The organism is Achromobacter sp. AONIH1 (genome assembly GCF_002902905.1).
Classification (GTDB): domain Bacteria; phylum Pseudomonadota; class Gammaproteobacteria; order Burkholderiales; family Burkholderiaceae_B; genus Achromobacter.
This window is the reverse complement of the sequence record NZ_CP026124.1, coordinates 1,635,382-1,859,121: the sequence shown is the minus strand read 5'-3', so window position 1 is coordinate 1,859,121 and position 223,740 is coordinate 1,635,382. Positions and strand designations below refer to the sequence as shown.

Here is a 223,740-nt window from a genome sequence, read left to right as displayed (position 1 = left end):
GCGACTGACGCCGCGCCGCGTCTGCGTCCATGCGAAAGCGGGCCTGCGGCCCGCTTTTTTCATTGCCGATCGCACCTGGAAGAACGCCCCGTGGACCCGGCAGCACGCTTCATGACGGACATCGCTCAAGCCGCCTGCAAGGCGGGCTGGACCGCGCCCGGCATCGACTCGTCGATCCGCTGCTTGGCCAGGGCCAGCCCTTCCATCGCGGCCAGCTCGCCCATCGCCAAGCCTTCAGCCGCGATAAACGTAACATCCGTCATCCCCATGAAGGCCAGCATCTGGCGCAGATAGGGCGTCATCGTATCGGCCGGCGTGCCTTCGGCCTTGCCGCCTCGGGAAGTCAGCACAAACACCTGCTTACCCTTGACCAGCCCTTCGGGCACGCCTTCCGGCGTATAACGGAACGTGACGCCAGCACGGGCCAGGTAGTCCAGGTAGCTTTTGAACTGCGCCGGCAAATTGAAGTTGTACACAGGCACGGCGAACACGATGCGATCCGCGGCCATCAGTTCCGCCACCAACGTGTCGCTCAGCTCAACGATGCGTTGCTGCTCCAGGCTGCGGGCTTCGGCGGGCGTGAACAGCGCGCCGGCGGTGGCGCCGTCGAAGTAGGGAATGGGTTCGGCGCCGATGTCGCGCAGCGTGATGGATGCGCTCGGATCCGCCTGCTTGATGCGGGCGACCATGTGGTCGGCCAATTGCCGGCTCCTGGAACGGTCGCCGAGAATCGAGGAAAGAATCACCAGGGTTTTCATTGCAAATATCTCCGTAATTGCCCCGCCATGCCGCGGGTCGCCAGGGTCTGCAAGCGCAGGCCCTGCGACGCAGGACCTGGGCCGGTCTGGCTCGCCGCCCGGCGGGCGGTGGCAGATCCCGAACACATGGCCTCACTGTAGCGGGCATCATTAGCAACATAAACCCGGTTAACATGAACTGTTCGTTCCAAACTTAGAACAATCATGCAAGATCTCAATGACCTGTACTACTTTTCCCAAGTCGTCGAGCAAGGCGGTTTCAGCGCCGCGGCCAGGGCGCTGGACATTCCCAAGTCGCGCCTGTCGCGGCGCATTTCACATCTGGAGGAAAGCCTGGGCGTGCGCCTGCTGCAGCGGACCACGCGGCGGCTGCGCCTGACGGCGGCGGGTGAGCGTTATCTGCACTACTGCAAGGAAATGGCCGCGTCGGCGCGCGCCGCCGACGACGCCATGCGTCAGCTGCAATCCGAGCCCGCCGGGCCGGTGGTCGTGAGTTGTCCCGTGTCCATCGCCCAGGACATCCTGGCGCCGCTGCTGCCAGAATTCCTGGATGCCTGGCCCGCGATCTCGGTGCAACTGCTGGTGTCCAACCGGCGCGTCGACCTGATCAGCGAAGGGGTGGACCTCGCGCTGCGGGTCCGCACCAAGCTCGACACGGACGCCGAACTGGTGGTGCGCCACCTGGGCACCGCGCGCGGCACGCTGGTCGCCAGCCCGGGCTACCTGCAACGTCACGGCGCGCCGGACACGCCCCAGGACCTGGCCGCCCACACCACGCTGAGCTTCAGCGACCCGCAGCACGAGGTGCGCTGGCCGCTGCGCAACGATAAAGGCGAAGAGGTCCACATCGAGCTCAAGCCCCAGCTGTCCTGCAACGACTTCATCGTGCTCGTCGAGGCCGCGGTGCGCGGGCGTGGCATCGCGCTGCTGCCGTCCATCGCCACGCAAGAGGAGCTGCGCCGCGGCCAGCTGGTGCCCGTGCTGCCGCAATGGCAGTCGCCCGAAGGCATCGTGCACTGCATCTACCCCTCGCGGCGCGGGATGATGCCCGCCGTGCGCACGCTGCTGGACTTTCTGTCGCAACGCATCCCCGCCACCTACCAACGGCTGGAACGCGCGCCGTCGCCAGCGGTGGCGGCAGCGTAAGAAAACCGGGCCTGTCGCCTGACGCGGGCGCCGCGTCATCGGGATAGCGCGGATCCGGCCCTGCCGGTCCGCAGGCATGCCCTCTTGAGGGGGAAGCGCCAAAGGCGCTTCGAGGGTGGGCGATCAATAGCCGCGATTGCGCTCCACCACGCCGCTGATCGGCTCGCCACGCATCAGTTGCGCGACCTTGGCCGCGATCTGGGCGATGCTCTCGTCGCGCAACGTGCGCGCGGCGATGTGCGGCGTCACATGAACACGGGGATCGCGCCAGAAAGGATGGTCCTTCGGCAAGGGTTCGGTGCGGAACACGTCCAGCGTGGCGCCGGCGATCTCGCCCTCTTCCAGCATCTCGACCAGGTCTTCCTCGACCAGGTGGTCGCCGCGGCCGACGTTGACCAGATGTGCGTCCGGCAACAGTTGCGACAAGGTATCGCGGTTGAGAATACCCACGGTATCCGGCGTCAGCGGCAGCACGTTCACCAGGAAGCGGGTGCGAGCCAGGAACGCCGGCAAGGCCTGCTCGCCAGCGTAGGATTGCACGCCGGGCAGATCCCTGGGCGTGCGCGACCAGCCGGCCACCGGATAGCCGAACCCGGCCAAGGTCTGCGCCACGCGCGCGCCCACCTGACCCAGTCCCAACACGCCCACTGGCCAATCGGCCGGGCGCGTGCCTTCGCGCGTATCCCAATGCTGGCGCGCCTGGGCTTCGTCGAAGGCCTGGAAATCACGCGACACGCGCAGCAACGCATACAGCGCGTACTCCGCCATCTGCACCGACATGCCGGCATCTTCCAGCCGCACAATGCTGACTTGCGGCGGAATCTCTTTCATCTTGAGCAGCGCGTCCACGCCGGCGCCCAGGTTGAACAGCGTCCGGATGCCCTGTTCATGCGCGAACAACTCGGCTGGCGGACGCCATACCAGGGCGGCCTCGGCGCCGGAAGGCGGGCCTTCCGGGTCCCACACGGAAATGCGGCAACCGGGCATGGCAGCCTGCAGGCGCGGCACCCAGGCATCGGGATCGTGGAGCGGGCAAGCGAAGAGAATGTGCATGAAGGATCGTCCAGCGCTGAGCAACGGGGGAAAGCGCAAGCATGCGGCAAGGCGCGGCACAAATCAAACGGCCCGGCGGAACAATCCGCCGGGCCGTCTTCCCAGCCGCCTCGAACCGCTTCAGGCCGCGGACGCGACTTCGGGCTTGTCCTTGGCCTTGCCACGACGCAGGAAGGCCCAGACCTGCAGCAGGATCAGCAAGGCGCTGGCGCCGATGAACCAGGCACTGATCGGCCGCTGGACGAACACCATCAGGTCGCCGCGCGACAGCAGCAGCGCGCGCCGGAAGTTCTCTTCCACCATCGGGCCGAGCACGAAGCCCAGCAGGATGGGCGCCACCGAGAACTCCAGCGTCATCAACACGGCGCCAATCACCCCGAACGCCAGCACTTCCCAGATCTGGAACAGGCTGTTCTGAGTGCTGAATACGCCCACCGCGATGAAGAACAGGGCCGACGGGAACAGATAACGGTAAGGCACCTGCAGCAGTTTCACCCAGACGCCGATCAACGGCACGTTCAACACCATCAGCAGCACGTTGCCGACCCAGAAGCTGGCGATCAGCCCCCAGAAGATGTCCGGATGCTCGGTGATGAGCTGTGGACCGGGCTGGATGCCCTGGATCAGCAGCGCGCCCAGGATCAGCGCCATGACCGCGTCGCCGGGGATGCCCAGGCTCATGGTGGGGATGAAATCCACCTGCGTCTTGGAGTGCGAGGACGCCTCGGGCGAGGCCACGCCCGCGATCATGCCGGTACCGAATTTCTCTGGCGCCTTGGATATCTTGCGCTCCAGCGCATAGGCCACGAAGGTGGTGATGGTGGGGCCGGTGCCCGGCATGGCGCCGAACAGCGTGCCGACCAGCGTGCCGCGCACCATCGGCATGAATGCGGTCTTGAGCTCTTGCTTGCTGGGCCGCATGTCGCGCAGGCGCAGCTTGGCGCCGCTGCCGATGATGGTCATGCGGTTCACGCTCATCAGGAAGTCGGCCACGCCGAACAGGCCCATCGAGATCGCCACCAGCTCCAGGCCGTCAGACAGGTCCAGCAGGCCGAACGAGAAGCGGATAGTGCCGGTGTTCACATCGGTGCCGACCACGCCGCACATCAGGCCGAACAGCGTCATCGCCACGCCCTTCAGCGGCGAACCTCGGGACATCGTGGCGCCAGCCAGCAGGCCCAGCAGCATGATGGAGAAGATCTCCGTCGGCCCGAACTTGAACGCCACCTCCACTAACAGCGGCGAGGCGAAGATCATGACGATGATGCCCACCGACGCCGCGAAGAACGAGCAGATCATGGTGATGCCCAGCGCGGTGCCGCCCTTGCCCTGCTTGGTCAGTGGATAACCGTCCAGGCAGGTGACCGCGTGCGGCGGGTGCGAAGGCAGGTTCAGCAGGATCGCGCCGATGGCGCCGCCATACTGCGAACCGTAGAAGATGCCGGCCAGCATCAGGATGGCCGGCACCGGCTGCATCACATAGGTGAGCGGCAGCAGGATCGAGATCGCCGACAGGGCACCCATGCCGGGCAGCACACCGATGAGGTTGCCCACCAGCACGCCGAAGAACGACCACATCAGGTTGTGCCACTGGAAGGCGACGCCGAAGCCGTACCAGAGATCCATCAAGGATTGCGAGATCATGGCGCGTCAACCCCAGCGAAAGAGCGGCAGCTGCAGTTGCAGCGCCCACCAGAAGACCACGACCGCGACCACGGACATGCCCAACGCGAGCACCAGGGCCTGCTTGACCGTGTTGTTGCGGTCGCCCAGCGCGGAAATGAAGACGATGGCGAAGGTCGCCGGCAGCAGGCCGCCGTAGTGGCCCAGGCCCAGGAACGCCAAGATGCCCAGCAGGATGCAGACGCTGCCGCGCAAGTCGGGCAGGCTATGACTGTGGGCTTCGCCCGGCACAGGCTCCGAAGCCTGGCCAGAACGCGCGGATACGGCGATCAGCACGCCCGTCAGTGCGAGCAGGCCACCCAACGCGGCGGGAAAAAATCCCGGACCCATGTGGCTCAGCGTGCCGATGTGATAGTCACTGCCGCCGTAGATCGCCCCCAGTCCGATCAAGACCATCAGGGCGCCGCCGTAATAGTCTTTTCTGTTGATTGTTTTCTGCACTTCCATCCTCCTCAAGCAGGACCCGTGCCGGTCCTTGAGACGCCGCCCGGAATGCGCGGCGCCCAGCCCATTGCTGCAGGCTGGAAGTCAGGTTACGCAAGCAAGCTGCGAATCCGCTTTCCCTGCGCTGTCGCGCCCCTGAATCCAGGGGTAATCCCTGAGCACGGAAGCCAGCCCATTGAAAGCTGAAGGAAAAAAGCAGGAAGAGACTACTGATCGCCCTTGAGTTCGATCTCTACGGTGCGGGGGTACGGCGACACCGTCGGCGCCAGCGGCAGCCACAGCACCGATGCCAGGCCGACGCCTCCCTGGCCATTGGGCTCTCCATCGCGCAGCTCGATGTCGCCGTCGTTGCGGCGCGCATAGGCCCGCGCGATCGCCAGGCCCAGGCCCGAACCCGACGATGCGGCCTCCGGCCGGTCCGTGCCGACACGCTCGAAACGCGCGAAGGCGCGCGCGCGCAGCTCCGGATCCAGCCCCGGCCCATTGTCGGACACTGCGACTTCGACGCGTCCGTCAGCCCTGCCGACCGAGACCGTGATGCGCGCGCCGGCAGGCGCGTAGTGGATCGCGTTGTGAACCAGGTTGGACAGGGCCTCGTGCAGCTCGGCCTCGCTGCCGGACACAGGCAACGACGTATCCACGCCGTCCTCGGCTTCGGCGCAGCTCCAGCCCAGATCCTGCTGCTTTTCGTGCGCCAGCGGCAGATACTTCAGCACCACTTCACGCGATACGTCGTTCATGTCCAGCAACTGACGCGGCAGCGACTCGGCCTGGTTGGCGTGCGCCAACGACAGCAGCTGTTCCGTCAGGCGGCGCGTGCGCCCCAGCTGGCCCACAATGGCCCGCAGGCCTTCCTGCGCGCGCGCCGGATCGCGCTCGCGCAGCGCGTATTGCGCCTGGGTCAGCATGATCGCCAGCGGCGTGCGCAGCTGGTGAGAGGCGTCGGCCAGGAACTGCGACTGCTCGTCCAGCACCCGCCGATAGCGCGCGATGTGATGATTGACGGCATCGACCAGCGGCGCCACTTCGCTCGGCACGCGCGCCGCGTCCAGCGGCGTCAGGTCATCCGGACGGCGGCCGCGGATGTCGGCGCGCAGCCGGCGCAGCGGCTTGAGCGCCCAGGACACGCCCCACCAGACCAGCAGCGCCACCAGCGCCAGCATGCGCGCATCGCGCAGGATTTCCTGGCGCTGCGCGTTGCTCTCGGCCTCGATGCGCTTGCCCGTGCTTTCCGCCACCATCACCAGCACCTGCCGGTGCATGCCCTGGTAGTACAGGTCACGCACCACCGCCACCACGCGCACGGGATCGTTGCGGTACACGCTGTCGTAGAAAATGGGCAGGCCATTCGAACGCGGCCATTCGGGCGGGCGCGGCATCTCGGGCATGCCCAGCAAGGTCTTGCCTTGCTCCGTGGGCACCGGCGCGCCGTCGGGCAGCGGTGGATTGATTTCCTCGATGCGGAAATACTTGCGCAGGCCGGCGCGGGATTCCAGCATGACCTGCGCGTAAAGCGGCGTGGCCACCTGCAGATTGCCCTCGGGCGTGAACTCCAGGCTGCTTTCCAGCACCCGGGCGGGCTCCACCAGGGCGCTGTCATAGGCCTCGTTGGTGATCGCCGCCAGCGTGCGGTAGTCGTACAGGCTGTCGATGACCAGCAGCGCGATCACGCCTGGCAACAGCAGGATGATGAGCAACGCCCGGATGCCGATGCGCGGCGGTCGGGATGGGCGCGCGCCCGCGCCATCGGATGCGTCGGAGTCGGATATGGGTTCTCTCACCACCGGCCTGCTGTTGCAACGAAAGCCCGCCATGCGGCGTAAAGCGCAATTATGGCACCAGCTCCCCTCCCCGGCGCGCCCGCATGCGCCATCAGGGGAGTTCAGGCCAGCGGCCCGAGACCTACGGCATTGCCCTGCTGACAGACCAGCGCGTCGTCGTACAGCGAACAGAATTGGGTCGCGACCTCATGGGCAATGGACGCGATCAGTGGCGCAAGGCGGGAGGACGGGCTTTCCAGGTAGTAGGCGCAATAGCTGGTCGGCGGAAAGGCCGGCCTGACATTCAGCACCCGCAGCGCGCCACTGCGCAGTTCGTTCTGGATGACGATGGGCGGCAGCACCGAGATGCCGATTCCGGCCGTGATCATGCAGACCGTGGTGGCCAGCGAATTGGAGTAGTGGACCAGCGAACGCTCGAAACCGCTTTCGGACAGGTATTGCACCAGGCGGCCGTGGTTGTACATCCCGATCTCGTAGGAAATGATGGGATGGCTCTGCAGGTCGTCCCTGCCCAGCGCCTGCTCGCTGATCGCCAGTCCGCCATGCGCGATCCAGAACATGCCGAACGTGCACAGGTCCAGTACGCGGTACTGTTCACGCCTCGGCCCCGGCAGGCCCAGCACCACATCGAGCTCGCGCCGCTCCAGGCGCTCGGCCAGCGGGCCGGAAGTGTCCGTGGTGATGGCAACGCGGATATGCGGGAATTTGCTGCGCAGCAGCTCCATGATGCCCGCCAGCAAGGTAAACGCCATGCTGGGCACCAGGCCGATCCGCACCGTGTCCTCGACCGTCGCGGCCGGCCGGACCGCCGTCAGCAGGCTGCCATAGCGCGCGACGATATCGCGCGCGCCCTCCACGAACAGCAGGCCCTCCTGGGTCAGGCGGACTTCGCGCACGTCGCGCTCGAAGAGCCGGATGCCCAGTTCCTGCTCCATGACGGCGATGCGGTTGGAGATCGCCGCCGGCGTCAGGTTCATGCGTTCCGCCGTGGCACGGAAGTTCTTCAACTCGGACAGCCAGATCATCGTTTCGAGAAAACGGATATTCATGCAATTCCGGCATCCCGCGAACCGATAGGATCAGAGCCGTCCTCATGCCACACACCGTGTTTTTGTATAGGCAATCGGACCCGCGTACAAGAGGACAAACACCCGCTCACCGCGCGCGTCAACCTTTCCCCAGACCGGCCAGCACCTTGGCGCTGGCGCCGGACAGCTCGCCCAGCCTCGCGCCTGCGTCCCTGACCGAGGCCTCGCGCGCCTTGCCGGTATCCTGCATCGCGAGCGCCCGCTCGGCCACTGCCAGCACCTCATCGCGCGGGATCACCAGCACGCCACTTTCGTCCGCCAGGACCGCGTCGCCAGGCATGACCACGGCGCCGCCGCAACTCACCGGCACGTTCATGCCGCCGCCCAGGTCGTAAAGGCGCGTAGTGATGGGCGCAAGGCCGCGCGCCCAGATCGGAAAATCGGACGCAATGATTTCGGCCAGATCGGTGCAAGGCCCGTCGACGATGCCGGCGACGGCGCCCGTCGCCTTGACCGCCACGGTGACGCCGCCGCCCCAGCACGCATATTTGTCGTCTCCCAGGCGATCGACCACCAGGATGTCTCCCGGCCGCAGCAGCCCCGCCGCATGATGCAGCAGCGTCGAATCCGGACCGGCGATGGCCAGCGTCACCGCCGTTCCCACGACGCGGCGACCGCCGGGCAGCAGCGGCTGGATCGCGCGGTGCATGAACCCCTGCAGGCGCCAATGTCCAACCGTGGCGGTCTCCACGCCGGCCAGCAGAGTCAGCAACTCGGCCGGCACCGGCTCGGGCATGTCGCGTATGGTGTACATGCCGGTCTCCTTAGCCGCAAGCGAGGCGGCGGTGTTGCGCCATCGGGATCAGGCCGCGCACGCGCGCGATCTGGCGCCTGTCGATCCGGGCGCTGACCAGGCCCACGCCGTCGGAGGCGCGCGCGATGGTATGGCCCCAGGGATCGCACACCAGCGAATGCCCATAGCAGGCGCGCCGCTCACCGTCGACCGTCACCGCGCCGGTCTGGCCGCAGGCGATGAAATAGGCCTGCGTCTCGATGGCGCGCGCCCTGGCCAGCACCTCCCAATGATCCTTGCCCGTCTGCAGCGTGAATGCGGCCGGCAGCACGATGACGTCACAACCTGCCTTGGCCAGGCGCAGGAAAAGTTCCGCGAAGCGTATGTCGTAGCAGATGGCGCAGCCAACCCTCAGACCGTCGATGTCATAGGTCACGATCTCCCCGCCCGGCTTGACGCTGTCCGACTCCCGGTAGACCGAGCCGTCCGGCGCGACGATGTCGAACATGTGGATCTTGCGATAGGCCGCGACTTCGCGTCCCTCCCGGTCGAACACAAAGGACGTGTTCCAGATGCGCGGCTCATGCTCGACTTTCTCCATGATGGTGCCGGCATGGACGAACACGCGATGCTCGCAGGCGAAATCACTGGCCATCCGGTAGGCGGCGGCGCCGGCTGGTTCGGCCATGGCCAGTTTTTCGGTGGTGGAGATGCCATAGGCCTCGAAATATTCCGGCAGAACGATGAGATCCGGGTCTTCCGTGCGGCACGCCTCTTCCATCAGGGCGCGCGTCTGCTCCAGGTTGAGCGCGCGGTTCGGTTGCGGATTGGTTTGCACCAGGCTGACTTTCATTGCTGTGCTCCTGTCTGATCGGCGGGGCTTGGATCAAGCGGCGACGCTTTCCCGCATGACGGCGTCGATGATGCTGGCGATACCCGCGCGCACGGTCATCGTCTGGGTCGCGATCACCAGCAGGGATGCGCCCTCTTCCCGCGCGAACTGGCGCTCGGCCGCGGTCCAGGCGGGCATGACCCAAGGCTTGCCCGCATCACGCGCTGCCTCGGCGATGCGTCGCAGGTCGGCCCTGTCTGCGTCGTTGAACGCGTAGGCGCCTCGCCCACGCGCCAGCGCCAGGTCGGATGGGCCAGGAAACAGTCCGTCCACCGTATCCAGCGCGATGATCCGTTCTACATCCGCCAGGCTTTCCGCGGTCTCGATCATGGCGTAGCACTTGCTGCGGACATTCTCCCTGTCGAAGGCATCGCCGGCCGGCCGCGCATAGCCAAAGACCCGGCCGCCGGTGTAGGAACGCACGCCCAGCAGGGGATACTTGGCGGCGCGCGTCACGGCGCGGGCATGCTCCACGCCCAGCAGATGCGGCACGATCACGCCGTCAGATCCGAAATCGAGCGCCTGCTGGATGGATTCGGCATTCGGCGCAAGGATCTTGGTCAGGACCGGCATGTCCAGGGCCCGGGTGAACGCCAGGAACTGATCCAGCGTCGACAGGTCGAAAGTGCCGTGTTCCAGTTCCAGGATCAGCGACTTCACGCCCAGCGTCCGGGCGATCTCAAGGTAGCCATGATGCGGCTGCGACATCCACAACGCGATGTTTTCCATTTGGACTGCTGCTCCATTGAAAGGGCCGGTGAAGAATGACGTTCATTTGCCAAGCGCCCGGGACATGCCCAGCGTGCGCTCGACAAGGAACACGACGAACAGCGTGGCGACGATGAGCATGACCGAGACGGCGGCGGTCATCGGATCCGTCCTGCTTTCCACGTAGTCGAAAATCTCGACAGGCAGCGTCTTCAAGCGCGGTCCGGTGATGAAGAGCGAAATCACGACCTCATCGAACGAGATCAAAAAGGACAGCGCTGCGCTGGCGACGAAGCCCGGCGCCAGCAGCGGCAAGGTGACGCGACGGAACACCGTCAGCGGCGCCGCGCCCAGCATGGCCGCCGCCTCTTCCACCGACGGCGGCAGCGTGGCGAACGCGGTGGTCATGATGCGCATGACATAAGGCGTGGTGACGACCAGGTGAGCCGCGATCAGCCCGGTATAGGTCCCCAGCAACCCGGCGTTGGCGAACACAAGAAGGATGGCCAGGCCCAGCACGATGGACGGCAGCAGCAACGGCGCGGTGAACAGGCTCAGCAGCGCGTCGCGCCCCGGAAAGCGCCAGCGGCGCACGGCATAGGCCGCCGGCACGCCCACGGCCAGCGACAGCGCCGTCACCACCGCGGCTATGCCAAGACTGACCCGAAAGGCCTGCAGCAGCTTGTCGTGGCTGAACATCGCCTCGTACCAGCGCACGCCCCAGCTCTGCGGCGGAAAGACCAGGTAGCTATCGTTGCTGAAAGACAGCGGCACGACGATCAGCATCGGCCCGAGCAGGAACAGATACAGGCACAGGACCAGCACACGGAAGGGGACGGTGATCTTGCCAATCATGGGCGCTCTCCTTCTCACTCGGCGCGGCGCGCGATGCGTGTGTAGCAGGCCAGAGCAATGCCGAACAACAGCAGCACAACGACCGACGTGGCGGCAGCCCTGGGCCATTCCAGCTGGATGACCGCCAGGTCATAGATTTCGGTGGCCAGCAGGAACACCCGGCCGCCGCCAAGCAGCTTGGGCGTGATGAACGAGGACATGGACAGTACGAAGCACAACAGGCAGCCCAGCGCAACGCCCGGCATGGTCAGCGGAAACACCACCCGGAAGAATCGCCGCCACGCATTGGCGCCCAGCGACGCGGCGGCTTCCTCCAGGTGCGCATCAAGCCGGCCGAAACCGGAAATGAGCGACAGCGCCATATAGGGAATCAGCACCTCGACCAGGCCGACGGTCACGCCGATCCAGCCGTTCACCAGCCGCAGCGGCGCCGAAATCAGCCCGGTCGACAGCAACAGGCTGTTGACCAGGCCCTGATCGCCCAGGATGACCATCCAGCCGTATGTCCTGACGACGGCGCTGACCAGCAGCGGCGATACCGTGATGACGAACAGGAGATTGCGCCGGGCGGGAGGCAGCCGATGCAGGAACAACGCGATCGGATACGCGCAACACAGTGTGATGAAGGTCACCAGCAGCGACAGGAACAGGGAGTTTCCCAGCAGCTCCAGGCTGAAGCGGTCGGTCAGGAAGCCGGCGTAGCTGGCCAGCGAATACTCGCCTGTCAGCACGCCGGCGCGGCTTTCCAAGAAGGAAATCTGGCCCAGCCGGAACACGGGCCACAGGAAGACCGCCAGGTTGACGACGGCCATCGGCGCCAGCAAGGCCAGCGCGAGGACGGCGAAACGGGGCTGCCCCGCGCGGCGCGCGAGCGTCCCGGCAAGCGTGCTCATGGTGCGCCACCTTCGAAGACGATCATGTCCTGCGGCTTCCATTCGCACAGCACCTTGTCGCCCGCGGCCACCGTATGGCCTCCGCTGGCGGTATGGACCTCCGCCTTCAGTTCGGCGACGCCGATATCGATGCCGTACTGCACCACATCTCCGATATAGGTTACGCGTCGCACGCTTCCATGGGCGCTGTTGGTGACCACGCTGACCAGCGACCGGTCCCTGTCGCTGGTCACATGAATGCGATGCGGCCGGATCACGATCTTGGCCTTGCCGCGCCGCAGGCCGCGTGTATCGCAGCGATACAGGCCCGCGCCCAGGCGCACCGCGCCGTCCGCCTCGATCTGGCCGTCCAACACGTTGGTGCGGCCGACGAAATCGGCGACGAACAGCGTGGCGGGCCGCTCGTAGATATCCTGGGGCGTGCCCAGCTGCGCCAGCCTGCCGCCGGCCATCACGCCCACGACATCGCACATGGTCAAGGCCTCGACCTGATCGTGCGTCACGAATACCGTGGTGATGCCGAGCCGCTGCTGGATGTCGCGGATCTCGAGCCGCATCTCGTCGCGCAGCTTGGCGTCGAGGTTGGACAAGGGCTCATCAAGCAGCAGGATGCGAGGCCGGATGACCAGCGCGCGAGCCAGCGCCACCCGCTGCTGCTGCCCGCCGGACATTTCCCTGGGCCTGCGCGAGCCATATCCCGGCAAGCGCACCATCTCCAGCGCCTCGTCCACGCGCGCCTGGATTTCCGCCTTGCCCACGCCGCGCATTTCCAGGCCGAAGGCGACGTTCTGCGCCGCCGACATGTGCGGGAACAAGGCATAGTTCTGGAAGACCAGGCCGATATCGCGCTGGTGCGGCGGCTTGTTCGAAATATCGTCGCCGCTCACCCGGATATGCCCGGACGTCACGGACAACAGGCCCGCGATCATGCGCAGGGTCGTCGTCTTGCCACAGCCGGACGGGCCGAGCAGGCCCAGCAGCTTGCCGCGCGGCAGGGCCAGATGCAGGTCGTCGACCGCCGCCTGCTGGCCTGAATAGCGCTTGGTCACGCCGTCAAGCAGAAGATAGGCTGGTTCGCCAGCGTCCGTGCCGGCCGCCTCGCGCGTCGTCCACGCGTCCATGTCCGCCATTTGCATGCTTGCTCGTCCTGTCAGGGAAAACGGAAGAAAAGTGCGCCGACCGTGGGGGCCGCGAACGGATCGCTCAGCGGCTGGCGGGAATGATCTGGCGGCGCCAGGGCCGCAGCATGCTTTCCCGCATGTCGCCGATGCTCATCCAATCCACCGGGATGAGCCTGGCGCGCTGTTCCGGATCCATCATCGGAATGCGGGCGCGGGTCGCCTCGTCGACCTCGGCCCGTGTATTGGTCGGCGCATAGAACATGGTCCTGGCGAAACTCTCCTGCGCCTCGGGGCTGATTGCGTATTGGATGAAGGCAAGCGTGGCGGCCGGTTCAGCCGCATTGGCGATCGCGCCGATCACGTTGATCTGCGAGGCCGAGCCCTCTTTCGGGCTGATGGACCGGAGACGGCCTTCCGTCTGGTCGTAGTAGTACTGGGAACGGGCGTTGTAGCCGATCGACAGCGTGGACGTGCCATTGGCCACCAGCGTGTAGGCGTCGGGCTTGGGCTCCCAGGTCTGCACCGCGGGCGCGAGCTTGACCAGCTTGTCCACGCCGGGCTGGATCGTTTTCTTGTAGTCGCGCTCGCCCGCCATGCGGTTGGCGATGATGGTCAGGAGTATGGCCTGGATGTCGCCGCCGCCTTGAGCGGGAATCGTCACCTTGCCTCGCTGCTTCGGATCCCAGAAGGCGTTCCAGCTGGTGGGCGCTTCGACGAAGGCGTCGCGGTCGTAGATAAGGGTCAGCGTGTCGTATGTCAGCGGAATCGCCGCGGGGCCCAGGTCCTTGCCCAGATCCGCCAGATCGCCATAGGCGGGAATGCGGGCAAGGTCCAGCTCGGCCAGCAGCCCCTCATCGCGGGCGATCTTGGCGACCGACAGGTCGATGATGACGGCATTGGCCTGCGGTGAGCTCTTTTGCGCGCGCAGATTGCCCAGCGCGGCAGCGGCGTTCTGAACCCCGGCATAGACCACCGAGATGTCCGGGTGCGCCTTCATGAACGGCTCGATCACCGCCTTGACGTAGTTCTGCTCGAACGCGCCGCGGTATCCCATGAGGGTGATTTCGGCCGCTTGCGCCGGTGCCCACGGCGCGCCGGCGGCGGACAGGCAGAATACGGCGACGGCCGCGCGAGATGAGCGTTTCATTGTCTCCCCCCTTGTTCGGGTCCGTAGGGACCTCGCTTGGAGACAAAGATAGGACAGGCCCTTCGGGCCGGTCCAACGGGGAATTCTGTACGCCTGTTTGAAAAAACTTTAGGCGCCGGACGCGGGCGTCATCCCGGGCAAGCGGGATGCGGGCCGTGCCGGCCCGCCGCTCAGTTACCCTCGGCAGGCGCGGCAGCCACGCTTTCCAGCATGTAGCCCAGCCCGCGCACCGTGACGATGCGCACGTCGCTGCCCGCCAGCTTCTTGCGCAGCCGGTGCAGCACCACCTCGATGGCGTCCGGGTTCGCTTCGCTGTCGTGGGTGAAAACCTTGCCGAACAGCTGCGACTTGTCCACCGGATAACCGCTGCGGGTCAGCAACGCCGCCAGGGCGGCGTGCTCGCGCGGGGTCAGGAACAGCAGGGAGCCGTCCAGCGTGAAGGCGCGGCTTTCGCTGTCGTAGGACAGCGAACCGCATTGCAGTCGGGGATGCTGGCGACCGCGGCTGCGCCGCACCAGGGCGGTCAGGCGGGCTTCCAGTTCTTCCAGGGCGAAGGGCTTGGTCAGGAAGTCGTCGGCGCCCAGGTTCAGGCCGCGCACGCGGTCCTGCAGCGCGCCCTGGGCGGTCAATAGCAGCACCGGCGTGCGGTCGTCGCGGTTGCGCATTTCGCGCAACACCACCAGGCCGTGCTTGTCCGGCAGACGCAGATCCATGACGATGGCGTCGTACTCGTTGCCGGCCATGAAGGCTTCGGCGCTGCGGGCATCCGCTGCGTGGTCGGGCACGAAGCCGCTCTGGGCGAGCGCGCGCATCAGCCAGGACGCCATGTCCCGTTCGTCTTCAACCAACAATATGCGCATGACCGTCCGTTCCTTCGGGCAAGTTCTCAGCCGCCCGCTGGCCATGCACGCGCTGGCGCAGGTAGCGGGTTTCGTGATGACGCCGGAAGAGTATGGCAGATAGCTCGTTCAACGCCTGGGTATAGACATCGCGCTTGAACTCGATGACGGCGTCCAGCGGCACCCAATACTGGCTCCAGCGCCAGGCGTCGAATTCGGGATGCTGCGTCGCGCGCAGGCATACGTCGCTGTCGCGTCCGATCAGGCGCAGCAGGAACCAAATCTGCTTTTGTCCTTTATAGTGGCCCCGCCACTCACGCCGGACGAAATGATCTGGCACGTTATAACGTAACCAGTCTCGTGTACGCCCCAAAATACGGACATGCTCGGGCTTCAAGCCCACCTCTTCATGGAGCTCGCGATACATGGCCTGCACCGGGCTTTCGCCGTACTTGATGCCACCCTGAGGGAACTGCCAGGCATGTTCCCTGATCCGCTTGCCCCAAAAGACCTCGTTCCTGCCATTGACGAGAATGATGCCGACATTGGGGCGGTAGCCTTCGCGATCAAGCATGGGCCACCCCCACCGAATTCAATACAATTACAGTCGATTATACGTATCTGCAGCCACCTTTAACCATGCGCGCATCTACCTACCATCTCAATACCCTCAAAGAAGCCCCCTCCGAAGCCGAAGTCGCCAGCCATCAGCTGATGACGCGGGCCGGCATGATCCGCAAGCTAGCCGGAGGCATCTACACCTACATGCCCCTGGGGCTGAAGGTCATCCGCAAGATCGAGGCCATCGTCCGTGACGAAATGAACGCCGCCGGCGCCCTGGAGCTGCTGATGCCGGTGGTCCAGCCGGCCGAACTCTGGCAGGAATCGGGCCGCTGGGAGCAGTACGGCGCCGAACTGCTGCGCATCAAGGACCGTCACCAGCGCGATTTCGTGCTGCAGCCCACGTCCGAGGAAGTCATCACCGACATCGCGCGCAACGAGATCCACAGCTACCGCCAGCTGCCGGTCAACTTCTATCACATCCAGACCAAGTTCCGGGACGAGCGCCGCCCCCGCTTTGGCCTGATGCGCGGCCGCGAATTCACCATGAAGGACGCCTACTCCTTCGACCGCGACGAAGCCGGCGCCCAGCGCAGCTACGACACGATGTACGCCGCCTACATGCGCATCTTCAGCCGCCTGGGCCTGGAGTTCCGCGCCGTCGCGGCCGATACCGGCTCCATCGGCGGCACCCGCAGCCATGAATTCCAGGTCATCGCCGAAACCGGCGAGGACCTGCTGGTCTACAACAGCGACTCCGAATACGCCGCCAACATCGAGCTGGCCGAGGCGCCCAACCTGTACCCGGTGCGCGGCGAGGCCCGCCAGCCCATGGCCGAAGTGGCCACCCCCGGCGCCGCCAAGTGCGAGGACGTGGCCAAGCTGCTCGGCATCCCGCTGGAACAGACCGTCAAATCCATCGTCCTGGCCACCGAAGGCGACAAGGGCCAGGTCCAGATCTGGCTGCTGATGCTGCGCGGCGACCACGAGCTGAACGAGATCAAGGCCGGCAAGCTGCCCGGCCTGGCGGGCTTCCGCTTCGCCACCGAAAGCGAGATCGTCGAGCATTTCGGCTGCAAGCCCGGCTATCTGGGCCCGGTCGGCACCGCCAGGCCGGTCCGCGTCGTGGCCGACCGCACGGTCGCCCACATGGCGGATTTCGTCTGCGGCGCCAACAAGGAAGACTTCCACATCCAGGGCGTGAACTGGGGCCGCGACCTGCCCGAGCCCGAGCAGGTCGCCGACCTGCGCAACGTGGTCGCCGGCGACCCCTCGCCGGACGGCAAGGGCACGCTTTCCATCATGCGCGGCATCGAAGTCGGACACGTCTTCTATCTGGGCAAGAAGTACTCCGAGGCCCTCAAGGCCACGTTCCTGGACGAGACCGGCAAGCCCGCCACGCTGGAAATGGGCTGCTACGGCATCGGCGTGACCCGCATCGTGGGCGCCGCCATCGAGCAGAACCACGACGCCCGCGGCATCATCTGGCCGCGCGCCATCGCCCCCTTCGAAGTGGTGATCTGCCCGGTCGGCTGGGGTAAAAGTGAAACGGTGCGTGACACCGCACAGAAGCTCTACGAATCGCTGCTGGCGCGCGGCGTGGACGTCATCCTGGACGACCGCGACGCCCGTCCCGGCGTCATGTTCGCCGAGTGGGAACTGATCGGCGCGCCGCTGCGCGTAACAGTTGGAGAACGCGGTCTGAACGACGGTGTGGTGGAATTGCAGGCCCGTCGGGAAACCGAAGCGGTCAAGATTCCGGTACAGTCCGCGCTTGAGCAAGTGCTGGCAAAGCTGGACACGCTCTAACCCTATAGTTACTACGGACTTTTCGCGTCCCGAATACGCAACGCCCCTATCCGCATCGTGACCGATCCGAAGTCCCCAGAATCCCTCTTCCAGGTCCGCGTCTACTACGAAGACACGGACGCTGGAGGAGTGGTTTTCTACGCCAACTACTTGAAATTCCTCGAACGCGCCCGCACCGAGTGGCTGCGCGATCTGGGAATCAACCAGTCCGGCCTGGCTGTCTCGGAGCAGCGGCTGTTCGTCGTCAAGGCGCTGGACATGGCCTACCGCAAGCCGGCCCGGCTGGATGACTTGCTTACCATACGCAGCCGAGTCACACGACTGGGCCGCGCTTCGATACACTTCGCGCAGCGCGCGGAACGCGACGGGGAACTGCTTGCCGAAGGCAACATCCAAGTCTGCTGTGTCGATGCCGTTCAAATGCGGCCGGCGGAACTGCCGGCCGACCTACGCGCCAAACTGGGATCAATTCAGGAATAACCATGCAAGCCACCAACGACATGTCGTTGCTTTCGCTGATTTCGCACGCCAGCGTGCCGGTCCAGCTGATCATGCTGATGCTCCTGGGCATCTCGATCATGTCCTGGACCTACATCTTCGCCAAGCGCCTGGCCATCAAGCGCGCCGACTCCCAAACTCGCCGCTTCGAGGATGACTTCTGGTCCGGCGGCGACCTGTCCATGCTGCAGCAGGCCGTGGCCTCGCGCCGCGACGAGCAAGGCGCCCTGGCCCGCATCTTCGACGCCGGCATGACCGAATTCCTGAAAGCCCGCCGCGGCGGCGGTTCCGGCGGCGACGCCACCGCCCTGCTGGACGGCCCGCGCCGCGCCATGCGCGCCGCCTACCAGCGCGAAATGGACTCGCTGGAATCGCACCTGAACTTCCTGGCCTCGGCCGGCTCGGTGTCGCCGTACATCGGCCTGCTCGGCACGGTCTGGGGCATCATGCACGCCTTCATCGGCCTGTCGAACATGCAGCAGGCCACGCTGGCCTCGGTCGCCCCCGGCATCGCCGAGGCGCTGATCGCCACCGCCATCGGCCTGTTCGCGGCCATCCCAGCCGTGGTCGCCTATAACCGCTTCACCAATGACATCGACCGTCTGTCGATCCGCTTCGACAGCTTCGTCGACGAGTTCCTGAACATTCTGCAACGGCAGGTGCGCTAATGCCCTCGGTAAGCTCGCGCGGCAGGTCCGGCCGCCGCATGAAGGCCGACATCAACGTGGTGCCCTACATCGACGTGATGCTGGTGCTGCTGGTCATCTTCATGGTGACCGCGCCCCTGATCACGCCGGGCCTGATCCAGCTGCCGTCGGTCGGCGCCGCCTCCGACGTGCCGGTCAAGCCGCTGGAAGTGCAGATCTCCGAAGACGGCAAGATCGCGCTGCGCATGCGCGAGCCCGGCGCGACGATGCAGGACATCGCCCGGCCCGAGCTGGTGGCGCAGGTGCGTTCGCGCATCACCGCGGAAACCCCGGTGGTCATCGCCGCCGATGGCAAGGTGCCCTACGAGACGGTCGTGAAGGTCATGGACGAGCTGCGCACCAACGGCATCACCCGCCTGGGCCTGCTGGTGGACCAGTCCGCCGGCGGCAACCAGCCCGCTCCCGCGAAGAAACGCTAACGCGACGCTCTCCCGCCGGCTCGCCGGCATGCAACGCCCATGACGCCACCCATCATTCGACACCGCAGCGGCCCCCCGGCCACGCCGCCCAACACTGACAACCGGAAAGCCCTGCTTCTGGCCTTGTTGGTGCACGCGCTGCTGCTGGCCGTGTTGATCTTCAACCTGAACTGGCGCACGGAAACGCCCGGCCCGGTGGAAGTGCAGCTCTGGGCGAACGGCAATTCGCCCGTTTCGCCGCCGCCCACGCCCGAACCGCCCAAACCCCAGCCTCAGCCCAAGCCGCAACCGGAACCCGAGCCGCAGAAGCAGCCGGATCCTCCCCCGCCTCCGCCCGAACCCAAGGTCCAGCCGCCCAAGTCGGAAGTCGACCCTGAGATCGCGCTGCAGCAAGCCAAGAAGAAGCGTGAGGAAGAGGAAAAGGCGCGCGAAGCCGCCGAGGCCGCCAAGGAGAAGGCGCGCCTGGAGGAAGAGCGCAAGCAGGCCGAGCTGAAGGAAAAGAAGCGCCTGGAGCAGGAACGCCAGGCCGCTGACAAGGCTGCCGCCGAGAAGGCCGCTGCGGAAAAGGCCGCGGCCGAAAAGGTCGCCGCCGAGAAGAAGGCCAAGGAAGACGCCGCCAAGAAGGCCGCCGCCGAAAAGGCTGCTGCCGAGAAGGCGGCCGCCGAAAAGGCCGCGGCTGAAAAGGTCGCCGCCGAGAAGGCCGCCGCCGAGAAGAAGGCCAAGGAAGAGGCCGCCAAAAAGGCGGCCGCCGACAAGGCCCTCAAGGACGCTTTCCGCAACGACGCGCTCGGCGCGGCCGGCATCCCGGGCGGCACCGCCGACCGCAACCAGACCGGCGGATCCGGCGGCCGCGACGCGGGCTATGGCGCCAAGGTCCGTGCCTGCGTGCAGCCGGGCGTGGCTTATCCGACGCCTCCCCGCAGCGGCGCGGAGAACCCCACGGCCGAATACCAAGTAAAGTTGAATACTTCTGACGGCAAGGTCACCGCAGTTACGATTACCCGCTCTTCGGGCATCCCGGCGTTCGACCGCGCGATCGAAGCCGGCATACGCCGCTGCAACCCCTTCCCGAAACCTTCGAATGGCCGCTACGAACCGAGTATCTACGGTGAGTACAGCATGTACTAATAGACAGGAGATTGCTGATCATGACTCCCGCCCATAGCCGAAGCGCCCCCCTCCTTGCGTTCTGGCGAACGTACGGACTGGCGCTGCTGCTGGCGTTCGCCAGCCTGCTGGCCGCCCGGCCGGCCCACGCGCAACTGCGCGTCGACATTTCCGGCACCGGCGCCACCCAATACCCGGTGGCCATCGCCGATTTCGCCGTGGACGATGCCCACGGTCGCGCCCTGGCCGAGGTGATCCGCGCCGACCTGACCCGCACGGGCCAGTTCCGCCTGATCAGCGCCGCCGGCGCCGGCCTGAACGTCGATTCGGCCATCTCGCACGACGACTGGCGCTCGAAGGGCGCCGACTTCCTGGCCTATGGCAGCATCGTGCGCGGCGCCGACGGGCGCTACGACGTGCGCTACCGCCTGGCCGACACGGTCAAGAAGGGTCAGCTGGACGGCGTGGCGTTCTCGGGCACCGAACAGGAACTGCGCCGCGTCGCCCACCAGATCGCCGACCGCATCTACGAAAAGATCACCGGCGTGCGCGGCGTGTTCTCCACCCGCATCGCCTACGTGCTCAAGCAGGGTCCGACCTACGAACTGCAGGTCGCCGACGCCGACGGCCAGAATCCCCAGGTCGCGCTGCGCTCGCGCGAGCCGATCATCTCGCCCTCCTGGTCGCCCGATGGTTCGAAGCTGGCCTATGTGAGCTTCGAATCCGGCAAGCCGGTCGTGTATGTGCACACCCTGGCCACCAGCGCCCGCGTGCCCGTGGCCAACTTCAAGGGCAACAACAGCGCCCCGGGCTGGTCGCCCGACGGCACCCAGCTGGCCGTGGCGCTGACGCGCGACGGGTTGTCGCAAATTTACATCGTCAGCGCGGCCGGCGGCTCGAATATGCGCCGAGTTACGCGTTCTCCCGGGATTGACACCGAGCCGAGCTTTACGCCAGACGGCCGTTCCATTATCTTTACCAGTGACCGCAGCGGCGGGCCGCAAATCTATCAGACCGGCCTGGACGGTGGCGATGCTCGCCGCCTCACGTTTAATGGTGGTTACAACATCTCACCCCGAATTTCCCCCGATGGATCGACGTTGCTGTACGTTGCAAGACGCGACGGCGCGTTTCGAATCGCCTCGTTGAACCTGTCCTCAGGCTCCGAATCCTTGCTGACTGATGGTCGTGACGATCAGTCTCCGAGCTTCGCGCCGAATGGCATGCAAGTCCTCTACGCCGCCGTGCAGAACGGCCGTAGCGTGCTTGCGGGTGTGTCGAGCGATGGCCGCGTACGGCAGACGCTTTCGGTACTGAATGGGGAAATACGTGAACCGACTTGGGGCCCATTTACCCGATAACACGTGTGACTCTCTTTGCAAAGGAACTATCATGAAGTCGCGCATTGCCAAAAGCCTAACCATCGCCGCTCTGGCCGCCACCCTGGCAGCTTGCAGCTCCGTCCCTCTCGACGATAAAGCGGGTCAGGGCGGAGGCGCTGGCCAAGGACAGGCCTCTGGCCAGATCCTTGATCCCTTCAACCCCCAAAGCATCCTGGCGCAACAGCGCTCGGTATACTTTGACTTCGACAGCTACTCGGTGTCGGACCAGTACCGCAGCCTGGTGGAAACCCATGCCCGTTACCTGGCCTCGCACCAGCAGCAACGCATCAAGATCGAAGGCAACACCGACGAGCGCGGCGGCGCCGAATACAACCTGGCCCTGGGCCAGCGCCGTGCCGACGCGGTTCGTCGCATGATGACCCTGCTGGGCGTCAGCGACAACCAGATCGAAACCATCAGCTTCGGCAAGGAAAAGCCGAAGGCGAGTGGCACGTCGGAAGCTGACTTCGCGGAAAACCGCCGCGCCGATATCGTTTATCAGCGCTAAGCTTTTCGTATAGTCGATTGCCCCACGACGCGTCGGGACGGTCAGCCGGCCGTCCCGGCGTTTCTTTTTTCACCCGGGAATTTTCATGCGCAATAACGTTCTGTCCCTGCGTCCCCTGATTGCCTCCGCCGGTCTGGCGCTGGCCGCCCTGGCCGCTCCCGTCCAAGCTTTCGCCGACGACGAGGCCCGCCGGGCCATCCTAGACTTGCGCCAACAGGTGCAACAGCAGAACGAACAGAACCAGCGCGCCCGGCTGCAACTGGCCGACCAGATCCAGGCCTTGCAGCAGGAGGTCGCCCAATTGCGCGACCAGCTCGAACTCGTATCCCGCCAGCAGCCCGGCGCCAAGGGCGGCGGCGCGGCCGGCAGCGCCAACCCGCCTGGCGCGAATGCCGGCGATCCGCAGGAACAGGCCGCCTATGACGGCGCGATCGACCTGTTCCGCAAGGGCCAGTACAAGGAAGCCTCGGAATCCTTCGCCGCCTTCACCGCGCTCTATCCGGCCAGCCAGCTCGCTCCGAGCGCCCAGTTCTACCTGGGCAGCAGCCGCTACGCGTTGAAGGACTTCAAGGGTGCGATCGAGCAGCTCACCAGCATGGTCCAGAAGGCCCCTGACAACGCGCGCGCTCCCGATGCGCTGCTCGTCATCGCCGGTAGCCAGATCGAACTGAACAACCGCGCCGGCGCCAAGACGACGCTGCAACGCATCGTCCGCGACTATCCCAGCGCGCCCGCCGCCGGCACGGCCAAGAGCCGTCTCCAACTGCTGCAGTAATGGCGGCAGCCGCGTCCGCGGTCACCGCCTATCGGCACATCCTGCGCCGCCGGGCAGGGCTCATCGCCCTGCTGCTGGCGGCGATTTTCATCGCACTGCTGGCTGACTTCACGACGGGGCCGTCCGCCCTGTCCTGGAGCGAATTGTGGCGCGCGCTGAGCGCGCCCGCCGCGGCCGATCCCAGCACCCGCGTCATCGTCTGGGACATCCGTCTGCCGCAGGCCCTGATGGCCGCGCTGGTTGGCGCCGCGCTCGGCCTGGCCGGCGCCGAGATGCAGACCATCCTCAACAACCCGCTGGCCAGCCCGTTCACGCTGGGCGTGTCTTCGGCGGCCGCCTTCGGCGCCTCGCTGGCCATCGTGCTCAACCTCGGCCTGCCCGGCGTGCCCGCGGGCTGGCTGATCGCCGGCAACGCCTTCCTGTTCGCCGCGCTGGCCGCCCTGGCGCTGGACGCGGCGGCGCGCTGGGCGGGCATGAACACCCAGGGCGTGGTGCTGTTCGGCATCGCCATGGTGTTCAGTTTCAACGCGCTGGTGTCGCTGGTGCAATTCGTCGCCAGCGCCGAGGCGCTGCAAAACCTCGTGTTCTGGACCATGGGCAGCCTGTCGCGCTCCAGCTGGGCGTCGGCCGGCGCACTGGCCGCGGCCGTGGCATTGGCCCTGCCGCTGGCCTTGCGTCAGTCCTGGAAGCTGACGGCGCTGCGGCTGGGCGAAGAGCGCGCCGCCAGCTTTGGCGTCGACGTGCGGCGCGTGCGCGTGGCGGCGCTGGCGCGCGTCAGCCTGCTGTCGGCGCTGTCCGTGGCCTTCGTCGGCACCATCGGCTTCATCGGCCTGGTGGCGCCCCATATCGCCCGCCGGCTGTTCGGCGAGGATCACCGCTATTACCTGCCCGGCAGCGCACTGACCGGCGCCACCATCCTGTCGCTCGCGTCGCTGGCGTCCAAGAACCTGATGCCCGGCGTGATCATCCCGGTCGGCATCGTGACCTCGCTGGTCGGCATCCCCTTCTTCGTATCGGTGGTCATGCGCCGCCGCCTGCCATGAACCCGGCTTCCCCCCTTGCGCCCGCGATGCTCGAGGTGGACGAGCTGAAGGCCGGCTATGGCCGGCAGGACGTGCTGCACGGGCTGAGCCTGCCCCCGCTGGCCGCCGGCGAACTCACCGCGCTGCTGGGACCGAACGGCAGCGGCAAGTCCACGTTGCTCAAGACGCTGGCGGGCCTCGTCCGCGTGCGCGCCGGGACGGCGCGGCTGGATGGCCGCGACCTTGCGACGGCCGATCAGGCCGAACGCGCGCGCCACGTCGTCTACCTGCCGCAAGGTCTGCCCGCCGAAGTCCATCTGCGGGTGTTCGAATCCGTGCTGGTGGCCGCCCGCGCCGGCGACGGACTGGCGCCCTCTGCCAGCCCCGCCGAGATCGAGACGTTGCTGGAACGCCTGGGCATCGCCCCCCTGGCCCTGCATTATCTGGACGCGCTCTCGGGCGGGCAGAAGCAGCTGGTCGGCCTGGCCCAGGCCTTGATCCGCCGTCCGCGCGTGCTGCTGCTGGACGAGCCGCTGTCGGCGCTGGACCTGAACTACCAGTTCCACGTCATGCAATTGCTGCGCCAGGAGACGCGGCGGCACGGGTTGATCAGCGTCATCGTGCTGCACGATCTGAACGCGGCCCTGCAGCATGCCGACCGGGCGGTGCTGATCCACCAGGGCCGGCTGGCGGGGGCCGGCGCGCCCGCGGATGTGATCACGCCGCAGGCGCTGGCCGCCGTCTATGGCGTGCAGGGACGCGTGGAAAGTTGTAGCCGGGGCCTGCGCCAGGTGCTGATCGACGGGCTGCTGGCGCATCCGCGCTGACAGCCCGGCCGCGCGGCGGCCAGCGGGGTCAGGCGCGCTGCGCCACGTCCGCGACCGGCGCGCCGGTCATGTCGGCCAGTTGTTGCGGCGTCAGGTTGAACACCGCATGCGGATGCCCGGCGGCGGCCCACAGGCTGTCGTACTGGAACAGATCCTGGTCCAGCAGCATCACCGGCTTGACCGCGTGGCCGATCGGGCAGACGCCGCCGATGGCGTAGCCCGTCATGTCGCGCACGAACTTGGCGTCGGCCTTGGCCAGCGCGCCCACCTGCGCGGACACCTTGGCCTCGTCCACCCGGTTGGTGCCGCTGGCGATCACCAGCACAGGCGCGTTGTCGGCAGCGCGGCGGAAGATGATCGACTTGGCGATCTGCGCCACCTCGCAGCCCAGGCCCGCCGCCGCTTCCGCCGAGGTCTTGCCGGTCTGAGGCAGGACCACCACGGGCTTGTCGTGGCCCAGCTCCAGCAGAAGGCGGGCAACACGTTGGGCGGATTCGGGCAAGGCGGCAAGAGACTCCGGGGACATCGGGACAGCTCCGATCAAATGAGTGTTCGCAAAAACCCGCCGGACGGCGGGCGATCCGTAATTAGCATATCAGCAGTTCACGGAGCCGCCGTTCCGGCCTCGGCGCCTCAAAGGGCGCGGCGCGTCGGGCTAGAATGCGACCCTGGCCCTCCCAACCCTGCACCAATGCGTTCCGAACCCGTCCTGCCCCAGCAGACCGCCATCATCGGCGGCTATGCCATGTCCTACACCGAATATGGCAGCGGCGACCCGCTAGTGCTGGTGCATGGTTCGCTGTCGGACAGCCGCTACTGGAAATCGCAGATGGGCCCGCTGGGCCGCAGCCGCCGCGTGCTGGCCGTCTGCCTGCGCCGGTACTGGCCAGAGGCCTGGAACGGCGAAGGCGGCGGCTTCTCTGTCGCGCAACACGCCGAGGACGTGCTGGAGTTCATCGACCAGGTGGCCGGCGGACGCGCCGACCTCGTCGGCCATTCGCGCGGCGGCCGCGTCGCGCTGGAAGTCGCCCTGCGGCGGCCCGACGCCCTGCGCAGCCTGACGCTGGCCGATCCCGGCCTGCCCCTGCCCGGCGAAGATGATCTGCGCGGCAGCTTCCGCCAGGAGGCGCTCACGCTGATCCGGCAGGGCGACGTGGACACCGGCCTGGCGCTGTTCGTGGACACGGTGACCGGCCCCAACACCTGGCAGCGCATGGTGCCCTGGTTCAAGGAAATGGTGCGCGACAACGTCGGCACCCTGTTCGGACAGGTCGACGAGAAACCGCCCGTCCTGACCGCCGCACAGATCGGTGGCCTGGCCTTGCCCACCCTGCTGATCGGTGGCGCCCTCAGCCCGCAGCCCTACCCCGCCGTGCTGGATGCGCTGTCGCGCTGGCTGCCGCAAGCGCGGCGCATCGACATCGCCGGCTCTTCGCATGGCATGAACCTGGGCAATCCACGCGCGTTCAACGGTGCGATCGACGATTTCCTGAACGGACTGGGCTGAAGCGGCCCGACGCCGCCCCACGCTGGGAACTCATGCGTCACGGCTCGACCGAGGGCGTGTGCTTGAGCCGCCGCAGCACGAACGTGGAACGGCTGTGCCGCACACCCTTGAGCTTGTACAGACGCTTGCGCAGGAATTCCTCGTAACCCTCGGTGCCGGCGACGGCGACCTTGATCAGATAGTCGTATTCGCCCGTGACCAGGAAAGCCTCGACCACCTCCGGCAGGCGCGTGATCTCGTCGCCAAAGCGCGCCAGCGTGTCGTCGTCGTGATGTTCCAGCGTCACCTCGATCATGACGGTATCCGGCAGGCCCAGCGCCTTCTGGTTCAGCAGCGCCGCATAGCCCTCGATCACGCCCGCCTCTTCCAGCGCCCTGACGCGGTTCCAGCAAGGCGTGGGCGACAGCCCCACCTGCTCGGCCAGTTTCAGGTTGGTCAGCCGGCCGTCGGCGCGCAACGCGCGCAGGATCTTGCGGTCGGTTTCATCGATTTTGGGTGGCGTGGACACGCCGGCGCTCCTACTAGGGAGAATATCTCTTCAAAATTGAATTCTAGAGGATATTAATTTTCCACATACGTCAGATCAGGCGTGAATGCAGAAACCTATTTTGCGGATCTGCCGATAGACTCTCCATCAAGACAGGCACCACCCCGCCCGTCCGATCCGGCGCCCGAGCGGCGGCACAACCCCGCCCGGACACCGGCGATTCATCGCAGCAAGCCGCGCGCCGACCCGCGCGGCCGGACATCATGCCTCACACCGCAGCACCCGCAGCACGCCCCGGCCTGGGCCTTGCCGGCACGGCCATGCTTTTCAGCGCCCCCGCGCTTTTCGCCTCCAACATGGTGGCGGCCCGATGGGCCCACGACGCCGCCCTTCCCCCCGTTTTCCTGGCCTTCGGCCGCTGGCTGATCGCGCTGCTGATCCTGCTGCCGATCGCCGCGCCCGCGCTGTACCGGCATCGCCAGGCGCTGCGCCGCGGCCTGCCCTCGCTGCTGCCCCTGGCGGTGCTGGGCATGGGCGTGGCAGTGGCGCCGCAATACATCGGCGCGCAGCACACCAGCGCCACGAATATCGCGCTGATCTTCTCGTGCAGCCCCATCCTGGTATCGCTGCTGGAAGCGCTGATCTGGCGCAAGCCCCTGCCGGCCACGCGCGTGGCCGGCCTGTTGCTGGCGCTGGGCGGCGTGTTGACGGTGCTGTCGCGCGGCGACGCCGATGTGCTGGCGCGACTGGCCTTCGGCCAGGGCGATCTGTGGGTGCTGCTGGCCGCCACCGGCTGGGCCTTCTACACGGTGCTGCAAAAGCGCCTGCCCCAGCCCGCGGTGCCTGCCAGCGCCAAGCTGGCCGTGATGATGGCCGCAGGCGCGCTGGCGCTGGCGCCCTTCGCCGCCGTTGAAACGCTGACTGGCGCCGCGCCGGCCTGGAGCGACCCTCGCCTGGCGGCCGCGCTGCTGTTCCTGGCCATCGTGCCCAGCCTTGGCGCGTATTACGTGTACGGCCGGCTGATCAGCCAGGCCGGTCCGGCCACGGCGGGGCTGTCGATGTTCCTGGTGCCAGTCTACGCGGCGCTGCTGGCCTGGCCGCTGCTGGGCGAAGCGCCGCAGCTGTTCCATGCCTACGGCTTCGTGATGATCCTGCTGGGCGTGCGGCTGGCATCGCTGCGCGGGCGCGGCCGGACGGCAACCGCCGCCGCCCCGGCCTGATCCGCCCGCGACGCGATCAGCGGCCGCCGCCCTTGGCCGCGATGACTTCCTGCATCACCTGGCGCGGCGCCTCGGCGTAGTGCTTGAACTCCATGGTGTAGGTCGCCCGTCCCTGCGTCAACGAACGCAGGGACGTGGAGTAGCCGAACATCTCGGCCAGCGGCACCTCGGCCCGCACCAGCTTGCCGCCGCCACCCGCGATGTCCTCCATGCCCTGCACCATGCCCCGGCGCGAGGACAGGTCGCCCATGACGTTGCCGGTGAAGTCCTCCGGCGTTTCCACCTCGACCTGCATCATCGGCTCCAGCAGCACCGGATCGGCGCGCCGCATGCCTTCCTTGAACGCCATGGACGCAGCCATGCGGAAGGCGTTTTCGTTCGAATCCACATCGTGGTACGAACCGAAGAAAAGCGTCGCCTTCACGTCCACCACCGGGTAGCCCGCCAGCACGCCGGCGTTGAGCGATTCGCGGATGCCCTTGTCCACGGCTGGGATGAACTCGCGCGGCACCACGCCGCCCTTGATCGCGTCGACGAACTCGTAGCCCTTGCCAGGCTCCTGCGGCTCCAGCTTCAGCACCACATGGCCATACTGGCCACGACCGCCCGACTGCTTGACGAACTTGCCTTCGACCTCATCGCAGGTCTTGCGGATGGTCTCGCGGTAGGCCACCTGCGGCTTGCCCACGGTCGCCTCCACGCCGAACTCGCGCTTCATCCGGTCCACCAGGATCTCCAGGTGCAGCTCGCCCATGCCGGAGATGATCGTCTGCCCCGACTCTTCATCGGTGCGCACGCGGAACGACGGATCCTCCTGCGCCAGCCGGCCCAGCGCGATGCCCATCTTTTCCTGGTCGGCCTTGGTCTTGGGCTCCACCGCCTGCGAGATCACGGGTTCGGGGAACACCATGCGTTCCAGGATGATGACGTGCGCCGGGTCGCTGAGCGTATCGCCGGTGGTGACGTCCTTCACCCCCACCGCCGCCGCGATGTCACCGGCATAGACTTCGGTGATCTCGCGCCGCTCGTTGGCGTGCATCTGCAGGATGCGGCCCAGCCGCTCCTTCTTTTCCTTGCCGGGGATGTAGACGGAATCGCCCGACTTCACCACGCCGGAATACGCGCGGAAGAACACCAGCTGGCCGACGAAGGGGTCGGTCATGATCTTGAAGGCCAGGGCCGAGAACGGTTCCTTGTCGGTCGGATGGCGTTCGATCTCGCGGTCGCGCTCGTCGTGGCCCTTGATCGCCGGCACGTCCACCGGCGACGGCAGGTAGTCGATCACCGCGTCCAGCATGGCCTGCACGCCCTTGTTCTTGAAGGCGCTGCCGCACAGCATCGGCACGATCTCGTTGGCCACGGTGCGGGCGCGCAGGCCCTGCTTGATTTCCTCTTCGCTCAGCGCCTCGCCGGACAGGTATTTCTCGAGTAGCGTCTCATTGGCCTCGGCCGCCTTCTCGACCATCTTCTCGCGCCAGGCTTCGGCCTCGGCCTGCATGTTCGCCGGAATGTCCCGATACTCGAAGCGCACGCCCTGGCTGGCATCATCCCAGATGATGGCCTTCATCTTGACCAGATCGATCACGCCCTCGAAATGATCCTCGGCGCCCACCGGCAGCTGGATCGGCACGGCGTCGCCTTTCAGGCGCTCGACGATCTGGCGCTGCACGCGCAGGAAGTCCGCGCCCACGCGGTCCATCTTGTTGACGAAGGCCAGGCGCGGCACCTTGTACTTGTTGGCCTGGCGCCAGACCGTCTCGGACTGCGGTTGCACGCCGCCGACGGAGTCGTACACCATGACGGCGCCGTCCAGCACGCGCATGGAGCGTTCGACCTCGATGGTGAAATCCACGTGCCCCGGCGTGTCGATGATGTTGATGCGGTGCTCGGGATAGTTGCCGGCCATGCCCTTCCAGAACGCGGTGGTGGCGGCCGAGGTGATGGTGATGCCGCGTTCCTGTTCCTGTTCCATCCAGTCCATCACGGCGGCGCCGTCGTGCACCTCGCCGATCTTGTGAGTGATGCCTGTGTAGAAGAGGATGCGCTCGGTGGTGGTCGTCTTGCCCGCGTCGATATGGGCGCTGATGCCGATATTGCGGTAAAGCTCGATGCGCGTCTTGCGAGTCATGGCCTCTTCCCTTGCTGTGTGCAGATGGGCGAAGACGGCAAGCCCGACCGGGCGTTGCCGCGGCGGGCGCGAGGCCGCGGCCAGATGCGTTGCGTACCGCGCGCCCGCACTTGCATCGCCAATATTACGCGCGGCGCGTCAGGCTGCAAGAGGGAAAGCAAAGGGAGCGCTGCACGGGGTGGACGAAACGCGCGGCCAAGCAAAAGCCCCTCCAGGAGGAGGGGCTTGATGCCCGCAGGGGCGGCGCACTGACGGACGGCTGAAGCCGCCCGCGCGCTTACTTCTTGTCTTCCTTGACGCGGTACACCAGCACGGCGGTGCTGGCCAGCGACAGCACCTTGGCCGTGACGCTGCCCAGCAGCAGACGCGACAGGCCGCTGCGGCCATGGCTGCCGATGAAGATCAGGTCGCAGCCCTGGTCTGCGGCGGCCTGGACGATGCCGTCTGCCACGTTGAAGTTGGACACGGCGCGCGACTCGGACTTCACGCCGGCGGTGTCGGCGCGATCGGTGATCTGCTTCAGGTACTTATCGGCCTGCTCGGCCGAGGCCTTTTCGTAGTCTTCGTCGGTGATGGCATAGGCGGCCGCCATGCCGTCAAAGCCGATGGTGGCCGCGAAGGGCTGGGTCACGTACAGGGCAACGACTTCGGCGCCCACGGAGCGCGCGAACGAAATACCCGCATTGGCGGCCTGCGCGGACAGCGGCGAACCGTCGGTGGGAATCAGGATCTTCTTGAACATCTTGCCTGCTCCTGGTTTGAGGACAGTCTCCATGCTACCGGAAAAACCCGCCAGATTCGCATCAAGCGAACCTGGCGCCCTTGACGCCGATCAAGCCAGTTGCTGGGCGGCGGCGAAAAGATTGGTGCACCGGGTGCCCGTGCGGCAGTAGGCCAGCACCGGACCGGGCAAGGTGCGCAGCAGCTCGGCGAAGCGCTGCACATCGGCGATCGTCATGGCGCTGCCAACGACCGGCTGGTATTCGATCCGCAGGCCGGCGGCCTGGGCGGCCTTGGACACGTCCGCGGCGGTCGGCTGGTCGGGACCGCCCTCGAAATCCGGACGGTTGATGATGACGCTCTTGTAGCCGGCGGCGGCCACATCGGCCATGTCGTCGGGGCCCAGTTGCGGCGCGACGGCGAAGTTCTCGGTAAGGGGCTTGATCGGTGCGGACATGGCGGTTCCTTCAGGTGGAGTGCTGCCCATTATTATTGCAGGAGAGGCCGGGCATGAAGAGCTTTTCCAGTTTCGCCCAGATGTCATTGTGATCCACCATCGTGACGGAAAAACGCACCATGGAGGACGGCGCCTGCGACGGCGAGAACAGCGTGCCCGGCGCCAGCAGCAGGCCCTGGTCGGCCGCCTCGCGCGCCAGCACCTCGCTGTCGCGTCCGCAGTCTGCCCACACGAACATGCCGGCATGCGGTTCGCGCGGCACGGTCAGGCCCAGCGCCGTCAGCCCTTGCACGCAGCGCCGGCGGGCCTCGTCGACCCGGGCGCGAACGCGCTCGGCGTGACGGCGGTACTGGCCCTCCATCAGCACGCGGTGAATGACCCGCTCGCCCAGCTCCGGCGATGTCAGTCCTGCCAGCATCTTCAGGTCCGCCAGCTTCTGCAGGATGTCGGGGTGCGCCGCCACGTAGCCCACCCGCAGGCTGGCGGCCAGCATCTTGGAATAGCCGCTCACCAGGATCACGCGCCGCAGCCGGTCCAGCACGGCCAGCTTCATGGCGCCGCCCGGATGCAGATCGCCGTAGGTGTCGTCCTCGACCACCAGGAAATCATGGCGCTCGGCGATGCGCAGGATGTCGTAGGCGATGCCGGCCGACAGCGTATGGCCCGTGGGATTGTGGACCGCGCTGTTGATGATGAAGAGCTTGGGCTTGTGCTCGGCGGCCAGCCGATCCAGCAGCGCCGTGTCCGGACCGTCCGGCCCGCGCGGCACGCCGATCAGCCGGGTGCCAAACGCCGCCAGCCGGCCGAAAATCAGGAACCAGGCGGGATCCTCGACCAGCACCGTATCGCCGGGCTTGACCAGGTGCCGCGCGATCAGGTCCAGCGCGTGCGTGACGCCATTGGTGGTCAGCAGATTGCGCTCGGGATGGGCGGGCACGCCCTCGCCCTGCAGCGATGCGGCGATCTGCTGGCGCAGCGGCAGAAAACCCTGCGGGTGGCCGTAGGACACGAGCTGGCCGCGCACCGACCGGCCCACCGCGCGCACGGCGCCCGCCACCATTTCGGGATCCAGCCAGTCCGGCGGCAACAGGCCGGCGCCGCCCGGCATGCCGTGGACGGAGGTTTCGCGGAACATGCTGCGCAGCAGCCAGGCCACGTCCACCCTGGCCGGCGCGGCCAGGGTATGGGCAGGCGCGGGCGCGACGGCGGCCAGGGGGCCGCTGCGGGCGCGCACGAAAAAACCCGCTCCGCGCCGCGACTGCACCAGCCCGCGAGCGACCAACCGGTCGTATGCTTCCACCACGGTGAAACGACTGACGCCGGATTGCTCGGCCATCTTGCGGATGGACGGCAGGCGGGTGCCGGGGCGCAGGCCCTGTTCGTCGATGCGGCGGGCCAGGCCCTCGGCCAACTGCGCCACCAGCGTGGCGTCGGCCTGGCGCACGGGCTGCCAGGGCAGGGTTGAAGACGTGGCGGGAGCGACTGTCATGGGAATATCACCAGGCCAGTTGATAAAGTGAGTTGCCAAAGTGTACCGGTACTGTACCGATAACTATGCGTAGAGTGACAGCAATGCCGCCGACCCGCAAGTGCGCGCCCGGCGGCCCGCCCCAACACGCAGACAGTTCCGTAAGCGGATGCCGGGCACCCATAAGGACCGCAACATGAGTTTGATCCCCGCCAGCTGGGCCGACGTGCCCCTCACCTCCCTGTCGCTGCTCGGCCCGCTGGCCCTGTTCGCGCTGGTCAGTTCGATCACGCCCGGACCGAACAACGTGATGCTGGCCACGTCCGGGCTGAATTTCGGCTTCCGCCGCACCATTCCGCACCTGCTCGGCGTGAGCATCGGCTTCACGCTGATGGTGTTCCTGGTCGGTGTCGGCCTGGGCTCGGTGTTCCAGCAGGTCCCTGCGCTGTACACCGTGCTGAAGTACGCCGGCGCGGCCTATCTGCTGTACCTGGCCTGGAAGATCGCCAATGCCGGCGAGATGAAGGACGGCGTCAGCCGCGCAAGGCCCATGACCTTCCTGCAGGCCGCCGCTTTCCAGTGGGTCAATCCCAAGGCCTGGGTCATGGCGGTGGGCATTATCGCGACCTACACGCCGCAGGCCAGCTTCTTCGCCAATCTGGTCATCGCCACCGTGGTCTGCGGACTGGTCAACCTGCCCAGCGTCGGCGTCTGGGTCACCTTCGGCACCGCGTTGCGCCGCGTCTTGCACAAGCCCGCCGCGATCCGCGCCTTCAACGTCGGCATGGCGCTGCTGCTGGTGGCCTCGCTGTATCCGGTGGCGCTGGACCTGCTGCGCTGAAACCGGTCAATGGGCCAGCAGGCCGGCCACCACGGCCGGCGTGACCAGCACGTTGAACAGGCCAGCCATCACCATCACCAGGCCCGCGACCGCGCCCTCCTCGGCCGCCAGCTCGCGGGCCTTCGCGGTTCCCGCGCCGTGCGCGCCCATGCCGAACAAGGCGCCACGCGCCAGCGAGGAACGCAGCGGCAGCCAGCCGCGTACCAGTTGCCCGATCGCCGCGCCGGCCACGCCGGTCACGATCACGAACACGGCAGTCAGATCCGGCACCCCGCCCACATGCGATGACACCGTCATCGCGAACGGCGTGGCGACGGAGCGCGGCAGCAGGCTCAGTCGCAGGTCCGCCGGCAGGTCCAGCATGCTGCCCAGCAGCCAGGCGCTGACGCCGGCGATTAGGCTGCCCACGGCCACCCCCGCGGTCAGCACTGGCCAGTAGCGGCGGATCAACGCGCGCTGCTGGTACAGCGGCAGGGCGAAGGCCACGATCACCGGACCGAGCATGGCGGTGAGCCAATGCGATCCCGCCATGTATTCCCGATATCCCGTATGCAGCGCCAAGGCCAGTGCCAGCAGCAGCGCCGGCGCCAGCACCAGCGCCGACGTCCACCAGCGCGCATGGCGCCGGTACGACAGGCGCGCGCAGACATAGGCCAGCACCGTCGCCGCCGGCCAGAACACCAGATGGAATTCAGGACGCATGACGGTTCATCCAGCGGTGGCACAGCTCGATGGTGATCGCCGTGCCCGCCATGACCAGGGCGGTGCCCAACACGATCACCAGCAACAGCTTCAGGCCCAGCAGGCCGATGAATTCGCGGTGATCCAGCAGCGACATCACCGCCGGCACGAAGAACAGCAGCATCTCGCCCAGCAGCAGGCTGGCGCCGCGCTGCAGGTTGCTGGCGCGTAGCAGACGCGACGCCAGCAAGGCCAGCACCAGGCCCAGGCCGATGACGCCGCCGGGCAACGGCAGACCGGACCAGCCTGCCAGCGCCTGACCGAGCAGGGAAAACAGAATCAAGAGCCCGATTTGCAGCAGACGGCTGCGGCGCAGGGCGATGCGCGCGTATAGAAGGCGACGGGACAAGAACATATGAGGATTCCTACGGCCCTTCTGTTTTACGCCTGCGGGGAGCATAGATAAAATGAATTCGATGAATCCTTCGAATTCCAATCAGGAATAAGCATGGAATTGCGCCCCTTGCGCGCGCTGGTCGAGGTCGTCCGCCAGGGCGGCTTTTCCCAGGCCGCCAAGACCATTCACGCCACGCAACCCACGGTCAGCAAGGCGATCAAGCAGCTGGAAGACGAGCTTGGCATGCCCTTGCTGGACCGCCAGGTCTACCCGCCCCGGCTGACCGAGGCCGGCGAAATCGTCTATCGACGCGCCTTGTCGATGTTGGCGGAACGCGACGATCTGCGCGCCGAGCTAGATGCGCTGCGCGGCCTGCAGCGCGGCGTGCTGCGCCTGGGCCTGCCCCGGCTGGGCAGCAGCTCGCTGTTCGCGCCCTTGTTCGCGCGCTTTCGCAGCCGTTATCCGCGCATCGAAATCAGCCTGGTGGAACACGGCAGCCGGCGGCTTGAAGAGATGGTGATGGCGGGCGAGATCGAGCTGGCCGCCACGCTGCGTCCGGTGCCCGACAACTTCGACTGGCAGCCGGTGGCGCGCGAACCGCTGATCGCGCTTATGCCGGCGGATCATCCGCGCGCCGGCGCGGCCGCAGTCGGCCTCGTCGAACTGCGCGACACGCCCTTCATTCTGTTCGAGACGGGTTTCGCGTTGAACCGCATCATCCAGGATGCCTGCCAGCGCGCGGGCTTCACGCCCACCGTCGCGGCGCGCAGCGGGCAGACCGACTTCATCGTCGCCCTGGTCGCCGCCGGCCTGGGCGTGGCCTTCCTGCCGCGCATCAAGGCCGACGAGGAAACCCACGCCGGCGTCAGCCGCGTGCCGTTGCGCGATCCCGGCACCGATTGGGAAATGGTGCAGGTCTGGCGGCGCGGCGGCTATCTTTCACACGCGGCGCAAGCCTGGCTGACGCTGACGCGCGATCCACGTCCAACCACGACATAGGCAAGTACATTTGGACACCAGGCGCGCGCCGAGCCCGCGCGCGCCCGGGGTATGCTCTAGCCGCCCTTCCGGCGCCCTGGGGGAAGCACCCGTCGCGCCCAACCGTCGTACCGAACATGCCCGCCCAGTCCCGTTCCGCCCTCCGCCGCCTGATCGGCGCCGCCGTGCTTGCCGCCGCCAGCGTCGTCGGCTGCACCCAGCTCGACGCCTGGCAACGGCAGAGAATCTTCGCGCCCGAACCCCAGCCCCAGACCTGGTGGCGCGAGCCCGCCGCCGGCACCGAAGTCTTCGACCTGGATGTCGGCGGCGGCGAACGCGTGCGCGCCTGGTACTGGCAAAGTCCGCTCGCCGACGCGCCCACGGTGCTGTATCTGCATGGCGCGCGATGGAATCTGAATGGCGCCGCCTTCCGAATCGAAGGCTGGACCCGCATGGGCTATTCGGTGCTGGCGATCGACTATCGCGGCTTCGGCGCGTCCACGCCGCGCCTGCCGTCCGAGGCCACCGCGCAGCAGGACGCCGTCGCCGGCCTGCGGGAGCTGGCCCGGCGCCAGCCCGACCCGTCGCGCCGCTTCATCTACGGCCACAGCCTGGGCGGCGCCATCGCCATCGACCTCGCGTCCCGCCCCAACCAGCCGCCGTTCGCCGGTCTGATCGTCGAGTCCAGCTTCACCAGCATCGGCGCGATGCTGGCCACGATGAAATGGGGCAAGCTGCCCGGCGCCGGCCTGCTGATCACGCAGCCCTTCGATTCGATCGAGAAGGTGGCGCTGATGCGCACGCCCATGCTGTTCATGCATGGCACCGCCGACCGCGTGGTGCCGCACACCATGAGCGATCAACTGTACGAGGCGGCCCACAACGTCACGCCCGGCTTGAAGCGGCTGGTCAAGATCGAAGGCGCCTCGCACTCCGGCGCGTTCCGCAGCGGCGCGCAATACGAAACGGCGGTGGGCGCCTTCATGCGCGACGCCTCGCGGGCCTACGGTCGCAAGCAAGGCTAGAGGCGCAAGACGACTGCGCACACCCCGCCAGCAGCGCGCGGACGCCGGATACGCCGCCGGGAAACCTGGTTGCTCCGGTTTATCGGGGCGTGACCGCGGCTGCCTCGCAGGCGCCGCCGCGACGGCGTTCCAGCCAGCGGATCACCCGTGAACGGGACTTGTCGTAGGCCAGGTTGTAGAAAAACGCGTAGGGCAGATAGAACAGCACCAGCGCGATATCCAGCACGAAAGCCTGCCACAGGCTGATGTTCAACCACCACGCGGCCAGCGGAATCACGATCAGGATCAGGCCCAGCTCGAAGCCGAAGGCATGAATGACGCGCAGCCGCAGGTTGCGCGTCAGGCCATAACGGTTTTCCAGGCGGTCGAAACCGGCGTTGTAGATCATGTTCCAGACCAGCGCGATCCAGGCGATCACAGCGGTCAGCACACCCATTTCGAACAGCGATTTGCCCATGGCCCATGCGGCGACGGGCGCGCACAGGCCGATGGCCAGGATTTCGAACAGGAAAGCGTGCAGGAAGCGTTCTTTGAGGGTTTTCTTGGCTTGCGTCATGGACCCACCTGAGGTCGTTCATTTCATCAACGGGGCAGATTGTCCACGACTATTCCGGTACAATAAAGATAGTTTCCATCGGAAAAACCGATAACACCGCGATCTCCCATCATGCGCCACTCCCTGGAATCCCTGGCGGCCTTTGCCCTGGTCGCCGCCGAAGGCTCGTTCTCCGCCGCCGCCCGCAAGCTGGGCAAGAGCCAGTCCACCATCAGCGAAACCATCGCCAATCTGGAGGTGGACCTGAATGTGTCCCTGTTCGACCGCCGCCAGCGGCAGCCGTCGCTGACCGAAGCCGGCCAGGCCCTGCTGGCGCAGGCGCAGCAGGTGCTGGCGGCCAATGACCGGCTCAACCGCTGCGCCAGCCAGTTGTCCGAGGGACAGGAGCCCCGCCTGACCGTGGTGCTGTCCGACACCTTCCAGTCCGAAACCTTCGCCGCCATGCTGCGCCAGATCGACCTGCGCTATCCCACGCTGCGGTTCGAATGCCTGATCGCGGAGTACGAAGACGTGGTGGCCCTGGTGCAGCAGGGCCGCGCGCACCTGGGCCTGATGGCCGCACAGGACAGCTATCCGCCGGATGTGGGCTATTCGGCGCTGAAGGAAAAGTCGGAGCTGGTGCTGTGCGTGGGCCGTGGCCACCCGCTGGCCGCCCTGCCACACGTGACCAGCGAGCAGCTGCGCGCGGAACGCGAATTGCGGCTCAGCACCTACGAACTGGACAACAAGGACGATTGCCCGGCGCAATCGACCTGGTCGGCGCCGGGTTATCTGATGCTGTGCGAAATGGCCAGCCAGGGGTATGGCTGGACCGAGCTGCCGCGCTGGATGGTGCAGCGCTACGGCGCCGATCAGCTGGTGGAACTGCCCGTGCCGGGCTGGCCTCGGCACACCCGGGTGGACGCCGTCTGGTCCATGCGGCGCGCGCTGGGTTCCGCCGGCGCCTGGCTGTTGCAGAGCCTGATCGAGGCGTGACGCGCGGGATCAGTGCCGGGCAGCGTCCAGGCGCGCGATGCGCACGCCGTTGGTGCGCAGCCATTCGCCCATCTTCGGGCAGGCCAGCACTTCGTACTCCGCGCGGCGCTGGCGCGACATGGCGCAATCGCCGCTGCTGTCCTTGGCGGGGTGGCACATCAGCAGGTCGCCGTCGCAGGCATTGACAAGCCAGTTCTGCAGCAGGTCCGCGTAATGCCGCTTGCCGCCCTCGAATCCATAGACGCCCAGCATGCGCCGGTTGGTGCGCAGGCCATCCCTGGCGGCGTCCCGTCCCAGCGCGGCCGCGCCCAGCGCGCCGATCACATGGGCCTTGAACGTTTCCTTGAGTGGAATGCCGCTGAGCATGCCCGGCGCGGTCTGCCGAAGCCAGGGCATGCGCCCGCCGTAGCGGCGCTTGAGCAGCGCCAGCAGACGCTGACGAACGACCGGCAACTGATGCACGTGCTGGTGGCCGTCGACATAGTCGGGCATGCGCCCGAACGCGGCCTCGAAGGCGTCGAACTGGCGCTCAAGCTGCGCATCGACCCAGGCGGCGTCCAGTCGTCCGGCATAGGCGCGCATGATCAGGCGGGACAGGGACGGCATGGCCTGCGCGCCGTCCGACAGCGCTTCGGTCAGATTCAGGTGCAGCCCGAGATCGATATCGAGCTTGGCCAGCCGCGCGGCGTTCGCCAGGAACGTCGGCCCCAGCGTCAGGCAGCTGACCGCGCTCATGCGCCCAAGCGCGGCCAACGAAATCATGGCTTCATCGATGTCGGCGTTCATGCCAAAATCATCGCCGCACACAATCACGTGCTTGATCAAGAACTCACCCCGTACTTCCATATCTGCACGCCCCGCATGCGCGCCCTGTTCAAACAACTGGTTTTTTTTGTCGCCGTCGGATGCGCTGCCGCCGCAACGCACTGGGCGGTGGCCGTGGGCTGCGTCGAACTCGCCGCCGCGGCGCCGCTGGTCGCCAACCTGGTCGGCTGGCTGGTCGCATTCGCGGTGTCCTTCATTGGACACTACCGGCTTACGTTCCGCCATAGTCGCATACCCTGGACGATAGCCATCCGACGTTTCTTCCTCGTGTCGGCCGCGGGCTTTCTGGTCAACGAGAGCGCCTATGCCTGGCTGCTGCACGCCACGGCGGTCCGCTATGACGTGCTGCTCGCCTTGATCCTGATCGGACTGGCCGTGCTGACCTTCGTGGTCAGCCGGCTTTGGGCGTTCCGCCACAAACCCGCTGCCTGAGCGCCGGCCCCGCCTCGACCTTCCAGATCAGGAATTTGATGCTGCTCGCCACCGGCGTCAGGCCTTGCAGCGCCGGATAGTCCGTTCCGTCCGAGCTGGAGCCCCACACCCAGTAGCGGGCGCCATCCGGCGCGGCACACAGCCTGGCGTTGAACTCCTCATTGCTGATCAACACCTGCTTGCCCACGGCGGGATCGAACTTGGCGGCGTCATACAACTCCTTGCGCCAGTTGTCACGCGTAGCAATTTCGGGATTGAGCCAGTCATCCACCACCCAGGACGGCTTGATCGCGCGCATGTAGAGCGCCAGGTCGAAGGGATAGGCATGCAGGGACACGAAGGTATCGTCCGCCTGCAGCTGCGGCCGGATCACCTTGGCCAGGGGCTCCGCGCTGCCCCGGGCGTTGTGTCCGGCGATACCCACCGCCAGCACGCAGATGAAAGCGCCGGCGCCGGCGCTGATGCGCACCAGCCTGGGCGTGATCGTGTCGTGCTCGTTGCGCCAGGCGGCCACCACCACCTCGGCCAGCAGGAAAGCCAGCGGCGGCAGCGTCGGCAGCACATAGCCCACCAGCTTGGACGCCGGCAGCGAGAAGAACGCCAGGATGACCACGGCCCAGATGGCCGCCAGCAATCGCAGCTCGCGCGTCGGCCCGGTCCAGAACGTCTTGCGCAGGATCCCGCCGCCCCACAGGGACCAAGGCAGCGCCAGGCCGACGATCACCGGCAGGTAGAACCAGAACGGCTGGGCGTTGTTGAACCCGGTCGCGGCGAAGCGCTGGAAGTGCTGGTAGACGAAGAAATAATCGTAAAAGCCCGAGAAACGCGTCTGCATCAGCCAGAACCACGGCACCGCGACCGCCGCGAACAGCAGCAGCGCGGGCGGCCAGACCAACGCCTTCAGGCCGCGCCAGCGCTTGCCAGCCACCAGCCAGATGAACAGGACGGCGCCAGGCAGCACCAGCCCGATCAAGCCCTTGGCGAGCACGGCCAGGCCGGCCAGCGCCGCGGCGACCAGCGACATGACGCGATAGGCCTGACCTCGTTCGGCCCGCAGCGCGGTCTCGGCCGCGGCCAGCACGCACAGCGAGATCATGCCGGCCACCAGCATGTCCAGGTTGGCGAACTGCGCGCCGCCGTAGAAGAACGGCATGCAGGCCAGGATCAGCGTGGTCATGGTCGCGGTGGCGCGGTCGCGATGGCGCAGCACGAAGAAATACAGCGCGATCGACGTGCCCCAGGCGGCCATCCAGGACGGCAGTCGGGCCAGCCACGGATGCGGCCCGAACAGCGCGAAGAAGAATTCAGACAGCCAGTAGTACAGCGGCGGCTTGTGGAAATAGGGCATGCCGTCCAGCAAGGGCACCCCATGCGAACCGGCGCGCAGCATGTCCCAGGCCACGCCCGCGTAGCGCCCTTCGTCGGGCAGCGTCAACGGCCGGTACCAGATCAGAGCGGCCAGCCATGCGCCAATGGCAAGCAAGAACCATCCTGCCGGCGGCGTCCATTCGGAGCGGGCCGGCTGTTGCATGATCTTGGCCATCAGTTCGTCGCCTCGTCGCTGGAGGCGGGACGCCCCTGTCTGCGGCGCACGACATAGAGCGGCCGCCCTTTGACCTCATCGAAAATGCGGGCGACATATTCGCCCACCACTCCCAGGGAGATCAGGTTGATGCCGGCGAAGAACAGCACGGCGGTGACGATGGTGGTCCAGCCGGAGACCGGGTTGCCCAGCAACAGATATTCCCCCACCAGATACGCGGCGTAGCACAGGCCCACCAGGGCCATGACCACGCCGGCCAGGCTGACCATGCGCAGCGGCCAGGTCGTGAATGCAGTCAGGCCGTCCAGGGCCAGGCGGAACAGCCGCAGCCCGCTGAAACGGCTATTGCCGTGCAGGCGCTCGTCCGGCGTGTAAGGCAGGGCTTCGCCCTTGAATCCGACCCAGGCATACAGGCCCTTCATGAAACGGGTACGTTCAGGCAAGGCGTTGAGCGCGTCCACCACGCTGCGGTCCATCAAGCGGAAATCACCGGCGTGCGCGGGCACGTCGACCCCGCGCGCGCCGCTCAGCAGCTTGTAGAACCAGCGCGCGCCCGCGCGCTTGGCCCAGGACTCGTCGGCGCGGGTCTCGCGCACGGCGTAGACCATCTCGGCGCCGGCGGCCCAGCGGGCCAGCATCTGCTCGATCAGCGCAGGCGGATGTTGCAGATCGGCGTCCAGGGAAATCACGGCATCGCCGGTGGCCGATTCCAGGCCCGCGCTCAGCGCCGCCTCCTTGCCGAAATTGCGCGACAGCTGCACGTAGCGGAAGCCTGGGTGCTCGGTCCATTCCTGCATCAGCGCCTCGGTGCCATCGGTGCTGCCGTCATCGGCGACGATGATCTCCCAGCTGGTGCACAGGGCCGACAGCCGGTTGCGCAGCAGGGGCAGCAGGATGCGCAGGTTCTCGCTCTCATTCAGGCAGGGGATGACACAGCTCACCCTGGCTTCATAGGGTACCGACGCGGCCGGCGCGGACCGGGCGGTCCCGAGCGGAAATGCGTTGGGCAGTATTTGCGGCGGCATGGAAGCGGACCGGAATTGGGTATGCATGGCTCTCTGTCGTGGCACGTAATACGGGGCACTGTGGCGGGCAGTATGAGCAGAGCCTCGTTGAATTTTCATGAAATGCCGCCGAGCGCCAGACTGCGGCAATTCACGTGTGAGCCAGTCTAGGGATCCCGGCGCCGCAATGAATAAACTCACGTTCAGTTCCCGTGAAACTATGTCCCCAATTTGTAAAGGCGCGTAAAAGCGGCCTTTCCCCGCCCCCGGTAAAATGCGCGGAAGTCTTTGTTTTCACAGGTTGTTATGCATTACCAAGTCCGCCCAATGCGGCCCGGCGACGTGGACGGCATTCTTGCCGTGCAGGCCCTGGCCTACCCTGGTTTCCTGCTGGAAAGCGCCGGATTCTTCCTGAACCGGCTCGCGCTCGCGCCCCGACACTGCTGGATCGCCGACGGCGCAGAATCCGGCGCGCTCGGCTACTTGATCTCGTATCCCTGGGACGCGGGCCTTCCGCCCGTGCTGGACGTCGAGCTTGACGCCCTGCCCGACGGCGCCGACCACTGGTTCCTGCATGACTGCGCGGTGTCGCCGGCGGCCCAAGGCTTGGGCGTGGGCCAGGCGCTGTTGCGACAGGCGGCCGGCCAGGCCGCCTCGCAGGGCCTGTTGCGCGCCAGCCTGGTGTCGCTACAGGGCGCGGTGAGCTACTGGCGCCGCCACGGCTACGCGCCCGTGGATGCCGACGCCGCCGGACTGGCCGAAAAGCTGGCCGGATACGGACCAAACGCCAGTTACATGGCACGCGCCTTCCCGTTCTGAATCCGGGGGCCCCGCCCCCCCCTCCTGGCAGGCGCGCCGCCTGCCCGCGCCCGTACGCCGCCAGCGGCCACGACATGGCCGCCCTACCTACTATTAAGATAGGACGCAGCTTTGCGATACGGCGGCGACGGTTCCGACAGCCTGAATTTGCTGCGCCCTGACAGGGCGCGAAGGATTCCATGATTTCTCTCACGCCCGTCCAATCCCTGCTGGCCTGCTGCCTGGTGCTCGTCATCGGCCGCGTCCTGACTTCCCGCATCGGCGTGCTGGCGCGCTACAGCATCCCCGACCCCATCGTCGGCGGCCTGCTGTTCGCCATCGCCGCCTACCTGCTATCGAACTGGGGCGGCGTGAGCGTCTCGCTGGACACCAGCATCCGGCCCACGCTGCTGCTGCTGTTCTTCGGCTGCATCGGCTTGACCGCCAACCTCAAGCTGCTCGCCAAGGGAGGCCCGCGACTGATCGCCTTCCTGCTGGCCCTGATCCCATTCCTGGTGCTCCAGAACGCGGTGGGACTGGGCATGGCCTGGCTGCTGGACATGCACCCGCTCATGGGCTTGCTGGGCGGCACCATCACGCTGGTCGGCGGGCACGGCACCGGCGCGGCCTACGCCACGCGCTTCGCCGACTTCAACAACATCCAGGACGTGATGGCGCTGGCCATGACGTCCGCCACGCTGGGCCTGGTGCTGGGAGGCGTGGTCGGCGGCCCGGTCGCGGAATGGCTCATGCGCCGCCACAAGCTGGCCGGCAGCCTGGACCAGGCCACCGCCAGCCATGACGCGCCGGATCTGAGCGAGGATCAAGCGCCGTCCACGTCCGGCTCGTTCATCGTGTCGCTGACCGCGGCCTTCATCTGCCTGGCGCTGGGCGGCTATCTCGCCACGCTGGTCGAGAATGCCCCGGTCAGCCTGCCCAACTTCCTGTGGTGCCTGGCCACCGGCGTGCTCATCCGCAACGGCGGCGCGCGCCTGGGCTTGAAGCTGGATGACCGCGCCACGGAAATCATCGGCACCGTCGCGCTGTCGCTGTTCCTGGGCATGACCATGATGACGCTGGACCTGTCCAGCGTCGCCCGGCTGGCCGGGCCGCTGGCGCTGATGCTGGCGGTGCAGACGCTGTTCTGCGCGCTGTACGCCTCCCTGGTCATGTTCCGCGCGCTCAAGCGCGACTATGAAGCCAGCATCATGTCGGCCGCCTTCTGCGGCTTCGCGCTGGGCGCGACGGCGACCGCCATCGCCAACATGCAGGCGTTGACGCGCCGCCACGGCCCCGCGCCCGAAGCCTTCATCGTGGTGCCGGTGACCGGCGCCTTCCTGGTCGACATCCTCAACGTGATCGTGCTGACCTCGCTGATCTCGCTGCCGTTCGTGGGAGGGATGTAAGCATGTTCAAGCGCATCGCCCTCATCGCCCTTTGCCTGACGCTGGCCGCCTGCGGCCGCGCCCCCGATGCCGACGCGCTGCGCGCCGACGTCGAGCGCGGCCTGACCGCCACCTACGGCGCGGACCAATTCAAGATCGCCGACCTCAAGCGGCGCGGCTCGGCCGCGGACAGCACCGCGCCGGCCAGCGAAACCCGGCGCGTGGTCTATTACGACGTGGAACTGCGGCTGGACCGCGACATCACGCTCGGCGCCTGGGACAAGCCCGGCGCCGCCTCGCTGGTGACGCTGCTGGGCGCGGGCCCGCGCAGCATCAGCGGCGTCAAGTCCAGCGGCAACCAGGCTGGCGACCGCATCGTCGCTCACGCCAGCGCGATCTACCGCAAGGACGGCGACGCCTGGACCCTGGTCACGCCCGCCGGTTTCAAGGCCGCCGAAGCGCCCACGCTGGATAGCGGTACGCCGCCCACCGTCACGCGCCAGTTGCTGGACACGCTGGACCAGATCACGCACTCTGTCGCCTACAGCGCCTCCAGCACCGCGCAGCATGTCGTGCAGCAAGAACTGGAACGCTCGGTGTCGCGCATCAACGGCCGCCTGAGCCGGCTGCAGCACGGCTATCCGCTGGCCGGCGGGCCCGACCGAGGCGAGTACGTGGCCTTTGCCCGCGCCCTTGCCGGCGCCAGCCGCTCGCAACAGATCCGGATCACCCCGCTCATCACCGGCGGCGGCGCGGAGAACATCGCGCTGCTGCGCGCCGGCGACGTATCGGTGGCGCTGGCCCAGGCCGACACCGCGCGCCTGGCCTACGAAGGCAAGGGCCCCTTCGCCGACCAGGCGCCGTTCTCGGCGCTGCGCGCGCTGGGCAGCCTCTATCCGGAAATGGTGCATATCGTGGTGCGCCGGGACGCCGGGCTGCGCAACGTGCGCGACCTGAAAGGCAAGCGCATCGCCCTCGGTCCGCAAGGCTCGGCCGTGCGCGCGACGCTGGAACGCGTACTGGCCGCGCACGGCATGCAGGCCGGCCGCGACTACACGGTGATCGACACGCCCTTCAGCGCCTCGCTGCCGGCGCTGAATGCCGGCGACCTCGACGCCGCCGCCCAGGTGATCGGCGTGCCGGCCACGCCGCTGCGCGACGCCCTGGCCCAGGCCAGGCTCCAGCTGCTGCCGCTCGATCCCGCCGCCATCAAGGCGCTGACCGCCGGCGAGGACGGCGTGCTGATGCCGATCGACATCGCCGCCGGCACCTATCCGGACCAGCCCGTAGCGGTGGCGACGGTCGGCACGGCCGCCTTGCTGCTGACCACGTCCGAACTGACCCGCGACGAGGCGCTGAGCATCGTGCGCACCGTGTACCAGACCGGCCAGGACCTGCTGGCCGGCGGCTCGCCCCAGGGCGCGCAGGTCGGCGTGGCGACCGCCCGGCGCGGCCTGAGCGTGCCGCTGCACGATGGCGCGGAAGAAGGCCTCAGCACCCTGGAAAACCCCAAAACGCCAGCGCGGCCCTAGGCGGCCTGCGTATATGATGGCGCTCCCTCACAGGAAATCGCGATGAACAAATTCGATCTGCAAAAGAACCAGGCCCTGAAATTGGCCGGCCAGCTCAAGCAATCCGGCACGCCGGACCGTTTCGGCACGGCCTCCCAGCTGCCCGACCGGCGCGAACAGCGCAAGCTGGACCAGGCCGCCGGCCTGGTGCCCTTCCCGCTCAAGCTGTCCCAAGCCCATGCCGACCAGATCCGCGCCATGGCCGTGGCGCGCGGCGTCTCCACCAACGAGATCGTGGCCGAACTGCTGCAGAAAGCGCTGGACGCCTGAGCATGCACATCTGGGTCGATGCCGACGCCTGCCCGGTGGTGGTCAAGGACATCCTGTTCCGCGCCGCCCAGCGCGCGGGCCTGCCGTTGACCCTGGTGGCCAACCAGCCGCTGCGCACGCCGCCCTCGCCCCTGATCCGCGCGGTCCAGGTGCCGCGCGGCTTCGACGTCGCCGACGCCCACATCACGCAGCACGCCGAGGCCGGCGACCTGGTCATCACGGCGGATATCCCGCTGGCGGCCGACGTGCTGGCCAAGGGCGCGATGGCGCTCAGCCCGCGCGGCGAACGTTACGACGCGGGCACGATCCGCGAACGGCTGGCGATGCGCGACATGATGGAAGAACTGCGTTCCAGCGGCGTGGACATCGGCGGCCCGCCGGCCCTCAGCCAGGCGGATCGCCGCGCCTTCGCCAGCCAGCTCGACGCCATCCTGGCGCGCGCCGCCCGCGCGGCCGCGAAATCCGGCGCTTGATTCACGCCCGCGCGTACTGCGCGCAGGCTGCGCCAGGGCGTCCTCGCCCGTCAATTGAACGTGATGTAGGCCTTGTAGATGATGGTGCCCAGCGCGGTCACCAGGCCGATGCCCATCAGCCCCATGCCGATGTTGCGGTCGCGCAGACCGAAACCCAGCAGCATGAGCGCCACGCCCGCCACGATGATGATCAACATGGTGTTGGTGTCGGGGTGCATGGCGTTCTCCTGTTTTCGTGTCCGGTCCGCGGCTGCGGACCGGCGCCGCCTCAACGCGCCGCCAGGCCGAGGCTGCCAGCCCGGCTGGCGGCCCGTCGGGCCGCGCTTTCATGATAGGCATGCGCGGGCCGTGGCAACGACAAGCTCAGGAACGATGATTGAGGTAGATCAAGAATGCCTGCCGTCGCTCGGCAGCCAGGCGCATGCGCGGCCCGCAATCGCGCGATGTCCTATGCGAAGAATCGGAAACCGCGCGCTGCGCAATCGGCGATCCGCGCCAGGCGGCGCAAAGAAAAAAGCCAACCCGCGAAGGTTGGCTTTTTTTGATCCCGCTGAGCGAACCAACTGGCTGATGCCAGGTTTTTCGCTTCGGGATGCCAGGCGCCGCAAGCGGCAACTGGTGAAATTGGTGGGTGGTACAAGTTTCGAACTTGTGACCCCTGCCGTGTGAAGGCAGTGCTCTACCACTGAGCTAACCACCCCGAAAGAGGCGAAATATTAGCACGTTTTTTTCTGCGTGCGCAAGTCAGTCGCCAATTAATTTGTTTGCGGCGCGGATTCAGCCCGCCGCCGGCTCCATCTTGCGCCACAGGCACTCGCCGCCCACGGACTTGTCCAGCGCGGCCAGATACCCTTCGTGCTCGGACAACTCGGCGGCATCCGCGCGCAGCACCGGCAGCCCGGACGCATCGAACTTCGTCAGCACCACGCCCGCGCCGCCGGCCGAGGCGTCTTCCTCGACGTCGATCAGCAGCGCGTCCTGGCCGCGCGTCATGGCCAGCCACACCTCGGCCAGCAACTGCGCGTCCAGCAAGGCGCCGTGCAGCGTGCGGTGCGCGTTGGAGATGCCAAAGCGGTCGCACAACGCGTCCAGCGAGTTGCGCTTGCCGGGGAACAGCGAGCGCGCGTGCAGCAGCGAATCGGTGACGGTCTCGCAGTAGTCGGTGATCGGCTTGCGGCCGGTCTTGGCCAGTTCGGCGTTGAAGAACTTCACGTCGAACGCGGCATTGTGCGCGATCAGCTCGGCGCCGGCGATGAACTTCACGAACTCGTCGGCCACGTCGGCGAAGCGCGGCTTGTCCGACAGGAATTCGGTGGTCAGGCCGTGCACCGCCAGGGCCTCGGGATCGCTTTCGCGGTCCGGGTTCAGATAGATGTGCAGGTTGTTGCCGGTGGACATCCGGTTGACCAGTTCCACGCAGCCGATTTCGACGATGCGATGGCCCTGCGCGGGGTCCAGTCCGGTGGTTTCCGAGTCAAAGATGATCTGGCGCATATGTGTAAAGCTATTCCGACGCTGGGGCCGACGCCGCGGACGCGGGAGCGGCCGGCGGCTGTGCCGGGGCTTGCGGTTGCGTGCCGCCGGCATGGCCGGGTTTCTGCCGCGCGGTGGCGATCAAGGTATAGGCCACCGGCACGACGAACAAGGTCAATAGTGTACCCAGCATCAGCCCGCCCACCAGGACCCAGCCAATCTGCTGGCGCGATTCGGCGCCGGCGCCATGCGACAGGGCCAGCGGCACGGTGCCCAGCACCATGGCGCCCGTGGTCATCAGGATGGGACGCAGGCGCAGCACGCTGGCCTCGGTCACGGCCTCGAACAGTTCCCTGCCCTCGTCGCGCAGCTGATTGGTGAATTCGACGATCAGGATGCCGTGCTTGGTGATCAGGCCCACCAGCGTGATGAGCCCGATCTGGCTGTAGATCGACAACGTGCCGCCACTCAGCCACAGCGCCAGCAGCGCGCCGGTCATGGACAGCGGCACCGACAGCATGATGATGAAAGGATTGCGCCAGCTCTCGAACTGCGCCGCCAGCACCAGGTAGATGAAGGCCAGCGCCATGGCGAAGACCAGGTAAATGCTGCCCGAGGAATCGCGGAACTCGCGCGACTGGCCGTCCAGGTCGGTCACCACCGTGGTCGGCAGCACCTCGCGCGCCACCTGGTGCATGTGCGTCAACACCTCGCCCAGCGCGTAGCCCGGCGCCACGGCGCCGTCGATCTTCACGGCGCGCAGGCGGTTGAAGTGGTTCAGCGACTGCGGCGACACGCCTTCGTGCACGCCCAGCAGATTGTCGAGCTGCACCATGCTGCCGTCGCGCGCCCGCACGTAAATGCCAGAGATGTCCGTGGGATTGGCGCGGTCGCGCGGCGTCACCTGCACGATCACGTCGTACTGCTCGCCCTCGTCCTTGTAGCGCGTCACCTGGCGTCCGCCGAGCATCGATTCCAGCGTCCGGCCGACCGTGGCCACGTTGGCGCCCACGTCGGCCATCTTGTCTCGGTCCACCCGCACCCGCAGCTCGGGCGTGTTCAGGCGCAGGTCGGTGTCCAGGTTCATCAGGCCCGGATACTTGCGCAGCTCCGTCAGGAACACCTCAGTCAGGCGCGCCAGCTCGGCATACGAGGCCTGGCTCATGATAATGAACTCGACCGGCTTGGAGCGGGCCGACTGGCCCAGCGACGGCGGATTGGTCGGGAAGGCGCGCACGCCAGGCAGCGAGGCGAACTTCGGCTGCAATTCCTGGGTGATGGCCTGCTGCTTGCGGTTGCGTTCTTCCCAGGGCTTGAGCCGCAGGATGGCCGTGCCGTCGGTGACCGTGGGAAAGCCCACCGTGACCTGGCTGCCGCTGGCCTCGCCGATGTCGGCGTAGAACTGCTCGATGCCCAGCATGCTCTCCAGCGTGTAGTTCAGCGTGGCGCCCTCGGGCGCGCTGACGATGCCGAACACCACGCCACGGTCCTCGATCGGCGCCAGCTCGCTCTTGACCACCTTGAACAGCACGCCGCTCGCGGCCGCCACCGCCACGCCCACCGCGACCACCGCCCAGCGGTGCCGCAACGACACGCCCAGCACCTTGCGGTAGCCCTTTCCCAGGGCGTCGAGCCAGCCTTCGATCAGGTTGTACCAGCGGCTATGGCTGCTCTGGTGCCGCAACAGCACCGAACACATCATCGGCGTGAGCGTGAGGGCGACGAAGCCCGACACCAGCACCGCGCCGGCCAGGGCCAGCGCGAACTCGATGAACAGCCGGCCGGTCCGGCCGGTGGCGAAGGCCAGCGGCGCGTACACCGTCACCAGCGTCAGCGTCATCGCGACCACGGCGAAACCGATCTCGCGCGACCCCTGCAGCGCGGCCTGCTTGCGCGGCATGCCGTCCTCGATGTGACGGAAGATGTTCTCCAGCACCACGATGGCGTCGTCCACCACCAGGCCGATGGCCAGCACCATGGCCAGCAGCGTCAATGTGTTGATCGAAAAGCCGAACAGATACATCAGCGCGCAGGCGCCCACCAGCGACACCGGAATGGTGACGATGGGGATGATGCTGGCGCGCAGGTTGCGCAGGAAGAAAAAGATCACCAGCACCACCAGGATGATGGCTTCGACGATGGTGCGGAACACCGAATCGATGGAGCGCTCGATGAATACCGACGAGTCATAGGCGATGTTCAGCTTCATGCCGGGCGGCAGGTTCAGGTTCAGCCGTTCGACTTCCTCGCGCGCCGCCTTGGACAGCTCCAGCGGATTGGCGGTGGACTGCCGGGTGATGCCGATGTTGATGGCCGGCTTGCCGTTGAAGCGCGACAGCACGCGGTCATTGGCCGCGCCGATCTCGATCCTGGCCACGTCGCGCAGCCGCACCGGATAGCCCTTGACGTTGGCGACGATCACATTCTCGAACTGCTTGGTCGTCTGCAGGTCGGTGGACGACACCACCGAGAACTCGCGCGCCCGCGACTCGATGCGGCCAGCCGGGATCTCGACGTTCTGGCTGCGCAGCGAGGCCTCGACGTCCTGCACGGTCAGCCCGTAGGCCGCCAGCTTGTCGCGGTCCACATAGATGCGCATGGACGGCAGCCGCTCGCCGAACACGCGCACCTCGGCCGCGCCGGGCAGCACCGACAGGCGGGTCTTGATGTAGCGGTTGATGTAATCGGAGGTCTGGATGGCGGACAGCGAACCCGATTCGACGGCGATGTAGATAATGGGCTGGGAATCGGTCTCGACCTTGCCGATGATGGGCTCGTCGATCTCGTCGGGCAGGAAGCGCCTCGCGCGCGAGACCTTGTCGCGCACCTCGGCCGCCGCCGCGTCCGGATCGCGCTTCAGGTTGAACTTGATGTTGATCAGGCTGCGCTCGGAGCGGCTGCGCGAGGTCATCACGTCCACGCCTTCGATGCCGGCCAGCTGGTCTTCCAGCGGCTTGGTCACCTGGGACTCGATCACCTCGGGCGAGGCGCCCTTGTAGGTAGTGTCCACCGACACAATGGGCTCGTCGATCTTGGGGTACTCGCGCACCGTGAGGCGGGAATACGAGATCAGGCCGATCAGCACGATGATCAGCGACAGGACCGATGCGAACACCGGCCGCTGGATGCAGGTTTCGGAAATGCGCATGGCGGACCGCCTTGAAAAATGGCTGGGATCGGCGCCTCAGGCGCCGTCGCCCACGATCTGGACGGGCGCGCCGTCGGTCACGCGCTGCAGGCCGGCCACGACCAACTGGTCGCCCTCGCCCACGCCCGTCAGGATCTCGACCAGGCCTTCGCGGCGCTCGCCGATGGTCACGGCGCGCCGCTCGGCCACGCCGTCGCGCACCCGGTACACATATTGCGCCTGACCCGAGGGCGTCAACGCGGCTTCCGGCACGACCAGCGCCTGGTCCTGCGCGAATTGCAGCTGGACCCGGGCGAACATGCCAGGACGCAGTACCGCGTCGCGGTTGGCCACCGTGGCCCGCAGCAGGATGGAACGGCCGCCGGCATCGACCAGCGGACTGACGGCATAGACCAGCCCCGGCCGATCCTCGCCGGGCAGCGCGTCCATGCGCAAGGTCAGCTGCTGGCCCACGCCCACCTTGTTCAGGTACATTTCCGGCACGCGGAAATCCACCTTGAGCGGGTCGATGGCTTCCAGCGGCGCCAGGTCCTGCCCCTGGCTGACGTAATCGCCCACCGACACGCTGCGCAGGCCGGCGATGCCGGAAAAGGGCGCGGTGATGGTCATCTTGTCCAGGCGCGCCTGCGCCAGCGCCACGGCGGCTTCCTGCACCTTGAGCGAGCTGGCGGACTCGTCCCGCGCCTTCTGGCTGACGAAGCCCTTGCCCTGCAGTTCGACCGCGCGCCGGTAATGGGTCTGGGCCAGCGTCAGATTGGCCCGCGCCTGCGCCAGCTCGGCACGCGGCACGGAGTCGTCCAGACGCACCAGCGCCTGCCCGCGCGCCACGGGCTGCCCTTCCTTGAAATCGATGCTCTGGATGCGGCCGGCCACTTCCGGCCGCAGCACCACGGACTCGTCCGAGCGCAGGCTGCCCACGGCCGAGATACCGCGCGCGAAAGGCACTTGCCTGACCGCGGCGACCTGCACCCGTTGCGCCACCGGCTTGGCGGGCGCCTGCGTGGACGCAACCGCCTGCGGCGCCCCCGCGCCGGACGCGAACCAGCGCGGCGCGTAGACGCCCAGCACGGCCCCGACGACCAGACCCGCCGTCACGGCGGCCAACAACGCCGGCTTATTCATCGCGCGACGCTCCCTGGACGGCGGCAGGCCTGAGCCAAGCCAGCGCCATGGGCGCGGCATCGTGCGCCCGATCCTGTCCGGATGCCCCGCGTCCATTCGAGACGCGGCCGGCGCACGCGGCATCCGCGGCACAAGAGATATTTTTCATCACGATGGAGATGGCGTCGTGGCGGCGCCGGCCGGTCAACCCCGCCCAGTCGGGCGCCGCGGGAACAGATTAGAGGGTAGGCACTTTAGCACCCGGATTTACATACTGGAACAATCCGGAAGCGCGATGAAAGAACTAAATCGACCCGATTCCCTGGATTTCAGGGTATTTCCCGATGCCGCCCCGGCGCGCCTTGTCGTTCAGGACCGTCGCGCCACTTCCACACCCTGGTTGGCCAGCTGATCCGCGCGCTCGTTGCCGGGGTCGCCCGCATGCCCCTTGACCCAGCGCCAGGACACCTGGTGGCGTCCCACCTGTTCATCCAGCGCCTGCCAGAGTTCGGCATTCTTCACCGGCTTCTTGTCCGCCGTGATCCAGCCGCGACGCTTCCAGTTGGCCAGCCATTCGGTCATGCCCTTCATCACGTACTGGGAGTCCGTGTGGATGGTGACGACGCAGGAGCGCTTCAAGGCCCGCAGCCCCTCGATGACGGCCAGCAGTTCCATCCGGTTGTTGGTGGTCTGGCGCTCGCCGCCGTGCAGCGTTTTCTCGTGGGCGCCGGCGCGCATCAGCACGCCCCAGCCGCCCGGACCCGGATTGCCCTTGCAGGCTCCGTCGGTCCACATTTCCACTTTCTGTTCTATCGGCTTGCTGTCCTGCATAAGGCTGGCTGGAGTCCTGTTGATGCGATTCGCGAAAGCGGCCGGCTCAGGAGCGCGGCCAGTCTTGGTCGGCCTGGCGGTTGACCACGACGGAAGCGGCGCGGGCGCGCTTGCGGGAGGTTTTCCAGGCAGGCCCAATGATACGCATCCCGGGCACCCGCTTGACGGCCGACACCAGATACACGGCGCCGCCCAGGCTCCACCAGCGCGCGCCGGCCGATTCCAGGAAGCCCCAGCGACGCAGCCATTTCTCGCTGCGGCAGGCCGGCGCGTAACAGCCGAAATGGCTCTGCCTGACCTCCAGCGACAGCAGCTTGAACCAGTCCTTGAGCCGGGGCAGCGACACCTGCGACGACGGCGGCTGCGGCAGCCATGGCTCCATGCCGGGCATGCGCGTGCGCGCGCCCCACATGCTCCATGGATTGAAGCCGGAAATCACCACGCGGCCCTCGGGCACCAGGACCCGCTCGACCTCGCGTAGCACATTGTGCGGCTCGGCGGTGCATTCAAAGGCATGGGGCAGCACCAGCAGGTCCACGCTCTGCGATTCAAACGGCAGCGCCTCGGGCTGGGCCAGCACCACGCGCGATTGCCAGGCCTCGGCATGCTCCGGCGCCGGCGCCTCGGTGCCCACGCAACCCTTGAAGGGCATGCGGTTCGCCCGCAGCAGGTTCCAGTCGGCCAGCCCCACCTGCCAGGCGTAGTAGCCGAACACGTCCGCCACGGCCGCGTCGAACTGCGCGCGCTCCCAGGCCAGGACATATTGCCCCGGCGGCGTCTGGAACCATTCGGCCAGTTCTACAATCGGCGGAGTCTCTTCTGCCACGTTCGCTATCCTTCGAATCCCATGCCAGCCCAGACCGCCCCCGCAGGCGGCCGCGAGCCTACTGCCGCGGTCTTGCCGCTACCCGCCTTCACCGACAACTATATATGGGCCATCGTGCGCGGCGGCCAGGCCGCCGTGGTCGACCCCGGCGAAGCCGGCCCGGTGCTGCGCTTCCTGGAGCAGCGGGGCCTGACGCTGCGCGCCATTCTACTCACGCACCATCATGGCGACCACGTCGGCGGCGTGATGGAATTGTCCCGCAACGCGGACCTGACCGTATATGGCCCCGCCCGCGAGCGCCTGCCGCGCTGCGATGTTCCGCTGACCGAGGGCGACCGGGTGACGCTGCCGGAGCTGGACCTGGACCTGCGCGTGCTGGACGTGCCCGGCCACACCGCCGGACATATTGCCTACACGGGACGGGCTGCGGGAATAGGACCGGTCCTATTCTGTGGCGACACCCTATTCGCCGGGGGCTGTGGCCGTCTGTTCGAGGGAACTCCTGCGCAAATGCTTGATTCCTTGGAAAAATTTTCCGTTTTACCGCCAGATACACAGGTTTTCTGTGCGCACGAGTACACTCTAGCGAACTTGCGCTGGGCCTTGGCAGTAGATCCGGCCAACCGCAGCCTTCAACAGTGCTATCAGCGGGCCCAGCATCTCCGCGCGGCAGGTCTTCCCACGCTTCCTTCCACCATTGGCCAGGAACGCGAGGTCAATCCTTTCCTGCGCACCCAGCAAGTCGATGTCGTGCGTGCCGCAGCAAGCTGGGCCGGACACGGCCACCCTACGCCGGTAGAGGTTTTTGCCTCCCTTCGTGAATGGAAGAACGATTTCAAGTGACCGCCCGATGAATCTATCCCGACTCCTTCTGCCACTGATGCTGGCAGTCCTCGCCGGTTGCGCAGGAACCAAATCCCACGACAGCAAGAACCTCACCACCAACTCCCAAGGGCGTTACATCGCCCGCGACACGTCCCGCACGGTCGACCTGACCAATCCGCCCTCTGACGCCTGGGACCGCATCCGGCGCGGCTTCGCCATCCCCAACCTGAACACCGAGCTGTCGCAGCAGTGGACGGACTATTACGCGTCCCACCCCGAATCGGTTCAGCGCATGGCCGAGCGCGCCGGCAAATACCTGTATTTCATCGTCGACGAGATCAACCGCCGGGGCCTGCCGACCGAGCTGGCGCTGCTGCCCTTCGTCGAAAGCGCCTACAACCCCACCGCCCTGTCGCGCGCCCAGGCCTCCGGCCTGTGGCAGTTCGTGCCGGCCACGGGCCAGCACTTCAACCTGAAGCAGGACTGGTGGCGCGACGAGCGTCGCGATCCCATCGCCTCGACCAACGCGGCGCTGGACTACCTGGAAAAGCTGTTCGAAATGCAGGGCGACTGGTACCTGGCGCTGGCCTCGTACAACTGGGGCGAAGGCTCCGTGCAACGCGCCATGGCCAAGAACGAGGCCGCCGGCCAGCCCACCGACTACCTGTCCCTGTCCATGCCGGACGAGACCCGCAACTACGTCCCCAAGCTGCAGGCCATCAAGAACATCATCGCCGACCCGCAGCGCTACGCGGTGGCGCTGCCGCCGGTCGGCAACACGCCCTACTTCGTGACGGTGCGCAAGAACAGCGACATCGACCTGGAAATCGCCGCCAAGCTGGCCGAAATGCCGCTGGACGAGTTCAAGGCGCTCAATCCCTCTTTCAACCGCCCGGTCATCCGCGGCGACCACGCGCCCACGCTGCTGCTGCCGGCCGACCGCGTCGAGATATTCAACGCCAACCTGACCAACTACAAGGGCGACCTGAGCGCCTGGAAGGTCTACCACTCGCGCCGCGGCGAATCCTACGCGTCCATCGCCAAGCGCTTCGGCGTCAGCGAGGCCAAGCTGCGCGAAACCAATGACATCGGCTCGCGCCAGAAGGTCGCGGCCGGCCAGTCCATGCTGGTGCCGGGCGACCCCGGCCCCGGCGGCATCCAGGTGGCCTCGCTGGCCCCCGCCGTCGGCGCGCTGGATTCCGCGCCGGCAAGCAGCAGCAAGGCCGCGCCACATGGCCGCGCGACGCCGACGCCTCCGGCCCGCGTCTCCAGCGCCCGCCCCAACGTCCGCACCCACAAGATCCGGCAGGGCGACACCCTGTTCTCGCTGGCCAAGCAGTACGGCACCACGGTCGACGCGCTGCGCGCGCTCAACAACCTGAAGGGCAACGCCCTGAAGGTGGGCGGCCAGCTGCGCGTGCCGGGCACCAACGCCCGGGGGTAGAGGTCCCCCCCCGAGCGCTGCGCGCTTCCCCCAGGGGCGCCGCAGCGGACCGGCAAAGCCGGCTCCGCGCGGCCCTGATCTGGCGCGGCCCCGGTTTGGTGTGGCTGGTCGGTCGTGAGGCGTGCCACTAAAATGGCGGCCTTCGGAAGGACAAAATCAAAGGATTGAATATGGGCTTTCTCGCCGGCAAACGCATTCTGGTCACCGGGGTGCTCTCGAACCGTTCCATCGCCTACGGCATCGCGCGCGCCTGTCATCAGCAGGGCGCCGAGCTCGCCTTCACCTATGTGGGCGACCGGTTCAAGGAGCGCGTGGCGGAATTCGCGGCGGAGTTCGGCAGCAAGATCGTGCTGCCCTGCGACGTGGCCGAGGACAGCCAGATCGAGGCGACCTTCGCCGAACTGGGCGCTCACTGGGACGGCCTGGACGGCCTGGTGCACTCCATCGGTTTCGCCCCGCGCGAAGCCATCGCCGGCGACTTCCTGGACGGCCTGTCGCGCGAAGCCTTCCGCGTGGCGCACGACATTTCGGCCTACAGCTTCCCCGCCATGGCCAAGGCCGCCCTGCCGCTGATGCAGGGCCGCAACGCCTCGGTGCTGACGCTGACCTACCTGGGCGCCGAGCGCGTGGTTCCCAACTACAACACCATGGGCCTGGCCAAGGCCTCGCTCGAAGCCAGCGTGCGCTACCTGGCCACCGCCCTGGGCCCGCGCGGCATCCGCGCCAACGGCATCTCGGCCGGCCCGATCAAGACCCTGGCCGCCAGCGGCATCAAGGACTTCTCGGCCATCCTGAAGTTCGTCGAGGCCCAGGCGCCGCTGCGCCGCAACGTCACCATCGAGGACGTGGGCAACGTCGCCGCCTTCCTGCTGTCGGACCTGGCCGCCGGCGTGACCGGTGAGATCACCCACGTGGACGCCGGTTTCTCGACCGTCGTCCCGGGCATGGAAGACTGAGCATTTCCTTCAGGCGGCGCCAGCGGCATTCAGCCCTGGCCGCCGTCCACGGCCTCTGATTTCCTCTGCCGGGCCGCCAGTATCAGCTGATCGTTTTCCTCTACCAGCGCCTTGTTCAGGGCTTTGAGCTGATCGGTCGGCAGCGCCCCGACCTGTTCGGCCGCATGGAGCGCAACCGATTCCCGGATCAGGCGCAGCATCGGGCTATCCCCGCCCATCCTGCGCTCCAGGCTTTGGGCAATGCGCTGGCGCACGGCTTCCGGCACCTTCGCATCCTTGAGCTGGCCGCGCTTGAAATCCTCTTCCGCGCTCGTGAGCGTCCTGTGTTCGCCCAGCCCGCGGCCGCTACGCAGGAGCTGGCCCACGTTCCTGGAGCCCAGGGCGCGCGCGACAACGCCGTGCATCAGCGCCGTCCGCGTCACGGTGGAAGCATCGCCCTGCAGTGCGCAAAGGCGCTCCAGGCAAGCGCCGATGCGCGCCACCTGGCCCGCGATGGGCACCCCGTAGTCCTGCCTCGACGCACGGAACAGCCGCCGGCATTCCGCGACCAGCTCCCGGTGCGATGCCATGCGCAGCCGATCGGCGCGAGGCGGCATCGCAAGCGAGGACTTCAAGAGGCGCACTGTCTGCCTCACCTGCGCGCGCATCACGCGCGGCGCGGAGCCGGCCTTGGCAACGAAGGCAAAGGCCCGCGCCCGCGACCCGATGGACCCCGCCCGCTCGGGCTGGCCGCGCGCCCCGGCCCCCGCGACCGAGGAATCTGGCGACTGGTACGTCGGATTGCTGCCGGACCACGAGATCAGGTTGGACATGGACTGGGATCATCGAGCCGGAAACCGGCTGAGTGCAGATTCCCGCCATTCCGTTCCCAGCCCCCGTCCCGACTAACCTTGTCCCTCTATTCCGGCCGCACCACCAGCGTCGACACCTGCACATCCACCGCCGTCATCAGCTTGTGGATCGGGCATTTTTCCGCCACCACCAGCAGTTCGTCGATCTGGGCATCCGTCAATTCGCCATGCAGCGTCAGCTTGGCGGTCAGGCGGTAGACCCCCTTGCGTTCCTCGCTGGCATCGCGCACCACGTCCACGCCCACCGATTCCAGCGGCAACCCCTTGCGCTGCGCGTAGACCATCAGCGTCAGCGCCTTGCAGCCGCCCAGCGCGGTATCGAAATAATCGTGCGGGTCGGGGCCCTCGCCTTGCGGCTGCGGCATGGCCAGCGGCAGTTCATGGCCTTCGGCCGTGGCGGTGAATTGCAGGGTCTGGGGCGCATTCTGGCGCACGCGGATCGTCATGGACACATCTCCTGAAGTCGGCCGGCGCGACTGGGCCGGCCCTTGCCACGTTGTAGCACTACCTTTCCGGGCAAGCGGCGACGCGCCATGTTACTGACTGCAAGCTGAACTTCCTTGCCCCGCGCAGGTCGGATCAGATTCCGCAGGTTCTCCTGCCTACGAAGGGGGCCGTATGAGCGCCAGACAACTACTCGATCAACTGCTGCAGTCCGGCCAGGGACTGCTTTCCGACGCCGGCTCGCGCGTCCAGAACGCCACCGGGGGCAAGGGGTCGTCCTTCCTGACCGGCCTGGGCGGCGGCGCGCTGGGCGCGGGCGCCCTGGGACTGCTGCTGGGCAGCAAGAAGGCCCGCAAGATCGGCGGCAAGGTCGCCATGTACGGCGGCATGGCCGCGCTGGGCGCCCTGGCCTACCGCGCCTATGGCGACTGGCAGCGCAAGCAGGGCGCCGGGGCCGCCGCGACGCCGCCGCAGACACTGGACCGCCTGCCCGCGCCACAAGCCGAACAGCACAGCAGCGCTGTGCTGACCGCGATGATCGGCGCCGCCAAGGCCGACGGCCATATCGGCCCCGAAGAACGCGGCCTGCTCGAAACCGAACTCGCCAGGCTCTCTTCCGACGCCAGCGACCGCAGCTGGCTCGAAGCCGAACTGGCGCGTCCGCTGGATCCGGCGGCCGTCGCCCAGGCCGCCGCCACGCCCGAGATGGCCGCCGAGATGTACCTGGCCAGCCTGCTGGTGGTCGACGAAGAAAGCTTCATGGAGCGTGCCTACCTGGACGAGCTCGCGCGCCAGCTGAAGCTGCCGCCCGATCTCAAGCTGCAACTCGAACAGCACGCCAAGGCTCACGCCCAGACCGTCTGAACCCGCGGGGGGCCGCGCAAGGCGGCCCCTTCCGTATGCCGGCATCCCCCGCACTCCGTCAGTTCCCCCGCGTCCTGAGTGCCTAGGACTGCCCTCAATATCAGACTAGTCTCACCTCTTCAGCCCTCAACTGCACCGGCTCCCCTGTCGTTATCTCTCATGACGGCGGCTCGCGTCCGCCCCGGAGAAAACGATGAAAAACCTGAAGGTATCCACCCGCCTGTTCGGCGGCTTTGGCATGCTGCTGGCGTTGCTGTGCGCCATCGCCGTGCTCGAGTCCTACAACACGCGCATCCTGCGCGACGGCATGATCGACATCGTCGAGGTCAACAACGAACAGGCCAGGCTGGCCGCCGAGATGCGCGCCGCCGTGACGGACCGCGCGGTCGCCGTGCGCAACATCGCGCTGCTGCGCGATCCCAAGGCCATAGACTTCGAGGCGCAGCGGCTGAAGACCCAGGAGCAGATCTACCGCGAGGACTACGCCAAGCTGGAACGGATGCTCACGTCCAATCCCACCACGCAGCCTGAGGAGCTGGCGCTGCTTCAAGCCGTCAAGCGCGATGAGCTGAAGGCCATGCCGCTGATCGACAAGGCCGCCAGCCTGGGACTGGCCGGCGACCCGGCGGGCGCCATCGTCGTGCTGGTCCAGGAGGCCCGCGCGCCACAGGCGTCATGGCTCAAGGAGCTGGCCGCGCTGACCGCGCTGGAAACGCGCCTGAGCGACGAGGCGGCCGACGAGGCGCTGCGAGCCTCGGCCACGCTGCAGACGGCGACCCTGGGCGCGACCGTGCTGGCGCTGGCCCTGGGCGGACTGGCGGCGTGGCTGATCACGCGCAGCGTGCTGCGCCAGCTTGGCGGCGAGCCGCGGCAGGCCCAGGAAATGGCGCGCGAGATCGCCAATGGCAACCTGACGCTGAGCCTGCGTCCCACCGCCGGCGGCGCGAACAGCCTGATCGCCTCGCTGGAGACCATGCGCGTGCAACTGAGCGCGACCGTGTCCCGCATCCAGACCGCCGCCGACGCCATTTCCACCGCGTCGTCCCAGCTCGCGAGCGGCAATGCAGATCTCTCGGGTCGCACCGAGGAGCAGGCTGCGTCGCTGGAGCAGACCGCCGCCAGCATGGAACAGCTGACGTCCGCCGTGAAACAAAACACCGAAAGCGCGCAACAGGGCAGCGCGATGGCGCTGGCCGCCTCGCAGACAGCCGAGGCCGGCGGCCAGGCCATGCGGCGCATGATCGCCACCATGCAGGACATCGCGGCCAGTTCCGCCAAGGTCCATGAAATCATCTCGGTCATCGAGGGCATTGCCTTCCAGACCAATATCCTGGCGCTGAACGCTGCGGTGGAGGCCGCCCGGGCCGGCGAACAAGGCCGCGGCTTCGCGGTCGTGGCGGCGGAAGTGCGCACGCTGGCGCAGCGCAGCGCCACGGCGGCCAAGGAGATCAAGGCCTTGATCGAAACCTCCAGCCAGCATGTGACGACGGGATCCGAGCTGGCCACCGGCACCGGCGACACCATGGAGGAGGTCCTGGCCTCGGTGCGTCATGTCGCGGACATCATGGGGGAAATCGCGGCGGCCTCGCGCGAGCAGAGCACCGGCATCGACCAGGTCAACGTCGCGATCTCGCAGATGGATAGCGTCACGCAGCAGAACGCGGCGCTGGTGGAGCAGGCCGCCGAGGCCACGCGCAGCATGTCGGACCAGGCGCAAGATCTGCGCGAATCCATGTCGGTCTTCCGCAACGAGCCCCAGTCCCCGCCCGCGCAACACTCGACACGCCTGCTGCTTGCCGCCACATGAGCGCGGCCGCCGCCTATCCGCGCAGCAGCACGATTCTCGGCGGACCGTAGTCCTCGCGATAGCACAGCCCCAGCATCAGGCCATCCAGCCGGGCGCAGCGCGCCACGAAGCCCCGGCCGGCGAAGTCCAGCCCGATGTCCACGGCCCCGCCCCCTTCGGCGACCTGCCGCGTCCAGGCGATCGCCATGCGCGGCAGAGCATGCAGCAAGCCCAGCCCCACGCACTTGGCGCAGGCCTCGCGCGCGACCCAGCCCGCCAGGAACTCCACCGGCACATGGTCGCGCCGCGCCACCCAGGCGCCCAGCCGGTGCCGCCGCGCCGCCAGATCCGGCCGGTCGAGCCGTTCGATATCGATGCCCACGTACTTGCGGTTGGCGTATAGCGCGGCCTGCACGCCGCCGCTGTCGCTCAGGCCGAACCCGGCCGTGCCGGGCAGATAGGGCTTGCCCAGGCGTGTGCGGGCCGGCGCCTGCGCCGGCCTGGCGCCGAGCACCACTGTGAGATCAAGTCCCGATGAGGGTGCGGTCATGGGTGCCGGTGGCGATCAGGCTGCCGTCCCGCGCCGCCACCGCGCGGGCATCGAAGCGCAGCGCGTTGCCGAACATGGCCTGCACCGTGAGCGTCAGCCGCACCGCGCTGCCCGGATACGCGGGCGCGACATGCTTGACGCTCACGGCCTGGCCGACCGAACGGCAACTGCCGTCGCCCGCCCGGCGTATGCACTCGGTGGCATAGGACTCGATCCAATAGACGATGACCGGCGTGGCCAGCACGTCCATGTCACCGCCGTAGTTCAAGGACAGGGCGGCGGCGTCCACCTCCCAGGTCTTCTCGAACTGCTGCCCCGAGCGAAACAGAGTCTGCGCCTGCGCCATGGCCCGCCCCTAGGCCTGTTCCAACGCGGCCAGCGCGCGGCGGGCGTCGCCGAAATGGTCCTTCAGCATGGAGATCCAGCGCTCCAGCCCGAAGGCCACGCAGCTCGTATGCGCGAATTCGCCGTTCAGGCGGATCTCGAACTTCTCGCCGAAATAGTTGCGGTGATAGTTCAGCGAAGACACGGCATGTCCGTCGAACACCAGCTCGCGCTTGGTGGGCGTCAAGGCCGACAGCCGGGCCACCGGGCTGCCGGAATCGAAGAAGGGATCGTTGGCTTCTTCGCAATCGGCGCGGATGCCCAGCTGCGCGAACAAAGAGAACACACGGTCGTAGCCGGCCTCCAGATGCGCCTGCGCGCCCTCGGCGGTGCCCAGGTACACGTATTCCTTCATGGTGAAGTTGAAGGCGCGGTAGCTGTCCAGCGCCTTGTCTTCATGGCGGAAGCAGCGCGCGATGCAGGACTCCACCCGCGCGCCATCCAGCTGCTGGCCCTTCAGGCCCAGGTAGATCTTGTAGCAGGTCGCGGGCAACAGGGCCACATCCGCATTCAACTGCTTGAAGTCGGGTTCGAGCTTGCGCTGGCCGCGCGCGAAGCCCAGCAGCTCGCCTTGCTCGATCGAACACATGACGCAGGTCAGGTGCGGGAAATTGCGCACATAGCCGAGCGCGTTGATCTCGTCCAAGGCCAGCAGGCTGTCGAATTCGGTGGTCGCGTCCGGCGCGACCGAGAATGTGCTGTCCAGCTTGGCCTGCAGGACGTTCTTCACCTGGTGCCACTGCTTCTCGATAATCACGATGCAATCTCCTTCGGGTGGATGCGCTCAGGACGTCAGGTCCGCCAGCACCTGCCTCACGGTGCGGACGGCATGCGTGTCCTTGCAGGACGTCCCGCAATACAACGCCATGTCCTCGATCTGCCCCTCGGTCTGGGCAGTGGGCACAGCAACGCTGTAGCGCAGGATGGGGTAGCGTTTTCCGAAATAGTGGGCAAATCCAATGACGCCGGCCGACAGGTCGCCGTCACAGCTGCGGTTGCGGATGACCCGGTGGCGGTGCGTGTGCCAGCCGATGCTGAAGCGGTCGGTGACCACGGTGTCGTCCGGCCGGGCGTCGACGATCGCCTGCTTGTAGCGCGCGTGCGCCGCCGATTCCTCGGTGGCGGCGAACACGGTGCCGCACAGGGCGCCGGCATAGCCGGCGTCCAGCGCCAGCCGAAGCTCGGCGGCATTGCTGATGCCGCCGCTCAGGAACACCATCCGGCCGCCAGCCAGCAGCTGGTCCGCCTGATCCAGCGCCCGCGCGCGCGTCAGCGCGCCCAGATGGTGGCCACCCGCCTCGACGGTCTGCAGCACGCCGAAACGCAGTCCCGCGTCGAACGCGGCGTCCAGATCCTCCCGCGAGCCGACCTGCGCGCCATAGTCCATGCCGGCGGGCAGGCTGCGCAGCACGCGCGCCTGCGGCAGACCGAAGAAAGTCACCACCGGACGTTCCGGCCGGTCGGCCAGGCAGGCCAGGCGACCGAGCAGTTGCTCGGCGTCCAGCACGAATGGCACGAAGTTCACGCCGAAACGCGCCGGCGTGAGCGCGGCGGTCCGCGCAAGCAACTCGCAGATCTCGCCTTCTTCGTGCCGGTACAGGCCGATCATGCCGAAACCGCCGGCCTCGCAGACCGCCGCAGCCAGTTCCGGTTGCGCCACGCCGCCCATACCCGCCTGCAGCACGGGCAGGCGAGCGCCGAACAGGGCTTGGACCGCCGGTCCGCTCAGGACGCTTGCCATGGCGGGTCCTCCTACAGCGCGGCCAGGTCCAGGCCGGCGACCAGGCCCTGTTTGCTGAAAAAGGCCGCGCTGCGCTTGAACCATTGCTCATGCACGGCCTTGCGGGCCGGATGCGCGCGCAGCGCGTTGCGCATCGCGTGACCATTGCGAAAGCCCAGCGGTCCGTGAACATCCGCATCGTCATACACGGCCGGCTTGTACATCAGGCTGATGAAATAGCGGAACATGCTGGTCACCATGCGGTCTACGTCGGCGCGCGTGGCTTCAGGGTCGGCGCTGCGTTCCAGCGCCAGCCGGTACAGCCTGGGGACCATCTCGCGGCCGAACGAGACGTGCCGCGATTCGTCGACGTGGTGCTCGTAGTTGACCTGCTTGAGGATGTCGGTGATGCCTTCGGTAGTGCCGACCTTATGGTTGTAGTAGTCGACGAACTCCTCGAAGATCAGCGTGCTGGCGAACATGTACAGGTCCTCCAGCTCGGGGCTGTCCGTCTGCTCCGGTCCTTGCAGCTGGATCGCCGGATAGATCTTGCCCGCGTAGTCCAGGCAGGCCTTGGCGAAGTACCACATGTGGAAGTTCTCTTCGCCCATGAAGACGTGCAGGTACTCGGACACGTCGGCATAGCGCGGCTCGTAGATGCAACGGCTGACGAAGCCCAGCACGCCCTTGATGCCGTGCACGTTGAGGCTGAAGAAATTGACCGCCTCCCATTTGCTCAGGCGCACCCGTTGGCCGGGGTCCAGCTGGTCCTGGTAGGGCGTGCCGTAGGTGGTCAGCAGATCCTCGCTGCACCAGGGCTGGTCCTCTGGAATGCGCTCGGGCCAGGTGAAACGCTCGTAGGGGTCGTGCGTGCGCCCCTTGGACAGCGTCATGAGGCGGCCGATTCTGGCGTAGTCGATATCCATGGCATGACGCTCCCGGCTAGCTCTGCGCGTGGACGAAGCGCACGATCGCGTCCACCGTCTTCAGGTCGTCCACGGTGATCGCGCCAGACACGTCGCGCCCGGTCAGTTCGCCCAGGAACATGATGAAATCCAGGAACTGCATGCTGTCCAGAATGCGTTCCTCGATCAGGTTCTTTTCCTTGATGCCCTCGACGGTCGCATTGCGGTTCTCCTTCAGCCAGGCGATCACTTCGGACTCGGTATTGTTCAGCGTCAACGTGGACATGTTGGCTCCGTGATTGGGGGATGGGAACGGCGTCACAGCTTCGCGGCCGACAGCAGGCAGAAGCCGCTGCTCTCCTGCCGCAGCACGGTCTGCCGCTCGAAGCCGGCCGCGGCGATCAGCGCCTGCATGTCACCCACGGTCCAGCTACGTCCGCCGTCCCACAGCGCCAGCGCCGACAGGTTGTGCAGGGTGGTGAACTGCGGCGCGCGCCGGTCTTCCGACAGGAAGTAGCCCTGTACCAGCAACGTGCCGCCGGCGCGCAGCGCCCGCAGCGCGCGCGCCAGCATCGAGCGGCAGACCTCGGCGCTTTCCTGGTGCAGCACGTTGGAGAACAGCAGCGCGTCGGCATCCGCGCCGAACTCGTCGTGGCGGTAGTCGGCCACCCGCGCCGTGACGCGCTCGGCCAGGCCGGCGGCGCGCGCTGTCTCGCGCGTGATGTCCACCACCGGCGCCAGGTCCAGGATCTCCGCCCGCGCCTCGGGACGCGCGGCGCACAGCGCGATCGAGTAGGTGCCCGCGCCGCCGCCCACGTCGATCAGCCGGCGCACGGGCAGGTCCTTCAGCGCCTCGGCGAATTGCGGTCCGGAACGCGCGGCGAATTGGTGCATGCCCAGGATGAAGTCGCGCATGAACTGCGGATCCTCGCCCAGCCACTTGGCCTGATTGTCGACCGCCGCTCCCTGCCGCACCGCCTCGGCCAGCTGTGCCCAGGGCCGCTTCCAGCGGTCCATGATGCGGATCCAGCTGAGCAGCGACTCGGGACTGTCCTCGGTCAGGAAGCGCGCGCTCAGTTCACTGTTGCCGTAGCGGCCGGCCTCGCAAACCAGCAGCTTCTGCGCCACCGCGCAATCCAGCAAGCGCTCCAAGGCCTCGGCGGGGCATCCCAGCTCGGCGGCCAGATCGGCGCAGCTGCGCGGCTGGGCCAGGCGCTGCGGAATACCCAGGTCGGCCAGCGCATAGAGCGGCTGTCCTTCCCAATGCCCGAACGCCAAACGGGAAAACGCCATGAAACTCACATCCATCGATTCCCTCCTGATTCAACGGCGGCCGGTAAGGCCATGCGGATGAATACGCGGCAGCTCGGGTACGAGCCGCGCGCCAGTGATCAGGACGCGAACGCGGAAGGCCGGATAGAGATTGGGCCGCGAACGCCGTCCCGGGAGTGACAGCGACACAGCGGTGGCGACTAAAAGGCGTCGCCGGAGTCTCTTTATTTAGGTCCATTTGATGGACCATTAATTTATATTTTGTTTGATTGCATTCTATACCCTCGCAGATAATAGGCAATAATAAATTTCACATGACATATTTAAGTCCATTACATGGACCAATACGTTGTTTGAACAGGAGGCACGCATGGACTGGAGCATGGCGGCGCTGCTGGCGGGCGCGGGCGTACTGGGCGGGGCCATCAACGCGCTGGCGGGCGGCGCGACGCTCATCACCTTCCCCGCCATGGTCGCGGCCGGACTGCCGCCCGTCATCGCCAACGCCTCCAGCGCGGTGGCGATATCGCCGGGCCATATCCTGGCCGCGCTGGCCGACCGCGAAAACCTGCCCGCGCCCGATCGCCGCTTCTGGCTGCTGGCCGTGGCGACGACGGCGGGCGGCGCGCTGGGCGCCTTCGTCCTGCTGGCGATCCCGCCGGCCTATTTCATCCTGCCGGTGCCGGCGCTCATTGCCTTCGCCACGCTGCTGTTCGCCTTTGCGCCACAAGTACAAGCCTGGAGCGCGTGCCGGCGCGGCGCGCAGGCGCAGGACCGCGCCGCGCGCGGCGTCGTGCCGATCGCGCTGGCATCGGTGTATGGAGGTTTCTTCGGCGCCGGGCTCGGCGTCATCCTGACCGCGGTGATATCAATCACCGACCCCGGCAACCTGCGCGCCATCAAGTCGCTGAAGAACCTGCTGGCCACCTTCGTCACCGCGGCGGCCATCGTCATCTTCATCGCGCAGGGATCGGTCCACTGGCCCGCCACCCTCTGCATGCTGGCGGGCGCGTTGCTGGGCGGATACCTGGGCGGCTACCTGATCCGCGTGCTCCCCGCCCAGGCCGTGCGCCTGTTCGTCATCGTGACGGGCGCCGCGATGACGATCATCTACGCGGCGCGTTACTGGTTCTAGGCCGCCGCATCCTCTGCCGGCAGCCATTCCTCGAGCGTGACCTCGAAGGTCATGCAGATGGGATTGGCGCCCGGCACGAACGGTCCGCCGTGCACCTGCCCCTGCGGATCGGCGACCACGCCCGACAGCGACGCCGTCAGCGAGCCGTCCGGCTGCGCCCGCACCTCGCCGGCGAGACTGACGATCTCGACCGCCGGCCCGGACACATGGCGGTATCCGCCATCGCGGGTGTACAGGCAGGCATCCACCAGGCTGCCCAGCGCGCCGCGCACGAAGGCATTGCGAAAGCCCTCGGCCAGGCAGAGCTTTTCCACGCCCTGCACCAGGTCTTCGTTGGGTCCGATGCGGGCGTAGGCCACGCGGCCCATGCTGCCGCTTTCGACATCAGGCATGTCCATGGTCACCCGTCCCTTGGGGCTGCAATAGCCGCAGATTGGTTTCGGCGTCATAGGTGGCACGCAGCTCAAAGCCTTCCAGTGACGTCACCAGCACCGGCACCGGCCGTTCGCCGACGATGGTGGTCTGGGGCACGATGTGTCCGCCCAGCGGCGCGCCCGTCTCGTCGCAGAATGCCGCGTGGCAATGCACCAGCGGCGCGCCCGCATCGGTCTTGCCCAGCGTGGCGTTGCCGAAAATAAGATAGGCGGCGCCGGCCGAGATGGGCGCTGTATAGGCCACCACCATCCGGTGCTGCGGATCGGGCGGCGCGGTGCAGTAGTCCAGGTGACGGAAGCCCCCGCCCAGGATGGTCATGGACGCATTGGCGATGCCGGCCCCGGCCAGCGTGTCGACCATGGCGTCGAACAGGGAAGCCCCCGGCCTGAGCAGCAGCCGCACGTGGCGGCCATGTCCGGCGCAGCGGCTGTGTATGCGGACCGGGTTGAAGGCGCCCGGGTGTATCAGCGTTCTGGGACGGGGCGGCGCTTGTACTCCCCGCAACGAACGATCCACGGTGGTGTATCGCATGGTCTGGTCTCCGTGCGCTTGTGGCGCAATGAATGAAACCTGGGCAATGACAAACTCAGTGCATGGCGGGCAACATGCCGGCCGCGGTGAAGCCGCCGTCCACGCAGATGACCTGCCCGGTAACATAGCTGGATTTGGACTCGTCGAGCAACCAGCCGATAGTCCCATTCAGCTCTTCGGGCGCGGCATAGCGATGCTGCGGCACCACCCGGCGCCAGGCGGCGCGCGCCTGCTCGGTATGCATCTGCCCCACCAGCGGCGTTTCGATCGGCCCCGGCGCAACCGCGTTGACGCGAATGCCGTATTCAGCCAGTTCGACCGCCATCACGCGCGTCAGCGTCACCACCCCGCCCTTGGACGCGCCGTAGGCCGCGCGTCCGGCATTGCCGCGTATGCCCGACACCGAGGTGATGTTGACGATGGAGCCATGTCCGCGCTTGCGCATGCGGCGCGCGACCTCGCGCGCCACGACGAAGGACCCCACCAGGTTCACCTCCAGCATGCGGCGCAGCGCCGCGGTTTCGGTGTCCAGGAACGGCAGGTCCTGGCCGATGCCGGCGCTGTTGACCAGCCCGCCTATCGGCCCGAAAGCGCTCTCCTGCCGCGCCAGCGCATCCACGACCTGCGCTTCGTCCGACACATCCAGGCGCACGCGCCCCAGCCTCTCGGGCGGCGCGATGTCGCCCATGACGTCCAGCCGCTCCTGCGAAAGGTCGGCCGCCAGCACCCGGCGTCCGGCATCCAGCAGCCCCCGAACCACCGCCAGGCCGATGCCCGACGCCCCTCCTGTTACCAGCACTGCCTCCTGCGTCGTCTCCATGATTGCGTCTCCTTGCCCGCTAGGGCTTTTTTTATCTGTACATCCTTGTCTGTATTTCCACGCATCAGCGCGCCAGCTCCGGCGCGCGGTCCAGGCAGCCGCGCTCGTACAGCGCATCGCGCACCAGCTTCTTCGTGACCTTGCCGTAGCCCGAGCGCGGCAACTCGTCCCAGAAGAAGATGTGGCGCGGCAGCTTGTAGCGCGCCATGCGCGGCGCCATCCAGGCCAGCAATTCGTCCTCGCTCAGGTCATGCCCAGCTCGCAACACGCAGACCATGACGCCGGCCTCGCCCCAGGTCGGATCGGGTACGCCCAGCACCGCGCTTTCAGCCACGGCAGGGTGTGTCAGCACCTTTTCCTCGACCTCGCGCGGATAGATGTTCGAGCCGCCCGAGATGTACATATCGGATTGCCGGCCGGTGATATAGACGAAGCCCTCCGCATCCATATAGCCCAGGTCCCCGGTGCGGAACCAGCCGTCACGGAAGGCCTTTTCGTTGGCCTGCGGATTGGCGTAGTAGCCCGCGAACACCGCCGGACCGCAGACGCAGATCTCGCCCGGCTGGCCGGGGTCCAGTTGCCGGCCGCTGTCGTCCTGGATGCTGACCTGCATGCCGGTGCGCTCGATGCCGCAAGTGCCCAGGCGCGCGCCGGGCGCGTCCGCCGCCTCATGCAGGGCCGGCGGCAGCACGGTGATGTTGCCAGTGACCTCGCCCAGGCCGAAGTACTGCACCAGCACCGGCCCCAGCTTTTCCAGCGCGCGCTTCTGGTCTTCGCGGTACATGGGCGCGCCGGCATAGATCACGTAGCGCAGGCTGGAGTGATCCCAGGCGTCGACGGCAGGATGTTCGACCAGCATCTTGACGATGGTGGGCACGGTGAACATGTTGCTCACCCGATGGCGCTCCACCAGCTGCCAGATCTCCTCGGCGTCGAAGCGCGTGGACGCCGGCAGCACGGTGCAGGCGGTGCGCGCCACCTGGGTCAGCAGATGGATGCCGGCGCCGTGCGACAGCGGCGCCACGGCCAGGCTGACGTCCTGCTCGGTCGTGCCCGGCATGAGATCGCACAGATGATTGGTGATCACGAAGGCCATCTGCCCATGCGTCAGCACCGCCGCTTTCGGCCGCCCGGTGGTGCCGGACGTGAAGAAGAACCAGCAGGGATCGTCATGCTCCACATCGACGCAGGCCGGCGCGGCGCCCCGCTGCGCCTCGATCAGGTCCGCGACCTCGGGCGCGGCGAAGCCTTCCGGCCCGAGCCTTGCCAGCAGCGCCAGCTGCGGCATGGCCCGCGCCACGGCCTCGGCGTGGTCGGCATAGTCGCCCTGGCACAGGAACACCTTGGCGCCAGATGCCTGCGCCAGATAGGCCGCCTCGTCCGGCGCGATGCGGAAGTTCGTCGGCACCCAGACGGCGCCCAGGCGCAGCGTGGCGAAGAGCGTTTCGACGAATTCAAAGCTGTTGCGCGAATGCACCAGCACGCGGTCGCCCTTGCCCACGCCATGGGCGGCCAACGCCCGGGCCAGCGCCGCGCTGCGGCCATCCAGCTCGCGCCAGCTGAGCGTCGCCTCGCCGCAGATCAGCGCGTGCCGCTCAGGATGCCGGCGCGCCGCCTGCACCAGGAAATGGGCCAGGTTCATCACCCGGCGCGATACCGGCGCGACGCCGCCTTCCGGCATATGTGCAGCAGGTCCGCTCATTTGGCGCGCTCCAGGATGCTGACGTAGTTGGCCACGGCCGCGCCGCCCATGTTGAACACGCCCGCCAGCGCCGCGCCGGGAATCTGCATGCCCGCGGCCTCGCCCGCCAGCTGCATGCAGGCCATCACATGCATGGACACGCCCGTGGCGCCCACAGGATGCCCCTTGGCCTTGAGACCACCGGACGGGTTCACCGGCAGACGCCCATCCTTCTGCACCCAGCCTTCGCGCAGCGCCTTGTGGCCTTGCCCGCGCGGGGTCAGGCCCATGGCCTCGTACTCGATCAGTTCAGCGATAGTGAAGCAGTCGTGCGTTTCCACCAGGCTCAGGTCGTCCAGCACCAGCCCGGCCTGATCCAGCGCGGCGCGCCAGGCGCGCGCCGCACCCTCGAATGCGATGGGGTCGCGGCGGCTGAGCGGCAGGATGTCGTTGACGTGCTGCCGCGCGCGGAACGCGATGGCGCGCCGCAAGTCCGGCAACAGCTCCGCATCGGCCAGCACCAGCGCGGCCGCGCCATCGGAAATCAGCGAGCAGTCCGTGCGGCGCAGCGGCGCGGCCACGTAGGGATTGCGCTCGCTCACGGCGTTGCAGAATTCAAAGCCCAGGTCCTTGCGGATCTGCGCATAGGGGTTGTCCACGCCGTTGCGGTGGTTCTTCGCCGCGATGCGGGCCAGGGCCTCGCCCTGATCGCCATAGCGCTCGAAATAGGCAGCGGCGATGCGGCCGAACACGCCCGCGAAGCCGCCTTCGATGCCGGCCTCTTCCTTGCGGTAGCTGGCGTTGAGCAGGATATCGCCCACCTCGGACGTCGGGCGCGCGCTCATCTTCTCGGCGCCGACCACCAGGGCGACGCGCCCACGGCCCGATTCGATGAAATCCATGGCCGTGTACAGGGCCGCGGATCCAGTGGCGCAGGCGTTCTCCAGCCGCGTCGCCGGCACGTGCGCCAGGGCGGGATGCGCCAGCGCCACCAGCGCGCCCTGGAAGTCCTGTTTCTGGAAGCCGCTGTTCATGACGCCGACGCAGATGCCGTCGACTTCCTCGGCGGCGAAGCCGGCATGATCCAGGGCCGCGCCGGACACCCGGGCCATCAGGCTCTCGGTGTCCGGATCGTCGAGTTTGCCGAAGGGGATGTGCGACCATCCCGCAATCACGGCGCGCTTGCTCATTGCTGTCTCCTCAGGATGCAGCCCCGTCCCCGCCGGCGGCGGAATCAGGGCTTGGGCTTGGGGACAGGCGGGCGCGCGCGCGCCTCCCTCCCCCCGGGACTGGCCTGCGCCAGCAGGCGTTGGGCCTCGCGCGACAACAGCTTGGCCAACTGGAACTGTCTTTCCTCGTCCATGCGCGACTCCACGGCGGCGATGCTGAGCGCGCCCAGCACCTGCCCCTGCTCGTCGCGCAGCGGCACGCCGAGGCCCCAGGAGCCGGGCACCACCAGCCCCTGGTTCACCGAGTAGCCGCGTTCGCGAGACTCGTCGACCAGCGCGCGGATCAGCGGCACCGAATAGTGCGGATAGCGCCGCGCGATCAGCGCCGCGTTGGCCTGCAGGCAGGCGTCGACCTCGTCGTCCGGCAGCGCGGCCAGGATCGCCAGGCTGCCCGCGCCCACGCCCAGCGGATGGCGGTCGCCCGGCAGCAGCACGTGGGTCTTGAGCGGATAGTCGCCGTCCTCGCGCAGCACGCAGACGGCGAACACGTCGCGCCGGATGGAAAAGAAGGCGGAATCACCGCATTCATGCGCCAGCCGCGCCACCACCGGCGCCGCCAGGCGGTTGATGCCGAAACGCTCGCTGGCGACATTGCCCAGCACATGGCATTCCGGTCCCAGGAAGTAGCGCCGGCTGACGGGTTCCTGCTCGACCATGCCTTCGGCGGCGAGCGCGGCCAGGATGCGATGCACGGTGGGCTTGCTCAGGCCGGTATCGCGCGTCAGGGCCAGCAAGCCGGCGCCGTCGCCACGGGCGCGCGACACGCCGCGCAGCACCTGCATGGCGCGCGCGATGGCCTGCGCTCCGCCCACCTGGGTCGACACTTCCGCCACATCGTCTCCGTGGATTTGTTCTTCGATATTATTTTTTGGTCCATTTTGTGGACCATTATTAACTGACTTCTTTTTCATCACACGCCCATTCTATTGGTTTACGCAGCAGAATCAATATGATTTAATGAATTTAAGAGTTGTACCTAGGTCCATATTTTGGACCTCATGCAAAGATAAAGCAAGAAGCCGGAAACGGCGCCTTACCCGGTCCGCTCTCGACAGCGGACCGGCTCTCATAACCAAGGAGACAGCATGAATACCACTCGACGCAACCTGATGCGCGCCGCGGGAGGCGGCGCGCTGCTGGCGCTGGCGCCGTTCCAGAAAGCGCTGGCGGCCCCGGAGTTCCGCTACAAGTACGCCAACAACCTGCCCCCGTCGCACCCCATGAACCTGCGCGCCAACGAAGCCGCGCAGAACATCGCGCGCGACACCGGCGGGCGCTTCGAACTGGCCGTGTTCCCCAGCAGCCAGCTGGGCTCCGACACGGACACCCTCAGCCAGCTGCGCGCGGGGGCCGTCGAGTTCTTCACCCTGTCCGGACTGATCCTGTCCACCCTGGTTCCCGCCGCCTCCATCAGCGGCGTGGGCTTCGCCTTTCCCGACTACGACGCCGTCTGGAAGGCCATGGACGGGGAACTGGGCGCGCACGTGCGCCGCGAGATCAACGGCAAGGGCCTGTTCGTGATGGACCGCATCTGGGACAGCGGCTTTCGCCAGGTCACGACCAGCAACCGCGCCATCGCGGGTCCGGACGATTTCCGCGACCTGAAGATCCGCGTGCCGGTCAGTCCGCTGTGGACCTCGATGTTCAAGGCGCTGGGTTCGTCGCCCGCCAGCATCAACTTCAACGAAACCTATTCCGCTCTGCAGACCCGCGTGGTCGACGCGCAGGAAAACCCGCTGGCCATCATCCAGACCGCCAAGCTGTATGAGGTGCAGAAGTACTGCTCCATGACCAACCACATGTGGGACGGCTTCTGGTTCCTGGGCAATCGACGCGCTTGGGAAAAGCTGCCGGCCGACATCCGCGAAGTCGTGGCCAAGCACATCAACGCCGCCGGCATGGCCGAGCGCGCCGACGTGCTGGCGCTGAACAACCAGCTGCAGGCCAAGCTGGCGGAGCAGGGCCTGGCCTTCAACACGCCCCAGCCCGAACCGATCCGCGAGGCGCTGCGCAAGGCCGGCTTCTACGCATCCTGGAAGGAAAAGTACGGCGACAAGGCCTGGGCCCTGCTCGAACAGGCCGCCGGGAGGCTGTCATGAAGGCAGCGGCGGCGCACGCCGCGGACCTGCCGGGCCATAGCCCGCCGGCCGGCGCCCGGCAGCCGTGGGCCGTCGCGCTGGACAGCGCGCTGGGCCATCTGGTCGAAATCCCGGCGGCCCTGCTGGTGGTCGCCGAGATCATCATCCTGTTCTCCGGCATCGTCGCCCGCTACGTCCTGCACACGCCGCTGGTGTGGTCCGACGAACTCGCATCCATCCTGTTCCTCTGGCTGGCCATGCTGGGCTCGGTCATCGCGTTCCGGCGCGGCGAACACATGCGCATGGCCGCGCTGGTCAACCGCGCCTCGCCCGCGACGCGAGCCATGCTGGACATGGTGGCGGTGGCCGCGGCGCTGGCCTTTCTACTGATGCTGCAAGGGCCGGGCTTCGAGTACGCGTCCGAGGAACGCTATGTCACCACCGCCGCGCTGGAGATCCCCAACGTGTGGCGCGCCGCCGCGCTGCCGGTGGGCACGGCGCTGATGACGCTGATCGCGCTGCTGCGGCTGGTCGAGCATGGCCAGTGGCGCACCACGGGCCTCGCGCTGCTGCTGGTGGGCGGCGTGGTCGCCCTGATGCTTGCGCTGCAGCCCGCGCTGGCCGGACTGGGCAATGCCAACCTGCTGATCTTCTTCGTCGGCATCGTCGCCGGGTCCGTATTCGCCGGCGTGCCCATCGCCTTCGCCTTCGGCCTGGCGACGTTCGGCTACCTGTCGCTGACCACCGACCTGCCCATGATGGTGGTGGTAGGGCGCATGGACGAAGGCATGTCGCACCTGATCCTGCTGGCCGTGCCGCTGTTCGTGTTCCTGGGCGTGCTCATCGAAATGACCGGCATGGCGCAGCGCATGGTCGCGTTCCTGGCCAGCCTGCTCGGACACGTGCGCGGCGGCCTGTCCTATGTGTTGATCGGCGCCATGTACGTGGTGTCCGGCATTTCCGGCGCCAAGGCCGCCGACATGGCCGCGGTGGCGCCGGTGCTGTTCCCGGAAATGCGCAAGCGCGGCGCCAGCGACGGCGATCTGGTGGCGCTGCTGTCAGCCACCGGCGCGCAGACCGAGACCGTGCCGCCCAGCCTGGTCCTGATCACCATCGGCTCGGTCACCGGCGTGTCGATCACGGCGCTCTTCATCGGCGGGTTGCTGCCCGGCCTGGTGCTGGGCGTGATGCTGTGCCTGGTGGTGTGGTGGCGCCATCGCCATGTCGCGCCCTTCGCCACGCGCAAGGCCACGGGCCGCGAGATCGGCCGCGCGCTGGTGGTGGCCCTGCCCGCGCTGGCCCTGCCTTTCGTGATCCGGGCCGCCGTGGTCGAGGGCATCGCCACGGCCACCGAGGTCTCCACCATCGGCATCGTCTACGCGACGCTGGTCGGGCTGCTGATCTACCGCTGCTTCGACGCGAAGCGGCTCATGCCCATGCTGGTGGACACGGCCTGCCTGTCGGGCGCCATCCTGCTGATCATCGGCACGGCCACCGCCATGGCCTGGGCCCTGACGCAATCCGGCTTTTCGACGCAGCTGGCGACCCTCATGGCCGGCCTGCCCGGCGGCGCCACGACGTTCATGGCGGTATCCATCGTCGCCTTCATCATCCTGGGCAGCGTGCTGGAAGGCATCCCGGCCATCGTGCTGTTCGGCCCCCTGCTCTTTCCGATCGCCCACCAGATGGGCATCCACGAAGTGCACTATGCGATGGTGGTGATCCTGTCCATGGGCATCGGCCTGTTCGCGCCGCCTTTCGGCGTGGGCTACTACGCGGCCTGCGCGATCGGCCGCGTGGCGCCGGAGGAAGGCGTGCGGCCGATCATGGGCTATCTGGCCTCGATCGCCGTCGGCATCGTGATCGTCGCGACCGTGCCATGGATCTCGACGGGCTTCCTCAAGTGAAGCCCGCGGCCGCGCGTCAATCGGCGCGCAGGCCGATCGCCTCGGTCAGCGCCGCGTAGCGGTCGATGTCGGCGCGGATCATGGCCTGGAAGGCGGCCGGCGTGCTGGTGGCGGGCGTGAACCCCTGTTCGCGCAAGGCCACCTGCACGTCCGGGCGCTGCATGATGCGCGCCACCGCGACATTGATGCGGTCGATCACGGCTGGCGGCGTGGCGGCGGGCGCCAGCAAGCCGTGCCACTGGTCCAGCGCATAGTCCTTCACGCCCTGCTCGGCCACCGTGGCGACTTGCGGCAACAGCGGCGAACGCTTGGGCGAGGTTACCGCCAGCGCCCGCAGCTTGCCCGCCGCGATCAACGGCGCGGCGCTGGACGCGGTGACGATGCCCAGCGGCACCTGCCCCGCCGTCACATCGGTCAAGGCCGGGCCACAACCCTTGTACGGCACCTGCTGCAAGGCCGCGCCGGTCGCGCGCGCCAGCATCTCGCCGGCCAGATGCTGCGGCGTGCCGTTGCCGCAGGACGCGAACGGCAGCGGCTTGCCCGGCTGCGCCGCCTCCAGCGCATCGTCCAGGTTGTGCAGCGCGCTCGCGGCCGGCGTCACGAACACCGACGGCACGAAGGCCACGTTGATGACGGCGGCGAAATCGCGCCTGGGATCAAAACCCAGGTTGCGATAGACGCCGGGATTGATGGCGAAGGAACTGTTCACCATCAGCAGCGTGTAGCCGTCGGGCGGCGCCTCGGCCACGGCGCGCGCGCCGATATTGCCGCTGGCGCCGGGCCGGTTTTCCACGACCACGGGCTGGCCCAGTTGCTCCTGCAGGCTGGCGCCGATACGGCGGGCCAGCAGGTCGGTGCCGCCGCCCGGCGGAAACGTCACCACGATGGTGATGGGGTGCGTGGGGTAGGAGGCATCGGTCATCGGTTCGCCAGACGGCGAATTGCCGCAGGCGGTCAGGGCCAGCGCGGACAGGACGGAAAGGCGGCTGAGAAGGCGGATCATGATGCGGGCCTGCGATATGTCGGGCCGGTAAGCAAAAAGGTAAATGGCGGCTGCGTGCTCAAGCGTCCAGGCCGATGTCCAGCACCTTGGCGCTGTGCGTCAGCCAGCCCACGGCGATCTGGTCCACCCCGGTCGCCGCGATCTCGGCGGCCGTCTCGGGCGTGATGCGGCCCGAGGCCTCCGTGACCGCCCGGCCGCGCGCCATCGCCACGGCGCGGCGCAGATCATCCAGGCTCATGTTGTCCAGCAGGACCACGTCCACGCCCAGCGCCAGCGCGGTCTCCAGCTGCTCCAGCGTGTCGACCTCCAGCTCGATCCTGACCATGTGGCCGACGCCCGCCCGCGCCCGCACCACCGCATTGGCGATGCCGCCCGCGAAGGCGATGTGGTTGTCCTTGATCAGCACCGCGTCGTCCAGGCCGAAGCGATGATTGCTGCCGCCGCCCACGCGCACGGCGTATTTCTGCAAGGCGCGCAGGCCCGGCATGGTCTTGCGCGTGCAGGTCACGCGCGCGCCATAAGGCGCCACGGCCCGCGCGATCGACGCGGTGGCGGTGGCGACGCCGCTCAGGTGGCACAGGAAGTTCAGCGCCACGCGCTCGGCCGTCAGCATGGCGCGGGCGCCGCCCTGGATGCGCGCGATCTCCGCGCCCGGCTCCAGCACGCTGCCGTCCGCGCGCGACACGCTGAAGCGGATCGCCGGATCCAGCGCGCGGAACGCCAGCCGCGCCAGGTCCAGCCCGGCCAGCACACCCTCCTGGCGCGCCACCAGGCGCGTTTCCGCCTGGGCGTCGGCGGGCACGATGGCATCCGTCGTCAAGTCTCCCGCGCGACCCAGGTCCTCGAGCAGCGCGGCGCGCACCACAGGCTCCAGCATTACGTCCGGCAGCGGCGGAACGGGCAGGCGGTCGGTCGCTGCGAGGGCTTCAGTATTTATGCTCATAATGAGTATTTTTGAGTCAAAAAAAGGCACGCCTGATCGCGTGCCACTTATGCTAGGCATGAGCATAATCTTTGTCAAGCCTCGCGCGGCCCTCTGGACAGCGGCAGCTTGCTGCCCGCGATGGCTCGTTCCAGTAGCACGTCGCGGCGAAACCGGAACAGCTTGGCCGGCCTGCCGGCGGTGCCCGAGGCCATGTCGCCGGTCTCCTCGACCAGATCCTGCTGCTCGATCAGCCGCCGGAAATTCTGCTTGTGCAGCCCTCGCCCCGCCAGCGCCTCCACGGCCTGCTGCAATTGCAGCAGGGTGAACTGGGCCGGCATCAGCTCGAACACGACGGGCCGGTACTTGATCTTGGCGCGCAACCGCGCGATGCCGGTGGCCAGGATGCGACGATGGTCATGACGCATGGGCTCGCCGGGCACGGCCTCGCCCCCGACCGCCCCGCGCCGCGCGGCCTCGGGCACCAGGCCCGCCTCGAACAGCAGTTCGTAACGCTGCAGCACCATGTCCTCGTTCCAGGCCGCGCCGTTCAGGCCGAACGTGATATCCGCGCGCTGGCGGCGGCGCGCGCGCGAGGCCTGATCCGCGCCCGCCTCGCACCAGGCGGCCAGCCGCGGCGCGATGGCCTCGTCCAGCAGCGCGGGCACGCCGGCGCGCCGGTCTTCCCAGGGGAAATAGCGATACCAATCCTGCCAGCCGACCTGCGCGACGCCGGTCTCGCCCGCCTCGCGCGTCAGGCCCAAATAGCTCACCGACATGACCCGCGCGCCCGACTCGTCGGAGCGGTCGCCATCGGCGAAGGTGTAAAGCTGCTCAACGTAACCGAGCGGATGATGCGTCTGCGCCTCGACCCAGGCGCGCAGCCCCGCCTGCAGCGAACGGTGCGACAGCTCGAACGGCCCGGCCGGCAAGGCGCGCGCGTCTTCCGTGGTCAGCACCCTGGGCTCGCCGTTGGTGACGGCGACCAGCACGGCGACTAGCTCGGCATGGACGGAACGCGCGACGGATTCGGTCAAGGCGGTATCGGGCGAAGGAGGATGGGAAATCAAAGCGCCGGCCGGGGCCGGAAAGACGCGGATCGCGGCCGCGCGATCCGACCCGAATTATAAGCCCCGCGCCCGGCAATGGCTGCTTGCAACCGTGACAACGCAAGGCCCCGCACACGCCCATTCCAGGCCTAAGATGGATCTCATGTCCATGCGCGCCGCCCGCCATGGCGGCGCCCGTTTGCAGGAGCGCGCATCATGCTCAAGCCCACGACAGATCCGAACGCCAGCGACGCCCGCCGCGACGTCGAACCCCCGCCCCGCGTCGACCCGCGCACAGGCACCACCGTCCTGCCGCTGGCGAGCAACAGCCGCATGGTCGCGGGCATGCCGCGGCGCGGCCGCGCCATCGAGGCGCCGGGCGAGCCCGGCATCATCTCGGCCGAAGAAGACGTGCTCGACATCAACTACGAACACAGCGGCCCTTGAGCGCCGCGATCAGCGCCGGCCTTACCAGCCCCAGCAGGTGCCGGCCGCCGGCTTGCCGCAGTTGCGGTAGTTGGCCGCGTACCAGAGCTTGCCGCCGTTGCGCGGCGGCGAGCCCACGGCCTTGATGTCATTGCGCGGCAGCTCTTCCAGCGCGTCGCGCGCGTTCTTGGTCGGCGTGCCGCTGGCGGCGTTCTGCACCCAGGCGATGCGACCGAGCTGAGCGGCGGTCCGATCCTGGAACACCACATCGCCATCGGCCAGCGCCGCCATCTTGCTGGCGGCGTCGCGCACCGCGGCGGAGTAGCTGTCGCTCGCGTCGGTGGGCAGCAGGTTCTTGTCCAGCTTGCTGACGGCCAGGATGCCTGCCAGCGTGGCGGGCGGAATCATCTTGTAGGCGCTCAACGCGGGCAATTGGCCCGCCGCCACCTGCCGGCGCAGCCAGTCGCCCCACAGAAACTCGGCGAACTCGGGCAGACCGCCGTTGGCATAGGCGATGTCGCGCGTGAAATAGACCAGCGAACGATAGCGGTCTTCCTGCATGCCGCCAGCCTCGCCCGCGCTGGCCAGGCCCAGCCGCTTGGGCAGCTGGTCCACCGTGACCGGCTGATTGTCGCCATCGCGCAGCCAGGCCTTGCGCTCATCGACCAGGCGCTGCCAGAACGACTTGGCGTCGGCCATGTCGCTATAGTTGGCGTCGACCTTGACCCACACCGGCAGCTTGGGCCCGCCGTCGAAGATCTCGCGCAGCGCCGAGAAGCTGTGATGCCCGTCGGTGAGATACAGCTTGCCGTCCCAGCCCACCACCACGGTCTTCAGCGCGGTGGCGTCCGCGCCCGGCGCGTTCAGGCAGCTGAAGGTCTCCGGCTTGTCCAGCCGCGCCGCCTGCGCCTGGGCAATGCTGGCGAAGGGCTGCGCGCGCTTGCCCGCGCCCGTGTCCTCGCAATAGTCGTCGAATTTCTTGCCGACGGTGCGGTTCAGGTAGTCGATCTGGTTGGCGGTATCGCCGGCCCAGGTGGGACGGGCGAAATCGCCTTGCCAGCGGCCCAGCTTGTAGTAGATCTGGTCGTAGCCGATGGCGGCCTGCGTGGGATTCAGCTCTTCGATGCGGACCTTGATCACATCGCCCGGCTTCGCCTTCAGGTACGCCTGGTTCTTTGCCGGCATTTCCGGCTTGGGCGGCGCCGGCGTCTCGGGCACCGGCGCGGGCTGCGCCGCCGGTTCGTCGTCGTCGCTGCCGCCATTGCAGGCGGCCAGCGCCAGCGGCAGCAGCGCCACGGCGATCAGGCGCGCGCCCGGAAATGGAAACAGGGAAGGCCGGCGAGTCAGCGTAGGGGTCATGAGTATCAACAGGAAGATCGAACGAGATCCGCGATGATGACAGCCGCATACTGCGCGGACGTGACATCCGCCAAGGCCGTCACGGGCCTGTCACCACACGGACCGCCGGAACTCAGAACGACACGCAGGCCGCCTGCCGCACCCGCAACGTCGCCTCCTGCCGGAAGCGCGTCTGATACTCCGTCCGGATGTCGCGCACCGCCGCCTCGCTGGCCACATCGCCCGGATGCACCAGGTTCAGCACATAGGACGGCTCGCGCACGATCGCGCCGTCGTTGCCGCGCCACTGGCCGGACGCCTGCCAGACCGTCAGCCCCTGCGGAAAGCGCGGCGTCACGGACTCGGCCAGGAAGGACGTCCATTCCTGCGGCGACACCGGGCCGGACGGGGTGTCGGTGCCCAGGAATATCTGGTCATTGACCATGTTCGTCTCGTTGGGCGCGCAGGCACGGGATGCGGGGGTGGTCACGCAGCCGACCGTCAGGGCGGCGGCGCATAGCGGCAGGGCAAGGCGCGCGAGCTTGGGCGTGAAGGGCATGAGGAGGGCTCCGGGTTCTGAGGAAGCGGAACTGTTGGCTGCTAACCGGCCGCAGCGCCGATGCGTCGGTGTCGGGTTGATGGTCAAGCCTGACGGTCAGACTTGCCCGCCAATATAGGGCTTGCATGGGTCTGGCGCGAGTCGATCCTGCGCCCAGGCGCTGGATTTTTCATGCGAGCCTTCAAGCCGCGCCGCAAGCAAAAAGCCCTTGAACTCGCGATGAGTTCAAGGGCTTGGGATGCATTCTTGGCGGACAGAGGGGGATTCGAACCCCCGATACGCTTTTGACGTATACACGCTTTCCAGGCGTGCGCCTTCAACCACTCGGCCACCTGTCCTGATCGTCCTAGGGACGCCGCATTGCTGAAAATGCGAATCCGCGATTCTAGCAGATTGCCGGGAAAGCCGCACGTCGGGAAAGAAAAAGGGGACACCAAAGGCGTCCCCCCGTCCGGCCAGCCGGTTCAGGCCGCCGCTTGCGGCGCTTCCTGCTCGCGGTAGGCGCTGACCGTGCCGTCCGGCTCGGTCTCTTCGAGCCGGACCTTGAAGCCCCACAGCCGGGCCAGGTGCTTCATCACCTGCTCGGCGTCGTCGCCGGCCAGGGGACGGCCCCGGCTCTTCAGGTGGCGCAGCACCAGCGAGCGGTCGGTGTCGCGGTTGAAGCGCACCACCTGCACATCGGGCACCAGGTTGTCGCGGTTGTGCTGCGCGGCCAGCAAACGGCGGATGTCGCGATAGCCCTCGTCGTCATGGATCGCGGCCACTTCCAGCTTGGGATTGGCCTGGTGATCCGAGATGGCGAAGAAGCGGAACTCACGGATCAGCTTGGGCGACAGGTACTGCGAGATGAAGGACTCGTCCTTGAAGTTGCGCATGGCGAAGTCCAGCGTCTTCAGCCAGTCGCCGCCGGCGATGTCGGGGAACCAGCGGCGGTCTTCCGGCGTGGGCGCCTCGCAGATGCGGCGGATGTCCGACATCATCGCGAATCCCAGCGCATACGGATTGATGCCGCCGTAGCCGCGCTCGTCGAAGCCGCGCTGGCTGACTACGTTGGTATGGCTCTGCAGGAACTCCATCATGAAGCCGTCGTTGACCAGCCCCTTCTCGTGCAGGCGGTTCAGGATGGTGTAGTGCCAGAACGTGGCCCAGCCCTCGTTCATGACCTTGGTCTGGGTCTGCGGATAGAAGTACTGCGCGATCTTGCGCACGATCCGCACCAGCTCCTTCTGCCAGGGCGCGAGCTTGGGCGAGTACTTTTCGATGAAGTACAGCAGGTTCTCTTCGGGCTCGGGCGGGAAGGTCGAGGACTGGCTGTGCGTGTCCTTGTCCTCTTCCAGGCGCGGCAGCGTGCGCCACAGGTCGTTGTACTGCAACCGCGCATGCTCCTGGCGCTCGGCCTGGCGCGCCGCCTCTTCCTTGTACGAGATCGGCGTGGGCCGCTTGTAGCGGTCGACCCCGTGGTGCGACAGCGCATGGCAGGAATCCAGCACGGCCTCGACCGCGTCGATGCCGTAGCGGTCCTCGCAGGACATGACGTACTTGCGCGCGAACACCAGGTAGTCCAGCACGCCGTCGGCGTCGGTCCACTGGCGGAACAGATAGTTGCCCTTGAAGAAGGAGTTGTGGCCGTAGCAGGCGTGCGCGATCACCAGCGCCTGCATCGTCATGGAGTTTTCTTCCATGAGATACGAGATGCAGGGATTGGAATTGATCACGATCTCATAGGCCAGTCCCTGCATGCCGCGCCGGTAGAACTGCTCGTTGCGGATGAATTCCTTGCCGTAGGACCAGTGCGAATAACCGATAGGCAGGCCCGCCGAGGCATAGGCATCAAGCATCTGCTCCGAGGTGATGACCTCGATCTGGTTCGGGTAGGTGTCCAGCCCGTACTCGCGCGCGACCTGCGCGATCGCGTCGTCATAGGACTGCAGCAACTCGAACGTCCATTCGGAGCCCTGCGAGATCGGCCGAGAGCCTCCGGCCGCATCCGGCTCCACGAGTGCACCCGCGATGGCATTCATACCGTTTCCTTCTTGAACAGGTCATGGAACACGGGGTAGATCTCCCCGCGATCGCAGATCCGCCGCATCACGAAATGCGGCTCCAGCTTCTGTTCGTACTCGGCCCACAGGCTGCTCTTGCGCGCCTCCTGCGAGTCTGGCACCTCGATGTAGGCGAAATAGCGCGTGGCCGGCAGCAGGTGCTCGGCCAGGAAGCGCGCGCTCTTGCCCGCGTCGGCGCCGAATGAATCGCCGTCGCTGGCCTGGGCCGCGTAGACGTTCCAAGCGCTGGGCGGGTAGCGCTTTTCCAGGATCTCGCGCATCAGCTCCAGCGCCGACAGCACGATGGTGCCGCCGCTCTTCGGGTCGTAGAAGAAGGTGCGTTCGTCTACTTCCTCGGCGTTGTCGGTATGGCGGATGAACACCAGATCGACGTGCTCGTACTTGCGCGACAGGAACAGGTACAGCAGCGTGAAGAAGCGCTTAGCCAGATCCTTCTTGCCTTCGTCCATCGAGCCGGACACGTCCATCAGGCAGAACATGACGGCGCGCGCCATCGGAATCGAGACCGATACCCGGTTGCGGTAGCGCAGGTCCAGGTCGTCCAGGAAGGGCACGCGCGCAAGGCGCTCGCGGCAGTCCTCCACGTCCTGCTCCAGCGCGCGGATCTCGTCGGCGCCCGCGCCAGCGGCCAGGGCCTTGGCCAGGCGTTCCTCGGCGTCTTCCAGGTCCGCGCGCGCCTTGACGCTCAGCGCCACGCGGCGCGCCAGCGATGACTTGAGCGTGCGGCTGATGCTCAGCATGCTGGGCGAGCCCGAGGTGGTGTAGCCGGCGCGCTGCCACTTGCGCTGGCTGACCTCGCCCAATTGGTTGCGCGCCAGGTTGGGAAGTTCCAGGTCTTCGAAGAACAGGTTCAGGAATTCAGCGCGCGACAGGCTGAAGGTGAACTGATCGACCGCCTCGCCCTCGCCGGGCTCGGATCCTCCCTGCCCCTGCCCGCCTCCCTGCGGCCGGTCGAAGGTGTCTCCCTTGGCGAACTCGCGGTTGCCGGGATGCACCATCTCGCGGTCGCCGCCCTGCCCGTGATGGAAGGTAGGCTCGGAGATGTCGCGCGCGGGCAGGTTGACCTCGCCGCCCTGATCCATGTCCTGGATCGAGCGGTCGCGGATCATGCCATGCACCGCCTTGCGGATCTGATCCTTGTAGCGCCGGAGAAAACGTTCCCGGTTGACGGCGCTCTTGTTGCGCCCGTTAAGACGGCGATCGATCAGTGAATTCATGATTCACCTCGCTCAGGAAGACTTCCTCACACGGAGGTACCACTCGCACAGCAGTCGGACCTGCTTCTCCGTGTATCCCTTCTCGACCATCCGGTCGACGAAACTCTGATGCTTGGACTTGTCCTCGGCCGATGCCTTGGCGTTGAACGAGATCACCGGCAGCAGGTCTTCCGTGTTCGAGAACATCTTCTTCTCGATCACTTCGCGCAGCTTTTCATAGCTGGTCCAGGTCGGATTGCGGCCGTTGTTGTTGGCGCGGGCGCGCAGCACGAAGTTGACGATCTCGTTGCGGAAATCCTTCGGGTTGGCGATGCCGGCCGGTTTCTCGATCTTTTCCAGCTCATCGTTCAAGGCGCTGCGATCGAAGCTCTCGCCGGTTTCCGGGTCGCGGAATTCCTCGTCCTGGATCCAGCAGTCGGCGAAGGTCACGTAGCGGTCGAAGATGTTCTGGCCGTACTCGGAGTAGGACTCCAGGTAGGCGGTCTGAATCTCCTTGCCGATGAACTCGGCGTAACGCGGCGCCAGGTAGCCCTTGATGAATTCGAGATAGCGCCGGCGGACCTCGTCGGGATAGTCCTCGCGGCCGATGCGCTGCTCGAGCACATACATCAGGTGCACCGGGTTCGCGGCGACCTCGGTCTGGTCGTAGTTGAAGACGCTGGACAGGATCTTGTAGGCGAAGCGCGTGGACACGCCGGTCATGCCTTCATCCGTGCCGGCGTAGTCCTTGTACTCCTGCAAGGCCTTGGCCTTCGGATCCACGTCCTTCAGGCTTTCGCCGTCATAGACGCGCAGCTTCGAATAGATGCTGGAATTTTCCGGTTCCTTCAGCCGCGTCAGCACCGAGAACTGCGCCATCATGTCCAGCGTTCCCGGCGCGCAGGGCGCCGTCGACAGCGAGCTGTGATGCAGCAGCTTCTCGTAGATGCGAACCTCTTCCGACACCTGCAGGCAGTACGGGACCTTGACGATGTAGATACGGTCGAGGAAGGCCTCGTTGTGCTTGTTGTTGCGGAAGGTCTGCCATTCCGATTCGTTCGAGTGCGCCAGGATGCAGCCGTTGAACGGGATGGCCGAGAAGCCCTCGGTGCCCTTGAAGTTGCCTTCCTGCGTGGCCGTCAAGAGCGGATGCAGCATCTTGATCGGCGCCTTGAACATTTCCACGAACTCAAGCAACCCCTGGTTGGCCAGGCACAGCCCGCCCGAGTAGCTGTAGGCGTCGGGATCGTCCTGCGAATGGCGATCGAGCTTGCGGATGTCCACCTTGCCGACCAGGGACGAGATGTCCTGGTTGTTCTCGTCGCCCGGCTCGGTCTTGGCGATGGCCACCTGGCGCAACACCGAGGGATTGAGGCGCACGACGCGGAACTGCGAGATGTCGCCGTCGAATTCCTTCAGGCGCTTGACGGCCCACGGCGACATGATGCCGGTGAGGTAGCGGCGCGGAATGCCGTATTCCTTTTCCAGCGTCTCGCCGAAGCGTTCCGAATGGAACAGGCCCAGCGGCGACTCGTTGACGGGCGAGCCCTTCAGCGCGTAGATGGGGAAGCGCTCCATCAGCACCTTGAGCCGCTCGGCGATGGACGACTTGCCGCCGCCCACGGGGCCGAGCAGATAGAGGATCTGCTTGCGCTCTTCCAGTCCCTGCGCGGCATGCTTGAAGAACGCGACGATCTGCCCGATCACGTCCTCCATGCCGTAGAACTCCTGGAACGCTGGATAGCACCGGATGGTCCGGTTGGAAAACAAGCGGGAAAGGCGCGGGTCGTTGCGCGTATCCACGACCTCGGGCTCGCCGATCGCGGCGAGCATGCGCTCGGCGGGACTGGCGTACGCCATGGGATCGCTCTTGGCCAGGTTCAGATATTCCTCGAGGGAAAGCTCTGACTCCTGCTCTCTTGCATACTGCGACTTGAAGCCTTCGACGATGTTTTGCACGGAAACCTCCTACAACACGCGAAAAAGCCATTACGACCCGACTTGTCCCCATTGTGCCTCAGTGCCATCGCAATACTTCCGTATTGCAATACAAACTCGCGATAAGCATTTTCAGCGTAGCCGTATGTTGCTTTCGCCACACATCGGCCATGAGGCGTATCGGGGTCCTTTCCAATTAGGCTGCACCCTTTGGACACTAGTTCCGTCAGGGAATGCAACTTCGGTGAATAAGTTCACTCTATCGGCTTCAGCATATCGCCGTAGTACGCGCGCAAAACGCGGCCGCATACGAAATGGTCGGCAATGATTTGAAGGGATGAGCGATATCCCATGGATTCTTATGTGCGGGAGATGTCGGTCCCGCAAGGCCCGCCATGCGATCGCGGCGAGCGGCCTGAACGTCGCGCTGCGGCTTCGTTCAGCGGCGTGCCGATGCGGCGTGAAAAAGCGCCAAGCAGACAGCACGCGAATCCTAGGTGTGACGAGGGCGCGTGGCTGAGAACGGTACGAACCGCGGGCGTAGCGCCAAGTCATGCACCTATGCTAAGCCCAATTGACCGTTTTGTGGCAATTCATTTGCCGCGACCTTGCAAAAAATATCAAACGCCGTCTGTGAAAAGCACGCCAAGAACACTTCAAGAACGCGTCAGAAATGCGAGGCGCGGGGATGCTGAATGATTCGCGGACATCTGGCAGCCGGCCCGGCGGAGTGCTAATACCCATGCAGCGCGCAAGGATTGCCTGCGGCGCTAGAATCACGGCTTTGCGCAATCGCGCCCATCTCCGAAGCAGCATCAGCCGCCCATGCCATCCCGCCTGCGAAACGTGGTTCGCCGGTACCTGCCTGCCGCCCACGCGGCGCATGGCTGCGTTGCCGTCGTCCTGTGCAGCGTCCTCGTGGCGGCTTGCGGCAAGACCGACCCGGCCTTGGACAACGATGCCTATGTCTGGCAACGCCGCTGGACGCCGGCCGTGACTGCCGCGATGTCTGACAGCGCCGATCTGGTGCGGGCCTGGCGCGTGCTGGCCGCCGACGTGGCCCCGGACGGCAAGTGGTCCGACGCGACGCCCGCCCTGCCGGCCCTGGCCGCCGCCGGCCGGCCCGCCATCATGGTGCTGCGCTTCGACGGCCGCGTGGACGGTTTGCGCGACGCCGAGATCCATGCGCGCATCGCGGCCTTGCGCGATTCGTGGCAACGGGCCGGCATCGCGCTGGCGGGCGTGGAAATCGACTACGACTGCGCCACCTCCAAGCTGCCGGCGTACACGCGCTTCCTTGCCGGCCTGCGGGCGCGCCTGGATCCGTCCATCCCCCTGTCCATCACCGCCCTGCCGACCTGGCTGGACAGTCCCGCGCTCGCCGCCCTGCTCGCCATCCCCGACGAAAGCGTGCTGCAGGTCCATGCCGTGCTCAGTCCGACGCGCGGACTGTTCGATGCCAAGCGCGCGCAGGCCTGGCTGGACGCCTACGCGGCGCAGACCCGCAAGCCCTGGCGCGTGGCCCTGCCCGCCTACGGCAGTCGCGTCGCCTGGGACGACGAGGGCCGAATCGCCGCGGTCGAAAGCGAGCAACCCGCGCTCCTGCCTGGCGGACGCTCGGCGGAGCTGCTCGTGACGCCCGCCGACATGGCGGCCTTTGTCTCCCGCATCGAAGACCGGCGCCCGTCCGGCCTGGCCGGCATCGTCTGGTTCCGGCTGCCGACCCGCGTCGACGCGCGCGCCTGGAGCCTGCCGACGTGGCGCGCCGTGCTGGCGCGCCAGCCGCTGCGTCCGGCGCTGTCCGTCAGCGCGCGGGCCGCCGCCGGCGGCGCGCGCGACCTCATACTCGCGAACGCCGGCGATGCCGACGCCGCGCTCCCCTTCGCCGTGCGGCTGGATGGCGCCTGCGCCGCCGCCGACGGCATCAACGGCTACACGCTGGAACGCGACGGACTAGGCATCTACCTGCGTCGCGCGCAGGAAGGCCTGCTGCACGCCGGCGCTCAACGCAACATCGGCTGGATACGCTGTGAACACGAACCGACCAACCTCCATGTCCAACCCTAAGAAACTCGCAAAGGCGCTCCTGTTTGCCGGCCTCATCGGCGCCGGTGTGGTCATCGCCTGCGGCCCCGACTTCCCCGCGCAACTGCTGGACGACCGCGGCGGCACGCTGCACGCCACGCCGTCCAACTCGTTCCGCTACGAGGCGGCGCGGCTGACGCCAGCCACCGACGCGCTGCGGGCCCGCGATACCGATCCGTACTATCAGCCGCCGCAGGCGTACATACCGGAAGACGACGATCCTGAACTGGACGCGACCCAGCGCAACGCCATCCGCAAGATGCGCGCGCAGGCCGACGGCGACGCGGCCTACGCCGCCGGCGCCGGCGTCCCGGAAGCCGCGCGCCTGTATGCCGCCGGCGCGGTGGACTACCTGCTGGCACAGCGCGAACCGGGCGGGCTCGGCGAACAGCGGCTGGCGCGGGCGCAGCGACGCTTCCAGGCCATCCTGGCGCTGCCGGCCGCGCAGTCTGTCGCACGCAGCGTGTGGGCGTCGTACATGCTGGCTGATATCGGGGACATCTCCAGCGCCATCCACGACGATGCCGCCGCGCGGGCACAAACCGCCAAGGCCTACGAACACGCCCGCGAACTGGCCCGCGCCGGTGCGCCGGATCCGCTGGGCCTGGCCGTCGCCAGCTACGGCCAGCAGGCGCGCCTGCTGCTGACCGGCGCGCAAGGCGAGTGCAGCTATATTGATCTCCTGAACGACACCCCCTGCATGGACGCGGTTCCCGCGGCCGCGCTCAAGCAGGCCATCCGCCTGTACGCCGAACAGGCGGCGCGCGGCTCGTCCAGCGGCCATGCGTCGCTGCGCCTGCTGGCCAGCTGGGCGCTGGGCAAGCCCGAACGCGCACGCGCCTTGATCGACGATCCCGTCGCGCAAGGGCTGCTGGTGTCCTATGCGCTGGCCCGGCTCGGCGACATCGTCGATGGCCAGCCCGACAGCGCTTTCGATGCCTACGCCAATTTCGACGCCACCGGCCAGCCCGGCCTGGCCGATTCGGCGCGCGGCGCGCCCAATGTCGAGCCCAATCCCACGCTCAAGTCCCTGGTATCGGCCCTGCAGGCGCTGGACGTACGGCAGGTGGCCAACGCCGACCGCGTCGCCGCCCTGGCCTATCGCATCGGCCGCTACGACCTGGCGCAATCGCTGGCCAGCCGGCTGGACACGGCGCTGGCCTGGTGGGTGCGCGCCAAGCTGGCGCTGCGCCAGGGCGACTCGGTCCAGGCCGCGCAGGCCTATGCCCGCGCCGCCGCCGCGTTCCCGCGCGCCGATGGCAGCCTCGACGCCGACAGCGCGGGACGTCTGCGGGCCGAACAGGGCGTGCTGACCCTGTCGCGCGGCCAATATGTCGAAGCGCTGGACCAGTTGCTGCGGGCGGGCGGCCCGCTGGACGCGACTCGGCCCGCCGAAGAAGAGGGCTGGCCGATGGCGCCCTACTGGAACGACGCCGCCTATGTCGCCGAACGCGTGCTGACGCTGGACGAACTCAAACAGTACGTGGACGCGCAGGCGCCCGCCACGCCCGCCCCCGCCCGGCCCAAGGTGTTCGACCTGAAGGACGGCGACGACTACTACGGCTGGGCCCGGCAGCATCCCGTTCCGACCGCTGACCGCCTGCGCCTGCTGCTGGCGCGGCGCATGGTGCGCGAGGGCATGATCGACCAGGCGGTGCCCTATTTCCCCGCCGAGGCCGATCCGCGCTTTGCCCGCATGCGCTATGACGCGGCAGGCGTGGCGAAGCTGGAGAACGACGAATCACGCAGCCAGGCCGCCGCCTATGCGGCGGCCCTGCGCGAAGCCGGCAATGGCTGGGGCCGCACCGGACGGGCGCAGGCCTGGCACCAGGCCGGGCTGATGGCCCGTCGCCATGGCATGGAGATCATGGGCTACGAAGAAGATCCCGACTACGCGGTCTATGACGGCAGCTATACCTATGGCGCGGGCCGCAACTACTTCCTGTGGACGCAAGAGCATGGCGACGCGATTCCCGCCACGCCCGCGCAACGCGCCGAGGCCGCCCTGCCCGGTCCCTATGTCACGCAGCAGGAGCGCGAGCGCTACGCCGCCAGCGAAGCGCGGCCCTATGCCCGCTTCCACTACCGGCAGATCGCCGCCAGCCACATGATGAAGGCGGCCGACGAACTGCCGGCGCGCTCGCAGGCTTACGCGGCGGTGCTGTGCCAGGGCACGCGCTTCGTCATCAACGACGCGCCGGACGTCGCGGCGAAAATGTACCGGCGCTATGTGGAAACCGGCGCCGTCGTGCCATTCAGCGGCAGCTTCGGCCAGGAATGCGCGGAACCCGACTTCAAGGGCGCGGCCCGGTTCCACTATGTGCAGGCCTGGAAGGCCTGGGAACGGCTGCGCCACGACCATCCGGGCCGCCTGCTGGCCGCCGGCCTGCTGGCGCTGGCGGCCGCCGCCGCGGGCGTTGCGCTGTGGGTCTGGCGCGCGCGTCGCGGCGCGCAGGGCTGAGCAGCGCCTGCGTCCGGCCCAGGGGCCGGACGCCCCCCCTCTATCCGGGCCGGCGCCAAGGCCGGCAGCAATGCCCCATCCGTTCAGCCCAGGTCGGGCAAGGCCACCCGCTGCAGCAGCTGCTGCCAGCTGGCCTCGACCCGCGCGCGCAGGCGCAGGTCGGGTCCGATCGCAGCCGTGTCGATGAAGGCGTAGCGCCGGGCGCCATCCAGGTGTTCCAGCAGCGGCAGGCGCACCATGCCGGCCGCGTCGCCCAGCAGCACCGGCGCCAGGTACAGCAGCAGCTCATCCACGCAGCCCGCCGATACCAGTGCGCCGCTCAGGCCCGCGCCGGCCTCGACGTGGACTTCATTGAATTGCTCCCGGGCCAGCCAACGCATCATGGCGGGCAGGTCCACCTTGCCGGCCGTCTCGCCCGGCAGGCAAACGACGCGCGCGTTGCGCTGTTCCAGGCGGCGCGCCTTGGCCGCATCCTCGCGGGCGGTGAAGACGATGACTTCCGCGCCATCGAACAGCCGCGCCGTTTCGGGAATGGCGAATCCGCCATCGACCACCGCCTTGCGTGGCTGGCGCGGCGTGTCGACGCCCCGGACATTGAGCTGAGGATCGTCCTTCAGCACCGTGCCCATGCCCGTCAGCACGACGCAGCTGCGCGCGCGCCAGCGATGGCCGTCCTCGCGCGCCTGCGGGCCGGTGATCCATTGCGACATGCCGTTATGCAACGCGCTGCGGCCATCCAGCGAAGCCGCCATCTTCATCCAGACCCAGGGCAGCCCGCGACTCATGCGGGAGATGAAGCCCGCGTTGAGCGCCAGCGCTTCCTCTTGGCAAACGCCGGTGGTGACGGCGATGCCGGCGGCGCGCAGCCGCGCCAGGCCCTGGCCGTTGACCAGGGGATTGGGGTCGCCGATCGCCACCACCACGCGCGCCGGCGCGGCGGCCAGCACGGCGTCCACGCAGGGCGGGGTGCGGCCGTGATGGCTGCACGGCTCCAGCGTGACATAGAGGGTGGCGCCCGCCACCGTCTCGCCACGGGCCTGGGCATCGCGCAAGGCGCACACCTCGGCGTGCGGGCCGCCCGGCGGCTGGGTCGCGCCTTCGCCCACCACGCGTCCGTCGCGCACGATGACGCAGCCGACCCGGGGATTGGGCGCGGTCGTGTACATGACGGTCCGCGCCAGCTCCAGCGCGCGTCGCATCCAGTGTAGATCGTCGTAATCGGTGGCAGTCGTCATGCGCAGGATTGTATGTCCGCGCGGCCGCGCCCTGGGAGACCCGCGCCCGTCCCAACCCGCCGCTCCCGCCATCCGGCGCCGCCCGCCACCCCGACCGCCATGATGTCCGTTTCGGGCCGATGCTGGTCTGCCAGCGTGCTCGTCTGGCCGGTCCGCGAGGATGAAAATGGCTGCGTGTCCTTTTAAAATCCATGTTTTGGAGCCCAGACCATGAAGCAAGCGCTGATCGTCATCGATGTCCAGGATTCCTTTCGGCAACGTCCGTTTTGGGACGAAACCGAATACCCCGCGTTCGTGGCGCAGATCCAGCGCCTGATCGACGCCGCGACGTCCCAGGGCGTGCCGGTGCTGCAGGTTTTCCACACCAGCGTGTCGGACGATCCAGCCAACCCCTTCTCGCTGGCGTCCGGGCACGTCAAGACGCTGAAAGAGCTGAAGATCTCGCCCACCGCCGTGTTCCACAAGACCGTGCACTCCTCGCTCTACGCCAAGGGCCAGGACGGCGCGACGCTGCATGACTGGCTGCGGGATCACGATATCGGCGAGATCATCGTCAGCGGCATCCGCACCGAGCAGTGCTGCGAGACCACTTCCCGCCATGCCAGCGACGCCGGCTTCAAGGTGATCTTCCCCACCGACGCCACCCTGACCTTCGCCATGCAGAGCCCGTCCGGCCGGCAATACACGCCCGCCGAGATCCGCGACCGCACCGAGCTGGTGCTGCAGGGCCGCTTCGCGCGGGTCTTGCGTGCCGCCGACGTGCTGGCGGCTTAGCATGTCGTCCCGCTGAAATGCGCGAGCGCACGCCATGATCCCGGTGTACTTCGTGCTGACGCGCGGCCTGGTGCTGCTGGACCTGGCCGGTCCGGCGGAGGCGTTCCGGGTGGCCGAAAGGCTGTGCCCCGGCACGTTCGCGCTGCATTTCTGCGGACCGGAGGCGGAGCTGGAATGCGGCCTGGCGGGGCTGCACCTGGCGCGCATCAAGCCGCTGCCGGCCAGATTGCCCGCCAACGCGCTGGTCATCGTTTCCGGCGTGGTGGGCACGCCGACGCGGCTGGACGATGCGCAGGCGCGCGCCATCATCGACTGGCTGGCCGCGCGCCAACCGGCCGACGGCTTCACGCTGATGACGATCTGCGCCGGCGCGCTGTTCGCCGCGGCCGCCGGCCTCACGCGCGGGCGCGAATGCACCACCCATCACGGCAGCCTGGCGCAGCTGGCGGCGCTGGATCCCAGCGCGCGGATCCTCGACAACCGCATCTTCGTCGAAGACGGCGCGCTGGTCAGCAGCGCGGGCATCACGGCGGGTATCGATCTCGCGCTGCACATGGTGTCGCGCCACTGCGGCCCGCGCATCGCCTGCGAGGTCGCCCGTGAAATGCTGGTCTACCAGCGCCGCGCCGGCACGGATTCGGCCCTGTCGCCCTGGCTGGAACACCGCAGTCATCTGCATCCCGGCGTCCACAAGGTGCAGGATGCGGTGGTGCGCAACCCGGCGGCGCCCTGGTCGGCGCAATCGCTGGCGCAGGAAGCCCATACCAGCGCGCGCCACCTGACCCGGCTGTTCCGCCTGCACGCGGGCTGCACGCCGATGGACTATCTTTATCAGATACGCGTCGCGCTGGCGCGCGACCTGCTGCGCGAAACCCGGCTGGACCTGGAGCGCGTGGCGGAGAAGGCGGGATTTGGCTCGGCCCAGCACATGCGGCGCGTGTGGCGTCGCTTCGAGCCGCGCACGCCCGGCATGGCGCGGCAGCAGCTGGCGGCCTGAAGCGGGCCGTCGGCCTCGGGCGCCGACCTAGCCACGGCGCCCGAGCGGCGGCGTGACGACAACAGGCGGATCCGCTCAGTCCTTGCGCAGCTTGCCGGGCAGCAAGGGCCCCTGCATCTCGCGGATGGCTTCGACGAATTCGCCGATGTCCTCGAAACTCTTGTAGACCGAAGCAAAGCGCACGTAGGCCACCTTGTCGAGCTTGCGCAGCTCGTTCATGACCAGCTCGCCGATGTGCTCGGTGGGCACTTCGCGCTGCCCGCTGGCCCGCAACTGCTCTTCGATGCGGGAAACGGCGGCATCCACGTCGCCGGTACTGACGGGACGCTTGCGCAGCGCCAGGCTCAGGCTGGCGCGCAGCTTGGCCGGATCGTAGTCGCTGCGGCTGCCATTGCGCTTGACGACCGAGGGCAGCGCCAGCTCCACCCGTTCATAGGTGGTGAAGCGCTTGTCGCAGGACAGGCAACGGCGGCGGCGCCGGATGGCGTCGCCTTCTTCCGAGACGCGGCTGTCGACGACCTGCGTTTCGGGGTTGCCGCAAAATGGACACCGCATGTGTGATCCCTGAAGGCCGGATGGCAAGAATTAAGCATATTGTAACGATCCGTCCGGCGGAAATCGTCAATAGGGCTGAATTCGTCCCCGATATTTTTGCCAGCAACCGTGCGTCCGGCCAAAAACAAAGGGACGGCCCTTGCGGAACCGTCCCTTTTCATCCCCGCCGCCCGGTTTCCCGGGCGGACAGCGCAGGCGCTTACTTGCGGCCGTAGACCGGCAGGCGCGAGGTCAGTGCGTTGACCTTGGCGCGCACGGCGGCGATGTTGGCCTCGTCGCGCGGGTTGTCCAGCACGTCGGCGATCAGGTTGGCGGTCAGTTCGGCCTCGGCTTCGGTGAAGCCGCGGGTCGTCATGGCCGGCGTGCCCAGGCGGATGCCGCTGGTCACGAAGGGCTTTTCCGGATCATTCGGGATGGCGTTCTTGTTGACCGTGATGTGAGCCTGGCCCAGCACGGCTTCGGCTTCCTTGCCGGTGATGCCCTTGGCGCGCAGGTCAACCAGCATGACGTGGCTTTCGGTGCGGCCGGAAACGATGCGCAGGCCGCGCTTGACCAGCGTATCGGCCAGCACCTTGGCGTTCTTGACCACTTGCTGCGCGTAGTCCTTGAATTCCGGGGCCAGCGCTTCCTTGAAGGCCACGGCCTTGCCGGCGATGACATGCATCAGCGGGCCGCCCTGGATGCCGGGGAAGATCGCCGAGTTGATGATCTTCTCGTGTTCGGCCTTCATCATGATGACGCCGCCGCGCGGGCCGCGCAGCGACTTGTGCGTGGTCGAGGTGACGAAGTCTGCATGCGGAACCGGGTTGGGGTAGGCACCGCCAGCGACCAGGCCCGCGTAGTGGGCGATGTCGACCATGAACAGCGCGCCGTTTTCACGGGCGATGCGGCCCATGCGCTCGAAGTCGATGTGCAGCGCGTAGGCCGAGGCGCCGGCCACGATCAGCTTGGGCTTGTGTTCCTTGGCCAGCTTTTCGACCTGGTCGTAGTTCAGGACTTCGTTTTCGTCCAGGCCATACGAGATGAAGTTGTACAGCTTGCCCGAGGCGTTGACCGACGCGCCGTGCGTCAGGTGGCCGCCTTCGGCCAGGCTCATGCCCAGCACGGTGTCGCCTGGCTTGAGCACGGCCATGTACACGCCCTGGTTGGCCTGCGAGCCCGAGTTGGGCTGCACATTGGCGGCTTCGGCGCCGAAGATCTGCTTCAGGCGATCGATGGCCAGCTGCTCGACCACGTCCACGTATTCGCAGCCGCCGTAGTAGCGCTTGCCGGGGTAGCCTTCGGCGTACTTGTTCGTGAGCTGCGTGCCCTGGGCTTCCATGACGGCGGGGCTGGCGTAGTTCTCGGACGCGATCAGCTCGATGTGCTGTTCCTGGCGCACGTCTTCCTTCTGGACGGCGGCCCAGACATCCGGGTCAGCCTTGGACAGGGTGAGGTTGCGGTCAAACATGACGGAGGGTTCCTGAGGCAGTAGAAGAGAAAAAACCGGGGAAAGGCTGGCCGGGGTAAACCCGGAGAATGGCGCTTAGTTTACCCCGTCGGGCGCGCGGAATTGCCCCCCATCTACCGGCAATCGGCGCAAAATGCCATGCACGGGCGCGAAAACCACGCGCGCCGTTCCGCCCCCTGAAACCGGCCTCAAGCCGCCTTGAGCAATTTTCATGCAAACCGCCACCCTCCTTACCTACTCGCTGGTCGCCGCCGTCAGCGTGGTCAGCCCCGGCCCCGCCACCATGCTCGCCATCCGCAATGGCGCGGCGGGCGGCGTGCGCGCCGTGCTGCCGTCGACGCTGGGGAACGTGACAGGGCTGTTCCTGCTGTCCGCCGCCGCCATGCTGGGACTGGGCGTGGTGCTGCAATCGTCGGCGCTGCTGTTCACGCTGGTGAAAGTCGCGGGCGCGGCCTATCTGCTCTACATCGGCCTGCGCCATCTGCTTGGCCGCTCGAATATCGCGCCGCCGCCCGAACAGGCCACGCAACAGGCGCCGCGCCGCGCCAGCCGTCTGTACCTTGAAGCGGCGCTGGTGGCGACGATGAATCCCAAGCCCATCCTGTTCTTCACCGCGCTGTTCCCGCAATTCCTGAACGCGAGCGAATCGCTGCTGCCGCAGTTCCTCATCCTGACGGGCATCTTCATGGGCATGTCGCTGGTCTCGCTGCTGGCCTATGGCGCGCTGGCCCATCGCGCGCGGCGGCTGCTGCGCCAGCCGCGCATCGTGACCTGGCTCAACCGGCTGGTGGGCTCGATCTTCGTGAGCTTCGGCGTGGCGCTGCTGCGCTTGAAACGCGCGGCGGGCTGATGCGCGCGGATGGACGCCGGCTCGGGCCTCGGCCCGACCGGCAGCCGCGGCCGCAATGGATCGCCCCAATTGAAAACGCCCTGCCGCCGGACGGATCCGACGACAGGGCGTGATCGGCCCGCGCGGGGCGTCAGGAGGCCGAGGTGGCCCCGATCTGCTTGGGCGCGAGGGCCGGGTTGAGCGTGTAGGTGCCGGTCAGCGAAGCCTGGGCCAGCACATGCTTCTGGATCGCGCGCAGCGCATCCTCGCCGGTGAAGGACCCTTGCAGGCCCAGCGTGGCCACGTCCAGCGCATACAACGTGAACACGTAGCGGTGGACCAGCGCGTCGTTCCAGGGCGGGCACGGGCCGTCATAGCCGAAATAGTCGCCGCTCATGTCGTGGTCGCTGGCGAACCAGGACGTGTAGGAGTTGACACCCTGGCGCGCGCCAAGCGGCGCCAACGGGCCGCCCTTGCCGCGCGGCGTGATGCCGTTGGAAAAGGCGCCCTCGTCGATTTCGCGCAGGTCGGCGGGCAGGTCCACCAGCACCCAATGGAAGAAATCGACGCGCGGCAGGCTGGCGGGCACTTCGCGGCCCTCCTGGTTGACGTCGTCGGGAACTGACGGCACGTCCGGATCGTGGCAGATCAGCGCGAAGGACTGCGTGCCGGCCGGCGCGTCGTCCCAGGAAAACTGCGGATTGAAGTTATCAGCCAGCGCGACGTGCGATTGCGCGTCGATCCTGCCGAAGGCGTAGCGCTCGGGAATCGACTCGGCATCGGAAAAGGACAAACTCAAAAGCTTCATGTCGTGCTCCTCAATGTGCCGCACAGGACGCCCGGGTCCTCGGCCCTGGCTCCCAGCGTATCAAATCTCCGCAGCCACCGGATCAAGCGATCTTCGCAAAATCACGACTTCACGGTAACACGGGCGAATTTGCGCTTGCCTACCTGCACCACATAAGTGCCGGCGGGCAATTGCAACGATTTGTCCTCGACGCGGTCGCCGTCCACCCGCACGCCGCCCTGCTCCACGTTGCGCTGGGCTTCGGAGCCCGACGCCACCAGGCCGGCCTCGCGCAGCAGCTTCAGGATGCCCACCGGCGCGCCGGCGACGTTCACTTCGGGCATGTCGTCCGGGATGGCGCCGTCGCGGAAACGCGCCTCGAAGGAAGCCAGCGCCTCTTCGGCCGCGCGGGCCGAATGGAAGCGGGTGATGATCTCCTGGGCCAGCAGGACCTTGGCGTCGCGCGGATTGCGGCCGGCCTCGGTCTCGGCCTTGAGCGCGGCGATGTCTTCCAGCGAGCGGAACGACAGCAGTTCGAAGTAACGCCACATCAGCGTGTCGGAGATCGACATGAGCTTGCCGAACATCGAATCCGGCGACTCGGAAATACCGATGTAGTTGCCCTTGGATTTGGACATCTTTTCGACGCCATCCGTCCCCACCAGCAGCGGCATGGTCAGGATGCACTGCGGCTCCTGGCCATATTCCTTCTGCAGCTCGCGCCCGACCAGCAGGTTGAACTTCTGATCGGTGCCCCCCAGCTCCAGATCGGATTTCAGCGCCACCGAGTCATAGCCCTGCATCAGCGGATACAGGAATTCATGCACCGAGATCGGCACGCCGCCCTTGAAGCGCTTGGTGAAGTCCTCGCGCTCCATCATGCGCGCCACCGTGTAACGCGAGGCCAGCTGGATCATGCCGCGCGCGCCCAGCGGGTCACACCACTCGGAGTTGTAACGGATCTCGGTCTTGGCCGGGTCCAGCACCAGGCTGGCCTGCGCATAGTAGGTCTTGGCGTTGGCCTCGATCTGCTCGCGGGTCAGCGGCGGGCGGGTGCTGTTGCGACCGCTGGGATCGCCAATGGTCGAGGTGAAGTCGCCGATCAGGAAGATGACCGTGTGGCCCAGGTCCTGCAGCTGGCGCATCTTGTTCAACACCACCGTGTGGCCCAGGTGGATGTCCGGCGCGGTCGGATCCAGCCCCAGCTTGATACGCAGCGGCACGCCGGTGGCGCGGCTGCGGGCCAGCTTGCGGGCGAACTCCGATTCGACCAGCAGTTCGTCGCAGCCGCGCTTGGCGATGCGCAGGTCGGCTTCGACTTCGGGGGTGATGGGGGCTGCTGCGATGGGGGCTTCTGAGGAGGACATTTCCGGGGGGACCAAGACGGCTTCGGCCGATAAAAGGTGTAAAAAGTGACGAAAACTATCGAAAATTCTAGCTGAATCAGCTAGGATACCGCCCTAATCATACGCAACTGTCATATATACGCAGTTGTCGTCCGGTCTGTCACCTGCTGTTCACAAGTTGCGCCCCGCGCCAGCCCTTGCCCCGGATAACGTGGCGCGCGGGGGCCGTTCGTGTCACGCACCCTGCGAGTCCCAGCTACCTGAGAGGGTTTTTTCACGATGAATCGTGGCCTCCACGACATTGCGAACCGCTTCAAGCGCAAAACCGCAGCGTCGCTCTCGCCCGTCGAGCCCAAGCCGCGCTCCGGGATTGTCAGCCGCACGCTGCTGGTCACCGCGATCGGCCTGTTCGCCGGCGCTGCCGCGCTGGGCATGGTGCAGCATCCCGATCGCTCCGACATCCCCTCCGCCCGCATCATCCAGAGCATCCTGCCCCTGACCGCCGAACAGGTCGAAGTCAGCACGCCGAGCGCCGCGCCCTACATCAGCGAAACCCGCATCCGCGCGGGCGACACGCTGGCCGCGGTGCTGCAGCGCCTGGAACTGGACGCGCCGGAACTGCAAACCTTCCTCACCCACGACGCCAGCGCCCGCAGCATCTACAAGCTCTATCCGGGCCGCTCGGTCCAGGCGGCGACCGACGAAGACGGCAACCTGATCTGGCTGCGCTACATCCACACGCCCGGCAACGAGACCGACGGCCAGGTCGTCACCCGCATGCTGCACGTGGCCCCGGCCGGCAACAGCTACAAGGCCGAGGAAATCACCGAGAGCACCGATCGCCAGACCCGCGTCGCGGTCGGCACCATCCGCTCCTCGCTGTTCGGCGCCACCGATGCGGCCGGCATCCCCGATTCCGTCACGCTGCAGATGGCCGACATCCTCAGCGCCAAGATCGACTTCCTGCGCGACCTGCGGCAGGGCGACCAGTTCCGCGTGGTCTACGAAGTGCGCTCGCACGACGGCCGCTATGCCGGCGCCGGACGCGTGCTGGCGCTGGAGTTCATCAACGGCGAGAAGACCTACAACGCCGTCTGGTTCAGCCCCGACGGCAAGAGCGGCTCGTATTACGATTTCGACGGCACCAGCCTGCGCGGCGCCTTCCTTCGCACCGCCCTGAAGTTCAGCCGCATCAGCTCGACCTTCGGCATGCGCATGCACCCCATCCACAAGACCTGGACGGGGCACAAGGGCGTGGACTACGCCGCGCCGTCGGGCACGCCCATCCATTCCACGGCTGACGGCACGGTGGAATTCTCGGGCTGGCAGAACGGCTACGGCAACGTGGTCATCGTCAAGCACCACGGCAAGTACTCGACGCTGTACGCGCACCAGAGCCGCATCGCCGAAGGCATCACCAAGGGCTCCAAGATCTCCCAGGGCCAGCTGCTCGGCTACGTGGGCGCCACCGGCTGGGCCACGGGCCCGCACCTGCACTACGAATTCCGCGTGGACAACCAGCCCATCGACCCGCTGTCGGTGGACCTGCCCGTGGCCCGCACGCTGGAGCCCGCGGAAATCCGCGCCTTCAAGCAGGCCGTGGCGCCGTACCAGCAGCAGATCCAGCTGCTGACGGAATTCCAGCAGACCCTGCCCGACGCGCTGACCAACGTGGCCAGCCGCTGAGCGCGCGAACATGAGCGCTTCCGGCGGCCCGCGCGATTCCCAGCCCGGCCGCCTCCAGGCGGCGGGCGCCGCGCCCGCCCGCCCCGCTCCCGGACTCTATATCGGCCTGATGTCGGGCACCAGCGTCGACGGTGTCGACGGCGTGCTGGCCCGGCTGGCCCACGGCCAGCCGCCGCAGGTGCTGGCCAGCGCCAGCCTGGACATGCCCTCCGCCCTGCGCGCCGAGCTGCTGTCGCTGAACCACGCCGGCGCCGACGAACTGGCGCGCGCCGCGCTGGCGGCCAATTCGCTGGCGCGTCTCTATGCCGACACAGCCGCCCGCCTGCTCGACGCATCCGGCGTCGCGCCGCGCGATGTAATCGCCATCGGCGTCCACGGACAAACCGTGCGCCACCGGCCCGACAGCGGCTATACCGTGCAATTGAACGCCCCGGCGCTCCTGGCCGAGCTGAGCGGCATCGACGTGGTGGCCGATTTCCGCAGCCGCGACGTGGCCGCCGGCGGCCAGGGCGCGCCGCTGGTGCCGCCCTTTCATGCGGCGATCTTCGGCGCGCCACGGGCGCGCGCGGTGCTGAACCTGGGCGGCATCGCCAACGTCACGCTGCTTGCGCCCGGCACGCCGGTGCGCGGCTTCGACACCGGCCCCGCCAATGTGCTGCTGGACGGATGGTGCCAGCGCCACCTGAACCAGCCCTTTGACGCCGACGGCCGCTGGGCGGCCAGCGGCCAGGTGCTGGCGCCGCTGCTCGAGGCGTTGATCGCGGGCGAACCCTGGTTCGCCCTGCCGCCACCCAAGTCCACCGGGCGCGATCTCTTCAACATGCGCTGGCTGGACGACCGGCTGGCGGCCTGCGACGGCCCGCGCCCGGCGCCTGAGGACGTGCAGGCCACATTGCAGCGCCTGACGGCCAGGACCGTGGCCAACGCCATTGACGCGGCCGCCGCTGGCGTGACCGAGATCTATGTCTGCGGCGGCGGCGCGCGCAACGGCGCGCTGATGCGCGAACTGGCGTACTGCCTGCAACGGCCCGTCCATCCGACCGATGCGCTCGGCGTGCCGGCCCAGCAGGTCGAGGCGCTGGCCTTCGCCTGGCTGGCGCACCGTTTTACGGAACGCCGCCCCGCCGGACTGCCCGACGTGACCGGCGCGCGCGGTCCGCGCATCCTGGGCGCGCTCTATCCGGCCTGATTGCCCAAAACAAAAAACCCTTCGGCAAGCCGAAGGGTTTTTTAATGAGCTGACGCTCAGGGCGCGATCAGACCGAGAACGAGGAACCGCAACCGCAAGTCGTGCTGGCGTTGGGATTGCGGATGACGAACTGCGAGCCCTCGATGTCCTCCTTGTAGTCGATCTCGGCGCCGACCAGATACTGGAAGCTCATCGGGTCGACCAGCAGCTGCACACCAGCCTTGTCGAGCACGGTGTCGTCTTCGTTGACGACTTCATCAAAGGTGAAGCCGTACTGGAAACCCGAACAGCCGCCGCCTTGCACGAAGACGCGCAGCTTCAGCTCGGGGTTGCCTTCCTCGGCCAGCAGGTCCTTGACCTTGGCGGCCGCCGAGTCGGTAAAGACCAGGGGAGCAGGCGGCGGGGCCTGCAGGTCGACGGTTTCGGTCACTGCATTCATGGTTCACTCCTGGCCGTTGAGGCCGAATTTCGGTGAGCGGCGTCGCCACTCGTATGCTGTCACTATAGCGCAGCCCCGGGCCGGACTCAAAGTTCGAGCTTGACGCTGCGGGTCGCGCGCACCGTATCGCCTTCGAGCACGGTGATGGTCACGCTTTCGGGGACAAAACCCTCGGGCAAGGCCAGCATGCCCTGGCTGCGTTGATACTGGTCGAACTGCAAGGCCAGTCCGGCGGCGACACCATCGGGCGCCGGCGTCGTTTCCGACTTGACCTGCATGGGCGCGAGCTCGACGGTCACGGTCTCGCCCTTGAGCGTGCCGACCGCCTGGAAGCGCAACGCGCCCGAAAACGGTGCGCCACCATTGCGACCACTGCGCATCAGCAGCACCTTGTAGCGCAGGCCCTGCCCGGCGCGCTCGACCTGCGCGCCGCGTATATCGACCGAGCCTTCCGGCCCGGGCGGCAGCAGCTGCTCATAGAACGCCAGCTGGTCGCGCACGCGGCCGACCTCGGCCTGGGCGGCGCGCAACTGCGTTTCCAGCTCCTGCCGCGCGGCCCGCTCGATCACCAGTTCGCCATCGGCCGCGTCCAGCTGGCCCTGGGTGAAACGCAGCAGCGTGCGCTGCTGGCGCATCGCCTCTTCCTGCGCGCTGCTCGGCAGGGGATCCGAAGCAGCCGCCGCCACGCTCGCGCGCGCCTGGTGGCGGACGTAGAGACTGGTCCCCGCGACGCCCAGCGCGACGCCTAACGCGAGCGCGATGCCGACGCGCGCCAGTCCGCGAGGACGGCGCGATTGCGAAGCGATGGGAGAATCGTTGGACATGGCACTCGAAAGGGCGGCCAGCCGCCCCTCCGGCAATGCATCAGGGCAGGATCGCGACCTGGTCCAGGCCGGTGGATTCCGCGAAGCCGAACATCAGGTTCATGTTCTGCACGGCCTGGCCGGCGGCGCCCTTGACCAGGTTGTCCTGCACCACCATCACGATCAGCTGGTCGCCATTGCCCGGGCGCGACAGCGCGATGCGCAGGTTGTTGGACGCGCGCACCGAGCGGGTTTCCGGCAGGCTGCCGGCCGGCATCACGTCGACAAAGGCCTCGTCGGCATAACGCTGCTCGAACAGGGCCTGGAAGTCCGTGTCGCGCGCCTCGGGCAGGATGCGGGCGTAGAGGGTGGAGTACATGCCGCGAATCATGGGCACCAGGTGCGGCACGAAGGTCAGGCCGACCTTGCCGCCAGCGATCTTCTCCAGCTGCGAAACGATTTCCGGATGATGGCGGTGGCCCGCCACGCCATAGGCCTTGAAGTTGTCGGAGGCCTCGGAGAACAGCGAGCCCACCTCCGCCTTGCGGCCCGCGCCGGACACGCCCGACTTGCAGTCCGCGATCAGGGTCTGCGCGTCGATCAGCTTCTTGCCGCCTTCCAGCAGCGGCGCCAGGCCCAGCAGCACCGTGGTCGGGTAGCAGCCCGGATTGCCGATCACGCGGGCCTTGGAGATGGCTTCACGGTTCAGCTCGACCAGGCCGTACTGGGACTCGGCCAGCACTTCCGGGCAGGTATGGGGAATCTTGTACCAGCGCTCGAACGTGGGGATGTCCTGCAGGCGGAAATCGGCGGCCAGGTCGATCACGCGGGTGCCGGCGGCGATCAGCTCGGGCGCCTGCGCCATGGCCACGCCATGGGGCGTGGCGAAGAACACCACGTCGCAATCGGTCAGCGAGGCCTTTTCGGGCGCGGAGAAAGCGATCTTCACGCGGCCGCGCAGGTTCGGGTACATATCGGCCACCGGCAGCCCGTCTTCCTTGCGGGACGTGATGGCGGTCAATTCCACATTCGGGTGCTGCGACAGCAGGCGCAGCAGCTCGACGCCGGTGTAGCCGGTGCCGCCGACGATGCCAACCTTGATACGGGTGTTCGATGCTTGGGCCATGATGGATATGAACTCTACGTGGAACGAAACGTGATTGTATCGCCCGACAATCGCGGGCAGGCGGAGCGGCGGCCCCAAATGAAAAAAGCCCGCCGTAGCGGGCTTTTTTCTGCAGGCATCAGCGCTTGCTGAACTGCTTGCGACGACGGGCCTTGCGGAAGCCGACCTTCTTGCGTTCGACTTCGCGGGCATCGCGGGTCACGAAACCAGCTTGCGACAGCGCGGGCTTCAGGGTCGCGTCGTAGTCGATCAGGGCACGCGTGATGCCGTGACGGACTGCGCCGGCCTGGCCGGTTTCACCGCCGCCGTGCACATTGACCTTGATGTCGAACGATTCCAGGTGGCCGGTCAGTTCCAGCGGCTGGCGCACGACCATGCGGCCGGTTTCACGAGCGAAGAACTCGTCGACGGGCTTGCCGTTGACGACGATCTTGCCGGTGCCCTTCTTGATGAAAACGCGAGCCACCGAGGTTTTGCGACGGCCGGTTCCGTAGTTCCAGTTACCGATCATGGCGTTTCCTTAGATATCCAGCGTCTTGGGCTGCTGGGCGGTGTGCGGGTGCTCGGCACCGGCGTACACCTTCAGTTTCTTGATCATCGCGTAGCCCAGCGGACCCTTGGGCAGCATGCCCTTGACAGCCTTCTGGATGGCGCGGCCGGGAAAACGCTCTTGCATTTTCTCGAAGTTCGTTTCGCGGATACCGCCCGGGTACGTGGTGTGGCGGAAGTACTTCTTGTCCTTCGCCTTCGTGCCGGTAACGACGATATCGGAAGCGTTGATGATGACGATGTAATCGCCAGTATCAACGTGCGGCGTGAATTCAGGTTTGTGCTTGCCACGCAGACGACGTGCGACTTCGCTGGCCACACGACCGAGGACTTTGCCCTTGGCGTCGATCACAAACCAGTCACGTTGGACTTCATGCGGCTTGGCCACAAAGGTCTTCATGATGGTTCCTAAGAAGAAAAATGATTCCGCCGGCGGGCGTATCCCTGCCAGCGCTTCCTTCCCCCGACTAGGCCGTGATTCCCGAGAAAACCCTGGAATTTCAAGCCTCTATCAGCGTCCCGCCTAAGCGTTATTACCCGCCCGTGCAATAGCCAAAATGAGGGAAAGCCTGTGATTCTAACACAGCTGCTCAAAAAATGGGCAAGCCAGGAGGCGACGGCCTCCCGCATCCGCCCCCGTCCTCACCGGGACGGCTCGCGGGGGCAGCCAGACGAAAGGGCCTCATATAAAAGGGACAACCTTCGCTGGACGAAATGCCTGCCTGGCGGCGCCTGCCCTGACAGGCGGCAGACGTCCCGCCAGACAGCGGCCGGCGCGCGCAACCTGAACCGCGCGCGCCCCGGCAAGATCCGGTCAGGCGCCCAGATAGGCTTCCAGCACCCGAGGATGGCCCAGCAGCTCGCGGCCGGTGCCGCTCAGCGCCATGGCGCCGTTTTCCAGCACATAGCCGTGCTGGGCGATCTTCAGCGCCTGGCGCACGTTCTGCTCGACCAGGAACAGGGTCAGGCCGTCGGCGTTGATGGCGCGCAGCGAACGGAATATCTCCTGCACCACGATGGGCGCCAGGCCCATCGACGGCTCGTCCAGCAGCAACAGGCGCGGCTTGGCCATCAACGCGCGGCCGATGGCCAGCATCTGCTGCTCGCCGCCGGACAGGTTGCCGGCCATGCCGTTGATCCGCTCCTTCAGGCGCGGGAACAGATTGAAGACATACTCCAGATCCGAGCCCACGTTCTTCAGGCCGCGGCGGTAGGCGCCCAGCTCCAGGTTTTCCAGCACCGTCATGGTGGTGAGGATGGCCCGGCCTTCCGGCACCTGCACGATGCCGCGCGCGACCAGCTGGTGCGGCGGCAGGTTGGTGATGTCCTCGCCCTCGAAGCTGATGCGGCCGCTCGCCTTGGGCAGCAGCCCGGACAGCGCCAGCAGCGTGGTGGACTTGCCGGCGCCGTTGGCGCCGACCAGGGCGGTGATTTCCTTGGCGTTCAGGTCCAGGTCGATGCCGCGGACGGCTTCGATATGGCCGTAGTTGACCTCGAGTCCGCGGACTTCCAGCATTGCGCTCATTTTGCGGCCTCCGCGTGTTCGGCGTCTTCATCGTCTTCGCGGCCCAGGTAGGCCTCGATGACCTGCTCGTTGTTGCGGATCTCTTCAGGCCCGCCGCAGGCGATGATCTTGCCGAAGTTCAGCACCGCGATCTGTTCGCACAGGCCCATGACGAAGCGCATGTCGTGCTCGATCATGAGAATGGTGTAGCCGCGTTCGCGGATCGCCAGGATCTCGCGCATGAGCTCGGCGCGCTCGCCGGTGTTCATGCCCGCGACCGGCTCGTCCAGCAACAGCAGCTTGGGCTCGGTGGCCAGCGCGCGCGCCAGCTCCAGCCGGCGCTGTTCGCCGTAGGACAGATTGTCAGCCAGGTCATTGGCCTTGTGGTCCAGGCGCATCCAGGTCAGCAGCTCGTGGGCGCGTTCGCGGGCCCGCTTCTCGTGCTCGCGGAATCCCGGCAGGCCCAGCAGCAGGCTGGGGAAGCCGTAGTTCATGTGGCGGTAGGCGCCGACCACCACGTTTTCCAGCAGCGTCATCTCCTTGAACAGGCGAATGTTCTGGAACGTGCGGGCGATGCCCATGCGCGTGATCTGGTGCGGCGCGCGCCGCAGCAGGCTGTCGCCGTTGAACGTGATGGCGCCGCCGCTGGGCGGCAGCAGGCCGGTGATCAGGTTGAACACCGTGGTCTTGCCGGCGCCGTTCGGGCCGATCAGGCCGTAGATGCTGCCCTGGGGCACGGACAGATTGACGTCATGCAGCACATGCAGGCCGCCAAAGCTCTTGGAGACGGAGGAAAGCTCAAGCATGGCGCTTGCCTCCCTGACGCATCCAGCGCTTGAAGCGCGCCGGATCCCAGATGCCTTGCGGCAGGAACAACACGATCACCACCAGGATCACTCCATTGACGACCAGGCGGAAATCCGCGAAGCCGCGCAGCATCTCGGGCAGCACCGTGATGATGAAGCTGCCCAGCACCGGGCCCGCCAGGCCGCCGATGCCGCCCAGGATCGCCATGGTCAGGATTTCCACGCCACGGTCGAAGCCGTATTCGTTGGGTCCGATGAAAAAGGTCAGGTGAGCGTTCAGCGCGCCCGCCAGGCCGGCGATCATGGCGCCCGCCACGAATGCCAGCATCTTGTTGGCGCGCACGTCGATGCCCATCAGACCGGCGGCGGTTTCGTCGCCACGGATGGCGTCGAAGGCGCGGCCGATCTTGGACACGCGCACGCGCCACAGCACGAACAGCACGATGACGACCGCCAGGATCACGTGCCACCACTGGGTCAGCTGCGGGATGCCGTTAAGGCCCAGCGCGCCGCCGGTGATGGACTCGGTGTTCAGCACGGTCACGCGCACCACCTCGCCGAAACCCAGCGTCGCCATGGCCAGGTAGACCCCGGACAAGCGCAGCGTGGGCAGGCCGATCAGCGCCGCCACCAGGGCCGGCGCCAGCATGCCGCCGGCCAGCGCCACCGGGAAGGAGGCGTCGTAGTTCATGGTGAGCAAGGCGGCGGCGTAGGCGCCGATGCCCATGAAGGCCGCATTGGCCATGGCCAGCATGCCGCAGGCCAGCGTCAGCCAGATGGACAGGGCCAGCAGGGCATTGGTGCCCAGCGTCAGCACCAGGTTGCCATAAATGGCCCAGAAATTTTCGAATCCGCTCATCACACTTACGCCTTGCGTTGAACCACTTTGCCGAACAGGCCCTGCGGACGCACCAGCAGGATCAGGAACAGCAGGCCGAATGCCACCGCATCGCGCATGGTGGAGCCGATATAGGCCACCGACAGCACCTCGGCGAAGCCCAGGAACAGGCCGCCCAGCATGGCGCCGCGGATGTCGCCCATGCCGCCCAGGATGATGACCGCGATGCCCTTGTGCAGCATGGGCTGGCCCATGAGCGGGAAGAGCGCGTTCGAGTACAGCCCGATCAGCACGCCGGCCACGCCGCCCAGCGCCGCGGCGGCGAACGAAGTGGTGATGAACAGTTTTTCAACATTGATGCCCAGCAGCCAGGCGGCCTTGGGCGATTCGGCGATGGCGCGCAGCGCGCGGCCGAACTGCGTGCGGCGCATGACGAACATCAGCACGGCCATCAGCGCGAAGGACATGAAGATGATGCCCAGCTCGATCACGGTCAGGTGCAGACCGGCGACCTCGATCACTTCCTCGGGCACGGTGCCGTGCGGGAAGCGCAGGTTGCTGGCGCCGAAAATGCCCTGCGCGGCGTTGTTCAGGATGATGCCCACGCCGATGGTGGCGATCATGGGAATCAGGTGAGGCGCGTTGCGCTTGCGCAGCGGCTTGAGCACCAGGTAGTCGATGATGACGCCGGTCAGGCCCGCGACGACGAAGGCCGCCACCAGTCCCGCCCACAGCGGCAGGGCCAGGTTCTGCACCACGGTCAGCGCCGCGTAGGCCCCCACCATGAAAACCGCGCCATGCGCCAGATTGATGACCCCGAGCACGCCGAAGACCAGCGTGAAGCCCAGCGCGAACAGGGCGTAGACGCAGCCCAGCGACAAGGCGTTGACGAATTGTTGTTCCAACATGATTGGACGTTCCAGATAAAACCGAAAGGACCGCCGCGCCGCGCTGATGGCGCGGGCCTGCGCCCCGCGGATGCGCTTCTGCTTGAAGCGCTCCCGCGACAAGGAAATGCTCCCGCGCCGCTTGCGCCGCGCGGGCCTGCTGCCCCCGGGGGATGTTCTTGTCTTGGGGCGGCCCTGCTATGAAAAGCGCCTGGCGCACGCCCCGTCCAGGCCGCGCGCCAGGCGCATCCCCCATCAGGGGGACGCGTGCCGATTACTTCTCGATGACGTACTTGCCGTCCTTGGTCACGCTGACGATCGGCGCCTGGTCGGCGTCGTAGCCGGCGGGCTTGCCGGCGCGGTCGTTGGCCTGGCGGAACTTGAAGGCGCCGGTGGCGCCGGTCCACTGCACCGACGGCAGCGCGTCGCGCAGTGCCGTGCGGTCCTTGGGCAGGTCGCCGCTGATCTTGGTGTTCTTCAGGGCCTGGGCGACGATGTACATGGCGTCGTACGACTGGGCCGCGAACTGGTCGGGCGCGCCGTTGAACTTGGCCTTGTAGGCGTCGATGAACTTCACGTTCTCGGCCGACTTGTTCTCGATGGACCAGGGGCTGCCGATCCACAGGTTGTTCGACGCGCCGCCGGGAGCCAGGTCGAAGATCTTGACCGAGTTCATGCCGTTGCCGCCGATGACCGGCAGGTTGATGCCGAGCTGGCGGGCCTGCACCATGATCGGGGCGCCTTCGGCCAGCAGGGCCGACAGCACGATGGCGTCGGGGTTGGTGCCCTTGATCTTGGTCAGCTGGGCCTTGAAGTCCACGTCGCCCTTGGCGAAGGTCTCGGTCGTGGTGACCGGGATCTTCTGGTCTTCCAGGGCCTTCTTGAAGTTGTCGTAGCCGCTCTTGGTGAAGACGTCGTCGTTGCCGTAGAGCACCGCCACGTTCTTCAGGCCGGTCTTGGCCTTGACGGTGGAGATGGTGGCCGGCAGCACGTCGGCTTCGGTGACCGAGTTGCGGAACACGTAGTTGCCGATGGAGGTGATGCCATCGGCGGTGTTGGAGGTGCCGAAGACGACCGTCTTGGCGGCCTGGGCGATCGGGTCGGCGGCCTGGGCCGAGTTCGACAGCGTCGGGCCGAAGACCATCAGGACGTTGTCCTTGAAGATCAGCTTCTTGAAGACGTTGATGGCTTCTTCCTTCTTGCCCTGTTCGTCCTCGATCACCAGCACGACCTTGTTGCCGTTGATGCCGCCGGCGGCGTTGATTTCATCGGCAGCCAGCTGGAAGCCGTTGCGGATCGACGCGCCGTACTGGGCGGCGCCGCCCGACAGGGCCTCGGCCACGCCCAGCTTGAGGTCGGCCGCGTGGGCAGCCGGAACGACACCGGCCGCGATCAGCGCGGCCAGCAGCTTCTTGGTCTTCGATTGCATGGTTGATACCACCCTAAAGTCTGTCTCGGAATGTTTGGTAATCCGGGTCGGCCAGGCCTGCCGGATTGACGGCGGTTGCCGCTCGAAGGCGGCGCGTTCGCGCGTCAAGACCCGGCATATTACTCCTTTTGTATCAGGCCGAAACTTGAATGCCGTTCAACAAAAGGCGCCAAACCGCCCGATTTCTAGTCAAAAACCAGGGGAAATCAGTGAAAACCCCACTCCTTGCCGAATGCCATTCGGCAACGGCCTCCTGCTCAGCTCCTGGCCGACAGCGCCACGCCCAGGTACTGGCCGTAGGCGCCCTCGGTCAGGCGGAACCAGGGCATCTCGCTGTCGCGAAAACCCATATAGCTGCTGTGCAGCGCCTTGAAGGCCGGGTCCTTGTCGCCCAGTTCCTTGTAGAGCTGCTGCGTGGCCTCGAAGGCCGCGTCCATGATCGAGCGGGAAAAGGCGCGCAACTGCGCGCCATTGGCCGTCAACTGCGCCAGGGCGCCGGGATTGCGCGCGTCATAGCGGGCCGAGGCGGCGGCGTGCGCGGCACGGGCGGCGGCCTCGACCACCGATTGGTAGTTCTTGGGCAGCTTGCTCCAGGCCTCGTCATTGATATAGAGCGACAGCTGGCCGCTGCCCGCCCACCAGCCCGGCCCGTAATAGAACTTGGCGAACTTGTTCAGCCCTAGCTTGCTGTCATCGTAGGCGCCCGAGCCGGCCACGGCCTCCAGGCCGTCCTTCTCGGCCGCCTGCGCCAGCTCGGCCAGCGCCGCCTGTTGCGGCGCCACGCCCAGGCGGGCCAGCACGTCGGCGGCCAGGCCGTCCACGCGCATCTTCAGGCCCTTCAGGTCGCCCACGCGCTTGACCTCTTTCCTGAACCAGCCGCCCATCTGGCCGCCGGTATTGCCCAGCGGGAAGTTGACGGCCTTCAGGGGCTTGAACAGCTCGCGGGTCAGGCGCAGGCCCTCGCCTTCCATCATCCAGGCGTCCATCTGGCGCGCGGTCAGGCCGAAAGGCATGCCGGCATCGAAGCAAAAGGCGGGATTGCGCGCGTGCAGCAGCGCGGAAGAGGCGTGGGCGCATTCGACCTTGCCGGCGCCGACCGCGTCGACCAGCTCGGCCGCGGGCGCGACCTCGCCCTCGGGCAGGTGGCGGATGCTGAACTTGCCGCCGGTGGATTCGGAAACGAACTTGCAGAAGGTCTCGCCCGCGCCGAAGCGCAGGTCCAGGGCGCTGGGGAAACCGGAGGCCAGGCGCCACTTCAACGACGGCGAATCCTGGGCATATGCCGGCGCGGCGATGGCCGCGCCCGTTGCCACGGCGCCGAGCCCCGCCTGTTTCAAGAATGAACGTCGTTGCATCTCTTGCTCCTTCTTTACAGCAACACCAGGGACTTCCAGCAATACCCGCCGGATATTACACGCTGGCGGGGTCAGGGATTGCTAGAGGAATTCCCGAGCAGGTAAGGGATTGCAAAGGCAGGATTGCAAAGACGCGACGGCGCGGGCGGCCGGGCAAGGCGGCGTTGGCCGGGGCCGCGCCCCGGCCAACGGGATCAGACGCCGGCGATGGCCATCTGCTCGATCAGGATCGAGCCCGTGGTCTTGGTGCCGCGCGAGATGACGTCGGCGCCCACCGCCACGATCTGGCGGAACATGTCGTTCAGGTTGCCGGCGATGGTCACTTCCTGCACGGCGTGCTGGATCTTGCCGTTCTCGACCCAATAGCCGAACGCGCCGCGCGAATAGTCGCCGGAGACGTAGTTCACGCCCTGCCCGATCAGCTCGGTGACCAGGAAGCCCGTGCCCATCTTGCGCAGCATGGCTTCGAAATCGTCGCCGGCCTGGGTCTGGGTGGAGCTGAAGGTCAGGTTGTGCGAGCCGCCGGCGTTGCCGGTGGTGGTCATGCCGAGCTTGCGGGCGGTGTACGAGGACAGGAAATAGCCTTCCAGCACGCCGGCCGTCACCACGCTGCGCTTGCGCGTGCGCACGCCTTCGTCGTCGAACGGCGAGCTGCCCATGGCGCCACGCACGTGCGGATCCTCGGTCAGGTTGATGTGCGACGGGAAGATCGGCTTGCCCAGGGCGTCGAGCAGGAAGCTGGCCTTGCGGTACAGCGCGCCACCGTTGGCCGCCTGCGTCAGGGCGCCGACCAGGCCCAGGGCCAGCGGCGCCTCGAACAGCACCGGGAACTTGCCGGTGCGGATACGGCGCGCCGACAGGCGCGACAGCGTGCGCCCGGCGGCATAGCGACCCACGGCCTCGGGCGAGGCCAGGCTGGCCGGATCGCGCTCGGACGTGTACCAGTAATCGCGCTGCATGCCGTTGCCGCGGCCGGCGATCGGCGCCACCGACAGGCTGTGGCGCGAATAGGCGTAGCCACCCAGGAAGCCACGGGTATTGCCCATGACGAACTGGCCTTCGTAGGTGCCCACCGAGGCGCCATCGGTATTGGTGATGCGGGAATCGACCTCGCGGGCGGCGCGCTCGGCGCGCAGGGCCAGCTCGGCCGCCTCTTCGGTGGACACCGGCCAGGCGTGGTGCAGGTCCAGGTCGGGGAATTCGGTGGCCAGCTGATCGGCGTCGGGCAGGCCGGCCGCCGGGTCGGCGGCGGTATGGCGGGCAATGTGCCAGGCCGCTTCCACGGTCTGGCGCAGCGCCGCCTCGGAAAAGTCGGAGGTCGAGGCCGAGCCTCGGCTCTGGCCGGCGTAGACCGTCAGGTCCAGCGAGCGGTCGCGGGTCTGCTCGACGGTTTCGATGTCGTTCTTGCGCACGGAGACCGACAGCCCCAGGCTCTCGGAGACTTCAGCCGCCGCGTCCGAGGCGCCGATCTGGCGCGCGTAGGCGAGGGTTTGCTCGACGAGTTCGGAAAAACGCGCGTGATTTGCCGCCAGCGGCAGGGATGAGGAGGGTTTGACCATTGCTGTCCAATTTGCAGAGACGGTTATCATAGCCAAGTCTGTCATTGCGCAGTTTTCCATGAATTCCCATCCCGAAGAAGAATCCGTCGACGAAGGCTACGACGAGAACGGCTACGACCGTCCCAGCAAATCCCAGGTCAAGCGCGAGATGCACGCGCTGCTGGACCTGGGCAAGCAGCTGATCGCCCTGTCGCCCGAACGCCTGAAACAGCTGCCGCTGGCGGAACGCCTGTACGAAGCCATCCGCATGGCCCAGCGCACCACCAGCCGCGAGGGCCTGCGCCGCCAGACCCATTTCGTGGGCAAATTGATGCGCGACGCCCCCGCCGAGGAAATCCGCGCCCAGCTCGACGTCTGGGAAAACGGCTCGCGCGAGGAAACCGCCGCCATGCACCGGCTGGAGACCCTGCGCGACCGCCTGCTCGACGACGACGAGGCCCTGACCCGCCTGCTGGAGAACAATCCGCAGGCCGACGTGCAGCACCTGCGCGCCGTGATCCGGGCCGCGCGCAAGGAAAAACAGGCCAACGCCGCCCTGCTGCAAGGCCAGGAGCCGCAAAAGAAGCAGTACCGGGCGCTGTTCCAGGCGCTCAAGGCCCTCATCCACTGATTCCATCCATGACCGCCACGACCGACCTGCTCGACTGCATCGAGATCGAAACCGCCCCCAATCCCACGCACGCCGTGATCTGGCTGCACGGGCTGGGCGCCGACGGCAACGACTTCGCGCCCATCGTGCCGGAGCTGGACCTGCCGGCCGGCAGCAAGGTGCGCTTCGTGTTCCCGAACGCGCCGGTGCAGCCGGTGACCATCAACAATGGCATGGCCATGCGTTCCTGGTACGACATCCTGGTGATGGACCTGGTGCGCGTCGAGGACGGCGCCGGCATCCGCCGCTCGGAAGCCGAGATCCACAAGCTGATCGCGCGCGAGAACGCCCGCGGCATCCCCACGTCCAACATCGTGCTGGCCGGCTTCTCGCAGGGCTGCGCCATGACGCTGCACACCGGCCTGCGCCTGCCCGAGAAGCTGGCCGGCATGATGGGCCTGTCGGGCTACCTGCCGCTGCTGGACACGGCCGAGGCCGAGCGCCACGGCGCCAATGCGCGCACTCCGATCTTCCTGGCCCACGGCACTTTCGATCCGGTCGTGCCGCTGGCGCGCGCCAAGGCCACGCTGGCCGAGCTGCAGCGCCTGGGCTGCGACGTGCGCTGGCACACCTATGGCATGCCGCATTCCGTGTGCGCCGAGGAAGTGGCCGACATCTCGCGCTTCCTGCGCGAAGTGCTGAGCTGAGCAAGTCAACGACCGCCCCCCGGATACGCCACCTGCAGCATAAATAGCAGGCGCTACCCCATCGGGGCCGCACGGAGCCGGCTTCGCCGGTCCGTAGCGGCGCCCCCCTGGGGGGGAAGCGCGCAGCGCTTCGGGGGGGACTAAACCTCTAGCCAGACCCGCCGCATGGTCGGGTCTTCCGGGTCGGGATCATTGGTGAAACCCAGGCTGGTCATCAGCGCCAGCATGGGCCGGTTGGTCGACAGCACCAGCCCGTCGATGTATTCCAGCCCCTGCTCGCGCGCCGCGTCGATCAGCGCCGACATCAGCTGACGCCCCAGGCCGCGGCGCTGCCAGTCGTCGCCGATCACCAACGCGTACTCGGCGCCGCGCCCGTCCGGGTTGCGCAGATAGTGCGCGAAGCCCACCAGCACCTCTCTCGGATGGCCGCGATTGGCGGGATTGGGCACCAGCGTGGCGGCGACCAGCGCCAGCTCGCGGTGATAGTCCACCTGGGTATAGCGCGACACCATGCGCGGCGTCAGCTCGCGCATCATCGACACGAAACGCATGTAGCGCGAGCGCTCGGACAGGCCGCGGATGAACTCCTGCAACGACTCGGCGTCCTCGGGACGGATCGGCCGCAGCACCCACGGGATGCCGTCGTTGAAGCGTCGCACCTGCACCAGCCGCGCCGGATACGGGTGGATCGCCATGTGCGGGTAGCCGGCGGTCTGCGGCGTGGCGCAGCCGGGCGTCTCGGTCAGCGTCATGCGCAGTCCGCCCGCGCGCAGCTGGGTTTCGCCCGCGTAGAGCGGATCGATGTCGAGCGATTCGATGTCCGGCAATTCCGAGACCAGTTCGGACACCTGCACCAGCGCCTGCTGCAGCGCCTCGGCCGCCAGATGGCCGACGCGCGGCGCCAGCACGCGGCGCCATAGCCGGCTGCGCTCGATCAGCTGGCGCGCCAGGAAGCCGTTGAGCGGCGGCAGGTCCATGCCACGATCGGACTGCGACAGGAAGGCGTCCGGGCCGCCCGCGCCAAAGCGGATCACGGGGCCGAATTGCGGATCGCGACGCACGCGCACCGCCATGGGACGCGACTCGGGTTCGGCCGAGGCCACCTCCAGAGGCGCATCGCGCAAGGGCACGTAGAACAGCGCCAGCAGGGAGCGGATCTCGGACGTGTTCAGCTCGCGCCGGCATTCGGCGCGCACCCGCGCCAGCAGGTCCCGGGCCGCGACCAGGTCGGGAACATGGCTGGCGGGCTCGGGCGGCTGGGTCTGCAACAGCAGCTGCTGGTTGTAGTGATGCGTGGCCAGCACGCCGAAGGCGTCAGCGGCGGACTCTGGCGTGCGAAACGCCGAAGTGCCGGCATCGTCCAGCATGCGCCGCAGCGGCCGCATGCCGGCGTCGCCCATGAAACAGGTCACCACGGGCTTCCTGGCCTTGGGCGCGACCTGGGCCAGCTCGCGCGCCACGGCCGGCATGTCGGCCAGCGCGTCCGGCGCCAGCAGCACCAGCACGCCGTCCACGCCTGCATCGTCCAGCACGGCGTCGAGGATCGCGCGGATGCGCTCGGGCGTCAGCGGCACATAGGTGATGACGGGATTGGCGATGGCCGCGTCCGGCTCCAGCATGGCCGCCAGCGCCCGCTGTGTCGCGGGCGTCAGCTCGGCCTTGAGCACGGCGGCGTCGGGGCCGATCAGGTCCAGGGCCAGCTGCGGCGGTCCGTTGCCGTTGGAGATCAGCGCCACGCGCCGCCCCTTCGGCCGCCGGGTATAGCCCAGCACCTTGACCGCCGAGAACAGCTGCACGAAGTAGCGCACCCGCACCGCGCCGGCGCGCCGCAGCGCGGCGTCGAACACAGCATCGCTGCTGTCGGCGCCGTGCTGGCCGGCCTTGAGCACGATGACCGGCTTCACGCTGGCGGCGGCGCGCAGCACGCTCATGAACTCGCGCGCCGGCCCGACGTCCTCCAGATAGAGCACGATGCTGTCGGTGCGCGGGTCGCTGGCCAGGTAGTCCAGCACCTTGGACAGTCCGACCACGGCCTCGTCGCCCAGCGAGACGGCGACGGAAAAGCCGATGTGCACGTCCTCGGCCCAGTCCATGACCGCCGCCATGATGGAGCGCGACTGGGCCAGCAGGGCCACCCGGCCCGGGCGCGCCAGCACCGGGTGCTGGCTGAGGTTTAGGCCGGCGTGCGGGCGCTGCGCGCCGAAGGAGCGCGGCCCCAGCAGCTCGCAGCGGTTTTCCTCGGCCCAGGCGCGGCACAGCGCCAGCGTGCCGCGCGGATACGGATCGGGCAGTTCGTGCGGCAGCAGGATGACGGAGCGGGGCGACAGCGCCGCCAGCCGGCGCAGCGTTTCCGGCAGCACTGCCGGCGACACGCAGACCAGGGCCAGGTCGGGACGCTCGCCCGGCGCCAGGCCGTTCAGGCTGGCGGGCAGCTCGGGCGCCTCGCTCACGGCGCAATCGACCACCGTGCAGCGGGCCTTGAGCGCCGGCGACAGGGATCCCGCCGCCGGCAGGGGCCGGTCGGCCACGATCACCAGCGAACCGGGTTCGAACATCGGGGCCAGGGTGTGTCGCAGCATGGGGTGGCGGGCGCGATTCGGGCGCTAATCTAAAATAGCGTCCATCGTAACAAGACCAGCCCGCCGCATGTTTGATGTGGCCCCTGCCGGACGCCGCTTTGTGGCGTCGCCGCCATCACCGCTACGCTTCCTATGACCGCCAACGCTTCCTCCCCCATCCGCACCCGCTTCGCGCCCTCGCCCACCGGCTTCCTGCACCTAGGCGGCGCGCGCACCGCGCTGTTCTCGTGGGCCTTCGCCCGCCACCACCAGGGCACCTTCGTGCTGCGCATCGAGGACACCGATGTCGAGCGCTCCACGCCCGAGGCGGTGCAGGCGATCCTGGACAGCATGGACTGGCTTGGCATGCAGCCCGACGAAGGCCCGTTCTACCAGATGCAGCGCATGGACCGCTACCGTGAAGTGGTCGCGCAGATGCTGGCCGCCGGCACCGCCTACCATTGCTACAGCTCGCCCGAGGAAGTGGAAGCCATGCGCGAGGCCGCCCGCGCCCGTGGCGACAAGCCGCGCTACGACGGCACCTGGCGTCCCGAGCCGGGCAAGACCCTGCCGCCGGTGCCCGCCGGCCGCCAGCCCGTGGTCCGCTTCAAGAACCCGCAGGACGGCGCCACCTCGTGGAACGACATGGTCAAGGGCGTGATCAGCTTCGACAATACCGAGCTGGACGACCTGATCATCGCCCGTCCCGACGGCACGCCCACCTATAACTTCTGCGTGGTGGTGGATGACTGGGACATGGGCATCACCCACGTGCTGCGCGGCGACGACCACGTCAACAACACCCCGCGCCAGATCAATATCCTGCGCGCGCTGGGCGCCGCGCTGCCCGAATACGGCCACGTGCCCATGATCCTGGGCCCGGACGGCGAGAAGCTGTCCAAGCGCCACGGCGCGGTCAACGTCATGGAATACGACAACGAGGGCTACCTGCCCGAGGCCATGATCAACTACCTGGCCCGCCTGGGCTGGAGCCACGGCGACGACGAGCTGTTCAGCCGCGAGCAGCTGGTGAGCTGGTTCGACACCCGCCACCTGTCCAAGTCCGCCTCGCAGTGGGACCCGAAGAAGCTGAACTGGGTCAACGCCCACTACATCAAGCAGATGGACGACGCCGAGCTGGCCGAGCGCGTCGCCCCCCGCGTGGCCAAGCGCGGCGGCCACCCGGAAAAGACCAACCTGCCCGGCATCATGGGCCTGCTCAAGGACCGCGCCGAAACGCTGGAACAGCTCGCCGACGGCGCCATGCTGTTCTGCGGCGAATTCAAGCCGGCCCCCGCCGAGCTGGCCGAACAGCACCTGACGCCGGCCGCGCGCGAGGCGCTGGCGGACTTCGCGCAACGCGCCCAGGGCACCGAATGGACCCGCGAGGCGCTGTCCGCGCTGATCAAGGCCGTGCTGGCCGACCGTGGCCTGAAGATGCCGCAGCTGGCCATTCCGCTGCGCGTGGCGGTGGTGGGCCAGACGCAGACGCCGGCGGTGGACGCCGTGCTGGCGCTGCTGGGCAAGGAAACGGTGCTGGCGCGCCTGGCCTCGGTCTGAGGCGCGCGCCCGGCCATGCAACTGTCCCTGGACGACCTGACCAATCTGGCGTCACAACGCCCGATCGGCGGCCGCCATCCCTGGGACAGCAACGACGAAGCCCAGGTCGATGGTTTCTACCGGCGCGTCTGCGCCGAACTGGAGCGGACGCTGCCCGCGGCCTCGCGTATCGCCTGGGGACACTATGGATCGGGCTACGCGTCCTTCGTCGACGCCTGGTTCTACCGCGAGGAGCGTGATTTCAAGACGGGCAAGGGCGACCAGCATATCGGCCTGGTGATCCTGCTATGCCGGCTGGCGCCCTGCTTCGTCTTCATGCAGGGCGAGAAATGGCGCCATGCCAGGGGCGGCAGCAGCTACCTGCCCGCGCTGGACATGGTCGACCGGCTGGACTCGCCGGCGGTCGCGGCCCTGGCCGAGCGCGCCCAGCCCGTGCTGGAGCGACACGGATTGGCGCGCGCCAGGCGTGCCGAACTGGAAGCGCCGCTGCCGCCGGATCTGAGCATCCCCACGATACTGTCCGATCCGCCCTACGCCGTGTTCGACGCCTTGTTCCACTGGGAAGACTGAAACGCGCGGCCAGCAGGCCGCGCTTGGGCGCGCCCGCCGCCTCAGGCCGTGGCCGGCGCCGCGCGGCGCTTGAGAGCCCAGGCGAAGCCCGCGCCCAGCACGGGCAGCATCACGGCCGAACCGCCGAACAGCGCGGCCGCCCCGATCTCGTCCACCACCGCGCCGGCCAGCGCCACGCCGGCGGCCTGCCCCATGAACAGACAGGACGCGAACCAGGCCACTGCCGTGCCGCGCGCGGACGGCACCATCTGGGTGGCATTGGTCTGCAAGGTAGCGTGCAGCAGGTAATAGCCGAAGCCCGCCAGCACGCTCGCCGGCAGGCTCCACACCCAGGCCGGCCCCAGCAGATAGGACAGGAAGGCCACGCCCAGCACCAGCCCGCCCGCCACCGCCAGTCCGCGCTCGCCGAGCCGCTTGAGGATGCGACCGGCCACCACGGTGTATAGCAATCCGCCCACCGCATAGACCGCCACCAGCGCGCCGGCGGCGGTCAGCGAAATATCGAAGCGCTCGTGCAGATAGGACGGAGCGAAGGCCAGCGCGCCGAACACCAGCAGCCCCTCGATGAATACGGTCGCCAGCACCACGCGCGGCCAGGGCGCGCCCAGCACCAGCCGCGCCTGCGCGACAAAGCCCTGGCGCGCGCCGGCGGCCAGGCCCGCGCCCAGGCCGGCCGCCTGCTGGCGCCGGACTTCCTGGCGCAACAACAGACCAACTATCAGATAACCGCAAACCAGCGCCGCGAAAGCCCAGCGCCAGCCCACCGTGTCGGCGAACAGGCCGCCGGCGAGCTGGCCGGCGGACATGCCGAGGATGGTGCCGGTCAGGAAACGCGCCAGCGTGGCCTGCCGGCGCTCATAGGGAACGGTGTCGCCGATCCAGGCCATGGACAGCGGCACGATGCCGGCCCCGGCCGCGCCCGACAGGGCCCGGCACAGCACCAGCACATCGAGCGACTGGGCCATGACGGCGCCCGCGCTGCCCAGCGCGCAGGCGAAGGTGGCGACGCTGACCACGCGGTACTTGCCATAGCGGTCGCCCACGGGACCGAAGAACATCTGCAGCACGCCATAGGCCACGGCGAAGGCCGTGACGGCGCGCGCGGCCTGCCCGGTGGTGGTGCCGAACTCCGCCGCGAGCTGCGGCAGCATGGGATCACAGATGCGGAAGGCGCTGGCGCTGACGAAGGCAGCCAGGGCGAGCAGCGCGATGGCGCGCGCTTCGGAGGACAGGGCGGGCATGATGGCCGGGACGTGGTGGCAGGCGAAACCCGCACCTTACCGCAGCCCGCCGCGGCCGACCCGGCCGCCGGGCGAAATGTCCGCCCGGCGCAACGCTCAATACGGCAGGCGGTAGCCCTGCGGCATGCGGCGGGCGGTCACGACCTGCCCGCCGGACTTCAGCTCGCGCAACGTCAGCTTGGCCTGTTCGACCTTCTCGACGCGGTAGCGGTTCAGGTAGATGGGATCGTCGAAGTCCACGATCTCGCCGTTCGAGACGGTGGTGCGCATGGTGTAGACGCCGTCGGCCACGGTCCAACAGCCGCTCTCGCGCAAGGCCGGACGCGTCTTGCGGCCGATCTTGAGCTGGGTCTCGTATGCCATGGTGCCGTCGGCGCGCAGCACGGTCAGCGACTGGAAGTCGCCGCTCACGCCACGCGGCTTGGAACTCGAATACCAGGTGCCGACCATCGGATCACCGCTCTTGACGGGCACGCAGGCCGGCGGCTTGGGCGGTCCCTCGGGCTTGGCCTCCGTGATGGCGGCGGGCTTCCTGGCGGCGCAACCGGCCAGGATCAGGGCGACGCCAAACGCGCCGGCCATACGCAAATACAGACTGCTCATGAATTCCTCAACACGTCCGCCGACGCGCCGCGCCGATCCCCCGGCGCGCCCCTCGCGCGACAAACATCAGGCACTCTAAAGAGGGCAAGATGAAGAATCAACGACGATTGCTGCGACCGCGCGCGCCTAGTGCAATTGCGCAACAGTCGAGCTGGCGCGGCGCCAGTTTTAGCGCTGGAACCCGCAAAAATGCGTTGGTTTCAAGCGACACGGCCTCGGGGCGCGCACGATGTCGACGCGCTGCATGCGCCGCCCTGCCACGTCGCGGTGCTCTTTATATAGAGCGGAAGAGCGCCGCGACATCCACGCCTCACAACGGCAGGCGCTGCTCGTGCTTGATCTCGCGCAGCGCCACGATGGTGCGGGTCTGGCGGATGCCCGGCATGTTGAACAGGAAGCGGTGCAGGAAGCGGTCGTAGGCTTCGGGGCTTTCCACCAGTATCTTCAGCAGGAAATCCGAGTCGCCCGTGACCGCATAACATTCAAGGATCTCGGGCGCGTCGCGCACCGAGCGCTCGAAGTTCTCGACCGTATTGGCGGAATGCCGCTCCAGGCTGATCTGCGCGAACATGCAACCCAATCCGACCTTGGCCCGGTCCACCTGCGCGCTGTAGCCCTGGATCACGCCGCTGGCTTCCAGCGCCTTGACCCGCCGCCACACCGGAGCGGCCGACAGGCCGACCTTGTCCGACAGCTGCTGCGCCGAGGCCCGGCCGTCCTCCTGCAGGGCCTTGAGGATGTTGATGTCGGTCTTGTCCATATGGGTTTGTCTCCTGTTTTGATCTGATTATCGGGAAAACGAAATATTCATTGCGAATTATAGGGATAGCACGATCCGATAACGCAATAAACCCGATGCTCCGCGAACCTATCATGGTGCCAAACTAGGAGCATCAACCATGGACGGCACCCCCGCCCCCGAACCTCAGCTGGATCTGGACTACCAGCTGGGCGATAACCTCACGCGCAGCACCGGCCGCATTTTCCTGACCGGCACCCAGGCGCTGGTGCGCATCATGCTGACGCAGCGCCGGATGGATAAGGAGCGCGGCCTGAACACGGCCGGCTTCGTGTCCGGCTACCGCGGATCGCCGCTGGGCGGCGTGGACATGGCCATGTGGAAGGCGCAGAAGGCGCTGGACGCCAACCAGATCAGCTTCCTGCCCGGCATCAATGAAGATTTGGCGGCCACGGCCGTCATGGGCACGCAGCAGGCCGGCATGCGCACGGACCGCAAGGTCGATGGCGTGTTCGCCATGTGGTACGGCAAGGGTCCGGGCGTGGACCGCGCCGGCGACGCCCTGCACCACGGCAATGCCGCGGGCGCCTCGCGCAACGGCGGCGTGCTGGTGGTGGTGGGCGATGACCATACCGCCGTCTCGTCCTCGATCCCGCACGCCAGCGAGGCCTCGCTGATCGGCTGGCAGATGCCCATCGTGCATCCCTCGTCCATCGACGAATACGAGACCTTCGCGCTATGGGGCTGGGCGCTGTCGCGCCACTCGGGCGCCTGGGTGGCGTTCAAGGCCGTGTCCGAGACCATCGAATGCGGCCATTCCTTCACGCCCGCACCGCCGCAACACTACGACATGCCGGCGGATCCGGACCTGCCGCCCGAAATGCTGGAGTACTCGGCCCGCGACTTCCTGTCGCTGGCGGTCGAGACGCGCATGAACCTGCGCATGAAGGCGGTGGCCGCCTTCGCGCGCCGCCACAGCATCGACAAGCTCGCCTGTCCGGCGCCCAAGGCCGTGGCCGGCATCGTCACGGTCGGCAAGGCGCACCTGGACACCATGGAAGCGCTGGCGCGGCTGGGCGTGGACACGGTCACCGCCAACGCGCCGGTACGCATCTACAAGCCCGGCCTGACCTGGCCGCTGGACGCCGAACGCCTGCTGGAATTCGCGCGCGGCCTCTCGCACATCCTGGTGATCGAGGAAAAGGGCGCGGTGGTCGAGAGCCAGATCAAGGACCTGCTGTTCAACCTGCCCGACCGCCCCACCGTCATCGGCAAGAAAGACTTTGACGGCGAAGCGCTGGTGCCCTCGGCCGGGCAGCTGCGCCCGTCGCTGCTGGCGCGGCCGCTGGCAGCCTGGCTGGCCCGCGCGGCCGGCCTGCCCGCCGCCGGCGACCTGGCCGGTTTCGAGTGCCAGGCGCCGCTGTCCAACGAGGCCGACGGCATGCGCCGCCGCCCCTACTTCTGTTCGGGCTGTCCGCACAGCACCTCGACCAAGGTGCCCGAGGGCAGCCAGGCCCTGTCGGGCGTGGGCTGCCACTACATGGCAGCCTGGATGGACCGCGACACCGGCGGCCTGACCCAGATGGGCGGCGAAGGCGTGGACTGGATCGGTCTGTCCCGCTACACCAAGATGCCGCACGTGTTCCAGAACATGGGCGAAGGCACGTACTACCACTCCGGCTACCTGGCCATCCGCCAGGCGGTCGCGGCGCGCGCCAACATCACCTACAAGATCCTGTTCAACGACGCCGTGGCCATGACCGGCGGACAGCCGGTGGACGGCCCGATCTCGGTGCCGCAGATCTGCCAGCAACTGCGCGGCGAGAACGTGGCCCGCATCGTCGTCACCTCCGACGAACCCGAGAAATACCAGGGCGTGGACCTGGGCGGCATCCGCGTGCACCACCGCCGCGAGCTGGACGCGCTGCAGCGTGAACTGCGCGAGATTCCCGGCGTCACCGTGCTGATCCACGACCAGACCTGCGCCGCCGAAAAGCGCCGCCGCCGCAAGAAGAACCAGTTCCCCGACCCGGCCCGCCGCATGTTGATCAACAGCGCGGTCTGCGAAGGCTGCGGTGACTGCGGCGTGCAATCGAACTGCCTGTCGGTGGTGCCGCTGGAAACGCCCTACGGCCGCAAGCGCGCCATCGACCAATCCAGCTGCAACAAGGACTACTCTTGCGCCGAGGGTTTCTGTCCCAGCTTCGTGTCCGTCATGGGCGGCAAGCCGAGGAAAAGCGCCGCGCCCAAGGCCGACCAGGAGCGGCTGCAGCAGCTCATCGCGCAACTGCCGGCGCCCGCGCCGGCCGCGCTGGACCGGCCGTACCGCCTGCTGGTGGCGGGCATGGGCGGCACCGGCGTCATCACCATCGGCGCGATCATTTCCATGGCCGCGCACCTGGAAGGCCTGTCGGCCGCCGTGCTCGACCTGACCGGCCTGGCGCAGAAAGGCGGCACCGTGGTCAGCCACATCCGGCTGGCGCCGGCCGGCGCCCAGCCCGGCCCCGTGCGGCTGGACTGGCAGCAGGCCGACGCCGCCATCCTGTGCGACCCGGTGGCCTCGGTGGCGCCGGACTCGCTGGGCGCGCTGCGCCACGGCCACACCCAGGTTACCGTGAACACCTATGTGGCTCCGGTGTCGGAGTTCACCCGCAATCCGGACGCGGCCATGCGCCCCGAGGCGCTGCTGGCCAAGATCCGCCACGCCGCCGGCGATGCGCATACCGCCGCGATCGACGCGCACGCGGCCGCGCTGGCCCTGTTCGGCGACAGCATCCTGTCGAACATGTTCATGCTGGGCTATGCCTGGCAGCGCGGCGGCGTGCCGCTGTCGCACGCCGCCATCAACCGCGCCATCGAGCTGAACGGCGTGGCCGTGGCCGCGAACCGGGCCGCCTTCGACAGCGGCCGCCTGGCGGCGTACCAGCCCGACGCGCTCTCGACCGCGCTGCGTCCGCGCGCCCAAGTCGTGCAACTGCATGTGCCGGAATCGTTCGAGCACGCCGTCGCGCGCCGCCTGGCCGACCTGACCGCCTACCAGGACGCCGACTACGCCCGTCAATATCAGGACGTGGTCGAGCGGGTCGCGGCGCGCGAACGCGAACTGGCGCCCGACGCCAAGCCGCGGCTGGCGCTGGCGGTGGCGCGCAGCCTGTTCAAGCTCATGGCCTACAAGGACGAGTATGAAGTGGCGCGGCTCTACACCGGCGACGCGTTCCGGGCCCAGCTCCAGGACCAGTTCGAAGGCGAATACAGCCTGCGCTTCCACATGGCGCCGCCGATCTTCGCGCGCAAGGATCCGCGCACCGGCGTGCCGCGCAAGATGACGCTGGGTCCGCGCACCATGACCGCGCTCAAGCTGCTGGCCCGCTTCAAGCGTGTGCGCGGCACCTGGCTCGACCCGTTCGGCCGGACCGCCGAACGCAAGATGGAACGCGCCCTGATCGCCGAGTACCGCCAGACCGTGGATCAGTTGCTCGACGGCTTGAACGCGGACAAGCTCGGACAGGCGGCCACCATCGCCGCCCTCGCGGAAACGGTACGCGGCTTCGGCCACGTGAAGGCCGCGAACGTCGAGAAGTACCGGACCGAGTTGGCGCGCTTGATGCAAAGCTATACGGCGCCTGCGCCTCGCGACATGCCCCTGCGCAAAACCGCGTAAACACTCGCTCTCACGAGTCCGATCCTGGGCGCGCCTTGCTGGGCGCGCCCAGTGCATTTCGTAACAATCTTTTGGAGGCATGGTCACATCTTCTTCTTGTAGCTGTCTTAGTCGATCACTAGAATTAGTGCGAAATGAGGGGTGCTACACTACATGTTGTGGTCGCCCAAGCGCTGATTCCCGTCGGCCACGCCATCCGGACGACACCGTCCCAGCGTCGCGATCCCCCTCAAAACAGAACCCATTCCGTATCCGGCGCGATGCCGTCGCGCCCTATCTACGCGCTTTCCACACAGGAGCTTCCATGCAGACTACGATCGCCTCTGTGACCCGGCCCACGGCCGTGCCGCCCTCCCAAACCGATGCTTCGACCGACGCCAACGGCGGTCAGTGGGGCAGCTACAACCTGATCCGCCGCAATGGCTCGGTGGTCGGTTTCGAGCCCAGCAAGATCGCCATCGCCATGACCAAGGCCTTCCTGGCCGTCAATGGCGGCCAGGGCGCGGCTTCGGCCCGCGTGCGCGAGCTGGTCGAATCGCTGACCAAGCAGGTCGTCAACGCGCTGGTGCGCAACCGTCCCGGCGGCGGCACCTTCCATATCGAAGACGTGCAGGACCAGGTCGAACTGGCGCTGATGCGCTCGGGCGAGCATGACGTGGCCCGCTCCTACGTGCTGTACCGCGAGAAGCGCACCCAGGAACGCGCGGCAGCCGCCGCGGCCGACGCGCAGCAGCAGGCCGCCGCCCCCGCATCCGGCCCGTCGCTGAACGTGACCGACAACGGCGTGCGCCGTCCGCTCGATATCGCCGGCCTGCGCGCCACCATCGAAGCCGCCGGCGTGGGCCTGACCGAGTTCATCGACACCGAAGCGATCCTGAAGGAAACCGTCAAGAATCTGTACGACGGCATCCCCGTGGACGAAGTGTTCAAGTCCGCCATCCTGTCCGCCCGCGCGCTGGTCGAGAAAGACCCGGCCTACAGCCAGGTCACCGCCCGCCTGCTGCTGCACACGATCCGCAAGGAAGTGCTGGGCCAGGAAGTCTCGCAGGCCGACATGAGCCAGCGCTACGCCGACTACTTCCCCACCTTCATCTCGCGCGGGATCGAAGGCGGCCTGCTGTCGCCCGACCTGTCCCAATACGACCTGGCCAAGCTGGGCCAGGCGCTGGACGCCAGCCGCGACCTGCAGTTCGGCTACCTCGGCCTGCAAACTCTGTACGACCGCTACTTCCTGCACATCCGCGGCACCCGCATCGAACTGCCGCAGGTCTTCTTCATGCGCGTGGCCATGGGCCTGGCGCTGAAAGAGACCAACCGCGAAGCGCGCGCCATCGAGTTCTACGAGATCCTGTCCTCGTTCGACTTCATGAGCTCCACGCCCACGCTGTTCAACTCGGGCACGCTGCACTCGCAGCTGTCGTCGTGCTACCTGACCACGGTCTCGGACGACCTGGAAGGCATCTACGACGCCATCAAGGAAAACGCGCTGCTGGCCAAGTACGCCGGCGGCCTGGGCAACGACTGGACCCCGGTGCGCGCGCTGCGCAGCCACATCAAGGGCACCAACGGCGAAAGCCAGGGCGTGGTCCCGTTCCTGAAGGTGGTCAACGACACCGCCGTGGCGGTGAACCAGGGCGGCAAGCGCAAGGGCGCGGTCTGCACGTACCTGGAAACCTGGCACCTGGACATCGAGGAATTCCTCGAACTGCGCAAGAACACCGGCGACGAACGCCGCCGCACGCACGACATGAACACGGCGAACTGGATTCCCGACCTGTTCATGAAGCGCGTCATGGAAAACGGCGAATGGACCCTGTTCTCGCCCTCCGACTGCCCCGACCTGCACGACAAGTACGGCCATGAGTTCGAAAAAGCCTACCTGGGCTACGAAGCCCGCGTGGCCAGCGGCGACCTCAAGCTGTTCAAGAAGATGCCGGCGCTGACGCTGTGGCGCAAGATGCTGTCGATGCTGTTCGAAACCGGCCACCCCTGGATCACGTTCAAGGATCCGTGCAACATCCGTTCGCCGCAGCAGCACGTCGGCGTGGTGCACAGCTCGAACCTGTGCACCGAGATCACGCTGAACACCAACGACTCCGAAATCGCGGTGTGCAACCTGGGTTCGGTGAACCTGGTCGCGCACATGAAGCCGGCCGCCGGCGGCGGTTTCGAACTCGACCACGAGAAGATCAAGCGCACGGTCAGCATCGCCATGCGCATGCTCGACAACGTGATCGACATCAACTACTACGCGGTCGACAAGGCGCGCAATTCCAACCTGCGCCACCGTCCGGTGGGCATGGGCATCATGGGTTTCCAGGACTGCCTGCAGATGATGCGCGTGCCTTACGCCTCGCAAGCCGCCGTCGAATTCGCCGACACGTCGATGGAAGCGGTGTGCTATCACGCATACTGGGCCTCGAGCCTGCTGGCCGAGGAACGCGGCCGCTATCAATCGTATGAAGGCTCGCTGTGGTCGCGCGGCATCCTGCCGCAAGACACGTTGAAGATGCTGCGCGATGAACGCGGTGGTCATGTCGAGGTCGATGAATCGAGCACGCTCGATTGGGATACGTTGCGCGCGCGCATCAAACAACATGGCATGCGCAACTCCAATTGCATCGCAATTGCCCCAACCGCCACTATTTCCAATATCATTGGCGTATCTGCGTGCATCGAACCCACTTTCCAGAACTTGTACGTCAAATCGAATCTCTCCGGCGAGTTCACGGTCGTAAACGATTACCTCGTGCGTGACCTGAAGAAACTCGGTCTCTGGGACGAAGTCATGGTCGCCGACCTCAAGTACTTCGACGGCAGCCTGTCCCGCATCGATCGCGTACCTTCCGAACTCCGCGAACTCTACGCCACCGCGTTCGAAGTCGAACCGAGCTGGCTGGTGGAATGCGCGTCGCGTCGCCAGAAGTGGATCGATCAGGCCCAGTCGCTGAACATCTACATGGCCGGCGCATCGGGCAAGAAACTCGACGACACCTACAAGCTGGCGTGGAAGCGTGGCCTGAAGACCACGTACTACCTGCGTACCCTGGGCGCGACCAGCGCCGAGAAATCCACGGGCCGCGGCGGCGAACTGAACGCCGTCAGCGCCGGCGGCCAATCCGCCGCCTCGCCTGTGGCCGCTGCACCTGTTTTGCCGGAACCCGAAGTTCTCGGGGCGGTTTGCACCATGCGGCCGGGCGATCCCGGCTTCGAAGAGTGCGAAGCCTGCCAATAACCGCCTCCGGAGAATGAATCATGATTAATTGGGAAGACGACAACCTCGCCACGCAACCTGCACAAGCCCCCGCGCCCGCGGCGGGCTCGCAGGGCGCGCCCGCAGTCCGGGCGGCGACCGGTGTGTTCGGCGACTCCGCCCTGCCCACGCCCGCCGCGCCTGAACACGCGGCCGGCCTGGCGGCCAGCGGCAATGCCGTCTCGCACCGCGTGAAGGTTGCCGACAAGCGCATCATCAACGGCCAGACCGACGTCAACCAGCTGGTGCCGTTCAAGTACAAGTGGGCCTGGGAAAAGTACCTGGCCACTTGCGCCAACCACTGGATGCCGCAAGAAATCAACATGTCGCGCGACATCGCCCTCTGGAAGAACCCGAACGGGCTCACCGAGGACGAGCGCCGCATCGTCAAGCGCAACCTGGGTTTCTTCGTCACGGCCGACTCGCTGGCCGCGAACAACATCGTGCTGGGCACCTACCGCCACATCACGGCGCCCGAATGCCGCCAGTTCCTGCTGCGCCAGGCGTTCGAGGAAGCGATCCACACGCACGCCTACCAATACATCGTCGAGAGCCTGGACCTGGACGAGGCGGAGATCTTCAACGCCTACAACGAAGTCCCGTCCATCCGCGCCAAGGACGAATTCCTGATCCCGTTCATCGACGCGATCGCCGACCCGAACTTCAAGACCGGCACGCCGGAAACCGACCAGACGCTGCTGAAGTCGCTGATCGTCTTCGCGTGCCTGATGGAAGGCCTGTTCTTCTACGTCGGGTTCACGCAGATCCTGGCGCTGGGTCGCCAGAACAAGATGACCGGCGCGGCCGAGCAGTACATGTACATCCTGCGCGATGAATCCATGCACTGCAATTTCGGCATCGACCTGATCAACACCATCAAACTTGAGAATCCGCATCTCTGGACGCCGGAATTCCGCGAAGAAATCAGAGAACTCTTCCGCAAAGCGGTCGAACTCGAATACGCTTACGCCGAAGACACGATGCCGCGCGGCGTGTTGGGCCTGAACGCTCCGATGTTCAAGTCCTACCTGCGCTTCATCGCCAACCGTCGCTGCCAACAGATCGGCATCGAACCGCTGTTCCCCCAGGAAGAGAATCCCTTCCCGTGGATGGCGGAGATGATCGACCTTAAGAAGGAACGCAACTTTTTTGAAACTCGCGTGATCGAATACCAAACCGGTGGCACGCTGAGCTGGGAGTAAAGCCGTACGCCGCCAGGCCCGGCGCGGGCACGCCTCAAGCACGAGGCGTCGCGTTCGCGACAGGCCATGGCGGCGCGCTCCCCGGTCAGGGTGCTTCGAACACGCAAGACTAGCGGTAGGCGGCCTGTTTCAGGCTGACCTGCCGGCGCCATTTGAAATGGCTCGCGCCAAAGGAGCGGGGGCCATATCAAATGGCTGTGCCGAATTCATTAGCGCAAACCGTAGTAGCTGTTGCTCGCACAGAACAGCGGCATGCGCCGATGAATAGCCCGGGCACGGTCCGCTTTGTTGGCGGGTCGGGGCACGGGTTTAAGTTCTGGGACCCCTGAACCTAAGGAGCATGACCATGGCAACAGCCAAGAAAGCCGTAAAGAAAGCGGTGAAGAAGCCCGCCGCCAAGAAGGCAGTAGCGAAGAAGGCCGCCCCGGCCAAGAAAGCTGCCGCCAAGAAGGTTGCAGTGAAGAAGGTCGCCGCCAAGAAGCCGGCGGTGAAGAAGGTTGCCGCCAAGAAGCCGGCAGTCAAGAAGGTCGCCGCCAAGAAGCCGGCAGCCAAGAAGGTCGCCAAGAAAGCGGTAGCCAAGAAGGCCGTCGCCAAGAAGGTCGCGGCCAAGAAGCCCGCAGCCAAGAAGGCCGTCGCCAAAAAGGCCGTCGCCAAGAAAGCGGTAGCCAAGAAGGTCGTCGCCAAGAAGGCGGTTGCCAAGAAGGCTGTCGCCAAGAAGCCGGCTGCCAAGAAGGCCGTAGCCAAGAAGGCGCCTGCTGCCAAGAAGGCCGTAGCCAAGAAGGCTGCCCCGGCTGCCAAGAAGGCCCCGGCCGCCAAGAAGCCCGCTGCGAAGAAAGCCGCTCCGAAGAAGCCCGCCACGCCGCCGTCCACGGCTGCTGCCCCGGGTGCGAAGACCGCGCTGAACCCCGCCGCGTCGTGGCCCTTCCCGACCGGTGGCCGTCCCTAATCCGGACTCAGCCGTCTAGCGGTACTTAAGCCGCCTGGCCTGGCCAGGCGGCTTTTTCATTGAGGCCGTCTCGCAAGCCGGACCATCCCTGGCGCTGACCGTCACCGCGCGGAGGCACTTTTTCATCTGCCCGTGCGACAATGGAATCCGTCTTTTTCTGGTAGATCCCGTCCATGCTCGGTGAAATCCTTCGCTTCCTGCTCGAAATCGTCTTCACGCTATTCGGCGCCGCCTTGATCGCACGGGCATGGATGCACGCGATTCGGCTGCCGCCGTTCAATCCGCTGGCGCGCGCGATCTACCAAGCCACCAACTGGCTCGTGCTGCCGCTGCGCAAGATCATTCCCGCCGGCAACAAGATCGACTGGACCAGCCTGGTGGCGACCTGGCTGTCGGCGCTGGTCTATCTGGTGCTGATCTGGCTGGTGGCCATCGGCGCGCTGATCCCCGCAGCCCTGCTGCCCGCCGCCATGGGCTCGGCGCTGATCATGGCGATCAAGTGGGCGCTCAACCTGATCGTCTGGCTGACGCTGATCCAGGCCGTGCTGTCCTGGGTCAACCCCATGGCGCCGCTCATGCCGCTGCTCTCGACCCTGACCGCGCCGCTGCTCGATCCCATCCGCCGCATCCTGCCGCGCAGCTCGATCGATTTCTCGCCGTTGGTCCTGCTGGTGGTCGCGCAGATCGTGCTGATGGTCCTGGCCCGCCTCAGTTATTCGCTGATGGGGGTGTAGGCCCCCCCCGAGGCGCTGCGCGCCTTCCCCCAGGGGCGCAGCTGCGGACCGGCGGAGCCGGATCCGCGCTGCCCGGCTTGGGGAGGCAGTGCTGCTTGGGAAGGTGTGTTCTCAAAGAGAGACGACGGCGTAGAAGCAATGTGGATCGCCTCAGTGCCAGCTGCTCGGCGCCCACATCAAGCCGCCCATATCAATCGATCCCCGACGAGCTGACGGCATGTCTAGCGCCACGCTCACCAGCGCATGCGGCCACCCTCATCGGCGCATGCGGCCACGCTGCCCCTACGCGGGTATCCCGGCATAGATATCGATCAGCTTCTTGCGGTCGATCTTGTGGTTGTTCGACATGGGCAGGGCCGGGCAGGCCACCAGCTCGGACGGCACCATGTAGGGCGGCAGGCGTTGGGCCAGCAGATCTTTCCAGTTCGATAGCGCCTGCGCGTCCAGGAAGGCGGGCTGCTCGCCTGCCACCGCCGCCCCCGTGACGAAGCCGATCAGGCGCACCGCCGTGCCATCCGGACGGCGCAGCACGGCGCAGGCGCCGCCCTCCGCGCCGGGCAGCCCGTGCAGCGCCTCGTCGATTTCCGCCAGTTCGATGCGATAACCGTTGAGCTTGATCTGATCGTCCATGCGGCCACGGCAGAACAGCAGGCCGCCCTCCTCCATCTGGCCCAGGTCGCCGGTGCGAAAGCCCCGGCGGCCGTCAGCGTGGACGAAAAGCTTCTGCTCATTCAGGTCCGCACGGTTCAGATAGCCGCGCATGACATGGTCGCCGACGATGCAGATCTCGCCGTCCGTCACCAGCAGCTCGCAATCCGGCTTGGCGTGGCCGACCGGCAGCGGATCGTGCTGCGCCAGCACCGCGTCCGTGATCTCGATCCAGGTCGTGGCGACAGTGGCCTCGGTCGGACCGTAGGTATTCAGGATGGCCGCATCCGGGAAACGCTGGCGCAACTTCTTGGCCAGGGCGGCCGGCAAGGGTTCGCCGCAGAACAGGAACGTGCGCAAGGTCGGCAGCGTCGCGGGCGAGAAATCCCGATTGGCCAGTTGCTGATGCGCGAAGGACGGCGTCGATACCCACACCGTGATGCCTTGTTCGGCCAGCCTGGCGATCCACGCGGCGGGCGTGGCGATCAGTTCGCGCGAGTTCAGCACGCAGGCGCCGCCGGATGCCAGCGTGGCGAAGACTTCGTACATCGACAGATCGAAGCTGAACGGCGCCTGGTTCATGAACACCGGCGCGTCGCCCAGTCCGAAACTGCCCAGCATCCAGTCACCCAGCAGGCCCACGCTCTCGCGCCCGATCTGCACGCCCTTCGGATCGCCGGTGCTGCCCGAGGTGAACATGACGTAGGCCAGGCCGCGTTCGGCCAGCGACGCGCCGTGGCCGGGTTCAAAACGGCCAGCGGCCGCATCGAAAACCGCCGCCGGCCTCACGATCTCGACGATGCGGCGCAGACGCTCGGGCGGATAGATCGTGTCGACCGGCACGAACGGCGCGCCGACCAGCAGCGCGCCGACCATCGCCACGAAGAACGAAGCCTGCTTGTGGCCATAGATGGCCACCGGCACATCCGGCGCCGCGCCATGCGCACGCGCGGCGTCGGCCCAGGCCAGCGCCTCGGCGCGCAGTTGCGCCCAGCTCAGGTTCCGGTCGGCCGCGGTCACCGCCAGCGCATCGGGCGCGCGCTCGCATTCCACGAAGTCGAAGGATTTCAGGTCGAAACGCATGCCGATGCTCCCGGCGTATGAAATTGGATCAGATCGGGCTGCGGCCGCTGAATACGTACAGCGCCAGCGCGGCCAGGATCAGGGTGAACACGCGCCCCGCGAAGCGCATCAGGGGCCGGGCCAGCGCGGCCTGCAGCCCCGGTCGAGTGCGGGCGGCATTGACCAGCAGGTTGTGGCCCACCGAATAGGCGCCGAACATCAGGCCGCTGACGATGTAGTGCGGCGACAGGCCGTTCCACACGCCCATGGCCAGCAGCGTGGCGAAGATGCCGATGTTCTGCGCTGCCATCCGGTGCCGCCCGAAGAACGCCGTCTTGCTCAGCGCCTTGTAGATGGGCATGAACACCACGTCGCGCAGCCATTCGGACAGGCTGATGTGCCAGCGCCGCCAGAAATCCTGCGGATTCAGCGTGGCCAGCGGATTGCGGAAATTGATCGGCAGGTTGAAGCCGAACAGCATGCCGATGCCGATCGCCATCGTCGAATAGCCGGCGAAGTCGAAGAACAGGTAGGCGCTGTACAGCGAGGCATTGAGCGCCACGCCGGTGAACGAATAATCGTGCGCGTCCAGCGTCGACAGGCCGTAGCGCCAGATCAGCTCGGCCAGGCCGAACTTCTGGATCACGCCGACCATGATCAGTTCCAGGCCCGAAAGCCAGGTGTTCAGGCTCACGCCTTCATAGCCGCGCTTCAGGTCGGCCTGGAAGTTGCGCCAGCGGTACATGGGACCGGCCAGCAGCGTCAGCGGGAAAAACACGTAGATGCAGTAGTCCAGCAGCGAGATGCGTTCGTTGCGCGGCGCGAACAGCAGCACATCGATGGCGCGGAAGGTCGCGAAGGACAGACCCAGCATCGCCGCCAGGTGCGATACGCCGGTCTTGACCAGCAGCAAGGGCGTCATCGTGATGATGACCGCGAGCCAGGTCGGAATGTACTTGCGGCGCACCGCCCACAGCGCGGCGCCGGAAATGGCCAGCAGCGCCAGTGGCTGCCAGGGCCGGTGCCAGAACACCGCCATCCACACCGCCAGGCAGATCGCGGCGATGACGTGCCGATAACCGATGCGCAACGGCATGCCGAAGGCGCGATAGGCCAACAGGCCCAGTCCGCCGAACAGGGCGCCGCCAAAGAAACTCAAGCTTGCGAACAATTCCATGCTGGGGCCGCGCTCAGAATTGCTGGTACTGGAATTCGACCTTGATCGGTCCGCCGCTGCCCGTGGTGGGCTGGGCCTGCAGCACGAACACCAGGATCACGCCAAGGTACAGGCACAGGTGCCACAGGAACCGCCGGCCCCAGCCCTTGCCGGCATCCCGGTCAGGCGCCGCCGCGTCATCCGGCTTGGCGAATGCCCTGCAAAAAAATTGCTTCATCGGGAAAAATACTCCGCAATGCCCTGGTCGGCCATGGCCCAGCCCAGTTCGGCCAGGTGCATGTCGTCACGCACCATGCCGGGCTCGAAGGGAATGCTGTAGAGGTCCAGGCAGCCCATCTGGTAGCGCGTGCACATGCCGGTGATGGCGGCCACCACCGGATCGAAGCGCTCCATGTCCAGGATGAGCTTGGGATTGAAAGGCTGGATCACGAAGTACGCCTTGACCTTGCGCTTTTGCAGCAGCGCCATCAGGCGCGACAGGTCGCCCAGTTCGGTGCGGGTAAGCGGGTCGACATTGGCGAATTCGTTGCGCGCCGGCGAGTACAGGGATGCCAGGTACTGCTTGTAGTAGTCGTCGCGCACATCGTAGGGATTATTGCCGCCCAGCTTGTGCTCGACTTCGCGCGCCTCCTGGGTCAGGCGGCTCCAGTGCCCGGCGTTCAGGCGGGCAGCCGAGGGCCAGACCACGTAGCGGTGCGCCGGCACGGACAGCTTGCTGCGCGGCTTGTCCGGCGCGGGTTCCTGGCGCGCGTTCCACCACAACGAGACCTTGTCCTTCAGCTCGGCCACCTGGCCGTTCGCGATGAGCCAGAGCAGGCCCCAGTTCGCGTTGTCGCTGATCCAGGTCTGCAACTGCTCGCGCGTGCTGGGCTTGTCCCAAAGGCGGTTCCAGACCGGCCCCGTGACATGCTCGGCGAAGGCGCTGCGCGGCAGTTGCCCGCCAGAAGCGAACCAGGCGGGCGACACCATGATGACCAGGCGCGTGTTCGGCGTGAGCGAATCGGCCACGGACTCCAGCACGCTGACCATGCCGTAGGACTGGAACATGGCGTGGCCATAGGCCAGCGTCGGCACCTTCAGCTCTTCGGGAAAGAAGCGGTACGGCACGAAGCGCAAATCGTGGCTGGACAGCTCGGACGAGCCCAGCACCACCAGCGTGCCGTCGCTGAGCGCATTGCCCAGGCGGTTCAGGTTGACGTGCTGGGTGCCCCAATCCGGCCCCAGATTGGGCAGGTAGTTGCTCTTGTCCGCGGCGGGCGCGGCGACCGGCAGGACGATGCGGCTGAGCACGTCGTCCGCGCCCAGGTACGCGCCGATGGCCAGCGCAACCGCCGTAGCGGCGGCCGCGACGTGCGACAGCAGCCGGGAATTACGAAGTATGGGCAGCGACATAGCCGGCAAGCGTGCGAACCGACTGTAAATGCTCCGCGATCTCCGGAGCCGGTATGCTGCAGCCGTACTCGGACTCGACAGCCAGCGTGATGTCCACGGCGGCGAGCGAATCCACCAGGCCGGTAGCGATCAACTGCGTGTCGGGAGTGACTTTCTTGAGGACGATCGACTCGACGATCTCGCCGATCTTGGTGTGGAGTTCTTGCTCGGTATGCATAGATAGTGCAGCGTTATGTCGCCTCGAAAGGCACAACATCCCCCGCCCCGAGATTCAGGACGGCGAGTTTACAGAAAAAACCTGAAAATCAACTGACGATGCCGACCGGCTTCCCGGGTGGCGCCGATGCAAGCCGTTACAACATCATTCCGGCCCTTGTCGGCGTGGCAGGCGAATCATGGCACTTCAACCGTTGAATCGCCATGAAACTTCCGGCCGAAATCGCGGAAAAACACAAAAAGTACGGCATTTCGAGGGTAATCACGGTGCGCCACGTTGCGGCGGAACGACAGACTGCGCGAGGAACCCTGCGCCAGCGGAACCCAGCACGACGCCGCGGTGTTCCAGCGGCTTTCCTGCGCGGCCCGCGCCAATGAAAAAAGCCCGCTTGCGCGGGCTTTTCTCTGGCGACGACGATTTACATCGGGGTGACGCGCGTGGGGCCTGCCCCGCTGATCACCTGGACGCGTTGGCCGACGCTGATGGGCACATCGGCTTCCTGGGCCACGACGCGGGTTTCGCCGTTGTCCAGGCGCACCGTGATTTCGTAGCCGGACGACTTGCCAACCGAGTTCTCGATGGCATTGCCCGCCAGCGCGCCCAGGATGGCGCCGCCAACCGTGGCGATGGTGCGGCCCGTGCCGCCGCCGACCGCGTTGCCCGCAACGCCGCCCAGCGCGCCACCGGCCAGCATGCCTGCGCCGCTGGACTTGTCGTTCTGGATCACGATGGGACGCACGCCGGTGACTGTGCCCGTGCGGACGATCTGCTCGCGCTGAGCCTGGTCATAGCTGTACACGCCGCTGGAGGCGCTGCGGTTGGCGCAGCCACCCAGCACGGCCATCGACGTGACGACGGCGGCGACGGCCAGCCAGCGGCCGGCGCGCGGCGAGACCAGGGAAATGGGTTTGGTTTGGTTCATTTGGACTCCTCGATCGGGCATCGCCGACGAATTTTGATCATACTCCAGCCCGAAAACGGTGATGGAGCAGCCTGCAACACAGTGAAACGCGATCGTCCATTTCGACCGGCGCCACCGGCGCCGGTTCCCCACCCTGTACGCGGGTTCAGGCAGGCAGATGAATGCCGTAGGTGGCATGCAGCACCGCGTCGATCTCGGCGCGCGACGGCGCATAGTTCTGCGGACCGCGCGAGGCGATCTTGAGGGCGCCCATGACATTGCCCAGGCGGCAGCTGTCTTCCCAGCTCCAGCCGCAGGTCAGGCCGTAGAGCAGACCGCCGCGCTGCGAATCGCCGCAGCCGGTGGGGTCCACGACCTGGGCCGCGCGCACGGGCGCGATCTGGACCGTCTTGCCTTCGGTATACAGCGTGGCGCCTTCGGCGCCGCGGGTGACGACCACGGCGGTCAGGTCGCGCGCGATGTCCTCGATGCTGCGGCCGGTGCGCTGCTCGACCACGCTGGCCTCGTAGTCATTGACCGTCAGCGCCTGCGTCATCTTGAGCATGCGCTCCAGGTCATCGCGGTCGAACAGGGGCATGGCCTGGCCCAGATCGAAGATGAACGGAATGCCGCTCTTGTTCAGCCGTTCCGCGTGGGCGAACATGCCTTCCTTGGCGTCGGGCGCCACGATGGCCCAGGCAGCCTTGGCGCCGGTGACGTCGTTCTGCGCGGCAAAAGCCATGGCGCCGGGATGGAACGCGGTGATCTGATTGTCGTCCAGGTCGGTCGTGATGAAGCACTGGGCGGTGAAGGTCTCGGGAATCGTCTTGATCCGGCTGACGTCGATGCCCAGGCCCTGCAGCCGCTCCAGGTATTCGCCAGCGTCCTCGCCGACGGTGGCGACCGGCACGGGCTTGCCGCCCAGCAACTGCATGCTGTAGGCGATATTGCCCGAGCAACCGCCGTATTCCTTGCGCATGCTGGGCACCAGGAACGAGACGCTCAGCGCATGGATGCGGTCAGCAAGGATGTGCTCCTTGAAGCGCCCCTCGAATACCGCGATGGTGTCGAAAGCCATCGAACCGCAGACCAGGACCGAATTCGTCATGCCTGTCATCCTTGAAGAAAAATTTAGGGAAAGAATTTGTCGAGCTGATAGCCGTTGACCTGGACGCCCGCCACTTCGATGGGCACCGAGATCTTGAGCTCGCCGGCCGGGCCGAAGGGGCCGCGCAGTTGCTCCGGCGTCAGGTAATCCTCGGGCCGCAGCACCTTGCGCACGACCACGGTATCCGACAGGTCGGTCAGATCCAGCACCAGCGCGGGCCAATGCTGCGGCTTGTCATAGCGGTTGCGCAGCATCAGGTTCAGCACCAGGCGGCTGCGGCCGTCATCGATGGCGGCAGCGCCCGGCGGCGGCTGCAGCGAAGAAGCGGAAATCGCGATGCGCTCCAGGCGGCGCGCGTAGCCCACCGTGCAGCCCATGGAGCGGCAGGCGGCTTCCAGCGCCGGACGCAGCGCCGGCACGGAATTGGCGATATCCACGCGGTAGGCATAAAGCAGTTGCAGGCCCAGCGCGATCAGGCCCAGCAGGCATCCGTAGCCCCAGAGCCGGCGCAGCAGGCCCCGGCGCGCCTGCCGGTCCTGGTCCAGGAATTCCGGCGGAGCGCGCCCCACGTCGGTGGCGCTGGAATAGCGGGTGCGAGACTCGCCCAGCACCGGCGCGCCATCCTGTAGCGCGTCGCCGTCGGCGTCTTCAAAGTCAGTGGCATCTTCATCGGCATGGCCGCGGCCGTCGTCGAGGGCGCCGTCGTCCTCTACGCGCGCCCGCAATGCTGGCTCACGCACCGCCTCGGCGCGCACCGGCGCACTCCAGGACAGCGACGGCTCGCCGCGCCGGTCGTCGGCTACGAACGCCTCGCCGCGACGCTCCTCGAATCGTGGCGCCGCGGGGCGCGAGTGCGGATAGCGCTCATCAGCACGGTCGCGCCAGCCGCTCGCATCATCATGCCCGTCCTCGCCGTGACGACGACCGCCCCGTGGTTCATCGTCCTGCGATTCGTCATCATGCAGCTCATCGTCCAGCAGCTCATCGTCATCCAGCTCGTCGGCGCGCGCGTCCTGGTCCTGCGCCTGCCGGCGGATCTGTTCGCGGCTGCGCAGCACGGCGGGCGGCGTCGTGGATGGCGGCTGCGCCCAAGGCCGCGCCGGGGATTGCGAGAAAGCAGGCTCGTCTTCCCACGGCGGCACCGGCTCGGAAGCCCGGGCAGTCGGAGTCTCGGGCCGAACCAAGGGAGGAACCGCATGGGCCGGCTCGGCGGCCCGGGCCGCAGTCGCGGCCGGCATGGCTACCGGCGTCTCGGCCTGCCGCCCGGGAACGTCCGCGGGCTGCACCAGACTGGCCCGGCCGTCGAACACCGTGGAGCAGGCGCCGCAGCGCACCAGGCCATTGCGGATCCGCAACTGGTCCGGCACCACCTTGAAGGCGGTGCCGCAATGCGGGCAGCGGGTGGTCAAAGCCATGGCGTTGCGCGGCAGCTATGCGTTCAGGCCTTGCGGCCGTGCAGGCAGACCCAGCCGTCGCGCGCGCGCCAGACCGACATGGCGATCCACGGCGCATAGGCGGCGGCGACTTCCTCGGCCTGCCGTTCCAGCACACCCGAGAGCACCAGTTGCCCGCCGGGCGCGACGCGGCCGGCCAGCATGGGCGCCAGCACCTTCAGCGGGTTCGACAGGATATTGGCGACCACGACCTGGAACGTGCCGTCCTTCAGGCCGTCGGGCAGCATGGCGTCCAGCTCGACGCCGTTGACCTGGGCGTTGAACACGGTGCTCTGCACGGCTTGCGGATCGATGTCCACCGCCTGGGTCGGCCCCGCGCCCAGCTTGCGCGCGGCGATGGCCAGGATGCCCGAGCCGCAGCCATAGTCCAGCAGCGTCGCGCCGGCCGGCAGCTCGGCTTCGAGCCAGGCCAGGCACAGGTGGGTCGTGGGATGGCTGCCGGTGCCGAAAGCCAGGCCCGGATCGAGTTCGATGTGGATGGCGCCGTCGGCGGCATCCAGGTCCAGCCCCGGCACGTCCGGATTGTCACGGTGCCAGCTGGGCACGATCCACAGCCGCTCGGCGACCTGGATGGGGCCGAACTGCGATTGCGTCAGCCGCACCCAGTCGGCGTCCGGCACGTCGCGCAGGCTCCAATCCTGGAACAGCGCGGGGTCCAGCTCGCCGGCCTCGGCCGCCTCTGCCATGATCTGGGCAGGGTCGGCGCCGTCGGGCAGCAAGGCCACGACGCGGTTGCGGTCCCAGGCCTGCACGTCGGGCTCGGTGCCCGGTTCGCCGAACAAAGGACGCTCGTCGTCGGTGCCGAAATCGGCGTCCTCGACCGACACCGACAGCACGCCGGCTTCCAGCAGCGCGTCGGACAGGGCTTCGGCCTGGGCTTCCAGGCAATGGAGCACGAGTTCACGCATGAGATTCTTCCATCTGGACGACGGGCCGCGGCATGCGCCGCGGCCCGTTCGACCGTAAAAACACAAAAGGGGCCTCGCGGCCCCGGAAAAAGCGGATCAAGGCCGCTGGGCCAGCTTGTTTTCCAGATAATGGATGCTGGTGCCGCCTTCGATGAAGCGGGCGTCCTGCAACAGCTCGCGATGCAGCGGGATGTTGGTCGAAATGCCTTCCACCACCATTTCCGACAGGGCCGTGCGCATGCGGGCCAGCGCCTGGTCGCGCGTATCGCCGTAGGTAATGACCTTGGCGATCATGGAATCATAGTTCGGCGGCACGAAATAACCGTTGAACGCGTGCGAATCGATACGAACGCCAGGGCCGCCCGGGGTGTGCCAGTTGGTGATGCGGCCGGGGCTGGGCACGAAGCGGAACGGATCCTCGGCGTTGATGCGGCATTCGATCGCATGACCCTTGAAGCCGATGTCGCGCTGGCGCAGCGTGAACTTCTCGCCGGCGGCGATCAGGATCTGCTGCTGGACCAGGTCCACGCCGGTGATCAGCTCGGTGACGGGATGCTCGACCTGGATGCGGGTGTTCATTTCGATGAAATAGAACTCGCCGTTTTCATACAGGAACTCGAACGTGCCCGCGCCGCGATAGCCCATCTTGCGGCAGGCGTCGGCGCAGCGGTCGCCGATGCGCTCGATCAGCCGGCGCGCGATGCCGGGGGCCGGCGCTTCCTCGATGACCTTCTGGTGGCGGCGCTGCATGGAGCAGTCGCGCTCGCCCAGCCAGACCGCGTTGCGGCCGCCGTCGGCCAGCACCTGGATTTCCACGTGGCGCGGATTCTCCAGGAACTTCTCCATATAGACTTCGGGATTGTTGAACGCGGCGCCGGCCTCGGAACGCGTCATCGTGACGGCGTTCAGCAGCGCGGCTTCCGTGTACACCACCCGCATGCCGCGGCCGCCGCCGCCGCCCGCGGCCTTGATGATGACCGGGTAGCCGACTTCGCGCCCAATGCGCACGATTTCCTGCGGATCGTCGGGCAACGCGCCCTCGGAACCGGGCACCACCGGCACGCCGGCCTCGATCATGGCGCGCTTGGCGCTGACCTTGTCGCCCATCAGGCGAATGGTGTCGGGACGCGGACCGATGAACACGAAGCCGCTTTTCTCGACGCGCTCGGCGAAATCGGCGTTTTCCGACAGGAAACCATAGCCGGGGTGGATCGCCTCGGAATCGGTGACTTCGGCGGCCGAGATGATGGCCGGCATGTTCAGGTAGCTTTCACGCGAGGGCGCGGGCCCGATGCACACGGACTCATCGGCCAGGCGCACGTACTTGGCTTCGCGATCGGCCTCGGAGTGCACCACCACGGTCTTGATGCCCAGCTCGCGGCAAGCGCGCTGAATGCGCAGGGCGATCTCGCCCCGGTTGGCGATCAGGATTTTTTCGAACATATCAGCGATCAGCCAATGACGAACAGGGGCTGGCCGTACTCAACGGGTTCGCCGTTCTCGACCAGGATTTCCTTGATCACGCCGGACTTGTCGGCTTCGATCTCATTGAGCAGCTTCATGGCTTCAATGATGCAGAGGGGATCGCCTTCCTTGACGCTCTGGCCGACGTCGATGAAAGGCGCGGCGCCCGGGTTCGGCGAGCGGTAGAACGTGCCGACCATCGGCGCCTTGACCACATGGCCCTGGATCGCGGCCGGCGCCGGCGCGGCGGGCGCGGCAGCGGCGGGAGCGGGCGCGGCCACCGGCGCGGCGGCCACGCCGGCCTCGGGCTGATGGTACGCGACCGGCTGCAGGGTCTGCGAGAACTTGACGATGCGAACCTTGCCTTCGCCTTCGGTGATTTCCAGCTCGGCGATGCCCGATTCAGCCACCAGGTCGATCAGGGTTTTGAGTTTTCGAAGGTCCATAGAAGCTGCTTCCCGAAATAGTGTCGGCAACGTCCCTGCGCCGGGACCGCGCCGTTTAAGATGTAAAAGCGATGTGTTGGAGCGAGATCAGTGCCGCACCGCGTAGCGCAGGGCCGCCTCGTAGCCGTCCGCGCCCAGGCCGCTGATGAGGCCTACCGCCAGATCGGACAGATACGAGTGATGCCTGAAGGGCTCCCGCTTATACAGGTTGGACAAATGTACTTCAATAAATGGGATCGCGACCCCGGCCAGCGCATCGCGAACCGCGACGCTGGTGTGCGTGTAAGCCGCCGCGTTGATGATGATGAAGTCCGTGCCGTCTTGCCGCGCCGCCTGGATGCGATCGACCAGTGCGCCCTCGTGATTGCTCTGCCACGCCGTGAGCGTGGCGCCCAGTTCCCCTGCAAGCCGTTCCAGGTTTTCATTGATCTGCTGCAGCGTCAGACTGCCGTAGATATGAGGTTCCCGGGTGCCTAGCAGGTTCAGATTCGGGCCATGCAATACCAGTATGTTTTGCGCCATGCGCTTGCCAATGAGTGGATTGCCAATCTTGATTTGTTGGCAAAACAGCCGATAAACCAGCTTTTTACGCCAATTCCCACCATTTGTCCAACAGACTTACGCCTTCAAACCGGCCAAAGTCTGATCCAGGTCCTGGGGCTGAATTTCACCCAGGATCTTCCGGTTAATTCCACCATCTGCATTGAAAACAACCGTAAAAGGCAAGCCGCCGCTAGGATTGCCCAGCTTGCGCAACACATCGATGCCACCGGCGCCCAACACCCACAGCGGATACGAAACCTGCACTTTCTCGACAAATTTCTGCATATTGGCGGCTGAATCAACGCCGATACCCACAAAGCGCACTTTCGGATATTTTTTCTGCAAGGCATCCAGCTCGGGCATCTCCTTGACGCAAGGCGCGCACCAGGTCGCCCAGAAATTCACCAGCATGGGCTGCCCTTTCCAGGCGTCCAGCGAATGCGAGGCGCCGCTCAGGTCGGGCAGGCGCAGCGCCATCAGCGAGGCGACGGGATCGACCTGCGCGTCGGCGGCCTGCGGCGCTTGCGACTTGCCGCGACCCAGCCAGGTGAACACGCCGGCCGCGGTGGCGGCGACGGCCACGCCGGCGGAAAGAATGAGACGTCGATTCATGGCGCGATCATAACCGCTGCCGTGGGTTTGCGCCTTGCGCCGGCACAGTCCGGCCCACCGCCATGCGGCGCAGCCTGGCCCGCCTCTATATATACAATGCAGCACAGGAGAGTTTTTCAATGCATCTGCATATTCTTGGCATCTGCGGTACGTTCATGGGCGGGCTGGCGCTGATCGCGCGCGCCGCCGGACACAAGGTCACCGGCTGCGACGCGGGCGTCTATCCGCCCATGAGCACGCAGCTGGCCGAACAAGGCATCGAGCTGATCGAAGGGTTCGGCCCCGAGCAACTGGCGCTCAAGCCCGACCTGTACGTGATCGGCAACGTGGTCAGCCGCGGCAACCCGCTGATGGAAGCCATCCTGGAATCGGGCGCGCGCTATGTCTCCGGCCCGCAATGGCTGGGCGACAACATCCTGCCCGGCGCCCATGTGCTGGCGGTGGCCGGCACCCACGGCAAGACCACCACCAGCTCCATGCTGACCTGGATCCTGGAAGCGGCGGGCCTGGCGCCCAACTTCCTGATCGGCGGCGTGGCGCCCGACCTGCACGTCTCGGCCCGGTACAGCCCCACGCAGCGACATTTCGTGATCGAGGCGGACGAGTACGACACGGCCTTCTTCGACAAGCGCTCGAAGTTCGTGCACTACCGCCCCCGCACCGCGATCCTGAACAACCTCGAATACGATCACGCCGACATCTTTCCCGATCTGGCCGCCATCGAAACCCAATTCCATCACCTGGTCCGCACCATTCCCGGCTCGGGCCGCATCCTGCGCCCGACGCATTCCGACGCGCTCGACCGCGTACTGGCGCGCGGCTGCTGGTCGGAAACGGTCACGTTCGGCGACGATGGCCGCTGGCAGGCGTCCGAACCCGACGCAGAGGGCGCCTTTATCGTCCGCCGCGACGGTCAGGACATCGGCACGGTGCGCTGGTCGCTCGGCGGCGAACACAACCGCATGAACGCGCTGGCCGCGCTGGCCGCCGCCGACCATGCCGGCGTGCCGGCGGCCCAGGGCATCGAGGCGCTGAGCCGCTTCGGCGGCGTCAAGCGCCGCATGGAATTGCGCGGCACGGTCCAGGGCGTGAAGGTCTATGACGACTTCGCGCACCATCCCACCGCCATCGCCACCACCATCGCCGGCCTGCGCCGTCAGGTGGGGCAGGCCCGCATCCTGGCCGTGCTGGAGCCCCGCTCCAACACCATGAAACTCGGCACCATGGCCGCCCGCCTGCCCGATGCGCTGGCTGGCGCCGACCTGGTGTTCTGCTTCGGCGCCAAGTCCGGCAAGCACGCGCTGGGCTGGGACCCGGCCGAGGTGCTGGCGCCGCTGGGCGCGCGCGCCAGCCATCGCGACGACATCGACGCGCTGGTGGACGCGGTGGTCCAGGCCGCCCGACCCGGCGACCATGTGCTGGTCATGAGCAACGGCGGCTTCGGCGGCATCCACGGCAAGCTGCTGGATGCGCTGGAGCGACGCGCTTGAGGCGCGCAAGGACGACGCGATGAGCAGCTCGATCCTCTACCTGCATGGCTTTCGCTCGTCGCCGACCTCGTTCAAGGCCCGCCTGATGGCCGACGCCATGGCCGAACGCGGCCTGGCCGGCGCCTGGGCCTGCCCTCAACTACCCGCCAGCCCGCGCCAGGCCATTGACCTGGCCATGGATATCGCCCGCCGCCAGCTGGAAGGCGCGCCCGATCCGCGGGCGCTGACGGTCATCGGCTCATCGCTGGGCGGTTTCTACGCCACCTGGCTGGCCGAGCAGCTGGGCTGCCAGGCCGTGCTGCTCAATCCGGCCGTCCAGGCCCCGCGCGACCTGGCCACCCAGGTCGGCGAACACCGCATGTATCATTCGGACGAACCCTTCGTTTTCCTGCCGGAATACGTGGACGAGTTGACGGCGATCCACGCGCCCGCCATCACGCGACCCGAGCGCTACTTCCTGGTGGCGGCCACGGGGGACGAAGTGCTGGACTGGCGCGAGATGCGCGACCGCTACGCGGGCTGCCGCCAGCGCATCGTGCAGGGCAGCGACCACGGCCTGTCCGACTTCGCCCGCTGGATGCCCGAGGTTCTCGAATTCGCGCTTGGCGCGGAGCCCGTTCGCCCCCAATAATCCATCTGTGCCCCGAACTCCATAACGACAGCTGCACCACGGCGGCGCGTGCGCGCCGTCCAGGACGATCCACCACCATGTATGTGTTTTACGAAGACGACGGCAGCTTCAAGGCCGGCAACATCCTGTCCGAAACCGACGCCAGCCTGCAGGTGGAATCGGAATCCGGCAAGCGCAGCAAGATCAAGCGCGCCAACACGCTGTTCACATTCGCCGCGCCGGAACCCGCCGCGCTGATGAGCCAGGCGGCGGCCGCCGCCGAGGCGCTGGACCTGCAGTTCCTGTGGGAATGCGCGCCCCAGGAGGAATTCGATTCCCCCGCCCTGGCCGCCGATTATTTCGGCCATGCCCCCACGCCGGTCGAACAGGCCGCGCTGCTGATGCGACTGCACGGCGCGCCCGCCTATTTCCACCGCCGCGGCAAGGGCCGCTATCGCCCCGCCCCGCCCGACATCCTGGCCGCCGCGCTGGCCGCGCTGGAGAAAAAGCAGCGTCAGGCCGAGCAGCAGCAGGAATGGGTCGATGAAATGGCCGCCGGCCGCCTGCCCGAGGAAATCGCCCAGGCGGCGGAATCGCTGCTGGTGCGCCCCGACAAGAATTCCCAGCAGTGGAAGGCGCTGGACGCGGCCTGCGCCAAGCTGGGCAAGACGCCCGACCGCCTGCTGCTGGACCTGGGCGCCTGGCCGCACGCGCTGGCGCTGCACAAGCGCCGCTTCCTGGCGGTGAACTTCCCGCGCGGGCTGGCCTTCCCCGACCTGCCGTTGCCCGCCATCGAGCGCGAGCTGCCGCTGGCGGACGCCGAGATCTATTCGGTGGACGACATCACCACCACCGAAATCGACGACGCGCTCTCGGTCACCACGCTGCCCGACGGCAAGCTGCGCGTCGGCGTGCACGTGGCTGCGCCGGGCCTCCTGGTCACGCGCGACAGCGAGTTCGACAAGCTGGCGCGCGCGCGCCTGTCCACGGTCTACATGCCGGGCGACAAGATCCCCATGCAGCCGGACAGCATCATCAGCGCCTTCTCGCTGGACGCCGGGCGCGCGGTGCCGGCCCTGTCGCTGTACGTGACGGCCGACCCCGAGACCGGCGAGGTCCTCGAATCGGAAACCCGCCTCGAACGCGTGATGGTGCGCGAGAACCTGCGCCACAACATGCTGGACGCGCAGGTCACCGAAGCCAGCCTGGCCGATCCCGCCGCCGAACTGCCTTATGGACATTGGCTGCGCCCGCTCTGGAAGCTGGCGCAGGCGCTGTCGGCGCAGCGCGAGAACGTGCGCGGCAAGCCCGAAAACAACTCGCGCGTCGAATACAGCTTCTACCTGGACGGCAACCCCGACGACCCGGACACCCCGGTGCGGCTGGTGCCGCGCCAGCGCAACGCGCCGCTGGACCGCATGGTGGCCGAGTACATGATCCTGGCCAACAACCTCTGGGGCGGACTGCTGCACCAGCACGGCGTGCCCGGCATCTACCGTTCCCAGCAGGCCGGCCGCGTGCGCATGAGCACGCAGGCGCTGCCGCATGAGGCCATCGGCGTGCCTCAGTACGCCTGGAGCACGTCACCGCTGCGCCGCTACGTGGACCTGGTCAACCAGTGGCAGCTGATCGCGGCGGTCGAGCACGGCGTGTCGGCGCGCCTGGTCGCGCCCTTCAAGCCGCGCGACGCCGACCTGTTCGCCATCATCGGCGCCTTCGACGCGCAATACGCGACCTGGGCCGAATTCCAGAGCGCGATGGAGCGCTACTGGTGCCTGCGCTGGCTCAAGCAGCACAACATCACCCGCACCGTGGCCCATGTGCTGCGCGACGATCTGGTGCGCTTCGGCAACGCGCCGCTGGTCACCCGCGTGGGCGGCATGCCCGAGCTGGAACGCGGCACCGCCGTGGAGATCGACATCCTCGGCATGGACGAGCTCTCGCTCGAACTGGACTGCCGCTATCTCGGCCAGCTGGCGCCCGCCGCCCAGGCGGAACCTCAAGCCTGACCGCGCCCGCCGTCCCGCTCCGGCGGGACGGCGGCCCGCGACTGCCCGCAGCCGCCGCGCTGCCGGTACACTTCCTCCCAAAAAGGCCCCGCGCGACGCGGACCGCTGCCCGCCCCGGGCTGCGGCCGCCTTGCCACCCGCGGCACAGAACAATCATCAGATGGAGGAACGACATGCGCATTCTGCTGGTCGAGGACAACCTCGACCTGGGCGATGCCGTGGAAAGCAAGCTGCGCCTGGCCGGCCACAGCGTCCAATGGGCGCGCGACGGCCTGACGGCGTTGCGGCGCGGGCTGGACGAAACCTGGGACGCGCTGGTGCTGGACATCAACCTGCCCGGCAAGGACGGTTTCTCGGTCATCCGCGAACTGCGCGCGGCCGGACTGGAAGCGCCCGTGCTGGTCATGACCGCGCGCGCCGAGATCGAGGACAAGATCGACATGCTGGACCTGGGCGCCGATGACTACCTGGTCAAGCCTTTCGACCTGCGCGAACTCGAAGCCCGCCTGCGCGCATTGATGCGCCGCCCCGCCGGCCAGACCAGCAGCGTCACGACCTACGGCAACCTGGGCCTGGATCTGGCCGCCCGGGGCGTCAGCGTGGACGGCGCACCGGTGGAACTGGGCCGGCGCGAATTCCGCCTGCTGGAGATCCTGCTGGGCAAATTCGGCCAGACCGTGGCCAAGGAACGCCTGATGAACCAGCTCTTCGACCTGGACGACGGCTCGCTCAATGCGCTGGAACTGCTGATCTCGCGCCTGCGCAAGAAGCTGGCGGGCGCCTCGGTGGATATCGTCACCGTGCGCGGCGTCGGCTACCTGGCCCGCCTGCACGAGACGCCGGCCGCCCAGAACGACGCCGGCGCCGGCCCGTCGACACCGGGCTAGGCGATGAAGCCGGCCGCAGGCTTCTCGATCCGCCGCCGGGTGTTCGCGCTGGGCGTGGCGCTGCTGGCCTGCGCCCTCATCGGTCTGTTCTTCTTCCTGCGCGGCTACGCCCAGCGCGCCGCCGAGCAGGCCTTCGACCGCCTGCTGGCGGCGTCGGCGCTGACCATCGCAGGCTCGGTCCAGATCGAGGATGAAGGCGTGACCGTGGAGCCGCCCGTTTCCTCGCTGGCCATGCTCTCCGGCAGCGAACGGGTGTTCTACGAGGCACTGGCCTCGAACGGGCGGCTGATCACCGGCTACGGCGACCTGGCGCCCGGCCTGCCGCTGGCGCAATCGGCCACGCCGGTCTACGACTATCTGAACTATCACGATGAACCGGTGCGCGTGGCCACCGTGGGCAGGCTGGTATCCGCCAGCCAGCACGCCGGCTGGGTGACGGTGCGCGTGGCCGAGACGCTGGGCTCGCGCGAAGCCTTGGCCGACGAGATCCTGGGCCGCAGCGTGCTGCCGCTGGTGGCGGTGGCGCTGGTGGCGCTGGGCCTCTTGTGGTTCGGCGTGCAGCGCGCCTTCGCGCCCCTGGCCGTGGTCGAGCGCGAGCTGCGACGGCGAGCGCCGGATGATCTGCAACCCGTCTCCGCGCCGGTGCCACAGGAAGTCAGCCGTCTGGTCGAGGCGCTGAACGCCTTCATGCACCGCCTGTCCGGCCTGATGAACACACTGAACACGCTGGTGGCCGACGCCGCCCACCAGGTCCGCACACCGCTGGCCTCGCTGCGCGCGCAGGCCGAGGTCGCGCTGGAAGAACCCGACCCCGAGCGCCTGCACGCCCGCATCCAGCGCATCCACCAGAACGCCACGCATGCCAGCCAGCTGATCAACCAGCTGCTGATGGACGCCACCATCACGCACCGGCTCGGCAAGGGCGCGCGCGCGCCGGTCGGCGTGGCCGAGGCGGTCAATGAAACGCGCCGCCGCATCGGTCCGCTGGATGCGCGGCGGCTGCGCATCGACATCGCGCCCGAGGTGCGACGCGCCCGCATCGCCGGCGACCGCGTGGCGCTGCGCGAAATGCTGCGCAATCTGGTCGACAACGCGCTGCGCTACGCTCCCGACGGTCCGGTGGACATCCAGGCCACGCCGGTGGCCGGCTACCGGGTGGCGCTGACCGTGTCCGACCGCGGCCCCGGCATCGCCGACGATGAAAAAGAGGCCGTGCAACAGCGCTTCACGCGCGGCCGCGCCGGCGAATCCCTGCCGGGCTCGGGCCTGGGCCTGGCGATCGTGCGTTCCGTGGCCGTCGCCCACGGCGGCTCGCTGTGGCTGCAGGACCGTCCCGGCGGCGGCCTGAGCGCGCGCGTCATCCTGCCGCTGGCGCGCCATCACGCGGGCCGCAAACTCGCGGCCTGGCTTGGCGCCGCCTGCGTCGCCGGCCTGATGCTGGCCGGCGCGCCCGGCGACGCGCGGGCCGCCGGCATCCCTGAGACCGTGACCCGCTATCCCGCGCCGCAGCCGTCGGCGCGCGTGCTCACCATCGCCGGCCCGACCGACACGCCAGTGGTGGCGCCGCTGATCCAGGGCTTCCAGTCGCAGCGGCCGGACGTGAACGTGGTCTACCGGGAAATGGGCAGCCGCGAACTGTACGAAGCCATGATCGCGGGCGAGCTGAAGGACGTGGACGTGCTGATGAGTTCGGCCGCCGACCTGCAGATCCGCCTGGCCAACGACGGCTACGCGCAGCGCTATGCCTCGCCCTACGCCGCCAAGCTGCCGTCCTGGGCGGTCTGGCGCAACGAGGTCTACGGCTTCACCTTCGAGCCCGCCGTCATCGTCTACAACCCCAGACGCTACACCGAGGCCACGGTGCCGCGATCGCGCCAGGACCTGCTGCGCGCGCTGGAGCGCGACAAGGACAAGCTGCACGGCCGCGTCGGCACCTACGACATCTCGGCCAGCAGCGTGGGCTACCTGATGGCCGAGCAGGACGAACTGGTCTCGTCCAACTTCTGGGGCCTGGCCAACGCCTTCGGCCAGGTGGGCGTGCGCCTGGCCGCCACCAGCGCCGAGATCCTGGACGCCATCGAACGCGACGAACTGGACCTGGGCTACAACATGCTGGGCTCCTACGCGCTGTCGCGCCAGGCCGCCGGCAGCGACATCGGCGTGGTCTTCCCGCAGGACTATGTGCTGGTGCTGGCGCGCTCGGTGCTGATCGCGCGGCGCGCGCCCAACCCCGACCTGGCCCGCCAGCTGGTCGACTGGCTGCTGTCGCCGGCCGGCCAGCAGGTCGCCTCCAGCCACGCCGCGCTCGGCTCCATCATGGAAGACACGCCGGGTCGCTGGACTTCCGAAGCCGTGCTGGCGCGCTCGCGCGGCATCGTGCAGCCCGTGGTGCTCAGCCCCGCCCTGCTGGTGGGCCTGGACCAGCGCCGCCATTCGCGCTTCGTGCAGAACTGGATCCGGTTGGTGACGGATACGCCGCCGCGCAAATAGGACTCATCAAGCACGGACCGCACTTGCGAGAATATATAAGATTTTATATATTTTCAATGTGACCGATCCCAAGCCCATCGTGTTCTGCGGCAGCGCCCTTGAAGACCTACGCGCCTTTCCCCTGCCAGCAAAGCGCCAGGCGGGTTATCAGCTCGACCGGGTAGGTACAACATGGCTTGAACCCTGACGACTGGAAGCCGTTCACCATCATCGGCCCGGACGTGCAGGAAATCCGGATACGTGACGCTTCCGGCGCGTTCCGCATCATTTACCTCGCGCGCCTGCCAGCCGCCGTATACGTGCTGCATTGCTTCCAAAAGAAAACCCAGAAGACCGGCCAGGCTGACCAGGATCTCGCGGCGCGCCGCTATCGCGATCTACTGAAGGAACCAGGATCATGAGCAACCAACGATTCGACAGCGTCTGGGATGCGCTCGAAGACACCGCTGAAGTCGCCGAGAACATGAAACTGCGCTCGGTCCTGATGATGGCGCTGAAGCGTCACATCGAGCGCAACGCACTGAGCCAGGCGCAGGCTGCGCAGATTTTCGGCGTCACGCAGCCTCGCGTCTCCGACCTGATGCGCGGCAAGATCAACCTGTTCGGGCTGGATGCCCTGGTGAACATGATTGCCGCCGCCGGCATGCACATCGAAATGCGGGTACTGGAAGCGGCCTAGGAGCCCGCGGGCGGCCACGCCGCAAGGCACGGCGCCGCAGACAGGCGCACAACAGCCGCATTCTCAGGGTTTCCCCCGATCCACCCCATCGTCCCATGACAGGACGCCGACAGACGCCGCCTCCTAAGATGCCCGCAAGCCGGACCGAGAGTCCGCTCGTACAACATCCCTCTGGAGACGACACCCATGCTTGCCCAGTCCAAACTGGCGGCGCCGCGCGCCGCCCTGCTCGCCGCCACCTTCGTCCTCGCCGCCGGCAGCGCCTACGCGCAACAGGTGCCGGCCGGGTATCCCGCCGACTACCAGAAGATCCTGGACGGCGCGAAGAAGGAAGGCAAGGTCATCATCTATTCGACCACCGACACCAAGGCCGCCGGCCCCATCATCAAGGGCTTCGAGGCGTTGTACCCGGACGTGAAGGTCGAATACAACGACATGAACAGCACCGAGCTGTACAACCGCTACATCAGCGAGCAGGCCGCCGGCGGCAGCAGCGGCGACATCGTCTGGAGCTCGTCGATGGACTCGGCGCTGAAGCTGGCCACCGACTACGCGATGCAGTACAAGTCGCCCGAGATCGGCAAGCTGCCGGCCTGGGCCGTGTGGAAGGATTCGGCCTACGGCACGACCTTCGAGCCGGCCGTGTTCATCTACAACAAGCGCCTGATCCCGGCCGCTGAAGTGCCCACCACGCACGGCGCACTGGCCAAGCTGATCGCCAGCCAGCCGGACAAGTTCAAGAACAAGGTCACCACCTACGACATCGAGAAGTCGGCCGTGGGCTTCATGCTGGCCGTGCAGGACAAGGCCAATGATCCCAAGTACTTCGACACGCTCAAGGACATCGCCAAGGGCGGCCTGATCGTGCAGTCGTCCACCGGCACCATGATGGAACGCGTGTCCTCGGGCGAGAACCTGATCGGCTACAACATCCTGGGTTCGTACGCCGAGACCCGCGCCAAGAACGATCCGTCGCTGGGCATCGCCTACCCGACCGACTACGCGCTGGTGCTGTCGCGCGTGGCCTTCATCAGCAAGAAGGCCAAGAACCGCAACGCCGCCAAGCTGTGGATGGACTACATGCTGTCGCAGAAGGGCCAGGACATCATCGCCAACCAGGCCGACCTGGCCTCGGTGCGCGACGACATCCCCGGCGACAACGACGTCGACGGCATGACCAAGAAGCTGGGCGCCTCGCTCAAGCCGATCCCGGTCAACGAAACGCTGCTGGACTACCTGGAGCAGAACAAGCGCCTGGAATTCATCAAGCAGTGGCGCGCCGCGGCCGGCAAGTAAGCCTGCCGCCGCCGGGACGCGAGCGCCGTCCCGGCAGCGCCTGACACGCGTCGGGCGGCGACCCGCCGCCCCTGCCCCGCCGCCACGCCCGCCCCGCCGGCGGCGCGGCCCGCGTACCCCGAACACAGGATTTCCCCATGCAGTCATTGCGCAGAAAATGGCAGTCCCTGCCGCGCGGCGTGGTGGTGCTGATCACGGCCCTGGCCATCTACGTGCCGCTGTCGTTCATCATCATCCAGAGCTTTCTGTCCGCGCCCTTCTTCTCGCCGTCCAAGGTCTTCAGCCTGGACGCGTTCCGCTTCATCTTCGCGGATTCCGATTTCTACAAGGCGCTCAAGAGCGGCTTCATCCTGGCCTTCGGCCTGGCCGCCATCGCCATTCCGCTGGGAGGCATGCTGGCCTTCCTGATGATCCGCACCGACCTGCCGGGCCGACGCTGGATCGAGCCGCTGATCCTGGTGCCGATCTTCGTGTCGCCCATGGTGCTGGGCTTCGGCTACGTGGTGGCCGCCGGCCCGGTCGGCTTCTTCTCGACCTGGGCGCAGAGCCTGCTGGGCTTCGTGCCCTGGAACGTCTATTCGCTCACCAGCATCGTCATCATCGCCGGCCTGACCCACGTACCGCACGCCTACCTGTACATCTCGTCGGCGCTGCGCAGCATGGGCTCGGACGTCGAGGAAGCCGCCCGCGTGTCCGGCGCCTCGCCGCTGCGCGTGATGGTCTCGGTCAGCCTGCCGATGGTGCGGCCGGCCATGCTGTACGCCACGGTGCTGCTGTTCTTCCTGGGCCTGGAGGTGTTCGGCCTGGTGCTGGTGCTGGGCGACCCCGAAGGCAACCTGGTGCTGGCGACCTACCTGTACAAGCTGACCAACAAGCTCGGGATCCCGTCCTACCACCTGATGGCGGCCGTGGCCGTGGTGCTGATCTGCATGACCATTCCGCTGGTCATGCTGCAGCGCCGCCTGATGCGCACCGCCAACCGTTTCGTCACCGTCAAGGGCAAGGCCTCGCGCGCGCGCCCGCTGCCGCTGGGCAAGTGGCGCTGGGTGGCCGGCGCGGTCGTCGCGTTCTGGCTGCTGGTCACCATCGTGGTGCCGCTGCTGGGCGTGCTGCTGCGCGCCTTCGTATCGAACTGGGGCATGGGCGTGTCGCTGCTGGACGTGCTGTCGCTGGATGCATTCCGCACGGTGTTCTCGCAGCCCAACCTGATGCGCGCCATCGTCAACTCGGTCGCCATCGGCGTGTTCGGCGGCGCGCTGGCCGTGTTCTGCTACACCTTCGTGGGCCTGGCCATGCACCGCAAGCCGGACAACGTCACGCGCTTCATGGACTACAGCGTGCTGGTGCCGCGCGCGGTGCCCGGCCTGCTGGCCGGCCTGGCCTTCCTGTGGGTGTTCCTGTTCGTGCCGATGTGGCTGGACAACGCGCTGGACGCCGACCTCGGCGGCTGGCTGTCGGGGCTGCCCTTCGCCGAATGGCTGCGCGAGAACTTCATCGAGTGGCTGCGTTCCATGCGCAGCACCATCTTCAGCGTGTGGCTGGCCTACACCGTGGTCTGGATGGCCTATGGCCTGCGGCTGATCTCGTCGACGCTGCTGCAAGTGGGCCCCGAGCTGGAAGAGGCCGCCCGCAGCGCCGGCGCGCGTCGCGGCCAGGTCACACGCCACGTGACCGTGCCGCTGGCCAAGTACGGCCTGATCGGCTCCTGGCTGCTGATGTTCCTGATCTTCGAGCGCGAATACTCCACCGGCGTCTACCTGTTGTCGCCCGGCACCGAGACCATCGGCTCCATGCTGGTGTCCTTGTGGGCCTCCGGCGCCATCGACATCGTGGCCGCGCTTTCCTTCATCAATATCGTTCTGGTCGTCATCGGCCTGGGCATCGCCCTGCGATTCGGAGTCAAACTTCATGATTGAGCTTTCTGTTGAAGACCTGCACCTGGACTACGGCGACAACCCGGTGCTCAAGGGCGTGTCGATGCAATTGCGCCAGGGCGAAGTGGTGTCCCTGCTGGGCCCGTCCGGCAGCGGCAAGACCACGCTGCTGCGCGCCGTCGCCGGCCTGGAAGGCCCCAAGCGCGGCCGCATCACCATCGGCGATCGCGTGGTCTACGACGGCGCCGCGCGCCGCGAGATCCCGGCCGAGGAGCGCAACCTGGGCCTGGTGTTCCAGTCCTATGCGCTGTGGCCGCACAAGACCGTGTTCGACAACGTCGCCTACCCGCTCAAGCTGCGCAAGACGCCGCAAGCCGAGGTGCGCGAACGCGTGCAGGCCGTGCTGGACCAGCTCGGCCTGGGCAAGCTCGGCCAGCGCCATCCCCACCAGCTGTCCGGCGGCCAGCAGCAGCGCGTGGCCATCGGCCGCGCGCTGGTGTACAGCCCGCCCGTGATCCTGCTGGACGAACCGCTGTCCAACCTGGACGCCAAGCTGCGCGAAGAGGCCCGCGCCTTCCTGCGCGAGCTGATCGTGCGCCTGGGCCTGTCGGCGCTGATGGTCACGCACGACCAGAGCGAGGCCATGGCCATCTCCGACCGCATCCTGCTGTTGAACAACGGCAAGATCGAGCAGCAGGGCACGCCCCAGGAAATGTACGGCTCGCCCAACACGTTGTTCACCGCCGAGTTCATGGGCAGCAACAACCGCCTGAGCGGCAAGGTCGCCGAACTGCGCGACGGCCAGGCCCGCATCGAGGGCGCCGGCTGGGCGCTGTGGGGCAAGGCCGCGCCCGGACTGACCGCCGGCCAGGACGCCACCGCCGTGATCCGGGTGGAACAGGTGCGCCTGGCGGACGATCCCGACGGCAATCACCTGGAACTGCCGCTGGTGACCAGCATGTACCTGGGCGACCGCTGGGAGTACGTGTTCCGCGGCGCACAGGCCGATCCGGCCGCCCTGGCGCTGCGCGCCTACGGCGCCGAGGGCCGCGAGCCCGGCGCCTGCCGCCTGGCCCTGCCGGCCCGGCACGTGTGGGTGTTCCCCAATCAGTAATCGGCCCGCCCAGGCAGACGCCGCCGCCCGTGGCGGCGTCCGTCCCTGACACACGGCGGTAAGCTGCGCCGGGCTTACAATGCCTGCGTGCAAAGCCTTGCTGATTCCCCCTCCCCGCCGAGCCGTTTCCTGCGGTGGCTGGGCGCGCCCGCCCAGCACTACCTGCGCATCGGCCTGGCGATCTCGCTGTTGGTGCACGCCGGCGCGCTGGCGTGGCGCCTTGGCGCGCCCGCCCTGAGCAAGCCCGCCTCGCCCAGCCTGGAAGTGCTGCTGCTGAACGCCCGCAGCGAAACCCCGCCCGAAACGCCTCGCGCCCAGGCCCAGAATCAGATGAGCGGCGGCGGCAACGCCGACCGCGGCCTGGCCACCACCCCGCTGCCCCAGACCGGCGCCTCGGCCGAGACCATCGTGCTGGAAGCCATGCGCAAGCGCCAGGTCCAGCTCGAGGCCGAACAGGCCCGCCTGATGACCCAGCTGCAGGCCCGCGACAAGGCCGGCGCCGAGCGCCAGGCCGTCAATCCCTGGCCAGACGGCGCCGACCATGGCCGCGACGCCGAGGAGCAGGCCAGCGTGATCCAGAATTCCCAGGTGGCCGCCCTGGCCGCCCGCGTGCAGCAGTACAGCGCGGAACCGCGCAAGCAGTTCGTGGCGCCCTCGGCCGAAGCCTCACGCTACGCCGCCTACCTGGACGCCTGGCGCACCCGGGTGGAGGCCGTGGGCACCCAGCACTACCCGGACGAGGCGCGCGGACGCATCTACGGCTCGCTGCGCCTGACCGTGTCGGTCCGCGCCGACGGCAGCATCGCCGACGTCGAGATCGACGAGCCGTCCCCGCACGCGGTGCTGAACCAGGCCGCGCGGCGCATCGTGCAGCTGGCCGCGCCGTTCCCGCCCTTCCCGCCCGAGATCGCGCGCGACACCGACGTGCTGGTCATCACGCGCAGCTGGCACTTCGTCAACGACACCCTGGAAACCCAAGCCCCATGACCGAGGCCCGCTACGCCGTGATCGGCAACCCGATCGCCCACAGCCGCTCCCCGCAGATCCATGCCATGTTCGCCCGCCAGACCGGCCGGGCGCTGCGCTATGACCGGCTGCTGGCGCCGCTGGACGGTTTCGTGGCGGCGACGACCGCCTTCGTCGCCGAAGGCGGACTGGGCCTGAACGTGACGGTGCCCTTCAAGCAGGAGGCCTGCGCGCTGGCGGCGGGCAACCTGTCCGACCGCGCCAGGCTGGCCGGCGCCGTCAACACGCTGTCCTGGCGCAACGGCGCCTGGCACGGCTGCAACACCGACGGCGTGGGCCTGGTGTCGGACCTGCTGCGCCTGGGCCTGCGCCTGGACGGCGCCCGCGTGCTGCTGGTCGGCGCGGGCGGCGCAGCCCGCGGCGTTCTGCAGCCGCTGGCGCAGGCCGGCTGCGCCCGCATCCATATCGTCAACCGCACCGCCGCCCGCGCGCTCGAACTGGCCGAGGCCTGGCGCGCCAGCGGGGCCGGCCTGCCAGTCCAGGTCACGGCCGGCACGCTCGCCGAGGCTGCAACGCCCGGCGGCTGGGACGCGGTCATCAATGCCACCGCCAGCGGGCTGGCCGATGCCGCCCCCGACCTGCCCGGCGGCCTGTATGCCCCCGGCGCGCTGGCCTACGACATGATGTACGGCGCCGCACCCACCGCCTTCATGAAGCAGGCCGGGGCCGACGGCGCCGCGCGCACGGCGGACGGCCTGGGCATGCTGGTGGGCCAGGCGGCCGAGAGCTTCCATATCTGGCACGGCCTGCGGCCCGATCCCGAGCCCGTGCTGGCGGCGCTGCGCGCCGATCTGGCGGCGGGACGCTGAAGGCATGGCGGGCCGCGCCGGCAAGGGCCGCAGGTCCTGGTTCCGGATCATCACCGGCGTGATGATGGCGCTGGTCTGCGCCGTGCTGCTGTACCAGTTCTGGCTGTTCGGCCTGGTGGTCTGGTACAAGTACCAGAACCCCGGCGCCAGCGCGGTGATGCGCGAGGAGTACGCGCGGCTCAGCGAAGGCCACGCCGACTTCCGCCTGCAGCATGAATGGGTGCCCTACGACAAGATCAGCAACTCCCTGAAGCGGGCGGTCGTGGCGGCCGAGGACTCGAATTTCACCGAGCATGACGGCGTGGAATGGGAGGCCATCCGCAAGGCCTGGGAATACAACCAGAAGCAGGAAGAAGCCGGGCGCAGCAAAATGCGCGGCGGCTCCACCATCACCCAGCAGTTGGCCAAGAACCTGTTCCTGTCGAGTTCGCGCAGCTATGTGCGCAAGGGTCAGGAACTGGTCCTGACCTACATGATTGAACACGTCATGAGCAAGGAACGGATCCTGGAGTTGTATCTGAACGTGGCCGAATGGGGCGTGGGCGTGTTCGGCGCCGAAGCGGCCGCGAAGCACTATTTCAACACCTCCGCCGCCGGCCTGGGCGCCAGCCAGTCGGCCCGCCTGGCCGCCATGCTCCCCAACCCGCGCTTCTACGACCGCAACCGCAACTCCAACTATCTGAACTCGCGCGTCGGCGTGCTGACCCGCCGCATGCAGATGGTCGATATTCCCTGAACAGGACCCGCCCCCGCCGAGGCGAACCCGCCCGCCCCTCTCCCCGAAACTCCCGGCAAAAAATATTTCCGGCGCCGCCCCCCATGCCGGGCGGCCGGATTTGTTAAGCTTTCACGTTTACGCGCTTTTCTCAGACCGTCCTTTTTCATGCGTACCGCCCGTCGCTACCTGGCCCGCGAAATCTATCGCTCCTGCGCTGTGGTCCTTTTGGCCCTGCTGGGCCTTTTCACGTTCTTCGCGATGGTGGACGACCTGGACAACGTGGGCGAGAAGTTCACGATGATGGCGCTGCTCTACATGCAGGCGCTGGCCCTTCCCACCCGCCTGTACGACCTGCTGCCCATCGGCCTGCTGATCGGCGCCATCCTGGCGCTGGCCGGACTGGCGCAGCGCAACGAACTGGTGATCCTGCGTGTGTCCGGCGTCAGCGGCATGCGCCTGCTGCGCATGCTGTGGATCGTCACCATTCCGCTGATGATCGGCGCGGCGCTGCTGTCCGAATACGTCACGCCCTGGGCCGAGATGAAATCCGGCGAAGCCAACCTGGCCCTGCGCGGCAAGGCGGGCGGCGACCGCCTGAACAGCGGCTACTGGTTCAAGGAACCCACCGCCAACGGCGGCACCCGCATCATCAACATCGGCGACCTGAAGGGCGATGGCCAGGTGGCCAACATCACGCTGTACGAGTTCAAGAAGAACCTGACGCTGTCGGTGCTGTCGACGGCGCCCGTCGGCGTGTTCTCCCATGGCGACCTGGTGCTCAAGGACGTGTCCGAGACCCGCCTGGACGACGAGGCCGCCGACGCGCTGGCCAACGCCCGCCCCCCCAAGAATCCGCCGGCCGCCGTGGTCAAGGTGCCCGAGCGCACCATCGACACCACGCTGAGCGCCGAGCGCCTGATCGCCCGCGTGCTGACGCCCGAGCGCATGTCCATCGTGACGCTGCTCGACTATGTGGATTATTTGCGCAACAACCAGCTTCAATATGGTCGACAGGTCGTGGCCCTGTGGCGCAAACTGGCGTATCCGTTCACGCTGCTGGTCATGATCACCATCGCCGCCCCCATCGGCCTGATGCAGACGCGCCGGGGCGGCGTGGGCGCGAAAGTCTTCATCGGCATCCTGCTGGGTGTGGGCTTCTTCATGCTGAACCAGCTGGCGTTGAACGTGGGCATGTTGGGCAAGTGGCCGCCCTGGCTGACCGCCTTGGGCCCGAACATCGGGGCCATGATCCTCGCCTTCGGCGCCATGTCCTACATGGAATACCGCCACGCCTTGGCGCGGTTCTTCCAACAACGCTGGCCCTGGAGCAAGAGTCCCGCATGAACGGCAGTATCTGGATGATCGGCGACGTGCAGGGTTGCTGCTCGCCGCTGGATCGCTTGCTGTCCCATCCCGAGCTGGCGGGCGATCCGCACTCGCGCCTCTGGTTCGCCGGTGACCTGGTCAATCGCGGCCCGGATTCGCTGGCCACCCTGCGCCGCATCATCGACCTGGGCGACCGCGTCACCGCCGTGCTCGGCAACCACGACCTGCACCTGCTGGCCGCGGCCGCCGGCGTGCGCAAGCCGTCCAAGTCCGACACGCTGGAGGACATCCTCCGCGCGCCCGACGCCGCCGCCTTGATCGACTGGCTACGCTTTCGCCCGCTCGCGCATTTCGAGCAGAACCACCTGATGGTCCACGCCGGCACGCTGGCGAAATGGGACGTGGCCAAGACCCTGGCGCTGGCCGGCGAGGTTCAGGACGCGCTGCGCGGGCCGAACTGGCAGAAGGCGCTGCAGAAGATGTACGGCAACGAACCGGCCACCTGGAAGGAAGACCACACGGGCGGCAAGCGCATGCGCGTCATCATCAACGCGCTGACCCGCATCCGCCTGTGCACGCCCAACGGCCACATGGAATTCGCCACCAAGGTCGCGCCCGGCGCCTGGCCGCCCAACCTGATGCCCTGGTTCGACGTGCCCAATCGCGCCACGCGCGACGTCACCACCGTATTCGGCCATTGGTCCACGCTGGGCCTGCTGCTGCGCCCCGACGTGATCTGCCTGGACACCGGCTGCGTCTGGGGCGGCGCGCTGACCGCGCTGCGCCTGCAGGACCGCAAGCTGGTGCAGGTGAAGTGCTCGCGCTTCCAGGATCCGAATTCGGACTGAACCCGGGCCGGCGCCTCTCGACGCCGGCTTGTGCCGCAAGACACCCTAGCGCCGGATCTCGGCCAGGAAACGACGCGCCCGGTCCGATTCCGGCGCGGTGAAGAAGCGCTCCGGCTCGGCCGTCTCGACGATACGTCCCTCGTCCATGAACCAGACCGTGTCAGCCACCTCGCGCGCGAAACCCATTTCGTGCGTCACGCACACCATGGTCATGCCGTCGCGGGCCAGCCCTTTCATCACCTGCAACACCTCTCCCACCATCTCGGGATCCAACGCGCTGGTCGGTTCATCGAACAGCATCACCGGCGGATTCATGGCCAGCGCCCGGGCGATCGCCACGCGCTGCTGCTGGCCGCCGGACAACTGCGCGGGATAGGCGTCGGCCTTGTGCGCCAGGCCGACGCGTTCCAGCAGCGCCATGCCGCGCTCGCGCGCTTCGCCACGGCGGGCGCGTTTGAGCATCAGCGGCGCCAGCGTCAGGTTGTCCATGACAGACAGGTGCGGGAACAGGTTGAACTGCTGGAATACAAAGCCGATATGGCTGCGCAACGCATCCAGCCGCTGGTCGGCGCCGTGGATATCCTTGCCGTCCACTTCGATCCGTCCCTGCTGGATCGGTTCGAGCCGGTTGACCGTGCGGATCAGCGTGGACTTGCCCGAACCCGATGGGCCGCAAACCACAACCACTTCGCCGCGACGCACCTGCGCGCTCACATCGGCCAGCGCCTGATAAGCGCCATACCACTTCTGCACCTGGAAAAACCGGATCATGCGGACACCGTTCTAGAGACTGGCACGAGCCCCGCGCGGCGCCGGCCGATGCGCAGCTCGACCAGCCGGACCAATGAACTCAGGCCGAAATTCAGGATGAAATAGGTCAGCGCCAGCAGCGCGAATACCTCGAAGGGCTTGGTCAGCAGCACGCTGTTGACCTGGTTCGCGGCATAGGTCAGCTCCTGCACGCTGATCACGTAGGCCAGTGACGTCTCCTTCACCGTGGAGACGAACTGGCTCAACATGCTCGGCAACATGTTGTAGAGCGCCTGCGGCAGGATCACGCGGCGCATGGTCTGCAGGTATGACAACCCCAGCGCGCGGCCCGCCTCCTGCTGCCCCGACGGCAGCGCCTGGATGCCGGCGCGGATGATCTCGGCCAGATAGGCGCTTTCATAGCAGACCAGCGCCACCACCATGGTGGTGGTGCCGGCCACCGGTCGGCCGATGACGATCGGCACGAAGAAATACGCCCAGAAAATGAACATCAATAGCGGCAGGCCGCGCACCAGCTGCACCACGGCGGTCGCCGGCCAGCGCAAGCAGCGCCACGGACTGATGCGCCCCAGCGCCAGCAGCACGCCGCAAGGCAGCGCCAGGACCAGGCTGATGGCCGCCAGGCCCAGCGTCGCGGCCAGCCCGCCCAGCGGCCCGTGCGGATATTGCCCGATCAACAGCAGCAGCCAGTTGTCTTTCAGGATGTCCCACATGGTCAGCGCGCCCCCAGCGGACGATAGCGACGCTGCAACGCCGCGCCCCCGCCCATGATGAGGAACGACAGCGCCAGGTAGATCGCCGTCACCACCGCGTAGGCCTCGAAGGTGCGGAAGGTGCCGTTCTCGATCTCCCGCCCTGCCGCCGTCAGCTCGGTCACGCCGATGGCCATGGCCAAGCTGGTGTTCTTCACCAGCAGCAGGGTCTGGTTCAGCAGCGGGGGCAGTGCGATGCGGAACGCCTGCGGCAGGACCACCTTGCGCATGGTCTGAAGGTAGCCCAGCCCCAGCGCGCGCGCGGCCTCGACCTGGCCCGGCGGGATCGCGCGTACCGCGCTGCGCAGGTCTTCACAGACATAGGCCGACATCACCAGGCCGATCGCCACGCAGGACAGGATGAATTCGCTGCCGTGACTGTTGAGCCAATCGGCCACGGCCTGCGGCAACAGGGCGGGCACCCCGAAGTACCAGAACAGGATGTGCACCAGCATCGGCACATTGCGATGGAACGCGATGTGGGCCGCGATCAGCGCATTGGCCATCGGCCAGCCCGTCAACCGGAGCACGGCCAGCAGGCTGCCGACCAGAAAAGCCAGGCTCCAGGCGAGCGCGGCCAGCGCCAGGGTGGTCAGGAACCCCCTGAGCAGCCAGTCCGGATACTCGCCCTGGAAGATGGCGCCGAAATCAAAGACGTAGTGCATGGCGATGCGCCAGCTCAACCCTTGATGGACTCGATGCGGAAGTCCCGCTTCAGGTTGAACGGCGTGCCGACGCCGAACCATTTGTCGAAGATCCGCGTGGCTTCGCCGGAGGCCTCCAGTTTGTCCAGCACCTGATTCACCTGCCCCAGCATGGCCGCGTCGCCCTTGCGCACGCCCACGCCCCACGGCTCGACGAACAGGGCAGGCTCCAGGATCTTGACCGGCACCGCGCTGCTGGCGGCCTGCTGGCGCAGCTTCGCCAGCATCAGCTCGGAGCCGACGAAGCCGCTGACCTTGCCTTGCTGCAGGGCCAGGAAGGCGCCGCTGGGATCCTTGAACGTCACCGGTTCGACATTGGGAATGTACTTGCGCGCGCCCTGCTCCGAGGACGAGCCGCGCACCGCGCTGACGCGCTTGCCAGCCAGTTCGGCGGGCGACTTCAGTTCCTGATCCTTCTCGCGCGCCAGCACTTTCTGCAGACTCACGAAATGCTGATGCGAATAGTCGATCTGCTGCGCACGCTCAGGGCTCCAGCCCAGGTTGGCCGCCACCACGTCGACGCGGCCGGCGATCAGTTCCGGAATGCGCGCCTCGACCGCGATGAGCTTGAGTTCCAGCGGCACGCCCAGGCTGTCCGCCACGGCCTTGCAGATATCCACTTCGTAGCCCACCACGGCGCGCGTCTTCGGATCCTGGAAGCTGAATGGTTCAGCCGTGCCCATGGTGCCGCAGATGAACTTGCCGCGCGCCTTGATGTCCTGCAGGGTGTCCGCCTGGGCGGCGGACAGCGTGACAATGGCCAGGCCAACGGCGGCCAGGCAGGAAGAGATCATTTTTTTCATGCGGGTTCCCCTTGATGATGATGCAGGCGGCACAAGGCCTGTTCTGGTGTTGCGGATAATTGCGGCGCTGGACAGACGAATGGCGCGGGACTCAGGACAGCCGTGCGCAAGCCTCATGTATGCGACGGCAGCCTTCTTCGATCTGCGCCATGGACGTGGCGAAGCTCAACCGCAGGTAGGGCGACAGGCCATAGGCCGAGCCATCCAACGCGGCCACGCCCGCTACGTCGAGCAGATACATGACCACGTCCAGGTCGCTGCCCAGCACGCGCCCATCCGGCGCGCGCCTTCCCAGCAGACCTTCGACCGCAGGATAGACATAGAACGCGCCTTGCGGCGCCTGGCAGCGCAGCCCCGGCACGGCATTGAGCAGGGCCACGATGCGATCGCGGCGTTCGCCGTAAAGCCGCGCCATCTCGGTCACGCAGCCCTGGTCGGCGGTGAGCGCCACGCGGGCCGCGGCCTGGCTCACGGCGCTGACGCAGCTGGTGCTTTGCGAAATCAGCGCTGCCATGGCTTGGATCAGCATCTTGGGGCCGGCCGCGTAGCCCAGCCTCCAGCCGGTCATGGCATAAGACTTGGACACACCGTTGATCACCAGCGCTCGGTCCGCCAGCGACGGCGCGGCGGCGACCGGCGACACGTGGCGCGCGCCGCCATAGGCCAGGTGCTCATAGATTTCATCAGTCATCAGCCACACATGCGGATGGCGATCCAGCACCCGCGCCAGCGCGCGCAGCTCGTCGGCGTCGTACATGGCGCCGGCCGGATTGCCGGGCGTGTTCAGCAGCAGCCACTTGCTGCGCGGCGTGATGGCGCGCTCCAGGGCCTGTGGCGTGAGCTTGAAACCATCGACCTCCGGGCATGGCACCGTCACCGGCGTACCGTCATTGACCAGCACCATGTCGGGATAGGAAACCCAATAAGGCGCGGGGATAATGACCTCGTCGCCCGCCTGCACGGTGGCCGACAGCGCGGTATGGATCAACTGCTTGGCGCCGGCGCCGACGATCAGCTCGTCGAGCCCGAAGTCCAACCCATTCTCGCGCTGGAACTTGAGGCGGATGGCCTCCAGCAAGGGCCGCGACCCCACCGAAGCCGTATAGCGGATGTCGCCGCCGCGCAGCGCCTCCATGCCTGCCCGCACGATGTGCGCGGGCGTGGGCAGGTCTGGCTCGCCCACGGTGAAGTCGACGATGTCGCGGCCCTGCGCGCGCAGTTGGTCAACGCGAGCCTTGGCCGCCATGCTGGGCGAAGGCTTGATGGCGCGGGCGCGATCCGCCAGGAATGCTTGGCTTGCGCTCATGCCAGCCCCTTCGCGGCAAACGCGGCCTGCATCCAGCTCTGCGCGCGCTGGCCGCCGGCGATCTCGGCCATGATGCGTTCTTCCTTCACGGCCAGGCTCTGCGCCGCCATGATCAGGGCCTCGGCCTGTTCCGGCGCGAAGCTGACCAACCCATCCTCGTCACCGACCACGATGTCGCCGGGGTTCACCACCTGCCCGCCGATGCTGACCGGCACATTGACCTCGCCGGGGCCGTCCTTGTAGGGGCCACGGTGAATATGGCCGCGCGCATAGCAGGGAAAATCGTCGAGTTCGAAGGCCAGTACGTCGCGAATGGCGCCATCCACGATCACACCCGCGCAGCCGTGCTGTTGCAGGTAACGCTTCATGATCTCGCCCAATACCGCGTTGGACAGATCACCGCCCGCATCCACCACCAGCACGTGACCAGGCTCGACCATCATCATGGCCTTGTAGATCATCAGGTTGTCGCCCGGACGCGTCTTGACGGTGAGCGCGGTGCCCACCAGCTTGCCGTCGCGGTTGTAGCGTCGCAGGCCCGAGATGCCTTCGCGCCGCGCCAGGTTGTCGCTCAGATGAGGCGTGGCGATGGCGCCCAGGGCCTGGCGCAAGGCCGCCGGCGCGACAACGGGGGCCGGCAGGATGCGCGCGCCGGATAGGGATGTGCTCATGACGATCTGCGTGATTCCTGGTTCTTGACCCGGCGCCGACGGGAATCATTCCGCGCCGCGCGACCCCGGCCGTGCTGAAGTCAGGCCACATGGTGCTGGCTTTCCGCTGCGGGAAAAAGGGATTAAATTTCCATGAAGTTCATCACTTTCAGGAATATAGGGGTTATTACCAAATAGAAGTTTGGGAATAATCTCATTTTCCAAAGAACCCACCCATGCTGACTTTCAAGCAGATCGAAGCCCTGTACTGGACCGTCAGATTGGGAACGTTCGCAGCCTCGGCGCAAAAGCTGCACACCACCCAATCAGCCATTACCAAGCGCATCCAGGAACTGGAGGCGGACTTTGATATCGCGCTGTTCGATCGATCCGGCTATCGCGCCGAACTGACCGCGCGCGGCCATGAAATCTATGCGCTGGCCGAGGAAATGCTGGGCCACCGCGACCGACTGCTGGTGCGGCTGAAGGGTCAACACACGTTGACCGGCACGTTCCGTTTCGGCATCACCGAAATCACCGCCATGACCTGGCTGCCGGCGCTGATCCGGCTGCTGCGCTCGCACTATCCGCGCATCACGCTGGAACCGCACATCGATCTGGGCGCCGACCTGCTCAAGCGCCTGCAGGCCGGACAGCTAGACATGGCTTTCCTGCATGGAGAGTTCGCCGAACCCGGCCTGGAGGTGGCGCCGCTGCAGCGGTTGGAATTCGCCTGGATGGGCAGCCCCGACATGATCGACGCGAGCCGCGTCTACACCCCGGCCGATATCGCCGCACTGCCGCTGCTGAGGCAGAGCCAGGAATCGGGACTGAACATGATCTACGACGGCTGGCTCAAGCCGCACACGCCTGCCCACAACCTATTCACCATCAACAGCCTGATCGCGATGGCCGGGCTGACGGCGGCGGGCTTCGGCGTGAGCTGCCTGCCGCGCGACTACTTCGCCGACATGGTCAACACCCGTCAGTTGGTGATCGCGCGCACCAGTGTCGCCCCGCCACAATCCGTCTACTGCGCCATGTACCGACGCGACGCGGACGCGGCGTTCTGCCAGAACGTGGCCGAACTGGCGGAAAGCTGCTGCAACTTTAGTGCGTGAAGCCCCCCGAAGCGCTATGCGCTTCCCCCAGGGGCATGCCTACGTACCGGCGGAGCCGGATCCGTGGCATCCCGGTCGGGTGGCACCGGTTTCTTGCGAGGTTGCCTGGCACGTGGAAAGTGCGGCAGGGGGATTGGAAAGGCCGGCAGCGCCGCGCCGGCCTTCGCGCTACAGCGCCTGCTGAATCGCGTCGCGCGCCTGGTGCGACAGCTCCAGCCGCGTCGGCAGGCTGCCGTCCGCGTTGCGGGTCGCCAGCGGCGGCAGGAACACGACTTCGACGGACAGGCCGGTGGTGCCCATGACGCGCCACAGATTGGCGACCAGGCTTTCGTCGCCGATGAAGGCGGCGAAGCCGCTGCGCTGGCCATGCTGCAGGAAGCGCAAGGCCACGGGCTGGATCTCGACGGCGGCCGCGCGGGCCGGTTCGAACAGGCTGGCATGAAACGGACGCAGCTCGCTGCCCTCGCTGGTCGTGCCCTCGGGAAACAGGCCCACCGCATCGCCCTGGCGGAAACGCGCCTGCATGGACTCGCCCATCGCGTGCACCGCGTGGCGCTGGCCGCGCTCGATGAACAGCGTGCCGGCGCCGGCCACCAGCCAGCCGATGACGGGCCAGCTGCGGATCTCGCTCTTGGCCACGAAGGACGTGGCGCGCGCCGAGTTCAGCACGAAGATATCGATCCAGGACACGTGATTGGCCACCAGCAGCACGGGACCGGTCATGCGCGGTTGGCCCCGGAAGACGACCCGCACGCCACAGGCGGCCATGAGGAAGCGCGACCAGCTGCGGTTGAGCCAGGCGCGCGATTTGGGTCTGAGCCACGGATACACCAGGCCCACGCAAAGCAGGCCGAACACGATCCACGGCAAGACGAGGATGAGCCGAAGGACAAAGCGCAGCAGCTTCAAGCAGGAGTCTCCCAGGCCAGGCTGCCACCCACCACGGTGGCGCGTACACGGCCGGGCAGCATCATACCCGCGAACGGGCTGAGGGCGCTGCCGCAAGGCAGCGTTGTGGAATCCGGCGCCTGTTCCGCGTCCAGGTCGACCAGACAAAGGTCGGCGGGCGCGCTAGGGGCCAGCATGCCAGCCGGGGCCGCGCCGCACGGCGCTTGCGGCGCCACGGCGCGCAACACGGCCGCCGGGCCGCTGGTCACCCGCGCCAGCGCTTCGGCCAGCGGCACGCGCTGGTCGCGCGCCCATTTCAGCGTCAGCGGCAGCAAGGTGGCCAGCCCGGGCGCGCCGGGCTGGGCCTGCGCGAAAGGCGCGGCCTTGCCGGCCGCCGTCACCGCCGTATGGTCCGAGCACAGCGCGTCGATGGTGCCGTCGGCCAGCGCGGCGCGGATCGCGTCGCGGTCGCGCTGGCCGCGCAGCGGCGGCTGCAGGCGGTAGCGGGCATCGAAGAAACCGATGTCCACGTCGGTCAGGTGCAGATGATTGGCCGACACGTCGCAGCTGACGGGCAGGCCCTCGCGCTTGGCCGCGCGCACCCGCGCCAGGCCGGCGGCGCTGGACAGGCGCGACAGGTGCAGGCGCACGCCGGTGTCGCGCTGCAATTCGAACAATGTTTGCAGGGCCAGCGTTTCAGCCAGGTCCGGCAGGCCTTCCAGGCCCAGCCGCGCGGCATAGGCGCCGCCGGCCGGCGGGGCGCCGCGCGCCAGCCAGGGATCCTGCGGCCGCAGCCACAAGGCCAGGCCGGCGCCAGCGGCGTAGCGCATGGCGTTCCACAGCAGGCGGGTATCGCTCAGGCCAGCCTCGCCCTGCCCGAACGCCAGGCAGCCCGCCTGGGCCAGCAGGCGTAGTTCGGCCAGGGCCTCGCCGCGCAGGCCCGGCGTCAGCGCGCCCACGGCATGGATGCGGCACGGTCCGGCCGGCGATTCATTCAGGAAGGCATGCACCCGCGCGGGATCGTCCAGCATGACGCCGCCATCGGGCGGCTGCACCAACCGGGTCACGCCGCCCGTCAGCGCGGCGCGCAGCGCATCGGGCGATGGCGAGCCATCGGGACCGGCCAGGCGCGCGCATAGATCCACCAGGCCCGGCAGTAACGCCAGGCCGTCGGCCTCGATGCGCCGATCCGCCTGGAATCCCGCTGGCGCGACGTCCACGGCGGCCACATGGCCGTCGGCGATGTACAGATCCGCCCGCCGGTCCACGCCGGCGGCGGGATCGATCAGCCTGCCGTTGGCGATGTGCAGCCTCATGCGCGCCCCCCTGGGGCCAGCGTGCGTCCCAGCGAGTCCGACAAGAGGCGCAGCGCCGCCAGCCGGAGCGCGTGCTCCAGCGCGTCCCGCTCGTGGCCGGCGCGCGCCAACACGGCGTCGAACGCCACCTCGGCTTCGATGCCGGCGTGCAGCCCGGCGGCGGACAGCAGCAACGCATCGGGCCGCGCCAGGGCCAGCGCCCGGGGGCTGAGCCGATAGCCGGCGGCGTAATCGCGCGGCGACGGCAGTCGCCCGGCGGCGACGGCCTCGGCGCTCAGCGGCAGCAGGATGATGACATCGGCATCGCGCAGCCCCTCGTCCAGCGCACTGAACGGGAACACGCCGAGCTGCGGCAGGCCCTCGGGCAGCAGCGACGGCGGCGCGGCCACGCGCAGCTCGGGCACGCCCAATGTGGTGAGCGCGTGAATCAGGGAGCGGGCCAGGCCCGAATGGCGCACGTCGCCCACCAGCGTGACGGCCAGCCGCGTCAGGTCTGGCTTGGCGCACAGGATGGCGCGCAAGAGCGCCAGCGCGGCCAGCGGATCGGCATGGACGCCGTCGCCCGCATTAAGGACGCGCAGGCCCGGCGCGGCGGCGTGATCGAAGCCGCCGCCAAAGAGACTGTTTCCGAAAAGACCGCCTGCCACGCCGCCGCCCCGCGCATGCGCGGCGGCCCAGTGCGTCGCCGCCCACAGCGCGGCGCCGCTGGCGGGATGGCCAAGCACCAGGATGCCGGGCGGCAGGCCGGCCACGGCCTCGGCCAGCGGCTCGGCCGGATCCAGCGCCGTGACCGGCAGCAGCAGTTGTTCGGCGGCGCGCCAGTAGGCCGCGCGCGTGGCGCGACGCGTGTCGGGCAGGAGCAGGAACACCGGCGGCAGCGGGCCATAGCCCTGCGTTGGCCACGACGGTTCGGCCGCGGCGGCCGCCGTCTCCAGCAACCGCTCCGCATGGCGGCGCGGCAGGCCTTCCGTGCTGAGCAGGTGTATCAGTTCGCCGCGGCGGTCGAGTTGCGGATTGAGCATGGGCGTCGCGCCGGCGTCAGGCGGGCAAGGCGTCCAGATAGCGCTGCAGGATCACGGCCGCGGCCATGGCGTCGTCGGCGGCGTGCGTGCCCAGCAGGCGCTGCGCCTCCATGCTGGAGCCGCGCTCGTCGACCAGTTCCACCGCCATGCCGAAGCGACCGTTCAATTGGTTGGCGAAGCGGCGGCAGCGCGCGGTGGCGGGCTGCTCGCCGCCGTCGGCGGTCAGCGCCAGGCCCACGACCAGGCGCTGCGGCTGCCATTCGCGCAGCAATGCCTCGATGCGCGCGAAGCGCGCGTCGCGCACTTCGCCGTGGATGATCTCCAGCGGCCGGGCGTGGCGCGTCAGCGTGTTGCCGATGGCCACGCCGATCTTCTTCTCGCCGAAGTCGAAGGCCAGCAGGGTTTCTTCAGGCATGACCCGCGTCGCCCGCCAGCATCACCGGATCGATGCCCAGCAGCTTGAGCGCGGCGGGATAGCGTTCCTCGGGCGGCACGTCGAAGATGATGTGATCGTCGGCGCCCACGCTCAGCCAGGCGTTCTGGCCCATCTCGCTTTCAAGCTGGCCCGCTCCCCAGCCGGCGTAGCCCAGCGTGACCAGCATGCGCGCCGGCCCCTTGCCGTCGGCCACGGCCTGCAGCACATCGCGCGAGGTGGTCAGCGCCATGTCGCCCAGCTTGATGCTGGAGCTGTAGTCGCCGGCCGGCGCGTGCAACACGAAGCCTCGGTCGGTCTGCACCGGACCGCCGAAGAAGACCAGCGTTTCCTTGACCGGGCCGATTTCCAGCTCCAGGTCGATGCGTTCGAACAGCGTGCCCAGCGTCAGGTCGGTGGGCCGGTTGATGACCAGGCCCAGCGCGCCGCGCTCGGTGTGCTCGCAAATGTAGATGACGGAGCCCGCCAGGCTGCCCTCGACCATGCCGGGCATGGCGATCAGGAACTGGTTGGCGAAATTGGCCGCCTGCGTCGTCGTGTCTTCGTGGTGTTGTTCCGTCATGGCAACCCCTAACCTAATAGTCTGATTAAACCCCGGGACCGGACCGCTGGCGCGGCCCTCCCATGCTTGGCGGCAGACCATTCTTGCAGTGACCAGGACGGGGCCGCGCCCCGTCCCGCTAGCCCTGGCGGAATATGTCGGCTTGAGCGGATTCAGATTTCCATCAGTTCGAAATCCTCTTTGCGCGCGCCGCATTCGGGACAGACCCAGTTCGGCGGCACGTCTTCCCAGCGGGTGCCGGGAGCGATCCCTTCGTCGGGAAGGCCGGCTTCTTCATCGTAGACCCAGCCGCAAATCAGACACATCCAAGTACGCATAGCTCTCTCTTACATCAAATCCCGGTTACTGCCCGCGCAGCGGGGGCAGGGCAAAGACGGGGTGCATCCATTAGAATGGGGACAATCTTACCGAAACCCAATAGGGGTTCCCCTGATTCTCCGCAAACGGGTCGGGGCGCCCTTGATCTAGCGCTGTCCACGTGGCTCCCGTTACCCCCCCTCTCGTTTTGGTCCTCGGTCCGCTCGATCCCTCGGGCGCCGACGGTTTGCCGGCAGACGCCGTCACCTGCGCCCGTCTGGGCTGCCACGGCCTGGCCGCGGTCACGGCCCTGACCGTGCAGGACACCGCCGGCATCGAGGAAATCCACCCCGTTTCGCCAGACCTGCTGGACGACCAGGCGCGCTGCCTGCTCGAAGATATGTCCGTGCAGGCCATCAAGGTGGGCGGACTATACACCGCCGAAACGGCAAGCGTGGCGGCGCAGATCGCGGCCGACTACAGCCAGGTCCCGCTGGTGCTGCACCTGGGCCAGCGCGCCCAGCTGCCGCCGACCGACGCCGCCGACGAGGACGACGCCGACGATCTGCTGGCGGCCACGCTGGAGCTGGTGCTGCCGCAGACCGACCTGCTGGTCATCGAGCACCTGCGCCTGGCGCAGTGGCACGCCGACGGCGACATCGATATCGGGGACGCACCTACTCCCATGCACGCCCTGGTGGCGGCCGGCGCCCAGTGGGTGCTGGTGCTGGGCAGCCCGCAGCGGCCCGGCCACTACGCCAACGTGCTGCTCGGCCCCGGCGGCCAGACCAGCACCTATCCCTGGCAGGCGCCACCCGACCGCAATGGCGACGCCGGTGGCCTGGCCGCCACGGCCATCACCGCCATGCTGGCGCGCGGCCTGGAAATGCCCGAGGCCGTGCGGCAGGGCCTGGCCCACGCCGACGCCGCCGTCGCCTCCAGCTTCCTGCCTGGCATGGGCCGGCGCATTCCCTACCGGATCCAACCGCAATGAAAGCCCTGCGTTTTCCCGCCGGCCTGTACGGCGTGACGCCCGAATGGGATGACACCGAACGCCTGCTGCAGGCCGTGCGCGCCGCCGCCGAAGGCGGCATGCGCGCGCTGCAGCTGCGCCGCAAGAACGTGCCCGACGCCGAGCGCGCCGCCCAGGCGCGCGCGCTGGCGCCGCTGTGCCGCGAGCTGGGCGTGGTGTTCCTGATCAACGACGACTGGAAGCTGGCGCTGGAAGTCGGCGCCGATGGCGCCCACGTGGGCCGCGACGACGACAGCCTGGCGCGCATCCGCGCCGAGGCCGGCCCCGATCTGATCCTGGGCGGCTCCAGCTACGACGACCTCAACCGCGCCCGCGAGCTGCTCGACGCCGGCGCCGACTACATCGCCTTCGGCGCCATGTTCGCGTCCACCGTCAAGCCCGACACCGTGCGCGCGCCGCTGTCGGTACTGACTGAGGCCAGGAAACTCGTTGAGGAACGCGACGGGCCCCGGCCCGCCGTGGTCGCCATCGGCGGCATCACGCCCGACAACGCGCGCCTGGTGGCCCAGGCCGGCGCCGACTCGATCGCCGTCATCACCGCATTGTTCGCCGCGCCCAGCGTGCGCGCCGCCGCGGCCGCCTGCGCCGCGCCCTATTCCATCAACCCCCAATCCAAGTCCTGACCGCCATGTCCAGCAACGCCCAGCTCTTCGAACGCGCCTGCCGCAGCATTCCCGGCGGCGTCAACTCGCCCGTGCGCGCCTTCCGCTCCGTGGGCGGCACGCCGCGCTTCATCAAGCGCGCGCAAGGCCCCTACGTCTGGGACGCCGAGGACAAGCAGTACATCGACTACGTGGGCTCCTGGGGCCCGGCCATCCTGGGCCATTCGCATCCCGAGGTCGTGCGCGCGGTGCAGGACGCCGCCGTCCACGGCCTGTCGTTCGGCGCCCCCACCGAGGCCGAGATCGAGCTGGCCGAAACGCTGATCGCCCGCCTGCCGTCGCTGGAACAGGTGCGCCTGGTCAGCTCCGGCACCGAGGCCACCATGACGGCCATCCGCCTGGCGCGCGGCGCCACCGGACGCGCCAAGATCGTCAAGTTCGAAGGCTGCTACCACGGCCATTCCGACAGCCTGCTGGTCAAGGCCGGCTCGGGCCTCCTGACCTTCGGCAATCCCAGCTCGGCCGGCGTGCCGCCCGAATTCGTCGCGCACACGCTGACCCTGGAATACAACAATCTGGACGCCGTGCGCGAGGCCTTCGCCCAGCACGGCGCGGACATCGCCTGCATCATCGTCGAGCCGGTCGCCGGCAACATGAACCTGATCAAGCCCGCCGCGGGCTTCCTGGAAGGCCTGCGCGAGGTCTGCACGGCGCATGGCGCGCTGCTGATCTTCGACGAAGTGATGACCGGTTTCCGCGTCGGCCCGCAAGGCGTGCAGGGCCTGACCGGCGTCAAGCCCGACCTGACCACGCTGGCCAAGGTGATCGGCGGCGGCATGCCGGTGGGCGCCTTCGGCGGCAGCGCCGACATCATGAAGCACATCGCTCCGCTGGGCGGCGTCTACCAGGCCGGCACGCTGTCGGGCAACCCGGTGGCCGTGGCCGCGGGCCTGGCCACGCTACGCCTGATCGCCGCGCCCGGATTCTACGAAAAGCTGTCGGCCCAGACCGCCAAGCTGGCCCAGGGCCTGCAGGAGCGCGCCCGCGCCGCCGGCCTGGCCTTCTCGGCCGATTCGGTGGGCGGCATGTTCGGCATCTACTTCAGCGAACGCATCCCCGCGTCCTTCGCCGAGGTCTCGGCCTGCGACACCGCGCGGTTCAATCGCTTCTTTCACGCCATGCTGGACCACGGCGTGCATTTCGCGCCGTCCGCGTTCGAAGCCGGCTTCGTCTCGGCCACGCACGACGACGCCGTCATCGCGTCCACGCTGGACATCGCCGAAAAGGTCTTCACGACCCTGTGAGCGCGCGGGGCGGCGCCACGCCGCCCCCTTTCAGACACATCCCCCGCCCGGCGCGCCGCGCGTCGGACGGCGGCGCATTCCGGCACGGCTCACGGCGCCTTGTAGCGCTGGTACAGCGCCGTCACCGCTCTCACATACTGCTGCGTTTCGGCATACGGCGGCACGCCGTCGTACTTGCTGACCGCGCCCTCGCCCGCGTTGTAGGCCGCCAGCGCCAGATCCAACCTGCCCGGGTACTGGTCCAGCAGGCGCCGCAGGTGTCGCGAACCCAGCCGCACATTGGTCGCCGGATCCACCAGCGCCCGTTCCATGTTGTCCACCGTCAGCAGCGTGGCGGCGGTCGCCGGCATCAGCTGCATCAGGCCCAGCGCGCCCTTGGGCGAGCGGGCATCGCTGCGGAATCCCGACTCCACCGCGATCACCGCGCTCAGCAGCGCCCGGTCCACGCCCGAATCCAGCGCCGCCTGCGCGATCAGCCCGTCGTGCAGGGCCGGCGGCGGTCCGTCCCAAGGCAGAGCCAGCCTCGGCGCCCAGACGATCAGGCCCGGCCGGCGCGCGCCCTGACCGGGCTCCGGCTCGCACATCAGGCACAGCGGCGCGCTGCGCACGGCCACCCGGGGCAAGGGCCGCGCGCCATGCCGGACATAGCCCTTGGGCACCTTCATGCTGCGCCAGACCCCATGGGGATCCTTGTAGCGGTAGGTCTCCATGGCCGCCGCGCCGCGCGGGGCCAGCGCGGCGCCGGCGGCCAGGACCAGCAGCGCCGCCCAGCCGCCGGCGCGCGCCAGGAAGGCGCGCGCCGCGGCGGAAAAAACGGGTGGAGGCATGGATGGACTCCGACGATATCCGGCAAGGCGCCCGGCGCGCGCAGGCGCGTCGGACAGAAGGCCTTATGCTGCGCCGCCAGGCCGGGCTTGTCGCTCCTGCCTACGGACTAATGCACGATCTCCGGCCCAGATCAAGGGAAAAACAGGGACGGCACTAAGGCTTTTGGCGGATGCGCCGTTGCATAAGATGCCGGTGGTCATGGGCATGAGTTAATATATGACCTAATATTTCGTTTAATTACTAAATGAGTGAACCGGCCGGCAGCGCCGGGCAGGAGGCTGACATGGACGCACACAACACGCTTCAGCTACTGCTGGACGCCAATACCCACGTCCTGACGGCAATCTATACCCCGCCCCCGGCCCGCCCCGCCCCCGTTGCCGCCGAGACCGCCGAAACCGCCCTCCCCGCCGGCGAGAGCGACGCGAACGAGGACGCCGATGCCTCGGACGAAGACGCCGAACGCGCCGGCGACGCCGCCCTGGCCAGCGACCTGCCCAACTGGGACAGCCTGGCCGCCGCCGCCGCCGAACAGGGCTGGACCACCGAAGCGCTGGACAACCACGCCGTCATCGCCTTCATCGACATGTGCCGGGACGCCGTCGCGCCCGTGCAGGGGACGATCGGCAAGGTGCAGGACGGCTCCTATGAACTGGAACTGAGCGCCGACCGCATGGCGGCCATGATCACCCTGCTGCCGCCCAAGGGCGGCCGTCCCGTCGCGCTGCAGACGGTGCGCCAGGCGCTGGCCGACCAGGGCATCGTCCACGGCCTGCTGGAAACGGAACTGGCCGAGGCCGTCGAACAGGGTCGCACCGGCACCCTGCTGGTGGCGCAAGGCACCCCGCCCACGCGCGGCACCCCCACCCGCTTCGAAAGCCTGCTGGACCGGCTCAAGCCGCGCGCCCAGGAAATCGACGAACTGGCCCAGGTGGACTACCGCGACCTCGGCAGCCTGCTGCTGGTCACGCCGGGCACGCCGCTCATGCGCCGCATTCCGCCGCTGCCCGGCATCGATGGCCGCGACGTGCTGGGCCAGCCCGTACTGCCCGACGAGATGGCCGACACGCAATTCTCCAGCGACATGTCCGGCGTCGAGATCGATCCGGACGACCCGCTGCTGCTGCGCGCGGCGATCGCCGGCAGCCCCAAGCTGATCAACCAGGGCGTGCAGGTCAATCCGGTCGTCGAAGTCGACGCGGTGGACCTGACCACCGGCAACATCAATTTCGAAGGCTCGCTGCAGGTCCGGGGCGACATCAGCGCCACCATGGAAGTGCGCGTGACCGGCGACGTGGTCGTCAACGGCACCATGGAAGCGGCGCTGGTCGAGGCCGGCGGCAACGTCACGGTCAAGGGCGGCATCATCGGCATGGCCGAGGCGATGCAGGATGCGTCCGGTCCCGCCCGCACCGCGCACATCGTCTGCGGCGGCGAGCTGAAGGCCCGCTTCATCGAGAACGCCATCATCAGCGCCGGCCAGAACGTCGAGGTCGAGCGCGAGATCCGCCAATGCAGCATCGCCGCCGGCGGCGCGGTCAACGTGGGCGCCGCCAACGCGCAGCAGACCGCCATCATGGGCGGCCAGATCCGCGCCCTGCAGGCGGTGCGCGCCGGCACCATCGGTTCGCCCGCCGGCGTGCCCACGCTGGTGCAGGCGGGCCTGGACCCGCACGCCGACATCAAGCGCACGGCGTTGACGCGCAAGCGCGTGAAGATGAACGAGGAAAAGGCCAAGCTCGAACAGCTGCTGCTGTTCCTGCACTCGCACCCCGAGCGCGCCACCGGCGACGTGGTCGACCGCGCGCGCAACACCCACGCCAAACTGGGCCGCGACCTGGTCTCGCTGGAAGAGGAAGAGGCCCAGCTGGTGCGCGACCTGCAGCCGATCCACACAGCCAGCATCACGGCCAGCCGGCGCTATTGCAGCGGCGTGAAGATCCAGATCGGCAACAAGATGCAGGAATTCCTGGAAGACCAGGTTGGCGGCAAGGCCGCGCTGGAAGCAGGCGAGATCGTCATCCGCTGAATCCGGCGAGGGCGGGCGACGCGGATCGTTCCGCGCCCCGCCCGCCCCCGGCCGCGCGGTCCGGCGACCTCGCCGTCGCCGGCCGGTCCCTGGCGCTCAGGCGCCGTCCGCGCCGCCGTCCTGGCCCGGCGCCAGCTCGCGGAACCACGCGCGCGGGGAAATCCCCCGATCCGGCCCCAGCACCGAAAAGCCGCCGTCCACCGGGATATCCACCCCCGTCATCCACGACGCCGCGTCCGAGCACGCGAAACACACCGCCGCCGCGATCTCCTCGCCCGATCCCACCCGCCCGAGCGGATGGAAATGCGCGCCCACGGCGTCGGCCGCCGCGCGCGAACCGCCCGCCAGTTGTTCGACCGAAGGCGACCAGGTCCAGGCCGGCGACACCGCCAGCACCCGCACGCCGGCCGGCGCCAGTTCCACCGCGAAGTTCTTGGTGATCTGCAGCAAGGCCGCCTTGGACGCCGGATAGATCGCGCGTCCGGCCGCGCCGAACTTGCCGCCGGTGCTGCCCATGTTCACCACCACGCCGCCGCGCGGCAGCCTGGGCGCGACGAGCTGGGTGAAGATCGCGGCCGACACCAGGTTGGTGTCCAGCGTCGCATGCCATTGCTCGCGGCTGGAAGCCAGGCCCTGGTCGGCGTACTGGCAGGCGTTGTTGACCAGGATGTCGATCCGGCCGAAGGTCGCCAGCGCGGCCTGGATGCAGCGCTCGATCTGCGCGTCCTGGCCGATGTCGGTCTCGCAATACAGCGCCCGTTCGCGCAGCTCATCGGCCAGCGCCTGGCCGGCCGGGGCATTGCGGCCGACCAGCACCACGTTGGCGCCAGCCGCGGCCAGCCCGCGCGCGATATCCGCGCCCAGCCCCTGCGTGCTGCCGGTGACGATGGCGGTCTTGCCGGCCAGGCCGGGAAAGCCCTTGAAATCCATGACGTATCCTTGTTCAGTGCGCGGCCGCCCAGCGCATGGCCTCGGCCACCGAGCCGGTCTGCGCGATCAGCCGCATGCTGGCCAGCGACGCATCGTGCACCGCCGGGTCGGCCGAGGCGCAGGCGTCCTCGGCCACCATCACATTGAAACCGATATCGGCGGCGTGGCGCACCGTGCCCTCGACCACCGAGTGCGTGGCCACGCCCGCCACCACCAGCCGGCGCGCGCCCAGCACGCGCAGCGTCTCTTCCAACGGCGTGCCGTAGAAGGCGCTGATGCGCGTGTGCTTGACGACGAACTCGCGCGCGCTGCCGGCCAGCGGCTGCAGGCCTTCGTAGAACGCGCTGCCCCACTGCCCTTCCGGCACCGCGCCGATGGCCGCCACGTTGCGGAAGATATCGCAGTTGGCCAGCAGGTCGGCGTAGTCGGGCCGGAAGGCGATGCGCACATGCACGATGGGCAGGCCGCCCATGCGCGCGCCGCGCAGCAGGTCGGAAGCGCCGCGCAGCAGCCGCTGGCGCGTGCCGCCGTCGCCGTCCAGGCCGACGCGGATCTTGCCTTCCGGATGCAGCACGTCGTTCTGATAATGCAGGGCCAGCACGGCCACGTCGGCCGCGCTCATGGCAGGCTCCCGCAAGCCGGGCCTGCGCCGCGCGGCGTATACAGGCATACCCTCACACGAACACCTCGAACGCGTCATGCGCGTCATCGCAATTGACCAGATCCACGCGCTTCATGCGGATGCGCCAGCCGTCGCCGTCGGCGGCCAGCTTGTGGGTGTAGCGTCCGGCCAGCTGGCGCGGCTGGCGCTTGCGCCACTCGGTCATCTGGAAGGCCGAATGCACCACCAGGTTGCCGCCCGCGTCCACGCCCTCGATCTGCACCCCGCCGACCAGCCGCGCGCTGCGCGTCGGCGGCTGTTGCGACCAGTTGCGCGGATGCTCCAACCGGCGGATGCGCACATCGCGCAGCATGCGGTCTTCCCAGAACAGCGAAACGTGGTCGTAGGGACTCTTCTGCCCCGGCACGCGCGGCATCCAGTACATGCCGTCCTCGGTCCACAACGCATGCCAGTCGGCGTAGCGCCGCTCATCCAGCAGCCGCGCCTCGCGGTAGAGGAACTGGGCGATGCGATGATAAGCCTCGGCCGGCACGTCCGCCGGCTTGAGATTGTCGGTAGCGACGTCGAAATCCAGGTCTAGCAGCATGCGCCTTCTCCCTTCTCGGCCGATGCCAGCGTCACGGGGCCGGCCTGCATGTAGTCGCGCCAGGCGCGGAACTGGTTGCGCATGGGCAATTCGCTGGTGCCGTTGACCGACACCATGCCCTGCTCGTCGCTGCGGTCGGTGCCGTGGTAGCGGTGCATGCTGACCCATTCGCCGCCGCGTGTGGCATTGCCTTCCTGGCAACGGTTGTACAGCTCGATATCGTCCGGCATGACGTTGGAGGACGGCGAATTGATCACGTTGGCGTACAGCATGGCGCGCTTGAACACGCCGTCCGGCGCGCCCTTGCAGCGGAAGGTCTGGATCTCGATCAGCGTGCGGTCCACGGCCACCGGCCGGATCACGCGGAACTGCTGGAACACGGTATGGGGCGAGCCGCTGCCGTAGATCACGGTGTTGTGCCGGTTCATGCCCAGCACCTGGCGCGCCTTGTCCTCGCCATAGGCCGCCGCCAGCGTCTCGAAGTGCGCCCGCGAAATCGGATCGCGCTCGGCCGCGCCGGGGTTGAAGATGCCTTCCATATAGCCATGGCCGTTCGGATAGGCGCGCAGTTCCAGCTTTTCCCAGAATTCGTAGGGCTCGCCGTTGCCGTCCATGATGTGCAGCTCGAACGGCATCTCGCCGATTTCCTTGGCTTCGTCGCGCGCGGCGGCGAACGAGGACTCGTGCGTGACGCGGGCGTGCATGGTGTCGTGCAGGTTCTCGTAGAACACCTTCCAGTTCGAGCGCTGCATCACGCGGAACACGCCGCCGGCCACCTCAACCTCGCCCACCGGCGAGCGGTCGCAGAGATTGTCGATGGACGAGCGCACGCCGCCCAGGAAGTCCTCCAGCGCCGGGCCCTCGGCCGACTGGCTGGCGAACACGAAGCCCCGGTAGCTGTCCACCCGCGCCAGGCGGCGCATCGAGAACGTGGGGTCGGCCGGGTCATAGGACGTGCCCTCCAGGCCCTGCTTGAGCGGCACGCCCAGGTGGCTGCCGTCCAGCTTGAAGGTCCAGGCATGGTACGGGCAGCGGAAGAACTTGCCCGCGCAGCCCTCGCCGTCCGCCACCACCTTGGCGCCCTTGTGCGGACAGCGGTTGTACAGCACGTGCACGCGGCCATCCGCCGCGCGCACCATCAGCACATCCTGATCGCCCAGGCGCGTGGTGTGATAGTCGCCCGTCCTGGGCACCTGGCTTTCATGTCCCACGTAGATCCAGGCGCGGCCATAGATGCGCTCCATCTCCATATCGAAGATCGCCGGATCGGTATAGACGCCGCGGTGCACGCTGTCGCCGCGCACCATCGCGGCCAATTGCTCTTCGCTGTATGCCATGTCCATCTCCTACTTTTTCTCGCTCTCGCGCCAGCGCGCCATCAGCGTGTTGGACGGCAAGGTCTCGTCCAGCAGCTTGCGCGCGGTCTCGGCGCCGGCCACCGGCAAGCCCTGCGGGTCGAGCAGGCCCACCTGCACCAGCACGCTGGCCTGGTCCCAATAGATGTGTTCGTGATAGAGCTTGTCGCCACGGAACTTCACGATCGCCACCAGCGGGATCTCGACGTACTTGCCGGTGGGCGGCACGCCGGGCAGCATCCAGTCGATCTCGGTGGTGTGGGTGAAGCAGAACAGCAGCTCATCGACGATCTGCGTGGCACCCACGGTGCGCGACAGCGGCACCAGCCGCGTGTCGGGCGGGTTGCTGTTGACGAAATGATGCTGGTAGAAGCGCGACAGCTCCTTGTGGCCCACGCCGCCGGTCATGGTGGGGATGTGGTTCACATAGGGCTCGGCCACCATGGTGGCCATGGTGGCGGCCACGTCGCGGGTGCCGAATTCGTATTCGCAGTGCTTGTCCCACAGATGCGAGTAGTCGAACTCCGGTCCGATCGCGCGTTGCAGGGCGGCCATGCTGCGCTGGTGCGCCATCATCGCGGCGGGCTTGTCGTAGTGCGCGCCGCCGGTGCGGGCAAAGGCGTGGTCCAGGCCCGGATACACGTACAGCTCCACGCCGGGCTTGCCGCCCAGCGCCGCCAGGATGCGCTCGCGCGCCTCGGGCGGACAGAAGCCGTCGCGCTCGGCGATGTGCAGCACCAGCCGGCCGCGCAGTTTGGACGCTTCCTCCAGGCTGTTCTCGATGCCAACGCCGTAGTAGCCCACGGCCACGTCCACGTCGCAGCGGCAGGCCGCCAGATAGGCCAGCTTGCCGCCCAGGCAGTAGCCCAGCGCGCCCACGCCGCCCTTGAGCTCGGGCAGCGCGCGCAGCGCCGCCACGGCCGAACCGATGTCGCGCACGCCCAGATCCTCGTCGAAGCCCTGGTACAGCGCGAAGGCGCGCGGCATGTCATCCGGGCCGTCGGTCAGTTCGATACCGGGCTGCTGGCGCCAGAACAGATCCGGAGCCAGCACCACATAACCTTCCTCGGCCAGCCGCTCGGCGGTCTGGCGCACGAAGCCGTTCAGGCCGAAGATCTCCTGGCACAGCACCAGGCCGGGGCCGCTGCCCGAGGCCGGCACGGCCAGATAGCCCTCGAACTCGCCGCCATCATGCGCGGCGATGCGTATCCGCCGGGTCGTCACGTTCGTAGTCATGCAACTCTCCTTCTATCTGTATTCAACACGGGACCAGCAAGCCACTCGCCCCGTATGAGAAAACGCCACTCATCCAGGCCGCGCGGAGCCGGCTCCGCCGGTCCGCTGCGGCGCCCCCCTGGGGGGAAGCGCGCAGCGCTTCGGGGGGGGTCTACTCCATTTGACAAGATGCGGCGAACGGGTCCTGGTACTGCGTCAGCACCGTGCCCGAGAGCTTGTTCGCCGGCTTGCCGTCCGCGCCTGCCTCGATGATCCGCAGGTAGTAGTTCTGGATGGGATACTGGTTGCGGTTGAACTTGAAATCGCCGCGCACCGACTTGAAATCGGCGCGGCGCAGCGCCGGACGCAGCGTGTCCGCGTCCAGCTTGCCGCCGGTCTGGCGCACCGCGCTGTCCAGCAGCATGGCGGCGTCGTAACCCTGCGAGGCGTACAGCGTCGGCATGCGCTTGTAGGTCTTCTTGAAATCCTCGACGAACTTGCGGTTGGCGGGATTGTCCAGGTCCGCCGCCCATTGCGCGGTATTGCGCAAGCCCTTGATCGGCTCGCCCACGGCGGCGATGGTGTCCTCGTCGCCCGAGAAGCCCGGCGCCAGCAGAGCGATCTCCTGGCCCAGTCCGGCGCCATTGAACTGCTTGATGAAGTTCACGCCCATGCCGCCCGGCAGGAAAAAGAACACCGCGTCCGGCTTGCTGGCGCGCAGGCGGGTGATCTCCACGCCGTAGTCCAGCTGACCCAGCTGAGTATAGATCTCTTCGGACAGGCCACCCTTGTACAGGCGCTTGAAGCCGTTGAGCGATTCGCGCCCGCCGGGATAGTCGGGCGCGATCAGCGCCACGCGCTTGTAACCCTGGTCGGCCGCGTACTTGCCCATGGCCGCCGGAATGTCCTCATTCTGCCAGGCCACCGCGAAGAAATTCGGGTTACAGCCGGCGCCGGCGTAGTTCTCGGGGCCGGTGTTGGTGCTGAGGTAGATCGTGCCCGATTGCAGGATGGCGGGCATCACCGGCAGCAGCACGTTCGAGAACACGATGCCGGTCATCACGTCGACCTTGTCGCGCTTGAGCAAGCGCTCGACGGCCTGGCGGCCGGCGTCGGCCTTTTGCTGGTCGTCGGCCACCACCACCTCGGCCGGCAGACCGCCGAGCTTGCCGCCCGTATGTTGCAGCGCCAGATTGAAGCCGTCACGGATTTCATTGCCCAGGGCCGCGCCCGGACCCGACAAGGTGGTCAACATGCCCACCTTGACCTTGTCCGCCGCCACGGCGCCCGCCGCCGCTCCCATGCACACCAGCATGGCCAGCGCGCGCCGGCCCCAGAGATTGCGATTCATGAATCACCCCGTTTTGTCGCGCCGGCCCCGCCGGCGTCAGACTGGCAGAATCCGTCTGCCGCGGTCCGCGCATGCCGCTCGCCAGGAATCGCCAGCTTACGCGCCGCCGCGCCACGCACCAACCCGGGCCCGCCCGCGCGGGATCCCAGGCCGCTTGCGCTAGCGTAGGCCGCCCGACCGCCCCGCTCTATCCGAAAAGCGGCGGCTTTATCCGGGATTCACTTAATTCCCAATCCTTGACCTTTAAATTATTCTGGATGCGCAGGCGGGGTGTCCCGCGTTCCGGAGGCATCCATGCGCGGCGGGTCCCCCCTAGAGCTGGCGCCCTTGTTCGAGCGGCGCGTATTCAGCTCCACGCAACAGGACGAGACGCGTGCGCTCGTCTCGGAAACCCTCAAGGAACACCGGCTGACCTGGAAAGGCGGACGGGTCGACGCGCGCCTGAACCGCGGCCGCTTCGGCGCGCTGACGGTCTGTACCTTGCGCTACGGCGCCGAAGTCCAGATCGAACCCGACAAACTGCAGGATTTCATGCTGGTGCAGGTGCCGCTGCGCGGGCGCGCCCGCATCGAATGCGGCGGCGTCCGGGTGGACGCCGATCCGGCCTGTGCCGCGGTCATCGCGCCCAACCGGCCGCTGCGGCTGCATTGGGAAGCCGGCTGCGAACAACTGCTGTTGAAGATCCCGCGCGGCAAGCTGGACGCTATCGGCCAGCGCGCCTTCGGCGAGGCCGCGCTGCGGCCGCTGGACTTCAGCCCCGCGCTGCGGCTGGACAACCCGGTGGGCGCCGCCTGGCGCAGCATGATGGGCGGCCTGATCCACCTGCTGCCCACGCTGGACGACGGCGCGCCGCGCCCGCCGGCCGCCTGGCTGGACCAGCTCGAGGACACGCTGGTGCTGCACCTGCTGTACAACCAGCCCAACACCTGGCGCGGCGGGCCGGCGGCCACGCCGCCACGCCGCCTGGCGCTGGCCGAGGCCTATATGCGCGCGCACCTGGCCACGCCCATGACGCTCAAGGACATCGCCCGCCACGCCGGCGCCAGCGACACGGCGCTGACCCGGCTGTTCCAGGAACACCGCGACACCACGCCCATGAACGCGCTGCGCGCGCTGCGGCTGGATGCGGCGCGCCAGCGCCTGCTGGACGGCGCCTGCGCCAACGTCACCGAGGCGGCGCTGGCGGTGGGCTTCGGCCACCTGGGCCGGTTTTCGGAGTACTACAAGGAAAGATTCGGCGAACTGCCCAGGCAGACCTTGCGCCTGGCGCAGTGATCGCGGACGCGCGGCCCGCGCTGGCTCCAGCACCCGCCATTCGGTGCCAGATGCCGGCCCGGTAAGCGGGACGGCGGACGGCCGGAGCCCGGACCGCCGGGCCGACGCGACAGGCCGCCCGGCGCGTTGAACAGGATCAGGCCGGCACGACGGCCGTGACTTCGATCTCGACCTTGGCGCGGTCCTCGACCAGGTCCGCGACCTCCACCGCCGTCATGGCCGGGAAATGCCGGCCGATCAGTTCGCGGTAGTGCTTGCCGATGGCCGGATAGGCCGCCACGTATTCGTTCTTGTCGGTGACGTACCAGGTCATGCGCACGATGTGCTCCGGCTTGGCGCCGCCCTCGGCCAGGATGGCGACGATGTTCGCCAGGGTCTGGCGCACCTGGTCCGCCAGGTCATCCGACTCGAATTGCTGCTGTCCGTTCCAGCCGACCTGGCCGCCCACGAACACCAGCTTGCTGCCCACCGTCATCTCGGCGAGGATTCCATTTGAATAGCCACGGGGCGCCATCCAATCCGGCGGTTGCAGAATCTTCATAACGTCTCATCCTATTATCAAAAAACTCAGTGAAGTAAGGCTGGCGCGCGCTCAGGCGGCGGGCGCCAGATAGGCCCGCATCCGCTCGCGCAGATCGTCGGGCAGGGGCGTGGACTTCATGCTGCGCAAGTCCACGGTCACGATGGTCAGGGTCGCCGACAGCCGCAACTGCCCGTCCGGCCCTTCGAAACGCACCAGCGCCTTGAACGAGGCGCCGCCGATGCGCTGCACCTCCAGCGTCTGGCGCAGCCGTTCATGCCAGCGGCTGGGCGCGGTGAAGTCGCACTGCACCGAGGCCGTGGGCGTGCCGATCCGGCGCTCCACGTGCAGCGCATGGAAAGGCAAGCCCATGCCCTTGTCGAACCATTCCTCGACGAAATCGTTGATCATCTCGAAATAGCGCGGATAGAACACGATGCCGGCCGGATCGCAATGGCGGAACCGCACCTCCACCTGGCTGACGAACGGATTTCCCATGTTGGCTCCTGTTTGCCTTGTCGCCGCTCAGGCCATCTTGCGCAGCGCGAAGCGCTGCAGCTTGCCGGTCTCGGTGCGCGGCAGCGCATCCACGAATTCGATGGCGCGCGGGTACTTGTAGGGCGCGATATTGGCCTTGACGAAGGCCTGCAGCTCGGCCACCAGCGCATCGCCCGGCTCGAAGCCCGGCTTGAGCACCACGAAGGCCTTGACCACCTGGCCGCGCTCGTCGCAGGGCGCGCCGACCACGCCGCACTCGGCCACGGCCGGATGGCGCAGCAGGGCGTCCTCGACCTCGGGACCGGCGATGTTGTAGCCCGCCGACACGATCATGTCGTCGTTGCGCGCCTGGTAAAAGAGATAGCCGTCGTCGTCCTGCACGAAGGTGTCGCCCGGCAGGTTCCAGCCAGCCTGCACGAATCGGCGCTGGCGCTCGTCGGCCAGGTATCGGCAGCCCGTGGGGCCCTTGATGGCCAGCCGGCCGGCGGTGCCGTTGGGCAGCGGATTCATGTCGTCGTCCACGATCTGCGCGATGTAGCCCGGCACCACGCGGCCGATGGCGCCGCGCCGCACCTCGTCCGGCGGGCTGGACACGAACACGTGGATCATCTCGGTGCCGCCGATGCCGTCGATCATCTCCAGGCCGCTGGCCTGCTTCCACAGCTGGCGGGTGGCGTCGGGCAGGGCCTCGCCCGCCGACACGCTCTTCTTGAGCGAGGACAGGTCATACTTGCCGGCCAGCGCCGCCATCTGGCGATAGAAGGTGGGCGCGGTGAACACGATGGTGGCGCGGAAATCCTGGATCAGCTGCAGCAAGCTGTCGGGCGACAGCTTCTCGGCCAGCACCGTGCTGGCGCCCACGCGCAGCGGGAAGCACAGCAGGCCGCCCAGGCCGAAGGTGAAGGCCAGCGGCGGCGTGCCGCAGAACACATCGTCCGGTCCCGGCTTGATCACGTGCTTGGGAAACAGGTCGCACATGGCCAGCACGTCGCGATGGAAGTGCATGCAGCCCTTGGGCGCGCCGGTGGTGCCGCTGGTGAAGGCGATCAGGCAGACGTCGTCGGCCGAGGTGTCGCAGGCCTGGAAATCGTCGGCCTTGGTCGCGGCCAGCGCGTCCAGCGAGGCCGGCCCCTGGTCGTTGAAATACACGACCTGCCGCAGGCCGGCGCAATGGTGTTCATGGTCCTTCTGCAGGCAGAACTCGGCCTCGTCCTTCAGGCGCACGTCGCACAGCGCCGCCTGAATCTGCGCCTTGTCGATGATCTGCTTGAGTTCCTTGGCGCGCAGCAGCGGCATGGTGGGCACGGTGACCAGGCCGGCCTTGATGGCGGCCAACCAGGAGGCCGCCATCATGGGATTGTTCGGGCCGCGCAGCAGCAGCCGGTTGCCCGGCACCAGCTTCATGTCCTCGACCAGCACATGGGCGATGCGGTTGGTCAGCGCCGCCAGCTCGCCGTAGGTCATGGCCGCGGGCTTGCCGTCCTGGGACCAGCGCAACGCCACGCGCTCGCCATGGCCGCGTTCGACCATGGCGTCCACCAGTTCCACCGCGCAGTTCATGCGCTTAGGATAGGCCACGTCGGGGCCGTCGAGCAGGAATTCAGGCCATAGCTCGCCCGGGGGCAGGTTATCCCGGGCGAAAGTGTCGATGTGGGCGGATGTTTCCATGAAAACCCCTTGCCGTCTGTGCTGTGTGGTTTGGTGGCGTGGCCTGGTCCCGCGGGCGCTCTGCGGCGTCCGTCAGGATTTCAGTAGTTCACGGGCAATGATCAATTTCTGGACTTCGGTGGCGCCCTCGTAGATGCGCAGCGCCCGGATCTCGCGGTACAGCTTTTCCACCGGCATGCCGGAGACCACGCCCGCGCCGCCGAACATCTGCAGCGCGCGGTCGATCACGGCCTGGGCCGATTCGGTGGCGGTCATCTTGGCCATCGCCGCCTCGCGCGTGGTGCGCTGCTTCTGCACGTCGCGCATCCAGGCGGCGCGGTAGGCCAGCAGCGCCGAGGAATCGATGGCGGTGGCCATGTCGCCCAGCGCCGCCTGCGTCAGCTGCAGGTCGGCCAGGGTCTGGCCGAACATGCGGCGCGACCTGGCCCGTTCCAGCCCCTCGTCCAGCGCGCGACGGGCGAAGCCCAGCGCCGCCGCCGCCACCGAGGCGCGGAAGATGTCCAGCGTCATCATGGCCAGCTTGAAGCCCTGCCCCGGCTCGCCCAGCCGCTGTGCGACGGGGATGCGGCAGTTGTCGAAAGTGATCGTGGCCAGCGGGTGCGGGGCGATCAGGTCGATGCGCTCGCTGACCTCGAAGCCCGGGGTGTCGGCGTCCACGACAAAGGCGCTGATGCCGCGCGCGCCCGGCGCCTCGCCGGTGCGCGCGAACACGCAGTAGAAGTCGGCGATGCCGCCGTTGGAGATCCAGGTCTTGGCGCCGTTGAGCACATAGGCGTCGCCGTCCAGCCGGGCTTCGCAGGCCAGCGCGGCCACGTCGGAACCGGCCTCGGGTTCGGACAGCGCGAAGGCGGCGATGGCCTCGCCGCGCGCCACGCGCGGCAGGTAGCGCGCGCGCAGCGCATCGGAACCCATCAGCGAGATCGCGCCGCTGCCCAGGCCCTGCATGGCGAAGGCGAAGTCCGCCAGCCCTTCATGGCGCGCGAGCGTTTCGCGCAGGATGCAGACCGAGCGCGAATCGACCTCGGGCAATGCGCCGCCCCAGGCGCCGTCGGGACCGCCGGCGACCGCGTAGCGCAGCCAGCCTGCCTCGCCCATGGCCTTGACCAGCTTGCGGCAGGCGGCGTCCGCGTCATGGTGATCGACTTCGCCCAGCGAACGCTCGCACCAGGCGTCGACCTCGTGCGCCAGGACGCGGTGCCGTTCCTCGAAAAACGGCCAATCCAGCCAGCTTGCATCTCTCATATCAACTCTCCGTAGCGCTACGCGGCATCTGCATCGCTAAAAACAGGTGTGGCTCAATCGCGGCTGCGCGGAGCCGGCTTTGCCGGTCCGCAGCAGCGCCCCCTGGAGGGGGAGCGCGTAGCGCTCGGGGGTGGGCCTCTCTCTTCAGTTTCCTTCGAATATCGGCTTTTGCTTGGCGACGAACGCTTCATAAGCGCGATGGAAATCGCGCGTCTGCATGCAGATCGCCTGGGCCTCGGCCTCGGCCTCGATGGCCTCGTCCACGCCCATGTTCCATTCCTGGTGCAGCAGCTTCTTGGTCACGCCATGGGCGAAGGTCGGGCCGGCGGCCAGCTGCGCGGCCAGCGCCTGGGCGGCGTCGAGCAGCCCGGCGCCATCGTGCAGCGCGTTGAAGAAGCCCCAGCTGGCGCCTTCTTCGGCCGTCATGGCGCGGCCGGTGTACAGCAGTTCCGACGCGCGGCCCTGGCCGATCATGCGCGGCAGCAGCGTGCAGGCGCCCATGTCCGCGCCGGCCAGGCCGACGCGGGTGAACAGGAAGGCGGTGCGCGCGGCAGGCGTGCCCAGGCGCATGTCCGAGGCCAGCGCGATCATGGCGCCGGCGCCGGCGCAGATGCCGTCCACCGCCGCCACGATGGGCTGCGGGCAGGCGCGCATGGCCTTGACCAGATCGCCCGTCATGCGGGTGAAGTCCAGCAGCTCGGGCATGCTCATCCTGGTCAGCGGGCCGATGATCTCGTGCACGTCGCCGCCGGAGCAGAAATTGCCGCCCGCGCCCGTCACCACCACGACCTTGATGTCGGTGGCGTAGACCAGCGCGCGGAACAGGTCGCGCAGCTCGGCATAGGAATCGAAGGTCAGCGGATTCTTGCGCTCGGGCCGGTTCAGCGTGATGGTGGCGACCTTGCCGTCCGCAGACACCTGCCACAGGAACGTCTTCGCCTGGTAGCCGGCGAGCGGACGCTTGTGGTGCTTCATGCTGTGTTCTTCGGTCTGCGTGCTCATGGTGTCTCCGTTTCTGTATGCAAGGGGTGGGCGCCGGCTCAGCCGGTCATCACTTCGCCGCCGTCCACGGCGATGGCCTGGCCATTGATCGAGGCGCTGGCCGGCAGGGCCAGCCAGGCGACCGTCTCGGCCACTTCCTCGGGCTGCACCAGGCGGCCCTGCGGGTTGCGCTCGGCCAGCTTGGCGCGGGCGGCGTCCGGCGTCATGCCGGTCTTGTCGACGATGTTGGCGACGGCGCCGCGCACGATGTCGGTCTCGGTGTAGCCGGGGCAGACCGCGTTCACGGTCACGCCCTTGCTCGCGGTTTCCAGCGCCAGCGAGCGCGTCAGGCCGATCACGCCGTGCTTGGCGGCGCAATAGGCGCTGACATAGGCGTAGCCGATCAGGCCGGCGGTGCTGGCGACGTTGATCACCCGGCCCCAGCCCGCCGCCAGCATGCCCGGCAGCGCCGCCTGGACGCAGTGGAAGGTGCCGGTCAGATTGACCGCCAGCATGTTCTGCCACAGCGCGGCGTCGGTGCGCTCGAACTTCTGGCTGACCGCCTGGCCGGCGTTGTTCACCAGGATGTGCACCGGGCCGAAGGCGGCCTCGGCCTGCGCGAAGGCCTGCCATACCGAGGCTTCGTCGGCGATATCGGCGCTGACGGCCTGGGCCTGGCCCAGGCTCGCCAGCCCCCCGACGGCGCTGTCCAGCGCCGCGCCATCGCGGCCCAGCAGCGTGACGCGGGCGCCGCGCGCCAGCAGCGCGCGGGCGCAGGCCAGGCCGATGCCTCGGGCGCCGCCCGTCACCAGCGCATGGCGGCCCGCCAGGGGCAATGCAAGTTCACTCATTTGACGTCCAGTTGCGCCATGGCGGCGGCGCGCTCGAAGTTGGTTTCCAGCTGGCGCTTGCCGGCGAAATATTGGCTGGGCCAGGTCACGTCACGATAGCCCACGCGGGCGGCTTCGCGCAGCGTCCAGGACGCGTCGGCCAGGTGCGGACGGGCCAGCGCGCACAGGTCGGCGCGGCCGGACGCGATGATGGCGTTGGCGTGGTCGGCCTCGAAGATCGCGCCCACGGCGATGGTGGGAATGCCGGCTTCGTTGCGCACGCGGTCGGCGAAGGGCGTCTGGAACATGCGGCCGTAGACGGGCTTCTCGGCCTTGCTGACCTGGCCGGACGAGCAGTCGATCATGTCGGCGCCGGCGGCCTTGAAGCGGCGCGCGATCTCGACCGCGTCGTCGGGGGTGATGCCGCCCTCGACCCAGTCGTGCGCCGAGATCCGCACCGACATGGGCTTGTCCTCGGGCCAGGCGGCGCGCACCGCGTGGAACACTTCCAGCGGATAGCGCAGCCGGTTCTCCAGGCTGCCGCCATATTCGTCGTCGCGCTGGTTGGTCAGGGGCGAGATGAAGCTGGACAGCAGATAGCCGTGGGCGCAGTGCAGCTCCAGCCAGTCGAAACCGGCGGCGACGGCCCGCCGGGTGGCGGCCACGAAGTTGTCGCGCACCTGATCCATGTCGGCGCGCGTCATGGCGCGCGGCGTCTGCGACACGCCCTCGATATAGGGCAGCGCCGAGGCCGACAGCAGCGGCCAGTTGCCTTCGGCCAGCGGATGGTCGATCTTCTGCCAGCCCAGCTGGGTCGAGCCCTTGCGGCCGGCATGGCCGATCTGCACGCCGATGCGGGCGTCGCTGTTGCCGTGCACGAAGTCCACGATGCGGGTGAAAGCGCGCGCCTGCTCGTCATTCCACAGGCCGGGGCATCCCGGGGTGATGCGCGCGTCGGGCGAAACGCAGGTCATCTCCACCATCACCAGGCCGGCGCCGCCCATGGCGCGGCCGCCCAGATGCACCAGGTGGAAATCGCCCGGCACGCCGTCCTGGCAGGAGTACATGGCCATGGGCGAAACCATGATGCGGTTCTTGAGCCGCACGCCGCGCGCCTGATAGGGCGTGAGCATCGGCATGGCCGGACGCTGGCCGGCCGGGGCCGGCGCGCCGGCGCGCTCGGCGATCCAGCGCTCGAAGCCTTCCAGCCAGGCCGGATCGCGCAGCCGCAGGTTCTCGTGCGAAATACGCTGCGAGCGGGTCAGCAGCGAGTAGGCGAACTGCTCCGGCTCCAGGCCGGCGTAGCGCTTGACGTTCTCGAACCATTCGGTGGAGTTGCGGGCGGCGTTCTGGATCTTCAGCACTTCCACGCTGCGCACTTCCTCGTAGTGCTTCAAGCCGTGTTCCACGCTGCCTTCGGCGCCGCTCAGGCAGCGCGCCAGCTCGATGGAATCCTCCAGCGCCAGCTTGGTGCCCGAGCCGATGGAGAAGTGGGCGGTGTGGGCGGCGTCGCCCATCAGCACCACCGGCACGCGGCGCTCGCCGCGGGCGGTGTCCAGCGTGTTCCAGTGCACCCAGGTGTTGCAGATGACGCGCGGGAAGCGGATCCAGATGGCCGAGCCGCGCAGGTGCGATGCGTTGCTGACCAGCGGATTGCCGTCCAGCCAGGGCGCGAACAGCTTTTCGCAATAGGCGATGCCCTCTTCCTGGCTCATCTGCTCGATGCCGGCGGCCTGCCAGGTTTCCTCGGGCGTTTCCACGATGAAGGTGGACATGCCGTCTTCGTAGCGGTAGGCGTGCGCCTGGAACCAGCCGTGCTCGGTCTGCACAAAGGCGAAGGTGAAAGCGTCGAAGACCTTTTTCGTGCCCAGCCAGACGAAGCGGCAGTTGCGCTGGTCGATGTCGGGGCGGAAGGTGTCGGCGTAGCGGGTACGGACCTGGCTGTTGATGCCGTCCGAGGCGATCACCAGGTCGGCGTCATATTCGCGCGCGATGGCCTGGTCGTCCTGGATGAACTGTTCGAACACCAGCTTGACGCCCACCTCCTCGCAGCGCGCCTGCAGGATGTTCAGCAGCTTCTTGCGGCCGATGCCGATGAAGCCATGGCCGCCGCTGCGCAGGCTGCGACCCTTGAAGTGGATGTCGATGTCGTCCCAGTGGTTGAAGGCGTCGCCGATGGTCTGGGCGGACACCGGATCGGCCTCGCGCAGGTTCTGCATGGTGGCGTCGGAAAACACCACGCCCCAACCGAAGGTGTCATATGGGCGGTTGCGCTCGATCACCGTGACTTCGTTGGCGGGATCCTGCAACTTCATGAGCAGACCGAAATACAGGCCGGCGGGACCGCCGCCGATGCAGACTATTTTCATTTCCGTATGCACTCCATGGTGTGCGACGGGCGCTCTGGGTGTGCAGGAGCGGGGGCCGCAGATATTTAGGTCTGGATAGTTTAGGCTTGAAATATATACCCGAAATTGACCTATCGCAAATGGGGAAAGCGACTAGTCCGGATATCAAATGGGGACGAATTGCCGCGACCGGCAACCCGTCGGGAAGGCGTGGAGGGGCGCTGCCTGGCGGGAACGGCACAAGGGCGGGACCAGGCCCGCCCTTGCGTTCAAGCTGCCGCTAGTACCGACCGCGCAGCCACTGCTCCAGGTCGTTGGCCGGCAAGGGCGGCGAAAACAGGAAGCCCTGCCCCGCCGCGCAGCCCTGCTCGATCAGGAAGCGCCGCTGCTCTTCGTTCTCGATCCCCTCGGCCACGACGGGCAGGCTCAGGCTCTCGCCGATGCGGATCACGGCGCTGGTCAGCGCGCGCGCCGCGTCGTCGCTCTCCAGGCCCTGCACGAAGCTGCGGTCCAGCTTGAGCTCGTCGACGATCAACCGGCGCAGGTGCCCCAGGCTGGAATAGCCGGTGCCGAAATCATCCATGGACAGGCGCACGCCCAGGCGATGCAGCTCGGCGATGGTGCGCAGCGTGCCGGCGGTGGCGTCCAGCACCACGCCCTCGGTGATTTCCAGCATCAGGTCGCCCGGCGCCAGGCCGAATTCCGCCAGCGTCGCCGCGATCATCCGGGGCAGGTTCAGATTGTGGAAGTTGGTGGCCGACAGGTTCACCGACACCGAAGGCACCCGCAGGCCGTTGTGACGCCAGGTCGCCAGCTGCGAGCAGGCCTCGCGCAGCGCCCAGTCGCCCAGGTCGCCGATCAGCCCGCACTCCTCGGCCAGCGGCACGAAGCGCGCCGGCGAGATCTCGCCCAGCGTCGGATGGCGCCAGCGGGCCAGCGCCTCGACGCCGTACAGGCTGCCGTTCCTGAGCCCGACCTGCGGCTGGTAGTGCAACCGCAGCGCGCGGCCTTCCAGCGCATCGCGCAGGGCCGCCTCCAGCGCCAGGCGTTCCTGCGCCTGCCGGTTCATCTCGGCGCTGAAGAAGGAGATGCGGTTGCGGCCGGCGGTCTTGGCCTGGTACATGGCCATATCGGCGTGGCGCAGCAGCGTGTCCATGTCGCGCCCGTTTTCCGGGAAGACGCTGATGCCGATGCTGACCGAGGGATTGAGCGTGATGCCGCCCACGCCGAAGGGCTGCGCCAGCGCCACCAGGATGTGCTCGGCGGCGGCGGTCAGCCGGCCATGCTCGAAATCGGGCAGCAGCATGACGAACTCGTCGCCCGACAGCCGGCCGACGATGTCGGTGGCGCGCGCCAGCCGCCGCAGCCGCAGCGCGACCTCGCGCAGCAGCGCGTCGCCGATGGGATGCCCCAGCGTGTCGTTGACCTGCTTGAAGCGGTCCAGGTCCAGGAACAGCACCGCCACGCGCTTGCGCTCGGCCTCGGCGCGGGCGATGGCCTGCTCGGACTGGGCCAGCAACAGATTGCGGTTGGGCAGCCCGGTCAATTCGTCGTAGAAGGCCAGCTGGCGGATGCGGGCGCGCGCTTCCTCGCGCTCCAGCGCCAGCGCGCACAGGTAGACGCAGACATCCACCAGGCGGTGATGAAAGTCGTCGGGCAGCCGGCGCTCGCGGAAATAGAAGCCGAAAGTGCCGATGACGCGACCATCGCTGGACTTGATCGGCGAGGACCAGCAGGACTTGATGTCCTCCGGCAGCGGCAGGTGGCGATAGCCGTCCCACAGCGGATCGGTGGCGATATCCGGCACGATGACCGGCCGGCCCAGGAAGGCGGAAGTGCCGCAGGCGCCGCATTGCGGACCGATGGGCTCGCCGTCCAGCGCGTCGCTGAACGCCGGCGGCAGGCTGGGCGCGGCCAGCGGCCGCAGCCGCCCGGCATCGTCCACCCGCAGCACGGTGGTCAGCACCTCGGGCGCCAGGCGTTCGACCTCGCGGCACACCATGTTCATCACTTCGGTGACAGATGCCTCGTTGACCATGGCCTGCAGCACGCGGCGCTGCAGCACCTCATGCACCTTGGTCGGGGTGATATCGGTCAGCACATCCACCACGTTGACCAGCGTGCCGCGCTCGTCGAACACGGAGTTGGCCATGACAGACACCCATAGCGGCTTGCCGGCGCGATCGTAGACCAGCACGTCCTTGTGGTAGCCCTCGCGGCAGGCGATGCGGCGATCCAGCTCTTCGCGCGTGCCGCCATCCGGCCGGCCGCCGGCCAGCAGTTCGCCCAGCTCCTGATTGACCGCGTCGGCGCGGCCGAAGCCGAGCATGCGGTGAAAGCCCTCGTTGACGTAGACGATGCGGCCGTCCGGGCCGGACACGGCCACGGCGTTGCCGGTCTCGTTGATGCCCAGCAGCAGCAGGCGCACCTCTTCCTGCCGCTCTGCGTCGGCGATGGACTTGCGCGAGACGACCGAGATGCGCTCGACTTCGCCGGCCGGATTGATCTGCGGCAGGTAGGTGGCCTCGATCCACAGCGCGCCGCCATTGCGGCGGCGGTAGCGGCAGGTGCCGGAGAAGTGTTCGCCGCGGCGCAGCCGGGCCCAGATCTGTTCGGCGCTGGCGATGCCCTTGCCCTCGTCCATGCTGTCGCACAACATGTCGTGGCGCAGGGTCAGCGCCTCGTCGCTGGCGTAGCCCATGGCCGCCAGGAAATTCGCATTCGTACTCAACACGGAGCCGGCCGGGTCGAAGTCGAACAGCAGCAGCGCCCGATCCATCGATGCCAGGTAGCTGCCCGTTCGCCACGCGTCCGCTTCTGGAACCGCGTCGGGAACGCCCAGATGAGAATCAAGCATATGAGGCTCCAATACCGGAATACAGCAGTTCCGGAGTCATTCAGCGCCGGGGGTATATCCAAGGGCGACGCGGTCGCGTCCGTCCTGCTTGGCCAGGTACAGGGCCTGGTCCGCGCGGCTGAGCGTTTCTGAAAAGGTCTCTCCCAGCTGATGGCACGACATGCCGATGCTGACCGTGAGCCTGAGCGCCTCGCCGCCCACGTCGATGACCATGGCGCGGACCTCGCCGACCAGCCTGTCCATGACGGCCTGCGCCGCCTCCGGCCCGGTATTGGGCAGCAGCACCAGGAACTCCTCGCCGCCCCAGCGGCCGCACAGGTCGTACTCGCGCAGGCCGTGGCGCAGCACCCTGGCCAGCTCGACCAGGGCGCGGTCGCCGGCCTCGTGGCCGTAGCGGTCATTGACCGCCTTGAAATGATCCACGTCCAGCATGCCCACGACGAAGGGCTGGCCGCCGCGCGCGACGCGCTGCACCTCCTGCTTGATCGTCTCCATCAGGGCGCGGCGGTTCAACAGGCCGGTCAGGGGGTCGCGGCTGGACGTTTCCTCGAGCGCGGCGTTCAGGTCGCGCATCATGCTCTGGTAGTGATCGGAGATGCGGGCGATGCGGGTCAGCCGGCGCAATTGCCGGTCGAAGCGGTCGCACAGGCCGATCTCGCGCTCATGCGCCATGGTCTGGTAGGCATCCGACAACTGGGTCACGCGCTCGATCCGCGCCATCTGGTCGGCGGTATGGCGCCACAGCGCCTCCAATGCCTCGCGCAGCGGATGCCCGACATGGGCGGGATCCGCCAACAATTCGGCGATGCGCTGGTCCAGGTCGGCGTTGCCTGCTTTCATTGGCGGCCGATAACCGAGAAGGGAAAGGTGCAGTCTTCCTTGAATTCCTCGGCCAGTTCGCCGACGCGCTCGTTGCGCATGTCGTAGAACCAGGTGACGCCAACCTGGCGGCCCTTGCCGTGGGCGGATTCCAGCACGTCGAAGATATCCATCATGGACTTGATGCTGCTTGTGTTCAGGTACAGCAGTTCCAGTTCCAGGTTGAGCGGCGCGCTAGCTCCCAGCAGATAGGATTCCACCCACTCGATCACCGGGCCGAACAGCTCGAACGAGTTTTCAGGATAGGAATCGCCGCGCATGGTCAGCAGGCCCCGCGCCGGATCCGCGGTGATGGCGGGCGTGGACTGGGTCCCGGGAATGTTCAGGTCTTTCATCAATAGCTCCGATGGGCCCCGTCGCGGACGCGGGCGGCTGGGTCCGGCGCATGGGGCCTGTTCAATTGGGAATCCGTGGGCATGGCGGCGTTCAGATCACCGCGCTCAGGCTGAAGAAGGCTGTGCCTTCGCCGGCGGCCGGCGTCAGGCTGGCCTCCATCGGCGCGCCCGAGCGCCGGGCGATGTCGATCAGCCCAAGGCCCGCGCCCGAGGCCACGCCCTGGGCCCGGGGCTTGTGCAACTGCGCCTTGTAGGCGGCCTTGAGCTCGGCCTTGTCCAGGGCAGCCAGCTCCTGGACGCGCGCCACCAGGGCGTTGCCGTCCTCGATCCGCACCAGGTTGCCAGCCGACACCACGTAACGGCTTTCGTCGCGGCGGCCGATGACCACCGTGGCGCAGGCGTCGGTGTCGCCGTTCTGGGCGGCGTACTGGCGGATGTTCTGGATCATTTCGATATAGACCGAGAACACGTCCATGGCCTCCGCCGGCCGGGCGTGCTCGACATTCAGGTAGTTCTTCAGCGCGTTGCCGATTTCTTCGATCAGGCTGCGGGAGATCGGCCCGTTGAAGCACAACAGGGTCCGGTTCTGGTTGAACCGCTCGCCCAAGGCGTACAGATCGGAGGCATTCATGGAAGTTGGCGCCCTGATAACGATTATTCGAAACGGAAAGACAGCAAGGTGATGTCGTCGCGCTGCGGCTGGCCGCCCTGATAATCGGCCAGCGCCTGCGTGAACGCGGCGACCTGTTCAGTTAACGGCCGCCGCGCGTGGGTCTTGAGCATGTCGGCGAAGCGCGTGTTGCCGAAGCCGAAGCCATGTTCACCGCCCGCCTGATCCAGGAAGCCGTCGGTCGCCAGGGTGTAGGTCCAGCCCGGTTCCATCGACAGCTCGATATTCTCGTAGACGCCCGCGCGTTTATCACCCAGCGCACGCTTTCCTCCGGGAACTTCGCGCAACGCATCGCCATTGCTGGCGTACAGGCTGATCTTCGCGCCCGCGTAGCGCAGCAGGCCAGCCTGGCGGTCAATATATACCAGCCCCGCGTCCGTATTGGTCGCCAGCGCCCTAGGCAATTGCGCGTCCGCAAGCATGGCGCGGATCGCGCTGTCGGTGCGGGTCAGCACGGCGGCCGGATCGGACGGGCCGACCTCGGTGATCGCCAGGTCGATGGCGGCGCGCGCCAGCATGGTCATCAGCGCGCCCGGCACGCCGTGGCCGGCGCAGTCCATGATGCCCAGCAGGCAATTCCCGCCATCGGAGCGGAACACGTAAAAATCGCCGCCCACCACGTCGCGCGGCTTCCACAGCACGAAGTGATGCTCGCCCAGCGACTGGGTCAGCTGGCGATCCGGCAGGATGGCCCGCTGGATCAGGCTGGCGTAGTCGATGGAGTCGCCGATCTTCTTGTGCGCGGCGGCCATGGCGCGGTTGGCGTTTTCCAGCTCCGAGGTGCGCTCGCGCACCTTGCTCTCGAGCTCGGCCGTGTGCTGGCGCACCTTGTCGGCCATGACGCCGAAGGCATTGCTGAGATCGCCGATCTCGTCCTGGCCTCCGGGCGGCAGGCTGACGTCATAGCTGCCGTTGGCGATGGCGCGGGCCGATTGCTGCAGCCGGCGCAGCGGCCGCAGCATCAACCGCTCGACGGCGTAGCCGAAGCACAGCAGCATGGCCGCGAACAGCAGCACCAGGCCCACCGCCACCGGCCAGATCCAGCCCGTGTCCAGCACCCGGGCCGCGCCCAGGTCCACCAGGGTCAGCACATGCCAGTGCAGTTCGGGCATGTAGGCCACCGACACCAGCTGGCGGTGGCCGTCCACCGCGACCCAGGCCGACTGCACCGACTGTGGATCGGCCTGCGCCGCGTGCATGGCCGAGCGCAGTTCCTCGCGCCCCGGGCCGGGGTCCAGCAGGGAGAACACCATGCCACGGCCGTCGGCGCCGCCGGCGCCGGAGTTGTAGGCGATCAGCGTGGGATCCATGTGCGCCTGGATCGCGCCCGTCTCGTCGACGATGATGGGCGTGACGCCGGCCTGGCCGCTATTGACGAAGTCGCGCAGGAAGCCGCCCACGTCCAGGCCGGCGCCGGTCAGGCCCAGCACCTTGTCGCCGTCGCGCACCTGGGCGTTGATCCAGACCCGCGTGGTCTTGAGCTTCAGGTCGGGGTTGACGTTGATGTTGTAGAGCGCGGACGCCTGCAGCGACTTGTAGAACCAGCCGTCATCGGCGGCGCCACGGCTCAGCGTGTAGCGCGGCGCCTCGGACAGGGGCTGGTCGTCGTTGAAGTAATAGTTGCCGGTGGCGGCGCTGGCGATGAAGTAGGCCCGGCCCAGCAGATCGCGGCGGTAGCCGTCGGCTTCGCGGAAGAACAGCTCGCGCGCGGCCGGATCGGACTCATTGCGCAGCCAGCGGCGCGTGACCTCGCTGTCGGCCAGCCGCAGCGACAGGGCCAGTTCGCGCGAGACCGGCGCCAGGATGCGCTGGCGGTTCAGTTGCGTGAAGTTGTCGGCGAATGCCCGCCCGAAGTGATCCCGGACGCCGTCCAGCAGTTGCCAGCCGATCAATGCGGCCGGCGCCAGCGCGACCAGGCACGCCAGCAGCAAAGCCATAAGCGATTTCTTGCGCAATCCCCATTTCGCCATGCGTAGTCTTCCTGACAACTGGATAAGTGGCGGCGTGCGCGGAGTGTCTTGCATGCGCGGCCTGCCGTCCCGACCGCGAGTCCGCGGCCGCGGGCAGGGCTTGCCGCCGCGCGCTCGACCCGCCTCGTGGGCAGTGATCGCCGCGCACCGAGCTGGTGCGTGGCGCGCTTAGTGTAGAGAACCGCGCAGGCGATGGAAACGGGTGTAAACGCCTTGAAGCGTTTTGTGCGTCAAGTTTTTCCTTGCGGCAAACTATATGTGGTTTTATTGCCGTTTATGTCGCATCTTCAAACCGGCGACGCAGGGGGATTGCGGCTTTCTCGCTACACCCCGAGATAGCGTTCCCACAGGCCGCGATCGGCGTCCAGCGCCGGCGAGTCGCCGGTCCAGACCACCTTGCCGCGCTCCAGGATCACGTGCTGGTCGGCCAGGCTGAGCAAGCGCTCGACATACTTGTCGATCACCAGGATGGTCTGGCCGGCCTCGCGCAGCCGCGCCAGGCAGTTCCAGATTTCCTCGCGGATCTTGGGCGCCAGGCCCTCGGTGGCCTCGTCCAGGATCAGCAGGCGCGGATTGGTGACCAGCGCCCGGCCGATGGCCAGCATCTGCTGTTCGCCGCCGGACAGCTGGTTGCCCATGTTGCGGGCACGTTCGCCCAGGCGGGGAAACAGCTCGAACACCCGCTCGGGCGTCCAGGGCGCGCCGATGTCCGGATTGCGCGCCGCGACAAAGGCCGTCAGGTGCTCGCGCACCGTCAGGTTGGGAAAGCACTGTCGCCCTTCCGGCACGATGGCCATGCCCAGGCGCGCGATGCGGTCCGGACTCCAGCCGCTGATGTCCTGCCCGGCGAAGCGGATCGCGCCGCCGCGCAGCGGCAGCTGGCCGAACAGGGTGCGCAGCAGCGTGGTCTTGCCCATGCCGTTGCGGCCCAGCAAGGTCACCACCTGTCCCGCGCCGATGCGCAGGTCCACGCCGAACAGCACCTGGCTCGCGCCGTAGCCGCTCTTGGCCGATTCGATCGAGAGCATCAGGCAATCTCCTGGCGGGCGGGCGCGGTTTCCTCGTCACCCAGATAGGCTTGGCGCACGTCGGCGTTCGCGCGGATCTCGTCGGGCGTGCCGGTTGCGATCACGCGGCCGTACACCAGCACCGAAATGCGGTCGGCCAGGCGGAACACGGCCTGCATGTCGTGCTCGACCAGCAGCATGGCGGCGCGGCCGCGCATGGCCTCGATCAGCTCGGTCAGCCTGAGCGTCTCGTCCGGCCCCATGCCGGCCATGGGTTCGTCCAGCAGCAGCACGGCGGGCCGGGCGGCCAGGGCCAGCGCGAACTCCACCTTGCGCTGCTCGCCGTGCGGCAGCGTACCGGCCGGACGCTCCAGCAGGCTGGCGTCGATGGCGCATTCGCGCGCCAGCTCGCGCGCCTGTTCATACAGCGCGGTCTCGGCCGCGCGCGGACGCCAGAAGCGGAAGCTGCTGCCCGCGTGCGCCTGTACCGCCAGCACCAGGTTGTCCAGCACCGAGGACTGCTTGAAGATATTGGTGATCTGGTACGAGCGCGACAGGCCCGCGGCCACGCGCTGGTGCGCGTTCATGCCGGTGACGTCGCGCCCGCCCAGCAGCAGCGTGCCGGCGTCGGCCGCCAGCGTGCCCGAGAGCAGGTGGATCAGGGTGGACTTGCCGGCGCCGTTGGGGCCGATCAGGGCATGGATCTCGCCCGGCGCCAGGCGGAGCGATACCTGGTCGGTCGCCACCAGCGCGCCGAAGCGGCGCACCAGGCCGCGCGCCTCCAGGGCTGGCACCGCGGAATTGACGGCGTTCATCGCGATCCCTCCTTGCCCGGCCGCGCCGTCGCGCGGCCGGCGAACCATGGCCCCAGCAGGCCGACCAGCCCGCGCGGCGCGCCGAACACCACGCCCAGCAACAGCACGCCCAGCGGCAGGTGCCAGTATTCCGTCCACAAGCGCAGAACCTCTTCCAGCGTCAGCATCACCACCGCACCTGCCACGCCGCCATGGCGCAGGCCGATGCCGCCCACCAGCACCATGATCAGCAGGTTGGCCGACTGGGTCCAGTGCATCAGGCTGGGCGAGATGAACAGGTTGTGGTTGGCCAGCAGCGCGCCGGCCAGTCCGGCCGCGGCGCCGCTCAGCGTGAAGGCGGCCAGCTTGATTCGATAGACCGGATAGCCCAGAGACTCCATGCGCGACTCGTTCTCGCGTATGCCTTGCAGCGCGGTGCCGAAGCGGGAGGCCACCAGCCGTCCGAACAGCCAGGACAGGAGCGTGAACAGCGCCAGCACCAGGTAGTAGAACGACACGTCGTCGCCCAGCGACAGCCCCGGCAGCGTGGACGGACCCGGCAGGTTCAGCCCGTCCTCGCCGCCATACTGCCGCAGCGAAATAAAGATGTAGAACAGCATCTGCGCGAAGGCCAGCGTGATCATGATGAAGTACACGCCGCGCGTGCGCAGCGAGATCGCGCCGGTGATGCAGGCCAGCACGGCCGCCAGCGCCACGGCCACCGGCCAGGACACCAGCGCGGACGTCACGCCCGACATGGCCAGGATGCCCACCGCATAGGCGCCGGCGCCGAAGAAGGCCGCGTGGCCCAGCGCCACCATGCCGCCGTAGCCCAGGATCAGGTTCAGGCTGGTGGCGGCCAGCGCGTAGATCAGCACGCGGCGCACGAAGGAAATATAGAAGTCCAGGCCGAGCGCGGGCGCGACCAGGGGAAACACCGCCAGCAGGGCCAGCAGGACCAGGGTCCAGGCAGTCTGTTTGCGCATCTTGCCTTACCCCCGCGCCGGAAACAGGCCCGAAGGCCGGAACACCAGCACCGCCGCCATCAGCACATAGATGGCGATGGCCGCCAGCGTGGGCCCCACGCTGGACGCCACGGCGGGCGAGAACACCTGGCGCAGCAGCATGGGCAGGAAGGCCCGGCCCGCCGTGTCCACCATGCCCACCAGCAAGGCGCCGACAAAGGCGCCCCGGATCGAGCCGATGCCGCCGATGACGATACAGACCAGCACCAGGATCAGGATCTCCTCGCCCATGCCCACCTGCACCGAGGTGATCGGGCCGAGCAGCGCTCCGGCCACGGCGGCCAGCATGGCGCCCAGCGCGAACACGCCCAGGAACAGCAGCGGCACGCGCACGCCCATCAGCGTGGCCATCTGCCGGTTGGACGCGCCGGCGCGCACCAGCACCCCGGCGCGCGTGCGCGTCACGAACCAGTACAGGCCCAGCGCGGCGGCCACGCCGAAGGCGATGATCATGAGGCGGTAAGCGGGATAGAGCAGGTCCGGCAGCAGTCGCACCGGTCCGGACAGCGCCGCCGGCATGTTGAGCATGACCGGCGCCGGCCCCCAGATCATCTTGACCAGGTCGTTGGCGATCAGGATGACGGCGTAGGTGCCCAGCACCTGTGCCAGGTGGTCGCGCAGCGCGAGGCGGCGGATCAGCGTGAGCTCCAGCGCCACGCCGACCAGCCCGGTGGCGACGGCCGCCACCAGGACAGCAGCGGTGAAGGAACCCGTGCGTTGCATGGTCTCGGCGGCCACGTAGGCGCCGGCCATGTAGAGCGAGCCGTGAGCCAGATTCATGATGTCCATGATGCCGAACACCAGGGTCAGCCCGGCCGCGATCAGAAACAACATCAACCCAAACTGCAGACCGTTCAGCAATTGCTCGACGATCAGCGTAAACGTCATGAACACTACCCCCTGCCGCGCGCCGCCGATGGCCTGGCGCACGGTCGATTCAATATCAGATACCGCCTACCCACCGCATGCCACGAGACCAACCTCGAGGAAGTGCCCAACGACGCAACGGGTGCCCCACGATCGGGATGCCGCGGATCCGGCTTTGCCGGTCCGCAGGCATGCCCCCTTGAGGGGGCCCGCCTAGGGGGAAGCGCGTCAGCGCTTCGGGGGTGGCCCTATTTGCATTCCCCGACGTAGACGTCCTGGTACTTGTCGAAGACCTTGCCCACCAGCTTGTTGGTGATGCGGCCGCTCGCGTCCTTCTGGATCACGCGTTGGTAATAGGCCTGGATGGGATAGTGGTTCTTGCCATAGGTGAAGCTGCCGCGCACCGAGGGGTAGTCGGCCTTTTCCAGCGCGCGCACGATGGCGTCGCGATCGCTGGCCTTGCCGCCGGCCTGCTTGACCGCCGCGTCCATGGCCATGATCACGTCGTAGGCCTGGGCCGCGTAGACCGAGGGATAACGGCCGTTGTATTCCTTGCGGAAGGCTTCGACGAAGGCCTTGTTCTGCGGCACGTCCAGGTCATGCGCCCACTGGGCCGTGTTGACCATGCCCAGCATGGGCTCGCCCACGGCCTGGATCACGTCCTCGTCGGCCGAGAAGCCCGGGCCGATCAGCTTGATGCTCTGCGACAGGCCGGCAGACACGAACTGCTTGACGAAATTGATGCCCATGCCGCCGGGCAGGAAGATGTAGACCGCGTCCGGCTTGGCCGCGCGGATCTGCGCCAGCTCGGCCGCGTAGTCGATCTGGCCCAGCTTGGTGTAGACCTCGTCGCCCGGGGCGGCCTTGTAGCCGCGCTTGAAGCCGTTGAGCGCGTCCTTGCCCGCCGGATAGTCGGGGGCCATGATGAACATCTTCTTGAAGCCGCTGTCGGCCGCGACCTTGCCGGCGGCCTCGTGGAAGGCGTCGTTCTGGTACGAGGTGCCGAACCAGTACGGATTGCACTGGGCGCCGGCGAACTGGCTGGGGCCCGGGTTGTTGGACAGGTAGGGGACCTTGGCGGCGAACAGCGCGGGGCCCACGGCCAGCGCCACGTTCGAGCCGATCGGGCCGGTGAAGAAATCGACCTTCTCGCGCTGCAGGTAGCGCGTGACCAGCTGGCGGGCCTGGTCGGGATTGCCGCCCATGTCGGTCTGCAGGAATTCGGCGGGCTGGCCGCCCAGCTTGCCGCCCAGCTGCTTGATGGCGAGGTTGAAGCCGTCGCGGGCCTCGGCGCCCAGCGCCGAGAACGGACCCGAAATGTCGTTGGCGATGCCGACCTTGATGGCATCCGCCTGGGCCAGCGCCGGGACCAGGGCGGCCGCGGCGATTAGGGAAGTGATCAAACGCATGGTGGATGCTCCGTGCGCGAGCCCGCGCAGAGATGTTCTTTTTGGAGGTGCGATTCGAAAGACTTCTTCCCGGCCTGCCGGCGCCTGTGCGCCGCCGTCAAACGGGAGTCATACGGGAGCTTGCGACACCCGCCCCCGCCGCGGGACATGGGGAAGGCTGGCGTGCTTCATAGTTTAGGTTTAAAGTATTCGCCAAAACAAGTCTAGGGTTTTTACCAATAAACTACCGCATGGCTACGCTGTTCCGCTCCCCTGACCGCGCGACCTTACCCGACATTGCGCCGCCGCTCAAGACGCACGCGCCGGGCCGCGCGCCCGCGGCGCCGACGCCCGCCGACCAACCGCCCTCCCGGTAACTCTTCCGCCATGACCGACACCCCCGACCTGGAATCCCGCGCCGCGCCCGACGACCACCACGCGCTGCGCCTGTGGCTGCGCATGCTGACCTGCTGCAACCTGATCGAAGGCGAGATCCGCAGCCGGCTGCGCAACGACTTCGACACCACCCTGCCGCGCTTCGACCTGATGGCCCAGCTGCAACGCGCGCCCAAGGGCATGAAGATGGGCGAGCTGTCGCGCCACATGATGGTCACCAACGGCAATATCACCGGCATCACCGACCAGCTCGAAAAGGAAGGCCTGGTGGTCCGCACCAAGGTCGAATCCGACCGCCGCAGCTCGCTGATCAAGCTCACCCCGCAAGGCAAGAAAGCCTTCTCCCGCATGGCCCGCGCCCACGAGACCTGGGTCAAGAACATGTTCGGCGACATGCCGGAATCCAGCCGCAACGCGCTGTTCCAGGCCCTGGGCGAACTGAAGCTGCAGGTGGTGGCCACCCGCTCCGAAGCCGAGAAGGGCTGAAGCGCCTCCCGCCTACCACCAGCTATCTATAGAGGCGTCCAATCCCCCAAAGGCAGCCAAGCAAGACGCCCGCCCAACCAGGCACATCCTCCCGCCATCGGGGCAGCGCGGATCCGGCTCCGCCGGTCCGCAGCTGCGCCCCCTGGGGGGGGAAGCGCCCCCGGCGCTTCGGGGGGGATCCTATAATCTTCCCATGATCCCGGTCTCACTTCCTGGCGGCAATTTCTACGTGCTGATGGCGGTCTCCCTCGCCTGTCTGAGCACCCTGCTGACATGGCTGGCGGTGCTCGCCACCAGTCGAGGCGCGCGCCATTGGCTCGGCGGCCACCGCCGGCTGGGAACGATCCTGATGACCGCGCTGGCGCTGCTCGGCGCCATCTTCCCCTATCAACAGCTGGGCCAGTGGCTGGACGCCGAGCGCGACGCCCAGGCCGACGCCGGGCGCCGCAGCGTGTTGAACCAGCCCACCCGCGTCGCCGGCGTGGACATGCCCGCCGGCACCGTGCTGCGGCTGGCCACGCCGGGCGAGCTGTCAACCTTCGATCGCGCCCGCTTCCCCGAGGGTCAGCCGGGCCTGATCCATGGCCTGGAAAGCACTGGCCTGTATCGCTACGCGGCGACCGCCCGGCAGCCGGAAACCCTGTCCGTGGAGATCGCCCGCGACCAGGCCCAGGAGGGCTGGCTGTGCGCCCACGGCCACCGCGTCGAATTCGTCATGCTGGGCGGCCAGCCCCGTTTCGCCAGCTGCCATCTGGCCATCGGCAATCAGCTGGACCGGCAGCCGGTGCCACCGGGCACGTGGATCCAGGTGGACCCGGCCGTGCGCGGCCAGCCGATAGAACAGGCGGGCGCGGGCGCGCGCTGGCTGTTGCGCACGGAAGGCAGCGAGCCCATGGAGGTGGAGCGGCTGTCGCTGCTGAAGCTGGAACTGCGGCTGGATGCCCGCCGCCAGCTGCTGGGTTTCGAGGGGCTGCTGTCGCGCGAGACCGCGCTGGGCGACATGACCTATCCCGCCGGCACCCGGGTGCTGTCCGGCGGCCTGCGCGCGGCCGGCGCCCAGCCCGGCGACCTGCTGTTCTCGGCCTCGCGCGGGCGCGTGGCCCGACGCGCCGGCGGCACGGACGTGGCGGCCGGCAGCTCGGTGCTGCAGGCGCCGGACGGCGCGGTGCGCGCGGTCCTGTCCAACCGCGATGCCGGCGTGCTGGATGTGGCCGCGGTCCGGGTCGGGCCCTAGGGCGCCGCCCCTCGCGGACGCCCGCAAGCCACCCCTGGCCGCTCCGCCGCCGGCGCGTTCGCGCCCCTCCCGCCGGTCCGCGACGCGGCAATCCCGGCCCTGCAGCAAAGCGGTGGGATAATAGCCAGCTTTCCCCCACGCGCCGCCCAGCGGGCGGCGGTTCCGTCCTGCTCATTGATAGAGACGAAGTCATGGCCGTTAACCTGCAGATCCCCTCCGAGTCCGAAGTTTTCCCTGTTGCCGGCGTTGAAATCGGCGTTACCGAGGCCGGCATCCGCAAAGCCAACCGACGCGATCTGACCGTGTTCCGCTTCGCGCCCGGCACCAGCGTGGCGGGCGTGTTCACGCGCAACCGTTTCTGCGCCGCGCCGGTGCAGGTCTGCCAGGCCCATCTGGCCGCCGGCGGCCCGATCAGCGCGCTGGTCATCAACACCGGCAACGCCAACGCCGGCACCGGCGACGAAGGCCTGCAAAAGGCCAAGGACACCTGCGCCGCGCTGGGCAAGCTGCTGGGCGTGCCCGCCGCCGAAGTCCTGCCCTTCTCCACCGGCGTCATCCTGGAGCCGCTGCCGCTGGACCGCCTGGTCGCCGGCCTGCCCGCCGCCATCGCCAACCTCGGCCCGGACCACTGGTTCAGCGCCGCCCACGGCATCATGACCACGGACACGCTGCCCAAGGTCCATTCCAGCAAGGTCCAGATCGGCGGCAAGACCGTCACCTTCACCGGCATCAGCAAGGGCGCCGGCATGATTCGACCCAACATGGCCACCATGCTGAGCTTCCTGGCCACCGACGCCGGCATCGCCCAGCCGCTGCTGGGCAAGCTGGCCCGCGAGATCGCCGACGCCTCGTTCAACCGCATCACGGTCGACGGCGACACGTCCACCAATGACTCCTTCATCATCGCCGCCACCGGCAAGTCCGGCGTCGAGGTGAACGCCGAGTCCGATGCCGACTACGCCGCCGTGCGCCAGGCCCTGACCGCCGCCGCGCTGGAGCTGGCGCAGAAGATCGTGCGCGACGCCGAAGGCGCCACCAAGTTCATGACCATCCGCGTCGAGGAAGCCGGCAGCACCGAAGAAGCGCTGAAGGTCGCCTACGCCGTGGCGCACTCGCCGCTGGTCAAGACCGCCTTCTTCGCCTCGGACCCCAACCTGGGCCGCATCCTGGCCGCGGTGGGCTACGCCGGCATCGACGACCTGGACGTCTCGAACATCCGCCTGTGGCTGGACGATGTGCTGGTCGCCGTCAACGGCGGCCGCAATCCGTCCTACCAGGAAGCCGACGGCCAGCGCGTCATGAAGCAGGCCGAGATCGCCGTGCGCATCGCTCTGGGCCGCGGCCAGGTCAGCGACACCGTCTACACCTGCGACTTCTCGCACGAATACGTATCGATCAACGCCGATTACCGCTCCTGATCCACCCGCGCGCCGGCGCCGACCGCGCCGGCGCGCCATGCATTGAATCCAGTGGCTGCGTCCTACCCATCGCTCGTCACTGACTCCGCGCCAGCCAGCGGCATCACTGTTGGCCGGCGACAGGCGACACCCGATGGGTGGCGCGCGCCCGGCGGCTCCCACGAGCGATCCGGGCGGCGCCTATCCGAAGACAAACGCGGACGCGCCGCGGCCCGATGGCCGCAGGCCCGTCAGCCCATCCAAGGACCACAACCGTGACCGCAAACGAATTCACCACCCTGATCCAGCGCGCTGAGCGCGTGCTGGCCCAGCTCGAAGCCTGGCTGCCGCCCGCCACGCCCGAAATCGACTGGACCGCCCATGCCTACCGCTGGCGCAAGCGCGGCGCGCGCGGCTGGCTCGACTCGGTGCGCCACGTGGCCCGCATCGACCTCGACGACCTGCAGCACATCGAGCGCCAGAAGAACGTCATCGACCGCAACACGCAGCAGTTCATCGAGAAAAAGCCCGCCAACAACGTGCTGATGACCGGCGCGCGCGGCACCGGCAAGAGCTCGCTGGTCAAGGCCATGCTGGCGGCCTACGCCGATCGCGGCCTGCGCCTGATCGAAGTGGACAAGTCCGACCTGGGCGACCTGGCCGACATCGTCGAGCTGGTCGCGGGCCGGCCCGAGCGCTACATCGTGTTCTGCGACGACCTGTCCTTCGAGGAAGGCGAGGCCGGCTACAAGGCGCTTAAGTCGGTGCTGGACGGCTCGGTGGCCGCCTCGGGCGACAACGTGCTGATCTACGCCACGTCCAACCGCCGCCACCTCATGCCGGAATACATGAGCGAGAACCTGCAGGCCAAGCACCAGCCGGACGGCGAAATCCATCCCGGCGAAACGGTCGAGGAAAAAATCTCGCTGTCCGAGCGCTTCGGCCTGTGGCTGTCGTTCTATCCCTTCAAGCAGGACGACTACCTGGACATCGTCTACCACTGGCTGCGCGAGTTGGGTTGCCCGGAACAGCACATCGAGCCCTCGCGCACCGAGGCCCTGCAATGGACGCTGGAGCGCGGCTCGCGCTCGGGACGCGTCGCCTACCAATTCGCCCGCGACTGGGCTGCCCGTCATGTCTGAAAAAATCGTCGATGTCGCCGCCGGCCTGATCCTGCGCCCGGACGGCAAGCTGCTGCTGGGGCAGCGTCCCGAAGGCAAGCCCTGGTCGGGCTGGTGGGAACTGCCCGGCGGCAAGCTGGAGCCCGGCGAGACCGTGCTGCAGGCGCTGGCGCGCGAACTGCAAGAAGAAATCGGCATCCGCGTCACGCAATCGCGCCCCTGGGTCACCTATGTGCACGTCTATCCCCACACCACGGTACGGCTGGCGTTCTGCCACGTCACCGGCTGGGAAGGCGAGCCGCGCGGCCTGGAGAACCAGCGCCTGGAATGGGTCGACCCGGCGCGCGCGGCCGAGGTCGGCGACCTCCTGCCCGCCACGCTGCCGCCGCTGCGCTGGTTGCAGCTGCCGACCCGCTACGGCATCAGCTCCATCGGCTCGCGCGCGGGCCTGCCGGCTTTCCTGGGCCGGCTGGACGCGGCGCTGGCGCGTGGCGTGAAGCTGGTGCAGCTGCGCGAGCCGCAATGGCCCGACGGCCCCGGCGCCGCCTCGCTGCATGAAGCGCTGCTGCAGGTGAAGCAGCGCTGCCACGCCGCCGGCGCGCGTCTGCTGGTCAACAGCATCCATCCGGCCGCCTGGTGGAAGGAAGCCGACGGCGTGCACCTGCGCGCCGCCGACGCCGCCCGCCTGGACGCGCGCCCGGCGCTGCCCGAAGGCGCGCTGGTCGGCGCATCGGCGCACGACAACGCCCAGGTCACGCATGCGCGCGATCTGGGCGCCGACTTCGCCGTGCTGGGTCCGGTGCTGGACACGCCCAGCCATCCCGGCGCGCCGACGCTGAGTTGGGAAGGCTTCGTGGCCGGCAACCGCGACGCCGGCCTGCCGGTGTATGCGCTCGGCGGCCAGTCCGAGCAAACCGTGTCGCAGGCGCTGCGCCATGGCGCGCACGGCATAGCAGGCATACGCGGACTCATCTGAAGCCGTCCGGGACGTCCGCGCGCGAGCGCGGCGTCCCCGGCCTGCTTCACCCCTCGGTAGACCACAATAGGCAGGCCTCCCTGGTCTTGGCTACAACGGAAGTGCGCCATGCACATTCCGAGGAGCACGCCATGACACTGGAATCCCGCTACAAGATCCGCCCCACCCCGACCATCGCCCTGCAGGAACCCCCGGCCAGGCCCGCCGCCGGCAACCGCCAGCGCCCCACCGCAACCGCCGACAACTCCTGGGACGCCTGGTTCGACGGTGAATCCGTCACTGCCGACTTTCTTGTCGATCGCGACCAGCCGACGGACGACGCCCGATGACGCTGCGGTTCGTGCTCGATACGAACATCTGCATCTTCGCCATCAAGAACAAGCCGGGCGCCGTGCGGCAGGCGCTCAACCGGCGGCCAGGCCAGCTGTGCGTAAGCGCGATCACCGCGATGGAACTGCGCTACGGCGCTGAAAAATCAGCAACCCCGGCCCGGAACCATGCCGTCATCGACGGATTCCTGAAACGCCTGGAAGTGCTGAACTATGACCGCGCGGCAGCCGCGCACGCCGGCCGACTACGGGCGGAGCTGGCGCGAGCCGGCACGCCCATCGGCCCCTACGATGCAATGATCGCCGGCCACGCCCGCTCTCGGGGTTTTGTGCTTGTCACGAACAACACTCGCGAGTTTTCCCGTGTGTCCGGGCTGCGGCTGGACGATTGGACACAGTGACGTTCGATCACGGCGCCGGCTGACTGCCCCGAAAGCGCAGTGTCAACTTTCGCTCGGCCAAAACCAGGGACAGGCATCGACGGTCAGAATCTGCCGCCGCCAGGGCAGTCGTCCCCGTGGCGGATAGCCGTCGCAGCGCTGTCGTGTCCCTGTCGCACCCATGTCGTGCCCGTGTCGTATCCCTGAGCGTTCCTTTCGGCTACCTTGGCAGCTCCGAACCAATGGAAGCCGAACCATGTTGATTCAAAAGCTGCGCCTCAAGCGTGGCTGGTCCCAACAGCAGCTGGCCCAGGCCAGCGGACTGAGCGCCCGGACCATCCAGCGCATCGAAGCGGGCCAACCCGCGAGCGTGGAAACGCTCAAGTCCATTGCCTCGGTTTTCGAAGTCGACTTTTCCACCCTGAACGCAGAGGAAACGAATATGGACACGACCATGACGGCCGCCGACGAGGCGGAACGGGAAGCCTTCGCCCATGTCCGCGAATTGCGCGGTTTCTATGTGGCTTGCATGCGCTACATATTGATCGCGGTGGCGCTGTTCGCGATCAACCTGCTGACATCGCCCCACAACATGTGGTCTTACTGGGCGATGCTGGGCCTGGGACTGGCCCTGGCGGCGCGCGCCGTCCGGGTCTACGCGCCCTGGCGGCTGTTCGGTCCGCAATGGGAAAAAGCCCAGGTGGAAAAGCGGCTCGGACGGCCGCTGTGACGACTGCCGGACCGGGCCATGCCCGGTCCGTCCCTGTACCGTCGGGCCCTCAGTCGATCTTGTAGTCCATCCACGACGCGACCATCTCGCGCAACCCGCCGCCCTCGTCGAAGGCCTCGCGCGATCCCTCCGCCTTGTTGCGGCCCAGCTCCAGGATGTACATATAGTCCGAAATCTCGGCGCAGCGGCGCACGTTCTGGTCCACCAGCACCACCGTCATGCCTTCGTCCGCGAAACCCCGGATCAGCGCATAGATCTCCTTGGAAATCCGCGGCGCCAGCATGGCGGTCGGCTCGTCCAGCAGGATCACCGACGGCTCGATCAGGAGCGCGCGACCGAACTCCACGAAACGCTGCTGGCCGCCGCTCATGCTGGACACCGGATCGTCGCGCTTCTGCGCCAGGATCGGAAAGCGCTCATACACAGACTCGATACGCCGGCGCACGCGCGCCTTGTCCTGCCGGAACGGCCAGCAGCCCAGCAGCAGGTTGTCATGCACCGACAACTCGCCGAACAGGCTGCGATGCTGCGGCACGAAGGCCACGCCATGGCGCGCGCGCTCGTGCGAAGGCTGCGCGCTGATGTCCTGCCCGCGTAACGTGATGCGGCCCGTGCGCGGCGGCAGGAAGCCGAACAGCGTCTTGAGCACCGTCGACTTCCCGGCGCCGTTAGGTCCGATCACACCCGTGACCTTGCCCTGCCGGGCCTGCACATTCACGCGGTTCAGAATGGTGATGTCGCCGTGATAGGCCACGGTCACCTCTTCCAGCGCAAGCACTGCGTTGCTCATATCCGTCGCTCCTCTGCGCCGCGCGCAGTTCAATCCAATCCGATCCGATCCAACAGGACGCCGCCCTCGCACGAGCCCGGCGCCCCTCATCCGAGATAAACCACCCGCACCCAATAAAAACCGCCCTCACTCAAGCGGGGCCGCACGGATCCGGCTCCGCCGGTCCGTAGCGGCGCCCTCTAGGGGGAAGCGCCGCAGGCGCTGCGGGGTGGGCTCTACTCGCCGAGATATGCCTCGACCACTCGCGGATCGTTCCGCACATGGTCGGCATCGCCCTCGGTCAGGATCGCGCCTTCGTTCATGACAATGATGTGGTGGGATAGCTGGTAGATCGAGGTCAGGTCATGCGAGACCAGCACCACCGAGCAATCGTGCTCGACCGGCAACTCGCGGATGACCGAGATCAGCAGCTGCGCCAGCGCCGGGTTGACGCCGGCGAAGGGCTCGTCCAGCAGCACCACCTTGGGCCGCGCGACCATGATGCGCGCCAGCTCCACCAGCTTCTGCTGGCCGCCGGACAATTCCTCGGCGTAGTTGTGCCGCAGCCGGTGCAGCTCGACCTTGCGCAGCCAGTATTCGGACTGGGCGTAGCGCTCGTCGGCGCTGCGCCCGGTCTGCTGCTGCGCCACGTCCAGGTTGTCCAGCAGCGTCAGCTGGCGGAAGATGCGCGGCACCTGGAAGGTGCGCCCCACGCCCAGCCGCGCCACTTCATGGACCTGGCGGCCGGCGATATCGCGGCCATCCAGCTCGATGCGGCCCTCGTCCGGCGTGTAGATGCCGTTGATGCAGTTGAGCATGGTGGTCTTGCCCGACCCGTTCATGCCGATGACGCCCAGGATCGCGCCGCGCGGCACATGCACATCCACGCCTTGCAGCGCCACCAGGCCGCCGAAACGCTTTTTCAGATTGCTGACTTTCAACATGGCGGATCTCCTAGCGCAGCGCCTGGCGGCCGAACAGCCCGCTGGGCCGCACGAAGATCATGGCGACCATGAGCGTGAAGCCGCAGATGGTGGCGATGGACGGATTGAAGAACACCACCGACACCTGCTCGGTGACGCCGAACAGCAGCGCGCCGACCAGCGCCCCCACCGGATGGCCCAGGCCGCCCAGCACGATGACGATGAAGCCGATCAGCGTGTAGTCGTTGCCCATGAACGGCGAGAAGGACGGGAACACCATCGCCACCAGCACGCCGCTGGCCGCCGCCAGGCCGATGCCCAGGCCGAAGGCCACGGCCGACAGGCGCTCGGCGTTGATGCCGACGATGCGCACCGCGTCGCGGTTCATGATGATGGCGCGCAGCGCTTTGCCCAGATGCGTGCGGTACAGGAACAGGGCCAGCGCCGCCACGATGGCCAGCGCGATGCCCAGCGCCAGCAACCGTACCGTCGGGACCAGCACCGGGCCGAATTTCAGGAACACCGGCTCGATCTCATAGGGCAGCGAGCGGGCGTCGGCCTCGAAGGCCAGCAGCATGATCGCGCCCAGCATGATGGACACGCCGAACATCAGCAGCAGCGAGCTGATCTCCGGATCTTCGGCCTTGGACAGCCTCGGGATCAGCACGAAGTACAGCAGATAGCCGGCCAGGAAGAAGACGGCGAAGGCCAGCGGCAAGGCCAGCAAGGGGTTAATGCCCAGGTACTCCAGCAGATAGAAGGCGAAATAGGCGCCGAGCACGAGGAACTCGCCGTGCGCGAAGTTGACCACGCGCAGCACGCCGAAGATCACGTTCAGCCCCACGCCGATCAGGCCGTAGATGGCGCCCAGGATCAGGCCGTTGATCAGCCCTTGGATAATCAGTCCGGTCATGTCGAATCCCTCAGGCGATGTAGCGGCGCAGTTGCGGCTTGCGCTTGATCAGGCTGCCGACGATGCCGCGCGGCAGGAACAGCATCAGCAGCACGATGATCAGGCCCAGCAGCAGCAGGTTCACCACCGGGAATTTCTGCCAGATCAGGTGATCGATGCCCAGCAGCGCCAGCGTGCCGGCCACCGGCCCGAGCACGGTGCCGAAGCCGCCGGCCATGGCGTAAATGATGCTCTTGGCCGTGATCAGCACATGGAACGCGTATTCGGGATCGACCACGTTCGTGTACCAGGCCTCGATGCCGCCGGCCAGCGCCGGGAACAGCGCGGCCAGCAGCCAGGCCTTCAGCCGCGTATTGGGCACGTGGATGCCGACGCAGGCGGCCGCGCCGTCGTCGTCGCGAATGGCCTTGAGCGCGCGCCCCAGGCCCGACGCGGATAGCCATGTCACCACGGCCAGCGTGGCGCCCATGACGGCCAGCATCGCGTAGTAGCTGTGGGCGGGATTGTTGGCGTTGGACAGGATGATGCCCATGCTGCCGCCGGTGAAGGACTGCGGCAGGTTGGAGATCACCAGCTTGACGATGGTGGCCAGCGCCAGGCTGACGATGCCGAAATACACGCCGCGCAGCCGCAGCGTGGGCGCCAGCAGCAGCGCGATCGCCACGCCCGTGCCGCCGGCCGCGAGCAGCGACGGCAGGATGGGCCAGCCCAGGATCTTGTAGCAGATGCCGGTGGCGTAGGCGCCCACGCCGTAGAACACCACGTAGCCGAACGGCAGGTAGCCGGTGAAGCCCACGCAGATGTTCATGGCGCTGGCCATGGTGATCCACAGCATCAGATAGAACGCGAACGAGATGTTCGACGTCGCGGCGGGGACCAGGGCCAGGCTGATGGTCAGCGCGGCAAAGACGGCGATGGCGATACGGGTGCGTAGCCGCTGCGCGCGCTGATCCTGCGCGCGATGCGACGCCGCGCCCGCCGCCAGGGCGGGACTGCTGCTCATGGTGTCTCCTCCGGGCCGCTCGGGATCGGCGGCCACATTTATTTGGAGGCGATTATGAACAGATAAAACTATAACTGCAAGTTAAGGACTAACCCTTAACCAGTCCCTTATTTGCTCCCGGAAAGGCCTCTTCCAGCACGCCGCGCAGCTCCTTGATGAACTGCTGCGCGATGCGCGAAGGCTCCCGGTTGCTGGCATAGACCGCCGAGATATTCAGCGGAATGCGCTCCTGGAGCGGCACGATGACCACGTCCGGCATGGTGTTCTGCATGACCGTGAACTCGTCCACCACCGCGATCCCGACGCCCGCGTTGACCAGGGCGCAGGCCAGCTGGCTCCAGGGCACATCGGCGCACATGTTGCAGGGCAGGCCAGCCTGCTCGAAGGCATTCAGCACCAGCATCCCGTAGGGCATGCGGGTGCCGACGATGATGTGCGGATGCGGCGACAGATCAGCCAGGCTGACCACCTCGCGCCCGGCCAGGACGTGTCCGCGCGGAATGGCCGCCACCATGCGCCCCACATGCAGGGGCTCCGACACCAGGAAGGGATGATCGGCCTGCATCACCACCAATCCCAGCTCGGCCTCGCCCTGCAGCACGTCGGTGATCAGGCTGGGCAGCGCGGTCGTGCCCAGGCGCAGCAGCAGCTCGGGGTGACGCTGCTGAAAGCGCGCCACGGCGCGCGGCACCAGGTACTGCGCCAGACTGGGGATGGACGCCAGGCGCAGCACGCCCGTGCCGTGTTCGGCCAGCGCGTCGGCCAGATCATTGACCCGCTGCATCATGCGCTGCGTCTTCTCGATCTCCTCGAACAGGCTCTGCACCTGCACGGTCGGCTGCAGCCGCCCCCGCACCCGCTCGAACAGCGTCACCCCCATCGCTTTCTCGGTGTGGGCGAGCATGCGACTGACGGCCGGCTGGGAAATATTGAGCAGCCGGGCGGCGCCGCTGATGGATCCGGCCATCACCACGGCCCACAACATTTCGGTCTGTCGGTAATTCAATTTACTCAAGGCGTGCACTCCATGCCTATTTGTTATACGCTACTTCCCGTATTGCGCAAAAACTGCCCAATACCGCTCGCGATCTGTCCCCAAGACCAGGTCCGGGATCGCATATTTATAACGATTGGAGACATCCCATGTTTGGCAAATCCTGGCTGTACCGCCTGCCCGCGCTGGCCCTGGCCGCCGCGGCGCTGACGCCGTCCCTCGGCGCCGCCCAGACTTCCGACAAGCTGCGCATCGGCATGACGGTATCGTCCACCGGCAGCTTCGCGCTCGCCTCGCAATCCGGCGTGCGCGGCGTCGAGCTTTGGGTCGACGACGTCAACCGCCGTGGCGGCATCGAGATCAAGGGCAAGAAATACCCCGTCGAACTGGTCAAGCTGGACGACCGCAGCGACAAGCAGATGGTGACGCGCGTCTACGAACGCCTGATTGTCGATGAAAAAGTGGACCTGGTGTTCGCGCCTTTCGGTTCCACGCTGACGGCCGCCGCCGCGACCGTCACGGAACGGCTGGGCAAGTACATGATGGTCTGGTCCGCCGCCAGCGACGACCTGTACCGCCAGGGCTTCAAGAACATGGTGTCGGGCACGCAGATGCCGGTGTCGGCCATGCTGCGCGCCAACATGGAGATGGCCGCCAAGCTGGGCGTCAAAAAGGTCGCGCTGCTGTACTCGGACGAGCCCTTCCCCGCCGGCCTGGCCGAGGGCGGCAAGGAGCAGGCCACCAAGAACGGCATGCAGGTCGTGATGTTCGAGAAGTACCCCAAGGGCCAGAAGGACTTCAGCACCATCCTGCAGAAGGCCCGCGCGTCCGGCGCCGAGGCGCTGGTGCCGACCTCCTACGAGGGCGACCTCATCAGCATGACGCGCCAGATGAAGCAGCTGGACATCAACTTCCCGTACGTCTTCATGGTGTACGCGTCCACGCCGCAATTCCAGGCCATCGGCGCCGACGCGGACTACATCTACAGCCACACCAACTACCATCCCGCGATCAACTGGAAGGTCAACGCCGGCCTGACGCGCGAGCAATTCGCCACGTCCTATGACCGCCTGTTCCCCAAGGCCGAGTTCCCGCCCGATTTCCAGACCGCGCTGGCCTACGGCGCGGGCGCGCTGACCGAAGAGATCGTCAAGCAGGCGGGCAACACCGACGCCGCCGCGCTCAAGAAGGCCTCGCTGGACCTGTCCGGCAAGCTCACGGTGATGGCCGGCCCCTACGCCATAGACGAGACGGGCAAGCAATTGCAGATGCCATTCCCCGTCGTGCAGCTGCTGCCGGGCAAGCAGATGGCGCCCGTCTGGCCTGAGGACGTGGCCACCGCCAAGCCGGTCTACCCCATGCCTGCCTGGAACAAGCGCTGATCGCGCGCATCGCGCCGGGCCGCTCCGCGCGCGCGGCCCGCGCACCAACCCGAGGAAAACATGTCTGACATCGCATTTGCCACGCTGAGCGAACTCGCCCTGGGCCTGGCCGAGGGACGCCACAGCTCGGTGGAGTTGGCGAAGCACTTCCTGGACCGCATCGACCGCGCCAATCAGGCGCTGCACGCCTATGTGAGCGTGGATGCCGACAGCACGCTGCGCCTGGCCGAGGCCGCCGACGCGCGCCGCCGCGCCGGCTACGGCCTGCTGGGCCCGCTGGACGGCGTGCCCGTGGCCATCAAGGACCTGTGCGACATCGAAGGCCAGATCGCCACCGCCGGCTCGCAGGCCTGGCGCCAGCGGCGCGGCACGACCACCTCGACCGCCGTGGCCAGGCTGCTGGCGGGCGGCATGGTGCCGCTGGGCAAGCTGCACATGGTCGAGTTCGCATTCGGCGGCTGGGGCACCAATCCCGTGATGGGCACGCCGCGCAATCCCTGGGACCTGGAACACGCGCGCATTCCGGGCGGCTCGTCCAGCGGCTCGGGCGTGGCCGTGGCCGCCGGCCTGGCGCCCGCCGCGCTGGGCTCGGACACGGGCGGCTCGGTGCGCATTCCAGCGGCGCTCAACGGCGTCACCGGCCTGAAGACCACGCGCGGGCTGATCAGCCTGCATGGCGCGGTGCCGCTGTCCGGCACGCTGGACTCCATCGGTCCGCTGACGCGCGACGTGCGCGACGCATTGCTGCTGACGCAGGCCATGGCCGGCGCCGATCCCAGGGATCCGCTCACGCAGGGCGTGCCTGCCTTCCAGATGCCCGGGTCGCCCGCCGGCGCGCGGCCCCTGCGCGGCATGCGCATCGCCATGATGCCGCCGGCGCAATACCCGATCGAGGTCGATGGCGCCGTGCTGGCCGCCCTGGACGACACGCGCCGCGCGCTGATCGAACTGGGCGCCGAGGTGCGCGAAACGCCCTTCCCGTTCGACTTCCACGACATGATGCTGCGCAATGGCGTGATCATCGCCGCCGAAGCCTATGCGCTGCACCGCGAATACATCGAGGACGACTCCCTGCCGTTCGGCAGGCATGTGCGCGCCCGCGTGCTGGCGGGCAAGGCCACGGGCGCGGCGGACTACGTGCTGGCGCTGCAGGCGCACGCCCGCGCCTGCGCGGCCTGGGCCGAATGGATGCGCGGCGCCGACGCGCTGCTGACGCCGTGCCTGCCCTTCGCCGCCTGCCGTCTCGAAGACGTCGACGAAACGGCGACGCCGCTGGCGGCCTTCACGCGCGCCGGCAACTACGTCAACGCGTCCGGCCTGGCGCTGCCGGCCGGCTTCACCGCCGACGGCTTGCCCGTGGGCGTGCAACTGCTGGGCAGCCCCCACGGCGAGGCCGCGCTGGGCCGTATCGGCATGGCCTTCCAGGCCGCCACGGACTGGCACTTGCGCCGTCCGGATCTCGGCGCGGTCGGGCTCTAGGCGCGGACGGAGCTGGCGCCCGCGCGCTTCGCGGGCGGGCCGCTCAACCTTCGATCGGGTCATGTCGACGCGGGCGTTCGTCGATTCGCGGATTCCTCTTTAGAATTCAGCAGATGACCACGAGCGCCGGCGCGCCACGCCGCCGCGCGCCGGGTGGCCCGTCACATCGAAGGAATGCGCCCATGTCCCGACGCGAGAAAACCGAACGCCAGATCCTGCTGGCCCTGGAGGAACAGATCCGCGAAACGGGCATGGGCGGCGTCGGCATCAACGCCATCGCCAAGCGCGCCGGCGTCAGCAAGGAACTGATCTACCGCTACTTCGACGGCATGCCCGGCCTGATGCTGGCCTGGATGCGGGAACAGGATTTCTGGACGCGCAATCCCGGCCTGCTTCTGTCCGACGAGGCCAGCCAGCGCACGCCGGCCGACCTGGTGCTGTCCATGTTGCGCGCGCAGGTCGAGGCCTTGGCCGGCAACGACACCTTGCGCGAAGTGCGGCGCTGGGAGCTGATCGAACGCAATGAGGTGTCGGCCCCGCTGGCCGAGCGGCGCGAACGCGCCGCGCGCGACTTCATCGACCGCATCGACGGGCTCAGCCCCGGCCTGGACGCGCCGGCCGTGGTCAGCGTGATGCTGGCCGGCGTGCTCTACCTGACGCTGCGCGCCAAGACCGAAAGCCATTTCCTGGGCCTGCCATTGCGCGAGCCGGAAGGCTGGCGGCGGATCGACGCGGCGCTGGAACACCTGGTGTCGGGCGGCTTCCCCGAGCCGCTGCGCAGTGCTTCGCTGGCCGAGCTGGAGGCGGAACGCAAGCCGTCCGCCGCGCCCGACGCCGAACGCTGATCCGGCATCGACGCGCGCCGAAGGCGGCCAGGCCGCCGCCGCGTCACGTCGGCTCGCAGGCCTCGCGCAGCAGGGCCTCGAGCCAGTCCGCAAACACCTGCACCCTGCGCGACGGCAAGCGCCGCTGCGGATAGAGCAAGGTCATCGGCATGGGCGCGGGCAGATAGTCCGGCATCACGGCCACCAGCTCGCCCGATGCGAGATGCTGGCGCACGTCATAGGCCGGGATCTGGATCAGCCCCAGACCCGCCAGGCAGCTGGCGATATAGGCCTCGGCATTGTTGACCGTGACGCGGCCCGGCAGCGTGCGTATGCGCGCGACCTGCCCCTCCAGCCATTCCCATGGCGCGACGCGGCCCGTGGACGGCGAGGCGTAGTGCACGCAGGCATGCGCGTCCAGGTCCGCCGGCGTGCGCGGCACGCCGTGGCGCGCCAGATAGGCCGGGCTGGCGACGTTGATGAGCGGCAGCTTGCCCATCGTGCGCGCCACCAGCCCCGAATCCGGCAGCTCGCCCACGCGCAGCGCGCAATCCACGCCCTCCTCGATCAGGTTGACGGCGCGGTCCGTCACGCCCAGCGTGATGTCGATCTGCGGATACGCGTCCAGAAACGCGGGCAGCGCCGGCGCCACGATCAACCGCCCCACCCGGCCCGGCACGTCCACGCGCAACACGCCGCGCGGCCCGACCGAGGCCTGGCGGAACAGGTTCTCGGCCTCTTCCATGTCTTCGATCAGCCGCAGGCAGCGCGCGTAGAAGACCTCGCCCTCGCGCGTGGGCGCGACCTGGCGCGTGGTGCGGTTCAGGAGCCGCGCGCCGACCCGGCCCTCCAGTTCCTGGATGGCGGCCGACACCGTGGAACGCGGCAGGCCCAGCGTATCCGCCGCGCGGGTGAAGTTGGCGCATTCGACGACGCGGGCGTAGACGCGAAACAGGTCGATCCTATCCATGCAGGGGGCCGGCCGCGAGCCGGCGTATGAGTCGATGAAACGCGGGCGGGACGCAAGCGCCAACCCGGATGGTCGAGGCCGAAGCCCCGGAATGTTCGTCAATTCTGGATAGTAAAGACAGAATTAACAGCTTTATCCTGATTTTGTGGAATATATCATTCCCTTCCATGGGCGGCCGCAACCCCGCGGCTCGCAATCAGGAGCATCCCATGGCGGATCACGGCATCAAGGGCAAGACCATCATCATCGCGGGCGGCGCGAAGAACCTGGGCGGGCTGATCGCCCGCGACCTGGCGCAACAGGGCGCGCACGCCGTGGCGATCCACTACAACAGTCCGGCGACCAAGGCGGACGCCGACGCCACCGTGGCGGCGGTGAAGCAGCTGGGCGCCCAGGCGGTGGCGTTGCAGGCCGACCTGAGTTCGGCCGGCGCCATGGAAAAGCTGTTCGCCGACGCGGTGGCCGCCGTCGGCCGGCCCGACATCGCGATCAACACGGTGGGCAAGGTGCTGAAGAAGCCCTTCACCGAAATCACCGAGGCCGAGTACGACGAGATGACGGCGGTCAACTCGAAGGCCGCGTTCTTCTTCCTGCGAGAAGCGGGCCGCCACGTCAACGACAACGGCAAGATCTGCACGCTGGTCACTTCGCTGCTGGGCGCCTACACGCCGTTCTACGCGGCCTATGCAGGCACCAAGGCCCCGGTCGAGCACTACACCCGCGCCGCATCCAAGGAATATGGCATCCGCGGCATCTCGGTGACGGCGGTCGGCCCCGGCCCGATGGACACGCCCTTCTTCTATCCGGCCGAAGGCGCCGACGCGGTGGCCTACCACAAGGCCGCCGCCGCGCTGTCGCCGTTTTCCAAGACCGGCCTGACCGACATCGAGGACGTGGTGCCCTTCATCCGCTTCCTGGTGTCGGACGGCTGGTGGATCACCGGCCAGACCATCCTGATCAACGGCGGCTACACCACCAAGTAGACGGCGGGCGGCTGATCCAGGACTAGGGCCGCGCCGGCGTCGCCGCAGCCGGCTCGGCGGCGGCAGCCGCCGGCCCGGCGTTCGCGGGCGCCGTGGCGGCCTGCGCCGGCGGCGGATTCAAGCCATCCCAGCCGCCGCCCAGCGCCACGATCAGGTTGACGCTGGCGGCCAGCCGGTTGCCCAGCAGGCTCAGCGCGCTGCGCTCGCTGTTGAGCGCCGTGGCCTGCACCACCGACACGCTCAGATAATCCACCAGGCCGGCCTCGTACTGGTTGCGGATCAGGCGCAGCGATTCGCGCGCCGCCTCCAGCGCGCGGCCCTGCACCACCTGCTCTTGCTCCAGGACGCGCAGCTGGATCAGATAATCCTCGACTTCGCGCAGACCGGTGAGCGCGGCCTGTCGATAGGCCGCCGCCTGCGCGTCGTAGGCCGCGCGCGCCTGATCCACCTTGGCCTGGCGCGCGCCGCCGTCGAATACGGTCAATGCCAACGCCGGGCCTAGCGACCAGAAGCGCGCGGGCGCGGTCAGCAGTTCGGCGAACTGGCCGCTGCGGAAACCGCCGTCCGCCGACAGGGTGAGACTGGGGAACCAGGCCGCCTGCGCCACGCCGATCTCGGCATTGGCGGCGGCCGCGCGGCGTTCCGCCGCCGCCACGTCGGGACGCCGCTCCAGCAGCTCTGACGGCAGCCCCACCGGAATCTGCGGCAGCCGCTGCGTGAACGGCGCGGGCGTCAGGCTGAACTGCGACGGCGCCTGCCCCATCAGCACGGCGATGGCATGCTCGTATTGCCCACGCTGCCAATCCAGGTCGACGGATTGGGCTCGCGTGTTTTCCAGCTGCGTGCGCGCCACGGCCACGTCCGCCTGCGCGGCCACGCCGACCTCGTAACGGTTCTGCGTCAGGCGCAGCGACCGTTCATAGGCCGCGACGGTAGCGTCCAGCAGACGCTTCTGTTCGTCCAGCACGCGCAATTGCAGATAGGTCAGCACCAGGCTGGCCTGCGCGCTCAGCCGCGTGGCGGCCAGATCGGCCTGGCTGGCGGCGGCGCTGGCCTCGGATGACTCGACCGAGCGGCGCACGCGGCCCCACACATCCAGCTCCCAGCTGACGCTGCCGCTCAGTGAATACTGATTCGACACATTGCCGCCCGACGAGGACGAGCCGCCCTGCGTGCCGCCGCCGCTGCCCGAGCGCGTGACGCCGGCATTGGCGCCCACGGTCGGGAAGAAGCCGGCGCGCGCGCCGCGCACCAGGCCCAGCGCCTGGCGGTAGTTGGCCTCGGCCTGCGCGATGGTCTGGTTCGACGCGTTCAGGCGCTCGACCAGGCCGTCGAGCGTGGCGTCGCCATAGACCCGCCACCATGCGCCGCGATCGACCTGGTCACGCGGTTCGGCGGGTTTCCAGCCCGGCACCTCGCCCTGCCCTTCCTTGTAGGATGCTCCGATGTCCAGCGCCGGGCGCTGATAGTCGGGCCCGACGGCGCAGGCGCCCAGCAAGGCGCACAGCGCGAGCGCGACGGCGCCGCGCAACGGCAGGAGGGAAAACGACGGCTTGGCGTTGCGGGTCATGGATGTTCTGAGGAAACGGCCGCCGCGCCGCCGGAACGGCGCCTGCGCGCGGCCCAGAGACGGAAGCGGTCCAGATAGAGATAAACCACGGGCGTGGTGTAGAGCGTCAGGATCTGGCTCAACACCAGGCCGCCCACGATGGTGATGCCCAGCGGCTGGCGCATCTCGACGCCGGCGCCGGTGGCCAGCATCAGCGGCAGCGCGCCGAAGATGGCGGCCATGGTCGTCATCATGATGGGACGGAAGCGCGTCAGGCAGGCCTGGAAGATCGCGTCGCGCGGCGCCAGCCCCTGCGTGCGCTCGGCCTCCAGCGCGAAGTCCACCATCATGATGGCGTTCTTCTTGACGATGCCGATCAGCAGGAACACGCCGATCAGCGCGATCAGCGTGAAGTCCTGGCGCAGCATCAGCAGGGCCAGCAGCGCGCCCAGGCCGGCGGATGGCAGCGTCGACAGAATGGTCAGCGGGTGCACGAAGCTCTCGTACAGGATGCCCAGCACGATATACATGGTGACCAGGGCGGCCAGGATCAGCCAGGGCTGCTGCGCCAGCGTCTGCTGCAGGGCGGCGGCGGTGCCCTGGAAGCCCGCCTGGATCTGATCCGACGGCAGCCCGATGCGCGCCACCGCCGCGTCGATGGCCGCCGTGGCCTGGCCCAGAGACACGCCGGGCGCCAAGCTGAACGACACGGTGTCGGCCACGAACAGCCCCTGGTGCTGCACGCTCAACGGCGCATTGGCATCCTCGAAGCGGGCGAAGGCCGACATGGGCACGCGCACGCCGGTGGCGGTGATCACTTCCACCTGCTTGAGCGACTCGATATCCTGCGCGAAGCGCGGGTCCACGCCCATCACCACGTGATATTGGTTGAGCGGGCCGTACATCACCGATACCTGGCGC

The 223,740-nt window shown here is 67.6% G+C and carries 215 protein-coding genes, 2 tRNA genes and 3 pseudogenes (2 of these 220 cut by a window edge); 83 read left to right on the top strand and 137 right to left on the bottom strand.

The genetic code is table 11. From position 1 onward, the window contains the following. Positions 1-8, top strand: the final stretch of a protein-coding gene (locus C2U31_RS08600; RefSeq protein WP_103272469.1) for an NAD(P)-dependent oxidoreductase. It extends 898 nt beyond the left edge of the window; 8 of the gene's 906 nt are visible here — the last part of the coding sequence; its start codon lies beyond the left edge, outside the window; it ends in the stop codon at positions 6-8. Between the two features lie 117 nt (positions 9-125). Here C2U31_RS08600 and C2U31_RS08595 read toward each other — a convergent pair whose 3' ends face one another. Next, positions 126-758 (bottom strand): FMN-dependent NADH-azoreductase, encoded by a 633-nt coding sequence (locus C2U31_RS08595; RefSeq protein ID WP_103272468.1) that lies wholly within the window; start codon positions 756-758, stop codon positions 126-128. 204 nt (positions 759-962) lie between these two features. On the opposite strand from C2U31_RS08595, the gene C2U31_RS08590 reads away from it, so the two are divergent. After that, positions 963-1,904: a LysR family transcriptional regulator gene (locus C2U31_RS08590; protein ID WP_103272467.1), complete on the top strand. Its 942-nt coding sequence runs from the start codon at positions 963-965 to the stop codon at positions 1,902-1,904. A 123-nt stretch (positions 1,905-2,027) separates the two neighbouring features. Here C2U31_RS08590 and C2U31_RS08585 read toward each other — a convergent pair whose 3' ends face one another. From C2U31_RS08585 to C2U31_RS08520, 14 genes are all read right to left on the bottom strand, one after another. Further along, a complete protein-coding gene (locus tag C2U31_RS08585) occupies positions 2,028-2,957 on the bottom strand; it encodes a glyoxylate/hydroxypyruvate reductase A (protein ID WP_103272466.1) in 930 nt (309 codons plus the stop codon). 120 nt (positions 2,958-3,077) lie between these two features. After that, positions 3,078-4,601, bottom strand: a complete 1,524-nt coding sequence (locus C2U31_RS08580; protein ID WP_103272465.1) for a tripartite tricarboxylate transporter permease — start codon at positions 4,599-4,601, stop codon at positions 3,078-3,080. Between the two features lie 6 nt (positions 4,602-4,607). Then, complete coding sequence (locus C2U31_RS08575; protein WP_103272464.1) at positions 4,608-5,087, bottom strand: tripartite tricarboxylate transporter TctB family protein; 480 nt, start codon at positions 5,085-5,087, stop codon at positions 4,608-4,610. Between the two features lie 203 nt (positions 5,088-5,290). Continuing rightward, positions 5,291-6,796 (bottom strand): sensor histidine kinase, encoded by a 1,506-nt coding sequence (locus C2U31_RS08570; protein WP_103276314.1) that lies wholly within the window; start codon positions 6,794-6,796, stop codon positions 5,291-5,293. A gap of 170 nt (positions 6,797-6,966) precedes the next feature. Continuing rightward, positions 6,967-7,914 carry a LysR family transcriptional regulator gene (locus tag C2U31_RS08565; protein WP_103272463.1) on the bottom strand — a complete coding sequence of 316 codons (948 nt, stop codon included), beginning with the start codon at positions 7,912-7,914 and terminating at the stop codon, positions 6,967-6,969. A 118-nt stretch (positions 7,915-8,032) separates the two neighbouring features. Continuing rightward, a complete protein-coding gene (locus C2U31_RS08560) occupies positions 8,033-8,707 on the bottom strand; it encodes an RraA family protein (RefSeq protein WP_103272462.1) in 675 nt (224 codons plus the stop codon). 10 nt (positions 8,708-8,717) lie between these two features. Then, positions 8,718-9,539 carry a carbon-nitrogen hydrolase family protein gene (locus C2U31_RS08555; protein ID WP_103272461.1) on the bottom strand — a complete coding sequence of 274 codons (822 nt, stop codon included), beginning with the start codon at positions 9,537-9,539 and terminating at the stop codon, positions 8,718-8,720. Between the two features lie 33 nt (positions 9,540-9,572). Then, entirely contained in the window at positions 9,573-10,307 is a 735-nt protein-coding gene (locus C2U31_RS08550) for an HpcH/HpaI aldolase/citrate lyase family protein (protein WP_103272460.1), read from the bottom strand. A gap of 42 nt (positions 10,308-10,349) precedes the next feature. After that, complete coding sequence (locus C2U31_RS08545; RefSeq protein WP_103272459.1) at positions 10,350-11,141, bottom strand: ABC transporter permease; 792 nt, start codon at positions 11,139-11,141, stop codon at positions 10,350-10,352. A 14-nt stretch (positions 11,142-11,155) separates the two neighbouring features. Then, a complete protein-coding gene (locus C2U31_RS08540) occupies positions 11,156-12,034 on the bottom strand; it encodes an ABC transporter permease (RefSeq protein ID WP_103272458.1) in 879 nt (292 codons plus the stop codon). Next, positions 12,031-13,170, bottom strand: a complete 1,140-nt coding sequence (locus C2U31_RS08535) for an ABC transporter ATP-binding protein (protein WP_199770971.1) — start codon at positions 13,168-13,170, stop codon at positions 12,031-12,033. Before C2U31_RS08535 ends, C2U31_RS08540 begins: the two co-directional genes overlap by 4 nt. Before the next feature lie 67 nt (positions 13,171-13,237). After that, entirely contained in the window at positions 13,238-14,302 is a 1,065-nt protein-coding gene (locus C2U31_RS08530) for an extracellular solute-binding protein (RefSeq protein ID WP_103272457.1), read from the bottom strand. Positions 14,303-14,472: 170 nt separating this feature from the next. Further along, entirely contained in the window at positions 14,473-15,162 is a 690-nt protein-coding gene (locus tag C2U31_RS08525) for a response regulator (RefSeq protein WP_103272456.1), read from the bottom strand. Next, positions 15,143-15,715 carry an RNA pyrophosphohydrolase gene (locus C2U31_RS08520; protein WP_103272455.1) on the bottom strand — a complete coding sequence of 191 codons (573 nt, stop codon included), beginning with the start codon at positions 15,713-15,715 and terminating at the stop codon, positions 15,143-15,145. Before C2U31_RS08520 ends, C2U31_RS08525 begins: the two co-directional genes overlap by 20 nt. A 65-nt stretch (positions 15,716-15,780) precedes the next feature. Here C2U31_RS08520 and C2U31_RS08515 point away from each other — a divergent pair, with 65 nt between their 5' ends. From C2U31_RS08515 to C2U31_RS08470, 10 genes are all read left to right on the top strand, one after another. Continuing rightward, entirely contained in the window at positions 15,781-17,511 is a 1,731-nt protein-coding gene (locus C2U31_RS08515; RefSeq protein ID WP_103272454.1) for a proline--tRNA ligase, read from the top strand. A 57-nt stretch (positions 17,512-17,568) separates the two neighbouring features. Then, complete coding sequence (gene ybgC, locus C2U31_RS08510; RefSeq protein WP_103272453.1) at positions 17,569-17,991, top strand: tol-pal system-associated acyl-CoA thioesterase; 423 nt, start codon at positions 17,569-17,571, stop codon at positions 17,989-17,991. A 2-nt stretch (positions 17,992-17,993) separates the two neighbouring features. After that, positions 17,994-18,677, top strand: a complete 684-nt coding sequence (tolQ, locus tag C2U31_RS08505) for a protein TolQ (RefSeq protein ID WP_103272452.1) — start codon at positions 17,994-17,996, stop codon at positions 18,675-18,677. Then, positions 18,677-19,135, top strand: a complete 459-nt coding sequence (locus C2U31_RS08500) for an ExbD/TolR family protein (RefSeq protein ID WP_006388741.1) — start codon at positions 18,677-18,679, stop codon at positions 19,133-19,135. The genes tolQ and C2U31_RS08500 overlap by 1 nt, the downstream gene beginning before the upstream one ends. A 39-nt stretch (positions 19,136-19,174) precedes the next feature. Beyond that, positions 19,175-20,263 (top strand): cell envelope integrity protein TolA, encoded by a 1,089-nt coding sequence (gene tolA / locus C2U31_RS08495; RefSeq protein WP_103272451.1) that lies wholly within the window; start codon positions 19,175-19,177, stop codon positions 20,261-20,263. A 20-nt stretch (positions 20,264-20,283) separates the two neighbouring features. Then, complete coding sequence (gene tolB, locus C2U31_RS08490; protein WP_103276312.1) at positions 20,284-21,603, top strand: Tol-Pal system beta propeller repeat protein TolB; 1,320 nt, start codon at positions 20,284-20,286, stop codon at positions 21,601-21,603. Between the two features lie 31 nt (positions 21,604-21,634). Beyond that, positions 21,635-22,132 carry a peptidoglycan-associated lipoprotein Pal gene (gene pal / locus C2U31_RS08485; protein WP_103272450.1) on the top strand — a complete coding sequence of 166 codons (498 nt, stop codon included), beginning with the start codon at positions 21,635-21,637 and terminating at the stop codon, positions 22,130-22,132. A gap of 85 nt (positions 22,133-22,217) precedes the next feature. Then, on the top strand, positions 22,218-22,907 hold the full coding sequence (gene ybgF / locus C2U31_RS08480; protein ID WP_103272449.1) for a tol-pal system protein YbgF: 690 nt from the start codon (positions 22,218-22,220) through the stop codon (positions 22,905-22,907). Then, the gene (locus tag C2U31_RS08475; protein ID WP_103272448.1) at positions 22,907-23,950 is read left to right on the top strand and encodes an iron ABC transporter permease; all 1,044 of its coding nucleotides are present in this window, start codon (positions 22,907-22,909) and stop codon (positions 23,948-23,950) included. The genes ybgF and C2U31_RS08475 overlap by 1 nt, the downstream gene beginning before the upstream one ends. Continuing rightward, positions 23,947-24,756 (top strand): ABC transporter ATP-binding protein, encoded by an 810-nt coding sequence (locus tag C2U31_RS08470; RefSeq protein WP_233772700.1) that lies wholly within the window; start codon positions 23,947-23,949, stop codon positions 24,754-24,756. The genes C2U31_RS08475 and C2U31_RS08470 overlap by 4 nt, the downstream gene beginning before the upstream one ends. Before the next feature lie 28 nt (positions 24,757-24,784). On the opposite strand, the gene C2U31_RS08465 is transcribed toward C2U31_RS08470, so the two are convergent. Continuing rightward, complete coding sequence (locus C2U31_RS08465; RefSeq protein ID WP_103272446.1) at positions 24,785-25,282, bottom strand: YbaK/EbsC family protein; 498 nt, start codon at positions 25,280-25,282, stop codon at positions 24,785-24,787. A gap of 165 nt (positions 25,283-25,447) precedes the next feature. On the opposite strand from C2U31_RS08465, the gene C2U31_RS08460 reads away from it, so the two are divergent. Beyond that, a complete protein-coding gene (locus C2U31_RS08460) occupies positions 25,448-26,263 on the top strand; it encodes an alpha/beta fold hydrolase (RefSeq protein WP_103272445.1) in 816 nt (271 codons plus the stop codon). Positions 26,264-26,300: 37 nt separating this feature from the next. Here the strand turns inward: C2U31_RS08460 and C2U31_RS08455 are convergent, their stop codons facing one another. Beyond that, a complete protein-coding gene (locus C2U31_RS08455) occupies positions 26,301-26,771 on the bottom strand; it encodes an Lrp/AsnC family transcriptional regulator (protein ID WP_103272444.1) in 471 nt (156 codons plus the stop codon). Between the two features lie 299 nt (positions 26,772-27,070). On the opposite strand from C2U31_RS08455, the gene C2U31_RS08450 reads away from it, so the two are divergent. Next, positions 27,071-27,970 carry a DMT family transporter gene (locus C2U31_RS08450; protein ID WP_103272443.1) on the top strand — a complete coding sequence of 300 codons (900 nt, stop codon included), beginning with the start codon at positions 27,071-27,073 and terminating at the stop codon, positions 27,968-27,970. Between the two features lie 16 nt (positions 27,971-27,986). Here C2U31_RS08450 and fusA read toward each other — a convergent pair whose 3' ends face one another. The 4 genes from fusA to C2U31_RS08430 form a co-directional block, all read right to left on the bottom strand. Beyond that, positions 27,987-30,098: an elongation factor G gene (gene fusA, locus C2U31_RS08445; protein ID WP_103272442.1), complete on the bottom strand. Its 2,112-nt coding sequence runs from the start codon at positions 30,096-30,098 to the stop codon at positions 27,987-27,989. Between the two features lie 277 nt (positions 30,099-30,375). Beyond that, the gene (locus C2U31_RS08440; protein ID WP_103272441.1) at positions 30,376-30,840 is read right to left on the bottom strand and encodes a universal stress protein; all 465 of its coding nucleotides are present in this window, start codon (positions 30,838-30,840) and stop codon (positions 30,376-30,378) included. A gap of 90 nt (positions 30,841-30,930) precedes the next feature. Continuing rightward, positions 30,931-31,275 (bottom strand): TIGR01244 family sulfur transferase, encoded by a 345-nt coding sequence (locus C2U31_RS08435; protein ID WP_103272440.1) that lies wholly within the window; start codon positions 31,273-31,275, stop codon positions 30,931-30,933. A gap of 10 nt (positions 31,276-31,285) precedes the next feature. After that, positions 31,286-32,719, bottom strand: a complete 1,434-nt coding sequence (locus C2U31_RS08430) for a PLP-dependent aminotransferase family protein (RefSeq protein ID WP_103272439.1) — start codon at positions 32,717-32,719, stop codon at positions 31,286-31,288. Between the two features lie 220 nt (positions 32,720-32,939). Between C2U31_RS08430 and C2U31_RS08425 the strand changes: the two genes are divergently transcribed. Continuing rightward, entirely contained in the window at positions 32,940-33,584 is a 645-nt protein-coding gene (locus C2U31_RS08425) for a LysE family translocator (RefSeq protein WP_103276311.1), read from the top strand. A gap of 6 nt (positions 33,585-33,590) precedes the next feature. Here C2U31_RS08425 and C2U31_RS08420 read toward each other — a convergent pair whose 3' ends face one another. Together C2U31_RS08420 and C2U31_RS08415 are read right to left on the bottom strand one after the other, a co-directional pair. Then, positions 33,591-34,286, bottom strand: a complete 696-nt coding sequence (locus tag C2U31_RS08420; RefSeq protein ID WP_103272438.1) for an LrgB family protein — start codon at positions 34,284-34,286, stop codon at positions 33,591-33,593. Then, entirely contained in the window at positions 34,276-34,680 is a 405-nt protein-coding gene (locus tag C2U31_RS08415) for a CidA/LrgA family protein (protein ID WP_103272437.1), read from the bottom strand. Before C2U31_RS08415 ends, C2U31_RS08420 begins: the two co-directional genes overlap by 11 nt. Before the next feature lie 93 nt (positions 34,681-34,773). Here C2U31_RS08415 and C2U31_RS08410 point away from each other — a divergent pair, with 93 nt between their 5' ends. Beyond that, positions 34,774-35,661 carry a LysR family transcriptional regulator gene (locus C2U31_RS08410; protein ID WP_103272436.1) on the top strand — a complete coding sequence of 296 codons (888 nt, stop codon included), beginning with the start codon at positions 34,774-34,776 and terminating at the stop codon, positions 35,659-35,661. Positions 35,662-35,777: 116 nt separating this feature from the next. Next, entirely contained in the window at positions 35,778-36,665 is an 888-nt protein-coding gene (locus tag C2U31_RS08405; RefSeq protein ID WP_103272435.1) for an alpha/beta hydrolase, read from the top strand. Between the two features lie 79 nt (positions 36,666-36,744). Here the strand turns inward: C2U31_RS08405 and C2U31_RS08400 are convergent, their stop codons facing one another. Next, positions 36,745-37,221 (bottom strand): multidrug/biocide efflux PACE transporter, encoded by a 477-nt coding sequence (locus C2U31_RS08400; protein WP_103272434.1) that lies wholly within the window; start codon positions 37,219-37,221, stop codon positions 36,745-36,747. Positions 37,222-37,332: 111 nt separating this feature from the next. On the opposite strand from C2U31_RS08400, the gene C2U31_RS08395 reads away from it, so the two are divergent. Beyond that, complete coding sequence (locus C2U31_RS08395) at positions 37,333-38,196, top strand: LysR family transcriptional regulator (protein ID WP_103272433.1); 864 nt, start codon at positions 37,333-37,335, stop codon at positions 38,194-38,196. A gap of 9 nt (positions 38,197-38,205) precedes the next feature. On the opposite strand, the gene C2U31_RS08390 is transcribed toward C2U31_RS08395, so the two are convergent. Continuing rightward, positions 38,206-38,982 carry a ChbG/HpnK family deacetylase gene (locus C2U31_RS08390; protein WP_369869753.1) on the bottom strand — a complete coding sequence of 259 codons (777 nt, stop codon included), beginning with the start codon at positions 38,980-38,982 and terminating at the stop codon, positions 38,206-38,208. A gap of 75 nt (positions 38,983-39,057) precedes the next feature. Here C2U31_RS08390 and C2U31_RS08385 point away from each other — a divergent pair, with 75 nt between their 5' ends. Further along, on the top strand, positions 39,058-39,453 hold the full coding sequence (locus C2U31_RS08385) for a GtrA family protein (RefSeq protein ID WP_103272432.1): 396 nt from the start codon (positions 39,058-39,060) through the stop codon (positions 39,451-39,453). On the opposite strand, the gene C2U31_RS08380 is transcribed toward C2U31_RS08385, so the two are convergent. Both C2U31_RS08380 and C2U31_RS08375 read right to left on the bottom strand, forming a co-directional pair. After that, positions 39,413-40,996: a glycosyltransferase family 39 protein gene (locus C2U31_RS08380; RefSeq protein ID WP_103272431.1), complete on the bottom strand. Its 1,584-nt coding sequence runs from the start codon at positions 40,994-40,996 to the stop codon at positions 39,413-39,415. The genes C2U31_RS08385 and C2U31_RS08380 overlap by 41 nt on opposite strands. Then, a complete protein-coding gene (locus tag C2U31_RS08375; protein ID WP_103272430.1) occupies positions 40,996-42,048 on the bottom strand; it encodes a glycosyltransferase family 2 protein in 1,053 nt (350 codons plus the stop codon). The genes C2U31_RS08380 and C2U31_RS08375 overlap by 1 nt, the downstream gene beginning before the upstream one ends. A gap of 279 nt (positions 42,049-42,327) precedes the next feature. On the opposite strand from C2U31_RS08375, the gene C2U31_RS08370 reads away from it, so the two are divergent. The 5 genes from C2U31_RS08370 (at position 42,328) to C2U31_RS08350 (ending at position 46,497) form a co-directional block, all read left to right on the top strand. Continuing rightward, positions 42,328-42,819, top strand: a complete 492-nt coding sequence (locus C2U31_RS08370) for a GNAT family N-acetyltransferase (protein ID WP_103272429.1) — start codon at positions 42,328-42,330, stop codon at positions 42,817-42,819. A 179-nt stretch (positions 42,820-42,998) separates the two neighbouring features. Next, the gene (gene gltS / locus C2U31_RS08365) at positions 42,999-44,204 is read left to right on the top strand and encodes a sodium/glutamate symporter (RefSeq protein ID WP_103272428.1); all 1,206 of its coding nucleotides are present in this window, start codon (positions 42,999-43,001) and stop codon (positions 44,202-44,204) included. A 2-nt stretch (positions 44,205-44,206) separates the two neighbouring features. After that, positions 44,207-45,715 carry a TAXI family TRAP transporter solute-binding subunit gene (locus tag C2U31_RS08360; RefSeq protein WP_103272427.1) on the top strand — a complete coding sequence of 503 codons (1,509 nt, stop codon included), beginning with the start codon at positions 44,207-44,209 and terminating at the stop codon, positions 45,713-45,715. Between the two features lie 42 nt (positions 45,716-45,757). Continuing rightward, positions 45,758-46,024 (top strand): hypothetical protein, encoded by a 267-nt coding sequence (locus C2U31_RS08355; RefSeq protein ID WP_103272426.1) that lies wholly within the window; start codon positions 45,758-45,760, stop codon positions 46,022-46,024. 2 nt (positions 46,025-46,026) lie between these two features. Then, entirely contained in the window at positions 46,027-46,497 is a 471-nt protein-coding gene (locus C2U31_RS08350; RefSeq protein ID WP_103272425.1) for a YaiI/YqxD family protein, read from the top strand. 50 nt (positions 46,498-46,547) lie between these two features. On the opposite strand, the gene C2U31_RS08345 is transcribed toward C2U31_RS08350, so the two are convergent. The 7 genes from C2U31_RS08345 to C2U31_RS08315 all read right to left on the bottom strand — a co-directional run bounded on the left by C2U31_RS08345 (position 46,548) and on the right by C2U31_RS08315 (position 53,876). Beyond that, positions 46,548-46,715, bottom strand: a complete 168-nt coding sequence (locus C2U31_RS08345) for a hypothetical protein (protein WP_103272424.1) — start codon at positions 46,713-46,715, stop codon at positions 46,548-46,550. Positions 46,716-47,122: 407 nt separating this feature from the next. Next, a tRNA-Val gene (locus C2U31_RS08340) sits at positions 47,123-47,197 on the bottom strand. A 77-nt stretch (positions 47,198-47,274) separates the two neighbouring features. Continuing rightward, entirely contained in the window at positions 47,275-47,991 is a 717-nt protein-coding gene (dnaQ, locus tag C2U31_RS08335; RefSeq protein ID WP_103272423.1) for a DNA polymerase III subunit epsilon, read from the bottom strand. Positions 47,992-48,001: 10 nt separating this feature from the next. Then, complete coding sequence (locus C2U31_RS08330; RefSeq protein ID WP_103272422.1) at positions 48,002-51,118, bottom strand: efflux RND transporter permease subunit; 3,117 nt, start codon at positions 51,116-51,118, stop codon at positions 48,002-48,004. 36 nt (positions 51,119-51,154) lie between these two features. Continuing rightward, positions 51,155-52,240, bottom strand: coding sequence for an efflux RND transporter periplasmic adaptor subunit (locus C2U31_RS08325; protein ID WP_103272421.1), 1,086 nt, complete (start codon positions 52,238-52,240; stop codon positions 51,155-51,157). 348 nt (positions 52,241-52,588) lie between these two features. After that, positions 52,589-53,050 (bottom strand): ribonuclease HI, encoded by a 462-nt coding sequence (rnhA, locus tag C2U31_RS08320; RefSeq protein ID WP_103272420.1) that lies wholly within the window; start codon positions 53,048-53,050, stop codon positions 52,589-52,591. A gap of 46 nt (positions 53,051-53,096) precedes the next feature. Further along, positions 53,097-53,876 carry a class I SAM-dependent methyltransferase gene (locus C2U31_RS08315; protein WP_103272419.1) on the bottom strand — a complete coding sequence of 260 codons (780 nt, stop codon included), beginning with the start codon at positions 53,874-53,876 and terminating at the stop codon, positions 53,097-53,099. Between the two features lie 21 nt (positions 53,877-53,897). Between C2U31_RS08315 and gloB the strand changes: the two genes are divergently transcribed. From gloB to fabI, 3 genes are all read left to right on the top strand, one after another. Further along, positions 53,898-54,719, top strand: a complete 822-nt coding sequence (gene gloB, locus C2U31_RS08310) for a hydroxyacylglutathione hydrolase (RefSeq protein ID WP_103272418.1) — start codon at positions 53,898-53,900, stop codon at positions 54,717-54,719. A gap of 7 nt (positions 54,720-54,726) precedes the next feature. After that, a complete protein-coding gene (locus C2U31_RS08305) occupies positions 54,727-56,145 on the top strand; it encodes a transglycosylase SLT domain-containing protein (RefSeq protein ID WP_103272417.1) in 1,419 nt (472 codons plus the stop codon). Positions 56,146-56,315: 170 nt separating this feature from the next. After that, complete coding sequence (gene fabI, locus C2U31_RS08300; protein WP_103272416.1) at positions 56,316-57,101, top strand: enoyl-ACP reductase FabI; 786 nt, start codon at positions 56,316-56,318, stop codon at positions 57,099-57,101. Between the two features lie 29 nt (positions 57,102-57,130). Here fabI and C2U31_RS08295 read toward each other — a convergent pair whose 3' ends face one another. Together C2U31_RS08295 and C2U31_RS08290 are read right to left on the bottom strand one after the other, a co-directional pair. Further along, complete coding sequence (locus C2U31_RS08295; protein ID WP_103272415.1) at positions 57,131-57,913, bottom strand: hypothetical protein; 783 nt, start codon at positions 57,911-57,913, stop codon at positions 57,131-57,133. A gap of 86 nt (positions 57,914-57,999) precedes the next feature. After that, positions 58,000-58,398 (bottom strand): OsmC family protein, encoded by a 399-nt coding sequence (locus tag C2U31_RS08290; RefSeq protein ID WP_103272414.1) that lies wholly within the window; start codon positions 58,396-58,398, stop codon positions 58,000-58,002. Positions 58,399-58,570: 172 nt separating this feature from the next. Between C2U31_RS08290 and C2U31_RS08285 the strand changes: the two genes are divergently transcribed. The 3 genes and pseudogenes from C2U31_RS08285 to C2U31_RS31195 all read left to right on the top strand — a co-directional run. Next, positions 58,571-59,260 (top strand): tellurite resistance TerB family protein, encoded by a 690-nt coding sequence (locus tag C2U31_RS08285; RefSeq protein ID WP_103272413.1) that lies wholly within the window; start codon positions 58,571-58,573, stop codon positions 59,258-59,260. Positions 59,261-59,453: 193 nt separating this feature from the next. Beyond that, a pseudogene (locus tag C2U31_RS31200) lies at positions 59,454-59,945 on the top strand (MCP four helix bundle domain-containing protein); the annotation flags it as partial. 429 nt (positions 59,946-60,374) lie between these two features. Continuing rightward, positions 60,375-61,067, top strand: a pseudogene (locus tag C2U31_RS31195) (methyl-accepting chemotaxis protein); the annotation flags it as partial. 13 nt (positions 61,068-61,080) lie between these two features. On the opposite strand, the gene C2U31_RS08275 reads toward C2U31_RS31195, so the two are convergent. The 7 genes from C2U31_RS08275 to C2U31_RS08245 are packed head-to-tail and all read right to left on the bottom strand — an operon-like array spanning position 61,081 to position 65,913. Then, positions 61,081-61,596 carry a hypothetical protein gene (locus tag C2U31_RS08275; protein ID WP_158658327.1) on the bottom strand — a complete coding sequence of 172 codons (516 nt, stop codon included), beginning with the start codon at positions 61,594-61,596 and terminating at the stop codon, positions 61,081-61,083. Then, positions 61,571-61,942, bottom strand: a complete 372-nt coding sequence (locus tag C2U31_RS08270) for a thioesterase family protein (protein WP_103272410.1) — start codon at positions 61,940-61,942, stop codon at positions 61,571-61,573. The genes C2U31_RS08275 and C2U31_RS08270 overlap by 26 nt, the downstream gene beginning before the upstream one ends. A 9-nt stretch (positions 61,943-61,951) precedes the next feature. Further along, entirely contained in the window at positions 61,952-62,737 is a 786-nt protein-coding gene (locus C2U31_RS08265) for a hypothetical protein (RefSeq protein ID WP_103272409.1), read from the bottom strand. A gap of 27 nt (positions 62,738-62,764) precedes the next feature. Then, positions 62,765-63,721 carry a nitronate monooxygenase family protein gene (locus tag C2U31_RS08260; protein ID WP_158658326.1) on the bottom strand — a complete coding sequence of 319 codons (957 nt, stop codon included), beginning with the start codon at positions 63,719-63,721 and terminating at the stop codon, positions 62,765-62,767. An 11-nt stretch (positions 63,722-63,732) separates the two neighbouring features. Then, complete coding sequence (locus C2U31_RS08255) at positions 63,733-64,626, bottom strand: diiron oxygenase (RefSeq protein ID WP_103272407.1); 894 nt, start codon at positions 64,624-64,626, stop codon at positions 63,733-63,735. Between the two features lie 16 nt (positions 64,627-64,642). Then, on the bottom strand, positions 64,643-64,891 hold the full coding sequence (locus C2U31_RS08250) for an acyl carrier protein (protein ID WP_103272406.1): 249 nt from the start codon (positions 64,889-64,891) through the stop codon (positions 64,643-64,645). Positions 64,892-64,923: 32 nt separating this feature from the next. Further along, positions 64,924-65,913 carry a methyltransferase gene (locus tag C2U31_RS08245; RefSeq protein WP_103272405.1) on the bottom strand — a complete coding sequence of 330 codons (990 nt, stop codon included), beginning with the start codon at positions 65,911-65,913 and terminating at the stop codon, positions 64,924-64,926. A gap of 334 nt (positions 65,914-66,247) precedes the next feature. Between C2U31_RS08245 and C2U31_RS08240 the strand changes: the two genes are divergently transcribed. Next, complete coding sequence (locus C2U31_RS08240) at positions 66,248-67,012, top strand: sulfite exporter TauE/SafE family protein (RefSeq protein ID WP_103272404.1); 765 nt, start codon at positions 66,248-66,250, stop codon at positions 67,010-67,012. On the opposite strand, the gene C2U31_RS08235 is transcribed toward C2U31_RS08240, so the two are convergent. From C2U31_RS08235 to C2U31_RS08210, 6 genes are all read right to left on the bottom strand, one after another. Further along, complete coding sequence (locus C2U31_RS08235; protein ID WP_199770970.1) at positions 67,009-67,410, bottom strand: PPC domain-containing DNA-binding protein; 402 nt, start codon at positions 67,408-67,410, stop codon at positions 67,009-67,011. The genes C2U31_RS08240 and C2U31_RS08235 overlap by 4 nt on opposite strands. Beyond that, positions 67,397-67,978, bottom strand: coding sequence for a PCC domain-containing protein (locus C2U31_RS08230; protein WP_103272403.1), 582 nt, complete (start codon positions 67,976-67,978; stop codon positions 67,397-67,399). Before C2U31_RS08230 ends, C2U31_RS08235 begins: the two co-directional genes overlap by 14 nt. Positions 67,979-68,033: 55 nt before the next feature. After that, positions 68,034-68,798 (bottom strand): SDR family NAD(P)-dependent oxidoreductase, encoded by a 765-nt coding sequence (locus C2U31_RS08225; RefSeq protein WP_103272402.1) that lies wholly within the window; start codon positions 68,796-68,798, stop codon positions 68,034-68,036. A 64-nt stretch (positions 68,799-68,862) separates the two neighbouring features. Then, on the bottom strand, positions 68,863-70,500 hold the full coding sequence (locus C2U31_RS08220) for an acyl-CoA synthetase (RefSeq protein WP_103272401.1): 1,638 nt from the start codon (positions 70,498-70,500) through the stop codon (positions 68,863-68,865). Further along, a complete protein-coding gene (locus tag C2U31_RS08215; RefSeq protein WP_103272400.1) occupies positions 70,497-71,669 on the bottom strand; it encodes an acetyl-CoA acetyltransferase in 1,173 nt (390 codons plus the stop codon). The genes C2U31_RS08220 and C2U31_RS08215 overlap by 4 nt, the downstream gene beginning before the upstream one ends. 44 nt (positions 71,670-71,713) lie before the next feature. Next, complete coding sequence (locus tag C2U31_RS08210; RefSeq protein WP_233772698.1) at positions 71,714-72,541, bottom strand: IclR family transcriptional regulator; 828 nt, start codon at positions 72,539-72,541, stop codon at positions 71,714-71,716. 252 nt (positions 72,542-72,793) lie between these two features. Between C2U31_RS08210 and C2U31_RS08205 the strand changes: the two genes are divergently transcribed. Together C2U31_RS08205 and C2U31_RS08200 are read left to right on the top strand one after the other, a co-directional pair. Then, positions 72,794-73,807, top strand: a complete 1,014-nt coding sequence (locus C2U31_RS08205; RefSeq protein WP_103272398.1) for a TRAP transporter substrate-binding protein — start codon at positions 72,794-72,796, stop codon at positions 73,805-73,807. Next, entirely contained in the window at positions 73,804-75,693 is a 1,890-nt protein-coding gene (locus C2U31_RS08200; RefSeq protein WP_103272397.1) for a TRAP transporter large permease subunit, read from the top strand. The genes C2U31_RS08205 and C2U31_RS08200 overlap by 4 nt, the downstream gene beginning before the upstream one ends. A gap of 16 nt (positions 75,694-75,709) precedes the next feature. On the opposite strand, the gene C2U31_RS08195 is transcribed toward C2U31_RS08200, so the two are convergent. The 3 genes from C2U31_RS08195 to C2U31_RS08185 form a co-directional block, all read right to left on the bottom strand. Further along, complete coding sequence (locus C2U31_RS08195) at positions 75,710-76,696, bottom strand: tripartite tricarboxylate transporter substrate binding protein (protein ID WP_103272396.1); 987 nt, start codon at positions 76,694-76,696, stop codon at positions 75,710-75,712. Between the two features lie 58 nt (positions 76,697-76,754). Beyond that, positions 76,755-77,639 carry a carboxylating nicotinate-nucleotide diphosphorylase gene (gene nadC / locus C2U31_RS08190; protein ID WP_103272395.1) on the bottom strand — a complete coding sequence of 295 codons (885 nt, stop codon included), beginning with the start codon at positions 77,637-77,639 and terminating at the stop codon, positions 76,755-76,757. 74 nt (positions 77,640-77,713) lie between these two features. Beyond that, complete coding sequence (locus tag C2U31_RS08185; RefSeq protein WP_103272394.1) at positions 77,714-78,655, bottom strand: hypothetical protein; 942 nt, start codon at positions 78,653-78,655, stop codon at positions 77,714-77,716. Between the two features lie 228 nt (positions 78,656-78,883). Here C2U31_RS08185 and C2U31_RS08180 point away from each other — a divergent pair, with 228 nt between their 5' ends. Next, a complete protein-coding gene (locus C2U31_RS08180) occupies positions 78,884-79,114 on the top strand; it encodes a hypothetical protein (protein ID WP_103272393.1) in 231 nt (76 codons plus the stop codon). Between the two features lie 21 nt (positions 79,115-79,135). Here C2U31_RS08180 and C2U31_RS08175 read toward each other — a convergent pair whose 3' ends face one another. The 6 genes from C2U31_RS08175 to C2U31_RS08150 form a co-directional block, all read right to left on the bottom strand. Beyond that, complete coding sequence (locus C2U31_RS08175; RefSeq protein WP_103272392.1) at positions 79,136-80,452, bottom strand: ParB-like protein; 1,317 nt, start codon at positions 80,450-80,452, stop codon at positions 79,136-79,138. 112 nt (positions 80,453-80,564) lie between these two features. Beyond that, on the bottom strand, positions 80,565-80,990 hold the full coding sequence (locus tag C2U31_RS08170; RefSeq protein WP_103272391.1) for a DUF3574 domain-containing protein: 426 nt from the start codon (positions 80,988-80,990) through the stop codon (positions 80,565-80,567). Positions 80,991-81,237: 247 nt separating this feature from the next. Beyond that, positions 81,238-81,328 (bottom strand) — tRNA-Ser (locus C2U31_RS08165). A gap of 126 nt (positions 81,329-81,454) precedes the next feature. Beyond that, positions 81,455-83,011 carry a SpoVR family protein gene (locus tag C2U31_RS08160; RefSeq protein WP_103272390.1) on the bottom strand — a complete coding sequence of 519 codons (1,557 nt, stop codon included), beginning with the start codon at positions 83,009-83,011 and terminating at the stop codon, positions 81,455-81,457. Then, positions 83,008-84,270: a YeaH/YhbH family protein gene (locus tag C2U31_RS08155; protein WP_103272389.1), complete on the bottom strand. Its 1,263-nt coding sequence runs from the start codon at positions 84,268-84,270 to the stop codon at positions 83,008-83,010. The genes C2U31_RS08160 and C2U31_RS08155 overlap by 4 nt, the downstream gene beginning before the upstream one ends. 12 nt (positions 84,271-84,282) lie before the next feature. Then, positions 84,283-86,199 (bottom strand): PrkA family serine protein kinase, encoded by a 1,917-nt coding sequence (locus C2U31_RS08150; RefSeq protein WP_369869782.1) that lies wholly within the window; start codon positions 86,197-86,199, stop codon positions 84,283-84,285. A gap of 813 nt (positions 86,200-87,012) precedes the next feature. Between C2U31_RS08150 and C2U31_RS08145 the strand changes: the two genes are divergently transcribed. Together C2U31_RS08145 and C2U31_RS08140 are read left to right on the top strand one after the other, a co-directional pair. Then, the gene (locus C2U31_RS08145; RefSeq protein WP_103272387.1) at positions 87,013-88,254 is read left to right on the top strand and encodes a DUF3142 domain-containing protein; all 1,242 of its coding nucleotides are present in this window, start codon (positions 87,013-87,015) and stop codon (positions 88,252-88,254) included. Beyond that, positions 88,241-90,733 carry a hypothetical protein gene (locus C2U31_RS08140; RefSeq protein WP_103272386.1) on the top strand — a complete coding sequence of 831 codons (2,493 nt, stop codon included), beginning with the start codon at positions 88,241-88,243 and terminating at the stop codon, positions 90,731-90,733. The genes C2U31_RS08145 and C2U31_RS08140 overlap by 14 nt, the downstream gene beginning before the upstream one ends. A gap of 83 nt (positions 90,734-90,816) precedes the next feature. Here C2U31_RS08140 and ribD read toward each other — a convergent pair whose 3' ends face one another. Then, on the bottom strand, positions 90,817-91,968 hold the full coding sequence (ribD, locus tag C2U31_RS08135; protein WP_199770969.1) for a bifunctional diaminohydroxyphosphoribosylaminopyrimidine deaminase/5-amino-6-(5-phosphoribosylamino)uracil reductase RibD: 1,152 nt from the start codon (positions 91,966-91,968) through the stop codon (positions 90,817-90,819). A 210-nt stretch (positions 91,969-92,178) separates the two neighbouring features. On the opposite strand from ribD, the gene C2U31_RS08130 reads away from it, so the two are divergent. Both C2U31_RS08130 and C2U31_RS08125 read left to right on the top strand, forming a co-directional pair. Then, on the top strand, positions 92,179-92,742 hold the full coding sequence (locus C2U31_RS08130) for a cysteine hydrolase family protein (RefSeq protein ID WP_103272384.1): 564 nt from the start codon (positions 92,179-92,181) through the stop codon (positions 92,740-92,742). A 34-nt stretch (positions 92,743-92,776) separates the two neighbouring features. Next, positions 92,777-93,739, top strand: coding sequence for a GlxA family transcriptional regulator (locus C2U31_RS08125; RefSeq protein ID WP_103272383.1), 963 nt, complete (start codon positions 92,777-92,779; stop codon positions 93,737-93,739). Between the two features lie 75 nt (positions 93,740-93,814). Here C2U31_RS08125 and nrdR read toward each other — a convergent pair whose 3' ends face one another. Continuing rightward, on the bottom strand, positions 93,815-94,294 hold the full coding sequence (gene nrdR / locus C2U31_RS08120) for a transcriptional regulator NrdR (protein ID WP_103272382.1): 480 nt from the start codon (positions 94,292-94,294) through the stop codon (positions 93,815-93,817). Positions 94,295-94,493: 199 nt separating this feature from the next. Further along, on the bottom strand, positions 94,494-95,744 hold the full coding sequence (glyA, locus tag C2U31_RS08115; RefSeq protein ID WP_103272381.1) for a serine hydroxymethyltransferase: 1,251 nt from the start codon (positions 95,742-95,744) through the stop codon (positions 94,494-94,496). A gap of 211 nt (positions 95,745-95,955) precedes the next feature. Here glyA and C2U31_RS08110 point away from each other — a divergent pair, with 211 nt between their 5' ends. Further along, positions 95,956-96,594, top strand: a complete 639-nt coding sequence (locus C2U31_RS08110) for a LysE family translocator (RefSeq protein ID WP_103272380.1) — start codon at positions 95,956-95,958, stop codon at positions 96,592-96,594. A gap of 130 nt (positions 96,595-96,724) precedes the next feature. On the opposite strand, the gene C2U31_RS08105 is transcribed toward C2U31_RS08110, so the two are convergent. Then, positions 96,725-97,381 (bottom strand): YbhB/YbcL family Raf kinase inhibitor-like protein, encoded by a 657-nt coding sequence (locus C2U31_RS08105; protein WP_103272379.1) that lies wholly within the window; start codon positions 97,379-97,381, stop codon positions 96,725-96,727. A gap of 101 nt (positions 97,382-97,482) precedes the next feature. Continuing rightward, positions 97,483-98,727 (bottom strand): tyrosine--tRNA ligase, encoded by a 1,245-nt coding sequence (gene tyrS / locus C2U31_RS08100; protein ID WP_103272378.1) that lies wholly within the window; start codon positions 98,725-98,727, stop codon positions 97,483-97,485. A 258-nt stretch (positions 98,728-98,985) separates the two neighbouring features. Here tyrS and C2U31_RS08095 point away from each other — a divergent pair, with 258 nt between their 5' ends. Next, complete coding sequence (locus C2U31_RS08095) at positions 98,986-100,392, top strand: M23 family metallopeptidase (RefSeq protein ID WP_103272377.1); 1,407 nt, start codon at positions 98,986-98,988, stop codon at positions 100,390-100,392. 10 nt (positions 100,393-100,402) lie between these two features. Further along, positions 100,403-101,581 carry an anhydro-N-acetylmuramic acid kinase gene (locus tag C2U31_RS08090; RefSeq protein ID WP_103272376.1) on the top strand — a complete coding sequence of 393 codons (1,179 nt, stop codon included), beginning with the start codon at positions 100,403-100,405 and terminating at the stop codon, positions 101,579-101,581. Positions 101,582-101,648: 67 nt separating this feature from the next. On the opposite strand, the gene erpA is transcribed toward C2U31_RS08090, so the two are convergent. The 12 genes from erpA to pmbA form a co-directional block, all read right to left on the bottom strand. Then, positions 101,649-102,020 carry an iron-sulfur cluster insertion protein ErpA gene (gene erpA / locus C2U31_RS08085; RefSeq protein ID WP_103272375.1) on the bottom strand — a complete coding sequence of 124 codons (372 nt, stop codon included), beginning with the start codon at positions 102,018-102,020 and terminating at the stop codon, positions 101,649-101,651. Between the two features lie 86 nt (positions 102,021-102,106). Continuing rightward, complete coding sequence (locus tag C2U31_RS08080) at positions 102,107-102,844, bottom strand: DUF6776 family protein (RefSeq protein ID WP_233772696.1); 738 nt, start codon at positions 102,842-102,844, stop codon at positions 102,107-102,109. A gap of 40 nt (positions 102,845-102,884) precedes the next feature. Continuing rightward, a complete protein-coding gene (argC, locus tag C2U31_RS08075; protein ID WP_103272374.1) occupies positions 102,885-103,949 on the bottom strand; it encodes an N-acetyl-gamma-glutamyl-phosphate reductase in 1,065 nt (354 codons plus the stop codon). 118 nt (positions 103,950-104,067) lie between these two features. Beyond that, positions 104,068-104,460 (bottom strand): 30S ribosomal protein S9, encoded by a 393-nt coding sequence (rpsI, locus tag C2U31_RS08070; protein ID WP_006388641.1) that lies wholly within the window; start codon positions 104,458-104,460, stop codon positions 104,068-104,070. A gap of 9 nt (positions 104,461-104,469) precedes the next feature. After that, positions 104,470-104,898 carry a 50S ribosomal protein L13 gene (gene rplM / locus C2U31_RS08065; RefSeq protein WP_006217309.1) on the bottom strand — a complete coding sequence of 143 codons (429 nt, stop codon included), beginning with the start codon at positions 104,896-104,898 and terminating at the stop codon, positions 104,470-104,472. A gap of 414 nt (positions 104,899-105,312) precedes the next feature. Then, the gene (locus tag C2U31_RS08060) at positions 105,313-106,023 is read right to left on the bottom strand and encodes an ABC transporter ATP-binding protein (RefSeq protein ID WP_103272373.1); all 711 of its coding nucleotides are present in this window, start codon (positions 106,021-106,023) and stop codon (positions 105,313-105,315) included. Next, on the bottom strand, positions 106,020-106,808 hold the full coding sequence (locus C2U31_RS08055; protein ID WP_103272372.1) for an ABC transporter ATP-binding protein: 789 nt from the start codon (positions 106,806-106,808) through the stop codon (positions 106,020-106,022). Before C2U31_RS08055 ends, C2U31_RS08060 begins: the two co-directional genes overlap by 4 nt. After that, positions 106,801-107,667, bottom strand: coding sequence for a branched-chain amino acid ABC transporter permease (locus C2U31_RS08050; protein ID WP_103272371.1), 867 nt, complete (start codon positions 107,665-107,667; stop codon positions 106,801-106,803). The genes C2U31_RS08055 and C2U31_RS08050 overlap by 8 nt, the downstream gene beginning before the upstream one ends. Before the next feature lie 5 nt (positions 107,668-107,672). Beyond that, positions 107,673-108,554: a branched-chain amino acid ABC transporter permease gene (locus C2U31_RS08045; RefSeq protein ID WP_103276307.1), complete on the bottom strand. Its 882-nt coding sequence runs from the start codon at positions 108,552-108,554 to the stop codon at positions 107,673-107,675. 253 nt (positions 108,555-108,807) lie between these two features. After that, the gene (locus C2U31_RS08040) at positions 108,808-109,962 is read right to left on the bottom strand and encodes an ABC transporter substrate-binding protein (protein ID WP_103272370.1); all 1,155 of its coding nucleotides are present in this window, start codon (positions 109,960-109,962) and stop codon (positions 108,808-108,810) included. Positions 109,963-110,219: 257 nt separating this feature from the next. Next, the gene (locus tag C2U31_RS08035; protein WP_103272369.1) at positions 110,220-111,317 is read right to left on the bottom strand and encodes an ABC transporter substrate-binding protein; all 1,098 of its coding nucleotides are present in this window, start codon (positions 111,315-111,317) and stop codon (positions 110,220-110,222) included. Positions 111,318-111,511: 194 nt separating this feature from the next. Then, positions 111,512-112,876: a metalloprotease PmbA gene (pmbA, locus tag C2U31_RS08030; RefSeq protein ID WP_103272368.1), complete on the bottom strand. Its 1,365-nt coding sequence runs from the start codon at positions 112,874-112,876 to the stop codon at positions 111,512-111,514. 58 nt (positions 112,877-112,934) lie between these two features. Here pmbA and yjgA point away from each other — a divergent pair, with 58 nt between their 5' ends. Then, entirely contained in the window at positions 112,935-113,486 is a 552-nt protein-coding gene (gene yjgA / locus C2U31_RS08025; RefSeq protein ID WP_103272367.1) for a ribosome biogenesis factor YjgA, read from the top strand. 8 nt (positions 113,487-113,494) lie between these two features. Continuing rightward, positions 113,495-114,172: an alpha/beta hydrolase gene (locus C2U31_RS08020; protein WP_103272366.1), complete on the top strand. Its 678-nt coding sequence runs from the start codon at positions 113,495-113,497 to the stop codon at positions 114,170-114,172. A 140-nt stretch (positions 114,173-114,312) separates the two neighbouring features. Here C2U31_RS08020 and C2U31_RS08015 read toward each other — a convergent pair whose 3' ends face one another. Further along, positions 114,313-116,751 carry a GNAT family N-acetyltransferase gene (locus C2U31_RS08015; protein ID WP_103272365.1) on the bottom strand — a complete coding sequence of 813 codons (2,439 nt, stop codon included), beginning with the start codon at positions 116,749-116,751 and terminating at the stop codon, positions 114,313-114,315. 132 nt (positions 116,752-116,883) lie between these two features. Between C2U31_RS08015 and gltX the strand changes: the two genes are divergently transcribed. Beyond that, positions 116,884-118,290: a glutamate--tRNA ligase gene (gene gltX, locus C2U31_RS08010; protein ID WP_103272364.1), complete on the top strand. Its 1,407-nt coding sequence runs from the start codon at positions 116,884-116,886 to the stop codon at positions 118,288-118,290. Positions 118,291-118,305: 15 nt separating this feature from the next. Further along, positions 118,306-118,860 (top strand): hypothetical protein, encoded by a 555-nt coding sequence (locus tag C2U31_RS08005; protein WP_103272363.1) that lies wholly within the window; start codon positions 118,306-118,308, stop codon positions 118,858-118,860. A gap of 41 nt (positions 118,861-118,901) precedes the next feature. Here C2U31_RS08005 and C2U31_RS08000 read toward each other — a convergent pair whose 3' ends face one another. The 3 genes from C2U31_RS08000 to C2U31_RS07990 form a co-directional block, all read right to left on the bottom strand. Beyond that, positions 118,902-120,101, bottom strand: coding sequence for an MFS transporter (locus C2U31_RS08000; RefSeq protein ID WP_103272362.1), 1,200 nt, complete (start codon positions 120,099-120,101; stop codon positions 118,902-118,904). Positions 120,102-120,197: 96 nt separating this feature from the next. Continuing rightward, complete coding sequence (locus C2U31_RS07995) at positions 120,198-120,704, bottom strand: hypothetical protein (protein ID WP_103272361.1); 507 nt, start codon at positions 120,702-120,704, stop codon at positions 120,198-120,200. A 310-nt stretch (positions 120,705-121,014) separates the two neighbouring features. Beyond that, positions 121,015-121,464, bottom strand: a complete 450-nt coding sequence (locus C2U31_RS07990; RefSeq protein ID WP_103272360.1) for an Lrp/AsnC family transcriptional regulator — start codon at positions 121,462-121,464, stop codon at positions 121,015-121,017. A gap of 139 nt (positions 121,465-121,603) precedes the next feature. On the opposite strand from C2U31_RS07990, the gene C2U31_RS07985 reads away from it, so the two are divergent. The 4 genes from C2U31_RS07985 (at position 121,604) to C2U31_RS07970 (ending at position 130,505) form a co-directional block, all read left to right on the top strand. After that, entirely contained in the window at positions 121,604-125,104 is a 3,501-nt protein-coding gene (locus C2U31_RS07985; RefSeq protein WP_103272359.1) for an indolepyruvate ferredoxin oxidoreductase family protein, read from the top strand. Positions 125,105-125,408: 304 nt separating this feature from the next. Then, positions 125,409-128,339, top strand: coding sequence for a ribonucleoside-diphosphate reductase subunit alpha (locus C2U31_RS07980; protein WP_103272358.1), 2,931 nt, complete (start codon positions 125,409-125,411; stop codon positions 128,337-128,339). A 20-nt stretch (positions 128,340-128,359) separates the two neighbouring features. Next, positions 128,360-129,559 (top strand): ribonucleotide-diphosphate reductase subunit beta, encoded by a 1,200-nt coding sequence (locus C2U31_RS07975; RefSeq protein ID WP_103272357.1) that lies wholly within the window; start codon positions 128,360-128,362, stop codon positions 129,557-129,559. Positions 129,560-129,905: 346 nt separating this feature from the next. Beyond that, positions 129,906-130,505 (top strand): histone H1-like DNA-binding protein, encoded by a 600-nt coding sequence (locus C2U31_RS07970; protein WP_103272356.1) that lies wholly within the window; start codon positions 129,906-129,908, stop codon positions 130,503-130,505. Between the two features lie 25 nt (positions 130,506-130,530). Here the strand turns inward: C2U31_RS07970 and C2U31_RS30470 are convergent, their stop codons facing one another. Beyond that, positions 130,531-130,680: a hypothetical protein gene (locus tag C2U31_RS30470; RefSeq protein WP_158658325.1), complete on the bottom strand. Its 150-nt coding sequence runs from the start codon at positions 130,678-130,680 to the stop codon at positions 130,531-130,533. Here C2U31_RS30470 and C2U31_RS07965 point away from each other — a divergent pair. Further along, positions 130,679-131,239, top strand: coding sequence for a YggT family protein (locus C2U31_RS07965; RefSeq protein WP_103272355.1), 561 nt, complete (start codon positions 130,679-130,681; stop codon positions 131,237-131,239). The two genes, C2U31_RS30470 and C2U31_RS07965, sit on opposite strands and share 2 nt — an antisense overlap. 282 nt (positions 131,240-131,521) lie before the next feature. On the opposite strand, the gene C2U31_RS07960 is transcribed toward C2U31_RS07965, so the two are convergent. The 13 genes from C2U31_RS07960 to C2U31_RS07900 all read right to left on the bottom strand — a co-directional run bounded on the left by C2U31_RS07960 (position 131,522) and on the right by C2U31_RS07900 (position 143,171). Beyond that, positions 131,522-132,970 (bottom strand): D-alanine--poly(phosphoribitol) ligase, encoded by a 1,449-nt coding sequence (locus C2U31_RS07960; protein ID WP_103272354.1) that lies wholly within the window; start codon positions 132,968-132,970, stop codon positions 131,522-131,524. Between the two features lie 28 nt (positions 132,971-132,998). Further along, positions 132,999-134,126, bottom strand: a complete 1,128-nt coding sequence (locus tag C2U31_RS07955) for an MBOAT family O-acyltransferase (RefSeq protein WP_103272353.1) — start codon at positions 134,124-134,126, stop codon at positions 132,999-133,001. A 13-nt stretch (positions 134,127-134,139) separates the two neighbouring features. Beyond that, positions 134,140-134,343 (bottom strand): hypothetical protein, encoded by a 204-nt coding sequence (locus C2U31_RS30750; protein ID WP_199771082.1) that lies wholly within the window; start codon positions 134,341-134,343, stop codon positions 134,140-134,142. After that, on the bottom strand, positions 134,340-135,518 hold the full coding sequence (locus tag C2U31_RS07945) for a D-alanyl-lipoteichoic acid biosynthesis protein DltD (protein ID WP_103272352.1): 1,179 nt from the start codon (positions 135,516-135,518) through the stop codon (positions 134,340-134,342). Before C2U31_RS07945 ends, C2U31_RS30750 begins: the two co-directional genes overlap by 4 nt. After that, on the bottom strand, positions 135,496-135,735 hold the full coding sequence (locus C2U31_RS07940) for an acyl carrier protein (RefSeq protein WP_103272351.1): 240 nt from the start codon (positions 135,733-135,735) through the stop codon (positions 135,496-135,498). The genes C2U31_RS07945 and C2U31_RS07940 overlap by 23 nt, the downstream gene beginning before the upstream one ends. 418 nt (positions 135,736-136,153) lie before the next feature. Beyond that, a complete protein-coding gene (locus C2U31_RS07935) occupies positions 136,154-136,657 on the bottom strand; it encodes a glycine zipper 2TM domain-containing protein (RefSeq protein ID WP_103272350.1) in 504 nt (167 codons plus the stop codon). Between the two features lie 145 nt (positions 136,658-136,802). After that, positions 136,803-137,744, bottom strand: coding sequence for a carbohydrate kinase family protein (locus C2U31_RS07930; protein ID WP_103272349.1), 942 nt, complete (start codon positions 137,742-137,744; stop codon positions 136,803-136,805). A gap of 23 nt (positions 137,745-137,767) precedes the next feature. Further along, positions 137,768-139,159, bottom strand: coding sequence for a DUF3426 domain-containing protein (locus C2U31_RS07925; protein WP_103272348.1), 1,392 nt, complete (start codon positions 139,157-139,159; stop codon positions 137,768-137,770). A gap of 23 nt (positions 139,160-139,182) precedes the next feature. After that, a complete protein-coding gene (prmA, locus tag C2U31_RS07920; protein ID WP_103272347.1) occupies positions 139,183-140,106 on the bottom strand; it encodes a 50S ribosomal protein L11 methyltransferase in 924 nt (307 codons plus the stop codon). 96 nt (positions 140,107-140,202) lie between these two features. Next, on the bottom strand, positions 140,203-141,549 hold the full coding sequence (gene accC, locus C2U31_RS07915) for an acetyl-CoA carboxylase biotin carboxylase subunit (protein ID WP_103272346.1): 1,347 nt from the start codon (positions 141,547-141,549) through the stop codon (positions 140,203-140,205). Between the two features lie 8 nt (positions 141,550-141,557). Then, positions 141,558-142,016 (bottom strand): acetyl-CoA carboxylase biotin carboxyl carrier protein, encoded by a 459-nt coding sequence (accB, locus tag C2U31_RS07910; RefSeq protein ID WP_103272345.1) that lies wholly within the window; start codon positions 142,014-142,016, stop codon positions 141,558-141,560. Between the two features lie 87 nt (positions 142,017-142,103). Further along, positions 142,104-142,538 carry a type II 3-dehydroquinate dehydratase gene (gene aroQ, locus C2U31_RS07905; RefSeq protein ID WP_103272344.1) on the bottom strand — a complete coding sequence of 145 codons (435 nt, stop codon included), beginning with the start codon at positions 142,536-142,538 and terminating at the stop codon, positions 142,104-142,106. A gap of 96 nt (positions 142,539-142,634) precedes the next feature. Continuing rightward, positions 142,635-143,171: a TlpA disulfide reductase family protein gene (locus tag C2U31_RS07900; protein WP_103272343.1), complete on the bottom strand. Its 537-nt coding sequence runs from the start codon at positions 143,169-143,171 to the stop codon at positions 142,635-142,637. Positions 143,172-143,290: 119 nt separating this feature from the next. Between C2U31_RS07900 and mpl the strand changes: the two genes are divergently transcribed. The 15 genes and pseudogenes from mpl (at position 143,291) to C2U31_RS07825 (ending at position 160,347) form a co-directional block, all read left to right on the top strand. Then, entirely contained in the window at positions 143,291-144,661 is a 1,371-nt protein-coding gene (gene mpl, locus C2U31_RS07895; protein ID WP_103272342.1) for a UDP-N-acetylmuramate:L-alanyl-gamma-D-glutamyl-meso-diaminopimelate ligase, read from the top strand. 19 nt (positions 144,662-144,680) lie between these two features. Then, positions 144,681-145,292, top strand: coding sequence for a YqiA/YcfP family alpha/beta fold hydrolase (locus C2U31_RS07890; protein ID WP_103276306.1), 612 nt, complete (start codon positions 144,681-144,683; stop codon positions 145,290-145,292). A gap of 77 nt (positions 145,293-145,369) precedes the next feature. Continuing rightward, positions 145,370-147,280, top strand: a complete 1,911-nt coding sequence (locus C2U31_RS07885) for a ribonuclease catalytic domain-containing protein (protein WP_103272341.1) — start codon at positions 145,370-145,372, stop codon at positions 147,278-147,280. 173 nt (positions 147,281-147,453) lie between these two features. Further along, positions 147,454-148,167 carry a response regulator transcription factor gene (locus tag C2U31_RS07880; RefSeq protein ID WP_103272340.1) on the top strand — a complete coding sequence of 238 codons (714 nt, stop codon included), beginning with the start codon at positions 147,454-147,456 and terminating at the stop codon, positions 148,165-148,167. 3 nt (positions 148,168-148,170) lie between these two features. After that, complete coding sequence (locus C2U31_RS07875) at positions 148,171-150,657, top strand: extracellular solute-binding protein (RefSeq protein WP_103272339.1); 2,487 nt, start codon at positions 148,171-148,173, stop codon at positions 150,655-150,657. 58 nt (positions 150,658-150,715) lie between these two features. Then, a pseudogene (locus tag C2U31_RS07870) lies at positions 150,716-151,058 on the top strand (type II toxin-antitoxin system RelE/ParE family toxin). Next, complete coding sequence (locus C2U31_RS07865) at positions 151,055-151,336, top strand: helix-turn-helix domain-containing protein (RefSeq protein WP_103272338.1); 282 nt, start codon at positions 151,055-151,057, stop codon at positions 151,334-151,336. The pseudogene C2U31_RS07870 and the gene C2U31_RS07865 overlap by 4 nt, the downstream one beginning before the upstream one ends. Positions 151,337-151,522: 186 nt before the next feature. Further along, on the top strand, positions 151,523-152,632 hold the full coding sequence (locus tag C2U31_RS07860; RefSeq protein ID WP_103272337.1) for an ABC transporter substrate-binding protein: 1,110 nt from the start codon (positions 151,523-151,525) through the stop codon (positions 152,630-152,632). Positions 152,633-152,769: 137 nt separating this feature from the next. Continuing rightward, the gene (locus C2U31_RS07855; protein ID WP_103272336.1) at positions 152,770-154,548 is read left to right on the top strand and encodes an iron ABC transporter permease; all 1,779 of its coding nucleotides are present in this window, start codon (positions 152,770-152,772) and stop codon (positions 154,546-154,548) included. Further along, a complete protein-coding gene (locus C2U31_RS07850; protein WP_103272335.1) occupies positions 154,541-155,620 on the top strand; it encodes an ABC transporter ATP-binding protein in 1,080 nt (359 codons plus the stop codon). Before C2U31_RS07855 ends, C2U31_RS07850 begins: the two co-directional genes overlap by 8 nt. Before the next feature lie 87 nt (positions 155,621-155,707). Next, positions 155,708-156,607 (top strand): TonB family protein, encoded by a 900-nt coding sequence (locus C2U31_RS07845; protein ID WP_103272334.1) that lies wholly within the window; start codon positions 155,708-155,710, stop codon positions 156,605-156,607. Then, entirely contained in the window at positions 156,604-157,455 is an 852-nt protein-coding gene (gene aroE / locus C2U31_RS07840; protein WP_103272333.1) for a shikimate dehydrogenase, read from the top strand. The genes C2U31_RS07845 and aroE overlap by 4 nt, the downstream gene beginning before the upstream one ends. A gap of 4 nt (positions 157,456-157,459) precedes the next feature. Beyond that, the gene (gene mtgA, locus C2U31_RS07835) at positions 157,460-158,191 is read left to right on the top strand and encodes a monofunctional biosynthetic peptidoglycan transglycosylase (protein ID WP_103272332.1); all 732 of its coding nucleotides are present in this window, start codon (positions 157,460-157,462) and stop codon (positions 158,189-158,191) included. Between the two features lie 147 nt (positions 158,192-158,338). Continuing rightward, positions 158,339-159,517 (top strand): LPS export ABC transporter permease LptG, encoded by a 1,179-nt coding sequence (lptG, locus tag C2U31_RS07830; protein WP_103272331.1) that lies wholly within the window; start codon positions 158,339-158,341, stop codon positions 159,515-159,517. Continuing rightward, complete coding sequence (locus C2U31_RS07825; RefSeq protein WP_103272330.1) at positions 159,514-160,347, top strand: symmetrical bis(5'-nucleosyl)-tetraphosphatase; 834 nt, start codon at positions 159,514-159,516, stop codon at positions 160,345-160,347. Before lptG ends, C2U31_RS07825 begins: the two co-directional genes overlap by 4 nt. A gap of 45 nt (positions 160,348-160,392) precedes the next feature. Here the strand turns inward: C2U31_RS07825 and C2U31_RS07820 are convergent, their stop codons facing one another. From C2U31_RS07820 to C2U31_RS07795, 6 genes are all read right to left on the bottom strand, one after another. Continuing rightward, complete coding sequence (locus tag C2U31_RS07820; RefSeq protein ID WP_103272329.1) at positions 160,393-161,118, bottom strand: amino acid ABC transporter ATP-binding protein; 726 nt, start codon at positions 161,116-161,118, stop codon at positions 160,393-160,395. Next, on the bottom strand, positions 161,115-161,831 hold the full coding sequence (locus C2U31_RS07815) for an amino acid ABC transporter permease (RefSeq protein ID WP_103272328.1): 717 nt from the start codon (positions 161,829-161,831) through the stop codon (positions 161,115-161,117). The genes C2U31_RS07820 and C2U31_RS07815 overlap by 4 nt, the downstream gene beginning before the upstream one ends. Before the next feature lie 2 nt (positions 161,832-161,833). Beyond that, a complete protein-coding gene (locus C2U31_RS07810; RefSeq protein WP_103276305.1) occupies positions 161,834-162,535 on the bottom strand; it encodes an amino acid ABC transporter permease in 702 nt (233 codons plus the stop codon). A 14-nt stretch (positions 162,536-162,549) separates the two neighbouring features. Next, on the bottom strand, positions 162,550-163,377 hold the full coding sequence (locus C2U31_RS07805) for an ABC transporter substrate-binding protein (RefSeq protein ID WP_103272327.1): 828 nt from the start codon (positions 163,375-163,377) through the stop codon (positions 162,550-162,552). Between the two features lie 91 nt (positions 163,378-163,468). Then, on the bottom strand, positions 163,469-164,683 hold the full coding sequence (locus C2U31_RS07800; protein ID WP_103272326.1) for an aminotransferase class I/II-fold pyridoxal phosphate-dependent enzyme: 1,215 nt from the start codon (positions 164,681-164,683) through the stop codon (positions 163,469-163,471). Further along, entirely contained in the window at positions 164,680-165,354 is a 675-nt protein-coding gene (locus tag C2U31_RS07795; RefSeq protein WP_103272325.1) for an RraA family protein, read from the bottom strand. The genes C2U31_RS07800 and C2U31_RS07795 overlap by 4 nt, the downstream gene beginning before the upstream one ends. Positions 165,355-165,569: 215 nt before the next feature. On the opposite strand from C2U31_RS07795, the gene C2U31_RS07790 reads away from it, so the two are divergent. After that, a complete protein-coding gene (locus C2U31_RS07790; protein WP_103272324.1) occupies positions 165,570-166,454 on the top strand; it encodes a LysR family transcriptional regulator in 885 nt (294 codons plus the stop codon). A 168-nt stretch (positions 166,455-166,622) separates the two neighbouring features. On the opposite strand, the gene C2U31_RS07785 is transcribed toward C2U31_RS07790, so the two are convergent. From C2U31_RS07785 to C2U31_RS07760, 6 genes are all read right to left on the bottom strand, one after another. After that, positions 166,623-167,363, bottom strand: a complete 741-nt coding sequence (locus C2U31_RS07785; protein ID WP_103272323.1) for a 1-acyl-sn-glycerol-3-phosphate acyltransferase — start codon at positions 167,361-167,363, stop codon at positions 166,623-166,625. Continuing rightward, positions 167,360-168,658: a dihydroorotase gene (locus C2U31_RS07780; RefSeq protein WP_103272322.1), complete on the bottom strand. Its 1,299-nt coding sequence runs from the start codon at positions 168,656-168,658 to the stop codon at positions 167,360-167,362. Before C2U31_RS07780 ends, C2U31_RS07785 begins: the two co-directional genes overlap by 4 nt. After that, positions 168,655-169,680: an aspartate carbamoyltransferase gene (locus C2U31_RS07775; protein ID WP_103272321.1), complete on the bottom strand. Its 1,026-nt coding sequence runs from the start codon at positions 169,678-169,680 to the stop codon at positions 168,655-168,657. Before C2U31_RS07775 ends, C2U31_RS07780 begins: the two co-directional genes overlap by 4 nt. Before the next feature lie 16 nt (positions 169,681-169,696). Continuing rightward, entirely contained in the window at positions 169,697-170,095 is a 399-nt protein-coding gene (ruvX, locus tag C2U31_RS07770; protein WP_103272320.1) for a Holliday junction resolvase RuvX, read from the bottom strand. Then, positions 170,088-170,675 carry a YqgE/AlgH family protein gene (locus tag C2U31_RS07765; RefSeq protein ID WP_103272319.1) on the bottom strand — a complete coding sequence of 196 codons (588 nt, stop codon included), beginning with the start codon at positions 170,673-170,675 and terminating at the stop codon, positions 170,088-170,090. Before C2U31_RS07765 ends, ruvX begins: the two co-directional genes overlap by 8 nt. A 152-nt stretch (positions 170,676-170,827) precedes the next feature. Beyond that, positions 170,828-170,992, bottom strand: a complete 165-nt coding sequence (locus tag C2U31_RS07760) for a rubredoxin (protein WP_003814980.1) — start codon at positions 170,990-170,992, stop codon at positions 170,828-170,830. Between the two features lie 161 nt (positions 170,993-171,153). On the opposite strand from C2U31_RS07760, the gene C2U31_RS07755 reads away from it, so the two are divergent. From C2U31_RS07755 to hemL, 3 genes are read left to right on the top strand one after another with little or no spacing between them, the layout of a single operon-like run. Continuing rightward, positions 171,154-171,966: a hydroxymethylpyrimidine/phosphomethylpyrimidine kinase gene (locus tag C2U31_RS07755; RefSeq protein WP_103272318.1), complete on the top strand. Its 813-nt coding sequence runs from the start codon at positions 171,154-171,156 to the stop codon at positions 171,964-171,966. Next, complete coding sequence (gene thiE / locus C2U31_RS07750) at positions 171,963-172,628, top strand: thiamine phosphate synthase (protein ID WP_103272317.1); 666 nt, start codon at positions 171,963-171,965, stop codon at positions 172,626-172,628. The genes C2U31_RS07755 and thiE overlap by 4 nt, the downstream gene beginning before the upstream one ends. Before the next feature lie 5 nt (positions 172,629-172,633). Next, entirely contained in the window at positions 172,634-173,911 is a 1,278-nt protein-coding gene (gene hemL / locus C2U31_RS07745) for a glutamate-1-semialdehyde 2,1-aminomutase (protein ID WP_103272316.1), read from the top strand. 89 nt (positions 173,912-174,000) lie between these two features. Here hemL and C2U31_RS07740 read toward each other — a convergent pair whose 3' ends face one another. Further along, positions 174,001-174,738, bottom strand: coding sequence for a lytic transglycosylase domain-containing protein (locus C2U31_RS07740; RefSeq protein ID WP_103272315.1), 738 nt, complete (start codon positions 174,736-174,738; stop codon positions 174,001-174,003). A gap of 284 nt (positions 174,739-175,022) precedes the next feature. Here C2U31_RS07740 and C2U31_RS07735 point away from each other — a divergent pair, with 284 nt between their 5' ends. Continuing rightward, entirely contained in the window at positions 175,023-176,768 is a 1,746-nt protein-coding gene (locus tag C2U31_RS07735) for a DUF342 domain-containing protein (RefSeq protein ID WP_103272314.1), read from the top strand. Positions 176,769-176,864: 96 nt separating this feature from the next. Here C2U31_RS07735 and C2U31_RS07730 read toward each other — a convergent pair whose 3' ends face one another. The 6 genes from C2U31_RS07730 to C2U31_RS07705 form a co-directional block, all read right to left on the bottom strand. Beyond that, positions 176,865-177,698: an SDR family oxidoreductase gene (locus C2U31_RS07730; RefSeq protein ID WP_103272313.1), complete on the bottom strand. Its 834-nt coding sequence runs from the start codon at positions 177,696-177,698 to the stop codon at positions 176,865-176,867. A 13-nt stretch (positions 177,699-177,711) separates the two neighbouring features. Continuing rightward, positions 177,712-178,320: a cysteine hydrolase gene (locus C2U31_RS07725; protein WP_103272312.1), complete on the bottom strand. Its 609-nt coding sequence runs from the start codon at positions 178,318-178,320 to the stop codon at positions 177,712-177,714. Between the two features lie 52 nt (positions 178,321-178,372). After that, complete coding sequence (locus tag C2U31_RS07720; RefSeq protein WP_103272311.1) at positions 178,373-178,906, bottom strand: aromatic-ring-hydroxylating dioxygenase subunit beta; 534 nt, start codon at positions 178,904-178,906, stop codon at positions 178,373-178,375. Beyond that, the gene (locus tag C2U31_RS07715; protein ID WP_103272310.1) at positions 178,897-180,243 is read right to left on the bottom strand and encodes an aromatic ring-hydroxylating dioxygenase subunit alpha; all 1,347 of its coding nucleotides are present in this window, start codon (positions 180,241-180,243) and stop codon (positions 178,897-178,899) included. Before C2U31_RS07715 ends, C2U31_RS07720 begins: the two co-directional genes overlap by 10 nt. Before the next feature lie 9 nt (positions 180,244-180,252). Next, positions 180,253-181,497 (bottom strand): dienelactone hydrolase family protein, encoded by a 1,245-nt coding sequence (locus C2U31_RS07710; protein WP_103272309.1) that lies wholly within the window; start codon positions 181,495-181,497, stop codon positions 180,253-180,255. Between the two features lie 151 nt (positions 181,498-181,648). After that, positions 181,649-182,827, bottom strand: coding sequence for an ABC transporter substrate-binding protein (locus tag C2U31_RS07705; RefSeq protein WP_103272308.1), 1,179 nt, complete (start codon positions 182,825-182,827; stop codon positions 181,649-181,651). Between the two features lie 294 nt (positions 182,828-183,121). Between C2U31_RS07705 and C2U31_RS07700 the strand changes: the two genes are divergently transcribed. After that, positions 183,122-184,102 carry an AraC family transcriptional regulator gene (locus C2U31_RS07700; RefSeq protein ID WP_103272307.1) on the top strand — a complete coding sequence of 327 codons (981 nt, stop codon included), beginning with the start codon at positions 183,122-183,124 and terminating at the stop codon, positions 184,100-184,102. Positions 184,103-184,238: 136 nt separating this feature from the next. Here the strand turns inward: C2U31_RS07700 and C2U31_RS07695 are convergent, their stop codons facing one another. The 17 genes from C2U31_RS07695 to C2U31_RS07615 form a co-directional block, all read right to left on the bottom strand. Continuing rightward, on the bottom strand, positions 184,239-184,643 hold the full coding sequence (locus tag C2U31_RS07695; protein ID WP_103272306.1) for a RidA family protein: 405 nt from the start codon (positions 184,641-184,643) through the stop codon (positions 184,239-184,241). A 51-nt stretch (positions 184,644-184,694) separates the two neighbouring features. After that, entirely contained in the window at positions 184,695-185,120 is a 426-nt protein-coding gene (locus C2U31_RS07690; protein ID WP_103272305.1) for a thioesterase family protein, read from the bottom strand. Positions 185,121-185,147: 27 nt separating this feature from the next. After that, positions 185,148-186,788, bottom strand: a complete 1,641-nt coding sequence (locus C2U31_RS07685; protein ID WP_103272304.1) for an AMP-binding protein — start codon at positions 186,786-186,788, stop codon at positions 185,148-185,150. 72 nt (positions 186,789-186,860) lie between these two features. After that, positions 186,861-188,030, bottom strand: coding sequence for an acyl-CoA dehydrogenase family protein (locus tag C2U31_RS07680; RefSeq protein WP_103272303.1), 1,170 nt, complete (start codon positions 188,028-188,030; stop codon positions 186,861-186,863). A 144-nt stretch (positions 188,031-188,174) separates the two neighbouring features. Beyond that, positions 188,175-189,032, bottom strand: a complete 858-nt coding sequence (locus C2U31_RS07675; protein ID WP_103272302.1) for an enoyl-CoA hydratase family protein — start codon at positions 189,030-189,032, stop codon at positions 188,175-188,177. Between the two features lie 38 nt (positions 189,033-189,070). Next, positions 189,071-189,862, bottom strand: a complete 792-nt coding sequence (locus C2U31_RS07670) for an SDR family NAD(P)-dependent oxidoreductase (RefSeq protein ID WP_103272301.1) — start codon at positions 189,860-189,862, stop codon at positions 189,071-189,073. Continuing rightward, positions 189,859-192,210: a bifunctional salicylyl-CoA 5-hydroxylase/oxidoreductase gene (locus C2U31_RS07665; RefSeq protein ID WP_103272300.1), complete on the bottom strand. Its 2,352-nt coding sequence runs from the start codon at positions 192,208-192,210 to the stop codon at positions 189,859-189,861. The genes C2U31_RS07670 and C2U31_RS07665 overlap by 4 nt, the downstream gene beginning before the upstream one ends. Positions 192,211-192,469: 259 nt before the next feature. Then, positions 192,470-195,046, bottom strand: a complete 2,577-nt coding sequence (locus tag C2U31_RS07660; RefSeq protein WP_103272299.1) for an EAL domain-containing protein — start codon at positions 195,044-195,046, stop codon at positions 192,470-192,472. Between the two features lie 36 nt (positions 195,047-195,082). Then, the gene (gene siaD / locus C2U31_RS07655; RefSeq protein WP_103272298.1) at positions 195,083-195,886 is read right to left on the bottom strand and encodes a biofilm regulation diguanylate cyclase SiaD; all 804 of its coding nucleotides are present in this window, start codon (positions 195,884-195,886) and stop codon (positions 195,083-195,085) included. Continuing rightward, positions 195,883-196,260: a biofilm regulation phosphoprotein SiaC gene (gene siaC, locus C2U31_RS07650; RefSeq protein ID WP_103272297.1), complete on the bottom strand. Its 378-nt coding sequence runs from the start codon at positions 196,258-196,260 to the stop codon at positions 195,883-195,885. Before siaC ends, siaD begins: the two co-directional genes overlap by 4 nt. A gap of 91 nt (positions 196,261-196,351) precedes the next feature. Next, positions 196,352-196,891 (bottom strand): biofilm regulation protein kinase SiaB, encoded by a 540-nt coding sequence (siaB, locus tag C2U31_RS07645; RefSeq protein ID WP_103272296.1) that lies wholly within the window; start codon positions 196,889-196,891, stop codon positions 196,352-196,354. 23 nt (positions 196,892-196,914) lie between these two features. Further along, positions 196,915-198,900, bottom strand: coding sequence for a biofilm regulation protein phosphatase SiaA (siaA, locus tag C2U31_RS07640; RefSeq protein ID WP_199770968.1), 1,986 nt, complete (start codon positions 198,898-198,900; stop codon positions 196,915-196,917). Positions 198,901-199,223: 323 nt separating this feature from the next. Beyond that, positions 199,224-199,928 (bottom strand): ABC transporter ATP-binding protein, encoded by a 705-nt coding sequence (locus C2U31_RS07635; RefSeq protein ID WP_103272294.1) that lies wholly within the window; start codon positions 199,926-199,928, stop codon positions 199,224-199,226. Beyond that, positions 199,928-200,722: an ABC transporter ATP-binding protein gene (locus C2U31_RS07630; RefSeq protein ID WP_103272293.1), complete on the bottom strand. Its 795-nt coding sequence runs from the start codon at positions 200,720-200,722 to the stop codon at positions 199,928-199,930. Before C2U31_RS07630 ends, C2U31_RS07635 begins: the two co-directional genes overlap by 1 nt. Further along, entirely contained in the window at positions 200,719-201,687 is a 969-nt protein-coding gene (locus C2U31_RS07625) for a branched-chain amino acid ABC transporter permease (protein WP_103272292.1), read from the bottom strand. Before C2U31_RS07625 ends, C2U31_RS07630 begins: the two co-directional genes overlap by 4 nt. 6 nt (positions 201,688-201,693) lie before the next feature. Then, positions 201,694-202,614, bottom strand: coding sequence for a branched-chain amino acid ABC transporter permease (locus C2U31_RS07620; RefSeq protein ID WP_103276304.1), 921 nt, complete (start codon positions 202,612-202,614; stop codon positions 201,694-201,696). Between the two features lie 227 nt (positions 202,615-202,841). Beyond that, a complete protein-coding gene (locus tag C2U31_RS07615) occupies positions 202,842-204,002 on the bottom strand; it encodes an ABC transporter substrate-binding protein (RefSeq protein WP_103272291.1) in 1,161 nt (386 codons plus the stop codon). 366 nt (positions 204,003-204,368) lie between these two features. On the opposite strand from C2U31_RS07615, the gene C2U31_RS07610 reads away from it, so the two are divergent. The 8 genes from C2U31_RS07610 (at position 204,369) to C2U31_RS07575 (ending at position 211,030) form a co-directional block, all read left to right on the top strand. Continuing rightward, positions 204,369-204,863, top strand: coding sequence for a MarR family winged helix-turn-helix transcriptional regulator (locus C2U31_RS07610; RefSeq protein WP_103272290.1), 495 nt, complete (start codon positions 204,369-204,371; stop codon positions 204,861-204,863). Positions 204,864-205,056: 193 nt separating this feature from the next. Beyond that, positions 205,057-206,097: a hypothetical protein gene (locus tag C2U31_RS07605; protein WP_103272289.1), complete on the top strand. Its 1,041-nt coding sequence runs from the start codon at positions 205,057-205,059 to the stop codon at positions 206,095-206,097. A 191-nt stretch (positions 206,098-206,288) separates the two neighbouring features. Then, entirely contained in the window at positions 206,289-207,515 is a 1,227-nt protein-coding gene (gene argJ, locus C2U31_RS07600) for a bifunctional glutamate N-acetyltransferase/amino-acid acetyltransferase ArgJ (RefSeq protein ID WP_103272288.1), read from the top strand. Between the two features lie 254 nt (positions 207,516-207,769). Continuing rightward, positions 207,770-208,636, top strand: coding sequence for an ATP-binding protein (locus C2U31_RS07595; protein ID WP_103272287.1), 867 nt, complete (start codon positions 207,770-207,772; stop codon positions 208,634-208,636). Beyond that, complete coding sequence (locus tag C2U31_RS07590) at positions 208,629-209,591, top strand: Nudix family hydrolase (protein WP_103272286.1); 963 nt, start codon at positions 208,629-208,631, stop codon at positions 209,589-209,591. Before C2U31_RS07595 ends, C2U31_RS07590 begins: the two co-directional genes overlap by 8 nt. 131 nt (positions 209,592-209,722) lie before the next feature. Continuing rightward, complete coding sequence (locus C2U31_RS30465; protein ID WP_158658324.1) at positions 209,723-209,920, top strand: AbrB/MazE/SpoVT family DNA-binding domain-containing protein; 198 nt, start codon at positions 209,723-209,725, stop codon at positions 209,918-209,920. Continuing rightward, entirely contained in the window at positions 209,917-210,321 is a 405-nt protein-coding gene (gene vapC / locus C2U31_RS07580) for a tRNA(fMet)-specific endonuclease VapC (protein WP_103272285.1), read from the top strand. Before C2U31_RS30465 ends, vapC begins: the two co-directional genes overlap by 4 nt. Before the next feature lie 235 nt (positions 210,322-210,556). Further along, on the top strand, positions 210,557-211,030 hold the full coding sequence (locus C2U31_RS07575) for a helix-turn-helix domain-containing protein (RefSeq protein ID WP_103272284.1): 474 nt from the start codon (positions 210,557-210,559) through the stop codon (positions 211,028-211,030). Positions 211,031-211,079: 49 nt separating this feature from the next. Here the strand turns inward: C2U31_RS07575 and C2U31_RS07570 are convergent, their stop codons facing one another. The 5 genes from C2U31_RS07570 to C2U31_RS07550 form a co-directional block, all read right to left on the bottom strand. Then, positions 211,080-211,820, bottom strand: a complete 741-nt coding sequence (locus tag C2U31_RS07570; RefSeq protein ID WP_103272283.1) for an ABC transporter ATP-binding protein — start codon at positions 211,818-211,820, stop codon at positions 211,080-211,082. A 215-nt stretch (positions 211,821-212,035) separates the two neighbouring features. Beyond that, positions 212,036-212,743, bottom strand: coding sequence for an ABC transporter ATP-binding protein (locus C2U31_RS07565; protein ID WP_103272282.1), 708 nt, complete (start codon positions 212,741-212,743; stop codon positions 212,036-212,038). Between the two features lie 10 nt (positions 212,744-212,753). Beyond that, complete coding sequence (locus C2U31_RS07560; protein WP_103272281.1) at positions 212,754-213,635, bottom strand: branched-chain amino acid ABC transporter permease; 882 nt, start codon at positions 213,633-213,635, stop codon at positions 212,754-212,756. Between the two features lie 10 nt (positions 213,636-213,645). After that, positions 213,646-214,638 (bottom strand): branched-chain amino acid ABC transporter permease, encoded by a 993-nt coding sequence (locus C2U31_RS07555; RefSeq protein WP_103272280.1) that lies wholly within the window; start codon positions 214,636-214,638, stop codon positions 213,646-213,648. An 88-nt stretch (positions 214,639-214,726) separates the two neighbouring features. Then, entirely contained in the window at positions 214,727-215,662 is a 936-nt protein-coding gene (locus C2U31_RS07550; RefSeq protein ID WP_103272279.1) for a LysR family transcriptional regulator, read from the bottom strand. A 119-nt stretch (positions 215,663-215,781) separates the two neighbouring features. Between C2U31_RS07550 and C2U31_RS07545 the strand changes: the two genes are divergently transcribed. The 3 genes from C2U31_RS07545 (at position 215,782) to C2U31_RS07535 (ending at position 219,338) form a co-directional block, all read left to right on the top strand. Further along, a complete protein-coding gene (locus tag C2U31_RS07545) occupies positions 215,782-217,014 on the top strand; it encodes an amino acid ABC transporter substrate-binding protein (RefSeq protein WP_103272278.1) in 1,233 nt (410 codons plus the stop codon). 60 nt (positions 217,015-217,074) lie between these two features. Beyond that, a complete protein-coding gene (locus tag C2U31_RS07540) occupies positions 217,075-218,493 on the top strand; it encodes an amidase (RefSeq protein WP_103272277.1) in 1,419 nt (472 codons plus the stop codon). 182 nt (positions 218,494-218,675) lie between these two features. After that, on the top strand, positions 218,676-219,338 hold the full coding sequence (locus tag C2U31_RS07535; RefSeq protein ID WP_103272276.1) for a TetR/AcrR family transcriptional regulator: 663 nt from the start codon (positions 218,676-218,678) through the stop codon (positions 219,336-219,338). Between the two features lie 43 nt (positions 219,339-219,381). Here C2U31_RS07535 and C2U31_RS07530 read toward each other — a convergent pair whose 3' ends face one another. Next, positions 219,382-220,287 (bottom strand): LysR family transcriptional regulator, encoded by a 906-nt coding sequence (locus C2U31_RS07530; RefSeq protein ID WP_103272275.1) that lies wholly within the window; start codon positions 220,285-220,287, stop codon positions 219,382-219,384. A gap of 209 nt (positions 220,288-220,496) precedes the next feature. Here C2U31_RS07530 and C2U31_RS07525 point away from each other — a divergent pair, with 209 nt between their 5' ends. Further along, positions 220,497-221,270 carry an SDR family oxidoreductase gene (locus C2U31_RS07525; RefSeq protein WP_103276303.1) on the top strand — a complete coding sequence of 258 codons (774 nt, stop codon included), beginning with the start codon at positions 220,497-220,499 and terminating at the stop codon, positions 221,268-221,270. Between the two features lie 22 nt (positions 221,271-221,292). Here C2U31_RS07525 and C2U31_RS07520 read toward each other — a convergent pair whose 3' ends face one another. Together C2U31_RS07520 and C2U31_RS07515 are read right to left on the bottom strand one after the other, a co-directional pair. After that, positions 221,293-222,840, bottom strand: a complete 1,548-nt coding sequence (locus tag C2U31_RS07520; protein WP_103272274.1) for an efflux transporter outer membrane subunit — start codon at positions 222,838-222,840, stop codon at positions 221,293-221,295. Further along, positions 222,837-223,740: the end of a multidrug efflux RND transporter permease subunit gene (locus C2U31_RS07515; protein WP_103272273.1), read on the bottom strand. Its footprint extends 2,210 nt past the window's final position; the window shows 904 of its 3,114 coding nt (coding positions 2,211-3,114); its start codon lies beyond the right edge, outside the window; the stop codon is at positions 222,837-222,839. The genes C2U31_RS07520 and C2U31_RS07515 overlap by 4 nt, the downstream gene beginning before the upstream one ends.

Coding starts and splice junctions, on each gene's coding strand:
- C2U31_RS08595 (WP_103272468.1), bottom strand. CDS start 758: ATGAAAACCCTGGTGATTCTTTCCTCGATTCTCGGCGACCGTTCCAGG.
- C2U31_RS08590 (WP_103272467.1), top strand. CDS start 963: ATGCAAGATCTCAATGACCTGTACTACTTTTCCCAAGTCGTCGAGCAA.
- C2U31_RS08585 (WP_103272466.1), bottom strand. CDS start 2,957: ATGCACATTCTCTTCGCTTGCCCGCTCCACGATCCCGATGCCTGGGTG.
- C2U31_RS08580 (WP_103272465.1), bottom strand. CDS start 4,601: ATGATCTCGCAATCCTTGATGGATCTCTGGTACGGCTTCGGCGTCGCC.
- C2U31_RS08575 (WP_103272464.1), bottom strand. CDS start 5,087: ATGGAAGTGCAGAAAACAATCAACAGAAAAGACTATTACGGCGGCGCC.
- C2U31_RS08565 (WP_103272463.1), bottom strand. CDS start 7,914: ATGAATATCCGTTTTCTCGAAACGATGATCTGGCTGTCCGAGTTGAAG.
- C2U31_RS08560 (WP_103272462.1), bottom strand. CDS start 8,707: ATGTACACCATACGCGACATGCCCGAGCCGGTGCCGGCCGAGTTGCTG.
- C2U31_RS08555 (WP_103272461.1), bottom strand. CDS start 9,539: ATGAAAGTCAGCCTGGTGCAAACCAATCCGCAACCGAACCGCGCGCTC.
- C2U31_RS08550 (WP_103272460.1), bottom strand. CDS start 10,307: ATGGAAAACATCGCGTTGTGGATGTCGCAGCCGCATCATGGCTACCTT.
- C2U31_RS08545 (WP_103272459.1), bottom strand. CDS start 11,141: ATGATTGGCAAGATCACCGTCCCCTTCCGTGTGCTGGTCCTGTGCCTG.
- C2U31_RS08540 (WP_103272458.1), bottom strand. CDS start 12,034: ATGAGCACGCTTGCCGGGACGCTCGCGCGCCGCGCGGGGCAGCCCCGT.
- C2U31_RS08535 (WP_199770971.1), bottom strand. CDS start 13,170: ATGCAAATGGCGGACATGGACGCGTGGACGACGCGCGAGGCGGCCGGC.
- C2U31_RS08530 (WP_103272457.1), bottom strand. CDS start 14,302: ATGAAACGCTCATCTCGCGCGGCCGTCGCCGTATTCTGCCTGTCCGCC.
- C2U31_RS08525 (WP_103272456.1), bottom strand. CDS start 15,162: ATGCGCATATTGTTGGTTGAAGACGAACGGGACATGGCGTCCTGGCTG.
- C2U31_RS08520 (WP_103272455.1), bottom strand. CDS start 15,715: ATGCTTGATCGCGAAGGCTACCGCCCCAATGTCGGCATCATTCTCGTC.
- C2U31_RS08515 (WP_103272454.1), top strand. CDS start 15,781: ATGCGCGCATCTACCTACCATCTCAATACCCTCAAAGAAGCCCCCTCC.
- tolQ (WP_103272452.1), top strand. CDS start 17,994: ATGCAAGCCACCAACGACATGTCGTTGCTTTCGCTGATTTCGCACGCC.
- C2U31_RS08500 (WP_006388741.1), top strand. CDS start 18,677: ATGCCCTCGGTAAGCTCGCGCGGCAGGTCCGGCCGCCGCATGAAGGCC.
- tolA (WP_103272451.1), top strand. CDS start 19,175: ATGACGCCACCCATCATTCGACACCGCAGCGGCCCCCCGGCCACGCCG.
- tolB (WP_103276312.1), top strand. CDS start 20,284: ATGACTCCCGCCCATAGCCGAAGCGCCCCCCTCCTTGCGTTCTGGCGA.
- pal (WP_103272450.1), top strand. CDS start 21,635: ATGAAGTCGCGCATTGCCAAAAGCCTAACCATCGCCGCTCTGGCCGCC.
- ybgF (WP_103272449.1), top strand. CDS start 22,218: ATGCGCAATAACGTTCTGTCCCTGCGTCCCCTGATTGCCTCCGCCGGT.
- C2U31_RS08475 (WP_103272448.1), top strand. CDS start 22,907: ATGGCGGCAGCCGCGTCCGCGGTCACCGCCTATCGGCACATCCTGCGC.
- C2U31_RS08470 (WP_233772700.1), top strand. CDS start 23,947: ATGAACCCGGCTTCCCCCCTTGCGCCCGCGATGCTCGAGGTGGACGAG.
- C2U31_RS08465 (WP_103272446.1), bottom strand. CDS start 25,282: ATGTCCCCGGAGTCTCTTGCCGCCTTGCCCGAATCCGCCCAACGTGTT.
- C2U31_RS08460 (WP_103272445.1), top strand. CDS start 25,448: ATGCGTTCCGAACCCGTCCTGCCCCAGCAGACCGCCATCATCGGCGGC.
- C2U31_RS08450 (WP_103272443.1), top strand. CDS start 27,071: ATGCTTTTCAGCGCCCCCGCGCTTTTCGCCTCCAACATGGTGGCGGCC.
- fusA (WP_103272442.1), bottom strand. CDS start 30,098: ATGACTCGCAAGACGCGCATCGAGCTTTACCGCAATATCGGCATCAGC.
- C2U31_RS08440 (WP_103272441.1), bottom strand. CDS start 30,840: ATGTTCAAGAAGATCCTGATTCCCACCGACGGTTCGCCGCTGTCCGCG.
- C2U31_RS08435 (WP_103272440.1), bottom strand. CDS start 31,275: ATGTCCGCACCGATCAAGCCCCTTACCGAGAACTTCGCCGTCGCGCCG.
- C2U31_RS08425 (WP_103276311.1), top strand. CDS start 32,940: ATGAGTTTGATCCCCGCCAGCTGGGCCGACGTGCCCCTCACCTCCCTG.
- C2U31_RS08420 (WP_103272438.1), bottom strand. CDS start 34,286: ATGCGTCCTGAATTCCATCTGGTGTTCTGGCCGGCGGCGACGGTGCTG.
- C2U31_RS08415 (WP_103272437.1), bottom strand. CDS start 34,680: ATGTTCTTGTCCCGTCGCCTTCTATACGCGCGCATCGCCCTGCGCCGC.
- C2U31_RS08410 (WP_103272436.1), top strand. CDS start 34,774: ATGGAATTGCGCCCCTTGCGCGCGCTGGTCGAGGTCGTCCGCCAGGGC.
- C2U31_RS08405 (WP_103272435.1), top strand. CDS start 35,778: ATGCCCGCCCAGTCCCGTTCCGCCCTCCGCCGCCTGATCGGCGCCGCC.
- C2U31_RS08400 (WP_103272434.1), bottom strand. CDS start 37,221: ATGACGCAAGCCAAGAAAACCCTCAAAGAACGCTTCCTGCACGCTTTC.
- C2U31_RS08395 (WP_103272433.1), top strand. CDS start 37,333: ATGCGCCACTCCCTGGAATCCCTGGCGGCCTTTGCCCTGGTCGCCGCC.
- C2U31_RS08390 (WP_369869753.1), bottom strand. CDS start 38,982: ATGAACGCCGACATCGATGAAGCCATGATTTCGTTGGCCGCGCTTGGG.
- C2U31_RS08385 (WP_103272432.1), top strand. CDS start 39,058: ATGCGCGCCCTGTTCAAACAACTGGTTTTTTTTGTCGCCGTCGGATGC.
- C2U31_RS08380 (WP_103272431.1), bottom strand. CDS start 40,996: ATGGCCAAGATCATGCAACAGCCGGCCCGCTCCGAATGGACGCCGCCG.
- C2U31_RS08375 (WP_103272430.1), bottom strand. CDS start 42,048: ATGCATACCCAATTCCGGTCCGCTTCCATGCCGCCGCAAATACTGCCC.
- C2U31_RS08370 (WP_103272429.1), top strand. CDS start 42,328: ATGCGGCCCGGCGACGTGGACGGCATTCTTGCCGTGCAGGCCCTGGCC.
- gltS (WP_103272428.1), top strand. CDS start 42,999: ATGATTTCTCTCACGCCCGTCCAATCCCTGCTGGCCTGCTGCCTGGTG.
- C2U31_RS08360 (WP_103272427.1), top strand. CDS start 44,207: ATGTTCAAGCGCATCGCCCTCATCGCCCTTTGCCTGACGCTGGCCGCC.
- C2U31_RS08355 (WP_103272426.1), top strand. CDS start 45,758: ATGAACAAATTCGATCTGCAAAAGAACCAGGCCCTGAAATTGGCCGGC.
- C2U31_RS08350 (WP_103272425.1), top strand. CDS start 46,027: ATGCACATCTGGGTCGATGCCGACGCCTGCCCGGTGGTGGTCAAGGAC.
- C2U31_RS08345 (WP_103272424.1), bottom strand. CDS start 46,715: ATGCACCCCGACACCAACACCATGTTGATCATCATCGTGGCGGGCGTG.
- dnaQ (WP_103272423.1), bottom strand. CDS start 47,991: ATGCGCCAGATCATCTTTGACTCGGAAACCACCGGACTGGACCCCGCG.
- C2U31_RS08330 (WP_103272422.1), bottom strand. CDS start 51,118: ATGCGCATTTCCGAAACCTGCATCCAGCGGCCGGTGTTCGCATCGGTC.
- C2U31_RS08325 (WP_103272421.1), bottom strand. CDS start 52,240: ATGAATAAGCCGGCGTTGTTGGCCGCCGTGACGGCGGGTCTGGTCGTC.
- rnhA (WP_103272420.1), bottom strand. CDS start 53,050: ATGCAGGACAGCAAGCCGATAGAACAGAAAGTGGAAATGTGGACCGAC.
- gloB (WP_103272418.1), top strand. CDS start 53,898: ATGCCAGCCCAGACCGCCCCCGCAGGCGGCCGCGAGCCTACTGCCGCG.
- C2U31_RS08305 (WP_103272417.1), top strand. CDS start 54,727: ATGAATCTATCCCGACTCCTTCTGCCACTGATGCTGGCAGTCCTCGCC.
- fabI (WP_103272416.1), top strand. CDS start 56,316: ATGGGCTTTCTCGCCGGCAAACGCATTCTGGTCACCGGGGTGCTCTCG.
- C2U31_RS08295 (WP_103272415.1), bottom strand. CDS start 57,913: ATGTCCAACCTGATCTCGTGGTCCGGCAGCAATCCGACGTACCAGTCG.
- C2U31_RS08290 (WP_103272414.1), bottom strand. CDS start 58,398: ATGACGATCCGCGTGCGCCAGAATGCGCCCCAGACCCTGCAATTCACC.
- C2U31_RS08285 (WP_103272413.1), top strand. CDS start 58,571: ATGAGCGCCAGACAACTACTCGATCAACTGCTGCAGTCCGGCCAGGGA.
- C2U31_RS08275 (WP_158658327.1), bottom strand. CDS start 61,596: ATGACCGCACCCTCATCGGGACTTGATCTCACAGTGGTGCTCGGCGCC.
- C2U31_RS08270 (WP_103272410.1), bottom strand. CDS start 61,942: ATGGCGCAGGCGCAGACTCTGTTTCGCTCGGGGCAGCAGTTCGAGAAG.
- C2U31_RS08260 (WP_158658326.1), bottom strand. CDS start 63,721: ATGGCAAGCGTCCTGAGCGGACCGGCGGTCCAAGCCCTGTTCGGCGCT.
- C2U31_RS08255 (WP_103272407.1), bottom strand. CDS start 64,626: ATGGATATCGACTACGCCAGAATCGGCCGCCTCATGACGCTGTCCAAG.
- C2U31_RS08250 (WP_103272406.1), bottom strand. CDS start 64,891: ATGTCCACGTTGACGCTGAACAATACCGAGTCCGAAGTGATCGCCTGG.
- C2U31_RS08245 (WP_103272405.1), bottom strand. CDS start 65,913: ATGGATGTGAGTTTCATGGCGTTTTCCCGTTTGGCGTTCGGGCATTGG.
- C2U31_RS08240 (WP_103272404.1), top strand. CDS start 66,248: ATGGACTGGAGCATGGCGGCGCTGCTGGCGGGCGCGGGCGTACTGGGC.
- C2U31_RS08235 (WP_199770970.1), bottom strand. CDS start 67,410: ATGGACATGCCTGATGTCGAAAGCGGCAGCATGGGCCGCGTGGCCTAC.
- C2U31_RS08230 (WP_103272403.1), bottom strand. CDS start 67,978: ATGCGATACACCACCGTGGATCGTTCGTTGCGGGGAGTACAAGCGCCG.
- C2U31_RS08225 (WP_103272402.1), bottom strand. CDS start 68,798: ATGGAGACGACGCAGGAGGCAGTGCTGGTAACAGGAGGGGCGTCGGGC.
- C2U31_RS08220 (WP_103272401.1), bottom strand. CDS start 70,500: ATGAGCGGACCTGCTGCACATATGCCGGAAGGCGGCGTCGCGCCGGTA.
- C2U31_RS08215 (WP_103272400.1), bottom strand. CDS start 71,669: ATGAGCAAGCGCGCCGTGATTGCGGGATGGTCGCACATCCCCTTCGGC.
- C2U31_RS08205 (WP_103272398.1), top strand. CDS start 72,794: ATGAATACCACTCGACGCAACCTGATGCGCGCCGCGGGAGGCGGCGCG.
- C2U31_RS08200 (WP_103272397.1), top strand. CDS start 73,804: ATGAAGGCAGCGGCGGCGCACGCCGCGGACCTGCCGGGCCATAGCCCG.
- C2U31_RS08195 (WP_103272396.1), bottom strand. CDS start 76,696: ATGATCCGCCTTCTCAGCCGCCTTTCCGTCCTGTCCGCGCTGGCCCTG.
- nadC (WP_103272395.1), bottom strand. CDS start 77,639: ATGAGCATAAATACTGAAGCCCTCGCAGCGACCGACCGCCTGCCCGTT.
- C2U31_RS08180 (WP_103272393.1), top strand. CDS start 78,884: ATGCTCAAGCCCACGACAGATCCGAACGCCAGCGACGCCCGCCGCGAC.
- C2U31_RS08175 (WP_103272392.1), bottom strand. CDS start 80,452: ATGACCCCTACGCTGACTCGCCGGCCTTCCCTGTTTCCATTTCCGGGC.
- C2U31_RS08170 (WP_103272391.1), bottom strand. CDS start 80,990: ATGCCCTTCACGCCCAAGCTCGCGCGCCTTGCCCTGCCGCTATGCGCC.
- C2U31_RS08160 (WP_103272390.1), bottom strand. CDS start 83,011: ATGAATGCCATCGCGGGTGCACTCGTGGAGCCGGATGCGGCCGGAGGC.
- C2U31_RS08155 (WP_103272389.1), bottom strand. CDS start 84,270: ATGAATTCACTGATCGATCGCCGTCTTAACGGGCGCAACAAGAGCGCC.
- C2U31_RS08145 (WP_103272387.1), top strand. CDS start 87,013: ATGCCATCCCGCCTGCGAAACGTGGTTCGCCGGTACCTGCCTGCCGCC.
- C2U31_RS08140 (WP_103272386.1), top strand. CDS start 88,241: ATGTCCAACCCTAAGAAACTCGCAAAGGCGCTCCTGTTTGCCGGCCTC.
- ribD (WP_199770969.1), bottom strand. CDS start 91,968: ATGACGACTGCCACCGATTACGACGATCTACACTGGATGCGACGCGCG.
- C2U31_RS08130 (WP_103272384.1), top strand. CDS start 92,179: ATGAAGCAAGCGCTGATCGTCATCGATGTCCAGGATTCCTTTCGGCAA.
- C2U31_RS08125 (WP_103272383.1), top strand. CDS start 92,777: ATGATCCCGGTGTACTTCGTGCTGACGCGCGGCCTGGTGCTGCTGGAC.
- nrdR (WP_103272382.1), bottom strand. CDS start 94,294: ATGCGGTGTCCATTTTGCGGCAACCCCGAAACGCAGGTCGTCGACAGC.
- glyA (WP_103272381.1), bottom strand. CDS start 95,744: ATGTTTGACCGCAACCTCACCCTGTCCAAGGCTGACCCGGATGTCTGG.
- C2U31_RS08110 (WP_103272380.1), top strand. CDS start 95,956: ATGCAAACCGCCACCCTCCTTACCTACTCGCTGGTCGCCGCCGTCAGC.
- C2U31_RS08105 (WP_103272379.1), bottom strand. CDS start 97,381: ATGAAGCTTTTGAGTTTGTCCTTTTCCGATGCCGAGTCGATTCCCGAG.
- tyrS (WP_103272378.1), bottom strand. CDS start 98,727: ATGTCCTCCTCAGAAGCCCCCATCGCAGCAGCCCCCATCACCCCCGAA.
- C2U31_RS08095 (WP_103272377.1), top strand. CDS start 98,986: ATGAATCGTGGCCTCCACGACATTGCGAACCGCTTCAAGCGCAAAACC.
- C2U31_RS08090 (WP_103272376.1), top strand. CDS start 100,403: ATGAGCGCTTCCGGCGGCCCGCGCGATTCCCAGCCCGGCCGCCTCCAG.
- erpA (WP_103272375.1), bottom strand. CDS start 102,020: ATGAATGCAGTGACCGAAACCGTCGACCTGCAGGCCCCGCCGCCTGCT.
- C2U31_RS08080 (WP_233772696.1), bottom strand. CDS start 102,844: ATGTCCAACGATTCTCCCATCGCTTCGCAATCGCGCCGTCCTCGCGGA.
- argC (WP_103272374.1), bottom strand. CDS start 103,949: ATGGCCCAAGCATCGAACACCCGTATCAAGGTTGGCATCGTCGGCGGC.
- rpsI (WP_006388641.1), bottom strand. CDS start 104,460: ATGATCGGTAACTGGAACTACGGAACCGGCCGTCGCAAAACCTCGGTG.
- rplM (WP_006217309.1), bottom strand. CDS start 104,898: ATGAAGACCTTTGTGGCCAAGCCGCATGAAGTCCAACGTGACTGGTTT.
- C2U31_RS08060 (WP_103272373.1), bottom strand. CDS start 106,023: ATGAGCGCAATGCTGGAAGTCCGCGGACTCGAGGTCAACTACGGCCAT.
- C2U31_RS08055 (WP_103272372.1), bottom strand. CDS start 106,808: ATGCTTGAGCTTTCCTCCGTCTCCAAGAGCTTTGGCGGCCTGCATGTG.
- C2U31_RS08050 (WP_103272371.1), bottom strand. CDS start 107,667: ATGAGCGGATTCGAAAATTTCTGGGCCATTTATGGCAACCTGGTGCTG.
- C2U31_RS08045 (WP_103276307.1), bottom strand. CDS start 108,554: ATGTTGGAACAACAATTCGTCAACGCCTTGTCGCTGGGCTGCGTCTAC.
- C2U31_RS08040 (WP_103272370.1), bottom strand. CDS start 109,962: ATGCAATCGAAGACCAAGAAGCTGCTGGCCGCGCTGATCGCGGCCGGT.
- C2U31_RS08035 (WP_103272369.1), bottom strand. CDS start 111,317: ATGCAACGACGTTCATTCTTGAAACAGGCGGGGCTCGGCGCCGTGGCA.
- pmbA (WP_103272368.1), bottom strand. CDS start 112,876: ATGGTCAAACCCTCCTCATCCCTGCCGCTGGCGGCAAATCACGCGCGT.
- yjgA (WP_103272367.1), top strand. CDS start 112,935: ATGAATTCCCATCCCGAAGAAGAATCCGTCGACGAAGGCTACGACGAG.
- C2U31_RS08020 (WP_103272366.1), top strand. CDS start 113,495: ATGACCGCCACGACCGACCTGCTCGACTGCATCGAGATCGAAACCGCC.
- C2U31_RS08015 (WP_103272365.1), bottom strand. CDS start 116,751: ATGCTGCGACACACCCTGGCCCCGATGTTCGAACCCGGTTCGCTGGTG.
- gltX (WP_103272364.1), top strand. CDS start 116,884: ATGACCGCCAACGCTTCCTCCCCCATCCGCACCCGCTTCGCGCCCTCG.
- C2U31_RS08005 (WP_103272363.1), top strand. CDS start 118,306: ATGCAACTGTCCCTGGACGACCTGACCAATCTGGCGTCACAACGCCCG.
- C2U31_RS08000 (WP_103272362.1), bottom strand. CDS start 120,101: ATGCCCGCCCTGTCCTCCGAAGCGCGCGCCATCGCGCTGCTCGCCCTG.
- C2U31_RS07995 (WP_103272361.1), bottom strand. CDS start 120,704: ATGAGCAGTCTGTATTTGCGTATGGCCGGCGCGTTTGGCGTCGCCCTG.
- C2U31_RS07990 (WP_103272360.1), bottom strand. CDS start 121,464: ATGGACAAGACCGACATCAACATCCTCAAGGCCCTGCAGGAGGACGGC.
- C2U31_RS07985 (WP_103272359.1), top strand. CDS start 121,604: ATGGACGGCACCCCCGCCCCCGAACCTCAGCTGGATCTGGACTACCAG.
- C2U31_RS07980 (WP_103272358.1), top strand. CDS start 125,409: ATGCAGACTACGATCGCCTCTGTGACCCGGCCCACGGCCGTGCCGCCC.
- C2U31_RS07975 (WP_103272357.1), top strand. CDS start 128,360: ATGATTAATTGGGAAGACGACAACCTCGCCACGCAACCTGCACAAGCC.
- C2U31_RS07970 (WP_103272356.1), top strand. CDS start 129,906: ATGGCAACAGCCAAGAAAGCCGTAAAGAAAGCGGTGAAGAAGCCCGCC.
- C2U31_RS07965 (WP_103272355.1), top strand. CDS start 130,679: ATGCTCGGTGAAATCCTTCGCTTCCTGCTCGAAATCGTCTTCACGCTA.
- C2U31_RS30470 (WP_158658325.1), bottom strand. CDS start 130,680: ATGGACGGGATCTACCAGAAAAAGACGGATTCCATTGTCGCACGGGCA.
- C2U31_RS07960 (WP_103272354.1), bottom strand. CDS start 132,970: ATGCGTTTCGACCTGAAATCCTTCGACTTCGTGGAATGCGAGCGCGCG.
- C2U31_RS07955 (WP_103272353.1), bottom strand. CDS start 134,126: ATGGAATTGTTCGCAAGCTTGAGTTTCTTTGGCGGCGCCCTGTTCGGC.
- C2U31_RS30750 (WP_199771082.1), bottom strand. CDS start 134,343: ATGAAGCAATTTTTTTGCAGGGCATTCGCCAAGCCGGATGACGCGGCG.
- C2U31_RS07945 (WP_103272352.1), bottom strand. CDS start 135,518: ATGTCGCTGCCCATACTTCGTAATTCCCGGCTGCTGTCGCACGTCGCG.
- C2U31_RS07940 (WP_103272351.1), bottom strand. CDS start 135,735: ATGCATACCGAGCAAGAACTCCACACCAAGATCGGCGAGATCGTCGAG.
- C2U31_RS07935 (WP_103272350.1), bottom strand. CDS start 136,657: ATGAACCAAACCAAACCCATTTCCCTGGTCTCGCCGCGCGCCGGCCGC.
- C2U31_RS07930 (WP_103272349.1), bottom strand. CDS start 137,744: ATGACGAATTCGGTCCTGGTCTGCGGTTCGATGGCTTTCGACACCATC.
- C2U31_RS07925 (WP_103272348.1), bottom strand. CDS start 139,159: ATGGCTTTGACCACCCGCTGCCCGCATTGCGGCACCGCCTTCAAGGTG.
- prmA (WP_103272347.1), bottom strand. CDS start 140,106: ATGCGTGAACTCGTGCTCCATTGCCTGGAAGCCCAGGCCGAAGCCCTG.
- accC (WP_103272346.1), bottom strand. CDS start 141,549: ATGTTCGAAAAAATCCTGATCGCCAACCGGGGCGAGATCGCCCTGCGC.
- accB (WP_103272345.1), bottom strand. CDS start 142,016: ATGGACCTTCGAAAACTCAAAACCCTGATCGACCTGGTGGCTGAATCG.
- aroQ (WP_103272344.1), bottom strand. CDS start 142,538: ATGGCGCAAAACATACTGGTATTGCATGGCCCGAATCTGAACCTGCTA.
- C2U31_RS07900 (WP_103272343.1), bottom strand. CDS start 143,171: ATGAATCGACGTCTCATTCTTTCCGCCGGCGTGGCCGTCGCCGCCACC.
- mpl (WP_103272342.1), top strand. CDS start 143,291: ATGCATCTGCATATTCTTGGCATCTGCGGTACGTTCATGGGCGGGCTG.
- C2U31_RS07890 (WP_103276306.1), top strand. CDS start 144,681: ATGAGCAGCTCGATCCTCTACCTGCATGGCTTTCGCTCGTCGCCGACC.
- C2U31_RS07885 (WP_103272341.1), top strand. CDS start 145,370: ATGTATGTGTTTTACGAAGACGACGGCAGCTTCAAGGCCGGCAACATC.
- C2U31_RS07880 (WP_103272340.1), top strand. CDS start 147,454: ATGCGCATTCTGCTGGTCGAGGACAACCTCGACCTGGGCGATGCCGTG.
- C2U31_RS07875 (WP_103272339.1), top strand. CDS start 148,171: ATGAAGCCGGCCGCAGGCTTCTCGATCCGCCGCCGGGTGTTCGCGCTG.
- C2U31_RS07865 (WP_103272338.1), top strand. CDS start 151,055: ATGAGCAACCAACGATTCGACAGCGTCTGGGATGCGCTCGAAGACACC.
- C2U31_RS07860 (WP_103272337.1), top strand. CDS start 151,523: ATGCTTGCCCAGTCCAAACTGGCGGCGCCGCGCGCCGCCCTGCTCGCC.
- C2U31_RS07855 (WP_103272336.1), top strand. CDS start 152,770: ATGCAGTCATTGCGCAGAAAATGGCAGTCCCTGCCGCGCGGCGTGGTG.
- C2U31_RS07850 (WP_103272335.1), top strand. CDS start 154,541: ATGATTGAGCTTTCTGTTGAAGACCTGCACCTGGACTACGGCGACAAC.
- aroE (WP_103272333.1), top strand. CDS start 156,604: ATGACCGAGGCCCGCTACGCCGTGATCGGCAACCCGATCGCCCACAGC.
- mtgA (WP_103272332.1), top strand. CDS start 157,460: ATGGCGGGCCGCGCCGGCAAGGGCCGCAGGTCCTGGTTCCGGATCATC.
- lptG (WP_103272331.1), top strand. CDS start 158,339: ATGCGTACCGCCCGTCGCTACCTGGCCCGCGAAATCTATCGCTCCTGC.
- C2U31_RS07825 (WP_103272330.1), top strand. CDS start 159,514: ATGAACGGCAGTATCTGGATGATCGGCGACGTGCAGGGTTGCTGCTCG.
- C2U31_RS07820 (WP_103272329.1), bottom strand. CDS start 161,118: ATGATCCGGTTTTTCCAGGTGCAGAAGTGGTATGGCGCTTATCAGGCG.
- C2U31_RS07815 (WP_103272328.1), bottom strand. CDS start 161,831: ATGTGGGACATCCTGAAAGACAACTGGCTGCTGCTGTTGATCGGGCAA.
- C2U31_RS07810 (WP_103276305.1), bottom strand. CDS start 162,535: ATGCACTACGTCTTTGATTTCGGCGCCATCTTCCAGGGCGAGTATCCG.
- C2U31_RS07805 (WP_103272327.1), bottom strand. CDS start 163,377: ATGAAAAAAATGATCTCTTCCTGCCTGGCCGCCGTTGGCCTGGCCATT.
- C2U31_RS07800 (WP_103272326.1), bottom strand. CDS start 164,683: ATGAGCGCAAGCCAAGCATTCCTGGCGGATCGCGCCCGCGCCATCAAG.
- C2U31_RS07795 (WP_103272325.1), bottom strand. CDS start 165,354: ATGAGCACATCCCTATCCGGCGCGCGCATCCTGCCGGCCCCCGTTGTC.
- C2U31_RS07790 (WP_103272324.1), top strand. CDS start 165,570: ATGCTGACTTTCAAGCAGATCGAAGCCCTGTACTGGACCGTCAGATTG.
- C2U31_RS07780 (WP_103272322.1), bottom strand. CDS start 168,658: ATGAGGCTGCACATCGCCAACGGCAGGCTGATCGATCCCGCCGCCGGC.
- C2U31_RS07775 (WP_103272321.1), bottom strand. CDS start 169,680: ATGCTCAATCCGCAACTCGACCGCCGCGGCGAACTGATACACCTGCTC.
- ruvX (WP_103272320.1), bottom strand. CDS start 170,095: ATGCCTGAAGAAACCCTGCTGGCCTTCGACTTCGGCGAGAAGAAGATC.
- C2U31_RS07765 (WP_103272319.1), bottom strand. CDS start 170,675: ATGACGGAACAACACCACGAAGACACGACGACGCAGGCGGCCAATTTC.
- C2U31_RS07760 (WP_003814980.1), bottom strand. CDS start 170,992: ATGCGTACTTGGATGTGTCTGATTTGCGGCTGGGTCTACGATGAAGAA.
- thiE (WP_103272317.1), top strand. CDS start 171,963: ATGAAAGCCCTGCGTTTTCCCGCCGGCCTGTACGGCGTGACGCCCGAA.
- hemL (WP_103272316.1), top strand. CDS start 172,634: ATGTCCAGCAACGCCCAGCTCTTCGAACGCGCCTGCCGCAGCATTCCC.
- C2U31_RS07740 (WP_103272315.1), bottom strand. CDS start 174,738: ATGCCTCCACCCGTTTTTTCCGCCGCGGCGCGCGCCTTCCTGGCGCGC.
- C2U31_RS07735 (WP_103272314.1), top strand. CDS start 175,023: ATGGACGCACACAACACGCTTCAGCTACTGCTGGACGCCAATACCCAC.
- C2U31_RS07730 (WP_103272313.1), bottom strand. CDS start 177,698: ATGGATTTCAAGGGCTTTCCCGGCCTGGCCGGCAAGACCGCCATCGTC.
- C2U31_RS07725 (WP_103272312.1), bottom strand. CDS start 178,320: ATGAGCGCGGCCGACGTGGCCGTGCTGGCCCTGCATTATCAGAACGAC.
- C2U31_RS07720 (WP_103272311.1), bottom strand. CDS start 178,906: ATGCTGCTAGACCTGGATTTCGACGTCGCTACCGACAATCTCAAGCCG.
- C2U31_RS07715 (WP_103272310.1), bottom strand. CDS start 180,243: ATGGCATACAGCGAAGAGCAATTGGCCGCGATGGTGCGCGGCGACAGC.
- C2U31_RS07710 (WP_103272309.1), bottom strand. CDS start 181,497: ATGACTACGAACGTGACGACCCGGCGGATACGCATCGCCGCGCATGAT.
- C2U31_RS07705 (WP_103272308.1), bottom strand. CDS start 182,827: ATGAATCGCAATCTCTGGGGCCGGCGCGCGCTGGCCATGCTGGTGTGC.
- C2U31_RS07700 (WP_103272307.1), top strand. CDS start 183,122: ATGCGCGGCGGGTCCCCCCTAGAGCTGGCGCCCTTGTTCGAGCGGCGC.
- C2U31_RS07695 (WP_103272306.1), bottom strand. CDS start 184,643: ATGAAGATTCTGCAACCGCCGGATTGGATGGCGCCCCGTGGCTATTCA.
- C2U31_RS07690 (WP_103272305.1), bottom strand. CDS start 185,120: ATGGGAAATCCGTTCGTCAGCCAGGTGGAGGTGCGGTTCCGCCATTGC.
- C2U31_RS07685 (WP_103272304.1), bottom strand. CDS start 186,788: ATGGAAACATCCGCCCACATCGACACTTTCGCCCGGGATAACCTGCCC.
- C2U31_RS07680 (WP_103272303.1), bottom strand. CDS start 188,030: ATGAGAGATGCAAGCTGGCTGGATTGGCCGTTTTTCGAGGAACGGCAC.
- C2U31_RS07675 (WP_103272302.1), bottom strand. CDS start 189,032: ATGAGCACGCAGACCGAAGAACACAGCATGAAGCACCACAAGCGTCCG.
- C2U31_RS07670 (WP_103272301.1), bottom strand. CDS start 189,862: ATGAGTGAACTTGCATTGCCCCTGGCGGGCCGCCATGCGCTGGTGACG.
- C2U31_RS07665 (WP_103272300.1), bottom strand. CDS start 192,210: ATGAAAATAGTCTGCATCGGCGGCGGTCCCGCCGGCCTGTATTTCGGT.
- C2U31_RS07660 (WP_103272299.1), bottom strand. CDS start 195,046: ATGCTTGATTCTCATCTGGGCGTTCCCGACGCGGTTCCAGAAGCGGAC.
- siaD (WP_103272298.1), bottom strand. CDS start 195,886: ATGAAAGCAGGCAACGCCGACCTGGACCAGCGCATCGCCGAATTGTTG.
- siaC (WP_103272297.1), bottom strand. CDS start 196,260: ATGAAAGACCTGAACATTCCCGGGACCCAGTCCACGCCCGCCATCACC.
- siaB (WP_103272296.1), bottom strand. CDS start 196,891: ATGAATGCCTCCGATCTGTACGCCTTGGGCGAGCGGTTCAACCAGAAC.
- siaA (WP_199770968.1), bottom strand. CDS start 198,900: ATGGCGAAATGGGGATTGCGCAAGAAATCGCTTATGGCTTTGCTGCTG.
- C2U31_RS07635 (WP_103272294.1), bottom strand. CDS start 199,928: ATGCTCTCGATCGAATCGGCCAAGAGCGGCTACGGCGCGAGCCAGGTG.
- C2U31_RS07630 (WP_103272293.1), bottom strand. CDS start 200,722: ATGAACGCCGTCAATTCCGCGGTGCCAGCCCTGGAGGCGCGCGGCCTG.
- C2U31_RS07625 (WP_103272292.1), bottom strand. CDS start 201,687: ATGCGCAAACAGACTGCCTGGACCCTGGTCCTGCTGGCCCTGCTGGCG.
- C2U31_RS07620 (WP_103276304.1), bottom strand. CDS start 202,614: ATGACGTTTACGCTGATCGTCGAGCAATTGCTGAACGGTCTGCAGTTT.
- C2U31_RS07615 (WP_103272291.1), bottom strand. CDS start 204,002: ATGCGTTTGATCACTTCCCTAATCGCCGCGGCCGCCCTGGTCCCGGCG.
- C2U31_RS07610 (WP_103272290.1), top strand. CDS start 204,369: ATGACCGACACCCCCGACCTGGAATCCCGCGCCGCGCCCGACGACCAC.
- C2U31_RS07605 (WP_103272289.1), top strand. CDS start 205,057: ATGATCCCGGTCTCACTTCCTGGCGGCAATTTCTACGTGCTGATGGCG.
- argJ (WP_103272288.1), top strand. CDS start 206,289: ATGGCCGTTAACCTGCAGATCCCCTCCGAGTCCGAAGTTTTCCCTGTT.
- C2U31_RS07590 (WP_103272286.1), top strand. CDS start 208,629: ATGTCTGAAAAAATCGTCGATGTCGCCGCCGGCCTGATCCTGCGCCCG.
- C2U31_RS30465 (WP_158658324.1), top strand. CDS start 209,723: ATGACACTGGAATCCCGCTACAAGATCCGCCCCACCCCGACCATCGCC.
- vapC (WP_103272285.1), top strand. CDS start 209,917: ATGACGCTGCGGTTCGTGCTCGATACGAACATCTGCATCTTCGCCATC.
- C2U31_RS07575 (WP_103272284.1), top strand. CDS start 210,557: ATGTTGATTCAAAAGCTGCGCCTCAAGCGTGGCTGGTCCCAACAGCAG.
- C2U31_RS07570 (WP_103272283.1), bottom strand. CDS start 211,820: ATGAGCAACGCAGTGCTTGCGCTGGAAGAGGTGACCGTGGCCTATCAC.
- C2U31_RS07565 (WP_103272282.1), bottom strand. CDS start 212,743: ATGTTGAAAGTCAGCAATCTGAAAAAGCGTTTCGGCGGCCTGGTGGCG.
- C2U31_RS07560 (WP_103272281.1), bottom strand. CDS start 213,635: ATGACCGGACTGATTATCCAAGGGCTGATCAACGGCCTGATCCTGGGC.
- C2U31_RS07555 (WP_103272280.1), bottom strand. CDS start 214,638: ATGAGCAGCAGTCCCGCCCTGGCGGCGGGCGCGGCGTCGCATCGCGCG.
- C2U31_RS07545 (WP_103272278.1), top strand. CDS start 215,782: ATGTTTGGCAAATCCTGGCTGTACCGCCTGCCCGCGCTGGCCCTGGCC.
- C2U31_RS07540 (WP_103272277.1), top strand. CDS start 217,075: ATGTCTGACATCGCATTTGCCACGCTGAGCGAACTCGCCCTGGGCCTG.
- C2U31_RS07535 (WP_103272276.1), top strand. CDS start 218,676: ATGTCCCGACGCGAGAAAACCGAACGCCAGATCCTGCTGGCCCTGGAG.
- C2U31_RS07530 (WP_103272275.1), bottom strand. CDS start 220,287: ATGGATAGGATCGACCTGTTTCGCGTCTACGCCCGCGTCGTCGAATGC.
- C2U31_RS07525 (WP_103276303.1), top strand. CDS start 220,497: ATGGCGGATCACGGCATCAAGGGCAAGACCATCATCATCGCGGGCGGC.
- C2U31_RS07520 (WP_103272274.1), bottom strand. CDS start 222,840: ATGACCCGCAACGCCAAGCCGTCGTTTTCCCTCCTGCCGTTGCGCGGC.